The organism is Pedobacter sp., assembly GCF_965279535.1.
Taxonomy (GTDB): domain Bacteria; phylum Bacteroidota; class Bacteroidia; order Sphingobacteriales; family Sphingobacteriaceae; genus Pedobacter.
Map to the genome: position 1 here is coordinate 115,343 of NZ_OZ257244.1, position 230,686 is coordinate 346,028.

The window sequence follows — 230,686 nt, forward strand, 5'->3', positions numbered from 1 at the left end:
TATTCCCGATGCAGGATTTCTAACTGAAGAGAAAACCATCAATAGGGAAGGAAAAACGTACAAATGGATTATCGATCCATTGGATGGAACAACCAATTTTATTCATGGAATTCCTACCTATGCCATTAGTGTAGCCCTTTATGAAGATGGAGTACCGGTTATAGGTGTGGTTTATGAGTTAAACAGGGCAGAAATGTTTTATGCCTATAAGGGAGGAAAGGCTTATCTTAACAAAAAGGAGATACGGGTTTCTGGTAATCCAGATTTACAATCAAGCTTATTGGCCACTGGCTTCCCCTATTATCAATTTGATAAACAGGCGCAGTATGTTCAGCTTTTAACAGAAATGATGCAAAAGAGTCATGGTGTAAGGAGGATTGGTGCTGCGGCGGTTGATTTAGTTTATGTGGCATGTGGAAGATTTGATGCCTTTTTCGAATACAATCTGCAACAGTGGGATTTTGCGGCTGGATGTTTTATTATTCAGCAGGCAGGTGGTGAAATTTTCGACTTTTCAGGTGGGAACGAGTATTTTAATAAGCGGGAGATTGTGGCTACCAATGCCAGGCTTTCAAACGAAATGCTCTCGGCCATCAAAAAATACTTTTAATAACGTTATAATAATTAATATACATAGTTAAAAAAGAAAGGGTTCGAACAATGTTCGAACCCTTTCAAATTATAGAAACTATGAAAAATGCTTAATTATAGTGCTTCAGAAACTACTTCTTTAACTTCAGGTACCATTCTTTGTAAAAGATTTTGAATACCTGATTTAAGGGTAATGGTTGAAGACGGGCAACCACTGCATGATCCTCTCAATTCAACAGTAACTACGCCTTCATCAAATGATTTATAGGTAATTGCACCACCATCTTGCTCAACAGCAGGGCGCACGTAATCATGTAAAATTTGCTGGATTTTAATTTCAGTTTCAGAACCCTCAAAAACAGGTGCTTCTTCGGCAGAAGCCTCTTTAATTTTCAGTTCAGATTCTACTGCCCCTTTAACGAACTCTTTTAAAATAGGCTCAATATCAGGCCATTCTGCATCTTCTGTTTTCGTGATGGTTACAAAATTACTTGCAAAAAATACACCTGAAACGAAGCTAAACTTAAATAACTCTTTGGCGAACGGTGAATGTTCTGCACTTTCTTTGGTTGCAAAATCTTCACTACCGTTAATCAACAGCTTGTTAACCATGAATTTCATGGTTGCTGGATTTGGCGTTTGTTCTGTATATACGTTAATAGTCATGTCTTAATCAATTAGAATAAACAAAATTAACAATTACCTATCAATTAAAATTTTTTGAGCTGTCTGTTTAGCGTCAATTTAATTTACCTTAGTAAAGGCCTGTATAGTTGAAAGGTGTAATGGTTCTCAATTGTGTTTTTATTTCTTCTGTTACAGTTAAACCCTCAATGAAGTTCGCGATACTTTCAGCATTGATTTTTGAATTAGTTCTGGTTAATTCTTTCAATGCTTCATATGGGTTTGGATAATTCTCTCTGCGCAAAACGGTTTGAATTGCCTCGGCAACTACCGCCCAATTGTCGTCTAAATCTGCATGCAGAGCAGCTTCATTCAATAATATTTTGTTTAAACCGCGAAGGGTTGAATGGATTGCAATTAAAGTATGCGCCAAAGGAACACCAATGTTTCTTAAAACAGTAGAGTCTGTAAGGTCTCTCTGTAGTCTCGAAATTGGAAGCTTAGCGGCAAAAAACTCAAACAATGCATTGGCAATGCCAGCATTACCTTCGGCATTTTCAAAGTCGATTGGATTAACTTTGTGAGGCATAGCCGATGAACCGATTTCTCCAGCCTTGATCTTTTGCTTAAAATAATTCTTAGAGATATAAGTCCAAATGTCCCGATCTAAATCAATAATAATATTGTTTATTCGTTTTAAAGCATCACATTGCGCAGCAAACTGATCATAGTGCTCAATTTGTGTAGTATGTTGTGCTCTTGATAATCCCAGGGTTTCATTTACGAATGCATTTGAAAAGTCTATCCATTTAACTTGTGGGTATGCGATATGATGGGCATTGAAGTTACCAGTTGCACCACCAAATTTTGCACTGTTTGGAATGGATTTTAAATTTTCTAACTGGATTAATAATCGGTCTGCAAAAACGAGGAATTCTTTTCCCAGTTTAGTTGGAGAAGCCGGTTGCCCGTGGGTATGCGCCAACATTGGAATTTCTTTCCATTCAACTGCTAATTCATTAATCTTTTTAATTAAATCATTCAGTGCAGGGAAATAACTTTCTTGTAATGCTAATTTAACAGAATAGGGGATAGCTGTGTTATTGATGTCTTGAGAAGTTAGTCCGAAGTGAATGAATTCTTTGTACTCCTCTAAGGATAATGCATCGAATTTACTTTTGATAAAGTACTCAACTGCTTTTACATCATGATTGGTTACTTTTTCTGTTTCCTTAACCTCTAAGGCATCAGTTTCAGAAAAATTTTCATGTATTTTTCTCAATTCGGCATAAAGACCTTTGTTAAAGTTTTCAAGTCCGGGTAGATTGATTTCGCATAGCGCAATAAAGTATTCAATTTCTACAAAAACACGATATTTAATCAATGCCTCTTCAGAAAAGTATTTAGCTAAACTTTCAGTTGTCTTTCTGTATCTACCATCAACAGGTGAAATAGCTTGTAAAGGGGTTAAATTCATTATGCGGATTATATTTTGCCGCAAATTTACTACAATTGAGGGACTTTAAGTGGTAAATTGTGAAAGAAATGCTTAGGAGGAGAAAAAGGCATGTTATTCCTCTAATCGCATTAAATAAAAAATGGTTAAGCAGTTAAGCTTAACCATTTTAAAGATTTTATTAAAGTTAGACTAAGGTTTAACCTCAGTTTTTTCAGTTGTTGCTTTAACAGTAGTATCTTTTACTGTAGAATCTTTTACAGTAGTATCTACAGATGTAGTATCAGTAATAATTGTTGATGAATCTGTAACTGTAGTATCAGCACCACCATCTTTTTTGCCTGATCCACCACAAGCTGCAACAGTTAAAGATAAAGCCAGGGCTAAGAAGCCTAATTTGAATGCATTTTTCATATTGATAATTGTTTTAGGGTTAATATTTATTATTAATACCCTGAAAATGAAAAAGTAACCCAGGTTATAAGCAAAAAAAATGCCTTAGAATTTCTAAGGCATTTTTTTTATGAGTTAAATTAGACTAGTGTTTAACTTCTTCAGTAGTAGTAGTAGTTTTAACAGTAGTATCTTTTACAGTTGAATCAGTAACTGTAGTATCAACTTTGTTAGTATCAGTAACGATAGTTGAAGAATCAGTTAAAGTAGTATCAGCACCGTCAGCTTTTTTTTCTGAGTTACAAGCAACAACTGATAAAGATAAAGCTAAAGCTAAGAAGCCTAATTTGAATGCATTTTTCATTTTTCTAGAATTTTTGTTTTAAGTAATTAATTAATTTACTCTTGTTAATACCGGTAACCGTAAAAGGTAACCCAAGAAATTAAAAAAAAATAAAATAAAATGAAAAAGCCTTCCTGATTGCTCAGAAAGGCTTTTTTTATGAGTTAAATTAGACTAGTGTTTAACTTCTTCAGTAGTAGTAGTAGTTTTAACAGCAGTATCTTTTACAGTTGAATCAGTAACTGTAGTATCAACTTTGTTAGTATCAGTAACGATAGTTGAAGAATCAGTTACAGTAGTATCAGTACCTTCAGCTTTTTTTTCTGAGTTACAAGCAACAACTGATAAAGATAAAGCTAAAGCTAAAAAGCCTAATTTGAATGCATTTTTCATTTTTTCGAATTTTTTAAGTAATTAATTTAACGTTAATGCCGCAAAGGTAAAAAGGTAACCCGAATATTTTAAAAAAAGATGAAATTATTTTTTTCTGGGTGCAGAGGTTACCCTTTATAAGTTAGTTGTATTAAGCAAAGCAGTAGCTATAAATATTTTTACTAATATTGGGTTACTATTTATAGAAAAACGTATTAACTAGTGAATAACAGTTTAAAGAGTTCAGTTCCAACGGATAGAGAGGTTATATTAGGTATTCTAAATAACTCAGAAGATACACTTAATAAGTTATACAAGGGATACTTTGCGATGGTTTTGCAGTTTATCTTAAATAATAACGGTGATGAAGACGATGCAAAAGATGTTTATCAGGAAGCCATTATTATTTTATATAACAAAGTTAAGGCAGGTAATTTTGAGCTCAGCAGTAAACTTAAAACTTATATCTATTCTGTATGCAGAAGAATCTGGCTTAAGAAATTAACCCAGAACAGTAAGAAGACAGGAAATATCAATGATTATGAAGATGTCTTCGCTGTTGAAGAGGATGTAGAGAATCATGAAGAGAAGGATTTGCAATTTGTAAAAATGCAATCTGCTCTTAATCATTTAGGTGAGCCTTGTAAAACCATTATTCAGGATTTTTATATCCATAATTTATCAATGCAGGATATTTGCGAAAAATTCGGTTATACCAATACCGATAATGCGAAGACACAAAAGTATAAATGCCTGCAACGATTAAAGAAAATATTTTTTCAACCATAATTGAAATGAGAAACGATTTAGAATTAGATGCAATTATTGAGGATTATCTTTTAGGTAAACTGAATGCAGAAGAAATGGAGGCTTTTGAACAATTAAGGCGCAGTGATGCCAGCGTTGATCATAAAGTAGTTTCCCATAAATTCTTTCTTCAGTCTATGGAAGGCTTTGCTGCTCAGTTGCGTTTGAAAGAACAATTAAATAGCATACACGAAGAAATTGATGTAGAAGCATTGGCCACAGATTTAAGGCCACATCCTTCAAAAGTTGTACAATTATGGCGTAAGCATAAATCGGCTATTGCTGTAGCTGCTTCATTTTTGGTTCTTTCTTTAGTTTCTATTTATTCTATTCAGCATAATAGTAAGCAGGAAGACCGTTATGAACAAGTGAGCAGAGAGCTTTCAAAGGTGAAAAAATCTCAAAACAGCTTAATCAGAACAATTCAGTCTAATAATTCTAATGCTGCATCCAAGAATGTAAATCCAGGAAATTTTGGCGGAACGGGTTTCGCCGTTTCTACCAATGGATATATCTTAACCAATCTACACGTTGTAAATGGCGCTGATTCTTTATATGTTCAGAATAATAAAGGTGAATCATTCAAAGTGAAACCGGTTTATACTGATTCTCAAAATGATATTGCGATCTTAAAGATCAGCGATAAAAATTTCAATCATTTATCTACTATTCCTTATACTATAAAAAAGAGTATCTCTGGCTTGGGTGAGAGTGTATATACTTTAGGATATCCTAAAGATGATATCGTACTGGGCGAAGGGTCTGTAAGTTCTAAAACTGGGTTTATCGGAGATACAACACAATATCAGGTATCTATTTTAGTGAATCCAGGTAATAGTGGAGGCCCGCTTTTAGATAATAATGGTAATCTTGTGGGTATTATCAGCGGCAAGCAAGATCAAACAGAAGGTGCTGCATTTGCCATCAAATCGAAATACATTTTAGAAGCCATGCGTGCTATCCCTCAGGATTCATTAGGCGATAATCGCTTATCTGCAAATAAAAGAAGTTTATTATCGGGAATGAAACGTACCAAACAGATTGAAAAATTGCAGGATTACGTATTTATGATTAAGGTTTATAATTAATTTACCCAAACAAATTAATATTCTTAAAACCCTTCAGGCTAATCCCTTTAGGGTTTTTTGCTTTATAACCTTCGCCGGTTAGACGGTCTATCATTTAAATGTCTTAAATAAATATAAAATCTATGTATTTAGTATACTATTGTTTAGCTTTGTTTAAATCACTTAAAATAAATAACTACTATGAGTATAAGATTAGGAGATGTTGCCCCGAATTTTCAGGCGGAAACATCAATAGGTAAAATTGATTTTTACGAATATTTGGGAGATGGATGGGGTGTTTTATTTTCTCATCCTGCAGATTACACACCGGTATGTACTACAGAGTTAGGAAGAACGGCTGCGCTTAAAGGTGAATTCGAAAAGCGCAATGTAAAGGTATTGGCATTGAGTGTAGATTCTGCTGAATCTCATAAAGGCTGGATCAATGATATTAATGAGACGCAAAACACGAGCGTTGAATTTCCAATCATTGCGGACCCGGAACGCAAAGTAGCAGATCTTTATGACATGATCCATCCGAATGCTTCTGAAACTTTAACCGTAAGATCACTTTTTGTGATCGGTCCGGATAAAAAGGTAAAATTGATCATCACTTATCCGGCTTCAACAGGAAGAAATTTTAATGAGGTTTTAAGGGTTATTGATTCGCTACAACTTACAGCAAACTATAGTGTGGCTACTCCTGCAGATTGGAAGGATGGAGAAGATGTTATTGTTGTAAACAGTATCAAAACTGAAGACATACCTGCTAAATTTCCTAAGGGACACCAGGTGATTAAACCGTATTTGCGGACAACGCCTCAACCCAATAAATAAAATTGTATAAGCGTTACCCGATTGCAACTTTATTATGTATTGCGGAAAATTCACTTGCATTATATTGGTAAATTATTATATTTGATAGTTTTGTTTCAATATTAACGCTTAATCTGATTGTTGAATTGATTTTATTTTCCAATTGGTTTAAAGAAATGCTGATCAAAGCATAAATAGTTTATTTATTTTATACATTTTTTTATTTTTTTATGGCAACCGGAAAAGTTAAATGGTTTAACACTCAAAAAGGCTTCGGATTTATTGTGCAAGAAGACAATAAAGACTTATTTGTACATTTTAAAGACGTAGTTGGCGGCATTGACAGCTTGAAGGAAAACGACACAGTGGAATACGAAGTAGCCGACGGCAGAAAAGGTTTACAAGCAGTAAACGTAAAGAAAGTTTAGGCACAAAATTATATCTAATTTTCATCCCTAACATGAAGCCTTCCCAGATGGGGAGGCTTTATTTTTTAGTAATACTGAAGAATGGTTGTTCTTAAAATAATATTGACAGCATTTGTAGTTTTAGTGAAAATTAAGAACTGCACTTTATCCGGCTTAATTTTATATTTTTTTATCAGGTCTTCAGGTTTTGCAGGATAGTTTCTAACAATTACATTTCCACGGAGTGTTTTAAGTAGTTTTAAATCCTTTGCGGAATAAATCTCTTCAATCTTAAAAATACGACCCGGGAAATTCGGATTTATACTTGCTGAAGTATATAGCTGAGTTTGTGGATGCAGCTTTTCCAGTTGGTATTGTTGACCAATGAGGTTAAATGCACCTGACTTTAACAGGGCGGCATCCGGCTCGTAGAGGTAATCGTTAACAGTAAGGTCCTGGATATAGGGGGAAGGTGAATCACTTTGTGATTTGAAAAAGGAGAATACTTTTTCTTTTTCATTGAGTGTGATGGCACAGATTTTAGGGTTAGCGCTGGCATTGGCTTCAACCACCCATAAAATTTCCTTGCATTCATTCCTGATGCTTACAATGTGAATCTCAGTTACATTTTTTAATTCTGATAAACCTGCAGTAATATCCAGCAGCGGTGCTGTTTTAATGAGGATCCGATCAGATTTCGATAAGAGCAGGTCGAGATTGGTGACTACATCTGGTGTGCAGTCTTTAAGCATAAAAACCTTTCCCTGTTCTGCTCGCCGGGCGGGATCTATGTAAATAGTATCATATTTAGCAGAAGTTTCTTTCAGGAGATCTATACCATTTCCAGAATAGAAGATGATATTGTGTGCTCCCAGCTGACTGGCATTGTGTTTTGCAATATCCGATAAATCGGGATTAATCTCACAATGGGTAACAGTTTCGATGTTTTTAGAGAAATAGTAGCTGTCTACCCCAAAGCCTCCGGTAAGATCTATCAGGGTTTTTCCTCGAGCCAGTTTGGATTTATAGGCAGCGGCTATTTCTGATGAAGTTTGTTCAATAGATAAAGTAGTTGGATAGTAAATACTTTTGGTATTGTACCAGGTTGGAAGTTTTTTTTCTGATTTTTTCTTTGCTGCTATTTGTGCCGCTATTTCGGTTGCCGAAATATGTTCAAAAGGACTTTTAGACAATGCAACCTTGCTTACATCTGCATTTAAATTTTCGGAGATGTAAGTTTGGACTTCCGGGGCTAAAAGATGGTTGTTCATTTTTTAGTATCAAGCATTTAGTATCAAGAATCAAGTAAAGGGTATAGGTAGCAAGATTTCGTCTAGTTTCAGCTTTGAGACTACTTATTTTTCATTACCATTTGACAGGTATGTCTGCTCTTGACTTCTAGTAAGATATCTTTTTCTAACGTAACTCTCTCTATTGTTTGTTGATTATAGTAACGGATAGTAACTAATTCTAAACCCTTATTATATTTGATTGTAAATTCTGATGACAGGTCTTTAATCAGTTTTTCTATCTTATCTGACTGATCATCAACACTTACTGAAAAACTGATGGCTGAATTAAGCATCGTGTTGATTTTAATCTTATGTGTATGAAACAGTTCAAATATATTGCTCAGGTTCTCCTCGATAATGAATGAATAATCTTTAGGGAATATGGAGATTAAGGCCTGGTTTACTTTAAAAATGAAAGAGGGTACTGGTAAGGGGTTATTTTCTTTAGTAATCGCCGTTCCTGTACCCTCTGGCTGAAGAAAAGAGCGTACAAATAATGGAATTCCTTTATTTTGGAGTGGTTTGATTGTTTTCGGGTGGATTACTGTTGCGCCATAATAGGTGAGTTCAATGGCATCGTGATAGGAGAGATGAGGGATTTTTTCGGTCTCATCAAACCATTTCGGGTCTGCATTTAGCACACCGGGAACATCTTTCCAGATGGTTACCGCTGCAGCATCTAAGCAAGATGCAAAAATAGCTGCCGAATAATCAGAGCCTTCTCTTCCTAGTGTTGTGGTGTAATTTTCGCTGGTGCCTCCAATAAACCCCTGGGTAATGATAATGTTTTCTGCCAATAACGGAACAAGTTCTTTTTTGATAATCTGGTGGGTTTTAGGCCAGTTTACTTTTCCTTCACGATAACTATTATCAGTTTGAATATAGTTTCTTGCATCTGTCCACAGCGCTTTATTTCCACATTCATTTAACCACGCAGCTACAATTTTAGTGGAAACGACTTCACCGACAGATACAATCTGGTCATAAATATAATCCGGATCGTTATCAGGTTCATCTTCAATTAACCAATCAATTTCTACAAAAGTATTGGCTACATCATCGTAAACCGGATTGGCTTTTCCCTGAAACAGTTCGTCGATAAGCTGAAAATGGAAATGTTTTATTTCCTCAAAAATGGCATGAGTATTTTCACTTTGAGATAAATAGGCATAGGTTAGCTCTTCCAGTTTATTGGTGATTTTGCCCATAGCAGAAATAACGACCAGCAAATCTCCTTTTTTGTAATCACGAATGATATTGGCTACATTTTTTACGCCTTCAGCATCTTTAACCGAAGCTCCACCAAATTTAAAAATATCCATATTAAAATGCTTTAACCTGCTCAGTTGATAAAGCAGCGTTTAGCCAACCACTTTCTAATGTCGCGTTATATTTGTTGTAAAAATTAATTGCAGGCTCATTCCAGTCTAGTACCTGCCATACCATGCCATGGTAATTTCCATTCCTGGATTCTTCGATTACTTTCTCGAAAAGAATTTTTCCTACTCCTTTTCCACGGTATTCTTCAGTTACGATAAAATCTTCTAAGTAGAGTCTGCAACCTTTCCAGGTAGAATAACGGGTATAAAAGAGTGCAAAGCCAATTACTTTATTATCTGCTTCGGCCACGTAAGCTTTCCACACCGGATTTTTACCAAAACCCGAGTCGGTAAAGTGTTCTAAATCTACTGTTACTTCTTCGGGGGCACGTTCATATACAGCAAGCTCATTAATTAAAGCTAATATTTGAGGGCAGTCTTTTGCTTCTGCTAATCTTAATTTTATTTCCATATTTAGTTTGCCGAAATGTCTGTTTTAAAATGTTTAATTATGCGCTTACCGAAGATGCTGCTTCCTATACGCACCATTGTGCTGCCTTCTTCGATGGCCAGCTTATAATCGGCACTCATGCCCATAGAAAGCTCTTTAAAAGCTTCATCCTTTCTAAAGAAACTTACTTTTATGCCGTCAAAAAATACTTTTAATTCATTAAATTCCACAGCAATCTGTTTTTCATTTTTAGTATTCGTTGCAATTCCCATCAAACCCACAATGCGAACGTTTTCTAACTGGCTATATTCTTCAGAACGTAATAATTCTACCACCTCATCAAAACCTAATCCGAATTTGGTATCCTCATCTGCGATGTAAACCTGTAATAAACAATCAATTATGCGTTTATTCTTTGCCGCTTGTTTGTTGATTTCCTGCAGGAGCTTTAAGCTATCTACACCATGAATGAGTTTTACAAAGGGCGCAATGTATTTCACTTTATTGGTTTGTAAATGACCAATTAAATGCCATTCGATGTCTTGAGGTAATTCCTGGGCTTTATCGACCATTTCCTGTACCAGATTTTCACCAAAAATGCGTTGTCCGGCTTCGTATGCCTCTAAGATCGATGCTACTGGTTGTGTTTTTGAAACGGCTACCAAAGTAACTCCATCCGTCTCCACTTCACTTTTATATTGTTTAAGATTATCAGCTATGCTCATTTATAACTATTTTTGGTAAAATTAATAACCTTGCCGCAATTTGGGCAAAAAATAATGTTTTAATTCAAGCATGAAGAGATTAATGTGGGTTTTTGTGGCTTCATTATTGGCTTTAGGTTGCAAACCGGGTATACCGGAAAATATCATAAAGCCGGATAAAATGGAGAAAATTGTTTACGATATGCATATAGTAGACGGTTATCTATCTACTATATATATACCCGATTCCGCCAGACGGGTAGCGGCTGCATATTATATAGGTATTTATAAAAAGTTTAAAATCGATTCGGCTTCCTATTTCAGGAGTTTAACCTATTACAATAATAATCCTGAAGAGTTAGAAAAGATTTATAAAAATGTATCTAAGAAATTAGATGCTCAAAAAGCAAAAATGCAGCGGGCAGATTCTGCATCGTTAGCGAAGCCTAAACTGCAGGAAGCTGCACCTGTGAAATAAATATGTTGTATCCTGAAAATTGTTTAGAGCGTTTAGGTTTTGTAGAAATCAGGCAGCTCATAAGTAAGCATTGTTTAAGCCCTATGGGGCAGAATATGGTTCAGAAAATGCAGGTCATGAACCGTTTTGATCAGATAGATAAATTCCTGCGACAAACGAATGAGTTTAAAAGCATCCTGGCAAATCAGGAACCGCTTCAGATCAATACTTTTTTTGATATTAAATCACTGGTTGATAAAATCAGGGTTGAGGGTACTTATCTTTTAGAGGATGAGTGGTTTCAGGTATATACCTCGTTACAAACAGTGTTTTCTGTGCTTCGTTTTTTTGAGGAAAGGGCGGAGGTTTATCCTACACTAGAGGCCTTGTTTGAGCATCTTCCCATCGAAAAAACCATTTTAAGGAAGATCGAAATGGTAATTGATCCAAAAGGGAAGATCAAACCTAATGCTTCTAAGGAACTTCAGGAAATTACGTCTTCGATTAGCAAAACGGAACAAGATGTACGGAAGCGTATGGATGCCATTTACAAACAGGCCATCGCAAGTAACTGGGTCGCGGATGGAAGTTTAACGATCCGTGATGGCAGAATGTGTATTCCGATTTTAGCGGAGAACAAAAGAAAATTAAAAGGTTTTGTTCATGATGAATCTGCTACCGGACAAACAGTATATATTGAGCCGGAAGAAGTTTTTACGCTCAATAATAAGTTAAGGGATTTAGAATTTGATAAACGGAGAGAGATTATTAGAATTTTAATCGCTTTAACTGACGATTTGAGACCTTATTCTCCTTTGTTGTTATCATACCATGGCTTTTTAACCAAATTGGATTTTGTGAGGGCTAAAGCATTATTTGCTTTGGATATTGAGGCTGAAATGCCAGGTTTAATCAAAGAGCCCGTTACCAGGCTTATTAATGCACGTCATCCTTTACTTACCCTTTCATTAGCCGCAGAGAAAAAGACTGTTACTCCCCTGAATATTCAAATCAATGCAGAAACGCGGGTAGTATTGGTTTCAGGGCCCAATGCCGGAGGTAAGTCTGTTTGTATGAAAACGGTAGGCTTATTGCAAATTATGCTGCAAACAGGTTTGTTAATTCCTGTAGATGCCAATAGTGAAGTTGGGATATTTGAAAACATTTTTGCTGATATTGGTGACGATCAATCAATTGAAAGCGATTTAAGTACTTATAGTGCACACTTAACAAAGATGAAATACTTTGTTGAACACGCCTCTCCAAAAACATTGGTTTTGATAGATGAGTTTGGAACCGGGACAGATCCACAGTTTGGTGGGCCAATGGCTGAGGCAGTTCTTGAAGTATTAAACACAAAAAAAGTTAGGGGGGTGATTACTACTCACTACTCTAATCTGAAATTGTTTGCGGGGAACACGGACGGTTTGGAAAATGCCTCGATGTTATTTGATAATGCCAAGATGAAGCCACTCTATATTTTAGAGATGGGTAAGCCGGGAAGTTCTTATGCTTTTGAGATTGCTCAAAATATCGGTTTACCTAAACAGGTTATCGAGTTAGCGAAGCAGAAAACAGGTTCTAATCAAAATAGAATTGATACGCTTTTAGTTGATTTAGAAAGAGAAAAAAAGACAATCTACGATACTAAGGTAAGTTTGGCTAACCAGCAAAATAAGGCTAAAAATCTACTTGCTGAAAACGAAAAGTTAAATGCTTTTTTAGAAGAGAATAAAAAGGTATTGATTAAGGAAGCCAAGTTAGAGGCTCAGAATATTATTAAAAATGCCAATAAACTGGTAGAGAATACCATTGCTAAAATTAAGCAAAAGCAGGCTGATAAATTGGTAACCAAAGAATTGCGTCAGAACCTGCAGCAGGAATTGGTTAAAAACACGATCCCTAAAGAAAAATCAAAACCTGTGCCAGTAGTGGTTGGAGGGGAAATTGAGGTCGGAGATTGGGTGAAGTTTACCGATAGCGAAACGACTGGTCAAGTTTTGGAAATCAATCGTAATGAATTGGTTTTAGCCATTGGTGATCTTCGTTCTAATGTGAAAAAGAACCGTGTTGAAAAAATCAGCAATAAGCAGGCAAAAAAAGTGGTTCAAAGTAATTCTTTCGCTGGTAAAATGAATGATGCTGTGTCATCTTTCAGACCTGAACTAGACTTAAGGGGTAAACGCACTGAAGATGCCTTATTTGAAGTAGAAAAGTACCTGGATAAAGCCATCATGTTGGGCTTTCCCTCCATCAAACTGATTCATGGTAAAGGGGATGGTATTCTACGCAAAATGATCAGGGAATACCTGAAAAAATATAGCCAGGTAAACCGGATGGAAGATGAGCATGCTGATAGGGGTGGTGACGGGATTACTTACGTTTATTTGAATTAATTTTAGTGTTCCGTGTGTCACGGACCACGGGGTGACGGGATTACTTACGTTTATTTGAATTGATTTTAGTGTTCCGTGTGTCACGGACCACGGGGTGAGGGGATTACTTACGTTTATTTGAATTGATTTTGGTGTTCCATATGTCATGGACCACGGGGTGACTGGATTACTTATGTTCATTTGAATTGATTTTAGTGTTCCTTGTGTCACGGAACACGGGGTGATTTATTTAAAACCAATTTCCCGTAACGGTGTTATTTCTAAAACGTTATGGGTTATGAAATCAATATTACTGTGCATGTTTATACTTGTAATAGGTATGAATTGCAAAAAAAATGGAAGTGATGAGGGTTCTACAGATTTACCTGATGCAGAATTAAAAGTTAGGGTAGTTACAGCCGGTTTAGCTCTTCCCTGGGAGTTGGTTTATGGACCTGATAATCACATTTGGTTTACAGAAAAGGCTGGTAAAATAAGCAGGCTAAATCCTGCAACTGGCCAGGTTATCCCAGTAATTACGATAGCAGATGTTCGCGCTAACGGAGAAGGAGGATTACTGGGCATGACACTCCATCCTGATTTTGCTAGTAATCCATATGTATATGTTGTATACGGATACGGCAGTAATTATCGATCAAAAGTTGTTCGTTATACTTACGGTAATGGCGCATTGTCCAATCCGCAAATTCTGTTAGATCAAATTCCCGCATCTTCTATACACAACGGTTCCCGATTATTAATTAGTAACGGAAAGCTATTTATTACCACCGGCGATGCTTCTGATACCTCTACACCTCAAAATAACAATTCGGTTGCTGGTAAGGTTTTACGGATTAATTTAGATGGCAGCATTCCTGCAGATAATCCAATTCCCAATAATCCATTATGGACATTGGGACATAGAAATGCGCAAGGCCTGGTTCAGGTAGGAAATAAAATATTTTCTTCAGAACATGGGCCAGATTCTGATGATGAAATCAATATAATTGAAAAAGGAAGAAATTATGGCTGGCCAACCGTGAGGGGATTTTGTAATGAAAGTAATGAGCAAACATTTTGCTCAACCAATAATGTGGCACAACCTTTAATTAACTGGACGCCAACCATTGCCCCGAGTGGTTTAAGTTATTATAATTCAGATTATCTTCCTCAGTTTAAAAACTCGTTGCTGCTGGCTGTTTTAAAAGGAAGCAAATTGATGCAGTTGAAACTGGATGATGCGCAAAGCAAGATAATGGAAACCAAGGATTTTTATTCAGGAACTTATGGCAGGTTAAGAGCCGTTACAAGTTCTCCTGAAGGGAAAATATACTTTTGTACCAGTAATGGGGGTGATGACAAGATTATTGAAATAGCCAAATAGAAAATTATTTTTTTCTACCCGGGCATTTTTTACAACGTTTACCTTCTTTATATTTTTTGCAGCACTTTTTATGTTCTGCAGTGCAACTGAAAATATAACCCATTCCTTTTTGGAATTCGGGATCAGTTGGCAGTATGAAATTCCTATCTTCTCTCTCGTAAGTCATTGCGATACAAAGGTAATAGTAATTTAGATTAATTCCAATTAATTAAATAATCTTAAATCATTTAAACCAGATTGCTCTTCTTTTGTGAGGGCAATTTGTATTTTAGCCGAACTAACCAATAATTCGTAAAATGATAATTAAAGTAGTATCAGGGGCTGAAGAAGCTATTCATGATATTGGAGATGGCGCCATGCTTATGTTAGGTGGCTTTGGCCTTTGTGGTATCCCCGAAAATTGTATAAATGCATTAGTCGCTAAAAACGTAAAGCATTTGACCTGTATTTCAAATAATGCTGGTGTTGATGATTTTGGCATTGGCTTAATGCTGAAGCAGCATCAGGTAAAAAAAATGATTTCTTCTTATGTAGGTGAGAATGCTGAATTTGAGCGGCAATTGCTGAGTGGTGAGCTTGAGGTGGAGCTGATTCCACAAGGTACCTTAGCCACGCGTTGTTTGGCTGCAGGTTATGGTATGCCTGCTATTTTTACACCTGCAGGCGTTGGTACTGAAGTTGCAGAAGGCAAGGAAATCCGGAATTTTAACGGTAAAGACTATTTAATGGAGTACGCTTTCGAAGCTGATTTTGCTATTGTTAAGGCCTGGAAGGGAGATACCACTGGCAATCTGATTTTTAGGTCTACGAGCCGTAACTTTAATCCGGTGATGGCTATGGCGGGTAAAGTTACCATTGCGGAAGTAGAGGAACTTGTAGCGCCCGGAACGTTAGACCCTGATCATATCCATACCCCAGGTATTTACGTTCATCGTATTTTTCAGGGAAAGGATTATGAAAAAAGGATTGAACAGCGAACTGTATTGAGTCGGAAATCTTAAACCGATAGTCTTGAGTTTTAACAAAAAATATTATGGCATTTTCAAAAGAAGAAATAGCAAGGCGTATCGCTAAAGAAATAAAAGATGGGTATTATGTGAACCTGGGGATTGGTATCCCAACACTGGTAGCCAATTACATCCCTGAAGGGATCAATGTTGTACTGCAATCTGAAAACGGTTTGTTAGGTATGGGGCCTTTTCCCTTTGAAGGAGAGGAAGATGCAGACTTAATAAATGCTGGTAAACAAACCATTACCACTTTACCTGGCTCTGCTATTTTCGATTCTGCGATGAGTTTTGGTATGATTAGAGCGCAAAAAGTAGATTTAACAATTTTGGGGGCAATGGAGGTATCAGAACACGGGGATATTGCCAATTGGAAGATTCCTGGGAAAATGGTAAAGGGCATGGGAGGGGCTATGGATTTAGTAGCCTCGGCTAAAAATATTATTGTAGCCATGCAGCATGTAAATAAGGCAGGAGAGAGCAAACTACTCCCTAAATGTACGTTGCCTTTAACCGGGGTGAAATGTATTAAGAAAATTGTTACAGAATTAGCCGTTTTGGATGTCCTGCCAGAAGGTGGCTTTAAGTTATTGGAGCGGGCCCCCGGGGTAAGTACAGATTTTATTAAGCAATCAACAGCCGGAAGGTTAATAATTGAAGGGGATATCCCTGAAATGCAATTGAATTAAATGATAAAGGGATGGCTTGCCATCCCTTTATCATTATGCTAAATTTGTTAAAATTCGATTTTTAAGGTTGTTAGAGATTTCTTCGGTGATGGCGATTATCTCTTCTGGCTCATTGGTATTGTTGATTACCACTTTGTGGCAGTCGCCTTTGTATGGAAGCAGGTATTCTTTATAAGCCGGAACGACATGATTATGCCATTTGTATAACACGTCTTCCTCCGGATAACCTCTTTCCAATCCGTCGCGCTTAATGCGCCGATCTAAAGCGATTTCTTCATCAGCATCTACAAAAATGCGGTGGTCTAACAAGGCTGCAATTTCTTTAAAGTGAAGAATAAATAGTCCTTCAACAATAATGATAGGAGCCGATTTGATCTCCAGGATTTTAACCACAGCCAGCGGATTGTTAAAATTGTATTCCTTTTTATAAACTACTTCGCCATTGATCAGTTGTTTAATGTCTTTTAAAAATTGTTCACTATCAATGGTTTTGGGTAAATCGAAATTGTATAATTTGTTTTCTTCCTGGGTCATTTCTCCGGCAGGAATATAGTAATCATCCTGTGATACCAATGTTACTTCATCTTGCTTAAAATGATGTAGAAAGCAGTTTAAAAAGAATGTTTTACCTGAGCCACTTCCTCCGGCTATGCCAATAATAAATGGCTTTTTATTTAAACTCATTGAGCGCTATAAGTTATGTTGCAGAAAAATCTTTTATCTAAAGCACCTAATGAATCGGCAACAGCTTTAGTCATTACAATAATAACATCTTTAGTAGATTCGTTCTCGGTAAATTTACCCACAACTTTGGCGAATGTACTGCGGTTAGTCATTGGGTTTGTAATTTTAACTACTCTGCCAATTGGTGCGGTGCGGTGTAACACTAACATTTTAGAGGCATCTAAATCCTGATCGGCAATCCAAACGGCTGTTCCTTTTTCTTCAATCTGGCTTAAACCATAAACACTTGGATCTCTGCGTAGCCGCGGATCCTTTACCATGGTACTATCCGGTTCACTCTCTTGCTCTTCTTTAGAGGCATCGTTAACTGAACGTGGTTGAGGTGGTTTTGGAATGACCAATTTCTGGCCAATGGTTAGGGTGTTGTCTTCCAGTTTGTTGGCTGTGCGAATCTGATAAGCAGTGAGATTGTATTTTTTGGCAATAGAAAAAATATTTTCGCCGTTAGCAACTGTATGTACAAAGCTTTCTTCTTTTTGAGCTGAATTTTCCTTAGCCTTTTCGCGTTTCTCCTCCTTTTTCTCCTCTTTTTTTTCCTCCTGCTTAGGAACATCTACTACAATATCAGAAGGAACTTTTATTACTTGCCCAATTTTTAATACATTATCTTCCAGGTTGTTTAACTTTCTAATTTGATAGGCAGTAACACCATATTGTTTAGCTATCGTGAAGATGGTTTCGTTTCTAAGAACCGTATGTGTACCTGGATTATCTTTTGAATTACTTTGTTGTTCTTCTTTTGGTTCCGCAGTACTCAGCACTTTGTCTTCTGCAATATTCTGTGTTGCCGGAATTTTTAGCTTTTGTCCGATGCGAAGATTATTTCCAGATAATCCGTTAGCTTTTTTAATTTCTTCGACTGTTGTTCCGTATTTTTCGGCAATTTTACCTAAAAATTCTTTGGGTTGTACAGTGTGCTCAACCGTTGTAGGTTCTGCTGCAGTGTTGCTGTTAACTGGCTCTTCCTTGCGTTTTGGATTCTCTTTTACCTGCTCAACAGGTGTAGGTTCCTGATCTTTAGACTGTATTTTAAGCACCTGACCAATGCTGAGGTTATTCCCGGTTAGGTTATTTAAGGCTTTGATGTCGTTAACCGTGGTGCCATATTTTTCTGCAATTTTATTCAGGTTGTCTTTAGCTTTTACAACATGCTCAGTAACATTGGTATTACTAGATGGTGCTGAACCAGCAGCAGTGGAGCCTGAGAAAGGAATATTGGTTGGAACTTTTATAATTACACCTACCTGAAGATATTTATTGTCGTTAAAAGCCATGATATCTTTAGGCGATACGTTGTACCTTCTACCGATAGAATAATAAGTGTCTTTGGCTACGGTTTGGTGAATAATTAGTTTTTTGCCTTTATTGTTTTCTACACCGATGGAGTCTCTTACTGTAGTCGCTTTTGCATTTACCGCGTTGATAGCGAGCAGCAGTACAGCAGATAAATATATTTTATGCATTTATTTTTATATAAATTTATAAGTCAAAGGAAGCAATTATACGAATAATATTGTAAATCGACCTCAGTCAAATTAAGGGTTTTTGAGTAAAAATAAAATGACTCAGGCTTCATCTGATTGGTATTTTATTCATTAACAATTACTTGCTGAAGGAGGTTAGTTTACAATTCTGATTAATAAACGGATATCTAAATAAGGTATTGTTCAAAATGCTAAATCGTGGCAAACTTTTATAACTAATGATTGTTAATGAGGCAGAAAACTTAAAACATAATATAATGGACGCTAAGGAAATAAGCCTAAATGAAAAAGAAGTTAAACCGGTTGTAGATCTGTTAAACGACTATCTTGCGAATTATCACATTCATTATCAAAAATTAAGGGGCTGTCACTGGAATATAAAGGGACAGAACTTTTTTACTCTTCACATTAAGTTTGAAGAATTGTATACCAATGCTCAATTAACTATTGATGAAATTGCTGAACGTGTTTTAACCTTGGGTAAACCACCTCATAGTCGTTTTGCCGACTATATTAAAGAATCTAGAATCAAGGAAATCAATACCATTGGATTAAAGGATTTAGATATGGTAGATGCTGTTTTGGAAGACATGGCAACTTTAATCGAACTGGAGCGAGAGCTTTTGGATGCAACGGAAAATGCAGGCGATGATGGAACAAACGATATGGTAAATCGCTTCATGCAATTCAAAGAAAAAAATACCTGGATGCTGAGGTCATTTGCAGGGAAGAAATAGGGATGAGGAGTGTTGAGTTTTAGGATAAAGAATTGAACATTGTGTTGATCAAAGCATAACCGAATGCAGCCGCCAATTGAAAGTACATTGTAAAATCTTTCAATTGGCGGCCTTTTTATTTAATAGAAACTCTAAATATCTATCTTTGGGCTATGGCGTACAAAAGTTTAGCAGAATGCGTTTCTGACTTAGAAAAACATGGTCATTTAATCCGGATAAAAGAAGAGGTTGATCCGCATTTGGAAATGGCGGCTATTCATTTAAGGGTTTTTGAAAATAAAGGGCCTGCACTTTTATTTGAAAAGGTTAAAGGAAGTCCTTTTCCGGCAGTTTCCAATCTTTTTGGTACTTTAGAACGGTCGAAATTTATATTCAGGGATACTTTGCCTAAGGTACAGGCGTTGGTAGGTTTGCGAAACGATCCGATGAAAGCACTTAAAAATCCATTTAAGTATGCTGGTTCGGCCTTATCTGCTTTGTCAGCATTACCGTTAAGAACACCATCTGCAAAAAATAAATTTTTAAAAACAAGTATTAGTCAGTTACCACAGATTGTGAACTGGCCAATGGATGGTGGTCCGTTTGTGACCATGCCTCAGGTATATACAGAAGACATAGATAAACCTGGTGTTTTGAATGCGAATTTGGGTATGTACCGTATCCAATTGGCAGGGAATGATTATGTGCAGGATAAGGAGATTGGCTTACACTATCAAATTCATCGCGGAATTGGTGTGCATCAATCTAAAGCTAATGCAGCAGGGCAACCCTTGAAGGTAAGTATTTTTGTTGGCGGCCCTCCTTCACATCCTTTGGCAGCTGTAATGCCGTTGCCTGAAGGTTTATCAGAAATGACGTTTGCAGGTGCACTTGGAGACAGGAGGTTCAGGTATTTTTATGATGATGAAGGATTTTGTATATCAGCTGATGCCGATTTTATCATTACCGGAACAGTTTATCCAAATGAAAACAAGCCGGAAGGCCCTTTCGGAGATCATTTAGGCTATTATAGCCTTACACACCCATTTCCACTAATGAAAGTGCACAACGTTTACCATAAGCCCGATGCGATCTGGTCGTTTACAGTTGTAGGCAGACCTCCGCAGGAAGATACCAGTTTTGGTGCTTTAATTCATGAGATTACCGGCTCTGCGATTCCTCAGGAGATTCATGGGTTAAAAGAGGTTCATGCGGTTGATGCTGCAGGGGTACATCCATTATTATTTGCAATAGGAAGTGAGCGTTATACGCCTTATCTGAAAGAAAGACGACCTCAGGAAATACTCACTATTGCGAATCATATACTGGGTAAAAATCAACTGAGCCTGGCAAAGTATGTTTTTATTGCAGCCAAGGAAGATAATCCTGAGTTAGATACACACGATATTGCCGGCTTTTTAAGCCATATGTTAGCGCGTGTAGACTTTACAAGAGATGTTCATTTTTATACCAATACGACCATAGATACCCTTGATTATAGTGGTGATGGACTCAATAGCGGTTCAAAAGTAGTGATAGCGGCTGCAGGGGAGCAAAAACGGGTGCTTAGAACTGAACTGCCTCCACTAAATCTCCCAGATGGGTTTTACAATCCTCAGCTTGCTGATAAAGGCATATTGGTTTTAGAAAGTAGTCCTTTTGTAAGTGAGGAGAAAACTGCAGCGGAGATTGCTATACTTAATTTAGCTTTAAAAGACCAGGATTTAGGGGGATTTCCTTTAATTGTGATTGCCGATGATGCGGAATTTACAGCACTGAATACAGATAATCTGGTATGGATAACTTTTACCAGAAGCAACCCTGCGAATGATATTTATGGAATTAATGATTTTATCGTTAACAAGCACTGGGGATGTAAAGGATCGCTTATTATAGATGCGAGAAAGAAACCTCACCATGCACCAGAACTGATTAAAGATCTGGAGATAGAGCAACGGGTTGATAGTCTCGGATATGAAGGCAGCTCTTTATTTGGAATAATATAAAAAAAATCCCCTGATCACTCAGGGGATTTTTTTGTTAGAATCTAACACCGAAGGTTAGAAATACATTGTTTCGATTACTTTTAATATCAGCAACAGGTTCAGTGTAATCATTAAGTTCATATGGACTAGAACTGAAATTAGTTTGTAAGTTTTGATAAGCAATATCGAAGTAGTAATTGTCTACACGGTAACCAATACCACCGGTATAAAATTTACTTTGATAAAATGAATTATCTCCACCTTTAACACCGTTTCCGTTTACACCATAACCACCTCTTAAACTGATTTCATTGCTCACTTTAACTTCAGCACCAACACGATAGTTTACTGCTTCTTTGTATGAGTTTTGTATAAAAGTATTTGAGCTGTTGATGGTTTGAATGTCTGAACCATTATCGGCAGAAAAACGCATTGAAGAATAATCTACATAATCAACATCAGCAGAAATTAAGGCACGTCCACCGAAAACATAGCTTAAACCAGCAGATGCTTTAAGTGGGGTACGTAAATTATAAGTAAATGTATAATAGCGCGTTGGGTTGCTTGATGAAGTAGGAGCGTTTGTTGCGTTTCCGGCCAAATTGGCTTGTAGCGACTCGCTGGTATCATCTTGTAAATTCATCCAGGTTGGTGTTTGAAAATTAATACCGATTCTGAATTCGTTTACGGGTCTGAAAATCATTCCTAACTTTAAATTGAAACCTCCGCCCTTGGTTTGTTGATTTCTAAAATGGGTAAGGGTATAGTTTTCATTGCCGGTATAAATAGGAACTGTTAATTGATCATCATAAGTATTTACTACACCTGATTCAACAAAATAAGCATCACTATTGTATTTTACATTTACAAAACTGGCTGTTGCACCGATGTAAACTTTATTAGAAAAGTTTAGGGCCCCAGCAACGTTAAATTCAGAAGTAGAACCCAGTCTGGTTTCATTCCAGTTTTGATCGAAATTTACACCATTGTAAGGTTCTGCTGAATATCCGTTTGGATAGTTAGGCGCATTTTTATTGATTAAGTAGCTGTTGTAAGCATCACCTGCAACACTGTTGTCGATACCGAAGCTATTCGCCTGTTCAGCATATGCATCTCTAATAGAACTGTTACCATTTACACCACGGTAAGTAATGTTATTAAAGAAATCGTTGTTACGAGCATAGCTAAGGCCATAAACAGCACTTACCAATCCTTTTTCAGTATCTGCCCCTTTAGCTTTATAAGTTGGGTTGTAAAATACTACCCCGATATTATTCAGGTTGATTTGGTTTTTACTAGACTTGGTAGTCGTACCCAGAAAAGCGTTTTGATTGGATACCGAATTAAATTCAGGTGTGATGCTGAATTCTGATTTGGTAAACAGGCCTAATCCTGCCGGATTGGCGCTAATTGACCCGATATCACCTCCAACACCGATCTGTGCACCTGCCATACCTTTAAATCTGGATGTGCTGCCATAGTTTGTCTGCGAAAATCTAAATGCATCTGGAGCATAGCTTTGGGCGTAAGTGGTTCCTATAGTAGCTACTGTAGCCACTAGCGAAGCGAGAATATATTTTTTCATGATGTGTGTTGCTGTTTAATTAACCTCTTCCTGCTCTTGATGGTCTGCTACCGCCACCGCCTCCGGTAGATCCGCCGCCACTATTACCACCACCATTTGATGGAGGAGGAGAGTAGCTTGGTCTGCTGCTTTCTCTGGCTGGAGCAGATGGGGTATAATTTTCATTTCTGGTAGGTCTGGTGCTTTGTCCGCCCTGAGGTTGGTTACCATAAGTCTGGTTTCTGGTCGGTCTTCCACTTACATTACCATTACTGTTTGGTCTGTATGTGCCGTTACCTTGAGCCACTCCTGTGCGGCTTGGTCTGCCAAAATTGGTAGCTCCAGGGTTCATTCCTGTTCTAGGCATTCCGGTGTCATTGCTTCCAGGTCTTGGTCTGTAATTTCTGTTGGCTACAGTACCACCTCCGTAGTAACCGCCGCCTACACCCCAGCCGCCACCGTACCAGCCACCGCCCCAACCGAAGCGATCGTAGTAAGAGTATGGTCCCCAGGCATTCCAGCCAAATGGTGAATTCCAGCCATAGCCGAAGTTGCCGTAATAGAATGGGTTATTCCAGATACTTCCGTAACCGAAACCGCCTCCCCAGCCCCAGTTTAAACCATAACCGTTATTCCAACCTAAACCATAACCTAAATAGTTGGATGCGCCATAGCTATTGCCGTAGTAATAATTATCGTAGTATGGATCATAGTAGCCTCTAAATGAGTAACCATTATAAAAGCGGTTGATCCTGGAAGCATAGTCCATATCATAATATGGATTACTTGTTCCGTAATATTCATCGTCGTAAGCCGGTTCCTGCTGAGTTTGAGGCTGTGGCCTTGGCGCCACGTATTCCACCTCTTTAGCTTTTGCAACCGAGTTGTAGACATCATCTGTTGACTTGTTTTGAGCCAATTTTGATGTAGAGCATGATGCCACCAACCCTGCGGCAGCTATCATTACAATGGGTAAAAATTTAATTGGTTTCATTGTGTTTATATTTAGTTGTGTGTGTTAAGCAGATAGCGCACCTATCATCCATCTCTTCATCTATAAATTTAGTTAAAAAACGATATAAAAATTAATGCTATTGATTGATAATCGTTTTGTAGGCATAAATTTATAAATTTGTGCTCTAATTTCACATTATTTAACATACAATTTACGTTCCAAATACATAATATGAGCAAAGAAATTACAAGCAGAGAAACCGATTATTCTCAATGGTATAACGATATCGTGATTAAGGCAGATTTAGCTGAGCATTCGGCAGTGCGTGGATGCATGGTTATTAAGCCAAACGGCTATGCTATCTGGGAAAAAATGCAGGCAGTATTGGATAAAATGTTTAAAGATACTGGACACAGCAATGCTTATTTTCCTTTGTTCATTCCAAAGTCATTTTTTTCTAAGGAAGCCTCTCACGTAGAGGGTTTTGCAACAGAGTGTGCTGTTGTAACACACTATCGTTTAAAAAATGACGGAAATGGAAACATTGTTGTGGATGAGACAGCGAAACTTGAAGAAGAGCTTATTGTACGCCCAACATCCGAAACGATTATCTGGAATACCTACAAAGGCTGGATTCAATCTTACCGTGATTTACCTATTTTGATTAACCAGTGGGCAAATGTTGTACGGTGGGAAATGAGAACACGTTTATTTTTGCGTACTGCTGAATTTTTATGGCAAGAAGGTCACACGGCGCATGCTACAGCTGAGGAAGCCATTGAGGAAACGGAGCGTATGTTACACATTTATGCTGATTTTGTAGAGAACTGGTTAGCTGTTCCGGTTGTTAGGGGAAGAAAATCCCCAAATGAGCGTTTTGCAGGGGCCCTGGATACCTACTGTATTGAAGCTTTAATGCAAGACGGGAAGGCATTACAAGCTGGAACTTCTCATTTTCTGGGACAAAATTTTGCCAAAGCCTTCGATGTTAAATTTACGGGTAAGGATGGTAAGTTAGACCATGTTTGGGCAACCTCATGGGGCGTGTCAACCCGTTTAATGGGCGCCTTGATCATGGCACACAGTGATGATTCTGGCTTAGTTATTCCTCCAAAATTGGCGCCTGTTCAGGTTGTAATTGTTCCTATTTATAAAGGAGAGGAAGATTTGGCTAACATTACCTCTTATGTAAATGAGCTGAGTATGCGTTTAAAAGGCATGGGAGTGTCAGTTAAATTCGACGATCGCGATACGCAACGTCCCGGATTTAAGTTTGCAGATTATGAAATGAAAGGTGTTCCTGTTCGTGTTGCTATTGGCGGTAGAGACATGGAAAACAAAACCGTAGAAATTGCCCGTCGCGATACCAAATTGAAACAAACTGTGCCTCAGGAAGGGCTGGATATTTACATCGTTAAATTATTGGAGGAAATTCAACAAAGCATGTTCGAAAAGGCTTTGGCTTATCGAGATGAGCATATTACTGAAGCCAATACTTACGAAGAGTTCAAGGCTTTATTAGATGGTAAAGCAGGTTTTATTTCAGCTCATTGGGATGGAACACCAGAAACCGAGCAAAAAATAAAAGAAGAAACTAAAGCGACAATCCGTTGTATTCCTTTGGATAATAAACTGGAGGATGGTATTTGTATCTACTCAGGAAAACCATCTACGCAAAGGGTATTGTTCGCAAGAGCGTATTAATTAAGTCGGGAGTCGGGAGTTGTGGGTTGGGAGTTGGGAGTGCGACGTCTGGCTACCGATATTACAAAAGTAAAAAGTTCTAATTATAAACCATTTGGGATTTGTTTTCAAATCTCGAATCTATCATCCCATATCTCATAAAAGAAATGAAATTCGGAACGAAAGCAATACATGCAGGTCAAGAACCTGATCCAACAACGGGTGCCGTTATGACACCGATATATCAAACATCCACTTATTGGCAAAAATCTCCTGGAGACAACAAAGGGTACGAATATTCAAGGGGAACAAATCCTACCCGTAAGGCATTGGAAGATTGTTTGGCTGCTTTAGAAAATGCAAAATACGGCCTGGCTTTTTCAAGCGGAATGGGTGCTACAGATGCTGTTTTAAAATTGTTACAGCCTGGAGACGAGGTGATTACAGGGAATGATTTATATGGGGGATCTTATCGGATTTTCACCAAGATATTTACGAAATACGGGATTAAATTTCATTTCCTCGATTTATCTAAACCGGAAAATATTTTACCTTATGTCAATGATAAAACCAGGTTGGTATGGATAGAAACGCCGACTAACCCAACTATGCAGGTTATTGATATTGAGGGGATTGCCAAAATAACAAAAGAGAAAAATTTAATATTAACAGTAGATAATACTTTTGCTTCTCCCTATCTGCAAAATCCTATCGATTTAGGTGCAGACATTGTAATGCACTCTGTTACCAAGTATATAGGTGGGCATTCAGATGTAGTGATGGGTGCATTGGTTACCAGTAATGAGCAATTGTATAAAGACCTTTGGTTTATTTATAACGCTTGTGGTGCTACACCCGGACCTCAGGATTCATTTTTAGTTTTGAGGGGGATTAAAACCTTGCATTTGCGAATGAAAGCGCATTGTGAAAATGGGGAGCGCATTGCGCATTATCTTAAAAATCATCCTAAGGTAGATAAAATTTATTGGCCAGGATTTACGGATCATCCCAATCACGATGTGGCTAAAAAGCAGATGAGGGGATTTGGAGGAATGATTTCCATTACTTTAAAAGGAGCAGATTTGCAGGAAACTTTCAGGATTTCTTCTCAATTTAAAGTATTTACACTTGCTGAATCTTTGGGTGGTGTAGAATCTTTAATCAATCACCCGGCTACCATGACACATGGCTCTATTCCGAAGGAAGAAAGAGAGAAGGTTGGTGTAACGGATAATCTGCTTCGCTTAAGTGTGGGGGTAGAGGATATTGAAGATCTTTTAGAGGATCTCGAAAACGCTTTAAAATAGGGATATAGAAATTGACAGGTCATCTGTTCGTCATCGGTTTCGATTGCGGACAGGTGACTTTTTTGCTTTAATTGGATGGATAGATTAGAACTACAGAATTTTTTAGATGCTAAAGTTGATCAATACAACAGGCCTGATTTTATTCCGAATGATCCGATCTGCATCCCGCATTTATTTAGCAAAAAGCAAGATATTGAAATTGCAGGTTTTTTTGCTGCGATTTTGGCCTGGGGTCAACGCAAAACAATTATCAATAAGTGTAAAGAACTCTTGCAAAGGATGGACAATGCCCCTTTTGAATTTGTAAGTCAACATAACGACCAGGATTTAAAAGCTTTATTAAATTTTAAGCATCGCACATTTAATGATACCGATCTGCTATATTTTATAGCTTTCTTTAAGTTTCATTACAGCCAGTCAGATACATTAGAAACAGCATTTTTACCTCAAAAGAGTAGTGGTTTTCGTGCTGAATATCTGGAGATTAGTTCAGATAGAGAAACTTTGGAAATGGCTTCTGCAGTGTGTATGTCGGGAGATTTAAACTTTACGATAACGGAAGCACTAAACGCTTTCAGGGATTATTTCTTTTCTTTAAGCGATTATCCTCAACGAACGAAAAAGCACATTTCTTCCCCCAGGCAGAAATCAACCTGCAAGAGATTGAATATGTTTTTACGCTGGATGGTAAGAAATGATGATAAAGGTGTTGATTTTGGGATTTGGGAAGTTGTAAAGCCTGCTCATTTAATTTGCCCATGTGATGTTCATGTAGATCGGGTTGGGCGGTTACTGGGGTTAATTTCCAGAAAACAAACCGACTGGCTTACGGCAGTAGAATTAACTCAACAGTTAAAAACCTTTGATTCTGGTGATCCGGTAAAATATGATTTTGCACTGTTCGGATTAGGAGTAGAAGGGATCTTGTAGCGCTTAGTGTTAAAGAAATATTAAAAAAAACTTCTTTTTTAGCATTAAACTTCATATACTTAAACTTAAGTTCTATGTTAATATGTAGGATTAAATCTATCCCCATTTCTAAATCTAATGATCGCAGTTAACTTATCTGATGAAGATAGGTGGAAAAAGTATAACAACTTTTCTCCACTGATATCTATTTTTAAGAAATTTCATCCACTCAATGCGGAAATTGAAAGACGTATCAACCAGCATACCTTTCCGGTAAGTTATAAGAAAAACAAGTATTTGGTTTCTCCGGTTGATCGCAATAAATATCTCTTTTTGATTGTAAAAGGCGTTGTACGTGGATTTATTAAAGATGGCGATAGCGAAATTACAACCTGGATAGCAAAAGAAAACGAGGTAGTTGGAACAATACGCAACTTATGGGTAGAAGGCGATTCTGAGGAATATCTTCAGGCGCTGGAGGATGTTGATTTAATAGCAATCCCACATGTTTTATCTGAGTATTTATATGAGAACTTTGCTGAGGCAAATATTGTAGGCAGAAAAATGATGGAAACCTATTATCGTTCTGCAGAAGAGCGAGCCTATTTGTGCAGAATTTCATCAGCCGAAAAGCGTTATAAACGGTTTTTAGTTTCCTTTCCCGATTTAATCAATCGAGTATCATTAAAATACATTGCTTCATTTTTAGCCATCAGATTAGAAACATTGAGCCGCATACGGGCTAAAATATAATCAATTATTAAATGGTTTAGTTGATTTTTAGCGTTCTTTCCTTTGGTTTTCTCTGTTTACAGCCTTGTCGTTTTCAATTACTTTTTTGTTAGCCTGTTCTGCAATAGAATAAGTTATAGTTTTTAAGGAGAATGTAAGATAAGCACTACTTTTCAGATCATTTTTTGAAATACCTATTTTTAATATTTAGATACATAGGTAAGCGCACAATAAATGCATTTAAAATAATCCCATATTGAAGAATATTTTGGTTTGCAAGTGCTTGATGTGTAGTGTTTTATTGTTGCTCTCGTGTTGTTTTTCGCTTGTGTATTGGTATTATGAAAAGTAGTCATTTTATGTTTTTTGTTTCAAAACTGAGAAAATGTGTATAATAAATTTTACAAAATTAGACGATAAATTCAATTACATTGACGTAGAATAAATAACTTTTAGTACATTGCGGCACAATACATAATATAATGAAAGCAAAAAATGCTGTAAGCACATTTACCGTCCTTATCGCGGATGACCATGAAATTATCAGAAGGGGGTTAAAAAGTTTGATCTCTGATTTTTGGAGTGGTGTTGAGATTATTGAGGCTTCAACTTTAGAGGAAGCGTTAGTAGAGACTGAAAAATCGCCAAGTCTGATTATCATTGATGTTAACTTGCCAGGTGGAAATAACCTTAAAGTTATCGAGCAGTTGAAACAAATTCAGCCGAACGCTAAAATTTTAGTGTTTTCGTCGTTGAATGAAAACATTTATGCTGTTCCGTATCTAAAATCAGGAGCTTCTGGTTATTTGACTAAAAATGCTGAAGAATCAGAGATTGTTACTGCTATTACAACAATTTTGCCAGGAAGCAGGTACTCCAGTAGAAATGTTAAAGAGAATATGTTCAACAGTATTTTAGGTAACGATGTAGATAATCCATTTACCAAACTTTCGGGAAGAGAGCTTGAAGTAGCTGAGCTTCTGACCAAGGGTGTTGGTGTGTTGGAAATCTCTAATCAGTTAAACCTGCAAATGGGTACAGTAAGTACTTATAAATTAAGACTTTTTCAAAAGCTTAAAATTAAAAGCATCATAGAGCTTGCTGAAAAGATGAGTATCTACGAAAGATAAAAAGAGTATTTTACTCTTTTTATCTTTTTTAATTTCATTCTAATTAAGCTTCATAGCCAATGCAAATGAAGAATTTAGCCCTTGCGGTTATTTTTTTGCATTTACAGTTCCAGGACCATTGTCACTTCCCGATTCATTAGGGGTACTGCCGGCTTTTCCATATTTATCAGATGCGCCTTTGCCATTTTGATCGAATGATGCTTTTTCTTTAGCTGTGCCTGCGTTTTTTTCGTTTTTAGCTGGTGTAGTTTTTTTCTTGCTGTTTTCCATGATTGAATTTCTTTTAAGCAGAACAAATAGATTACGTATTTGGTTCGTATTGGCTTACCACATTTATCAGATGGTAATTCGTCCACCTGTAATGGGGAGTGTTGCACCTGAAATGTAACTGGCATCATCTGATGCCAGAAAGACATAGGCAGGTGCTACTTCAACTGGCTGTCCTGGTCTGCCCATGGGTGTATCTTTACCAAAATTTTCGGGATCAGGCATTGTAGAAGGAATTAGTGGGGTCCAGATGGGGCCAGGTGCAACTGCGTTTACCCTTATACCTTTACCCTGTGATAAGAGTATCTGGCTCAGGTTGGCTGTGAAATTTTGAATGGCTCCTTTTGTTGCAGCATAGGGGAGCAGTACAGGTGTGGGCGAATAAGCATTTACCGACGTGGTATTGATGATGCTACTGCCAGGCTTCATATGTGGTTCAGCTGCTTTACACAAGTAGAACATGGCGTGTATATTGGTTTCGAAAGTTTTAACCCATTCATCTGCAGGTATTTCGTTTAATTTTTCCCTGCCCATTTGAAATGCTGCATTGTTGATTAGTATATCAATTTGTCCCCATTCTTTTACAGCTGTATCGATGATTTTACGACAGTGTTTTTCAGAACGGATATCACCTTTAACTAAAATAGCTTTCCGTCCGGCTTCTATTACATATTTTGCAGTGTCTTTAGCATCAGGAGTTTCAGTATCACTTAGATAGCTAATTAATACATCTGCACCTTCGCGTGCATAAGCAATAGCAATTGCTTTTCCGATACCAGAATCTCCTCCTGTAATAATCGCTTTTTTATTTTGAAGTTTTCCTGATCCCTGGTAAGATTTTTCACCATGATCGGCCACGGGTTTCAAGTCTTTTTCTTTTCCCGGCACAGATTGTTTCTGCTCTGGAAAGGGCGGCACAGGATATTTTTTAGCGGGATTTTTCGTTTTGGCACTTGTTTTCATTCTGATAGCTTTTTAAGAACAACAGTGTATTGGGAAAAATGGTTTGGAGAATTCAGCAATGGAAGTTGCTTTAACGTCTGATACTAATACAATCTTATTAAATAAAGTAGATATACTGTATTCTTAATATACGATTTACCCTTATCCAGAAAGTTAGTAGTTTAAGTTCTTTTTTACTGACTTAACAAACCAAATTTTAGTTGGAAAAGATTGGGAGATATATCCGTTTATGAAGCGGATTTTAAAGGACTTTACGAGGTCGAATATCTTTTATATATAAATATATTTTTTACATGTCAATATTGTCAACTTTCATTATTATCAGTTGCTTAAGGCTTAAAATGGCGATTTTTATTCATTAGTCAGGTTTTTATCATTTTTTAATCATCTATTAAAGATTTTCTATCACTGTAAGTTGTTTGAGAAGTTGACTAATATCAACTTGTTTTGATTGAATCGTCATCGCAATGTAATCGACTATAATATGATGATGATAATTGTCAAAAAAAAATCTATTTGTATTATTAATACTACAGTTTTTGGCTTGTTATGAAAATAATTTGACTGATGTGTATTACCTTTGCAATATCATGTTTGTCTTCCTTTTGTGTGCTCTTAGTTACTGTATCACCTACAGTGTAGTTTTTACATTCAAATCGAACAAATAAAAACTGTTGTCTGCATCATCCCTAATGTTGCGTGATCTTCATTAACCTTCGCGTATGAATAAAATTTTACTTTATTCGTGTGGCTTCGCACGAGCATTTTTTTCAAAAAACACTTCGCTAACCAAAATTAGCAACAGCAAGGCTTTTGGTCTGATGGCGCTCTTGTTGTTGTTGACGTTTTTTAACAATAATTCAGTATTTGCCCAATTTACTATTGTAGAGAATTTTAAGGGAAGTAATGCCAATGGTATTGTTTTCGGTGGAGGAGGAGGCAGCCAGGGTACAGCCTATCTAACCTCAGGAGTGGATGATCCAAGTGGAAATGGGTGGTTAAGGTTAACTAAAGGGAGTACAAATCAAAAAGGATATGCTTATGTAAATAAATCTTTCCCTACAACACTGGGTGTTTTGGTTGATTTTGAGTATAAAACCTGGCGTAATGCTGATGATGCTGCTTATAGTGGTGCAGATGGTATCGGTATTTTCTTATTTGATGCGAACGCTACATTTGCTTTAGGTGGCCTGGGTGGATCATTAGGTTATGCACCAAATACAGGAGGTACAAACTCGGTGACCACAGGTTTAGCAGGTGGTTATGTGGGTATAGGATTGGATGAATATGGGAATTTTTCTAATCCAAATGAGGGGAGAAACGGTGGAACCGGATTAAAACCCAACTCCATCGTAATGAGGGGACCTACAACAAGTAACCCTGGACCATTAACGGTTAATGGAGTTGAGCCAACGAATAAATATTTAACTGGTATTCAATTGAATACGAGTGCTGCTGCTGATGAGCTGGATTATAATTCAACAGTTTCAAGCAGACCATTAGATGGCGTTTTTTACAGGAGGGTTCAGATTGAAATTACCCCTGTGAACGGTTTATATGAAATCACTGTTCGCTGGACTAAAACGCCAAATGGTGTATTTGAAGATTTGTTAAGTTATACCACCACTACTGCTCCGCCTCAGTACCTGAAGCTGGGCTTTGCCGCTTCAACGGGAGGGGGCTTTAACTTTCATGAAATCAGAAATCTATTGGTAACTACTCCGGGAAATATCCGCGCAGTAAAAACCACTACACAAAACTCATTAACACTGGGTTCTGATCAAAACTATACCTATAAGATAGATGTGGTAAATGATACCCAGGCCGATATTTTCAATGTTAATTTAACCGATACGCTTAAAAATGCGGCAGGTGCCACCTATCCGGTATCTGACTATAGCATTAATAGTATCAGTTATTCGAACTTTAATGGCGGAACATCCATGCCTGCAAGCTCTGCTACAAATAGTTTTGGAGCTACATTAAACTTATTGAGAAACTCTACAGGGACAATAACTGTAAACGGAACATTTAAAGCAGGCGCCATTATGCCTGTTGGGAATAAAATCCTGAATAAGGTTGTGGTTATGCCAACCGATATTACCGATCAGGATTTAGACAATAATACCTCTATTGTTGAAACTCCGATTTATTCATCTGCTGTAGATTTAACACTGAACGCAAATATTAACAATTCGTGTTTGGATTTAACTAACGGAAATACTTATACCTATACCGTAACCAATTTATCAGCCTCAACGGCCACAACCACCACAAACAGGAGATATAGCGTAAACGTGACTGTCCCTGCGAATTACACAGTGGTGAGCGAGACGCATACGGGATGGACCGGGCCAGTAATTACGGGAACAGCACCTGCGGCGAGAACATATACTTATTATAAATCTAATATTGCTTTAGGCGCGGGGGCTACAGATGCAAATCCGATTACCATGACGCTGAAAGCTCCTGGCGGAACTACTTCTTATACCAATACTGCTACAGTATCTTATACGGATGATTCTGCTACTCCAGCGAACGTTGAAGGAAATACAAATAACAATAGCGCTTCGGTAGCAGCGATTGTGGCACCGGCAGTTGCTCCAAATGTATCGCCGGCAGTTTATAATTATTGCCAGCACCCCACTCAAACTGCAACAGCTATATCAGCTACAACAACAAACCCGGCATACTCACTTCTTTACTACACCAATTCGGGTGGAATTGGCAGTGTAAATGCACCAGTTCCGAGCAGAACACAGGGCGGGACTTTTTTATATTATGTAAGTCAGACTAATGGCAGCTGTGAAGGTCCGAGAGCTACTGTTACCGTTAATGTGATTGCAACCAGCGCAAATGCCGGCGCAGATAAAAACAATTGTAATAGCGGAACATTCACTATGACTGGTAATGCAACTGCTATGGGAACAGGAGCATGGACGATTGTAGGCGCAGCAAACGGCGCAGTGATTACAACTCCTTCCAGTAATACCACTACCGTTACCGGTTTAAACGCCGGATCAAGTGTTACGCTCCGGTGGACGATTACAAATGCTACTTGCGGAACTACTTCTGATGATGTTATTTTAACTAACTCGAATAGTGTACCCTCACGCCCTACATCGGTTGCTACAGCGACGATATGTTCTGGAAGTACAGCAACGTTAACCAGTTCGTCCATTACTACATATGATGCTGGTTTAACTTATCAGGTATATTCTTCTGGGGGAACATTCTTAGGAACCTTACCTTATACAACGCCAGCATTAACGGGTAATACTACCTATTACATTCATACATCGAATATAGGTGGTTGTGTATCCGCAGACCGAACAAGCTGGCAGGTAAATGTATCGGGTACGCCGCCATCCAAAAGAGTAATTACGCCTGCAAATCCGGCTGCTGTATGTGCAGGCTCAACGGTTACACTAACTTCTACTGCCACAGGAGTAACGACTTATCAATGGTACAGAAACGGTGTATTAATTGCAGGAGCTACTGGTTCTAGTTATGGTGCTACAAGCTCAGGAAGCTATACAGTTGTTGGTTCTACTGCTACCTGCTCAAGCCCATTATCTGATGCGGTTAATGTAACGGTAAATAATTTACCTACAGTTTATAATGTTACGGCATCTGGTTCATTATGTTCTACAGGAACGAGTACCGTAATTGGATTGGATGGAAGTCAAAGTGGTGTTAATTACCAACTTAAAAGAGATGGAGTGAATGTAGGTTCTGTTGTTGCGGGAACAGGAAGTATAATCAGTTTTCCAACCACAACTACTGCAGGAACTTATACCGTTGTTGCAACCCATGGTACAACCAGCTGTACTGTAACCATGAATGGGGAAAAAATAATTACCACCACCCCTGTAATTAGCAGTACCACACCAACTCATCCCAGCACATGTTTAGGCACAGATGGAAAGATTGTATTGGGTGGATTAACAGATGGTGTAAGTTATACTATTAATTACAGTAAGGCTGGTGTTGCACAGGCTGCTATTGTTCAGACAGCAGTTTCTAATACATTAACCATCAGTGGACTTTCGGCAGGAAATTACAGCAATATTACTGTAACCAATAGGGGTTGTCCTTCTGCAGCTACTGCGGCAACTCTAGTTGGGCCGGCACCAGCCAGCCCGGCATCCATTACAGGAAATGCTGCTGTTTGTGCTCCGGCTTCTGCACAAAGCTATTCTGTTGCTGCTGTTGCTGATGCAACAGGTTATACCTGGAGCTACAGTGGGACAGGGGTAACGATAAACAGTACAGGCAATACTGCCACTTTAAATTTTGCTGCGAATGCAACAAGTGGTACATTATCGGTAAGTGCGACTAATACTTGCGGAACAAGTATAGCCAGAACACTTACAATCGCTGTTACTTCAACACCTGTGATTGGCAGCACTACACCAACCCATCCAAGTACTTGTTTAGGTACAAACGGAAAGATTGTATTAGGGGGATTGGTTAATGGTGTGAGTTATACCATAAATTATAGTAAAGGTGGTGTTGCGCAAACTGCAATTGTTCAAACTGCGAGTTTAAATACTGTGACCATAAACGGTCTATCTGCCGGTGTTTACAGCAATATTACCGTTACCAATGGAACCTGCCCTTCAGCGGCTACCAGTGCAACATTGATTGGCCCTGCACCAGCTACGCCAGGAGCAATTTCGGGAAATGCAGCAATTTGCGCGCCTTCTTCTGCTCAAAATTATACTATTACTGCAATTGCAGATGCAATAAGTTACAATTGGAGTTATACCGGAACAGGTGTAACCATCAATAGTACAAACAATACTGCAGCGTTGACTTTTGCAGCTAACGCCACAGGGGGGATACTTTCGGTAACCGCAACAAATAGTTGTGGAACAAGTACTGCGAGAACATTTTCTATTGTTGTAAATCCTACAGCCAATGCTAGTATCAGCGGAACAACCACGGTAAATATCGGGGCGGCAAATCCAAATGTTAGCTTCACGATAACCAGTGGAACTGCTCCTTTTACTTTAAATTACAATATTAACGGAGGGGCCAATACCATACTTAACACCAGTTCATCATCAGTGACGGTCAGTCAATCAACTGCTGCTGCCGGTACCTTCACTTATAATCTGGTTAGCATTAATGATGCAAATGGTTGTGTAAGGACAATTTCAGGACAAAGCGCAACCATTACGGTTAAACCTACAGGTGTTAATGATAATATAAGTACACCAATTAATACCGCTAAAAACTATGAGGTAAGGGTTAATGACGGAGCAGCTGTTGCAAATTCGACTGTAGTTATTTCAACCAATGCTGCTCATGGAAGTGCTATAGTGCAGGCAGATGGTACTGTAACGTATACTCCTGCAAACGGTTATATTGGTACAGATACTTATCAATATACATTAACATCAGGTGGAGTTACTTCAAATCCAATTACGGTAACGGTAACCGTTGCCAATGGTGCTGTTGCTGCAGTTGCTGACGCAGGAACTGCAAATGCCACAAGCGGTGGTTCTGCAATCACTTCGGTATTAACAAACGATACTTATAACGGGATTGCTAATTCGGCTACAGCTGGTAATGTAAGCATTACCCAAAATTCGAATAACAGTGGCGGAAAAGTAACTTTAAATACCACAACAGGAGAAGTTACGGTTGCTGCTGGAACACCGGTTGGAACTTATACCATCAATTATACCATTACTGATAAATTGGATAATACGAAAACTTCATCAGCCAATGCTGTGGTAACTGTTACCAATGGCGCACTTTCTGCTTTTGCAGATGCAGGCTCGGCTAACGCTACTTCAGGAGGTTCGGCAATAGCCAGTGTATTAAATAACGATACTTATAACGGGGTTGCTAATTCGGCTACAGCTGGTAATGTAAGCATTACCCAGAACTCGAATAACAGTTCAGGAAAGGTTATTTTAAATACCACTACAGGAGAGGTTACGGTTGCTGCTGGAACACCGGTTGGAACTTATACCATCAATTATACCATTACTGATAAATTAGATAATACGAAGACTTCATCAGCCAATGCTGTGGTAACCGTTACCAATGGTACGATTACAGCTGTTGTTGATGCGGGTTCGGCTAACGCTACTTCAGGAGGTTCGGCAATAGCCAGTGTATTAAATAACGATACTTATAATGGAGTAGCTAACGCTGCTACATCTGCTAACGTTACCATTAGCCAGAACTCGAATAACAGTTCAGGAAAGGTTATTTTAAATACCACTACAGGAGAGGTTACGGTTGCTGCTGGAACACCGGTTGGAACTTATACCATCAATTATACCATTACTGATAAATTAGATAATACGAAGACTTCATCAGCCAATGCTGTGGTAACTGTTACCAATGGCGCCCTTTCTGCTTTTGCAGATGGAGGTTCGGCGAATGCAACTTCAGGAGGTTTGGCGATTACCAGTGTATTAAATAACGATACTTACAATGGTGTTGCTAATGCGGCAGGTACTACAAATGTGACCATTACACAAAATACAAATAACAGCGCCGGGAACGTAACACTGGATTTAGCAACCGGAGCGGTAACCGTTGCTGCTGGAACTCCGGTAGGCACTTATACCATTAATTATATCATTACGGATAAGTTAGATATTAATAAGCAATCATCAGCTGATGCGGTAATAACCGTTACCAATGGCGCAGTGATCGCTAAAAATGATGCGGGCGCTGTTAATACTAACGGAGGAGAAGCCATACTGAATATCTTGAGCAATGATACCTACAATGGTGTAGATAATACAGCTTCTCTGAGCAATGTGATTTTATCTGAACTTACCAATACAAGCAATGGGAAAATTACAATTTCTCCTTTAACAGCTGCGGTTAACGTATCTCCAAATACTCCGGCAGGTGTTTATACCATCGATTATAAAATAGTTGACAAGCTGGATAATACAAATGTATCAACCGGACGGATCACTGTAACCGTAAGTGGTGGGGTTATATTGGCAAGAAATGATTCGGGTACAACAGGGGGATTAAACGGCGGAACTGCAATCAGTAACGTGTTGGCCAATGACGAGGTAAATAATGGTGAACAAGCATTGCTAAGCAATGTTAAACTTACCCAGTTATCAACCGAACACAATCAGGTTAATTTAGATGTTGCAACAGGTAAAGTTAATGTTGCAGCCAATACACCTGCGGGTACTTATAAAGTTATTTATTCGATCACAGATTTACTCGATGCATCCAAAGTTTCGCAAGCAGAGGCAATAATTACTGTTACTGCACCAGCTATGGCTGCTAATGCGGATAATGGAACCATTAATGGTTTTGTTGGTGGTACCGCGGTAACCAACGTTTTGTTAAATGATACCTATGATGCAGGTACAGCAACATTAAGCAATGTAAACCTGACTTTTGTTTCTGCTTCAGATTCAAAAGTAAGCCTTGATTTAACTACTGGTGATGTAAATGTTGCAGCCAATACACCAGCTGGAAACTATACTTTAACTTATCAAATTGCAGATAAGTTAAATCCTCTTCTAACCAAGACAGCAGTGGTAACTGTAACTGTTAGTGCTCCAGCCATGATTGCGCTGAATGATGCAGGCTCTGTAAATGGATTAACTGGTGGGGAAGCGGTATCGAACGTAATGTGGAATGATACCTACAATAGTGTTGCAGCTACCTTATCTCAGGTAAGTTTAAGTCAGTTAGCTACTTCAAACCCGAAAGTAAGTTTAGATACAAATACAGGGAAAGTAAATGTAGCTGCAAATACACCTGCAGGAATTTATACTTTAGATTATCAGATTACAGATAGGTTAAATACAACAGAAAAGAAAACTGCACGTGTTACAATAACGGTTGATGCACCAGAAATGCTTGCCAATGTAGATAATGGTTCGGCAAATGGCTTTACCGGAGGTGTAGCCGTTAATAATGTTTTAGGGAACGATAAATATGATACGCATACGGCTACTTTATCAGATGTAACTTTATCACAAATTTCGACATCAGATGCAAGAGTTACCCTGGATCCTGCTACTGGAAAGGTAAATGTGGCTATGGGAACCCCTTCTGCTACCTATACACTTATTTATCAGATTACAGACAAATTAAACCCAACCATCAGCAAGCAAGCTACGGTTACAGTTTGGGTTGATGCTGCGCCGCTTATTGCAAATGATGATAACGGCAGTATTAATGGATTGACTGGTGGTACAGCTATAGAAAATATTTTAGGAAACGACGTATACAATGGAAATATCCCAACTTTAAATGAGGTTAATTTAACACTGGTTTCAGCTTCAGATGCTAAAATAACATTAGACTTATCTACTGGAAAAGTGAATATTGCAGCAAACACTCCTGCAGGAAGTTATAATGTAGTATATAAAATAGAGGATAAAGTAAATCCGGGCGTATTTAAAACGGCCACTGCTACAGTTATTGTTAATGCACCGGCTATGGTTGTCAATGCAGATAATGGTACGGCAAATGGCTTTACTGGTGGAGTTGCTGTTTCTAATGTGTTATCAAACGATGTTTACAATGGAAATACGGCGAGTTTATCGACTATTAATTTAACTCAGGTATCTACAACCCATGCGAATGTAACACTCGATCCGGCAACCGGAAATGTAAATGTAGCAACAGGAACACCGGCAGGAACTTATACTGTAGTTTACCAGATTGAGGATAAATTAAATCCAGGACAAACCAAACAAGCCAGCGTAACGGTTACTGTTGTGGCTCCGGCAATTGCGGCTAACAATGATAATGGAACAGTGAATGGCTTCATTGGTGGTACAGCAGTAAGTAATGTACTTGTAAATGATACCTATAATGGTGGTACTGCGCTGTTGGCACAAGTAAACTTATCACAAATATCTACTTCAAATTCAAAAGTAACGTTGGATCCTGCTACTGGCCAGGTGAATGTTGCTGCGGGTACTCCGGCAGGAGATTACACATTGGTTTATCAGATTCAGGATAAGGTAAATCCGGTTGCCGCGCAAACTAAAACTGCCAATGTAACGGTTACTGTTGCAAATCCGGCAATGGTTGCCAATGCTGATGGCGGTACGATTAACGGTTTTGTAGGTGGGACTGCAGTTGAAAATGTGCTGAGTAATGATACCTACAATGGAGTACAGGCGAGTTTAGCAACGGTTAATTTAACTCAGATTTCGACTACTAACCCAAAAGTAGTTTTAGATCCGGCAACAGGTAAGGTAAATGTTGCTGCAGGAACACCTGCCGGTACTTACACCATTGTTTATCAAATTGAAGACAAGTTAAACCCGGGACAAATAAAAACTACCAGTGTAACCATCAATGTTGTTGCCCCAGGTATGGACGCAAATAACGATTCGGGAACCATTAATGGAGTAACTGGCGGAACAGTTGTAAATAATGTTTTGGTAAATGATACCTATAATGGAGGACCAGCAAGTTTGAGTACAGTAGCTTTAACTCAGGTTTCTACTACAAACCCTAAGGTAACACTTGATCCTGCAACAGGAAAAGTAAATGTTGCAACAGGAACGGCAGCTGGCTCTTATACCTTAATTTATCAGATTGCTGACAAATTAAATCCAACTTTAACGCAAACTGCAGTGGTAACAGTAGTTGTTGATGCGCCTGTTATGGTTGCAGTTGATGATGCGGGTGCAGCCAATGGTTATTCGGGTGGGGTAGCTGTTGCAGATGTATTGGCTAACGATAGTTACAATGGCAATGCGGCCTCGTTAACTGTGGTTACTTTAACCCAGGTTTCTACCAGCAATCCGAAGGTAACTTTGGATTCAGGTACCGGAAAAGTAAATGTTGCAGCAAATACTCCGGCAGGAAGCTATACTGTTGTTTATCAGATAGAAGATAAATTAAATCCGGGGCAAACCGAAACCGCCAGTGTAGTCGTTACGGTAAATCCTCCGGCTATGGTAGCAAGTTCAGATTTAGGTTCAGTGAACGGATTTGAAGGTGGACAGGTTTTGCCAAATGTTTTGGCTAACGATAGCTACGATGGTAATCCGGCAACGCTGGCACAGGTAACATTAAGCCAGGTTTCTACAACTCATCCTAACATTACCCTTGATCCGGCTTCCGGCGCAGTAAATGTCGCACCAAATACACCTGCTGGAACATATACTTTGGTTTACCAGATTGAAGATAAATTAAACCCAGGGCAGAAAACCACTGCCACAGTAACCATTATGGTAACAACCCCGGTAATGGTAGCTAATGCAGATAATGGTGCGGTGAATGGTTTTGAAGGTGGAGTTGCTGTAGCTAATGTATTAAGTAATGATACTTATAATGGTGCAACAGCAACATTAACAACAGTTAATTTAACGCAGGTATCAACTACAAATCCGAAAGTTACTTTGGATGCCGCTTCTGGAAAAGTAAATGTTGCAGTTGGAACACCGGCGGGAACATATGAAGTGGTTTATCAGATTGAAGATAAACTGAATTCAAACCAAATCAAACAGGCGGTAGTAAGTGTTACTGTTACTGCTCCAGGTATCCTGGCTGCCAACGATGCAGGTTCAATAAATGGTTTTGAGGGAGGAACTGCAGTTGCCAATATTTTAGGTAACGATATCTATAATAATGCTGTGGCATCTTTGGCAGAAGTAAATCTCTCATTTGTTTCTTCTTCATCGCCCAAAGTAAGCTTAGATTTAACAACAGGTAAAGTAAATGTAGCTGCAGGTACTCCGGAAGGAACTTATACCCTGGCTTATCAAATTCAGGATAAAATTAATCCAGGTCAAACCGCCGACGCTACTGTAACGATTACTGTTACCTCCCCGGCAATCGTAGCCAACACTGATAATGGATCAGCTAATGGCTTTGTTGGCGGAACAGCAATAGCGAATGTTTTAATTAATGATACTTACAATGGGGTAGCAGCAACTTTAGTAAATGTTGCTTTAACACAAGTTTCAACTACCAACAGTGGTATTTCATTAGATCCGGCTACGGGTGCAGTAAATGTATCGCCAAATACGCCTGCTGGTTCTTATACTTTGATTTACCAGATTGAAGATAAATTAAATCCAGGAAAGAAAACTACAGCCAGTGTTAACGTTATAGTAAATGCTCCAGCAATGAGTACAAGTTCAGATGCAGGAACAGCGAACGGCTTTACCGGTGGTGTTGCAGTTCATAATGTGTTATCAAATGATGCTTATAATGGTGCAACTGCTACTTTAAGCAATGTAACTTTATCTCAGGTTTCTACCACAAATAATGGTGTTACCCTGAACCCGGGCACAGGTGCTGTAAACGTTGCAGCCAATACCCCGGCAGGAACGTACACGCTGGTTTACCAAATAGAAGATAAACTAAATCCTGGGCAAACCAGGCAAGAAACAGTAACCGTTAGTATAGCAGCTCCGGTAATGACTGCGGCTGATGATTCAGGTTCAGTAAATGGGCTGGTAGGTGGATCAGCAGTGGCTAATGTTTTAGCAAATGACAGCTACAACGGAGCACAAGCTACTTTATCCAATGTTACGTTAGGCCAGATTTCTACAACCCATCCAAATGTTACGCTTGATGTAACCACTGGAAAAGTAAATGTAGCTGCTAATACCCCTGCGGGTACCTATAATGTAGTTTATCAGATAACAGATAAGTTAAACCCTGGTCAAACCAAAACTGCTACAGTTGTTGTTACTGTGGCTGCTCCGGCACTACAAGCCAATTCGGATAATGGTTCGGCTAATGGTTTTACCGGTGGAATCGCAGTTATAGATGTTTTAGCAAATGACCTTTACAATGGAGTGCAGGCTACTTTAAGTCAGATTAATTTAAGCCAAATTTCAACTACATCCCCTCAGGTAACTTTAGATGTAGCTACAGGAAAGGTAAATGTTGCGCCAAATACACCTTCAGGGACTTATACTGTTGTGTATCAAATAGAAGATAAATTAAATCCTGGCCAAATTAAACAAGCGAGTGTAACTGTAAATGTTGCAGCGCCTTTAATGACCGCCAATGGCGATACTGGAACAGCTAATGGTTTTACCGGCGGAGTTGCAGTAGCCAATGTTTTAACGAATGATACCTACAACGGCACGAGCCCGGCTTCGCTTAGTAACGTTAACCTGACTTTGGTTTCTACTAACCACCCGGGATTAACGCTTGATGTGACAACAGGAGCAGTAAATGTTGCTCCAAACACGCCTGCCGGAACGTATACACTGGTATATCAAATAGAAGATAAACTAAATCCAGGTCAAACCAAAACTGCAAACATTACCATTACAGTTACGGCACCAGCTTTAAATGCCATTAACGATGCTGCAGCTATAAATGGAATTTCAGGTGGTGTCGCCGTTAGTAACGTGCTTTGGAATGATACTTATGATGCCTCAGGAGCTACTTTAACCAATGTTTCCCTAACGCAGATATCTTCCAGCAGTGCTAATATTAGTTTGGATGTAACTTCAGGAAGAGTGAACGTTGCAGCAGGTACACCTGAAAATACTTACACATTGGTTTACCAGATTGAGGATAGGTTAAATCCAGGGCAAACTAAACAGGCTACAGTAACCATTACAGTAACGGCTGCACCTATGGTTGCGGTAAATGATAATGGTACAGTAAATGGCTTTATTGGTGGTACAGCAGTGGCTGATGTTTTAGGGAACGATTTATTTAATAACAATCAGGCAACATTGGCAGGTGTATTTTTAACACAAATATCAACTGATAATGCTAAAGTTAAATTAGACGAATCAACAGGGCGGGTGAGCGTTGAGCCTAATACTCCGGCCGGGACTTATACTTTGGTGTATTCGATGACAGATAGGGTGAATGCCGCTGAAGTTAAACAAGCCAGTGTAACCGTTACCGTAACAGCGCCAGTTATTGCGGCTCATGCTGATAATGGAACCGTTAACGGTGTAAACGGTGGAAGTGCAATCAACAATGTTTTGGTAAACGATACTTATAATGGAGTAACTGCAACACTGAGTACCGTTAATTTAGTACAGGTTTCAATTACCCATCCAAATGTAACGCTGGATGCTACAACCGGAAAGGTGAATGTGTTACCAAACACTAAAGCCGGTACTTATGTGGTTAAATATAATATAGAAGATAAGTTAAACTCTGGTTTAACCAAAGAAGCAGATGCTACAGTTACGGTAGTTGCACCTGTTATGAATGCAAATGCAGATAATGGTTCTGCAAATGGTTTCGATGGCGGCGTAGCAGTTCCGAATGTTCTGGCAAATGATACCTATAATGGTGTTAGCCCTGCTTTACTTACCAATGTGATTTTAAGTCAGGTTTCAACTGATCATCCAAATGTTACCCTAAATACAGTAACAGGTGCGGTTATTGTAGCGCCAAATACACCTGCAGGTACTTATACATTGGTTTATCAGATCGAAGATCAGTTAAATCCTGGTCAAACCAAAACGGCAAGTGTAACCATTGTGGTTGCTTCGCCAACATTAATAGCGGCAAATGATACAGGTTTAGCAAATGGATATACGGGCGGTACAGCCGTAAGTAATGTTTTGGCAAATGATTCTTATAATGGAATCCAGGCGTCATTAAATAATGTTAAATTAAATCAGGTATCAACCGATCAACCAAAAGTAACATTGGATGAAAGTACAGGTGGCGTTAATGTAGCTCCCAATACTCCAGCCGGAACATATCATGTAGTTTATCAGATCGAGGATATTTTAAACCCGGGATCAGTTAAAACAGCAACTGTTACCATTACGGTTTCTGCTCCGCAACTGGTTGCTAACACCGACAACGGTAGTGCCAACGGATTAACCGGAGGGACAGCAGTACCAAATGTCCTCGCAAACGATACCTATAATGGAATTAGTCCGGCATTACTGACTAATGTTAATTTAAGTCAGGTATCAACTGATCATCCGAATATTACCTTAGATGTAACTACCGGAAAGGTTAATGTCGCACCAAATACACCTGCTGGTACTTATACTGTAGTTTATCAGATTGAAGATCAGTTAAATCCGGGACAGGCTAAAACGGCCAGTATCCAGATTACAGTAACACCTCCGGCAATGGTGGCAACAACAGATAACGGAACCGTAAATGGCGTTAATGGAGGAACAGCAGTAAATAATGTTTTAGCGAATGATACTTACAATGGTAATACAGCATCATTATCAGACGTAACCTTAAGTCAGGTTTCCACTACAAATCCGAACGTTACTTTAGATGTGACTACCGGGAAAGTAAACGTAATGCCAAATACCCCGGCAGGTTCTTATACCTTGGTTTATCAGATAGAAGATAAGCTTAACCCTGGCCAAACAAAAACAGCTAATGTAACAGTGTCCGTAGAAGCACCATCACTTGTAGCCAATGGCGATTCGGGGATCGCAAATGCTTATACCGGTGGTACTGCTGTAAGTAATGTATTGGTTAATGATACATATAACGGAAACCCTGCTTCATTAGCTAATGTTAATTTAAGTCAGGTTTCAACCACTCATGCTAATGTAATTTTAGACCCGGCAACGGGAAAAGTAGTTGTTGCTGCCAATACACCTGTAGGCACTTATACCATCGTTTATCAAATTGAAGACAAATTAAATCCAGGACAGCAAAAGACCGCGAGTGTTACTGTAAATGTAACTTCAGGCGCAATACTGGCTAATGACGACAATGGAACAGTAAACGGATTTACAGGAGGTATAGCAGTAGCGAATGTATTGTTAAATGACACTTATAATGGTTCGTCTACTGCAACTGTAGCTGCGGTTACCATTGCACAGATTTCTTCAACTCATGCCGGCCTAAGCATTAATCCTGCCAATGGATCGGTAAATGTTGCTGCAGGAACAGTTCCGGGAACGTATACTTTACAGTATAAAATCACGGATAAATTAGATGCAACAAAATCAGAAACCGCAACGGTTACTGTGGTTGTACCAGATTGGATTACCGATTTGTCTGTAACTAAAGTAGCGAATAAAACAGGTGTTGAAAACAATGAAACAATTAGCTATAAGATAACCATTAAAAACAACGGTCCTGCAACAATATTAGCAGGCAAGGTGATTGGATTAACAGAAAACATGCCGGCTGGCCTGGAAAATATTACTTATCAGGCTGCGGGTGGTATTTTTGATGCAGCAGCAAATACTTATACCATCGGAAGCAATCTTGTCGCAGGGCAATCCGTTACCTTAACCGCAAATGCAAAAGTAAATGCAGCATTTACCGGATTATTAACCAACAGGGTTTCTGTCACAGCTGCAAACGGTACAACAGATCCGGATATGGGAGATAACACCACCAGTGTAAATACACAAGTATTGAAAGGAGCAATGGCTTTGGTAAAAACAGGAGTGTTGAGTGCTGATGGCAATACCATTGCTTATACCTTCACCATCACCAATACCGGAAATACAGATTTAACAGATGTAGCCATTACAGATAACAAGCTAGGACTGAACAGAACCCTCAATGGTACATTGGCAATTGGTCAGTTTGTGTCAGCAACAGCGGTCTACACTTTATCTCAGTCAGATAAAGATGCCGGAGCAGTAACAAACTCAGCATCAGTTAGTGCTAAAACACCAGTTGGAAATGTAATTAAAGATGTTTCGGGTACAGATAAAACAAATGATATTCCAACGGTAACATTCTTCACCCCGGCACCATCGTATACTTTTGAGAAAGTGATTAATGGAGCAGTACCTACAACTGCCGGAGCTGTGTTAAATTACAACCTGAAAGTAACCAATACCGGTAATGTAACTTTAAATAATATTATCGTAACGGATGCCAATGCAGTAGTAAGCGGATCGCCAGTTACCAGCCTGGCGCCAGGTGCTTCTGCAACAATAACTGCTATCCATGTTTTGACTCAGGCAGATGTTAATGCAGGTAAAGTGACTAATCAGGCCAATGCAACAGCAAAAGATCCTCAGGGAAGAGATATTGTTAAACTATCTGATGATCCATCAACCCCTGCGGTTAACGATGCAACCATAACCAATGTAACTGCTACACCATCATATACCTTTGAAAAAGTGATTAATGGTACAGTACCTGCAATTGCAGGCGAGGTATTAAACTATAACCTGAAATTAACCAATACGGGCAATGTAACTTTAAACAATGTTGTAGTTTCGGATATAAATGCTATCGTGAGTGGATCACCGATTGCAAGCCTGGCACCTGGAGCTTCGGTTACCCTTACAGCAAGCCATGTATTAACTCAGGCAGATGTAAATTCGGGAAGGGTGATCAATCAGGCCAATGCAACGGCGAAAGATCCTCAGGGAATAGATATTGTTAAGCTATCTGATGATCCATCAACCCCGGCGGCAAACGATGCAACCATAACTCCGTTAAGTGCTTCACCTGCTATGCGCTTAACTAAAGAAGCCACCAATGCGGTAAGTAAAGCAGGAGATGTGATTAACTACAATATCGTAGTAACCAATACAGGTAATGTAAGCTTAACCAATGTTACAGTTACCGATGTTGGTGCAGATGCAGGTTCTATAACGCCGGCAAGTATCGCTATACTAATGCCTGGACAAAGTGTAACCGTAACCGCCAAACACACAATCACCTTAACGGAGGTGAATCAAGGTTCATTTAGTAACCAGGCAGCGGCTACAGCTCAAACGCCAAATGGTAATACACTCAATAAACCTAAATCAGACGACCCTGCAACAGCAGCACCTGATGATGCTACGGTAACTTCGATAGTTCCTGCTTCAACACTTACCCTGGTAAAAACAGGTAACTTAAGCGCAGATGGAAATAGCATTACCTATAACTTCATAGTTAAAAATACAGGTAACGTTACCTTGCACATCATTACGTTAAGGGATCCAAAATTAGGTTTAACAAGGGTTATTCCAGGTACGTTGGCACCAGGAGCAAGTGTTACTGATAGTTACATTTACAGCGTTACTCAGGCAGACAGAGATGCAGGAAATGTTACCAATACGGCTACCATAACCGGACAAACGCCTGCTAATGTCACTATTACAGATGTATCCGGAACAGCAGAAAATAACAATACACCAACAGTAACACTGCTGAATTCAAATTCATCAATTGCATTGATTAAAACCGCGGCATTTAGTGGGAACCAGATTACTTATACATTTAGTATTAAGAACACAGGAAGCATTACTTTAAATACAGTTACCCTTACCGATACCAAATTGGGTATTGCGAATAAAGCAATTGCTGTTAATGGTGGACTGGTACCAGGTGCATCCATCAACCATGTAGAAGTTTATACTTTAATACAAGCAGATAAAGATCAGGGTACAACGAGCAATACCGCAACAGTTAATGCTAAAACCACTACAGGCGCTAATGTAAGTGATGTATCCGGAACGGCAGAAGGTAACAATACACCTACGGTAATTAGCTTCCCTAAATCACCTAAAGCAGTAGATGATGTGGCAGGTACAGTAGCGAATGCACCAATAGTGATTAACGTATTAGCCAACGATGATCCTGGAAATTCGACCTTGGATAAGCTAACGGTAGAAGTAGTTGTAAAACCTAAAAATGGTACGGTAAAAGTAAATGCTGATGGCACTATCACTTACACGCCAAATCCAGGTTATACCGGAGAAGACACATTCACCTATAAAGTAAAAGATGCTTACGGATATGAAACTAACGTAGCTTCGGTAACGCTAACAGCCAACTTTATTGGAATTAATGTGCCAAACTTGTTTACACCAAACGGAGATGGAATTAACGATACTTTCGAGATCAGAGGATTAAACCAGTTCCAGGAAAATGAAATCAGAATTATCAATCGCTGGGGAAATGAAGTATTCCATACCAATGGATACCAGAATAACTGGACCGGAGAGGGACTGAACGAAGGTACTTACTATTATTTGCTAAGGGTTAGAAAAGCAGGTAATGCACAGTTCGAAGTGTTAAAAGGATACATCACATTAATCAGAGCATTTAAAAACTAAATAAGGTTTTGGCGAAGCCAGCGTAAAAAACTGGTTTCCCTCTAAGATATTGAAGAAGATGAAGAAAATATTACTGTTCACCATGGCATTGTTATCGCTTGCAGCTACTCGCTCGCTTGCACAGCAGGATGCACAATTCAGTCAGTACATGTTTAACGGGATTTACATTAATCCTGCTTATGCAGGTTACAAAGAAGTGCTCAATGTACATGGCTTCTACCGTACACAATGGACCGGTGTTACCGGAGCGCCCAAAACCATGTCATTGGCTGTTGATGCCATTGCAAATAGCGGTAACGTTGGGCTTGCTCTGCAGGTAGCCAGTGATAAGCTGGGCGCACAAGTGAATCAGAGTGTTTATGGAAACTACGCCTACCGCATTCCGATGAATGATGATGGTACTTCCAGATTGGCACTTGGTTTAGGCGTTGGTGTGGTTCAGTTAGGTGTAGATGGCGCTTTGCTAAATCCAAATGATCCCGAACCGAACCAACCCATAGGCATGCAAAGCACCATCGTTCCTGATGCCAGGGCAGGAATCTATTTTGCAAATGATCGCATGTTTGCAGGGTTTTCTGCCGATAATCTTATCGCGCAGTATGTTGATATTGATCGGTACGCATTTATCGCCCAGCCAAAACCTCATTATTATCTTACTGCAGGTTCCCTTTTTCCGATTAATGAAGATTTTCAGATTAAGCCATCGTTTTTACTTAAAGACGATCGAGGAGGCCCGACAAGTCTGGATATCAATGCTTTTCTGATGATTAAGGATGCAGTCTGGATTGGTGGATCATACCGCACAGGTGTTAAATTATATGATAAAAGCTATCTTCAAAAAGATTTAACAAGCAGGAATTCTGCTGTTGCTGCTATCCAGCTTTTCCCTTCCGAGAAAATCAGAATCGGTTATGCTTACGATTTTTCGGTTGGCCCTTTGCAAGGATACAGCGGCGGAACACACGAAATTTCCATTGCCTATTCTTTCATCCCGATTAATGTCAGATTGGCTACGCCAAGGGTATTTTAATAAACGCTCATTTCCTATCTAAACCCGATTATGAAGAAAATTTTACTTAGCATCTGCACCTTCTTCTTGCTCCATATCACTTTTCAAGGCCGTGCACAGTATGTGTTGAAGGAAGCCGATAAACAATATGAACTTTACAATTACAGTAAGGCGGTAGATTTGTACGAACAGGCGTATCAAAAACAAAAAACACTCCACGCAGCAGAGCGCCTGGCCAGTGCCTACGGTTTAATGAATAATTATGTGCAGGCAGAAAGCTGGTATGCCATTGCTTCTAAAATGCCAAACCCTAAACCCGAGTATATTTTAGGCTATGCAAAAGCATTACAAAACAATGCAAAATATAGGGAAGCCAAAGGGCAGTATCTAAATTACATAGCGCTTAAAAAAGATATCCCTGTACAGCTCCAGGAGGTTTGGCTTACTTCCTGCGATTCGGCATTAAAATGGATGAAATATCCAAAATCGGTTGAATTAATTAATCAAAAGGCATTGAATAGCATCCAGTCAGATTGGGGCGCTGTAAAATTTAAGGAGGGGGTTGTGTTTACCTCTGATCGCACCAATACAGACCTTGAATCCAAAGAAAGTACACCCTTTCTAAAATTCGATGGTGCTAAAAAGCCAAATAAGAAAATTTATGGCTGGACAGGTAATGGCTATCTTAAGTTGTATTTTAAATCTGCTGCAACAGCAGATATTCAATTATTTCCCATTAGAACAGGAACAAATTATCATGTCGGATCAGCAAGTTTTACTGCCGATTATAAAACCATGTATTTTACTTTAACACGTATTCCTGATGAGTTGGAAAAGCTAAAAAATAAACCCAGCACTGTAAATGTAGAAATTTATAGCAGCGCACAGGATGCAGACGGCAATTGGACTGAACCTGTATCGTTTCCTTATAATAACGTAAATGCATATTCTGTTGGCGATCCTTTTATTACAACTGATGGAGAAAGCCTGTATTTTGCATCAAACATGCCCGGCGGAAAAGGAGGGACAGACGTATACGTTTGTGAGAAAACGGATAAAGGAGACTGGGGGAAACCCATTAATCTGAAAGAAATCAATACTGCAGGAAATGAACGAAGTCCTGTTTTTGACAGTAAAAATAATTTTTATTTTTCGAGCGATGGTTATGTAGGCATGGGAGGACTGGATGTTTTCAGGGCCTGGAGAGCAGGCGGAAGCATTGGTAAAATAGAGAATATGGGATATCCTTTTAACTCTCCGCAAGACGATTTCGGTTTTAGTCTGAATGATAGCGGAGGGATTGTTTACCTATCCTCTAACCGCAGTAATGGATTAGGCAATGACGATATTTATACTATTGATCAAAAACAGATTTTAGCATTTAAGTTAACCGGTAGGGTATTGGATAAGAAAACCAATGAGCCTGTTGCTGCGGCCTTGGTTACCCTTGCTAAAGTTAATGGCTCAACAATTAAAGCAGAAACAGATGATAATGGTGCTTATCAGTTTTCTTTGTCGAAAGAATCAGAATACAACCTTTCAGCAGATAAAACAGGTTACCGTTCGGATGTGGAGAATTTAGCCACTATCGGACTAGCGAGTTCAGAGGTGTTGGTTCAGGATCTTTACCTGGAGCAGATTGAAATCAACAAAGCCATCAGACTGGAAAACATTTATTATGATTTTGACCAATGGAATATCAGGCCAGATGCTGCGGTAGAATTGGATAAGCTGGTCAGGATCATGAACGAAAACCCTACGATATGGATTGAATTAGGATCGCATACTGATAGTAGAGGTAAAGATACTTACAACCTGAAACTTTCTCAGCAGAGAGCAGAGTCGGCCGTTCAATATATCATTTCAAAAGGGATTAATAAAAACCGCATCACTGCGAAAGGCTATGGTGAAACACAATTGTTAAACCAATGTGCTAATGGCATCGAATGTACCGATGTAGCACATCAGCTAAACAGAAGAACTGAATTTAAGATCGTTAAGCAATAGCGCTTTCTAACACCTGATTATTTTTTAGTAGTGCCCGGACAATATGTCCGGGCATTTTTTATTTGTAATTTACTAAAAATGTTAGTAAATTGTGGATAATAAAGGAATGTTATTTGTTTCTTGTGGCTAAAAATATTAGTAAATTTGATCTTAAGAAAATGATGTAGTATTGAATCAGATTGTTTCAGCTACGTAGCCCTGGTTCTCAATGACGGATTTTTTTCATGTTCATGTTCCATGGCTAGCCAGCAATACAGGTACGGTTAAGCTTAGATGCCCTCAGCTGCCTTAGGTGGTTGAATAATGTAAATGGAAGATGGTCGCGCGCGCAACTACCTTTGCGTTCTTGGTGGTGAAAACGGCTTGTCGCCAATAAAACACTCGCTATTGCGAAAAATGATAACAACCCTATTGAAATAGAAAGCAGATGGAAAAGGACAGGCAGATTATTCACATGGATCAGGATGCATTTTTTGTTTCTGTAGAAATGAAGAAAAATCCGGGTTTGATTGGTAAACCGGTAATTATCGGTGGTGGAGGTGATAGGGGGGTAGTCGCATCTTGCAGTTACGAAGCACGTAAATATGGCATTCATTCGGCTATGCCCGGAAGAACTGCAAAGTTACTCTGCCCGCAGGCGATTTTTCTTCGTGGCAACATGGAAGAATACTCCAAAGCTTCGCATGAAATTACCGAAATTATTGCTGAGCGTGTTCCGCTTTTTGAGAAGGCCAGTATTGATGAACACTATATTGACATGACGGGGATGGATCGTTTCTTCGGCTGCATGACTTTTGCAACTGAACTGAGGGAAAAGATCATGAAAGAAACCGGATTACCCATTTCGTTCGGATTATCGGTTAATAAGACTGTAGCTAAAATAGCGACAAATGAATCTAAGCCAGATGGGCATAAGCATGTTCCTTTTCTTGAGGTACAGCCCTTTCTCAATCCTTTAGCCGTTCATAAAATTCCAGGTATAGGGCATGCTACCTATAAAAAGTTGAGTGAAATGGGGGTTCGGCATATCGAAACGCTTACCCAGATTCCGCAACAACTGATGTTTAAAATCCTGGGCCAGCATGGCCTAAGTTTATGGCAAAAGGCCAACGGGATTGATCTGGCCCCGGTGCTGCCTTATCGCGAACGTAAATCAATTGGTACACAGGCAACTTTTGAAAATGATACAATGGATATTGCCAAATTGAAATCGATTATTACAGGTATGGTTACCGGACTTACCTTTCAATTGCGCAATCAGAAGAAGCTTACCGCCTGTATCACAGTAACCATCCGATATACCAATTTTGAAACGGTTACACAGCAGGAACGTATTCCTTATACCTCACTCGATTCTATATTGATCCAAAAGGCACACCATCTATTTGAAAAGGTTTACAGCAAGCGGATGCTGTTACGGTTAATTGGTGTAAAGCTGTCTCATTTGGTAAATGGCTACGAACAAATTGGATTGTACGATGTGTCCGAAGAAGAATATAGCTTATACCAGGCGATGGATAAGGTTCGGAATAACTTCGGAGATGAAGCTGTGGTGAAAGCCTGTATTGTTACACAACCGCCCAGGGATCAAAACAATAAGGTTATTAAATATAATCCACGGAAGAAAAAAATAGCGCTGGATCAAATTACCGAAGAAGGTGAGACAGAAAATGATCATAGAAAACGGTCGAAGATCAGAAGTTTTATGAGCGAAAAAGGGATAATCGGGGCAAAGTCTTACGATTAATATTTAGCCTCGATTGATAAAGATGAACCATTGATAAGCTGAATCATTATGTTTCTAAATGTGCATTCTTCCTATAGCCTGAAATATGGCACACAAAGTATTGAGCAGCTCATTAGTACTGCCAGAGCTTTGGGAATCCACCAAATGGTTTTAACAGATATAAACAACTCTACCGGAGCTGTAGAGTTTGTGCGTGAATGTTACCGGCAAAGTATAGCCCGCGAGGCTGATGAAACACATAAAGGTAATATACCCTATAAACTAAAGCCTGTTGTAGGGATAGAATTCAGGTTTCAGCATCAGCTGCTTTATGTAGGGATTGCCCGAAATAAAGAGGGTATGCGTGAACTTAATGAATTTTTGAGTTACCATAACATTTATAATATTCCTCTGCCCGAATTTCCTCCATACTTCGAAAATGCTTATGTGGTTTATCCTTTTCAGAAGTTTTTTAGAAGACAGCTCAAGGAGAATGAATTTGTGGGCATTGGAAGTAAGCAACTGGGTATTTTATATAACCATCCTCTGTTGTTGCAAAAAAACAAGTTAGTGGTTTGGCATCCGGTTACCGTAAACAATAAATTGGGGTATCGCCTGCACGAATATCTCAGGGCGATAGATTTAAATACGCTTTTGAGCAAAGTTCCAGAAAATCAAAAATGTGAAAAAAGCGAATTTTTAATTCCCGAAAATGAACTGACTAAACAGTTTGAATATTATCCTTTTATTGTAGAAAACACGCAAAAACTTCTCGATAGCTGTGATCTTAGTGTTTATTTTGAGCGGGAAACCCAATCAAAGAATAAGATTCACTATACTAAAACAGGTATTGACGGAGATAAAAAAATGTTGCGAAACCTGGCCTTTGCAGGTTTGAAATACAGGTATGGTAATTACAATGATGAGGTGCTGCAGCGTTTAGAAAAGGAACTGCGGATTATTGAGTTCAAAAATTACTGTGCATATTTTTTAATCACCTTTGATATCATCCGGTATGCCATTAATAAACGTGGCTTTTACCATGTAGGGCGTGGTTCCGGAGCCAACAGTTTGGTGGCTTACTGCTTGCGCATTACCGATGTGGATCCGATAGATCTTGATCTGTATTTCGAACGCTTTCTGCACGAAAAAAGAACCAGTCCACCCGATTTTGATATTGATTTTTCCTGGGATGAGCGTGAAACCATTCAGAAATACATCTTTGAAAGATACCCTAAATGGCACGTAGCTTTCCTGGGTACCATGAGCACCTTTAAGAATCGGGCAATTATTCGCGAAATAGGAAAAGTTTTGGGACTACCCAAGGGAGAGATTGATAGTTTTACTGATCCAACCCGTGAGCGCGAAAACCTCGAAAATACTACTTTTCAAAAACTGCTTGCCGTATATCAGCATATGCAAAATATGCCTAACCAACGCTCTATCCACGCCGGCGGGATTTTGATCTCTGAAGAACCGATCACTTATTATACCGCCCTCGATATGCCGCCCAAAGGCTTTGCAACTGTGCAGTGGGATATGTATGAAGCAGAACAAATTGGTTATGAAAAATTCGATATTTTAAGTCAACGGGGGCTTGGCCATATTCGAGAAGCTGTAGAACTCATTAAAAAAAATAAAAACCTGGAGATCGATATTCACGATTTTAAAACTTTTAAATCAGATGCTAAGCTGAATGGAATTCTAAAGGAAGGACAGCCCATTGGCTGTTTTTATATCGAATCCCCGGCCATGCGCCAGTTATTAAAAAAGCTCAGATGCGATAACTATTTAACCCTTGTGGCTGCAAGTTCCATCATCAGGCCCGGGGTAGCAAGTTCAGGAATGATGAAGGCCTATATCGAACGCTACCATGAACCCGATAAAGTACAGTATCTCTGTGAAGTGATGAAAGAGCAATTGGAGGAAACTTACGGAGTAATGGTTTATCAGGAAGATGTGATTAAAGTTTGTCACTATTTTGCTGGTCTGGATTTGGCAGATGCTGATGTTCTGCGCAAAGCAATGAGTGGTAAATACCGCTCTAAGCTGGCTTTTGACGAACTCGTGAATAAATTTTTCATTTCTGCAAGACAGCAAGGGCATTCAGAAGAATTGATTACAGAAGTATGGAGACAGATTTCATCCTTTGCCGGCTACAGCTTTTCAAAGGCACATTCTGCATCTTTTGCTGTAGAAAGCTATCAGAGCTTGTACCTCAAAACTTACTTCCCGATGGAGTTTATGGTAGCTGTACTTAATAATTATGGCGGGTTTTACAGTAGATGGGTTTATGTGCACGAACTGCAAAAAACAGGTGCCAGGGTACATCTTCCATGCGTTAACCACAGCGATGAAGTAGTGAATATCCATGGAACTCAAGCCTGGCTGGGGTTTATCGGTGTACAGGGACTTGAAGAAAAGAATATCAAAATAATCCCCGAAGAGCGGAGGCAAAATGGTTCCTATCTGGATTTAGAAGATTTCGTAAAACGCACCTGTATTTCTTTAGAACAAGCCATTATCCTCATTCGTTTAGGTGCCCTTAGGTTTACAGGTAAGGATAGGAAAACACTGTTGTGGGATGTGCACAATTACCTTGGATTTAAACAAAAACAAGTCAATCATGCAGAGCTGTTTAAGTTAAGTTATAAAAATTACACCCTTCCGCCTTTAGCAGATTCTGCTCTGGAGAACGCTTACACTGAGCTTGAGCTTTTGGGTTATCCCTTAAATTACAAAATGTTCGATCTGCTTAAAACCGGTTATCGGGGAGAAGTAATGGCGGCAGACCTGCACCTTCATGTGGGTAAAACAGTGAAAATGCTGGGGAATTACGTCTGTGAGAAGACAGTGCATACCATTAAAAATACTAAAATGTGGTTTGGAACTTTTTTAGACGTTCAGGGCGATTTTTTCGACACCACACACTTTCCCAATACCACGCCTGTTTATCCGTTTAAAGGTAAGGGCTGTTACCTGATTTTAGGTAAAGTTGTAGAAGATTTTGGTTTCCCCAGTGTTGAAGTTTTAAAGTTTGCCAAACTGGATGTACAGTTAAGTCCATTGGCAATAGATTAATCATTTAATTAATTATATATGGTCTTAGTCAAAAACAAATTCTCGCTGATTATTGAGCCCAGCAGAGAAGTAATCATGCAGGTGGATTATCAAAAACAAAAACTTGGAAATTTATTAAACGCATGGTATCACAGTAAAAACGCCAAAGCGCACATAACTATTGCAGAATTTTTGGGCCAGCGACCGGGAGCTCGAATCGGTAAGCCATTATTTGGAACATATCCGTAAAACGGAGCAACCTTTTGAGGTTTCTTTCAAAGGACTTAAACATTACGATAATGGAGCTGTATATGTTGCACCACAGCCAGATTCCAGAAAACACCTGGCCGCTTTAATGAAAAGGGTTTTAACAGGTTTTCCAATTCAAACCGATGTCAAAAGTACCGAACCTCACATTAGTATTGGAAGAAAATTAACAGAAGAACAAGTGCTGCTTGCCCTAAAAAAATTATATACCCATTTTTCTTTCAGGTGTGATACTTTACTTTTGAGAAAATTTGATAAAAATAAAAAACAATATCAGCCTTTGGTACGCTTTGAAATGGGTTTTTCGGCAGGTTTAGGCAATTCTCAAATAGGGCTTTTTTCATAATCTGCACACTTATGAGCCGTATTTTAATTAAATACGGCTCATAAATCGCATCTTTTTGAGCCGTATTTTTAGTATATTCGGCTCATGGGATATAATTGGGAAAAAAAAGACTGGCCTAATTTTAGTTTTTCAATTGAAGGAATTGAACAAAAATTATATCAGTTTACTGAGATGATTGGAGAAGTTACAGGTGTGCTTAAAAGCTTGCCTGATAGTGTACGTGAGGAAACCAAGTATGAATTATTAATATCAGAAGCCATGAAAACCTCCGAAATTGAAGGGGCGTTTTTTAGCAGACAGGATGTGATGTCCTCTGTGAAGAACAATTTAGGATTGGGAGAGAAAATGTTGTTCGTTCGGGATAAGCGGGCCTCGGCAATTACAGATTTATTAATTCATGTCAAATATAATTTCCAGGATGAGCTGTCCGTTGCTGAGCTTTGGAAATGGCATGAAATTTTATTTAGAGATGCTAATGGGCTCAATATTGGATGCTGGAGAGAAGGAAGCGCTCCCATGCAAGTTGTGTCTGGCGGGATTGGTATGGAAGAGGTGCATTTTGAGGCACCAAGTTCTAAGAAAGTTCCTTCCGAAATGAAGCGTTTTATCATCTGGTTCAACGATACAGCTCCCGGTAAGAGCAGAGAAATTGTTGATCCCGTTATCAGAGCCGCCATCGCCCATTTATATTTCGAAAGTATCCATCCATTTGAGGATGGAAACGGACGAATAGGCAGAGCGCTTGCAGAAAAAGCATTGTCTCAAACCCTTGGAAGACCGGTATTACTTAGCCTTTCTAAATCTATAGAAGCAAATAAGTCGGCTTATTACAATGCATTAAAAGAAGCGCAGCAAAAAAATGAAATATCAAGCTGGCTTAGCTATTTTGTAACACTTACTTTAAATGCCCAAAAAGAAGCACAGGAACTCATAGATTTTACACTTAGAAAAACTATTTTCTTTGATCATTTTAGGTACAATCTTAATGAACGGCAACTTAAAGTGGTTAATCGGATGTTCGAAGCTGGCCCAGGAGGTTTTGAAGGGGGGATGACGGCAAAAAAATACATGGTAATCGCTAAAACTTCAAAAGCAACAGCAACACGAGATCTTCAGGAACTGATAGATTTGGACGTTTTTAATCATATAGGAGAAAGCAGAGCAATGAAATACGATATTCGGGCAGTTTATGCCATTGCATTTTACCCCTCAACCGAAATTATCAAGGAAGTTGCCGGACTAAAAAATACTTTAAAAAATAAAATCGGTAATTATGCAAGCAGCGATGCAGAGGCACATATTACAATTTCACAGTTGTTTGCCAGCGACAGGGAACTGGATATAGTGAAGAATTGTTTAAGCAGTTGGAGTAAGGGGCAAAAGCCTTTCGAGGTCAAGTTTAATGATATCAAAAAATATGATAATGGCACCTTATTTATTGCGCCAGATGAACATTCAACAAGTGTTTTATCTGCTTATATGAAATCAGTACATAAAAATATTAAAATTAAAGAATTTCATCATACCAAGGCACCTCATATGTCTATAGGCAGAAAACTCTCTGCAGAACATATTGAAACAGCATTTGATATACTTCCAAAAGTGGATTTAAATTTTTGGTGTGATCGCATTTCATTAAGAAAATTAAAGGGAAAACATTTTGAAAGGATTGAGGATTTCGTTTTTTTAAATCAACCGATTAATGAACAGCAAACTCAGCTATTTAACTTATGATTCAGCTTAACGCAGAAATAGAAAAATTCGAAAACATGGGCGAAAAAACAGGCTGGAGCTATGTTTTCATTCCGGAAGCAATAGCCAATCAGATCAAACCCAATAATAAAAAGAGTTTTCGGGTAAAAGGTAAAATTGATCAGGTTCAAATTGCAGGTATGGCTACCATGCCCATGGGGGAGGGTGATTTTATACTTGCCCTCAAAGCTGATCTTAGAAAACAATTGAAAAAAGAAGCAGGTGCCAGGCTGGAGCTTTTTCTGGAAGAAGATAAAGACTTCAAGGTTGAAATGCCCGAAGATCTCGAAATCTGCCTGTCCGATCCGGAACATCTAATGCAAAACTTCCTGAAACAGCCCAAATCACACCAAAACTATTTCATCAACTGGATTAATCAGGCTAAGACAGAAACCACCAGAACCAAAAGAATTGTATTAACCGTAAATGCCATGGATAAACAAATGGATTACGGGCAAATGATTCGCGAGAGTAGAAAGGAGTTTTGAGTTTAGTCCTTAGTCTTAAGTCATGAGTCCCAAGTCTAAATATCGATAAGACAGTTAAACAATTAGACAGTTAAACAGCTCAACCAACAGTTTACCAATTAAACATTACCGCTTGTAGTTCCTGAACCAGCTATTCACCTTCATTTGAATGACGCCTAAAAATGCTTCTCTGAAAATGCGGGTACTCATTTTAGAAGTTCCCTCGGTTCTATCGGTAAAAATGATGGGTACTTCTACAACTTTAAAACCAAACTTAATGGCTGTAAATTTCATTTCAATCTGGAAAGCATAGCCAACAAACTTAATCTTATTAAGCGGAATGGTTTCGAGCACGATTCTTCTGTAGCACTTAAAACCAGCAGTAGCGTCCTGAATATTAATCCGCGTAATAAAGCGAACATACATAGACGCAAAGTACGACATTAAAACCCTGCCCATTGGCCAGTTTACCACATTAACACCTTTAACATACCTCGAGCCAATGGCTACATCTGCGCCATTTACACAAGCTTCACGCAGGCGCGATAAATCATCAGGATTATGCGAAAAATCGGCATCCATTTCGAAAATATAATCATACTTTCTTTCCAGGGCCCACTTAAAACCATAGATATACGCTGTACCCAAACCCTGTTTGCCTGAACGTTCTTCTATAAACAAATGTCCGGCATATTCTTCCTGCAGCGATTTTACAATTTCGGCAGTACCATCTGGAGAGCCATCATCAATGATTAGTACATGAAAAGGTTGTGTAAGTGAAAATACTTTACGTATAATTCTTTCAATATTTTCCTTTTCGTTATAGGTGGGAATGATAACTAGACTGTCTGACACGTTTTGCTTTTTTAAATTTTAAACCCCTGGCCTTGAGCTTTCAGCTTTTAAAGGGGCGAAAGTACGTATTTAATATGAAAAAACCCGTTTCAACATGGCTGAAACGGGTCGAAATCTTTTAAAATGGATGTTTATCGCACTTGTTGCATTAATTTCTTGATCAATGGTGAAATAATGATCAATGCCAGGCCGGCAACCAGCGCATAGATAGCCAGCTGTTTATAACCTTCGGTATAATCCTGTAGCTTTGTCATTAATGATCCGCTTTCTGAAGCAGACATTTCAGCGCCAATTTTTCCTGCTGCAAATTGCCCAAAGGCACTGGCCAGGAACCAAAGGCCCATCATCATTCCAAATAGTCGCTTTGGAGCAAGCTTGGTAATGATAGACATGCCAATAGGACCCAAACACAACTCGGCAAGTGTTACCACCAAATAGGCTAACGTGAAAATGTTTAGTGAGGTAATGCCATTGGCATCAGCAAAAAAACGGGTTGCATAAAATATATAAAATCCACCAGCTAATAGTAAAAATCCAATACCAAATTTAATAACAGTGTTAGGTTCAATTTTTCGCTTGGCCATTAACAGCCAGAGGATGCCTACAATAGGGCTGAAAATAATAACAAATAGAGAGTTTACACTGTTGTTTACCACATTCGGATCAACTGAAAAGAATAAGAGCTGATGGGAGAAATTATCTTTTGCAAATAACGAGAGCGACCCACCGCTTTGTTCGTAAATGGCATTGAAAAGGAAATAACAGAAGATAAAAAGAAATGCTGCCAAAAACTTTAATTTTAACTGTTTTTCAGCTAATCTAAAGGTTTCATAGAGGAAATAAATGATGGCGACCGTTCCTATGGTGTACATGAAATAATCCGTGTATGCGGTATTTCTAACCATGATAAAGATTAGTGGAATACACAGCAATGAACCAATGTAAACCGCTATTTCATAGGTTTTTTGTTTTGTTTTTTCTAAATGCAGGAGCGGTGAGTTACCAATCGGACCTAAATATTTTTTAGTAAAAATAAAGGTGCTTAAACCGAAAGCCATTACCAGAGCTGCTGAGAGAAAGCACAGGTTCCAGGAATAATATTTTCCTAAATAGATGCACAAAGCGCCACCCAAAAAACCTCCAACATTGATGCCCGCATAAAATAAGCCATAACCGGCATCTCTACGGTTATCTTTTTCATGGTAAAGTTCGCCAACCATCGAAGAAATATTCGGTTTAAAAAAACCTGTTCCAATAATAGAAAGCGTAATCCCGATGTAGAAAAGATCGTGAGGGGAGAAGGCCAGAATCAGGTTTCCGATAATCATCAATGAACCTCCCCAAAACAATGATTTTCTAAAACCTAAAATCTTATCGGCAAATATGCCGCCAATAAAAGTAAATGCATATACAAAGGCCTGGATTGCACCATATTGAAGACTTGATTTTTGATCAGATAGGTGTAACTGGTCAACCATGAAAAAAGCGAGAACGCCACGCATGCCGTAAAAGCAGAAACGTTCCCACATCTCAACCAATGATAAATACCACAATTGCTTAGGGTATTTACCATCGAAATTTTGAATCTCCTCAAGAGATAATGTTTTTTCCATTCTAATGTGCGATTATTTTACGCCGTGCATCAATTTCTTCATAATTGGCGTTAAGAGCATAATGAACAGGCCCAAACCAACAGGAATTAATGTAAAGATTAGGAAGAATGTTTTCATAGAATACTGCGCCGTAATCTCATCGATCATGCCACCCATGGTTCCTGCAATTTTATTTCCAATCGCGATAGCCAGGTACCAGATACCGAACATAATACCGATCATTCTTCCCGGTACCAATTTCGATACGTAAGACAGGCCAACAGGCGAGATGAATAATTCGCCAAGGGTATGAAACAAATAAGCCAATACCAGCCAAATCATACTGATTTGAGCAACTTTTGCACCCGCAGGGATGCTGCTTGCACCGTATGCCAATGCACCAAATCCGATTCCCAAAAGAATCATTCCGAAGCCATTTTTGAATGTGGCAAACGGATTGTATTTACTTTCCCATAGTTTAGATACAATCGGGGCACAGGAAATGATAAATAATGAATTTAAACTACCAAACCATGATGCCGGAACTTCTGTTTTAACATCATAATATTGGTTCTTTAACATGTATATAATTAAGATCCAGATCAATAAAAATCCAACAGACAGGATAATATTTCCTAAGGCATATTTTCCAAAAGTTTGTCTGAATAACCTGAGCAATACATAAGTGATAATAGATAAGGGAATAATGGTAATCAGGGTGTTAATTACATTAAATACAATTTTCGAATTACCATCTAATACACGATCAGTATAGTCTCTCGCAAAAAGTGTCATTGATCCACCGGCTTGTTCAAAAGAAGCCCAGAAGAAAATGGTAATAAAAGCCATTACCACAATAGCAATCATTTTATCCCTTACTATCGGACCATATTGAAATATCCTTTTAATTAATAAAACTACAAAGAGTACCAGTGCAAGAAGGATAACAAATTTATCGCCATTTAAGCTGCCCACAGTGAAGTTAAACAGATTAGATCCCGTTATTTTAGAGATTGGATCGTTAATTACCCATACCAGGCCTACAATAGAAATAATGGCCACCATAACAAGATCAACCGCTGAAAATGGATTTCGTTTTGATTCTGCAGGATCTTCATTTTCATCAACAACAACAGCATCTTTTTTAGGTTTCAGGCCAATGCTGCCAAATATGTTTCTGGTGAAGTAGAATTGAAGCATTCCTACGAACATGAATATACCTGCTAAACCAAAGCCATAACTCCAGCCTAAATTTTCGCCAATGTAACCGCAAAGGATCATGCCTAAGAAAGCACCCGAGTTTACACCCATATAAAAGATCGTATAAGCACCATCTTTCTTTTCAGGATGTTTTTTGTACATTTCTGAGAGTACTGATGTCATGTTTGGCTTGAAGAAACCATTTCCCAATACCAATAAACATAAGCCCAGGTACATAAAGAAAGGATGGAATTCCATCGCCATACTCAAGTGACCCAAAGTCATGATTAAAGCACCAAGAATAACTGCCCATCTGTAGCCCAAAATTTTATCAGCCATGTAACCACCTAAAATTGGTGTTAAATAGGCCAATGAAGTGTAAGATCCGTACACCGAAAGTGCATTAACACTATCCCAACCCCAACCTGGGTTGTCAACTCCAAACATTTTAGTCGTTAAAAAAAGGACTAATAAAGCCCGCATTCCATAATATGAAAATCTCTCCCACATTTCGGTAAAGAAAAGTACAAATAAGCCTGACGGATGGCCTAGTACTTTACTGCTAAAGAAATCGTCCTTAGTTTCAATTGTTGTTTGCATAAAACATTTGTTGGTTTTAGTTTATGAATTCAGAATTTGTGTGTTGTATAAGTTAGTTTTGCAGGGCGCAATATAGGCAGTGAATGGCAAACTCACAAATTTTTAAGCCGGCCAGATGGTAATGAAGCTGTTAAAGTGGGATAATGTTAGAATTTTCTGACTGGTTTCTCATTCTTTTTAGGATCCGCATACAACTCATCACTGCTATTCGGATCGTTGTTAAGCGTTATGTTTTCCAGTAATTTTAGCTTTCCACCAATGATTTTAAAACCATCAAAGGATCCATCGGAACCATAATATTCGAATTTGCCTACCATTTCGGGATCGAAAGGAGCGAGGTGATCTAAAACAATCATACCGGCTTTAAGATCAGTTTTGAGCGTCATTGCATTTGATTTGTTATACTCAAAAATTACCCTGTTTTTATCTTTAAGGGCTTTGCCATCAAACACTGCAGCACCGAAAGTAACCTGATCTTTGTTAATCAAGAGGGGCTCAATTACTTTTTTAGTGGTCATACTGGTGTTCCCTTTCCAACCCAATAAAATGTAATAAGGTAATCTGTTACCAGAAGTAACCGGGATGATTTCATAATAACGGGCGCCAAACCATTTCTGGTTATCAAGCACCGCATTGGCATCCGAAATGTTTTCTGTCTGATCAATCAGGGGCAGTAACTTCAAATTGCCATTACTGGTATTCATTTGTATGGAACCATAATAGCGGTAATTTCCGTTTTCCAGTTGAACATACCAGCTTAGTATCCTGAAACTTTTATCAGGAGATTTGATTACCGAAACATTTTTAAGCGAGTCGAAAGGGTAGGCGAATGAATTAGGGGTTTTTAACGCTTCAACCAATGTTTTTACAAAAGACCCGTTTAGTTCCAGCTTTTTTTGATCGGTTTCTGCTTTAACTGTTGCGTTGGAAAGCTTAATCAATGAATCTTGAAAACTATCCAGTTTGCCCGATGCTTGTTGTGCAGAAGCACGCGAAACGATAAAACAGATTAATAAAAAGAGATAAAAAGAATTCTTCCTCATGCTTCGCTCTGAACGATTTTGATAATGAGATTAAAATTAAAGTTTTTCAATAACCAAAGCGCTGGCACCTCCACCGCCATTGCAAATACCTGCTACACCGATTTTACCATCGTTCTGTGCTAAAACGGATAACAAAGTAACTACAATTCTGGCTCCCGAAGCGCCAAGCGGGTGACCCAATGATACTGCACCACCATTTACATTAACTTGCGCTTCATTGAGGTTAAGTTTTTGATTATTCGCTATAGATACCACAGAAAATGCTTCATTGATTTCGAAGTAATCTACGTCTTTAATGTCGATATTGGCTTTTTTCAAGGCCAACGGAATTGCTTTTGAAGGAGCGGTAGTAAACCATTCTGGTGCCTGTTGTGCATCTGCAAAACTTATAATTTTAGCCAGGGGTTTTATACCCAGTGCTTTTGCTTTCTCTGCGCTCATGATCACCAAAGCAGCAGCACCATCATTTAATGTAGATGCGTTAGCAGCGGTTACTGTACCATCTTTTTTGAAAACAGGTTTCAAACCCGGTATTTTGTCAAATTTTACCGATGTTGGTTCATCATCTGTATCAATTACATTGATTTCTCCTTTACGGTCTTTTACTTCTATAGAAATAATTTCTTTTGCAAACTTTCCTGCAACCTGGGCTGCCTGAGCTCTTTTGTATGATTCAATTGCAAATTTATCCTGATCTTCTCTGCTTATGTGGCACTCAGCAGCACATAGCTCTGCGGCTGAACCCATATGGTAGTCGTTATAAACATCCCATAGGCCATCTTTAACCAATCCATCGGTAACCTGCCCATGTCCCAAACGATATCCGTTTCTGGCTTTATCAAGATAATAAGGAACATTGCTCATGCTTTCCATACCGCCGGCTACAATGATATCCTGATCGCCATTGGCAATGCTCTGCGCGGCCAGCATAATGGCTTTAGTACCCGATGCACAAACTTTATTTATGGTTGTAGCAGGCAAATCTGGTAATCCGGCAAATTTAGCAGCTTGAGTAGCGGGTGCCTGACCTAAATTGGCCGACAGCACATTGCCCATGTAAACTTCCTGAATATCTTCGGGTTTTATGCCAGCTTGCTCAATGGCTGCTTTAATTGCAAAACCACCTAATTGGGTAGCCGAAAACTGCGCCAATGAACCGCCAAAACTGCCTATCGGCGTACGTACAGCTGAAACAATTACAACTTCTCTCATGAGTATCTTTTTTATGAATTTGGTTAGGCTGCTAAGTTATACATTTTGGTTCATTAGTCAATAGTTCATTGGTCATTAGGCATTGGTCACACATATTCATTCATTCTCTCATTCATTCATTCACTAATTCAATCCCTCACTCATTCGCCCCTTTGCCAATTCCCTTATTCTTCTTTACTTTTTCCCTTTTTTCTCGACTTTAGCGCCTGGGTAAGCAGGAACTCAATCTGGCCATTCGTGCTGCGAAACTCGTCGGCTGCCCAGGTTTCTATTTCTTTGAGCAACGCGGGGCTTATTCTTAATACAAAAGCTTTTTTATCTTTCTCTGCCATGCTTATTCAATCGCTTGTATATTATACCTGGTTTTCAAATTGATGAGGAACATTTTCAGTTCTTCAATTTTATTGCTGCTTAACAACAGCCTTTTTCCATCCTTAAATTCGTGCTGTAAGCCTTTGTTTTTACCATTGAGTATATAGGCTTTATCTCTAAACTTAAACCAAAGACGCGTTTTAATACCATAACCTCCGTATTCGCAAATGGCATTATATTTACGGATATAGACTTTATCCAGGCTTAGCCATTTAAATTCAATGATTTTACCATGAAAGGGGGCGTATTTACAGGTTATACCCTCTTGATTAATAAGGGTAGTAAGTTTGTTTTGTTGAACTAAAATTATAATCACAAAACTGATTAATACAGCAAGCACTGGAGCGAAATAACTTTCTCTTAACTGCTGAAAACTCATTCCACCTTTATCAAAAATTAAGATGCACAAAACAAAGATGGCTTCAGGAGCTAAAAGCAGATAAAGCCACCATAATATTAAATGTTGTTTTTCTTTAAATTCCATGGCTTTAGTTATAAAGCGTTCCGGTATTTACTACAGGTTGAACGTGTTTATCTCCGCAGAGCACTACCAGTAAATTACTGACCATAGCCGCTTTGCGTTCTTCATCTAAATCTACAATTCCTTTTTCGGATAGTTTTTCCAGGGCCATTTCAACCATTCCAACAGCACCTTCAACAATAAGTTTACGTGCGGCTATAACAGCTGTAGCTTGTTGACGCTGTAACATTGCGCTCGCAATTTCAGGGGCATAAGCCAAATGCGATATTCTGGCTTCCAGCACTTCAATACCAGCCCTTGACAAGCGTTCGTTTAATTCTACTTCCAGTAAATCGCTTACTTTTTCAGCACCATCCTTTAAGGTTATGGTGTTTTCTTCACCTTCGGCATGGTCATACGGGAAAATATTGGCTAAATGACGTACCGCGGCTTCGCTCTGGATGTTCACATATTGCATGTAATTTTCTACTGAAAAAACAGCTTTTGCAGTTTCATTCACTTTCCAAACCACAACTGCAGCAATTTCAATAGGGTTTCCGAGCTTATCGTTAACCTTTAGTTGTTGTCCGTTCAGGTTGTTTGCCCTTAAAGAAACTTTGCGTTTGCTCGTTAAGGGATTTACCCAGAAAAAGCCATCGGTTTTTACCGTTCCTACATATTTACCGAAAAGGGTTAATACTTTAGATTCATTAGGGTTATTAATGATTAATCCAGGTAAAACCAGGAAGAAATTGAAAGCAAGCAGGCAACCTCCCCAGATAAAACTCTCCGTTACGAAACAAAAAACTGCTAAGCCAATTAAGGCCAGGAATAAGGCGAATGTTAAATATCCGGATGGCGGATTAATAATTTTTTCTTGATACATGATTGATATTAATTTGATATCATAAAGTAAAATATAAAATTTGGTAATTGCAAACAAAACCAGTAAAATGTATATTAGATAAAAATGTTATTTTTGACTCCACTATAAATGTATTGTTTTGGCAAAAATCAAGAGAAATTCCCATAAAATCCTGTACCGTAAATACTCATCAAATCTGAAATATGTGATGATGGTAATTACGGTTTTCATCATTACCCTTTTTTTACCTAAGCAGCCGCGCTTTCGTTATGAATTTGAGCGAAACAAAGTGTGGATGAACAAAGACCTGATTTCGCCATTTAGTTTTGCTATTTTAAAAACCAATCCGCAGGTTGTTACAGATAAGAAAAATGCATTAAAGGAGGTTCTGCCTGTTTACCAGTTCGATCAGGAGGTAACCGCCAACGCTTTAGAAGAGTTTTCGAATGAGTTCGACATCAAATGGAAAGCTACCCAGTTAGATGAAAAGGATAAAGCTGTTTACAAGAATGAGGGTTATAAGCTTTTAAAAACCATTTATGATAAGGGGATTGTGGGCCTAAATGTGAAGCACCTCGGTGGAGCGAAGAATTATGATTTCTCTTTAATGTCTCATAATGTAGCTAAAGATCGCAATACCCAGGATGTTTTTACTGCAGAAACTGCGCTAATTTACTTTCGAACCAACTTCAAGGCTACTAATCAGGTAATGGCCGATCTGGTATCTAATCTGGCTGAAGATCACATTACACCGAATATTATATACGATGAGCGCTTAACGCAGGTTATTCAGGATAATACCGTTAATAATGTATCTACCACTAAAGGCATGGTGCAAAAAGGTGAACTGATTGTAGCCAAAAATGATGTCATTACCGATGAAATTTATCAAAAATTAGAATCTTACAAAGCCACTTACGATGCACAAACCAAATCAATTGGAAGCAGAACCCTTGTTTATCTTGGGCAGGTGGTGCTGGTTGCCTTCATATTAACGATTTTAATGTCCTTTCTTTTTCTTTTCAGAAAGGATATTTTTGCAGATAACCGGCAGCTTTCTTTAATTCTGATCGTAACTACCGGTATGTTGCTGGCACTTACCTGGGCATTAAAAATGAATATAGCCAGCCTATATTACATTCCTTTTTGCGTAGTGCCAATCATCATCAGGATTCTATTTGATACGCGTTTGGCCTTATACCTGCACATGCTGGTAATTCTGATTGCCGGTTTCTTTGTGGCCAATAGTTTTGAATTTGTTTTTTATCAGGTAACGGCGGGCATGGTGGCCATCTTCAGTATTAAGAATTTTGTGAAGCGCGAACGTTTTCTGGTCTCTGCACTATTTATACTTCTCGCATATTTTGTTGCCTTTGTAGGCATTGCACTTTTGCGTGAAGGTTCGCTCCGGGATATTGAGTGGATTAACTTCCTGCCTTTTGTTTTCAGTGTATTGCTCTCACTTTTAGCCTACCCGTTAATTTATTTATTTGAGCGTATTTTCGGTATCACTTCGGATGTGGCATTGATAGAATTAACCAATACCAACAATAAACTGCTTCGCGAGCTGGCTTTTAAGGCTCCGGGAACATTTCAGCATTCACTACAGGTGGCCAACCTTGCAGAGGCGGCTATTTTTAAAATAGGCGGTAACTCTGTGTTGGTTAGGGCAGGGGCGCTTTATCATGATATTGGTAAGGTAGATAATCCCCAATATTTTATTGAGAACCAAAATACCGCTGTTAGTCCGCATGATAAACTGCCTTATGAGCAAAGTGCACAGATTATTATTCAGCACGTACATAAAGGAATCGAAATTTTAAGGAAAAATCAGATCCCCGAAGCCATTATCGATTTTATCCGGACACATCATGGCAATACCCGGGTAGATTATTTTTACCAGTCTTTTTTGAAAAACTCGCCAGAGAAATTCGTAGACGAAAACATTTTCAGGTATCCTGGCCCGATTCCTTTTAGTAAGGAAACTGGTGTTTTAATGCTCGCCGATTCGGTGGAAGCAGCCTCAAGAAGTCTAAAAAATCCGGATGCACAGAATATAAATGACCTGGTTGAACGGATAATTAACTACAAATTGGAGCAAAATCAGCTAGATGACTGTGATTTGACATTAAAAGATATTGAAACTATCAAATTGATATTCAAGACGATGCTGATGAGCATCTATCATGTTCGCATAGATTATCAACAATTATCATAATTTTTTTTTGCAGAATAGGTTGTTTTACTATATTTGCACACCGAAAAACAACGACGCTCCGGCGAAATTGAAAAAGGAAGGTGAGGTGCCTGAGAGGCCGAAAGGAACAGTTTGCTAAACTGTCGTACTGGTAACGGTACCGCGGGTTCGAATCCCGCCCTCACCGCCAAAACAAAAATGATAAACTCGTTTATCATTCCTCTGCAAGAGGTAAAAGGTGATACCTAATCGGGGTGTAGCGTAGCCCGGTATCGCGCCACATTTGGGATGTGGAGGTCGTAGGTTCGAATCCTGCCACCCCGACAAAAATCAAAAGCCTGTAAGTTTAACTTACAGGCTTTTTTTGTTTTAAAAATCTATCAGCAAGTTTTTAAAGATCCCGGAAATAAAAGGATTGTAGGATTAGGCGAAAAAATTAGCGGAAGTAGTTTAGCTATATATCTTCTGAATCAGAATAAGCCAGGATCTCTGCCATCTTCAATTTAATAAGTCCAACATCATGTTCAAAAAAAAATAATCCTTATTTTGCAATGAGCTAAAAGTCAGTCATCACTGAAGAAATCATTGTAAATACATGACCCTATTAATTGTTTTCAGCTGTATCGCACTGTTAATCTTGATGATTGCAGTATTTAAAATTAATGCCTTTCTAGCCTTTTTGGTGGTTTCTTTATTTGCCGGGATTGGTTTGGGTTTACCCTTGATCCAAATTGCTGCTGCAGTAGAAAAAGGGATCGGCGATGTTTTAGGCTCACTGGTGATCATCATTACAACTGGAGCCATGCTTGGCAAACTGGTTGCAGAAAGTGGAGCCGCCCAGAAAATTGCCCAGGTTATGGTGGGGGTGTTTGGTACCCGGTATATTCAATGGGCAATGGTAATTACCGGGTTTGTTATTGGTATCCCTTTATACTACGGAATAGGTTTTGTACTCATGGTGCCCCTGATTTTTTCGATAGTTTACCGCTATAAACTACCCGCAATTTACATCGGACTGCCCATGCTTGCAGCACTATCTGTTACGCATGGTTTTTTGCCACCGCATCCCTCACCGGCAGCTTTAGTCGTTCAGTTTAAGGCCAACATGGGGCTTACGCTGGGTTATGGCATGTTGGTAGCCATACCGGCCATATTAATTGGCGGACCTCTCTTTGCAAAAACACTCAAAAAGATTCCTTCCAACCCGATGGCTTCATTCATAGCGAAAGAACTACCCGATCAGGAATTGCCCGGAACTTTCATCAGTTTATTTACCGCTTTGCTTCCTGTAATTTTATTAGGCCTGGCCGCCCTGCTGCCTTTGGTACTCGCTCCATCCTCATCGGTTATACCGGTCATAACATTTTTAGGACAACCCTCTATTGTGATGCTGCTGGTATTGATTCTGGCCAGTTACTTTTTAGGGATAGCCAGAGGGAAATCCATGGATTATCTGTCGCAGATTTTTGGCGATGCTTTAAAGGATATTGCCATGGTGCTATTAATCATTGCAGGCTCGGGTGCGTTGAAGCAGATTTTGACAGCAAGCGGTGTAAGTACAGAAATTGCGGGTTATTTGCAGGTATTATCAATCGATCCGCTGTTATTAGGCTGGTTAATAGCCGCATTAATCCGTTTTTGTGTAGGATCGGCCACAGTTGCCGGGCTTACCACCGCAGGGATCATCTTACCGCTCATGACGGCAACACATACCGATCCCAATTTAATGGTGCTGGCCGTTGGTGCTGGCAGTTTAATGTTCTCGCACGTAAACGACTCCGGCTTTTGGCTGTTTAAAGAGTACTTTAACCTCAGCTTAACAGATACCTTTCGTTCATGGGCACTCATGGAGACCATCGTGGGAACAGTAGGACTTATAGGCATACTTATATTGAAAACAATGATATCATAATATGGAAAATTTAAATGCAGATGCGCGCTTCGAACAACTTGGATTAACACTGCCACCGGCACCCGCACCTTTGGGAGTTTATAAGCCTTGCATGGTAGATGGGAAATACTTATACCTCAGTGGGCACGGCCCGGTGAGGGATGATAAATCTTTAATTATCGGACGAATTGGCGCCGATATGGATCAGGAAGAGGGGAAGCTTGCGGCCAGACAGGTGGGCCTCACCATGCTGTCAACCATCAAGAGCAATCTGGGAAGTTTGAATAAAGTGAAAAGGGTTATCAAAGTGCTGGGAATGGTTAATTGTACCCCTGATTTTGAGAAACATCCTTTCGTAATTAACGGATGTAGCGAGCTTTTTGCCGATGTATGGGGTACTGAGAATGGAATTGGTGTCAGAAGTGCCGTTGGTTTCGGTTCGCTTCCCGATAATATTCCCGTAGAAGTAGAAGCCTTATTTGAATTGTACTAAAATTCTGGTTATGGGAAAAGAAGAGTGGTATCAGATTAAGAATGCTGAAAGTGTCGAATCACCCGGACTTGTTTTTTATGTTGAACGCATTAAAGCCAATATTACGCAAGCACTTTCTATGATTAATGATCCCCAACGGCTTCGTCCGCATGTGAAGACACATAAATCTTTGGAGTTGAGTAAGATGATGATTGCAGCCGGGATTTCGAAATTCAAGTGCGCAACCATCGCCGAAGCAGAAATGCTTGCCCTGGCCGGTGCAGCAGATGTGCTGTTGGCTTATCAGCCTGTTGGCCCGAATATAGATAGATTTATTGCCCTGCAGCAGAAATACCCTGCCACTGAATTTAGTTGCCTTATAGATGATGAGGCAACGGCGGAGGCTTTGAATACCCTTTCTGAAGCCTATGGAGTAAAGAGTTTAGTGTGGATAGACATAAATGTGGGTATGGACAGAACAGGTGTTCGCCCAGATAAGGTGGTTAAACTCTTTACAGCATTGCAGCAGCTGGATGGATTAAGGTTTAAAGGGTTACATGCCTATGATGGCCATATTCACGAATCTTCATTCGATATCCGTAAACAGCAGGTATCTATAATTATAAGACTTTTACAGAAATTACAATATGAAATTGCAGCCATATCAGGACAAGCAATAATTGTGGTTGCAGGTGGAAGCCCAAGCTATACGATTTACAATAAAGACACTGATTTTGAATGTAGTCCGGGTACATTTGCGCTTTGGGATAAGGGGTATGGAGAGGCATATGAAGAACAGCATTTTCAATGCGCCGCCCTTGTTCTTTCCAGAATTGTATCATTTCCCGGTACTAACCTGATTTGTTGTGATTTAGGGCATAAGGCAGTGGCTGCAGAAAAAAGTTTAGACAGAAGGGTCATTTTTCTTAATGCACCAGCACTTAAGGTTGTTAGCCAGAGTGAAGAACATTTAGTACTGGATGCCGGTGATGGGCATACTTTTCGGGTAGGCGATTTACTTTATTGCTTACCCTATCATGTTTGTCCAACAGTAGCCCTTTATGAGCACGCTACTTGCATAAGTGCTGGCCTGGCAGGAGAAAATTGGGGAATCAGTTCAAGAAAAAGAAAAATAACGATATAAGCTTATGTTTACGATAGATGCCCATTTGGATTTGAGTATGAATGCCCTGGAATGGAACCGCGACCTCCGCCAGCCACTGGCTGAGATCAATAAGCGGGAAGCAGGGGAAAAAGATAAGCCTGATCGTGGAAATGCAACTGTATCCTTGTCCGAATTGCGAAAAGGGAATATTGGTTTAGTGGTAGCCACACAAATAGCAAGGTTTGTAGCGCCCGAAAATCCTTTACCAGGATGGCATTCTCCGGAACAAGCCTGGGCACAAACTCAGGGACAGTTAGCCTGGTATAAGGCCATGGAAGATTGCGGCGAAATGGTACAGATCAATACTTTAGCAGGTTTAGAAGCTCATCTGAAACAATGGGAACAAATATCACCCAAAGCCGAACGTCCTGTAGGATACATTTTGAGCCTGGAAGGAGCTGATTCAATTGTTTCAGTATCCTATTTACAAAAGGCTTATGACAATGGTTTAAGAGCACTCGGGCCTGCCCATTACGGACCAGGAAGATATGCTCAGGGCACAGATGCAACAGGAAAGCTGAAACCAGATGGATATGCCTTGCTGGCCGAAATGGAAAGGCTAAATATAATATTAGATGCCACACACCTGTGTGATGACAGTTTTTGGGATGCACTTGATCATTTCAATGGCCATGTATGGGCCTCGCACAACAACTGCCGGGCGTTGGTGAACCACAACAGGCAATTCAGTGATGAGCAGATTAAAGAACTGGTATCACGCGGAGCCGTAATTGGTGCAGCGCTTGATGCCTGGATGATGGTTCCGGGATGGCAAAGGGGGATTTCCACCCCTAAATCAATGAATTGTAGTCTCGAGGTAATGGTTGACCATATCGACCATATTTGTCAAATTGCGGGTAGTTCAGCGCATGTGGGCATTGGCTCAGACCTTGATGGTGCATTCGGAAGAGAACAATGCCCCTTTGACCTGGAGAGCATTGCAGACTTGAATAAACTTCCTGAATTACTAGCCAATCGAGGTTATAAGCAACAGGATATTGAAAACATGATGCATGGCAACTGGCTTAGGTTTCTTCGTAAAGCCTGGGCAAAATGACAGGGGATATCCGGTAAATTTTTCCTTTGATTAATGCAGGCTGCTGTTTAAATTACAAATCAGCCCTTGCAGACTGTGCTTATATTTATAGCTTTGCAATCGATACAAAACGCAGAATCACTATTTTTTGATTAACCATACCCAATTAGCCGTTGATAAGTGTCTTGAAACAGCTACTATATACCAGCGGACGAATAACTTAAACATCATGAATAAATCCCTTTCCTTTTTATTGCTTTTCTCGGGTTTTACCCTGAATCTGAATGCCCAGCAAAAACCTGCTTATAAAAATGCCAGGCTACCTGTAGAGCAAAGGATTCAGGATTTAATTTCCCGTATGACGCTGGAAGAGAAAGTTGGACAAATTTCGGTATTGTTAGGCTGGGAGATGTATGACAAGAAAGGAAATGAGGTGCTGGTGAGCGAAAAATTTAAGCAAGCACAAAAGGAACAATATACAGGCATGCTTTGGGCAACCCTAAGAGCCGATCCCTGGACACAGAAAACACTGCAAACGGGTTTAAATCCCGAACTTTCCGCTAAGGCAACCAATGCCTTGCAGAAATATGTCATCGAGCATACGAGATTGGGCATTCCCATGCTTTTCGCCGAAGAGTGTCCGCATGGACATATGGCCATCGGAACAACTGTTTTTCCAACCTCCATAGGGCAAAGCAGTACCTGGAATCCTCAGCTGATTGAAAAAATGGCTGCAGTGATCGCTACAGAGGCAAGGGCACAAGGTGCGCATATTGGTTACGGTCCAGTACTTGATTTGGCCAGAGAGCCTAGATGGTCTCGTGTAGAAGAAACCTACGGTGAAGATCCGGTTCTAAATAGTGCTATGGGGGTAGGTATGGTAAAGGGCTTTCAGGGAACCGACCTGAAATCAAACCGCAATATCATCTCTACGCTTAAACATTTTACTGCATATGGCGTACCTGAGGGTGGCCACAACGGGGGGAGTGTAGCTATAGGAACAAGAGAATTGCAGCAGTCATACCTTCCCCCTTTTAAAGCAGCTGTAAGGGCCGGAGCACTATCTGTAATGACGGCTTATAACTCTATAGATGGTATCCCTTGTTCTTCAAATCCAATATTACTCAAAGATATTCTGCGTTCAGATTGGGGTTTTAATGGTTTTGTGGTTTCTGATCTGGGGAGCATCTCTGGGATAAGAAGTAATCACCATGTGGCAGGCACTGCAGACGAGGCCGCCAGCATGGCCATAAACGCAGGTCTGGATGCCGATTTAAGTGGTTATGGCTATGGGAAGGCTCTTAAAAAAGCCGTAGAAGAAGAAAAAGTAACCAAAGCCGTATTGGATAGCGCCGTAGCGAATGTACTGAGGCAGAAATTTAACCTGGGCCTTTTTGAAAATCCTTATGTCAGTGTCCCAAACGCCAAAAAGGTGGCCAGAAGTACAGCACATGTGGATGTGGCACGAAAAGTTGCGCAGGAATCCATTATCCTGTTAAAAAACGATAAAAACACTCTTCCTTTAAGCAAAGCAATAAGGAATATTGCAGTTATTGGTCCCAATGCAGATAATATCTATAATCAGTTGGGAGATTATACCGCTCCTCAGGATGACAAAGCAATTGTTACGGTATTGGAAGGGATAAAGGCTAGAGTTTCCACATCAACAGTGGTTTCTTATGTGAAAGGATGTTCAATCAGGGATACAGCGAACCTGCAGTTTGAGCGAGCTATTAATGCTGCCAATCAGGCCGATGCGGTGGTAGTGGTGTTGGGAGGATCGAGCGCGAGGGATTTCAAAACAGAATACCTTTCTACCGGAGCTGCAAGTGTTAAAGCATCAGAAGTAAGTATTAGCGACATGGAAAGCGGTGAAGGGTACGATCGCTCCACATTAGATTTGATGGGAAAACAGTTAGAATTGCTGCAGGCCATTGCCAAAACCGGAAAACCCCTGGTGTTGGTGATGATTGAGGGAAGACCACTTAACCTGAACTGGCCTTCAGAACATATACCAGCTATATTAAATGCCTGGTATCCCGGGCAGGAAGGTGGAAACGCCATTGCTGATGTGATTTTTGGCGATTATAACCCTGCGGGCAGGTTGCCTGTTTCAGTTCCCAAATCGGTAGGACAGCTCCCGGTTTACTACAATGCTAAGCGGCCCCTATCACATGATTATGTAGAAACAACTGCTAAACCATTGTATACTTTCGGTTATGGCTTAAGCTATTCAAAATTTGAATACAGCGATCTGTCAATCAGTAAAAATACACAGGATATTAAGTTTACGATAAGCTTTAAGCTTAAGAATACAAGCAAGGTTGCCGGTGATGAGGTAGTTCAACTATACCTGAGAGATGAAACGAGCTCGGTGGTTAGCCCTGATAAACAGCTAAAGCAGTTTTCGAGGTTGCATTTGCTGCCAGGTGAGGAAAAACGGGTTACATTTACGTTAACTTCAGAAGATTTAAAGCTTATTAATACCAGCATGCAATGGGTAGTTGAGCCGGGCGATTTTACAGTTATGGTAGGCGCTTCATCTGATGATATTCGGTTGAAGGCCGGATTCAATGTTCCTGCTGTAAATTAATTGTTATGGAAGGCTGATTTTGGGCGGGGAACGTGCTGAATGTTAATTTATTGTTTTCAATGTTGTTAATTTTTGTAAATTCGTTTTAATGTCAATATACTGTCAGCTAAGCGATTTTGAATTAACGAAATTATTAAGGGATGGGGATGAGGTAGCGTTTCGTGAAGTTTACAACCGCTACAGCAGCCTTTTGCTTATTTATGCCTACAGAAAATTGCAGGACAAGGAAGAAGCTAAAGATGTTGTACAGGATGTGCTCGCTAAATTATGGAGTAACCGCGATGTACTTGATATTAAAACAACACTTTCTGGCTACCTTTATCGTGCCGTACTCAATAAAATCCTCAATATTTTCAGGCATAAAGACTTCGACCGGCAATACATTGATGCAATTCAGTATTTGATAGAAACTGAAACTTCTGCTACCGATTATCTCATCAGAGAAAAAGAGATGGCAGCCATGATCGAAAAGGAAATTGCCGGTCTGCCGGAGCGAATGCGTGAAGTATTTGAGCTCAGGAGAAAAGACTACCTCAGTAATAAAGAAATTGCAACACGCCTGAGCTTATCCGAGCATACTGTGGCCACACAGATTAAAAAAGCACTCAAAGTAATTCGCCTGCGCTTTGGCGGACTTTAAAAAAAAAATATTTTCATTTCACATACCCGATCATAATTATTTGTGTGTCTTTATTGTTGTAGCGCCTTTGTCAGCACAACAAATTAAATGGATAACAAACAAGCAGAAGAATTACTGGCCCGTTTTAAAGCAGGAGATATTACTGAGCAGGAAGCAGAAATGCTTCGCTTTTGGTTGCATCACCACAATGAAAAAGGAACATCAGGCCTTTCAGAGGAAGATTTTCTTCAGGCAGATGAGGCCATGTGGAATGCCATTAAACCAACACCTAAAATCAGCCTGAAACGACGATTAATGCCTGCTTTGGCTGCCGCTTCGCTTGTTGTTATTTGTTCTGCAGGAATCTATTTTTTTGCTAAAAATGCTGAAAATAAAGCCCAGCCTCAAATTGCATCAGTTAAAGAAATTGAGCCAGGGGGAAATAATGCAGTACTCACCCTGTCTAATGGAAAGCGGATTGTGTTAAATGATGCTGCAAACGGAGAGTTGGCTAAAGAATCGGGTATTGTAATTACCAAAATGGCCGATGGGCAATTGGTTTATACCCTGAAAGAGAACTTCGCTTCAAATACCTCAACCTTAATTAATACCATTGAAACACCCAAAGGGGGACAGTATCAGATTAATTTGCCAGACGGCACTAAAGTGTGGCTGAATGCGGTTTCTTCCCTGCGTTTTCCAGCTAAGTTTTCGGGTAACGAAAGGAAGGTAGAGCTCGCTGGTGAAGGATATTTTGAGGTTGCGCACAACAAAAAAATGCCTTTTAAGGTAAAAACAGCAGGACAGGAGGTTGAAGTTTTAGGAACACACTTCAATATTAACAGTTATGCTGATGATCCGGCGACGATGACAACACTCCTTCAGGGATCTGTCAGGGTAAACACAGCCCGGGGAGCAAACACCCTCTTGAAACCTGGTCAGCAATCAGTATTAATACAAAATAAACTTAAGGTAGAAGAAGCAGATGTAGATGCGGCCGTAGCCTGGAAAAATGGTGAATTCCGTTTTAACGATGAGCAATTGGAAAGCATTATGCATAAAGTATCCAGATGGTACAATGTAGAGGTAGTTTATCAGAATGAGCAATTAAAAACAGATTCTTTTGGTGGCGTAATTACCCGTTTTGCCAAGGTTTCTGACTTGTTGAAGATGCTGGAACTAACAAAAGAAGTGAAATTTAAAATAGAGGGCAATACCATCGTGGTGATGGATGGTAAATAATCATCACCAAAACAACAAACAAACTTAACCAGTAACCAAATATGAAAATTCCAGAAAACTCATCCTAGGGTGTGATCACCCCATGGTTTTTCTATACAAAAAATCAGGAACACTCGCGATGTCCCTGATTTATAATCGGAAAAACTTAAAGCAGTGTAGTACAACTTTTTATCAATTTAAACCGAATAACAAATGTATAAAGTTTTTACAAAAGAAATTTGTAATCCCCCTGACTATATCCGAAAATTCGTAGTTATTATGAAAATTACAACCATCTTAATTTTCACAACATTAATGCAGGTAAGTGCGATTGGTTTCGCACAACGCGTTACGCTCAATCAAAAAGCCACAACGCTCAAACAGTTTTTTAATGTCATTAATAAGCAAACCGGGTATAATATATTATGGTCTGCCAAACAAATTAAAAATAACCGTCTTCAGGATGTACAATTAAATAACGTTCCCTTAGAAGAGGCCTTAACACAAGTGCTGAATGATTTTTCTTTAACCTATACCATTGATAACAAGACAATTGTAATCAGAGAGAAGGAGAAAACAACAGCGCCCCAGGTGAATGTTCTGCCTGTACAGCGTAAAAACATTCCGGGTAAAGTTGTAGATGAAAAAGGAAGACCCATCCCGGGTGCTTCTGTTAAGATTAAAGGCAGCAATAAAGCAGCCATGTCTCAGGATGACGGTACCTTTCTTATCGATGCCAACCCGGGCGATATAGTGGTAATATCATTTTTAGGTTTCACTACTGCCGAAATTACAATTGGCAATCAAACTAACTTAAATGTGGTGCTTAAAGAATCTTCTAATGAACTTACTGGAGTAGTAGTTACAGCATTGGGCATTAAGAAAGAGTTAAAATCACTTTCTTACAATGTTCAGGAAGTAAATGGAGAAGAAGTGAATAAAGTTAAAGATGCCAACTTCGTAAACAGTCTTGCAGGTAAGGTAGCCGGCGTAACCATCAACAGCAGTTCTTCTGGTATTGGGGGTGGTGCAAGGGTAGTTCTTCGTGGTACTAAATCTATATCAGGAAATAATAATGCCTTATACGTAATCGATGGTATTCCAATGCCACAATTGTCGGTTGCACAACCTGGAGATTTATTTTCCGGAGCGGGGCAGTCTGGCGATGGAGCATCCAATATTAACCCTGATGACATTGAAAGCATTTCGGTATTAAGTGGGCCATCGGCAGCAGCTTTATACGGTAGTGATGCAGCAAATGGCGTAATTATGATTACCACGAAAAAAGGTGCCAGGGATAGTTTTGCGATTACTGCATCTAACAATTCTACTTTTCAATCGCCTTTTATTATGCCCGATTTTCAAAATACCTATGGATCAGAAATTGGAAGCTATTACAGTTGGGGTGAAAAACTGAAAACACCCGGTACCTATGATCCTAAAGATTTCTTTCAAACGGGGATGAACAGTACAACTACCTTAAGCTTATCTACAGGTAATGAAAAAAATCAGACCTATTTTTCTGTGGCGGCTGTAAATGGCAACGGCATTATTCATAACAACAATTTAGATCGTTATAATTTTTCATTTAGAAATACGAGTAAGTTTCTGAATGATAAATTAAATATGGATTTGAGTGTAAATTACATTAAGCTCGAAGAGCAGAATATGCTTTCTCAGGGTCAGTATTTTAATCCCTTAATTCCGATATACCTTTTTCCAAGAGGGGATGATATTCGTAAATATCAGGTTTTTGAGCGTTATGATGCCACAAGAAATTTTAAAACACAATATTGGCCTTATGGTGATATGGGTTTTCAGATGCAGAATCCTTACTGGATAACAGAAAGAAACCTCTTCACCAATAGTAAAAACAGGTATCAAATGTCGGCTTCATTAAAGTATGATATCAATTCCTGGATGAACATTACCGGCCGTGCCAAACTCGACAACAACACTGCCTTAAACGAGCGGAAATACTTTGCATCTACTTCAGGGTTATTTGCAGGAGACGCAGGTGCATATTATAAATATGATATCGGTACACGCCAGGTTTACACAGATCTCCTGTTAAACATGAATAAGCAGGTAAATGATTTTGCGCTTACGGCCAATTTAGGCGCGAGTTTGCAAGATGTTAAATACGATTATTCGAGTCTTGGTGGCGACCTTCAGAGCGTTCCTAATCTTTTCACCTACAGCAACATTAACCTGGCACAGAGTAAACTGGAGCAAAATGGTTACCACGATCAAACCCAGGCTTTGTTTGGAAGTTTTCAAGCCGGTTACAAAGGCATGGTTTATTTAGATTTAACAGCCAGAAATGATTGGGTATCAGCCTTGGCTAACACCAGAGCGAAGTCTATTTTTTATCCATCGGTGGGCCTGTCTGGTGTAATGACAGAGATTTTTGATATTAAATCAGATGTCCTTTCATTTTTAAAGGCCCGTGTGTCTTATAGTGAAGTAGGGAATGCACCACAGCGTTTTGTTTCCATTGCTACTTATCCGGTAATTAATGGTTATCCGCAAACAAGCACGTTTTTACCTGCTACAGATTTAGAGCCCGAGCGTACCAAATCTTACGAAGCAGGGATTAATTTAATCCTTTTTAAAAACAAACTAAAAATTGATGCAACCGCTTATAAATCATCAACTTATAATCAGTTGTTCAATCCGTCACTTTCACCAAGTTCGGGCTATACCAGCTTCTTTGTAAACGCTGGACGAATTGATAATAAAGGTATAGAGGTTTCAGCCGCACTTACCCAGAAAATTGGGGCAGTAACCTGGAATTCGAACCTGGTTTATTCACTCAACAGAAATAGCATTAAAAGCTTACTACCTGCTTACACCAATCAGCAAACAGGTGAAACGGTTTCGTTGGATAGCTTAGATATGGGTGGAACTTCAAGTTATAAAATGATCTTAACTACCGGAGGGGCAATGGGCGATATTTATGTGAACACACTTAAAACAGATGAACATGGATACATTTGGGTTAATGCGACCTCACAAACTGTAGCTACCGATCAAAACAGATATGTTAAAGCGGGCAATGCCAATCCCGATTTTAATATTGGTTTTAGAAATGGTTTCAGCTATAAAGGCTTTGATGTAAGCTTTTTGGTAACCGGAAGATTTGGTGGAGTTGGCGTATCGGTAACACAAGCCATTATGGATGCATACGGTGTATCTAAAGTTACGGCTGATGCCAGGGATGCTGGCGGAGCCATGGTAAACGGATTTCCTATCCCTGCCCAGCCTTACTACCAAACGGTTGGAGGTGGCACTTCAGGTATTGGTTCTATGTACGTTTACAGTGCAACCAATATTCGTTTAGGAGAAGTATCTGTAGGTTACGACGTACCTGTAAATAAGTACTTAAAATGGGTTAAAGGCGTAAACGTTTCATTGATTGGTCGTAACCTGTTTATGTTCTATAACAAGGCTCCATTTGATCCGGAACTTACTGCCAATACCGGAACTTATTATCAGGGAGTGGATTATTTCATGCAACCAAGTCTAAGAAGCCTGGGTTTCGCAGTTAAGTTTAAGTTTTGATCATAAAAGTATAAGAAGATGAATGATATAAATAGATCTTTCTCAATAAAGAATTTACCCTTCTGCCTTGCTTTTATAGCCATGCTGGGCGTAGGTTGTACCAAGAATTTTGAGGATTGGAATACCAACCCGCATCAGGCAACTGCAGAAATGTTACAGCGTGATAACCTTGCGGCAGGATCATTTTTTGTGCAAATGCAGAAGAACGTTTTTCCTGTGGCACAACAGCCGGATTTTGGCGATGAGGTGTATCAAACCATGCAAAACCTGGCGGGCGATGTGTACTCTGGTTACATGGGCGCCAGTAACAACTGGTATTCGGGTTCCAATAACACCACTTACGACCTTATTCCTCAATGGTATGGCCAGGCTTTTAACCGTTCGTTTGTAGGTATTATGCCTGCCTGGAATGCAATTAAGAAAACAGCCCAAACAGAAACCCCTCAGGTGTATGCCATGGCTACTATTGTAAAAATAGAAGCTTTACACCGTACCACAGATATGTACGGGCCATTACCTTATGCTAATTTCGGTAACGGGTCACTGCAAAACAAGTATGATAGCCAGCGCGATATTTATTATAAGTTTTTTGATGAGTTGAATGAGGCCATCACTATTCTTACTGATTTTAATGCTAAGAATCCGGGTGCAACAGCCCTGGCTAAGTACGACTTTATCTATAACGGAAACATCCGTAACTGGATAAAATTTGCTAACTCGTTAAAGCTGCGTTTAGCATTGCGTATTGTATATGCTGATCCCGCGAAAGCGAAAACAGAAGCAGAATCTGCTGTGAGCCATACAGTAGGGGTATTTACTGCTGCAAATGATATCGCTGCACTACAGCATACCGCTGATTTAAGCTATAACCATCCCTTATACATCATCAATACCAATTTTGATGACATCAGGATGGGGGCCAACATGCAGTCGTTCCTAACAGGATATAGTGATCCAAGGTTGCCAAAATATTTTAATCTGGCTGCTGATGGTACCTACCGTGGAATTAGGAATGGAATAAATATCACCAATAAAGCTACTTATGCCGAGGGACCTTATTCTGAACTTAATGTAGCGGCTACTGCACCAATTATTTGGATGAACCCTGCTGAGGTTTATTTTCTTCGTGCAGAAGGGGCGTTAAGAGGCTGGAATATGGGGAGTGATGCCAAAACCTTATATGAAACAGGGATAAGCACTTCTTTCTCAGTAAGTGGAGCTGCCGGAAGTCCGGATACCTATATCAATAATGCAACAAGTGTCCCGGCAGCTTATGCTGACCCGGCCAATAGCGGAAATAATACAGCAGCCTTAACCAATATTACCATTAAATGGGATGCGACAGCAGCTTTTGAAACCAGTTTAGAACGCATCATTACCCAAAAATGGATTGCCATGTTTCCGGATGGGCAAGAGGCCTGGTCAGAATTCAGGCGTACAGGTTATCCAAAGATTTTTCCGGTGGTGGTTAACAACAGCAAAGGGTTGATCAGCAGCAGCAAGCAGATCCGCAGGATACCTTTCCCTGCTACCGAATATCAGACCAATCCGGCAGGTATTGCAGCGGCAGTATCACTTTTAGGGGGTGCAGATAATGGAAATACTAACCTTTGGTGGGATAAGAAATAGAATTTGTTCAATTGATAATTGCCAAATGATGAAAATGAAATTAATTAACTTAATGCTGATTGGCCTGGCCATTTTTATGCTGAGTTGTGAAAAGCAAAATACACCTGAAGCTTTACAGATTCAGAAACCCTATACCTATAGCGATCAATACTATGCCAACCTGAGGGCTTATAAGAAAACACCGCACCAGGTGTTTTACGGTTGGTTTGCGGCTTACGCACATAAAGAAGGCGTTACCGCTGAGTATAAAAAATCGGCCTCATGGGGTGAGCACTTTGCAGGATTGCCGGATAGTTTAGATTTCTGTAGTTTATGGATGGGGATTCCTTCCCTTAAAAAAGATGATAAATTAACCACTTACAACCCGATTGCTTACCAGGAAATGCGCGAGGCAATGGAGAAAAGAGGAATCAAAATGTTGGTGCCAACAATTGTTAGTGTCGAAAACCATGGCTTTGATAAAAGTGACGATGGGTTAAAGAAATATGCTAAGTATTTAACAGACATGGTGTTTGATAATGATCTGGATGGATTGGATCTCGATTGGGAGCCTACATCAGGCTCTTATCTGAACACCGCCGCCAACTTTGCCAAACTGGTTGAGTATTGCAGCGAAAGAGTAGGCCCAAAATCGGGTACCGGGAAAATTTTTGTAGTAGATTATTATACCCATACATTGCCTACAACAATAGGTCCCTACATCGATTATTTGGTTAACCAAGCCTATACACAGGGAACAACTTCCTCATCAGCTGCCTTTTTACAATCCAGGTATAACCTGGTGAGCAGCTGGTGCCCGCCGGGTAAGTTTATTGTAACCGAGAACTTTGGCGATTGGTATGAAAACGGCGGTTCGCCCTTTACAGAAGCAGACGGCAACACACTAAATAAATTTGGATTACAAATGTATTCGCTTGAAGGAATGGCCAGATGGAATCCTACACAAGGTAAGAAGGCTGGTTTTGGTGCCTTTTATTTTGATAGAGATTACAATAATGGTATTCCTTATGGCTTTGTAAGACGCAGTATTCAGGTGGCTAATCCGGCTATCCGATAGTTCGATCATTTTATAAAATAGAAGAAAATGAAAAAATTAAAATACAACTCCAATTACTCATTCATCTTAATGTTTGTGGTGGTGATGACTGTAGTTTCAGCCTGTAAGAAAACGACCTCTTTTGAAGATGTAATTCTGATCACTGGAACTCAAGAAAATAAGCTTGTTAAATTTACTGTTGAAGGTGTGCCTTCCAGCTTTGGTGTCACAGCAACAGCAACGGATAAGGTAGAAAGCGATGTGAATGTTTCTTTTGAAGTAGATACCACTCTGGTAGAACTATACAACACCGAGATGTCTGCCAAATATTATGTCCTTCCTAAGGGCAGTTATGAACTGGTAGGGAATACAGCTGTAATTAAGGCAGGAACAAATGTTTCTAACGCCGTTACCGTTTACATCAGATCTTTAGATAAGTTTGTAGATGGCAGAACATACATACTTCCGGTTACCATTAAAAATGTAACAGGTTCAATGTCTGTTTTAGAGGCATCGCGCACCATCTATCTGAAAGTAGCCAGGGTAATCGATTTCAAATCTATTGATATTTCCAACCCTAATTTTTACCACCCCTATGCATTTGCACAACCTTACAATAACATAACGAAATTTACTTATGAAATTAAGTGTTATATAAACGACTGGCATCCGGGTAGTAATCAAATTAGCCGTTTAAGCAATTGGGGCCCTGTAGATGAGTCATTACCAAATTTACTTCGTTTTGGTGAGGCGGGAAGTAAAATTAACCAGCTGCAATGGGTTTCTGCCGAAGGAAGCACATTCTCTAAAACTGAATTTGCCACCAAAACCTGGTATACTATTTCCTGTGTGTATGATGGCAGTACTTATAAAATGTATATCAATGGTAAATTCGACTCCGGATTTGATGGCGCCGGCAAAGTATATCAGCTGGGCGCATTAGAAATTGGTATGTCGTACTCCGGATATCAAACTGCACAACGTTTTCTGGGTAGGGTAGCAGAAATTCGCTTCTGGGACCGTCCGCTTTCTCCAACCGAGATACAGGAAGGGATTTGCGGTGTAGACGCATCTTCAGCGGGTTTGGTAGGCTACTGGAAAATGAACGAAGGAGATGGTAATACCTTCTTTGATCGTACAGGTAACGGACGCAACATGACCTGGCCAAAAGCCACAGTATGGAATTCAGATAGCTTTAATAAATGTGCTCAATAAATAAGAAGAATATGAAGAGCTCAATAACTTTTATAAAGAGATATGCCCTGGGCTTAATAGCTGCGGCATGTGTGTTTAATGCCTGTAAAAAGGACGAAACATTTGATTTTAATGGCGATGCCACCAGTAGGGTATACTTTAATATTGGCAGCTATACTGTTAAAAATTACGATAGCTTCAATTTTTTAATCAGGCATACACCAGCCGGAAGTGTAGGCGAAGAGATTAAAGCAGTTGTAAAGGCGCGCGCTACTTTAGAAACAGAAGAAAACACAAAAGTGTCATACACTATAGATAACACATTAATTGAGGGTTATAATGCAGCCAAGGGAACAAATTATGTTGCAGTACCTGCTGGTATTCTGGAACTGAGTGTGGCGCAGCTGAACATTCCACAAGGTGCTTTGATCTCCTCAGATTCGCTAACCATTACAGTTCCACAAGCAAAAATGACTGGTTTAACTGCTCCAGGTTATGTTGTGCCCGTTAAAATTACTTCTGTAAATGAAGCTAAAAACGTAGCCGTGAGTTCCAATGCCAATACCATTTATCTGGTCATCAAAACAGTACAAACGAATGTTTATGACGCGCCTACAGTAACAGATGTAGCGGGTACCTTAAATACCGTAAGAACAGGCTGGACAGCAACCCTGGATGCAACTTTAACCAGTGGTTCATTGCCAAATATGTTTGATGCCGGAACGAATACAAGTTGGTATATTAATCCGCCGAAAAATGTCAATCTGGTTGTCAATATGAATGCGGCCATTAACGGAATAAAGGGCATTCGTTTTCATACCTCCACCACAACTTATTATCTTACCACAGCAAATGTATTTACCAGTATGGATGGGATCACCTGGACACCACAGGGCTTAGCTAATTTTTCAATTGTTAACGCTTACCAGTATGTTAAGTTTTATTCACCTGTAAATGCACGTTATATCAAGCTTGAAGTAACAGGATGGAGAACCGGATCCACAAGAATTATGTTTACCGACTTTAACATCTATATATAATTAAATCAACATCGGTAAATTATAAGGCCTGAACTCGTATTTCGAGTTCAGGCCTTATGTTTTTGCGACCAACTACGCTTCAACTACGCTTCAACTACGCTTCAACTACGCTTTAACTACGCTTCAACTACGCTTCAACTACGCTTCAACTACGCTTCGCGTATATGGAAAGCGGATATCTGGCCAGACTTAAGATAAAAATGTTTCAGCATCAGATGTTAAAGGAAATTAAGAACATGCCTCAACTTACCTTAAATTCTAAGTGTTGTATCAGAACAATTGGTAAAAGGAAGCGCCTGATATAGGATCGTTATCCAAAAAGTTCGCTGCTTAAATAACGATCTCCACGATCGCAGGCAATAAATACAATTACGCCACTTTCTAATTCTTTTGCAACGCGTAAAGCCGCAGAGCAAGCTCCTCCTGTACTCATCCCTGCAAAAATTCCTTCATCCTTAGCCAGTTTTCTCGTAATTTCCGTTGCCTCAACAGCAGATATGTCAAGGGTACGGTCTACCCGTTCAGGTTCAAAAATTTTGGGTAAATATTCGATAGGCCACCTGCGAATGCCGGGAATACTGGCTTCTTCAGTAGGTTGGCAACCAATAATCTGTACTTGAGGCAAGTGTTCTTTTAGGAACCTCGAACAGCCCATTATTGTTCCGGTAGTACCCATGGCGCTTACAAAATGGGTGATTTGCCCCTCAGTGTCTCTTAAAATCTCAGGGCCTGTTGTTCTGTAATGCGCCAGGTAATTATCTGGATTGGCAAATTGATTCAATAAAAAATGTCCTGCGGTTTTTCCTTTATCTTCCGCGTAATCCCTGCAAACTTCAATGCTTTCTAATAAAGTAACCTGCGCACCAAAAGCTTCCATAGTTAATTTACGCTCTTTGGTAGAATTTTGAGGCATTACCAATTCAATTTCCAATCCGTAGTAACGGGCAATTAATGCCAAAGCAATTCCTGTATTTCCGCTTGTTGCCTCTACTAATCTGGTGCCTGGCCCAATCTCTCCACGCTCTATGGCACTTCTGATCATGTTTAGCGATGCCCTGTCTTTAACACTGCCTCCGGGGTTATTACCTTCTAATTTGGCGAATATTTTAACCTTTGGGTTGGGATTAAGTTTTTTCAGTTCTACTAGCGGCGTATTTCCGATCAGTTCTATTATGCTCGACATATTATGAATTTGTATGGGTTTGTTTTGATTTACCTAGCCGAATTACCGGCGAGTGATATGCAGTAGAGTAGGGTGGCACGCTTTCCGTTAACCAAACATTTCCACCTATCACACTGTCATGTCCGATAACCGTTTCTCCACCCAAAATGGTAGCACCGGAATAGATCACAACATTATCTTCTACAGTTGGATGGCGTTTATTGCCGGCCAGTGATTTGCTTACACTCATGGCTCCCAGGGTTACACCCTGATAGATTTTGACATTTTTGCCCAACAGGCTGGTTTCTCCGATTACAATTCCGGTACCATGGTCAATGTGGAAGTATGCTCCAATTTGTGCCAAAGGATGGATGTCTATCCCGGTTTTGGAATGCGCGTGTTCCGTTAGAATCCTGGGGATTAATGATACACCTAAAATAGCCAGTTGATGAGCGACACGATAAAAATAAATGGCATAAAAACCGGGGTAGGTACGCAACACCTCGGTTTCGCTGCGCGCAGCCGGATCACCCTCAAATATGGCCTTTAAGTCTGTTTGGAGTATATAGTAAACCTCCGGTAACGCAGAAAAAAAGGCCTCTGTAATACTTTCGGCATTGCCTTCCGGTAGCAGGCTGGGCTGAAGCATACTTTTGAGTGTATCTTTCAGTTTTTGTGTCTTTGCCTGAAGTTCAGTTAAGTTTTTCGCCTTACTTTCTTCGTTTTCAGGAAACAGGAGATGTAGTAATTCCAGTGCCCAGGCAGCTATATAATCGTTACCCGGTAAAGTAATTCCTGCTGAAGGTTTTTTCAATAAATCCCCTAAGAAATCATCGTTCATGGTGTTGTTGGTTGCAGCTGCTCAGGCTGCGTTTTGTTGTTAATTCAAAGTTAGCACTTTTGGTAGATTAGTACAGGAAAAATATCAACTAAATCTATAGATATTGTCATTAAATGAATTTTTAAAAGCTTAACCATTTAAAAGTTAGTGCTGTCGCCGATCCAAGTGAAACGGAGAAACAGTGCTGAGGCCTGGCTGGGTGGCAAAGCATGGCGGTTAAGACATTGCATTAAGAATTGAATAAATTGAACTTATATGTTCTTACATCCCTTATATGGTTAAAATGCTCATGGGATTCTACGATGTTTTTACCACCCCTGCAACCCACTGGCTACACACCCCCTCCTTGAAAAAAGGAGGGGAGTTAGTTTGCAATAGCTACGCAGAACCCTGTTCGATGTTGATTTATTCCTGCGAAGGAATGACAGAGTTGCGAGGTTATACGTTTCGCTAGCTACAAGTGGAATTATCTTGTCCTGGCCGAACGGGCGTCTTATACGCTTTAACGGTTAGGTCCTGAAAAAAAATAATTTGTTGATTATTAGTTTAGTACAATAAATCCTTAAAAATAATTTAGTCATCTCTTGTAAGATGTATTCTAATTCCTATCTTTGCAATCCCAATCGGAACATAAGACGATTAGGGAGAGCCAGAAAAAGCTCTAATACCACAAAGGTGATACCTTTTCGGGGTGTAGCGTAGCCCGGTATCGCGCCACATTTGGGATGTGGAGGTCGTAGGTTCGAATCCTGCCACCCCGACTAAAGAAAACCCTTTCTGTATTTGCAGAAAGGGTTTTTTGTTTTCTCTGGCATCCATAAAAAGCTCGGTTAAAATCTCTTAATCGCAATTTTTGCTTAATTTAGCAGAAAAACGAATATATGCCATTCAGCTCGCTGGGTTTACCTCCAGATTTATTAAAAGTATTATCAAATCAGAATTTTACCGAACCTACGCCCATTCAGCAAGCTGCAATACCGGCTATATTAGATGGAAAAGATGTTTTAGGAATTGCTAAAACGGGTTCAGGAAAAACAGCAAGCTATGTTTTACCACTATTAATGAATTTGCAAACAGCAGTTCAGTTAAAAAACAGGCACGTGAATGTATTGGTTTTAGTGCCAACACGAGAGCTGGCAGTACAGGTGAAAGATGTTTTCCAAAGTTTTAGCCGCAGACTTCCTGTACCTGTTAAAACTCTGGCCGTATATGGTGGCGTCTCTATCAACCCACAAATGACTGCTCTTCAAGGTGTGAATGTGTTGGTGGCTACTCCAGGCAGATTATTAGAACTGATAGATTCAAATGCAGTACATCTAAACAGCATCGAAACCCTTATACTGGATGAAGCCGATAAGATGCTTAATTTGGGGTTCAAGGAAGAAATGAACCGGATCATTTCACACTTGCCGCAGAAACGCCAGAATATATTATTGTCTGCTACCTTAAGTGCAGATCTTCAGCAGATCCATCAGGTCTTGTTGCATGCCCCACTGGTCATTAAGATTGAAGTTCAGGAAGATTCACTTGAGCAAATTAACCAACTGGCTTATATCGTTTCAGCTGAAAAGAAAGGTCCGTTTTTACGTTATCTGATTAACCAAAACGAAATGAAACAGGTGTTAATCTTTGCTTCTTCTGTTAAAGCGGCCGATGCCGTTGTAAACAAGCTCCGTAAAAATAACCTGGAGGCAAGGGCCATCCACAGTAAGAAAAGTCAGGGCGGAAGAAATGAAGCGCTAACACTATTTAAAGCTGGTAAGCTCAGGATATTGGTTGCTACCGATTTAATGGGCAGAGGGATTGATATTGACCAACTGCCATTTGTTATCAACTATGAGCTACCCCGGTCACCAAAAGATTATATTCACCGTATTGGCAGAACTGGCCGTGCTGGCAATGTAGGGGATGCAATATCCCTGGTTAGTACCGAAGAATTGCATCACTTTGAGATTATCCAAAAGAAAATGGGTAAACAGGTTAAGTTAATAGATAGCGAAAGTATAAGATAGCTATATGTTTTACATTATATCAATATATCCGCATAGATAGAAATCAACCCTATTCATTTCTATTTAAATATTGACTATTCAGAATTTATCTGATTTAATAAAATACATTAAATGGTGTGTTTTATAATACTACAGTCGATTATCGGTGATGGAACTAATTTACTTTTGATACAAGATGTTATAAGTATTAATTCCAGTAGCTAACATTGTTAGGCTGGTAACCCACAGCCAATATCCCGGATCTAAGCTTAGGATTTTACCCATTGAACCACTTTCAGCGGCAAGCACTTCTTTCCATAAACTAAATGACCAGGCGATGATAACAGCAATAAGAGAAAGCCATTGACTGAAATTAGGTTTGTACATGGGCTTAGGTAATATATGATCGACCTTAACTATTGAGTTTGTTTCTTTAATAAAGAAGATAATTGCCGAAAGAGCAATAGGATTGGCTAACCACACTATCCACTCAAATAAACCACCACCAAATATTGCCAATCCACCCATTAATAAAAGCATATACCCTTGTACTACTTCCTTTTTGATGTATTGGTAGCTAAAGGCATCTTGAGTAAGAGAAAGGAGAAAAATCAATATTGATATCGATAAGATTCCAATTCTTATATAGTTTTTTTTAGGCATGGTATATTAGGTTTTATGTGCAAAATAACATTATAAATTTTCCTACACCAGTTATTAAAACTCTTTTGTCAATTATTGAAAGTGGGCTATCTATCTTCTTTTTATTATTGTTAACCAGATGTGTAACCAGTTAACGCTGTAATTACTGCTATGCTCTTCACTGTTTGTTGTTTTCGAGGTAGCGTCGCTGTAGGCATTAACACGGTTGTACACACGGGTATTTAGCTAACCAAAGAACCAAACATATGAGTATTTTTACCTTTAAACGCTGTCAATTAGCATTGATAGTGCTCTTAACTGCGTGGCAAGCCAAAGCCCAAACACCCGCCTTTCCAGGAGCCATGGGCTTTGGAAGATATGCACCTGGCGCAAGGGGCGCAACATCCCGGGAAGTTTACATTGTAAAAAATCTAAATGACAGCGGCAGCGGATCATTCAGGGATGCAGTGAGTAAACCCGGAAGGATTGTAGTCTTTGCTGTGGGAGGGATTATACGGCTTTCATCAGACGTAGTAGTTGCTGCAAACACTACTATAGCTGGCCAAACGGCTCCTGGTGATGGTATTGTGCTGTTTAATAAAGGTATAAGTTTCAGTGGTGCCAATAATGCCATTTGCCGGTTTTTGAGGGTAAGGCTTGGCGCTACAGGTAACTCCGGAAATGATGCAGCAGGTTTGTCAAATGGTACGAACATGATTTTCGATCACCTTTCTATTTCATGGGGAATGGATGAGAATTTTTCTATTAACTGGGACAATAAAGGGAATTCACCTGATAATATTACCGTTCAAAATTCCATTATAGGGCAGGGGCTCTTTCGCGAAAACCATTCTGCAGGTGGCTTAATACAAACGCCTGATGGAGGTAGGGTAAGTTTGCTGCAAAATCTGTACATCAGTAACAAAACCCGTAATCCCAAAGTAAAAGGCGTAAACGAGTTTGTAAACAATGTAGTGTATGATTGGGGAAACGGTAACCGGCTAGACCAGAATTTTAATTATGGCTGGGCTGCCGATGCCTACATTATGGGCGGTTCATCAGGTGTTTCAGAAGTAAATGTAATCAATAACTATTTTTGTGGAGGCCCGCTTACGCCACCTACTAAAACTACCCCTTTTTCAAGGGGAACAGGAACCTTTAATATTCATGGTTCAGGAAATTATTTCGATAATAACCGGAACGGTATTTTAGATGGTACAGTAGTTCCGTTTGATTCGGTGGGTTATCCCGGAATAACCGGAAATGCATTTAAATTACAACCTTATCCTTATCCGGCTGCCTACCCTGCAATGACTGCAGAACAAGCATATCAGCATGTTATTGATAGCGTAGGTGCATGGTACCCGCATCGCGATCAGGTGGATGGTTTGATGATTGACGAAGTGGCTTCTAAAGGAACCAAAGGGTTATATGTGTATCGGGAAACCGATTTACCGCTTGTTAACGGTGGTGTGGGAAATGTTTTTGGTGCTCCTGCTGCATTAGATACAGACGGGGATGGTATGCCAGATACCTGGGAAGAGGCCAATCAACTTAATAAAAATGATAAAACGGATGCCCTGGCTTTCAGTGTCGCTGATCCAGGATACCTAAACATAGAGATTTACATTAATGCATTGGTATATACACCTCCACCTGCATTTATTAAGCCACCAACAAATCTGATACTTGCTGCTACCTCACAGGAAGAACCCCCTGGAAGCACTGTGAAATTGACTTGGGTTGATAATGCTGATAATGAGACTGGTTTTGTGCTCGAACGCTCCAGTAACGGGGTTAACTTTAATGAGGTTGGACGCGTTGATACCAATGTATTAACTTTTACCGATAATGCCGGACTTAGTCCTAATACTGTTTATTATTATAGGCTTAAAGCCGTTAATGAAACGGAAATTTCTGCATATAGTGCAACTGTAACTGTAACCACACCTCCAATACCTACTGCGCCTGCAGTAACCGCAAACCCTTCGCCAGTAAACGGATCCCAGTATGTGGCCTTAACCTCGGGAAAAGTTAGCTTAAAATGGACGGGGAGCAGCAGCACCCAAACGTATGCCGTATATTTAGGTACAGATACCGGAAGTTTAGCTAAACAGGCAGATGTAGCCTATAGTGTGTCGCCAACATTTACCACAACGGTATTAAACGATAACACAGTGTATTACTGGCGCATAGATGCTGTTAATGCAAAAGGCCTGGCTAAAGGCCAGGTGTGGAGCTTCAGGACCTCGCCAATCATCCCACAAGGCCTGGTAGGTAACTGGGCTTTTGACGAACCTCTGGATGCAGTTTCGACACAAATAGTGGATTCTACCAGTTACGCCAATACTGGTGTTTTAGGCCTGGATGCCGACAATCGGGATGTAAGGGTAAAGGGTAAAATAAAGAATGCTTTAGATTTTGCCAGTGCTGATCCCAGTATTTATGTGGTGAGGCTACCCAATCAGGATCAATTGCATTTAGATAAAAGCCCATTTTCCATCTCATTCTGGATGAAAGCCCCTGCATCTATGCTTCCGCAGGATAACAACACCAGTGCATATTTGCTTTGTAAAGGCTCAATTACTAAAAACTCAACTACAGGGGCTTCAGGAAAGCGTTTTGACATTGAATTTAAAAACAAGCAAATCCGTTTTGCTATTGATGATGATAATGACGCGGCCGGCGGTGGAAAAGATGAACTCCAGGTTAATGGTGTTCCGTTTTTTACCAATAACTGGGTACATGTAGTGGTTATACGTGATGTTACGAATAAAAAGCTTTTAATGTATATGAATGGTGCTCAAGTAGGAAGTATAGCCATTAGCAAAGCCAATTCAGGCATAGGAGAGGCCAGCGCCCTGGTATTGGGAAACATAGGTGAACTTGAGTTTTTAGCCCCTACAAATAAACCCGCTCCCTACAAGGGGATGCTTGATGAAGTCAGGGTTTACAACTATGTTCTTTCGCAAACGGAAATTACCGCTTTGGCAACGGTTAAAAACACACAAACCATTGCTTTTGAACCTATACCCGAGCAAAGGGTAGATGCCGCAGATTTTATTCCTGTTGCCCTGGCCAGTTCTGGCCTGATGGTATCATTAAGCAGTGCTGATTCCACGGTAGCAATTATCCAGAATGGAAAGATTCATCTTGTAGGTGCCGGCACTACCTCAATTATTGCAACCCAAGAAGGAGACAACAATTATTATGCTGCAGCTGCTGTTAGTCAGCCCCTGGTGGTCGTAAAAAATGATCAGCTCATTACCTTTAATCCTTTGCCTGTAAAAACCTACGGAGCGGATAATTTTAAGGCAGGCGCTACATCAAGTTCAGGTTTAACTGTTACTTACAAGAGTACTGATACTTCCATTGTGGTAATTGATAGCCTGAGTGGTGATATGACAATCCGGAAGGCGGGAACAGCAACGATCATTGCAGCCCAATCAGGTAATAATAAATTTAATGCAGCAGTAAGTGTAAGTCAGGTGTTAAAGGTTTTGGGAAAACCGCAAACCATTATTTTTAATCCGCTACCCCTTAAAACTCTTGGTGATGATGATTTTATAATTTCAGCAACGGCTAGCTCAGGCTTGCCAGTGGTGTTTGAAAGTAGTAACACCAGTGTAGCAACAGTTATGGGTAATACAATTAGTATTATTGGTGCAGGTACTGCATTCATTAAAGCTGTGCAAACTGGAAATGAGCAATACAGGGACACTGCTGTTACCCAAAACCTGATTATACGAAACTTAAATCTAAGTGTACAAACACGTGACGGAGACAACGGGCAGGGGAGTAACAATACGATCAGACCATTTCTTCAGTTGGTTAACAACGATTCTGCCGCTGTAAGCTACAATCAATTATCCGTACGCTATTGGTTTACTGCAGAAAATTTAGCTGGCATTAATACATGGATAGATTATGCACAAATGGGTGGAAATAATATTAATATGAAGTATGTTTCCTTAAATCTGCCGCGTAATGGCGCCTTAGGTTATATGGAATATGCTTTCACCGGAAATGCTTTGCTCGCAGCACACAGCAGTTCTGGTCCGATACAATCGCGTTTTGCAAACAAAGATTGGGCAAATCTTCAGGAATCTGATGATTATTCTTATCAGGGAAATCCTGGCATATATACTCAGAATCCGCACGTCACACTTTATCGCAATGGCAAACTGATTTACGGGCAGGAGCCGGAAATCATTCCGGTTGTTACCAGGGTTAATGTCGTTTCACAACATCAGAATTCTGCCAACAGCAGTATTGGTACCTATCTGGCTATAAATAATCTGGGTAATACGCCGCTAAATTATGCCGATCTCAAAGTACGTTACTGGTTTACAAAAGAAGGAACAGCAGGTTTAAACCATTATATTGATTATGCCAGGATGGGTGCTAATTTGATTAACGGAAAGTTTACTGCAATTCCCCAGGCACTTGAAAATGCCGATACTTACTTTGAATTGTGGTTTGGCACTGCTGCAGGGATTTTGAATCCCTTGAGCAATTCTGGAAATATTCAATACAGGATGGCAAAAGCCGATTGGTCTGCATTTATCGCAACAAACGATCATTCCTACCTGCCGCGCATATCGTCATTGCAGGAAAATAATCACATAACGGTTTACTATCAAAATCAGTTAATTTATGGCATCGAACCTGCGGAGAAAACATTAAGCAACTTCACAGCTAACAAAACCAGCAATACAGGAATCAATAACCAGCTGAAAAATGACGATACCTTATCAGGCGAAACTCCGGAAAAAATAACGTTGTACCCAAACCCTTTAACCAATAGCGGACAGTTTTCGGTTGCCCTTACTTCTGATTTGCTCAATAAAGAGATTAATCTGAAAATATTAAATGCTTTTGGTGTAGTGATACAGCGTCAGCTTTTTAAGCATCATAGTGGCTCGGTAAACATATCGCTAAATGGCAACTATCTGCCGGGAGTTTATTTTGTTAAAGTTAATGAAAAACCTATGGTGAGATTGATGGTGAATTAATAGATTACGCTACAGAAATAAGCCTCTTTTGCGCTTGCAGAAGAGGTTTGCATTGTCGCGTCTGCAGATTTGTTTTAAGAATCGATTACTTGAAAACAACCCGTGATAACATGATATATGAATAGGATAAAATGTTAGAGATTGCCACTTAAATTTGTATTTAATTTGTGTATAATATTACTAACCGGATATATTTAATTGCCAGGCCTAGTGCTGATCAAACCATTAAAACAGAAATATGCATCAGTTTCTTAAGAACAGCCCTGTTATTTGGATGTTAATCTTGCTGTGCATGCTTACATCATTGCCGTTTAAAGGTGTAGCGCAAGGTAAAGCTAAACCACGTATACTCATCAGCAGCGATATTGGAGGGACAGATCCAGATGATTTTCAGTCAGCAATACACCTGTTAATGTATGCTAATCTCTTTCAGATCGAAGGGTTGGTGTCTTCCCCCTTTGGAGAAGGACGTAAGAAGGATTTTTTAGACATGATTAATCTCTATGAAAAGGATCTTTCTAAGTTGAAAAGGCATGCAAAGGGTTTTCCCAGCCCAGCTTCATTACGGGATGTTTGTAAACAGGGAGCATTGTCAAGCGCGCCTTACAAAGGTTTTAACCTGCCAACAGAGGGATCAGATTGGATCATCAGGTGTGCTAAGAAAGCAACAACACAACCACTCTGGATACTGGTATGGGGCGGAATAGAAGATTTAGCCCAGGCACTTCACGATGACCCCGAAATTCAAAAGAATATCCGGGTTTACTGGATTGGTGGACCAAATAAAAAGTGGAGTGCCAATGCTTACGCCTACATTGCGAAGAATTTCCCTAACCTCTGGATGATTGAAGCAAATGCTACATACAGGGGCTGGATAATCGATTCGGAATCTACAGCGCAGTTCAAAGCAAGAACCTTTTTTGAGCAGGTTATTCAGGGACGGGGAGAAATGGGGACTGCATTTGAAAACTATTATAAAGGCAGACCAAAAATGGGCGATACTCCATCTCTCGCTTATCTTTTGAAGGGCAACCCGGATCATCCTACAGGCGAAAGCTGGGGTGGTAGTTTCAAACCAATAGATCGAAGTACAAGAACAATATTCAATCGTAATACTACCATAACAGATACTGTAGCAGCTTATTCAATTATTGAATGGCGGTTTAAAGGCCCCGAGATTTCCATTGCTGACACTGCAGTTTGTTTTACAATGAAAATTGGCGGTCAGATTTGGCCGGGATATTATCTTGGAAATGGAAATTATGGGATACATTATTCCTCCAAAGGTTCGGAAACCGGGTCGTATTCAACCACAAGTACAATTGCCGAATTGAATAATATGCAAGGCAAATATGTAAGTACGATACCATGGCCCGGAAAGCCTGGAACAGATGATTTTCAGCTCGGTAAAACCTGGTTTAGTGATCGTTTGGAACCCGAGTTGTTTTTAGAAAAACAGCAAGGAGCAAGAACAATTTCCAAGCACCGGGCAGCATTCTTGTCCGACTGGGGAAAACGATGGAACTGGCTCAAATAAACTAACCTGTAACACATTGAACGAATGAATTTTAAAAACAGTTTTTTAGTCCTTTTGGTATTGATGCTTACTGCTGTAAAATACGCATACAGTCAGGAACCCTTGGTATGGAAATCAAATAAAGAACCGTTAAGTGCTATGGCAAAGCTCCGGACGGAAATTAAAGCACCATCTTTTAAAAAGAAAGATTTTGTTATTACTCAGTTTGGAGCTGTTGGAGATGGTAAAACCAAGAATTCAAAAGCTTTCAAGCTGGCCATTGAAACCTGCAGCAAAAGTGGTGGCGGACGGGTAATTGTTCCGGCGGGTGTTTTTTTAACCGGAGCAATTTATCTGAAAAGTAATGTGAATTTACATCTTGCAGATGATGCGAAAATTATATTCAGTACAGCACCTGGTGACTATCCAATAGTGCTTACACGATGGGAAGGGATGGATTGTATGAATTACTCGGCCCTTATTTATGCCTATGGAGAAAGTAATATCGCAGTTACAGGAAACGGTATATTAGATGGTCAGGCCGATAATACGCACTGGTGGAATTGGAACGGCAACCCGCGCTATGGCTGGAAAAAAGGTGAGGGAAAGCAAACCGCTGCGCGAACCAAACTCCATGAACTTATGCGGCAAAAAACGGATCCAAAAACAAGGATATTTGGAGAGGGGCATTACCTGAGGCCAAATATGTTCAGTCCTTATAACTGTAAGAATGTTTTGATATCAGGTGTGAAAATGATCAATTCCCCAATGTGGTTTATTCACCCGCTGCTTTGTGAAAATGTTATTGTGGAAAAGGTTAAAGTCGTGTCTCACGGACCTAATAATGATGGCTGTGATCCTGAATCATGCAAAAATGTATTAATAAAAGATTGTCTTTTTGATACGGGTGATGATTGCATAGCTATTAAATCGGGCAGGGATGAAGATGGGAGAAGGGTGGGCCGCCCAGCCGAAAACCACATTATTGAAGGCTGCCAGATGAAAGATGGACATGGTGGGGTAACCATTGGAAGTGAAATCGCTGGTGGTGCCAGTAATATTTTCGCCATTAATTGCAGCATGGATTCTGAGAACCTTGATCGTGTTTTGCGTTTAAAAACGAGCTCTTCACGGGGTGGAGTAATTCAGAATATATTTATGAAAGATATCCGCGTAGGTTCTTATAAGGATGCGGTAATCTCTGCTGATATGTTCTACGAAAATCCTGGAAATTTTATTCCAGTCATTCGCAATATTTGGGTGGAAAATGTTCAGGTAACAAAAGGTGGAAAATATGGTGTTTACATTAAAGCATACCAGTCATCTCCTGTACAAAATCTTCGAGTTGTTAACAGCAATTTTGTAGGGGTTAGCACGCCAACAAGAATTGATCATGCTTCTAACCTCGTTTTTGAGAATCTGATCATTAACGGACAAAAAATAACTGTTCCAGATTCTTTGCTTTTGAAATAGGAAAATTATAGGCTAAATCAGTAAAGAAATTTATTATCCTATCTTCTTTACACATTCGCTTGTAATTTTTCTTTTCTTATTTCTATATTCGCTGCCGCTAACTAAATCTCCTTGCATTTATCCGAATGCGAATGATCTCGCTATTTATCAGTATTTGACTATTAATTAATAACTATGAAGAAGAGATTTGGGCTTTTTATGTCCCAAAATGCGGTTTTATTTGGCTTAGCCTTGTCCATAACTACCTTACCACTGGCTGCCAGGTCATATCCAACTGCTAAACTGGCATTTCAGCAAAATACCATAACGGTAATCAGCGCGAAAAAAATTAATGATACCACGGTAGAGTTATTGCTTTCAGACAATCAGCGTTTGACATTTGATTTTTACGGTGAAAATATATTCAGGCTATTTCAAGACAATAGCGGTGGTTTTATCCGAGATCCGGAGGCTACACCTGCAGCAAAAATTCTGGTAGAAAATCCTCGAAGGCCCCTTTCTAAATTAAGTGTTGAAGATCAAAACAATCAAATTACAATCAGTACGGATAAAATAGCGGTTCAGGTTGATAAACAAAGTGCACTATTAAAGATCATAAATCAAACAACCAAAGCAGTAGTACTCGAAGAAATTTCAGCAATCCAATTTGAAAAGGAAAAGGTTAGCCTAACACTAAAAGAAAACGAAAAGGAATACTTTTATGGTGGAGGGGTACAAAATGGCCGTTTTTCACATAAAGGCAAGGTGATTGCTATAGAGAACCAGAACAGCTGGACAGATGGTGGTGTGGCTTCCCCAACGCCTTATTTCTGGTCCACCAATGGTTACGCCGTACTATGGAACACTTTTAAGAAAGGAAGTTATGATTTCGGCGCTAAACAGAAAGGCGCTGTGAAATTATCGCACGATACGGGGTATCTGGATGCCTTTATTATGGTTAATGATGGTGCTGTAGCATTGCTTAACGATTTTTACCAGCTTACAGGTAATCCGGTGCTGTTACCTAAATTTGGTTTTTATCAGGGACATTTGAATGCCTATAACCGTGATTTCTGGAAAGAAGATGAAAAAGGTATTTTATTTGAGGATGGTAAAAAATATAAAGAAGCACAAAAAGAAAACGGGGGGATAAAAGAATCGCTCAATGGTGAAAAGAACAATTATCAGTTTTCTGCACGTGCTGTTATCGATAGGTACAAGAAACACGATATGCCTTTTGGCTGGATACTTCCGAACGATGGCTATGGAGCTGGCTACGGTCAAACAGAAAGCTTAGACGGAAATATTCAAAACCTGAAAAGTCTGGGCGATTACGCCAGAAAAAATGGTGTTGAAATTGGTTTATGGACACAATCCGACCTTCATCCTAAAGCAGAAGTAAGTCCATTATTGCAAAGAGATATTATAAAAGAAGTTAGAGATGCAGGCGTACGCGTACTTAAAACCGATGTAGCCTGGGTTGGTGCGGGCTATTCTTTCGGGCTCAACGGTGTAGCTGATGTAGGACAAATTATGCCTTACTATGGCAATAACGCAAGACCATTCATTATTTCCTTAGATGGCTGGGCAGGAACACAACGTTATGCCGGAATTTGGTCTGGAGATCAAACAGGTGGTGTTTGGGAATATATCCGCTTCCACATTCCCACTTATTTAGGCTCAGGGTTATCAGGTCAGCCCAATATTACTTCAGACATGGATGGAATTTTTGGAGGCAAGAATACAACCATTAATACCAGGGATTTTCAATGGAAAACATTTAGCCCCATGGAGCTGAATATGGATGGTTGGGGTGCAAATGAGAAATATCCACAGGCATTAGGGGAGCCTTTTACCTCCATCAACCGGAACTATTTAAAACTTAAATCAGAATTATTACCCTATACCTACAGCATTGCCAGAGAAGCAGTAACGGGCCTACCTATCATCAGGGCAATGTTTTTGGAATATCCCAATGCCTATACGCTCGGAACGGCAACGCAGTATCAGTTTATGTATGGCCCATACTTCCTGGTAGCCCCAATATATCAGGCCACTAAATTAGATGAGAAAGGTAACGATATCCGCAACGGGATTTATCTACCGGATGGAAACTGGATAGATTACTTTACGGGTGACAAATATACTGGAAACTGCATATTGAATACCTTCGATGCGCCAATTTGGAAATTGCCGGTTTTCGTAAAGAACGGCGCAATCATTCCGATGACGAATGCCAATAATAATGTTTCAGAAATTGATAAGGGCAACCGCATCTACGAACTTTATCCTTTCGGGAAAACAACATTTACCGAATACGATGATGATGGAACAACAGAAGCCTACAAACTTGGGAAAAGCGTATCCAATCTCATTGAATCGACAGTCGAGGGAAGCAAGGCAACAATTATTGTTCAGCCGGCCAAAGGTAATTTCGAAGGTTTTGTAAAGCAAAAAGGCACAGAATTCAGACTGAACGTAACCGAGAAACCAAAGAAAATAACTGTTAAAGTTGGAAACGGTAAAATTAAACTCACAGAAGTTGCCAGTAAGGCCGAGTTTTTAAAAGCGACCAATGTTTATTTTTATGAACTGAGTCCAAACTTAAATCGCTTTTCTACTAAAGGGGCAGAATTTGAAAAAGTAATAATGGCACGGAACCCTCAGGTTTTGGTTAAAGTGGCCGCCACTGATATTACCGAAAATGCAGTAATACTAACTGTTGATGGATTTAAGTTTGAGCCTGCTGATAAACATCGGATATCTGCTGGAACTTTAGCTGCACCAGGCAACACCAGGGTTGCTGATAAAGATAGGGAAGCCTACACACTAAAGCCAAGCTGGACAAAAGTAGCCCATGCCGATTTCTATGAAATTGATTTCAATGGCATGCATTATACTACCATTAAAGACACTACGCTATTATTTGAAGGATTACAGGCTGAAACCGCTTATTCATTTAAGCTCCGTGCTGCCAATAAAGATGGGTATTCTGATTGGACAGAAATTAAAGCGACTACTAAAACCAATCCTTTGGAATTTGCAATTCAGGGGATTACAGGAGAAACCACCGCAGAAAATCAGGGCGGTTCAGGGCTGAACAAACTGTTTGATTATGATGAGGGAAATATGTGGCATACCAAATGGGGAGTGAAATCGGTTCCTTTTGATATGATTATAGATTTGAAATCAATTAACCAGTTAGATAAGTTTCATTATTTACCACGCACCGGAAGAGGAAACGGAATCTTGTTAAAAGGAAAGGTGTTCTTTAGCAATAATAAAGAAAGCTGGACCGAAGCAGGGGCATTTGAATGGGCTAATAATGACGAAGTTAAATTATTCAGCTTTAGTAAGCATCCAACTGCACGCTACATTAAAATTGCGGTTGCAGAAGGGGTAGGAGGTTTCGGATCTGGCCGTGAATTGTATGTGTTTAAAGTTCCGGGCACAGAAAGTTACCTGCCGGGAGACATCAATAATGATCGTTTGATCGATAAAAATGATTTAACTTCTTACATCAACTACACCGGATTAAGGAAAGGTGATGCCGATTTTGAAGGCTACATCAGCAATGGAGATATCAATAAAAATAATTTGATTGATGCCTACGACATTTCGGTGGTAGCTACCCAGCTGGATGGTGGAGTAACCAGTGCGAAGATTGATCAGCTGGCTGGAAAAATATCCATCAGCACGGCTAAACCTGTTTACAATAAGGATGAAATTGTAGCGGTTAAAGTAAAAGGATTTGATTTGAAATCGGTAAATGCCTTTAGTTTTGCCTTACCTTATAATCCACAGGATTATGAATTTGTAGGCATAGAAAGCGTAAACGTGAAGCAAATGGATAACCTAACTTATGATCGTTTACATACCAATGGCGACAAGGTAATTTATCCAACTTTCGTTAATGTGGGTGTTAAAGATGCAGCAACGGGTAATGCAGATTTGTTTATATTGAAGTTGAAGGCTAAACGCAAAGTTAAATGCGAACTTAAAGTAAAAGATGGCATCCTGGTGGATAAAAAACTGAATACCTTGAAGTTTTAACCTTCGGATAATATAGATAATAAAGGTGTCAGTTAGCGGAAATATACTTCCGGCTGACACCTTTTTTTAATGGGTTATTAGTGTTGCACCAAAAAGGCTTCAATTGCCGATAGTACAGGGTAATTCGTTATGCCGGGCTTAATTGTGGTAATTTCACCAATGTAATCTCCGTGCCCACCAGGCCAGATTAACAACTGTGCATTTGGTATTTGGCGCGACATTTCCACCGCATGTTCAGGTGTAACCACATCTTTGTCTCCAGCAATAATTAGCGTAGGTGCTTTAATGCCTTTAATGTCTTCCACATTCATATCTGTAAAAGACTGCATTCTGGCAACATCACGTTTGTAGCTGGTGAAAAGTGCCTTTTGGTCTGGGTTAACGCTTAAAAAAGCTTCTTTAAGCTGCGGAGGCATGTTATCAAAAGATGGCGATTTCATCATCTCCCAAAGCCATGGATAGGCACCAGCCTTTTTATACATTGTAGAAGCGACAACGATTTTATTGACCAGTTCAGGATACTTGATGGCCAGGGTAAGCGTGGTACTTGCACCATTACTAAAACCAAAGATATCCGCTTTAACAATGCCCAGGTGTTTCAATAAAGCGGCAACATCGCTGGCATCATTGTCAAAGCTCAACGGGCGGTCAATGTCAGCAGTACGGCCATGCGCCTGAAGTTCTACTGCAATTACCTGATGATGTTTGGCTAAATCAGGTAAAATCCTTCCAAACGTGGTTTCTATGGTAGAACCACCCCCGTGGATAAGGACCAATGGAAAGCCTTTTCCATGAATTTCATAATACATTTTTAAGCCATTTATAGTGGCATATTTACCAGTAGTTTGCGCCATAGCGTTTGAAATCAATATTATCGTGAGCAGAAATGTGTTCAGTACTTTCATTTTTTAATTACCATTTACCATGTGAATCCCCTTCACCGTGTTTATACTGGTAAATATACGTGCAAAATTAAAGTGACAAAAGAGTCATTTATGACTTATTTAGGGTTATTTATGCCAATCAATCCGGGTGATTTTTTATGTTTGTAACATGACTAAACTTATTATCCGATTTTTCTTTTCGGCTATATTTATATTTTCTTTTTTGATCATTAAAGCCGCAGAACCCGAAGTAGTTAAGGGGGTTTCTAAAGAACTGGCCAGCTATCGGAAAAAGGTACTGAGTGAAATAAAATATAGCTTAAATCTGGATATTCCGCTGGAGCGGAAGAAGGCGATACAAGCAGAAGAATCTATTCATTTTAAATTACTTGCAAATTCATATACCTTACAGCTTGATTTTAGAGAAAACGGCGATAAAATTAAGTCTATAAAAGTAAATGGTAAAGATGCGGCGGTGATTTTTAAAGCCGAACATCTTTTAATAGATAAATCATTGCTTACAGTTGGTGATAATAATATTCAACTGATTTTTGAAGCGGGAGAAGGAGCGTTAAACAGAAACAGTGATTACCTTTATACTTTGTTTGTACCAGATCGTGCCCGAACCGTATTTCCTTGCTTCGATCAGCCAGACCTTAAGGCCACCTATAAACTTAAACTTACCATTCCTGAGTCCTGGAAAGCCATTGCCAATGCAAAGCAAGAGCGTACTAGTAGCATTAACGATAGAAAAACGATTTCATTTCAGGTTTCTGATTTGCTAAGTACCTATCTTTTTTCTTTCGCTGCCGGAAAATTTGATCTCCATACCGGAGAAATTGCAGGGATGCAAAGTGATTTTTTATATCGGGAGACCGATACGGCAAAGATTAAAAACAGCATGGATGAAATCTTTAAAATTCATGAACATTCGCTTCGTTTTTTTGAAGATTGGACCGGAATCCGGTATCCATTTCAAAAATTTGGCTTCGTTGCCATTCCCGATTTTCAATTTGGAGGAATGGAGCATGTAGGTGCCATCCAATATAAGGCTTCTTCACTTTTTTTAGATGCCAGTGCAACAAAGGATCAGTTAAATGCCCGTTCTAATCTTATTGCGCATGAGACTGCACACATGTGGTTTGGCGATTTGGTAACCATGAGCTGGTTTAATGATGTTTGGATGAAAGAGGTATTTGCCAATTTTATGGCAGATAAAAGTACAGAAGGCTTGGGGAATGCTGGTAATTTCGATCTTAAGTTTCTTATTGATCATTTTCCTGCTGCTTATGCGACTGATCGAACTACAGGAGCCAATCCGATAAGACAGCAATTGGATAATTTACAGGATGCAGGATCAATGTATGGAAATATCATTTACCACAAAGCCCCGATAATGATGCGCCAGCTGGAGCTATTAATGGGGAAGGAAAAATTTCAGCAGGGAATCAGTGCGTATCTGAAAAAGTTTGCCAATAACAATGCTTCCTGGCCAGAACTTATAGAGGTATTGGATAGCTATACAGTTGCTGATTTAAAAAAATGGAATAAGGTTTGGGTGGAAGAAACAGGCAGGCCGGTACTGGATTATGAGGTTAAGTATAGTGGCAACAAGATTAAAAAATTCTCCATCAGCCAAAAGGCAGAGTACGATACCAAAGGAATCTGGCCTCAGTTTTTTGATGTTTCACTTTACTATCCGGATACAGTAAAAAGTTTAACAGTTAATTTTAATGCGGCAGGAGTGGTGGTAAAGGCATTAAAGGGCGTAGATAAACCATTGTTCGTGCTTTTTAATTCTGCGGGTGATGGCTATGGTTTATGGCCTGTTGATCCGGAGATGCCTAAACAGGTTTATACCATAAAAAATCCGGTTAGCCGGGCATCGGCATACATAACACTCTATGAAAATATGCTGAATGGGAGAGGGTTGAAGCCGACTTTCTTACTTAAGTTGTTAATTAATGGTTTAGAGAAAGAGCAGGAAGAATTAAATCTGCGATTGATTAATGGCTACATCAGTACAATTTACTGGGAATTTATAACGCCTGATGAACGTAAAGAATGGAGCAGCCGCCTTGAACAAGCTGTATGGGGGGCAATGAAAAAACAAACCTTGGCGAACAACAAAAAGATTCTGTTTAAAACCTATCAGGATATTTTTATTTCCCATGGTGCTATGGATACACTTTATACAGTTTGGTGTAAACAGCAGGCGCCAGCAGGCATTAAACTCACAGAAGATGATTATACCAGTTTAGCCTTTTCACTTTGTTTGAGGGAAAATAAATATCCCGATATCCTGAATAAGCAGCTGGAAAGAATTACTAACCCGGACCGGAGAAGCAGGTTTAAATTTATCATGCCTGCAGTTTCCAGTCAAAGTGCTGTAAGAGATGAATTTTTTAATAGTTTAGCCCTAAAGTCTAACCGTGAGAAAGAGGCCAACGTTGGGACTGCCTTAACTTATCTCCACCATCCCTTAAGACAAATCACCTCGGTTAAATACCTTGCTAAAAGTTTAGAACTGCTTACAGAGATTCAACGTACCGGAGATATCTTTTTTCCGCAAAATTGGTTACAGGCTACTTTTGGTAATTACCAAAGTGCCGAAGCTGCCGAATTGGTCAATACATTTTTAAAAGCCAATGCAGACTATAATCCCAAACTTAAACTCAAAATCCTTCAGGCAACAGACAACTTGTTTCGGGCTCAGCGGCTACTTCAGGCGGAGGAAATGCATAAATAACGGAAATAACACCGTTTTTTCACCCTAGCCAGAATATCGATTTACTTACTTCCTTGTATACCTGAAAATTACCAAGCACTCGGTATTGCCTTATCGGTTAAAGTAGTGGATATTTGCTTTAGAATTAAATCAACGGGACGATTTAGATTCAAAACAAAAAAAGAGGTCTAGTTAACCTCTTTTTTTATTTTATGAAATTTAGAATCTTTAAACGAGAAATCCGCCACCTAATAAATCGTTCCCTTCATAAAAAACGGCCGACTGTCCGGGAGCAATAGCAGAAACGGCATGGTCAAAAACCACCCGCATTTTATCTTTCTCCTGAACGATGGTACTCAACATACCTGCATCTTTGTACCGGATTTTTGTAATTACATCATTCATGGGTTCTTCAATACTGGCGTATTTAACCAGGTTAACATTTCTCACCAGGGCTTCACGGCGTTCGAGCTCATCTGCTCTGCCTAAAACTACTGTATTGCTTTCTGGTAAAATCTGGGTAACAAACATGGGCTCACCGAAAGCTATGCCTAAACCTTTACGTTGCCCAATAGTATAAAAGGGATAACCTTTGTGCTGGCCAACGACCATTCCGTTGCTTAATACAAAGTTTCCACCCGCTACCCTTTCTTCGAGGTCTTCTACTTTATGTTTTAAAAACGAACGATAATCATTGTCCGGAACGAAGCAGATTTCATAGCTTTCAGATTTTTTAGCCAACTCTTCCTGTCCCATATCTAAAGCCATTTGCCTGATTTCAGCTTTAGCAAAGCTTCCTAAAGGAAATTTGGTTCTGGAAAGATTTTCCTGTGAAACGCCCCACAATACATAAGACTGGTCTTTGTTTTCGTCTTTACCTTTAGAAATTACGTAACGACCGTTATCTTGCTGGCGGATATTGGCGTAGTGTCCGGTAGCGATAAATTCACAATCTAATTTATTGGCCCGCTTTAATAAAGCTTCCCACTTGATGTGGGTATTACATAAAACGCATGGATTGGGCGTTCGTCCTGCCAGATACTCATCCACAAAGTTATCGATTACATAATCGCCAAACTCATCACGAATATCCAAGATATAGTGAGGAAAGCCATAATTTACCGCTAAGGTACGCGCATCATTGATACTGTCTAGTGAGCAACAGCCGGTTTCCTTGCTGCTTCCACCAGAACTCGCATAATCCCAGGTTTTCATGGTTAAGCCAATTACCTCATAACCTTGCTCGTGCAACATTACCGCTGCTACAGAGCTGTCAACCCCGCCACTCATGGCTACCAGAATTCTACCGTGTTTACTCATTTTAAAATTATAGAATGCAAAAATAAGGTTTATTTATTTCAGTTTAGCCGGCAAGGGTCAGTTACTTGTAAAAAGCTGATTGTATTTTTTCTGTTGATTAAACGTTTTAGTCGTGCTTAATTAGCAGATTTGTGTTAAAATTTCTACCTTTAGAAACTTCAAATAATACGCTAAATTTTAAATTGATATGATTAAAAAAATGATCCTGCCTTGTCTTTTGCTGCCCGCCTTTGTGGCATCAGCGCAACAGCAATTGGTGCAGTATGTTAAGCCGATTATCGGTACGGAGAAGATGGGCCATACGTACCCAGGTGCTACGGTTCCTTTTGGAGCAGTGCAGCTTAGTCCGGAAACTGATACTTTATCTTACGAAGTAAATGGCAAATATAACGGCGATGTTTATAAATACTGTGCCGGTTATAAATACGAAGATAAGACCATAACAGGATTTAGTCATACCCATTTTAGTGGAACCGGCCACTCGGATTTAGGTGATTTTCTCATCATGCCTACCCAGGGAAAACTTCAGCTAAACCCGGGAACTGCGAGTGATACCAAAAGTGGTTACCGCTCTGCCTTTTCTCATGCCAATGAAGTAGCAGAAGCAGGATATTATAAAGTAAAACTGGATGACGATAATATCTTAGCCGAACTTACTGCAACCACAAGGGTAGGGATGCATCAATATACTTTTCCTAAGTCAGACCAATCGCACATCATTTTAGATTTAATGGCAGGAATTTATAATTATGATGAAAAAACAGTTTGGACATATGTTCGGGTGGTAAATGATACCCTGGTAACTGGTTACCGTCAAACCCATGGATGGGCAAGAACCAGAACCGTTTATTTTGCCATGAGTTTTTCTAAGCCATTTAAAAGTTATGGTAGAAAGAGTTATGATGCAAAACAAGCTTACAGGGGTTTCTGGGGTAAATTCAATCAGGATCAAAACTTTCCAGAAATTGCAGGTAAAAAATTAAAGATGTTCTTTGATTTTGATACACAGGAAGGAGAGAAGGTTAAGATTAAATTTGCATTATCTCCTGTGAGCCAGGAAAATGCTTTACAAAATATGCGAGCCGAGATTTCGGGTTGGGATTTTGAAAAAGTAAAAGCGCAGGCACAGGCAAGCTGGAACAAAGAACTGAATAAAATTCAGGTTACAACTTCTAACGATAACAAAATCAATTTTTACACCGCACTTTATCATGCTTTTATTAATCCGACGGTTTATACTGATGTAAATGGAGAATACAAAGGTTTAGATCAGGGTGTGCATAAGGCTGATGGCTTTACCAATTATACTACGTTCTCGCTATGGGATACCTACCGGGCGTTACATCCGTTTTTTAATATCATGCAGCCAGGCAGAAGTAATGATATGGTGGCTTCTATGCTGGCACATTACGATCAAAGCAGTTTGAAAATGCTTCCCATCTGGTCGCACTATGCCAACGATAATTGGTGTATGAGTGGCTATCATAGTGTTTCGGTCATTGCTGATGCAATTATAAAAGGTACTTATACCGGCGATCCGAATAAAGCGTTGGATGCTTGTGTTACTACTGCTAAGCACCGCGACTATGAGGGAATAGGTTATTACATGGATTTAGGTTATATCCCTGCAGAGCGAAGCGGTATTTCGGTTTCTAATAACCTGGAGTATTCTTACGACGATTGGGCTATAGCACAGCTGGCCAAGAAGTTAAATCGTATGGACGTTTACAATGAGTTTATCAAACGCTCTAACAACTGGAAAAACAATTATGATCAATCGATAGGTTTTATGCGTCCGAAATTGGCTAATGGCAAGTTTAAAGAGAAATTTGATTCTAAAGATACAGAAGGCCAGGGATTTATTGAAGGTAATAGCTGGAATTATAGTTTCTTCGTTCCTCAGGATCCTGCTGCACTGATTGAGATCATGGGTGGTAAGAAAAAGTTTGCCTCGCGTTTAGATACTTTGTTTAGCATGCACCTGCCGGATGAATTTTTCGCACATACAGAAGATATTACCCGTGAAGGTATTATTGGTGGATATGTTCATGGCAATGAGCCCGCACACCATATTGCTTACCTGTATAACTGGGCAGATCAACCATGGAAAACACAGGCACAAGTACGCCACATTTTAAACATGCAATACAAGCCAACAGCCGATGGTTTAGGCGGAAATGATGATTGCGGACAGATGAGTGCCTGGTATATGTTTTCGGCCATGGGTTTTTATCCCGTAGCCCCCGGATCTGATGTTTATTCGTTAGGAAGTCCTTTGGTTAACAATGCCGTAATTCATTTAGAAAATGGGAAAACATTTACTGTAGAGGCCCTAAAACAAAGCGCTAAAAATGTTTACGTAGAAAAAGTAATGCTAAATGGTAAGGAGGTTACTAATCACATGATCAGGCACACTGACATCACCAATGGGGGAAAAATTACTTTTTACATGACATCTAAACCTAAAAAATAAACAGCAATTATCCCAATTGTTTATTTAGAAGTTTTAAGTTGTAGGTTATAAGTTTTAAGTCTGGGCGACTGGGGGTTTGTGTTATGGGACTATGTGTCAAAACTCCAAACTGAGTTGTAAGTTGTAGGTTGTAAGTTTTAAGTCTGGGCGACTGGGGGTTTGTGTGTTATAGGGCTATGCGTCAAAACTCCAAACTGAGTTGTAAGTTGTAGGTTGTAAGTTTTAAGTCTGGGCGGCTGGGGTGGTGGTTTGTTATATGATTATGCATCAAAACTCCAAACTCCAGCCTCCAAACTCCAAACTGCCGCCTCCAAACTTCCCCTTATCTCTCTATTTGAAAAGTGTTATGTATTCTTAAAAAATACAGAGCACTTTTACTAATTTTAGCGGATCAAAATATCAATGTTATAAGTTATCTATGGAAAAGCAACACGTAAAAATTGGGTGGATTGGTTTAGGTAATATGGGGAATCCCATGTCTAAGCGATTGATAAATGGCGGATATGCACTTAGTGTATACAATCGCAATGCAGAGAAGAGCAAGCCCCTGGCAGAGCTGGGTGCTGAAGTAGCGGGCGCTATTGGCGACTTGGTTCAGCATTCAGACGTTATTTTTACCATGCTTTCGGATGATCAGGCTGTAAAATCCGTTTATCAGGATGCAGATTTGTTATCTAATGCAACAGATAAATTATTTATTGATATGAGCACTATCAAACCGGATACCGCTGTCGAACTTGCAAAAATGCTGAAGGACGCAGGCGGTCGTTTTCTCAGTGCTCCGGTTTCTGGAAGCACCAAGCCTGCAGCCGATGGACAATTGATTATTCTTTGTAGTGGAGCGGCATCAGATTTTAAGCAAGCAGAACCTTTGTTTGCACTTTTGGGTAAGAAATCACTTTTACTGGGCGATATAGGTGTAGGCAGCAAAGCTAAACTGGCTATTAATTACCTGGTAGCATTAATGTATCTGGGACTGGCCGAAACGGTATTATTTGCCGAGCAAAATGGTATATCAAGAACAGATATGCTGGAGATTATAAATGAAGGAGCCCTCGGTGGTGGACTAACCCGATCAAAAACACCTTTAATTATTAATGATGATTACCAGCCAGCCTTTGCATTAAAATTAATGGAGAAGGATGTTCGCCTCGCGATTGAAGAAGGAGCAAGTTTTCCGTTAACACAGGCCATGCATCAGGCCTATGCAGATGGCATTAAGAATGGTTATGCTGAGGATGATGTGATGGCGATTTTAAAATCTATTCAGGTTACTGATAATAAGGCTTAATGCGGTTTTGGAGTGAAGTGTAGCGCTGAGGGTATAAGTTTTCCTGTTTTTCAGGTTGGAACCTAAAAAGCTCATCATGCATAAAAAAGAATGAACCTGGTTTCTGCGCATAGTAAGGGATTTTCATTCCTGGTGATTTACTGAGTCTTGATACTGGTATCTTTCTATTTTAGTTTTAAGTACATCGGTTAAACATAGCTCAGCCACCACTGTTGGTGCGTTTCTTTGTACTTTTTAAACCACTTGCAGGGAAAATACAGTGAAGCGACTACAAGCAGCCAAATGAGGTAAACAGTAGACAGGTTAAAACCAAAACTTACCGGACGGAACCAGAACGGCACCTGAACAATATCTCTTACATGATAACCAGTAGCAAAAAATAGTACGGCTAAAAGCGTGTGAAGGAAATAAAAATGTAATACGTAGTAGAAAAAAGGTACAGCACCATATGCAGAAACGATTCGGGTAAATGCACCGCTGAGTTTTTCTGTGTAAGCAAGGAACAGGAAGGCAGGTCCCAGCGTCATACAAGTATACTGCAAAGAAGGTGGATATTTACTTACATTAAAAAAGGACAATACATTTTTAAATAAATCATGATATTCTCCCCTTGGTGCTGGGTCGCCATATAAATTGATTAAGCGCAGGGCAATAAAAAGCACAATGCATAAATAACCAATTAATATTAAGTTTCGCGTTCTTCTTTCCCGTTCATAGCCCTTTCTGTACCAGGCTGCTGCAGCATATCCGATAAACATAATTCCTGTCCAGGGTAAAATAGCGTAAAATATGCCCACCAAATGTGTATTTGAAAGGGGAACCACAGTTCCGAAGGCTGTAAACAGTATTTTGGTTATTATACCTAGCGATTGTGATTCGGGGGTTGGAATATAGCTGAAAAGGTCATGACCCAAAACCAGTATTAAACCGGTAACCAGAATGGTTTTATACGAGAACCGGATAGCGATCCCCAATAACACCATGCTCCAGCCAATGGCCCAGATTACCTGTAAAATAAGAAAATTATAAAAAGGGTTAAAGGTTAAGCCCAAAGTAATAACCACCACTTCAATCAGGACTAACCATAGACCTCTTTTAATGAGAAAGGCACTGGCCTCTATTGGCGTTCTGCGCTGGGCAGCTAAATGCGCCGATAACCCGGAAAGAAAGACAAATATGGGTGCGCAGAAATGAGTAATCCATCTGGTAAAGAATAAAGCGCCGGTAGTGGTAAGCGGATTTAATGGATCGGTGGTCATCGCATTGATATGGAAAAAATCACGGGTATGATCAAGTGCCATGATGATCATGACCAATCCACGAAGAATATCGATGGAAAGCATACGCTTTGAAGCAGATAAGGATTGATTAATGGCCATATCGCAATCGGTTTAATTTGGTTATTCGAGCTGTTGTTAAAACAAATATAATGTTTTAAAGCTGGAGATTTGAGCCTTGTGCTTTAGTACCTTTGTTATTTCATAACGGTACTTCTGAGATAGAGGAGGAACTTTTTTTAGAAAAGGAAAATCGATTTAGGAATGTAGATATTGCGTTTTTGAATTTTGATGTTCAATATATTTTAGTAATATTTGCTTAGTGCTAACCAGATATTGTCAATAGAAATGCTAATATTACTGAGGTTAGCGAATGATTAAAAGGAGAGCTAAAGAACTACATTTTAATAATGAAGCTGCAATTTAGTTAAAAACTAGTCATACAAGAAGGAAAACCTAAATACATACATAATGAAAAGAAGAACATTTATCCAGAACACTGGTTTGCTTGGCGCCGGGCTTGTTGCATCAAAATTATCCTTTGCGGCAAACTTAGCTCCAGATTTTCCGGTGGTAAGGGTGGAAGCCAGTAAAAGACATTTCAAAAGTAAGGCTGTAGATTCGGCAATCAAAACCTTTCAATCGAAAGTGAAAAATCCTGAGTTAAGCTGGCTGTTCGAAAACTGTTTCCCCAATACTTTGGATACTACCGTTTATTATTCAGAAAAAAGTGGCCGTCCGGATACCTATGTGATTACCGGCGATATTGATGCAATGTGGTTACGCGATAGTTCTGCACAGGTTTGGCCCTATTTACAGTTTGTTAATGAAGATGAACCCCTTAAAAAGTTAATTGCCGGGGTAATTAATCACCAAACCAAATGCATTTTAAAAGATCCTTATGCCAATGCTTTTTATGGCGACCCGGCAAAAGTAGGGGAGTGGAAAACAGATAAAACCGAAATGCAACCAGGCGTTCATGAACGTAAATGGGAAATCGACTCATTATGCTATCCAATTCGTTTAGCTTATCACTATTGGAAAAAAACCGGTGATAAATCACCATTCGATGCAGCATGGAAAAAAGCTATTGAAGCTACTTTAACTACTTTTAAACAGCAGCAGCGCAAAGCTGATAAAGGGCCTTACCACTTTCAGCGCGAAACCCAGTTTCCTACAGACAGCTTACCTATGGCCGGTTATGGTTTTCCAGTAAATCCGGTAGGTTTAATCTGTTCGGCTTTCCGTCCGAGTGATGATGCTACTATTTTTCCTTTCTTAGTGCCATCTAACTTCTTTGCGGTTTCGAGTTTAAAACAGGCTGCAGAAATGATTAAAGCATTACAAAGTGATAGTGCCCTCGAAAGTAGTTTGCTAAGCCTGGCAGACGAGGTTCAAAAAGCCCTTCAGCAATATGCAGTTATTAACCATCCAAAATACGGGAAGATATATGCTTTTGAAGTAGATGGATTTGGTAGTTCTTACTTAATGGACGATTCAAATGTGCCCAGCCTGTTGAGTTTACCTTATTTAGGAGCCATGAATATTGAAGATCCAATATACCAGAATACACGCAAATTTGCCCTCTCCCAGGATAATCCATATTTCTTTAAAGGAACAGCTGCAGAAGGTATTGGCGGACCACATGCCGGGCAGGATATGATCTGGCCGATGAGTATTACCATGCGGGCTTTAACTTCTAAAGATGATACCGAAATCAGAACCTGTATTGAAATGTTGAGAAAAACACACGCAGGAAAAGGTTTCATGCATGAATCATTCAATAAAGATAACCCGGCTAAGTTTACAAGAGCATGGTTTGCCTGGTCGAATACATTGTTTGGCGAACTGCTTTGGAAAGTATATAATGAAAAACCAGCTTTGCTAAAAGCTTAGCAGTAGTTAACAGAGAGCCGTGGTGAAAACCACGGCTTTTTTGTGTAATGAGCATAGTATTGATGGAAATTTGCTACAGACATTTCATTTTTTGCAAGGAAGGAAGAGAAAAGACAAATCGGAAATCAAAAGCATTCCTAAGTGATGTGCTTTCTGACAAGTGAGTCATCGAGATAACGCTTTGTTCATGCGGTGTCATTCTTCCGGATTAAATAACTAAAGGGGTAACAATCTCTTTCCAACTCACACATTTCTAATCTTATTTTAATAAAAGTGTAAAACAATTGATAGCCGAATGTCGTTTGCTTTATTTCGGCTGAAAATTTTAGTAAATTGCTTATAAATTATTCCAAACAGAGATTGTTGAATCCACACATAGATATTCGTTCCGATATTGAAGCGATAAGCAGAATCCCTGCTGTAGCTCACATTTTGGAAATTATTTGCCAGACTACAGGTATGGGCTTTGCCGCTGTGGCGCGGGTAACTACCGAACAATGGGTAGCCTGTGCTGTGCACGATCATATTAATTTTGGTTTGGTGCCTGGTGCTGAGCTTAAACTGGAAACAACCATTTGCAACGAAATTAGGGAGCATAGGGAATCGGTTATTATTGATCACGTTGCTGAAGATGAATATTTTGCCAATCATCACACACCATTAACTTATGGTTTTCAAAGCTATATTTCGATACCAATAATCTTAAAAAATGGTGATTTCTTTGGAACACTTTGCGCTATCGACCCCAAGCCTGCCAAACTGAACAATCCTACTACCGTTGGGATGTTTAAAATGTTTGCAGACCTGATTGCATTTCATTTAGATGCACTGGAGGAAATAGCAGTGACGGAGGAACGTTTACAATTGGAGAAAGAAACTTCCGAGCTAAGGGAGCAATTTATAGCAATTTTAGGGCATGACTTAAGAAATCCTGTGAATGCGATATCCAATAGTTCACAATTACTGAACAGAATGGGCTTGGATCACAGGGGACAACGGTTGGTAAATATTATACATGATAGTGCTTTTAAAATGTCGGGATTGATTGAAAATATGCTCGACTTTGCCAGCGGACGATTGGGCGGTGGTATTTCTCTTACGCGAACCAATTATCCCGATCTGGAAGCTATATTAGATCAGGTAATATCCGAAATACAGGTGATCTCTCCAGAACGCAGGTTGGTAGCCAATTATGATTTCAAGCATCCTGTATATGCCGATGGTAAGCGTATTGCACAGTTATTCGGTAATTTGTTAACCAATGCAGTAAAATATAGTCCGGCAGAATCTTTAATAGAAATATCAGCAAACAGTGATCCGGAAGGCTTTGTGTTAAAAGTTTCCAATCCCGGCAGGCCCATTCCTCAGGAAATTATCGAGCGGTTGTTTCAACCCTTCTCCAGAGGTGAAGTTGAGCCTGACCAAAAAGGATTGGGATTAGGTTTGTATATTTCTTCGGAAATAGCCAAAGCTCATAATGGCACTTTAAGTATTTCCTCCTGCGAAGCACAAACCTGTTTTACCTTAATCATACCTCAATTATCAGCATAATCATGATCAATCAAGATACGCCAACTTCTACATTGTTATCCTTTAAAATTGGCGATGCCGCCGATTTTGAAAAAGGGATATCCGGAATCATTGAAGATATACTGATTCAGGAAACAGATCAATATTTAGCATTCATTTTTACCCTCACTACGGGGGAGGAAATTCAGATTAAGAAAATGCGCCAGGTTTGCTAGGTTAAAAGTGGTCTGGGGTCGAAGATAACCTGAAAAGATTTTATTTTTTCCTCCTCAAGCTTATACCACCCACTGGAAAGTATATCTTGATCCTGCATTTGAATGTTATACCAAAGACAAACTTCATTGTTATCTGCAAAAACCTTGTGGATATCGTATTTCAACTTCATCTTCTTCATATCTGCAATATAAACATCTGCACCATCCCGTTCTCCCATTACTCCTTTGAAGTGCATGTCCTCAGCTAACAGCGTTCTGGCCAGTTCAAAATCTTCTTCATTTAACGCCTGGATAAATTTCAATACCACTGCTTTGGCATTGTGTATGCTTACTAAATGATTTTCGTTTTTCATGTCTGCTATTTATAATTTAACCTTATAAAAGTAGGATTGTTTTTGGATAAGGGCGGTTAGAAGTTTTAAGTTGTAGGTTGTAAGTTTTAAGTCTGGGCGCGGGGGTGGGTAGAAAACTATGCGTCAGAACTCCAAACTCCGAAGGCCGGTTAGAAGTTTTAAGTTGTAGGTTGTAAGTTTTAAGTCTGGGCGCGCGGGGGGGTAGAAAACTATGCGTCAGAACTCCAAACCCGGAACTCCAAAGGGCGGTTAGAAGTTTTAAGTTGTAGGTTATAAGTTTTAAGTCTGGGCGCGTGGGGAATAGAAAACTATGCGTCAGAACTCCAAACTCCGAAGGCCGGTTAGAAGTTTTAAGTTGTAGGTTGTAAGTTTTAAGTCTGGGCGCGGGGGTGGGTAGAAAACTATGCGTCTAAACTCCAAACTTTGAACTCCAAAGGGCGGTTAGAAGTTTTAAGTTGTAGGTTGTAAGTTTTAAGTCTGGGCGCGAGGGGAATAGAAAACTATGCGTCAAAACTCCAAACTCCGAAGGCCGGTTAGAAGTTTTAAGTTGTAGGTTTTAAGTTCTAAGTCTGGGCGCGGGGGTGGGTAGAAAACTATGCGTCAGAACTCCAAACTCGGAACTCCAAACTTCCGGTTATCTCAGTACTTGAAGAGTGTTGTGGGTTGTGTGTTGTGGGTTATGGGGCTATGCGTCAAAACTCCGAAGGGCGGTTAGAAGTTTTAAGTTGTAGGTTTTAAGTTTTAAGTCTGGGCGCGTGGGGGGTAGAAAACTATGCGTCAGAACTCCAAACTTCCAGTTATCTCAGTACTTGAAGAGTGTTGTGGGTTGTGTGTTGTGGGGCTATGCGTCAAAACTCCGAAGGGCGGTTAGAAGTTTTAAGTTGTAGGTTGTAAGTTTTAAGTCTGGGCGCGTGGGTGGGTAGAAAACTATGCGTCTAAACTCCAAACTCGGAACTCCAAACTTCCAGTTATCTCAGTACTAAAAGAGTGTTGTGGGTTATGGGGCTATGCGTCAAAACTCCAAACTTTGAACTCCAAACTCAAGAAAGAGGGAACTTATTTTTGTGAAGTAATTTGAGTTTATTGAAAGCAGGCTCTATAACCATACAGCCTGCTTTCAGCATCATTATAATTTAAGCTTTTTTAGGAGGCAGATCAAAAGCTACTGCCTCATGCTCAAAGTGACCATTATGTGAACCATCACAGAAAGGCTTGTTTTTAGATAGTCCGCATCTGCAGATTGAAACAATTGTTCTTCCCTGCAAACCATATTCATTGCCACTTTTATCTACGATTTCAAAATCGCCTTCAATTTTCACAGAACCATTGTTGTTAATGGTAAGTTTTGTTGCCATATAATAAGTTAATTTGATCGCAAAGCTACAAGAATAAGCTGCCAGCAAAGAATCTGTTTCCAGTTTAGAAAGATTCCTTTTAAGTGCCAGCCCCGGTTAGAAAAAATATCCTCATTACTGATCAAATCTAAAATTTCGGCTACAATTCGAAAACTATAGGTGTAAGTTCTCAATTTTTATATCTTTGAATTACACACTAAATCGATTTATTAATGACTAACCAAATTAAACCTGTAGTTTTTACATTATTCTGCTTAATCTTTGGATTAAACACTGGCTGGAGCCAAAGCAAAGGTGTATACACCAAATATGTTAATCCATTTGTGGGGACAGCACCATTAACTGATCCTAAAATTTTGGGTTATGAGCTGCCGCAAGACTGGAGGTCCTGGGCGGGACTAACTTTTCCAGGAAGTTCATTACCTAATGCCATGGTGCAGTTAAGTCCCATTACCGAGTACGGCTCCGGAGCTGGATATGAATATGAAGATGATCGGATTTATGGTTTTACCCATACCAATAAAGGCCATTGGAATCTGTGTAATATTCCGGTTCTCCCGCTTTCTAATCCAAAAAAGAAATTTGGTTCCAGGTTTTCCCATAAAAACGAAAGTGCATCACCCGGTTTTTATCAGGTATACTTAGAAGATTACCAGGTAAATGTAAAACTGACCTCTACATTAAGATGTGGTTATCATCAGTATCATTATAAGGATAATACCAACCGGCAAATCTTATTTGACCTGGCAAAAGCCAATAACAGGGTAAATTCCTGGAGCATTGAAAAGGTAGGGGATCATGCTGTTAAAGGCGTTCAGAATGTAGGAGAGAAGATTTATTTTTATGCAGAACTGAATGCGGATATTGAAGAACTGGAGCAAAAAGATGCAGGTAAAAGGGATGGGTATGCCATTTTACATTTGAAGGATGGGAGCAAAGGCCCTGTAGAGTTGAAAATAGGATTATCTTTTGTGAGCATGGAAAATGCAAAAGAGAACCTGAAAAAGGAAATGGGTGACAAAAGTTTTGTTCAGGTTCACAATGAAGCTGTAAAACAATGGGACGCTTTACTTTCTACTATACAGGTAAAAGGCGGTACTGCCAGGCAGAAAGGTATGCTTTATTCATGTTTATACCGGTCATTTTTATGGCCGGCATTGCGTAGTGATGTAAATGGAGAATTTACTGATGCGAAGCGGAATGTAGTTAAATCCAATTTTAACTACTATACCGAACCTTCTTTATGGGATACATATCGCAACAAGGATGTACTTTTGGGCTTAATCACTCCTGAAGTTACTTTAGATGTAATCAAATCGATGAAAGATGTGGGAGACAAGACAGGTTTTATCCCGACTTTCTTTCATGGCGATCATGGTGCTTCTTCAATAGCAGGTGCATATTTAAGGGGGATAGACAATTTCGATATCCGGGGAACGTATAAAACCTTATTGAGAAATGCCAATGTAGAGGGGGGAGCCCGCCCTTTTATCAAGGAGTATATAGAGAAAGGCTATATTTCAGATCCTGATGTGAAAAATCCTCATGTAGAAACTAAAGCCAAGGCAGGTGTTTCTAAAACTTTAGAGTACGCTTATGATGATTATTCGCTCGCCCAAATCGCCAAAAAGTTAGGTGATAGCGCTAATTATCGCATTTTAATGTCAAGATCAAAAAACTATAAAAATATGTTTGACCCTGCTACGCGGTTTATGAGGGGCAGGCTGGAGAACGGGGAGTGGATTAAGCCCTTCAATTCTGAATACCCTTATTATGAATATATGTACAGGGAAGCTAATGCCTGGCAGGTTTCGTTTTATGCACCACATGATATGAAGGGCCTGATAGCATTATATGGTGGTGCTGAAGGATTTGAGTCTAAGTTGGATTCGCTTTTTACTTTACCCTGGAATCCAAAATATATTGCCCGGAATGTAGAAACTATGATCGGACAGTATTGTCATGGTAACCAACCTGATCATGAAGCACCATTTGCTTATACCTTTATTGGAAAACCTGAAAAATCGCAAAAGATAATCGATAATATTTTGAATAATCTATATGGTATCGGTAAAGAGGGAATTGCACTTTCTGGTATGGATGATGCGGGGGAAATGTCGGCCTGGTATGTATTTACCGCCCTGGGTCTATATCCTTTTTCAGCTACCGATCCGGAGTACATTGTTACTGCACCACTCTTTGATGAGGTAAAATGGCGAACCAGTAGCGGTAAATGGATCACCATTAATAAGCCTGAGAAGGGCAGGGCCATCAGCCAGATCAAAGTCGACGGAAAAACACAAGAAGGCTACTTTGTTCCGCATTCACTCTTTAAGAATGGTGGCAAACTAGAAATCTTAACGCAATAGTTAAAAACATGAGCGCCCTCAAGATTGGGGCGCTTTTTATTTGGTGTCCGGTATAAGCCCGAACCTTAAACCGTTTGAAATGTAAATCATAATGGTTTTTGGTTTGCTTTCTCTTTTCAGGCAGTCAGAATATTCAGCTATTTTAGCTATTTATTCATTCAAATAATATAACAAACGTTTGTCTGCATTTTTCAAAATCAAACTGGGGTTATTGTATCGTAACTTAGGTTATCAAATACCTAACCTAGTCATGCACCAAAAGTCTAAAAAAATATTTTGCTGCTTTGTAGATTTTGTAGCGAGATCATGGTAAATAAGTTTAAAAGGAATAAAATTTGCGATTTTTCCCCCTTTTCTTTTTTATTATCACCCTTGTTTAGTATTCGATCTCATTACTTTTGAACAGATACGGAATTATATTTCTTAGATTAACTTACCACATAGCCAATACATGTTTTTAAAAAGACCTCTTTTACTTTTATCGATCTTCTTCCTGGCGACAGGAATTAACCTCAAAGCTCAGGTTGCCAGTCCGGATATGACCTGGTTTAAGGATGCCAAATTTGGTTTGTTTTTACACTGGGGTTTGTATGCTCAAACAGCTGGGGACTGGAACGGACATCCCTATAAAGGAAACGAACACTTTATGCTTTACGAACGCATTCCGGTGAAAACATATGCCACCATTGCAGATAAATTTAACCCAACCCAGTTTAATGCTGAAACCTGGGTTAAGCAAGCAAAAAGGGCAGGTATGAAGTACATTGTTTATACATCAAAGCATCATGATGGCTTTGCGATGTACAATTCATTGGTAAGCGATTATAATATTTATAAACGTACGCCTTTTAAAAGAGATCCCTTAGCTGAGCTGGCGGCTGCTTGTAAAAAATACGACATTAAACTTTGTTTGTATTATTCGTTAGGTAGAGACTGGGAAGATCCGGATGTGCCCACCAATTGGCCGGTTAAAGCCGGAAGAAGCAATACCTGGGATTTTCCTGATGAAGATGCCAAGGTATTTAACAGATATTTCGAACGTAAAGTGAAGCCGCAGGTTACCGAGCTTTTAAAAAATTATGGACCTATTGCTGTGATGTGGTTTGATACTCCTGAGCTGATTAGCAAAAAGGAGAGTGCTGAATTAAGAGCATTGATTACTCAACTGCAACCCAATTGCCTTGTAAACAGCAGGATTGGAAATGGTTATGGTGATTTTGGGATTTCAGAACAAAGCCTTGGCGCAGCTTCCAGGAATACCTGGGAAGCTTGCATCACGATTGGTAAAAATTGGGGATATAACCGACACGATAGCACCTGGAAGTCACCCGAACTATTGGTGAGAAATCTTATTAATGTAGTGTCTAATAATGGAAACCTGTTGCTCAACGTTGGTCCGATGGGCAATGGTACGTTTCCTGCCTGGGCTACCGCAAGACTGGATTCTATCGGGCAGTGGATGAAAGTTAACGGAGAAGCAATTACAGGAACGCATCCATATGCTATTGCTGCTGAGGGAAATGAGCTGGAATCTGCTTCGATCAGTAAGAAAGACGAAAACAGCAAAATGAAGGATGCCATTTACGATGGAACTCCTAAATCACTTGATGCCGATATATTTTTTACAGCTAAAGATAAAAGTGTTTTTGCCTTATTGAGAAGCTGGAAGAAAAAGGATTTCGAAATTAAAAGCTTAAAAGGCCTTTCTATAAAATCAGTGGATTTGTTGGGGACGGAGAAAAAGGTTAACTGGAAAGCAACGGCTACAGGTCTTTCCATATCCTTACCTGAAGATTATGTATTGAGCAATAAAATACCCATTTATACTTTAAAAGTGACCTTGAATTAATGAAAAAACTGTTATTCATCAGCCTGTTGTTGTGTGGCAAAATTTTAGCTGCACAAGAACTACCTGCCATTGTCCCTTATCCTCAGGAATTAAAAATAAATGAAGGGACATTTGAACTTCATGGAAACACGACCATATTTGCCGATGCAGATTTAACTAAGGAGGGCAACTATTTACGTCTGGCCCTATTTGCGGTTTCAGGTATTAATTATTTGTCTGGTGATGACCATCAATCAGCCATTCATTTAATCTTAAAAAAGGGAAAAAAGGCAAAGAATCCGGAAGCTTATCAGTTAACCATCAGTACAAAACAGGTTATAGTAGCGGGAAGTACGGCTAATGGTGTGTTTAACGGAATTCAAACACTGCTTCAATTGGTTAAGGCCGCCAGGGTGACTAAAGCTAAGATTGCATTACAGGCTATGCATGTAAATGATGAACCATTATATTCCTGGAGAGGTTTTATGTTAGACGAGTCGAGGCATTTTTTTGGTAAAGAGAAAGTAAAGTCTTTATTGGATTGGATGGCTTTATACAAATTGAACCAGTTTCACTGGCATTTAACAGATGAACCAGCCTGGCGGATGGAGGTTAAAAAATATCCAAGGTTAACGCTGGTTGGTGGAATAGGAAATTATACTGATGCCAATGTACCTGCAGCATATTATACTCAGGAAGATATCAAAGAAATTGTAAGTTATGCTGCTGACCGTTTTATTACTGTTATTCCCGAAGTTGATATGCCTGGTCATGCCACGGCAGCAAATATGGCTTACCCGGAGTATTCTGGCGGGGGTTCAGAGGATCATCCCGAATTTACCTTTAATCCGGGCTATGAAAAAACCTATCGGTATTTAACTCATATTCTTAAAGAGACGCAATTATTGTTCCCTGCTAACATGATTCACCTGGGGGGCGATGAGGTAAGTTTTGGAAACCAGGAATGGAAAACAGATACTGCAATTACTGCATTGAAACAAAGGAAAGGCTTATCTTCAGATTTAGCGGTGGAGAAGTATTTCATGAAAAGGATGGCGGATTCTGTTTTTGCTATGAAAAGTAAAGTATTGGTTTGGGATGAAATGGTAGATTCAGATTTACCAATTGATAAAACCATTATTTTTTGGTGGAGACACGATAAACCGGAGCAATTGAGTCAGGCCTTAACCAAAGGATATCAAACAGTACTATGCCCAAGGCTGCCACTTTATTTTGATTTTGTACAGGATACCAAACATCAGTATGGCAGAAAGTGGGGTGGAAAATTCAATGATCTGCTTTCGGTATATAATTTTGATATTGGTAAATCCCTCACAAATAGCCGGGATCAGCAGCATGTTATAGGCATTCAGGCTAATCTTTGGACAGAAACCGCGCAGAATGAGCAACGATTAGATTACCTGCTGTTTCCGAGGATTGCCTCACTGGCGGAAGCAGCATGGTCAATTCCTGCTAAAAGAAATGATCAGCAATTTTTAACACGCCTGAAAACACATCTGAATTGGTACAAGGCTGCCGGTTTGAATTTTTATAATCCGGATGAACCGATAAAAACACCTGAGCCTGCCAGTAAAAAGAAAGTATCCCAAAATATTAAGGATTGATGGTTGGAAGTGGATAGTATCAAGTACATAGTATAAAGTACATAGTATAAAGTATAAAGTATAAAGTATCAAGTATAAAGAGGTTAATATCTTGTGTTAAGTATCATGATCTGAGTTTTGGGAAGCAAGACTTGATGCTCAGATCTTGTTACTGTATGGATAATGATTATATTTGCTTTTAATGAAACATTTTATTCTCCTTTTTTCAGTTTATCTGATCCTGCTGGGTGTTTTACCTTGCCAGGATAAGGCGGATATGGTGTCAGTTCAACAAAATACCACAAACATCAAGGATAACGCTTCGCCATCCAATCATATTGATGAAGATGCTTGTCCGCCATTTTGCAGTTGTGCCTGCTGTTCTGTTGGGCAGTATTTTCCTATAGAGTGTACAACTGTTTTAATGACTTCTTTTTTTGAAAAACCTTTTACTGGCTTTCATTTATCAGATTTGAAAAGCCAGCCTACCAATATCTGGCAACCGCCAAAACTAGTTTAATTATTTTTTAACCCTGGTTTTCTGTCCAGGAATTTGGAGCATACCAGACGGTGTGCGGCTGCTTTGGCGTATACGCCAAAGCAGTTGTTTGTTAAAATTGATTTTACTAAAACATGTTAAACAGCATAATTGAGTTTTCCATCAGGCAGAAACTGCTTGTAGGTATATTGATATTGGCCTTAATTGCATGGGGGATATATTCGCTCAGGCAATTGCCAATAGACGCCCTCCCGGATATTACGAATAATCAGGTACAAATTATTACCACTTCACCAAGCAATGGTGCAGAAGATATTGAACGGTTTGTAACTTATCCCGTTGAACAAACCATGTCTACTATCCCCGGAATCGAAGAAGTGAGGTCATTTAGCAGATTTGGTCTTTCGGTAGTTACGGTAGTTTTTAAAGAAAATGTAGAAATATATTGGGCCAGACAACAGGTAACTGAACGTTTGGGAGAAGTAAACCGGAATATTCCCAAAGGAATCGGAACGCCGGAAGTAGCGCCATTAACCACTGGTTTAGGTGAGATTTATCAGTATGTAATCCATCCCAAAAAGGGTTATGAAAAAAAATATGACGCTTCTGCATTACGGAGTATCCAGGACTGGATTGTTAGGCGGCAACTTTTGGGTGTTGAAGGAATTGCAGATGTAAGCAGTTTTGGAGGCTATCTCAAACAGTATGAAATTGCCATTAATCCGGATAAACTGCGGAGCATGAACATATCCATCAAGGATATTTTTACCGCTTTAGAAAAAAACAATCAAAATACAGGAGGGGCATATATTGATAAAAAACCTCATGCTTATTTCATTAGAACTGAGGGCTTGATTAAAAGTATTGAAGACATAGAAAATATTGTTGTCAAAACAAATGAAAGCAGTATCCCTGTTTTAATTCGCAATGTAGCAGATGTTCAGATCGGGGCGGCAACAAGATACGGTGCAATGACCCGAAATGACCAGGGAGAGGTTGTAGGTGCGGTAGTGATGATGTTGAAAGGTGCAAATTCTTCGAAAGTTATTGCCAATGTTAAGGAAAGAATGGAGCAGATTTCGAAGAGTTTGCCGGAAGGAGTGGTTATTGAACCTTTTCTTGATCGGACCAAATTAGTGAATAGTGCGATTGGTACGGTGACTAAGAACCTGGCAGAAGGGGCGTTAATTGTCATTTTTGTTTTGGTGCTTTTGTTAGGGAATTTCAGGGCCGGACTTATTGTAGCTTCTGTGATTCCACTTGCGATGTTGTTTGCAGTATGTTTGATGAACCTGTTTGGCGTAAGTGGAAACCTGATGAGTTTAGGTGCAATAGATTTTGGATTGATTGTAGATGGTGCGGTCATTATCGTAGAGGCTTCTTTGCATCACCTGGGATTAAGAAAGAGCCAGGCAGCCCTAAGTCAGCAGGAAATGGATGCAGAGATTTATGCATCGGCCTCTAAAATCCGTAACAGTGCAGCCTTTGGTGAACTGATTATTCTTATTGTTTACCTCCCAATTTTAGCATTGGTAGGAATTGAAGGCAAAATGTTCAGGCCAATGGCTCAAACTGTAGCTTTTGCCATTTTAGGCGCATTTATCCTTTCATTAACTTATATACCCATGATGAGTGCCTTGTTTTTGAGTAAAAAAATCAGCCAAAAGCAGAATATCTCCGATAAAATTATGGCATTTTTTCAACGCATTTATCAGCCTATGCTGAATTTCGCATTAAAAGCCAGGGTTTTAGTAGTTGGGATTGCCCTGGTACTGTTTGTGTTTTGTTTGGTCATCTTTAAATATTTAGGTGCTGAGTTTATTCCCACACTAGAAGAAGGGGATTTTGCTGTAGAAACCAGGGTACTTACCGGGAGCAGTTTATCTCAAACGATTGAAGCTTCAACCCGGGCTGCAAAAGTGCTTAAAGATCATTTTCCCGAAGTAAAGGAAGTAATTGGTAAAATAGGTTCGTCGGAAATTCCAACCGACCCTATGCCTGTTGAGGCTTGTGATTTGATGATTATCTTAAAAGATAAAGCGGAGTGGACCAGTGCATCAGATAGAGAAGCACTTGCAGAAAAAATGCAGGAGAAGCTTGAACAATATATTCCGGGAGTAACCTTTGGGTTTCAGCAACCTATACAAATGCGGTTTAATGAGTTGATGACTGGTGCCAGACAAGACGTGGTAATTAAAGTTTACGGAGAAGATTTTACTAAGTTAAGCAGTTATGCCAATAAGATTGGAAGTATTGCCCGGAGCATAGAAGGTGCGGAAGATGTATATGTGGAGCAGGTTTCTGGGCTTCCACAGGTGATCGTTTCTTTTCATCGGGATAAAATTGCACAGTTTGGGCTTAACATTGAAGATGTAAATACCGCTGTCCGATCAGGATTTGCCGGCGAGGCAGCTGGATTTGTATTTGAAGGAGAGAAACGTTTTGATTTGGTTGTACGTTTGGCAAAGGAAAACAGGCAGTCTATAGCAGATGTTAAAAGCCTTTTTGTGACAGCCCCGAACGGAAATCAGGTTCCTCTTGAACAATTGGCAGATATCAGTTATAAGGAAGGACCGAATCAAATTCAGCGAGATGATGCGAAACGAAGAATAATGGTTGGCTTTAATGTTAGGGGAAGGGATGTAGAAAGCATTGTTGAAGAAATTCAAAAAAAGGTAGATGCCGGTATTCAGTATGAGCCAGGCTATTACACAACTTATGGGGGAACTTTCGAAAACCTAAAAGCTGCAAATAAAAGGCTTGGTTTGGCAGTACCCGTAGCCTTACTGCTGATTTTGCTATTACTCTATCTCACATTTTCTTCACTTAAACATGCCTTGTTGATTTTTACTGCGATTCCATTATCTGCTATTGGAGGCGTGCTTGCGCTTTGGGCCCGGGGAATGCCTTTTAGTATATCAGCGGGCATTGGATTTATTGCACTTTTTGGTGTAGCCGTATTGAATGGGATAGTATTGATTAGTGAATTTAACAGACTAAAAAAGGAAGGGATGAAAGATATAAATGACATTATCAAAATGGGGACAGCCATCAGGTTGCGTCCGGTAATTATGACCGCGCTTGTGGCTTCGCTGGGCTTTTTGCCAATGGCTATTTCTGCCGGAAGCGGTGCCGAAGTTCAGCGTCCGCTGGCCACAGTAGTAATCGGAGGCCTGCTATCTGCAACGCTGCTTACCCTTTTGGTGTTACCTGTTTTATACATTTGGGTAGAGAAGGGGGCATGGAAAAAAATAAAAATAAAGTCCGTAGCCGGGATATTGATCCTCATACTTCCCTTTTTTGGAGTTTCTATTGCGAAGGGTCAATCTAAAACACTGAGTTTGGATGAAGCCATCAGTTTGGCATTACAAAATAACAAAGCGGTTATTGGCGCGCAATTAGGGGTTAACCTTCAGCAAGAGCTGAAAAAGGGAGCGCTGGAATTACCTAAAACGGATGTAGGTTTGCTGTTTGGACAATATAATAGCCTGAATAAGCATGATAACAATTTTACCGTTAGCCAAACCCTTCCTTTTCCAACCTTATTCTCGGCCAGTTCTTCTTTGGGAACCGAGCGCATTAAAGCCAGTCAGATTCAACTGGCCTCAGCAAAAAACGAGCTGGTTTATCAGGTTAAAACCGTTTATACACAGCTGCAATACTTTAATTCTAAGGAAAAACTGTTGAATGAACAGGATAGCATTTATAAGGGTTTTGTAAAGTCTGCTTCAATGAAATATAAAACAGGAGAAGGGAATTTACTGGAGAAAGTATCTGCAGAAACGCAATTAAAGGAGGTTCAGAACCTGTTGAATCAAAATATGCTTGATATTGAGGTGTATAAAACTCAACTGCGGCATTTACTCTACATTCAGGATGACCTGAAACTGTCAGATCCCTATTTGAAAGAGCATGAGGCTTCTTTTTTGAAAGATACCACCTTGCTTAAGCATAATCCCGATTTAGCTTACCTAAAACAACAGGTTATAGTTGCAGAAAAAGAAAGGAAAGTAGAATTGGCGAAGGCACTGCCGGACATTACGGTGGGATACTTTAATCAATCGCTAACAGGCTTTCAAACAGTAAATGGTGCAGAGGTTTATTTCGGTAACGACAAGCGTTTTCAGGGTTTTCAGCTTGGTTTATCCATTCCACTGTTTTACAGATCCTATGGTACAAAAGTAAAAACCGCAGCCATTAATAGGGATTTGGCTACCAATGTGTTAGTGCTTCAGCAAAATAAGTTTAGTAGTCAGTACCAGCAAAGCTTCAGCGAGTACCTTAAAAACAGCGGACGTTATGCATACTTTAAAGCTTCGGCGAGTACAAGTGCCGGATTAATATTAAAAAATAGCCGTTTAGCCTATCAAAATGGGGAGATTGGCTATTCGGAATACCTGTTAAATTTAAAGCAGGCCAATGCCATTTTTGAAGGCCGGTTGCAGGCGCTTTTGCAGGTAAATCAAAGTATCAATCAAATCGAATATTTAACTGGTAATAATCAATCGTTTTAAACAATGAAATCAATATATAAAAATTTTTATGTAATGCTGTTTACCATTTTGGTATCTGCATGTGGCGAATCTAAAAAAGAGCTTAAAACGGAGCAGGAAGAAGTGCACAACGAAAGCAATATTGTTACACTTACACCAGAACAACAGCAATTAATTGGTGTCAGCTTAGGGGGGATTGAACAAAAGCAGCTTAGCGGAACCACTAAGGTAAACGGCATGTTGGATCTTCCGCCTCAAAGCTTAGTTTCTGTATCTACACCCTTAGAGGGAATTGTAAAAAGTACAGATATGTTACAAGGTATGCGCGTGAAAAAGGGTGCTTTGGTAGCAGTTATGCAGAATCCGGAGTATATTCAGATGCAGCAGGACTACCTGGATTATAAAAGCCAGTTACAGTATTTAAAATTAGAACTTGATCGTCAGGAAGAGCTTGCCAGGGAAAATGTGAACTCCAGAAAAGCACTGCAAAAGGCGAGAAGTGAATATCAAAGTGTAAGCGCGAGGCTATTGGGGCAGCGCAGTAAACTGGCGCTGCTTAACATCAATTTTAAGGCTTTAGAGTCTGGTCAGATTTTAAAAACTTTTAATCTCTATGCGCCTATAAGTGGTTATGTAACACAGGTTAATACCAATGTTGGGGCTTTTGCGAGTACCACAGATTTGTTATTTAAGATTGCTGATACAGAACATCTGCATGCTGAGCTTACGGTTTTTGAAAAGGATGTTCCTAAACTTAAAATTGGTCAGAAGGTTCGGTTTACACTTGCCAATGAAGAAAAGGAGCGGATGGCCACGGTTTATCTCATCGGCCGTGAAATCAGCAAGGAAAGAACCGTTCAGATTCATTGCCATTTAGATCAGGAGGATACCCAGCTATTGCCGGGAATGTACCTTAAGGCTTATGTAGAAAGTGGTATGAATAAAGTTAGTGCTTTGCCGGATGAGGCAATTGTAGGTTTTGAGGGCAAAGAATATGTATTTATAGCGAAATCAAATGATCAGAAAAACGTTGGATTTCAATACGAGATGCTGGAAGTGAAAAAAGGAGTATCTGAACAGGGATATACTCAGGTTTCGTTTTTAACAGATTTGGAAAGTAGGCAATTCGTAATTAAAGGTGCGTATGATTTGATGAGTAAAGTTAAAAATGAAGGGGAAGAACATGGTCATTAAGCCAGAAAAATACTTGGAAATAGTATAATGGTGACTTTATGATTTTTAAATTATTGTAATTGTAATTTTATATGTTGTATTATTAAACTTACTTAGATTTGAAATTTTGCTTAAACGTTAAAAATTGAAAAATAGTATTGATTTATAGTAGTTTGGGGAGTAGAGCTAAGCGGTCAAAAACGCTTAAATAACCGTATAAACACACTTTTTAAATGTACTAATACGTGTTTAGAGCTTATTGGAATGCTTTTTTTGAATGGGGGGGCTTGGTGGTTTATGGATTCAATGCCGTAATTTGTCTAGGATTCTGTATTTGTATCAATACACAGTTTTTATACAGAATTCAGCTTTGTATTCTTATCGCCCCTTTTATGAAAAAACGTTTACGCTTTCTATTCCCCATTTCAGGGATTTTTTCTGCCGCTCCCTACATAACGAAAAATTTCAAATCTTATTGCTTTAAAAGCTTAATGCTTGTCGCTTTGCTTATGATAGGCAATGTCGAATTATTGCATGCAGACGGTAGTAAGGATTTATATCCATCAGGAGTAGCAGGAAAAAGGGCGTATTTATACAGTAATGATTATACCGCTGGAGGAACAACAATTAATTCATGGCCATTTAAAACTTTAGGCACGCACTATGTTTACGCTGCATCAGGAGAAAGGTTAGCATTAGCATTTAGTTCTGCAGGTTTGGGTAATGCAGCCATCAGGTTAACTTCACCCACTGGAACAGTTTCTACAGTTACTACCTCAACTTTGGTTGGAAGGATAGGAAGCAGGGCAGCGGAGTTGGCAGGTCCTAAGCTTTCAGCGACGGATATTACGCTCAACAGGTATCTGCCTGCTTATGTAAACATTACAGTTACCGGGATTTATAAAGTTGAGTTTTTACCTGCAGGTGATGCTTCGAGCACTGCCTTAACTGGTGATGATACGGCAGACGCAGATGATGATGCGAATGTGGATTGGGCTACCCCCACAACAGCAAATAGTAATAATTTAATTTCGGCCTGGGATGTAACGGTAATTAACACGGCCGGTAATGGATTTATACCAGGAAGGGTTTACGTTAACGTGCTCAACCTCTTTGTGGATAATACACAATTTAACAATGGCTTTTTTGGTACAGCCTACGTACTTACTAAAAATGGAAGAGCTTACCGGGTAAAAGCAAACGGGATTCATGGTGCAGGTTTTACCTTCTTTGCCAATAACAAGGGGGTTGTAAACGCAGCTGGGGTACCCACCTTTAAGAGTTTAAACTCTTCTGATCGGGCAACAGTTAGTGCGGCCATTAAAGATCCAACTACTCAGGATATAAGCAGCCCTTCGATTCAGATCACACACAAAATATTTTATGCCAGGCCGGCGGCTGATCTTCCCATAACAGATCAGAATGTTACCATTGGCTCAACACCCACTACAACCTGGTTGAAAAAAACCGCCACCAGTCCGATTATTTCCAGTGTAAGTTTAACCGGAGCTGAAGGTACCTCAAGTAAGGCAGGTCAGAAGGGTGGAACCATTTCATTTAACTCAACCGAGAATGGTACTTACGAGGTAACTATCCCGGCCCCTGTACCAAGAGTACTCCGGGGAGATGCTAATGCAGGAGCAAATAACGTAGTTTGGGATGGTAAGGACGGAGCTGGTAATGTATTGCCGGCCGGTACGGTTATCAGCAGCATCAGTGTTAAGCTATATGCAGCAGAGGTGCATTTTCCATTCATCGATATGGAGATCAATCCCAATGGTATTAATGTTGAACTTACTGAGAATACAACCAGTTACAATGTGCAGGCAGGTAGTTCAGATCCAGGAACTTATAACAATGTGGTTTATTGGGATGATTCTACGATTTCCGGGGCGGGTACATTGGCAAGAAGTTCAAATCCTTCGGTACAAACAACCGGTGTATCATCACTTAGTAACGGTCATAAATGGGGAGGTTATGTAAGCGGCCAGGGCTCACAAGGTTCTTCGTCCAATAGCGGATCAGGGGTTTATGATTTCGGTAACGAAAAAACCCTGGATACCTATGCCTATATTACAGCAACTCCGGTTACGCAGCCGGTGAGCATCAATATCGCAGTAGCGGATTTAAAAACTACCAGTATAACGCCTTCATTTACTGCTCCGGTAACGATTGGAAGTACCGTAACTTATACGGTGGTAGTAGAAAATGTAAATAATACTTCAATCGGAAGTACGAGTGCTGTTACAGGTGCAGGTTTTACTTTTACGGCACCTGCCGGATTTACAATTACTTCTGCAAATATAACTTCTACCACAGGTACTGTAACACAACAAAGCGGGGCAACCAATTCGGGTACGGTTTTTAGCTCCAGACTGGATATGAGTAGCGGATCAAAAGCCACTTATACCATTGTAGGTACTGTAGGAACAGCCCTGGCAGGTAAAAATATAGCGGTTGAAGCAAGTATGCTTCGTCCGGCTGATACCACGGATCCAGATGCGACAGACCCAACTACAGCGGGTACACCAACCGATCCGCATCAGGAATGTAAAAACGGAACAGCAAACGAGGTTTGTAATAACATCGTTAACAACAGTGGGGTCGCGGTAAGTAACTATGCCAGTATTGTGGCGAGCAGTCCAAATGCGGCTGAACCAGCCACAAATGGTGCATTTACCATCAGTATTCAAAATGCAAGTACAAATGCAACTGTTGTAAGTTATGCGGTTTCGGGTTCGGCAACTTCCGGAACCGATTATACGGCTTTAACAGGTACTGCTACCATTCCTGCAGGAAGTACTTCGGTAGTTGTTCCGGTAACGGTAATTAACGATCAGGTTGTTGAAGGTAATGAAACGCTTGTATTAACCTTAACATCAGCTACAAATGGCGTTACCATTACACCAACACCCGCAAATTCAACTGCAACAGTTAATATTGCTGATGATGATCAGGCTACAGTAAGTGTGGCCGTAACCACCAATGCCGCGGAGCCTTCAACCAATGGGGTGTTTACTTTCACAATGAGTAAAGCCAGTGCTACCGCTACAACCATAAATTATACCATTGGGGGAATAGCAACAAGTGGAACGGATTATACTGCTTTGCCTACTTCAGTTATTATCCCTGCAGGGGCAACTACTGCAACGGTTAGTGTTCCGGTAATTGATGACAATTTGATAGAGGGTACGGAAACAGTGACGCTAACCATGACAGCTGCTACAAGTAATGCAGGAATTACAGCAAGTACTACTCCTGTGAGCATGAATATTGCCGATGATGATGTGGCTTCGGTAACAGTTGTAGCTACCAGTAATGCAGGAGAGCCAGCTACAAACGGGCTGTTTACTTTCACCTTAAGTAAAGCCAGTGCTACAGCTACAACTGTTAATTATACCGTAAGTGGAAGTGCCATTAGTGGAACAGATTATACCTCTATCGGAACTGCTGTTGTTATTCCGGCAGGAGCAACTACGGCTACCGTAGCTGTTCCGGTAATCAACGATCAGATTGTTGAAGGCACTGAAACAGTTATTTTAACGATGGCTGCTGCCACTAATAATGCCGCAATTACTGCAAATACTACACCAGTAACCCTGAATATTACGGATGATGACACGGCGACGATTACGGTTGCGGTTACCGATGGGACAGAACCCTCAGGGAATGGCGCCTTTACCTTTACCTTGAGCAAAGCGAGTGCTACACCAACAACCGTAAACTTTACCGTTAGCGGAACGGCCACGAATGGAACAGATTATGCCAGTATAGGTACTTCGGTGGTAATCCCCGCAGGAAGCACTACTGCAACGATACCGGTTACAATAACTGATGATCAACTCATAGAAGGAGCAGAGAATGTGGTTTTAACTTTTAGTGCTGCCACAAATAACCCTGGTATTAGCGTAACGCCAGCTACAGCTACGGTGAATATTGCTGATAATGATACAGCCACAATTACCGTTGTGGCTACTACCAATGCTGCTGAGCCAGGTACAAATGGTTTATTCACTTTTACCATGAGTAAAGCCAGTACTACCGCAACTACAGTTAATTTTACGGTAAGCGGTTCTGCCATCAGTGGTACAGATTATTCTGCTATTGGTACTTCGGTAACCATCCCGGCAGGAGCAACTTCTGCAACACTTGCTGTTCCAGTGATTAATGATCAAATCGTGGAAGGGACGGAAACCGTGATTCTTGCGATGGCTGCAGCTACCAATAATACGGCAATTACGGCAAGTACCAGCGCTGTAACATTAAATATTGCCGATGATGATGTATCGGTCATAACCGTTGCCGCAACTACCAATGGAGCTGAACCCTCAACCAATGGCCAGTTCACATTTACTTTAAGTAAAGCCAGTGCAACAGCCACAACGGTTAATTTTGTAGTAAGCGGAAGCGCTACCAGTGGAGCTGATTACACCGCTTTGGGCACCAGTATTGTTATTCCTGCAGGAGCAACTACTGCTACCTTGAATGTCCCGGTATTGGATGATAACATTGCTGAATCTACTGAGACAGTAATATTAACCATGGCCGCCTCAACAAGCAATACTTTGATTACGGCAAGTACCAGTCCTGCAACTGTAAATATAAGCGATAATGATACTTCGATTGCCAGCATTGCCCTTGGTATTAATGGGAGTGAAGCTGGTCCGGTTAATGGAACTTTTACCGTTACCTTAAGTAATCCTGCTGCAACAGATACACAAATTACCTATACGTTAGCTGGCAGTGCAACAGAAGGAAGTGATTACACCAATATTGCTGTTAAAACGGTTACAATATTGGCCGGACAAACAACAGCAGTAATCACCATACCAGTTAATGCTGATAACCTGGTTGAGGGAGCAGAAACCGTAATTGCTACATTAGGCGCTTCAAACAACCCATTGGTTTCGGTAAACAATACTGCCGCAAGCCTGAATATTGCCGATAATACAACAGCCACTGTAACGGTAGCAGCCACTACAAGTGCTGCTGAACCTGCTACCAATGGCTTATTTACATTTACTTTAAGCAACGCTTCTACCTCGCCAACAACGATCAACTTCATTGTAGGTGGGACTGCGGCGAGTGGAACAGATTATACTTCAATCGGAACCAGTATTGTAATACCAGCTGAAGCTACCAGTGCTACTTTATCTGTACCTGTAAAAGATGATAATTTAGTAGAAGGTAACGAAACGGTCATTTTAACAATGGCTGCAGCTACAAGCAATACATCCATCACGGCAAGCACTACAGCAGCAACTTTAAATATTGCTGATAATGATACTGCAACAGCAAGTATTGCATTGGGTCAAAACGGAAATGAGAATGGCCCGGTAAATGGAACGTTTATAGTTTCTTTAAGTAATCCAGTGTCGGTAGATACCCAAATTACATTTACATTGGCAGGCACAGCAACTGAAGCTAGCGACTATACAACGGTAAGTCCAAAAACAGTAACCATCCCGGCCGGGCAAACCTCAGCTACCATTACGATTCCGGTGTTAACAGATGCCATTAGTGAGAATACAGAAACGGTTATTGCTACGTTGGGTACTGCTAATAATCCATTGGTTTCAGTTAATACTGTAGCAGCCAGCATCAATATTTTAGATGCCAACACCGCGAGTGTAAGCATTTCTGCTGCAACAAGTGTAAATGAGGGCGATGGCACCGTTACCTTTACGGTTACCCTAAACAACGCCGTTCAAAATGCGTTTACTGTAGATTATGCAACCAATAATGGAACAGCTACCGCAGGCTCGGATTATACCTTAACTAACGGAACATTAACTTTTAACGCGGGATCTGCTGCCGGAACAACAAGAACATTTACTGTTCCGGTTATCAATGATAATGTAGCGGAGACGGTAGAAAACTTCAGTGCAACTTTGAGTAACATCACGGGTGGAGTGGTGCTCATATCAAACGCTACGGCATCAGTTAATATTATAGACAACGATGCCGCTACAGCCTCCATTATCGCCGGAACAACAGGTAATGAAGCCGGCCCGGTATCGGGTACATTTACCATTACTTTAAGTAATCCTTCGGCAACAGATACACAGCTTACCTACACTTTGGCAGGAACAGCAACAGAAGGAACGGATTATACTGCCATTGGTACCAAAACGGTAACTATCCCGGCAGGCCAAACTACTGCAACGATTACCATTCCGGTTTTAAATGATGTGATTGTTGAAGGAACCGAAACGGTTACAGCTACTTTAAGTGCTTCCAATAATGCAACTGTTGCCATTAGCAATACACCTGCAACCATCAATATTTTAGATGGCACAAGTTCAGTAGTCACGGTAGCAGCAACTACAAATGGTGCAGAGCCGGCTACATCAGGATTATATACCTTTAACCTCAGCAATGCCTCTGCAACTGCTACTACCATTAATTTTACAGTTGGCGGAACAGCATCCAGCGGAACAGATTATACTTCAATTGGTACTTCAATCATTATCCCGGCGGGTCAGAAAAGCATTACCCTTAGCGTGCCAGTGCTCAATGACGATGTAGCTGAAGGTGTTGAAAATGTAATTCTAAGCCTTACCTCAACCAATAACAGCGCCATTACAGTAAACAACACACCAGCGTCTATTGATATTATTGATGATGATGCAGCCACTGTAGCCCTAAACAATGTAACGGTAAATGAAAGTGCCGGTACAGCTACTTTTACGGTTACACTAACAGGCAATGTACAAAATACATTCTCGGTAAACTATGCTTCGGCCAACGGTACCGCTTTGGCAGGATCAGACTATACCGCAACTACGGGGGTTGTCACTTTTCCGGCTGGGTCCGTAAATGGCGCGACGCAAACTTTCACTGTTCCCATCTTAAACGATAATATTGCTGAACCTACAGAAACTTTCACGGTTAACTTAACTGGGGTTAGTGCAGGGGCAGCAGTTACCATTCCGGCAGTTGGTGCAACAGGAACTGCTACTATCAATGATAATGATGTAGCAAGTGTGGCCATCAATAGTATAACAGCTGCAGAAAATGTTGGCAATATGGTATTTACGGTAACCCTTAGCGGGAATAGCCAGGAACCTATTGTCCTTAACTACACTACTTCAGATGATACTGCAATTGCAGGAAGTGATTATACCGCAAAAACGGGAACCATTACTTTCCCTGCGGGATCAGTGAATGGGGCAACACAAACCATTTCGGTAGTGATTCTTGATGATAATGTTAGAGAAGCGACAGAGAACTTAAAAGTTACCCTAAGTGGGGCGCTAAGCCCGATTACCCTTTCGCAGGCAGAAGGTATCGGAACCATCACAGATAATGATGCCGCAACAGTAAGCATTACTGCTACGCCTGCTTCAGTAAACGAAGGAGCCGGAAACGCTACTTTTACAGTAACCTTAACCGGTGCAGTTCAAAGTGCATTTACTGTTGATTATAGCACATTTAGTGGAACAGCCTTATCTGGTACTGATTTTACTTCTGCGACTGGAACCATTACGTTTCCGGCAGGATCAACATCAGGAACTGCGCTAACCTTTAATGTTCCTATCACAGACGATAACTTATTGGAATCTGCTGAAACCTTTTCTGGTACAATCAGTAATGTTTCGGGCGGATTGGTAACCATTGCTAATGCCACCTCGGTAGCTACCGTTAATGATAACGATACGGCCGTTGCCGCTATTACACCTGGAGTTGCAGGCAACGAAAATGGACCAGTGAATGGAACATTCACCATAACAATAAGCAACCCATCTGCTACAGATACACACGTTACGTATACTTTAGCGGGAACTGCCACTGAAGGCAGCGACTACAGTAGCATCACTACCAAAACCGTAACTATACCAGCGGGTCAAACTTCTGCAACCATTACCATTCCCGTTCTGGCAGATGCCATTTTGGAGGGAGCAGAAACCGTAATAGCCACTTTAAGTACTTCTGATAATCCAGCCGTTACTTTAAATACTACTGCAGCAACAATAAATATCTCAGATAATACTACTGCAACAGTAAGTGTCGTAGCTACAACGGATGGTGCAGAGCCAGCCAACAGCGGATTATTTACTTTTGTTTTAAGCAATGTATCCACAACCAATACGGTTATTAATTTCAGTATAACAGGAACAGCTGCAAGTGGTTCAGATTATACTGCTGTAGGAACTTCGATTACAATACCAGCAGGGCAAACCAGCATTACTTTACCTGTAGCTGTTTTAGACGACAATCTTGCTGAGGGAACTGAAAATGTTATTGTATCCATTAATGGTGTAAGCGGAAATGCCGCAATAACTGCGAATGCAAATCCGGCTTCGATCAATATTGCAGATAATGATACATCTGTGGCCAGTATTGCTCCTGATGTAGCCGGAAATGAAAACGGCCCTGTAAATGGAACTTTTGTGGTAACATTGAGTAACCCTTCTTCCAATCCAACTACCATAACGTATACGTTAGCGGGTACCGCAAGTGAGGGAAGTGATTATGGAAGCATCATCACCAAAACCATTACCATTCCGGCTGGTCAAACTACCGGAACCATTATTATTCCGGTAAGTAGCGATGCAGCAGTAGAAGGTACAGAAAACGTTATTGCGACATTAGGCACTTCAAATAATCCGCTGGTAACTGTAAATAATACAGCGGCAACCATCAATATATTAGATAATAATAGTGCTACTGTAAGTATTTCTGCCGGGGCATCCATTAATGAAAATGTGGGTACAGCAGTTTTTACAGTAACCTTAAGTACGGCTGTACAGAATGGCTTTACGGTTAATTATGCAACAGCTAATGGAACGGCACTGGCCGGAACAGATTTTACGGCTACAAGCGGTATTTTAACCTTTCCGGCTGGATCTCCTGCGGGCACAACATTAACTTTTGAAGTGCCGGTAAATGACGATAATCTGGTGGAGGCAACAGAAACATTTAGTGCATCACTATCGAACGTTACGGGTGGGCTGGTAACCATTGCAACAGCAACGGCTCCGGTGTCTATCGTTGATAATGATACTTCGGTTGCATCCATAGCGCCTGGTATTAATGGTAATGAAACTGGACCAGTTAATGGTACTTTTATAATTAGCCTAAGTAATCCATCTTCAACCGATACGCAAATTACCTTCAGCAGAAGTACGGCTTCAACAGCAACTGAAGGAGTAGATCATCAAACGCTGGCCAGTCAGACTGTAATTATTCCGGCAGGGCAAACAAATGCTACCATAACCATTCCGGTAATCCAGGATGCGATTGCAGAAACAACGGAAACTGTAATCTTAGCGCTGTCTTCAACCAATAATCCTCAAATCACCGTAAATAATACAGAAGCGACCATAAATATTTTAGATGCCAACTCGGCAAGTGTAAGCGTTTCTGCCATAACCGTAAATGAAGGTGATGGAACTGCCACATTTACGGTTACGCTTAATAATGCTGCGCAAGATGCTTTTACAGTTGATTATACTTTTGCAAATGGCACGGCAATTTCCGGACAGGATTTTACAGGGGCTTCGGGATCTGTAAGTTTTCCTGCAAATGCGGCAGCCGGAACCACACGTACTTTCACCGTAACAATTAATGATGATAATATTGCAGAAACTACTGAAACCTTTACTGCAACTTTAAGCAATATCAGTTCAAGTGTGGTAGTGATCAGCAATGCAACTGCTACTGCGTCTATAACCGATAACGATACTTCTGTAGCTTCAATCGCTGTTACTACCCAGGGAACAGAAAATGGCCCTGTAAATGGAGTGTTTACGGTAACTTTGAGCAATCCTTCTTCATCGGATACCCAAATTACCTATACCTTAAATGGTACAGCAATTGAAGGATCAGATTACACTGCAATTGTTACGAAAACCATCACCATTCCTGCCGGATTAACCTCAGGAACGATTGAAATTCCGGTATTAACAGATAATTTAGTAGAAGGTATTGAAAATGTTGTGGCCACACTTACCGCTTCGGGTAATCCCCTGGTAACCATAAGCAATACCCCAGCTACATTAAATATCGCAGATAATACAACCGCCACTGTAACGGTCGCTGCAACCACAAATGGTGCAGAGCCAACTACACCTGGGCAGTTTACTTTTACTTTAAGCAATGCTTCGGCAACCGATACCCAGATTAGCTTTACCCTTGCAGGAACAGCAACAAGCGGAGTAGATTATACTGCTATTGGTACAACTATCACCATCCCGGCGGGTCAAACTACCTCTACGCTGTTTGTCCCTGTAATTGATGATGCCATTGCTGAGGGAACTGAAACAGTTATTTTAACCATGAACGCGGCAACAAATAACGCAGCTATAACCGCTTCAACCACGGCTGCAACTGTTGAAATTATAGATAATGATGCAGCTACAGTAAGCATTGCTGCGGGTAACCAGGGTGATGAGAATGGCCCGATTAACGGAAGCTTTACTGTAACGTTAAGTACGCCTTCATCTGTAGATACTCAGATAAGCTATACCTTAACCGGTACTGCAACTGAGGGTAGTGACTACAATACCATTGTAACCAAGACCATAACCATACCAGCAGGACAAACGGTAGGTGCCATTATTATTCCGGTAAAAACCGACGCTGTTGTGGAGCAACCAGAATCTGTAATTGCAACTTTAACGGTGTCAAATAATCCATTGGTAACCGTTGATACTGCACCGGCAACCATTTCTATAGCCGATAATACTACTGCAACCGTAACAGCAACAGCAACCTTGGCTGCGGCAGAACCCGGTACAGCAGGACAATTTACTTTTACATTAAGCAATTCTTCAACAACTGATACGCAAATTACCTATTCAATTAACGGTACTGCAACAAGTGGAAGTGATTATGCAACGATAGGAGCCACGGTAACCATCCCTGCTGGTCAAACTACTGTAAACGTGCCGGTTCCTGTGCTGAACGATAATTTGGTTGAAGGCACAGAGACCATCGTATTGACTATGGTATCGGCTACAAATAATCCAGCCATTACAGCTGGTACCACTCCGGTAACCCTTAACCTCAGTGATGATGATACAGCAATTGCCACCATCACCTCGGGTGTAAACGGAACTGAAAATGGTCCGGCTAACGGAACCTTTGTGGTAACACTTAACAACCCTTCTGCCACAGATACTGAACTTACTTTTACATTGGCCGGAACTGGAACAGAAGGTACGGATTATACGAATGTGGTAATCAAAACTGTAATTATCCCGGCAGGGCAGACAACAGCTACCATTAATATTCCGGTATTAAGCGATGCCGTTATCGAAGGCGATGAAACGGTTATTGCCACTTTAACAGCTTCCAATAATCCATTAATTACGGTTAATAACACAGCTTCAACAATTACCATTACCGATAATACCCAGGCAACAGTAACAGTGGTATCGGCAGCAAATGGTGCCGAACCAGGTACTGCAGGCCGCTTCATTTTTACTTTAAGCAATCCGGCAACTACAAATACCCAAATTACTTATAATGTGACGGGTACAGCCAGTGCCGGGGCTGATTATACTTCAATTGGTACAACTGTAACGATTCCTGCTGGTCAAACTTCTGTGAGTGTCGATGTACCTGTTTTGGATGATGATACAGTAGAAGGTCCTGAAACGGTAATTTTAACTATGGCTGCAGCAACCAGCAACACTGCAATAACTGCTTCAACAACACCTGAAACTGTAAATATTTCTGATAACGACCTGGCGGTAGCTACGGTTACAGCGGGCACAAATGGAGATGAAAACGGACCGGTTAACGGAACGTTTACAGTAAATCTTACACATCCGTCGTCTACCGATACACAAGTTACTTATAGCCTGGCAGGATCAGCCACTGAGGGCGTAGACTATAGTAGTATTACAGCTAAAACGATAACCATACCAGCTGGCTCAACAAGTGCAACCATTACTATTCCAGTACTGGCAGATGCCGTGGTTGAAGGTGTTGAAACAGTTAGGGTAACGCTGCTGAGCACCAACAATACTGCCATTACGGTTGACAATACACCTGCAAGTATTAATATATCTGATAACAATTCTGCTACTGTAAGTATAAGTACTTTACCAACCATTAATGAGGGTGCAGGTACTGCAACATTTACCGTAACGTTAAACAATGCTGTTCAGGCACCATTTAGCGTAGATTATACCACCACTAATGGTACAGCAACCGCTGGATTAGATTTTACTGCATCAACCGGAACACTTACTTTTCCAGCCAATTCTACTGCCGGATCAGTATTAACCTTCAGCGTACCGGTGATTGACGATAACCTGGTAGAACCAACTGAGAATTTCTCTGCGGGTTTAAGTAACATTCAGGGAGGTTTGGTAACCATTGCAACCGCTACAGCAACGGTAGCCATTAACGATAATGATACTTCTACAGCTTCAATTAAAGCGGGCTCAAACGGAAATGAAACAGGACCTGCTGATGGTACTTTCATTGTAGAATTAACCAACCCGTCATCAACAGATACGCAGATCAATTATACTTTAGGTGGTTCTGCAACTGAAGGAACGGATTACACGATCATTAATACAAAAACAGTTACCATCCCGGCCGGACAAACCTCTGCTACCATTAATATCCCTGTACTGGTGGATGCCGTGGCAGAAAGTACTGAAACGGTTATTGCAACCTTAAGTACTTCAAGCAATCCGTTAATTAATATAAATAATGCAGCGGCAAGTATCAATGTTATCGACGCCAATACTGCAAACGTAAGTATTTCGATCAGTGCCCCGAGTGTGGGTGAGGGTGTAGGCACGGTTAGTTTGTCGGTAGTGTTAAATATTGCCGTACAGAATAGCTTTACAGTAGATTATACGACGGTAAATGGTACCGCTCTTGCCGGATTAGACTACACCGCAACAAGCGGAACATTAACTTTCCCGGCAAACTCTCCTGCAGGAACAACACTTATAGTAAACATTCCGATTATCGACGATCAGCTTGTAGAGAAGTCAGAATCATTTTCTGCCGGATTAAGCAATGTTCAGGGAGCAGATGTGGCCATTGGTACCAGCCCCGCTATTGTAACCATCGCTGATAATGATAATTCATTAGCAAGTATTACACCAGCTGGCGATGGCAGTGAAAACGGGCTGGTAAATGGCAGGTTCAATATTACATTGACCAATCCTTCTGCTACACCAACTACATTAACCTTCACATTAGCCGGTACAGCAACAGAAAGTACGGACTACAGTGCCATTAATAAAACAATTGTTATCCCGGCAGGGGAAACAACTGCTACCATCAGTATTCCGGTGCTTGAAGATGCATTGGCAGAAGGAACAGAAACGGTAATTGCTACATTAACCGCATCTGATAATCCTGCTATTTTAGTATCAGGTTCTCCTGCAACGATTAATATTATTGATGAGGATATCGCTACATTGAGCATTGCCACCAATCCGGTGATTAATGAAGATGCCGGAACAGTAACCTTTACCGTAACGCTTAATCACGGCGTTCAAAATGGCTTTACCGTAGACTATGCTACAATAGATGGAACTGCTACCGCAGGAGCTGATTATACAGCAACCAGTGGTACCTTAAGTTTTCCGGCAAATTCAGCAGCCGGAACCAGTCTGTCGTTCACAGTAAGCATTAACGACGATAACTTAGTTGAAGTGGCAGAACAGTTCACTGCAGCACTGAGTGATGTTACCGGAGGGATCGTAACTATTGGAACTTCTCCTGCAACGGTAAATATTACCGATAACGATAACGCAGTGGTAAGTATCCTGGCTGCCACAGACGGCAATGAAGATGTACCTGTAAATGGAACATTCACTGTTAAAATGACAAATCCGTCAGCTACCGATACACATGTAACTTTCAGCCTGGCTGGAACGGCTAGCGAGGGAAGCGATTTTACCACAATTTCAAAAACCATTACCATCCCTGCCGGACAAACTTCTGTTACGTTAAATATTCCGGTATTGGCAGATGAGGTAGTGGAGGGAACTGAAACTGTTGTTGCTACATTGTTGGGCACGGATAACGCCAGGGTGAGTGTTAACAATAGCCCTGCAAGCATCAATATTTTAGATGATAACTCGGTATCAGTTACCATTTCGGTAACCACAGTAAGTGTAGATGAGGCTGCAGGAACAGCAACCTTTAAAGTAACCTTGAGTGGTGCAGTACAAAATGCATTCAGTGTAGATTACACCACCGCCGATATTACCGCAATTGCTGGTTCAGATTATACCAAAACCAGTGGTACGTTGAACTTCCCTGCAGGTTCTGCAGCAGGCGCAAGCTTAACCTTTACCGTACCGATTATTGATGATAATGTGGCCGAGACTACAGAGACCTTTAATGCCATTATTGCAAATGTAACTGGTGGCCTGGTTAAAATTGGAAATGGAACAGCTACTTTAACCATCACCGATAATGATCCTGCGGTGGCAAGTATAACAGCCGGTACAACAGGAAATGAAAACGGTCCGGTAGCCGGAACTTTCGTAATCACTTTAAGTAATCCGGCAGCTACTGATACCCAGTTAACTTATAGTTTAACAGGAACTGCAGCAGAAGGAAGCGATTATACGCCTATCACGACCAAAACAGTAGTGATACCGGCCGGGCAGACTACCACTACTATTACTATTCCAGTTATTGCAGATAATACCATTGAACCAACTGAAACCGTAATCGCTAGTCTGACGACTTCTAATAACGGAACAGTTTCAGTAAATAATACCCCTGCAACCATTAATATACTGGATAATACAAGTGGAATAGTAACGGTTACCGCTACTACCGATGGGTCGGAACCTGGCACAGCCGGATTGTTTACCTTTAGCATTAATAATGCCTCAACTGCTGATACGCGCCTTACCTTTAGCGTAACAGGTACTGCGACCAGTGGCGTAGATTATACCGTTTTACCATCTACAATAGTTATTCCAGCTGGACAAACCTCAGTTACTTTAGCTGTTCCGGTATTGAATGATAACATTGTAGAGGGAAGTGAAACGGTCATCATTACTTTAGATCCAGCTACCGATAATGCAGCGATTTCTGCAAGTACAACGCCTGCTAAAGTTAATATTATTGATAATGGCTCTTCAATCGCCACCATTGCAGCAGTAAATGACGGGGCAGAAGCAGGGCCGGTTGCGGGTGTATTTAGGGTTACCTTAACTGCGCCATCGGCTACTGATACTCAAATTACGTACGCCTTAACAGGAAGTGCAACTGAGGGAACCGATTACAGTACAATTGTAACCAAAGTGGTAACCATCCCGGCTGGTCAAACCTCGGTTACATTTAACATCCCGGTATTGGCAGATGCAGTTGTAGAAGGAGTTGAAAATGTTGTAGCAACTTTAGTATCGGTAAATAATCCATTAATTGCGGTGAGTAATGTCCCTGTAACGATTAATATTACCGATAATAATACAGCTTCAGTGAGTATATCTGCCGCTCCAACAGTTAATGAAGGTGCCGGAAACATCACCTATTCCGTAACATTGAATGCAGCGGTTCAAAATGTTTTCACTGTAGATTATGCCACAGTGAATGGTACAGCTTTATCAGGCAGTGATTATACCGCAAAATCGGGTACATTGCAATTCCCAGCTGGTGCCATAGCCGGTACAGTTTTAACCTTTACGGTTGATGTTATAGATGATGGTCTGGTAGAAGGAGATGAGAATTATACCGCAGGCATTAATAATGTAACCGGTGGTTTGGTAACTATTGCTACATCAGGTGTAACAACAACAATAGTAGATAACGATCAGACAACGGCTACCGTTATTGCTGCATTAGATGGAAAAGAAAACGGTCCGGTTAACGGAACTTTTACCATTAATCTAAGTAATCCGGCTGCAACAGATACGCAACTTACCTTCACTTTAACGGGTACAGCAACTGAAGGAGCAGATTACACAGCAGTAACACCTAAAACAATTGTAATCCCGGCAGGTCAAACTGCTGCAACGATAAGTATACCTGTACTGGCTGATGGAGCAATTGAAGGAAATGAAACGGTAATAGCTACCTTAACAGCCTCAACCAATCCATTGGTTACAGTAAGTAACACACCTGCTGCGATTAATATTGTAGATAACAGTACAGCCACAGTTACGGTAACGGCAACTGCTAATGGGGCTGAACCTAATACACCAGGTCAATTTACCTTTACCTTAAGTACTGTATCCAATGTAGACACCAAAGTAACCTTCAGCATTTCTGGTACCGCTACTACCGGGGCAGATTATAGCGGATTACCTGCCACCATTACAATCCCGGCTGGTCAAACAACATATACTTTAGCTGTGCCGGTACTGGATGATAATTTAGCCGAGCCTACTGAAACAGTGGTGTTAACAATGGATGCACCAACTGACAATCCTTTAATTACTGCAAGTTCTATTCCTGCAACAGTGAACATTACAGATAACCGTTCACCTGTCGCTACAACTGCTCCACTTACTGTAAATGAGGATAATGCAGGTAATGGAACAGTTACTGCAAGTGATCCGGATGGTGACCCGCTAACTTATACGGTAACTACACCGCCAGGGCATGGAACAGTAATTGTAAATCCTGATGGTACTTATACGTATACCCCGGTTGCCAATTTTAACGGAACCGATATATTTACAGTTACAGTGAGCGATGGCAAAGGCGGAGCAACTACGGTAACTATAAACGTCACCGTTAATGCACTAAATGATTTGCCGGTTGCTACTTCACCAGCTATAATAACCACACAGGATACGCCGGTAAATGGTGCGGTTACGGCAAGCGATGTAGACGGTGACTCATTAACCTTTACTGTAACTACGGCACCGGCACATGGATCTGTTGTAGTTAATCCTGATGGAACATATACTTACACTCCAGTTGCGGGTTATGTTGGAACAGATACTTTCAGCATAACCGTAAATGATGGTAATGGCGGAACAGTGCAGGTACCGATTTCGGTAACCGTTACCAACGTAAACGATGAGCCTATAGCAAGTGCTCCTTCCGTTACTACAGCTGAGGATACGTTTGTAAATGGAACAATTACAGCAACTGATGCTGATGGAGATCCGTTAACTTTTACACTAACTGTTATACCTGCACATGGTACGGTGGTTGTAAATGCCGATGGAACCTATACCTACACACCAGACCCCAACTACAACGGAACAGATGTATTTACAGTAAGTGTGAATGACGGAAATGGTGGTATAGTTGCGGTAACCATTAATGTAACCGTTACGCCGGTAAATGATATTCCTGTCGCTACTGCTGCTGCTATTACTACCGCTCAGGATACGCCTGTAAACGGAACAGTTACAGCAAGTGATGTAGATGGCGATGCGTTAAGCTTTACCTTAACCACACCGCCTGCACATGGTACAGTGGTGGTAAATGCCAATGGAACCTATACCTACACACCAACCCCAGGCTATGTGGGTAATGATACTTTTACCATTACCGTAAGTGATGGCAAGGGAGGTACGGTTACGGTAACTATTCCGGTAACGATAACAGACGTTAATGATGCACCTGTGGCTACTGCTCCGGCATTGACCACCGCAGAAGATACTCCGGCAAACGGAACAATAACCGCAACAGATGCTGATGGCGATCCGTTAACCTTTACGGTAACTACCGCTCCGGCCAACGGAACAGTAACCGTTAATGCAGATGGAACCTATACTTATACACCAAATGCCAACTACAACGGAACGGATGTATTTACAGTAACAGTAAGTGATGGTAAAGGTGGAACAACTACAGTAACCATCAACGTTACCGTTACACCAGTGAATGATGCCCCGGTAGCAACTGCACCTGCAATTGCAACACCTCAAAATGCTCCGGTAAACGGAACAGTTACAGCAAATGATGTAGATGGCGATGCGTTAAGCTTTACACTAACCACACCGCCTGCACATGGTACAGTGGTGGTAAATGCCGATGGAACTTATACCTACACCCCAACACCAGGCTTTGTGGGTAATGATACTTTTACCATTACCGTAAGTGATGGCAAGGGAGGTACGGTTACGGTAACCATTCCGGTAACGATAACAAACGTTAATGATGCACCTGTGGCTACTGCTCCGGCATTGACCACCACAGAAGATACTCCGGCGAACGGAACAATAACCGCAACAGATGCTGATGGTGATCTGTTAACCTTTACGGTAACCACTGCTCCGGCCAACGGAACAGTAACCGTTAATACAGATGGAACCTATACCTACACACCAAATGCCAACTACAACGGAACGGATGTATTTACAGTAAGTGTGAATGACGGAAATGGTGGTATAGTTGCGGTAACCATTAATGTAACCGTTACGCCGGTAAATGATATTCCTGTCGCTACTGCTGCTGCTATTACTACCGCTCAGGATACGCCTGTAAACGGAACAGTTACAGCAAGTGATGTAGATGGCGATGCGTTAAGCTTTACCTTAACCACACCGCCTGCACATGGTACAGTGGTGGTAAATGCCAATGGAACCTATACCTACACACCAACCCCAGGCTATGTGGGTAATGATACTTTTACCATTACCGTAAGTGATGGCAAGGGAGGTACGGTTACGGTAACTATTCCGGTAACGATAACAGACGTTAATGATGCACCTGTGGCTACTGCTCCGGCATTGACCACCGCAGAAGATACTCCGGCAAACGGAACAATAACCGCAACAGATGCTGATGGCGATCCGTTAACCTTTACGGTAACTACCGCTCCGGCCAACGGAACAGTAACCGTTAATGCAGATGGAACCTATACTTATACACCAAATGCCAACTACAACGGAACGGATGTATTTACAGTAACAGTAAGTGATGGTAAAGGTGGAACAACTACAGTAACCATCAACGTTACCGTTACACCAGTGAATGATGCCCCGGTAGCAACTGCACCTGCAATTGCAACACCTCAAAATGCTCCGGTAAATGGATCAGTTACGGCAAGCGATGTAGATGGTGATGCGTTAAGCTTTACCTTAACCACACCACCTGCACATGGTACAGTGGTGGTAAATGCCAATGGAAGCTATACTTATACGCCAACAGCCGGCTATGTAGGTGCAGATACTTTCACTGTAACGGTATCTGATGGTAAAGGAGGAGTGGTAACGGTAACCATTCCGGTTAACGTTACTTTAATACCAGCGGCATCAATGAGTTTAACGAAAGTTAGTACCAATACGGTGAGCAAAGAAGGTGATGTAATCAACTATAACATAGTGGTAACCAATACCGGAAATGTAACTTTAACCAATGTTACTGTGGCCGATCCGGGAGCCGACGCAGGATCAATCATTCCGGCAGGTATTGCCACTTTAGCGCCTGGTGCCAGTGTTACGGTAACAGCAAAACATACCGTTACTTTAACTGAAGTAAACGCCGGATCGTTCAGCAATCAGGCCAGTGTAACAGCCTTTGATCCTCAAAATGCTGTGGTAAGTAAGCTGAAATCAGATAATCCGAATACACCGGCTGTTGATGATGCTACTGTTACAACAATTGCTCCGGCATCTACCATTACCTTAGTAAAAACAGGTACATTAAGTGCTGACGGTAACAGAATTACTTACAACTTCACGGTAAGAAATACTGGAAATGTAACACTGCATATCATCAAATTAAACGATCCGAAATTAGGATTGAATACCGTAATTCCGGGAACGCTTGCTCCTGGAGCAACAGTAAGTGACACATATGTGTACAACTTAACCCAGGCAGATAAAGATGCAGGAAGCGTAACCAACTCCGCTACCGTAACGGCACAAACACCTGCTAACGTAAGTGTGACTGACATTTCCGGAACAGCTGAAAACAATAACACCGCAACAGTAACCAACCTGGTAGCAAACGGTGCAATTAGTTTAGTTAAAACGGCGGTATTTGCTGGTAATCAGCTTACTTATACCTTTACTATTAAAAACATTGGTGCAGTAACACTGAACAATATTACCCTAACTGATACCAGATTAGGCATTACCAATAAGGCGATTGCTGTAACAGGCGGATTGCTACCGGGTGTGAGTGTTACAGATGTGGAAGTATATACTTTAACCCAGGCCGATAAAGATGCCGGAACGATAACCAATACCGCAACAGTGAATGCTAAAACGGTGGGTGGCGCAAATGTTAGCGATGTTTCAGGTACAGCAGATGCCAACGATACGCCTACCACAACTACCTTCCCTAAATCACCAAGGGCTGTAGATGATGTAACTGAAACACCAGCAAATGCACCAATAACCATTAAGGTACTGGCTAATGATGACCCAGGTAACTCTAACTTTAATACTTTGACTGTAGAAATCATCAGCCAACCTAAAAACGGAACTGTAAGGGTAAATGCCGATGGTACAGTAACCTTCACACCAGCGCCAGGTTTTGTTGGTCAGGATGTGTTTACTTACCGTGTAAGAGACGCTTTTGGTTACTTCACGAATGTGGCTTCGGTAACGCTTAATGCCAACTTAACCGGATTAACCATACCGAACCTGTTTACACCAAATGGTGATGGAACCAACGATGCCTTCGAGATTATCGGATTGAACCAATACCCACAAAATACCCTGCAGATTATTAACCGTTGGGGTAATGAGGTGTTCCATGCAGATGGTTATCAGAATAATTGGACAGGAGAGGGCTTAAATGAAGGCACTTATTATTACCTTCTGCGGATTACTAATCCGAAAACCAAAGAAGTTCAGGTTCTCAAAGGATATATTACATTAATTAGAGCGTTTAAAAACTAGATAAGAGGCTTAAGGAGCTGGCGAAATACCAGCTTCCTTTAAAGAGATTACGACGATGAAAAAAACGATATTGTTATTAGCAGGTTTTCTATTACTGACGTTCTTAAACGCATCGGCACAGCAAGATGCGCAATACAGCCAGTATATGTTTAACGGTATATATGTTAACCCTGCGTATGCAGGATACAAAGAGGTGCTTAATCTGCACAGTTTTTATCGCACACAATGGACCGGCATAAACGGAGCACCTAAAAGTATGGCTCTAGCTGTAGATGCCATCGCCAATGACGGTAATGTGGGACTGGCACTCCAGGTGGCAAGTGATAAGCTGGGTGCGCAAACCAACTTAAGTGTATATGGTAACTATGCCTACCGCATCAGGATGAATGATGACGGAAGTTCGCGTTTAGCACTCGGACTAGGGGTAGGGATGGTAAACCTCGCGATAGATGGATCACTTCTAAATCCGAATAACCCTGAAATTAATCAACCCATAGGATCTCAAAGTACCATTGTACCCGATGCCAGAGCAGGTGTTTATTTCTCTAACGATCAGTTTTACGCCGGTTTCAGTGCAGATAATCTTATTGCACAATTTGTAAATATTGATCGCTACGCGTTCATCCCTCAACCTAAACCACATTATTACTTAACAGCAGGCGCTTTAATCCCTTTAAACGAAGACTTTCAGGTCAAGCCATCCTTTCTACTCAAAGATGACCGCGGCGGGCCAACCAGTTTAGATTTGAATGCTTTTTTGATGATAAAAGATATCCTGTGGGTAGGTGGATCTTATCGCACAGGTGTGAAATTGTACGATAAGAGTTATTTGCAAAGAGATTTAACACCCCGTAACTCGGCAGTGGCAGCCATTCAGATTTTCCCGTCAGAAAAGTTTAGGATAGGTTATGCTTATGATTTTTCTGTTGGGCCATTGCAAGGTTATAGCGGTGGAACACACGAAATTTCAATCGCTTTCTCTTTTATCAAACCTAATGTAAGGTTAGTAACACCAAGAGTTTTTTAATTACGGTATCCATATTTATTACATCCCCAGAAAGAAATGATGAAATTAACAATAGGTATTTGCTTCTCAGCTTATTGTATGCTGGCTACCGCGCTTACAGTAAAGGCACAATATGTGATTAAAGATGCTGATAAACAGTTCGAATTATACAACTATACTAAGGCTATTCCACTTTATGAAGAAGCCTATAAAAAGAAAGCTACACTTCACGCAGCAGAAAGGTTGGCGCAGGCCTACAGCCAGATTAATAACTATCCGCAAAGTGAAAGCTGGTTTGCCATCGCTTCGAAAATGCCCAATACTAAGCCAGATAATGTACTGGGATATGCCAGGGCACTTCAGCACAATGCCAAATTTTCGGAGGCGAAAGCACAATACCTCAACTATGGAACGCTCAATAAAGGAATAGCACCTAAACTGCTTGCCGGCTGGACCGCCTCTTGCGATTCTGCCATAAAATGGATGCGGAATCCTAAACAGGTAGTGATCAATAATCAAAAGAAACTCAATTCAAAACAAGCTGACTGGGGCGCAGTAAGATTTGGCCAGGGGATTGTTTTTACCTCTGACAGGATAGATTCGATTAATCTGCCTAAAAATAATAACGGGTTTTTATGGTTCGATGGCACCAAAAAGCCTGATAAAAAAACCTACGGCGGAACTGGAAATGCTTACCTGAAATTGTATGTGGATGAACTGAAAACCGATAGCATACACCTCTTTCCGGTTGATGCAGGGACAGATTATCATTTCGGCCCTGCAAGCTTTACCAGAGATGGAAAAACCATGTTTTTTGCTTTAACCCGCATTCCAGATGTATTGCTGAAAAACAAAAATAAAACAGCCACTGTAAATGTTGAAGTTTACAGCAGTACAATGGATGCCGATGGCAAGTGGACAGAACCAGTATCTTTTAAATATAATAAAGTGAACGAATATTCGGTAGCCGATCCATTTATAACGCCTGATGGTCAAAGTCTTTATTTTTCTTCTAATATGCCTGGAGGAAAAGGAGGCGCAGATATTTATGTCTCGCTAAAAACCGATGCAGGCGATTGGGGAAAGCCAACCAATCTTTCCGATATCAATACAGAAGGAAATGAAAGAACCCCGCTTTTTGATACCAAAAATAACCTCTATTTTTCTTCAGACGGATGGATTGGTATGGGCGGACTGGATATTTTCCGTGCTTTCCGTACAGGTACCGGAATAGGCCGGATTGAAAATCTGGGTTATCCGATTAATTCTCCGAAAGATGATTTCAGTTTCAGCGTAGACGCTAATGATGGACTGGCGTATTTTTCTTCAGACCGGGATGGGGGATTGGGCAGCGACGATATTTATGCCATAGACAATAAGGCAATTATGGAGTTCAAATTAGAAGGAACTGTATATAATGCCAAAACAGGTCAGCCTGTAAATGGTGCCAGGGTAACTTTAGAGAAAGTAAATGGTAGTTCACTCGTTATTGAAACAGATGATAAAGGGAATTACAGCTTTAATTTGAGTAAAGATTCAGAGTACAATGTCAAAGCAGAGAAAACGGCATTTAGGGTAGATATAGAGAACCTGGCAACCATTGGCTTAACCGCTTCAGAAGTGCTTACACAGGATTTACATCTTACACCGATAGAGCTTTATAAAGGTGTTAGACTGGAAAACATCTACTATGATTTTGATAAATGGGATATTCGCCCGGATGCAGCAGTAGAACTGGATAAGTTGGTGAAAATTCTTCAGGATAATCCAACCATATGGATAGAATTGGGCTCACATACCGATAGCCGTGGAAAAGATAGTTATAACCTCACACTGTCTCAAAAAAGAGCAGAATCAGCTGTAGCTTATCTGATAGCTAAAGGAATTGATCGCAATAGGCTCGAAGCCCGTGGTTACGGGGAAACCGTTCCGTTAAACAAATGCAAAAATGATGTAGAATGTACGGATGCAGAACACCAATTGAATCGAAGAACAGAATTTAAGATCACCAAGATGTAATTTGCTCACTTCCCTGGTCTGTGGCGCACAGGCCTGTATATAATGTATCCTAAGAATGGTTGATAGTACAAAGGTTTAACCGTTCCGTGTGTCACGGATCGGGGGATTAGATTACCACGATGTAATTCGCTCACTTCCCTGGTCTGTGGCGCACAGACCAGTTAATAATGTATTGCTAAGCTAGGTTGATAGTACATTCGTTCAACCGTTCGTGTGTCACGGAACGGGGATTATGATGTTAAATTTCTTGATACCTGATACTAACATCCTGATACTAACACCCTGATCCTGTTAGCATTTCGGCACTCCAAACTACACCCTCAACATCCCTCTGAATCCCCTTGCGGCATAATATGATTCTGCGCCATTGTGATAGGTAAAAACGGTATCATATCGCCGATCACAGAATAGTGCTCCGCCAAGTTTTCTGATGGAGGGAGGTGTTGCAACCCAACTGGAAGTCTTTAAATCAAACTTGTCCAATTGCTGTAAATCACGGTATTGTTTTTCCGTTAGCAGTTCAATGCCCATATCTGCAGCCAGTTGCAAAGCACTGTTTTGAGGTTTATGTTCCTTCCGTGATTCCAATGCTTCATGATCATAACAAATGCTTCTACGGCCTTTCGGACTTTCAGCTGCACAATCTACAAAAAGATATTCACCACTTTTATCATCCTGTCCAACCACATCAGGTTCTCCTCCGGTGATTTCCATTTCATCCAGGATCCACAGTTTTTCAGGACTGGCTTCAAGCTTTGCTTGCACTTCGGTCCAGGAGATATTTGTGTGTCTGTGTTTGTGTTTTTCGAACCGTGCTTTTAATATCTGGAGTAATTCTTCGCTTTGTGCTGGCGCTAAAATTTTCTTATTGTCTTTCATATTCGGATTAAGTTTTCACAACTGCAATTGCAGGTATTTTTCTAATTTGCTTACATTCTGACTCAAGCCTTCATCAGCTTTAAAAACCTTAACCACAGTTTCAAATAATTCAGTGCTTTCGAAAAGCATGGTCCAGTTTAATAATGTTTTTGTTTTCTGTGCTTCAAAAATTATGGTGGATAGGTAATGCGGATTGAAATGCTGAAACACAATCTTTTGTAGCGGTTCAATCTCCATAAACTCACTTCTGTTGGCATAATTTTTACCATCCGGACCTTGCATGGTAAGGCGCCACTCACCACCCGGTTCGAGGTTCATGCTGTGTATGGTGCTCCTAAAACCATCCGGACCCCACCATTGCGCAATCGCCTCCGGCTGTGTCCAGGCCATCCAAACCACCTCAACAGGGGCATTTAATAATCTGCTGACCCCAATCGATCGATCTGCTGTATCATTTAATAATTCCATCATCCAAAACTCAATAATTCAATAATTCAGTCATTCACTCAATCACTCATTCAAAATCATCACCTTAATCCTCTAATCCTTTGCCGCTCAATATCTGTGGAATATACTTTTCCACTCTTGCTTCCCGGGTTTTAACCTGTTTGGCTGAGGAGAAATATAAAAGATAGGCCCGCTGTCTGCCCGGAGTTAATGCCTCAAAAGCTTTTTTTAACTCCGGAATATGATCCAGTTTTTGTTGAAATTCATCAGCCACCGCAAAAGCAGCAACCTTTTTAAGTTCTACCTTAAGTCCGGCCTCCTCGGCTGCAATAGCTTCCGATACATAAGCTTTTATAGTTTCTCTACGATCAATTATCTCTCTGATATTCGTAAAACGAATTTGTCTGGCGGCTTGTACGTTTTCAGTTTGCTGAATGAGTATACCTTTGGGATCTTTTAATAAGGCACCTTTAAAAAAAAGTAGTGCACAATAATCTTTAAAAGTATGAATCAATACGATATTATGCTTTTGATGCAGGTAACAGGGACAACCCCATTTTAATTCTTCAGTCAAACCGCAATCCAGTACAATGGATCGCAACAGTATGATTTCTTCCTGCCATTTCTCGGCTTTTTCGAAATACCAGTTTACTTTTGGGTTCATGTTGTTTTTCAATTGAGGTGATTATAGATGAGCTTAGCCTTGTCTGCGTACCATTTCATTGATCCAGATGGGCGCAAAAGGAGAGGTACAACCCTTGGAAACAGGATAATCTCTATAAATCCCTAACCTTTCTCCAATGGCTAAGGCGCGTTCACGGTATTCAGGATGATTGATGCCGATTTGAGCCAGAGCACTATTCATTGTCCACTGTACTGCAGGTGCTGCATCAGCCATTTCTGTTTCAATCCTATCCAATAGGGCAGGGATATCTACCAGTTGAGGTTGTCTAACGATACAGCCGCTCGTTAAACTCCAGCCAGCCCTGGCAGCCATTGGATCTTTAGCTTCCATCCATTCTTTTCTTAAAGTTTCGGTATCCGGATAAAGTTTGATTACATAAGCATATAACCAATCGGCAACCTGCGGGAATTGTTCGGATTTAACAATCTTATTGATTTCCTCATGAGATAACTTTTTAGGTTCCATGATTAAAGTGGCCAATAAACGAGCCTCTATATTTCCGGTATCCCAGAGTTTGAGTCCCAGTTGGTGGTTGGTTTTGATTTTCTTGGCCAGGTTCCTGATATCACCCATTTTTACACCAAACTGGTTAGGCCCGGCTCCAAATTTGATGTTATGGGTTCGTACTTTTTCATCTTTAAGCGCTTCAAATTGGCTCATTATCTCTTCAACTGTCATGTGACTTAATTTGGTTATAAAAACTGTAAAATCAAATTTAATAAATTTTATTACACAGTCAGCTTCCTGCTTTCAGGCCTGAAATACCAGGATATAGCCGTAAGCAGAATTAACAATGTTGGTCCGAAAAGGTCTTTGGCAGCATCGCCAGTCATAAGGTGGGCATAAACAGCTCCAGACATGGCAAAGAAGAAGCCAGCATAAGCCCATTCTTTAAGTAGCGGGAATTTAGGAGCAAGTATGGCTGCAACACCTAAAATTTTCCAAACGCCCAGTAACGGAAGTAGATAAGCTGGAAAGCCTAAATGTGCCATCATCGCTTGTTCTTCCTTCATTTTAATTAGCTGAACTACCCCGGTAGAGAGCATACCTAACGATAACCAGATCGTTGCTATCCAGTAGACTATTTTATTACGCTTTGTCATGATGTTTATTTTAAAGGGTTTAAAATTTCCTGTAAACGGTTGTGTGCCATATTGACGCCATAATCAAAAGGTAGCTTTAGGTTTTCATCTCTATGGGCAGCCGAACGATAGATAACATGCATCGTAAGTTTACTGGTATCAGCAGTTAAACTTTCAAACTCCAGAAACTCCAGTGTAACACCAAAAGCTGAGTTTTCCATTTCAAATGTGCGTGTAATCTTTTCGTTGGTTACAAATTCGTGAATGGTGCCGTTCGCTTTAAAAGCAATGTTTCCTTTGGGGTCATACGTTTCAAACTGATAACCACCGTGTTTTCTGTTTTCCAGTTTCAATACTTTTGTTCCCATCCATTGGGCAACAATTTCAGGATCTTCATAAGCTTTAAAAAGCAATTCTAGCGGGAGATCAAATGTTCGGGTTATGGTTAAATCCTGACGACCTTCTGCCGCAGTTACCTGGGTTTTACGTTCCATAACAGATTAATTTTTAGGTTTGTAGTTTTTCATGATGGCCTCCAGCTTATTAAAACGGTCGTCCCACAGCTGACGGAAGGGCTCGATAAAATCGGCTATTTCTTTCATGTTTTTAGCATTAAGGTGATAGAAAATTTCCCGCCCATTTTGCTCTTGCTGAAGCAATTCACATTCGGTAAGGATAGATAAATGTTTGGAAACAGTGGGCCTGGCCGTATCAAAGTTGGCTGCTATTGCACCTGCTGTCATTGATTGGGATGTCGCCAGTAAAAGCAATATGGCTCTTCTCGTTGGGTCGGCAATGGCCTGAAATACATCTCTTCGTAAATTCATTGTGTAGCTATTTGACTACAAATATAAATGTAGTTATTTAGCTACGCAAATTTTTTTTAAAAAAAATATTTTGCATTAAGGGGAGCAGGGAGTAAACTAGCCTGTAGTGCTTGGTAAGAAGTGCTTAGTAGTCAAACGATTAGTAGATGTTATGCACCCAGTCTTGATACTGATATCCGTTACTCCAATCTTATTACTTGATTCTCACTACCTCATACTAGTTTACCTTATCTCCTTAGTGTTTTAAAAAGCATCAGATTCAGTACGTAATTTTCCTATGTACCAGATCTTGATACTTGATACTCCAATCTTGATACTGATATCCGCCAGTCCCAACCCTGAACGCCCAACTTCCCCCAAAAAAACTCATCAGCAATCATCACAACACACAGCAGTCACCGGAACCAAGGCAGATGTTCTGTAAATCCTATAGTTCCCCAAACCGTTTGTTAGTGGATTGAATGCCGATTCATGGGCTTTCGTTTCCCTATCCCGGCCAAACCGCATGTCTAGTTGCCAGCTGTTCTCCAAAGGAAACATTTCTACACAAAGCACACTCAAATCCATATCCTTTGGCAGTCCCATTTCTGTAAGTCTTGTTTCAATATCAGCAATTGCGAGCACTGCCGTGCCGAGTCTTGTACCCTCATCGCTGGCGGCCAGCAGTCCTTTTTGTTGTGGCTTTCGTTTTTCGGGTACATATAACAACTGACCGGAATGTATAAGCAGGTTACGGTAAGATTGACCATCGGCCTGTCTCACCTGGGTATAGAGCATGTACCACAAGGTGGTTTGTGGAGGCAATGCCGATACATTTTTCCCGTTAAGAACAGCAGTAGCGAAGGGAGCCCTAACCACAATTTCATGCTTAAAAATTATCCTGCCAGCAGTCGGAATTTCAAAAGTGGGCCTGCCCAGCGGCGTTTTATCGGTTTTTCTTTGATTAAGCGTCTTAACCGATCGAGAGAGCAATGAAGTTTTCCGGCGTATCACACTACAGCTTAGGGCAGGTGCAGGATGTTGTACGCCATTGGCTTTTAGCGGCCTGCCATAACGGGCTTGTGCCGTACTCCAGGTTTCTGCCTTGTGACCAACCCTAATCTCATAACTGAAAAATCCGAAGAGTTCGTCGCTATCGGCATGAAGTCCTGGAGGAAGCGGAAGCATGTAAAAGTTCGAGGCACCATTATCATCGCCCTGAACCATTTCCTGCATGGCGCCTAAACCAGCAAAATCTTCGACTGTGGCCGGTATAATAGATCGTATTTTTTCGCTGTCTATTGGAAGTGGCGGATCTACGGGATCAAAAGCCAGTAATTCTTCACTTACCCTGGCCAGTAAGGGATCGGGTGCGTTACTGAGTACTCTTGCAAAATAGGTGTCGTTCGGATCTTCAGGCGAGCTTTCCATTTCCAGCCATAAAAAACGCTGACGGATTTCCGTGGATGCATATTTCTCAGCATCAGCTATATATGGAGATAATGCAATGCCCGCCGAGATAAGTTTCGGTACTTGTTTAGGGGCAATGGTTACAGGTAAGGCGATGATTTTTGTTATCGCTCCAAAGGATTCGTCCAGTAGGTCGCTTTTAAAGTTGACCGTAATCTCATACTTCAAACTGATTTCGGTGGGAAAATCAATTAAGGTTTCTTTTGGATCAAACGAATCCAGAAAGAGCAACCTGGAATAAGAACGGTTTGGTGATGATAAAGCTGTCATAGAAGCGGTATTAACAACACTAATGGTACCCACAAGTGTAGGATTTTCGGGGAAAGCTTCGTTTTTCCGTGCCCATGACCTTTTTATAATCACACTTTGTGGTTCCATGCCATTCCAGGTCCAATCGCGGTTCAGAGTAAAACTTACACCGATAATCCAATGGTTAAAGAGCTCTGCAAGCGATGAAAAGGTTATAGACGAAGAATCAGGTGCAAGCGAATGCCGCATCAGGCTGGAACAGCCAAATTGCACCCTGATGCCTTTATCTCCCTCGAGTGTGAGGTTATGTGCCCTGAGGTTGAAGGCATCGGCCAGCCTGCTCAGTTCTGAAGGGGTACTGCTATTAATTAAATTGAGGTTTAGAAAATTGTTAATGGCAATCACTTTATGTTTATCTACCGGATTTTCAGGCTGTAAATAAACCGCTTTAAGGCCACCATCAATTTCAGAAAGTAAGTCATTTTCAATTCTGGCATCTTTATAAGCACTCAATACCAGTTTTTTCCCTTCAGCTATTGCTGGATGAGCATAGTCATTGTCGGCTTCGGCAATTAATGGGATGAAGGTTAAGCGAAGCTGCCTGGAGGTTGGTAACACCAGTTCAGTATCCGATCCAGTGTCATTAAAACCGCTATCAATATCGATAACATTCATGTCCTCATAGATAACCGTTAAGGGAAAGGTTTGATCGTAGTTGTCCTGAGATCCTGTTAAGTTATAAGATTTTTCATAGAGCAAAATGTAAGAATCTTTTCCATCCAGCGATCTGCCGTTGTCCATTTCCAATGATTTAGCTTCTACCCGTACCCTGAAAGCAGCAACATCGGGATCAGGTAAGCCAATATCCACGCCCTTCGCATCACCAGCCATACCAGAGAGAATGGCTTTTAGTTGTCCGGTTGCATCTGTATATTTTCCGGTGTAAACAACTGCCGGATAAGCCAGAAGTGGTCTTTTAATACGAAGGACCGGGTCAGCACTGGTAATCAGGTTTTCAAGAATGCTGGTATCTTTTAAAGCTACGTCAGCGGTTCCTGCTGGGAGTGCATCATAAACGGTAGCTACATTGACAATGTTCAAAGCACCTGCCGCCACGTGCCTTTTAAAATGCAGGGAGGCAACAGGTTTTTCCCCACCGTTCAGGGCCTCACTTTCTGCCAGGGGACCACCACCCGAAATATCCATCAGCCTTACCCGGAACTCATAATCTGTTCCGTAGGTTAGGGGCAACACATATCGGGGATCTGCTTCGTAAGGATGGATAACCTGTTTCGGTATGGTATTAATGGTGTTGGACGGGACATCTGGACGGGGAGCGAGCACCTTGTCTGCTTTTAACATATTGATGTCTTCAGCGTCTTTATCTGCCAGGGTAATGGGCTTTCCTGCCCAGCTGCTAAAATACATAGGAAGCCAGAAACCTTCACCCTGTGAGTCGCCATGTGCTGAAGGATGAATTTCAATGCCCGGCTCCAGCAAATCACCCACCGAGTTAATAGGAATACTGCCCATAATCGAAGTTGGGATCTGAACACGCAAACTGTTCTGTGAAAGCCAGTTTACACCTCCCTTTAATCTGGCATCTACTCTGTAGCCGAATACGCCCAGAGGGGCATCAACAGCGGCATCGCTCTGCTCTTCTTTTTGAAGCATTTGCCGGTTATACCAAATGGCAATCTGTTCATCATCCCAGCCCAATCGGATTCCGATGTCTTTTAATGGTGGATTTGAACTGTCCTTTTCCTGCAGTAAATCCTGATTTACCGGTTGGTTGGCATGTACAATTTTGGCAAATCCATCATCATAAATCACCGCATCACGCAATATTTCATCCATGGCGGGGTTATTTTGTATTACATCGTAAACAGGAAATTGAACCGCGGCAAACAATCCACGTTTGTCAAGGCCTTTTAATGCGGGGATGCGGGCTGCATATCTTACTTTACCCAAAGCAGCAAAATCGCTTGCCGGGGTAAGTTCGGTGTAAATCCATCCACCTTTTTCAAATAGCGCTGGTGCGGAAATATCGATTGATGCACGGTAAAGTAAACCTGCCTTTTCTGCCAGTTTAGGGTTACGCAAGCAAAATGCCACTACTTTTCCCCATGAAAGGGTATTGCGTTGTGAGCTTTGATCAGTAACCGGGTTATCCTTATTCTTAACCGCACAGCTATATTCATCCCCGGTAAGGGCAAAACGGGTACGCGCCTTTACAAAGTTGAACGCCCCGCGGTAACTTTCCGGCAGATACTTACGGATAGAGCGGTTTTTATACTTGTCCAGATCTGACTGTGCCCGCTGACTGGGCTTTGCTGTTTCGGCATCATCTATCTTCAGGCCATCGCTGGCCTCCAGTTGAAGTTTAAGTGCTTCCCATACCCCGCGGGTGGCCACTACTGGGTTTTCAAGGGTAACTGCAGGCAAAGCATTTACGGCAGTTGAAAGCGGTAAGCCCTCCAGCTTGTCAATTACCTTCGTGCTAAATTCCAGTTGGGCATCGGCAAAGGCGGGCTGTCCGGCTTTGATCGGTAACAAAGGGTTGAGGTTACGCGGAATAATTAAAATATTAAAATGAATCCTTCCGGCCTCTAAACGTTGCGGGAAGGTAAGTATGCTGAGTGTTGTAGGTTCCATGATAAGGATTTTAGGTTAAGCAATCTGACGGGTTTCTTCCCAGGTTTCGGTAAAGCTGATGTCGATAACCCAGAATATGCTGATGTCTAAGGCAAAGGTGCACATGGCAATACAGCTTGTTGGACCTCCGTTAAATTGTTTCTGAATTTTTCCGGCTGCTTCAATTGCAATGGTAATGGTTACAATACCACCAAAAATCTCGGCCCTCCCTCTAAAGTAAATGAAAGCACCAACAGTAAGTTGTTGGGTATTCAACGACATATCTACCCCAACCATGTACAGCACGGCAACACTTCCAATAACCGGCAGGCCAACACAGAGTTCTATGCCAAAACCAAATTTAAAGTACAGGGTGGGTGGGTTTTTTAAATCGGCCGCTAAGCCAACTTCAGCCCTTCCTGTGGCATAAACCGTTGCGGCTGCCAGCGATACACACATGACACGCAGATCTGCACCCAGCTCTAAAAATGCCCCTGCCGATGGCATCAGCTGATCGATGGTATTCGGGATTTTGATGGGTTGGTTAAAGTAGCAACCAATTTTAAAGAAGGCATCGAGTTTGAGCGGCGTGGTTGGCGAATTATAGTTAATCGGATCAAACGGAAATTTAACCAATGGAATTTCTTTACTCGCCTTAAATTTATAATCCCAGCTATCGGCATTGTTGCTCATGGCAATCTGTAAACCCTTTTTAATGGCTTCTACCGGTTGCGATGGATCCAGGTTATCTAAAAATTCAAGAATCTGGTAAATCTTTTCTAAAGGTTCAGCCAGTTTCAGTTGTGGTGCTTTACCCGAATTGAAACCTGGTTCGGCTGATACGTTGGCTTTCAGATCACCACTTATAGTCATGAGTGATTTGAATGAAGCAAGATCTACTACTATACTCAATTCTTTCAGGTGGCTGTCCCAGCTTCCGTTTCCGGCAGAGTTAGTAAGATAGCTAACGAGGGTATTTTCCTTTCCGCCATTTTTATTCTGACTTTCATACTTGATGTACATATGGAAAGGATCACCATCTTTGCCAATGATATCAAAGCTGAAATTATCTGGAAGTTTAAAATCCGTGATGACCTTCTCCAGTCCGTTCTCCAGGATTTTGGTTGCTGATTGCGCTACATCTTCTATGCGAATGGAATTACCCAGATTTGGAAATGGGCCTTTACTGTTGAGTAACCTAAAGCTATCGGCCAGGAGGGGAGCTTCTGTTAATAATTTTCCTATTTGATTGGTATCATAACTTGGATCGCCTAGCAAAAGCTTTTGTGTTCCCGTATTCTGTAAAAAACCGAATCTTTTGGCAAAAATGGCTTCAGAATTTTTTAAAGCCTCTGGAAAGGCCACTTTAGTTACTTTACTGGCACCACTAAGGGTAAATGCGGCACCATTCCGGTTTCTTTCGCCTGCCCTGATGATTGGTACGCTTTGTTTATCGGCCATAGGCTGTACATCTCCACTGGATTTGTCGAGCTGTACAATGCTCCAGCTCCCGTCCGCAGGCAATTGAACTGAGCCTCTGGCAGCTGCTACGAAAATCGCGTCGTCCTGATCACCATTTTGGAAGGAGGCCGTAACATCCAGTCGGCTAACCTGAATTTGCTGGTCGCTGCCACCTAAATGAAGTACGGTATCAATGTTTCCGCCCAAAGTTTTTTGGTTACGTTCCATTAACTCGTTGAATATCCTTTCCGGAATCGGAACACCTTGTGGTAACAGTTGAAGGTAGCCTTTAAACTGTTTTCCCGGAACCCTTTTTATGGTGCCTTTTCCATCCGAATCCAGATCTACATCAGCATCAAAGGTAACCCCCACAAACCTCGCGACCTGAGCCGGGCCTGTACCGCTTTCGTGAACGTAATCTGCCGGATTATTCTTGTAGTATTCGCCGTTGCCAGGTGTGTAGGGCAGGCTGATATAGTCATTCTCCACTTCTTTAATGTTTACAGCATTAAAGAGCCCGGTGGTTAAGCCCGGATGGAAAATATAGGGATTCTGGAAGTTTTTGGGTCCGGTTTGTCCTTTAGCCCGGAAAGAAAAATCGAAAGTGCCGGAGCTTTTAGCTACCCAGCCGCTGTCTTCTCGAAAAATAATCGCGTTGTTGCGGCGATAGAAAGTAATGGTTCGAACCACACAGATGCCATATGGGTAAATCATACTCACCGCCTGAACGATTTCGTGAGAGACCCTTCCCCGCATAATGTCGAACTTAACCTGCGCAATGTCAGCATATTTGGCTAAGGGAGCTAACCAGTTGCTGTAGGTGCTTGCGCCATATCCGGAAAAGTCAATATGGGTAAGCGGGACGCCCGTGGCAGTGATGCCCGTTGCAAACGTACCGTTAAATATCGTGTGTACACTTTCTCCTAAAATACTTTGTGGTAAGGGGTTACCGCCATTATCAGTCAGGTTTTTAAGTTGGATGGTAAAACCATTAAGCTCAGGCGGGAGTTCATTGGATGTGGCTTGATTGGCCGAAATCCTGAACTGCAAGCCGCCCGTTACTTCGATATTTCCGAGGTCAAAGGCAGGCTGGATAAAATCCAGGTGCCTGTTGTTCATGGTGGCCTGGCTGGGATTAAACGGTCTTAATGTGGCCATCGAAATCTTGCCGTTAGGCAGACTAAAGAGGATGCTGCTCGGATAGTTTTTTTGCTTAACAAAAGGAGAATCCTCAGCAGGTTTAAGGTTGTATTTAAACCTCTGGATATATTTTAAAGGATCGATGTCTATTTTTTGCGGATCAAACTGGTTAAAGATGGTAGCCGGACCCTGGTCTGAATAAGAAAGCAGTCCCTCGTCAGGATCAGCACTCACATCGGGTTTACTGATATTGATTAAGGGTTCCCAGGAAACCTGTGGTAAGGTAAAGCCATTAAGCAGGGCCATAGGGGTACGCAAATTCATCTTTTCTATGGTCACCAATTGTTCAGATGTTTGGGTAACCTTGGCTATGCTTTCACTCAGCATGCTAACCTGGTTGAATGACATCGAAACACCTAAAAGGTCGTAATTGGTACTTAAATCAAGCAGCGAAAAAATATTCTGATTGCGGAAAATGTCTGAGTTATTTAATCGGTTGGCGTTGCGTTTCAGGTTTTCAGCTAACTTTCCTGAAGTAAAAATGGCCATTCCGGTCACATCTGAGTCAGTTGCTACACCGGCAGCACCAGCCATTGGCAACAAAGCAGCCTGATTGTACAGGAGTTTAAAATCGACATCAACGAGGGCTAAATTTTCAGTGTTTTTTTGCCATAAATTGGTAGAAGTTAACAGGCCGATCATGCTCTGGTTATAGGTAGCAGCATCTCTGAAGCTGGAGGCGGCCCGTCGTCCCCTAAACATAGAACGTGAGGTGTAAGGGTGAGGAAGGGTTGGAATCAGCTCCAGTAATCCGTAAAGAATGGTTAAGTTTCCTTTGGTAAGGGTGTTATCCTCATCGAAATAACCCGTGAGCATAACCGCTGCAGGTGGCGTAGTAAGCAGGTAAGCATTTTCCAATGCGAACTGGTAGGGCAGGCTGGCGGCTTTTTTTTGCTCGACAAAAACGGCTTCAGAAACCAGTTGGGTAGAGGGCTGTGCTGCATTCTCGCTAATCATATCCTGATCATAGACCATCATCTGCGAAAGCGTAGGGGTGATGTATTTAATGTAGATACTATCTTTAGTTCTGGGCGCAACAGGAACCCCATCGGCCTTAATCGGCTTGTCGGCATCAACAATGGCATCCGCAAATGCCGAAACTGCTTCTGCACCCTCGGCCAGGCAACTGTAATCGAAACGCTTCTTCTTCATAAAGGAAAGCGTTAAACTGGCCTTGATTTCAGAAACCGGATCTAAATCCCAAAGTTTGTATTGCTCTCGAATCCCATTAAAATCAGCTGAATTCTCGTGGATGAGAAATAATCCCGGTTCAGCCAAAAGATAGGGGGCTTTTAAACTGAGGATTTCATTTGATTTTAAGCCTTGCCAGCTGCAACTCAAACCGGGCCTGCACAGTACCCCAAGGGCGCCGTTATTGCGAATGGTAAAGGGTTTAGTAATGTCTAAAGCGGAAAGCGAGAGACACCAAAGGGAGTCTCTAACTGCTGCAGCGCCATCGATGTCAAAAAATTCGGAAGTTTTTTCGCGTACAGTAAATTCAGTCAGATCACTGTGGAGTGGGATAAATATTTTATCTAATTCTGCATTGTAAATCGATGGTTTAGCAGCAAAAGAAAATTGCCTGCTATCTCCGTAAAGCCTCCAGGACGAATTCCCCATCTGACTGATGGCTAATTTTTTATTGGCATATTGAAGGTTTAGCTGCTCAGGAAGCTTAATCTCTGCATTTCTCGAATCAGATCCGATGGCTCCGTCGCCCTTAAGTTCAAAGCCATTATCTAAAATAAGCTCAAGCGTTAAGGTGGTATCTGCGCTGATTTTTAAAGTGTTACTGGTAATTCCGGTCGTTTTGCTGAGGTTCAACTTTCCGGAACTGATTTTAAACCCTGTGTATTTGGTGTTTCCGGCAGAGCTGGCAAAAAGATCTGCCCGTATCCAGATACTGCCCTTCGCCAGCGTGTAAGACGCCCCTGGACGGGAAACTATCGCAAGTTTTAAAGGAATGAGCATTAATGGTGCAGCCTCACCGGTAAGGTATACCGGAATGAGTTTTTCGTAAGTGAGAAAATCATACCAGTAGATCCTGCCATCTTCAGCAGTAAAGGGCCCTAATGTTTCTGTTGCTCCAGCAATACTTAAACTCCCGGCGCGCCGCAAATCGGTTAAGGCTGAAAAAGGACTCTCTCTTCGTACTACCAGTGCATCGGCTGAAGTTTTTGTCGGACGGATTTGTTTAAACTTAGTTAAAGACTCACTCCTCGAAACATTTTGTGTAATGAGTTCGGGAGCATCGGTTTTCAAAAACCGTAAACTCTCTGTACTCACCTCTGCAGTTTTGAGGCGATTGAGTAAGTTATCAAGCTGTACAGTATTTTCTCTGGTGGCGACAATATTGTGCACCAAATTCAGCGGGCTGATTGATAGGGTAGATTTAGCCATTAGTCATAAGTTTAGATGGTGAAGGGCTGAGGGCATGAAACGGAGGATTCCGGTTTTTTAACGAAGAGTATTGCTTAGGCAACCATTAACGCTGCTTTTAGCACGATAGCATGTTATGAAGTTATGGAGAAAAACAACTAAAATGCAAATAAAATATTTGTAATCAGGCAGTTATGAGTGTTTATTGTCCTGGATTTTTTTGTAGGTATACCAATATCAGAAATGGTCTAAAAGCTTTCCTATTATTAAGCAATAAGGAAGTTTTTAGGAATTTGGATTTTTTGCTCTAAACAGACGCTAATGGTTTCTGTAGGATAAATAAGGAAGTTGACCAAATTTATGTGCTGAAAAAAAAGTTAAAAATGTTTTATTGGATTAAAGTATATCGTACCGAATTGTATTTAATCCGGAGAATAGCTTTTTGCGTATTCAGCTTCTAAGTTGTTATCGGCACCTAAATAGTCTCTTATTCAAAATGACAGCAATGGTATAAAGATTTATCAGAGTTTTCGTGATTTTAATACCCAAAATGGGTAAATAATTTCTCATTGCTTACATCCAGCACGAACAAAACTAAATGCGATATGATTTCTTTTCATTGCTCTGGAGCGTTTTTATTGAATGACCACTGACAAACGGTAGGCTTTTTGAATAAATTCTCATAAAAAATGCCAACCACAAAAGTTAAAAAAAGACGCTCCCTTCCCAACGACAGACACTAATACTCTAGGTTTCGGCTATATGTTAAAATGATAAATCCTATGCTACAGAAGACATGCCTGGAGATGATGATTGATAACGTTGCACATTTATAAGAGGTTGGTTGCTAAAATAAAAAATCGAGTGCCTGAAATTAATTAAACTAAAATAAATGCAAAATTTTCTAAATAAGCTCCTTGAACCGAAAACTATTGGCCCAGAGGGCGCTCAGGTATTGATTCCTGATAACACATTAGGGTATTGTTGCTAAATCACAGATCAAAATGGAAAAAAATTCCCTAAGTTTTCTAATGACAGTGTACCATGTACTGGCCTTTAGCCAATACCCGTTTACGCTCAACACTAAAACCCAAACTTTATTTGCCACAAATATCAGTTCAGAAATTTACATCAACCGAAATTTTTCTCCAGTTAAAACGCATTCTTTTATTGTTAAAGATGGTCAACAGGTACGAAATACCCTCTTAGGAAAACAGTTATGCGCGGAAGCGACAGATCTTATAAACAATAAAATTAGTAGTCGTGCAGGTAATCATGTTAAGATATTCAGCATAAAAGACTTAAATAACGCTCAAATTAACCAGTATATTTTGAAAGGTAAGTTGGTAGAAGATGGAAAACCATTACAATTTGCTGCTGTGAACCTGAAAAATGAGAGCGGTGTCATTTTAAGTACTGCGTTTTCAGATCATAATGGAGATTTCAAGATTATGCAAAGAAACGGAACTTACATTTTAGAAATTAAAATTATAGGAAGGTTGTTATTGAGCAAATCGATCATCTTAAATTCTAATACTGATTTAGGTACACTCAATTTAAATTCTTCCTTTAATTTAAGTGAGGTTCAAATTGTTGGAGCAAAGAAAATACTGGAAAGGAAAATAGATAGATTAGTATTTAACGTAGATGGAAATATTCCACTCGTGGACGGCAATGCTGTAGATGTTTTAAAAATTACTCCAAATCTAATTGTGAGTGATCAAAGCGTTTCAATGGTGGGCAAAAACGAAGTCACTTTAATGGTAAATGATAAACAAATCAAGCTTAGGGGAAGTGATTTGGCCAACTATTTGAAATCCATTCCTGCAAGCAATATCTCCAAGATAGAAATTATTTCTATTCCCCCTGCCAAGTATGATGCTGAAGGAAACAGTGGATTGGTAAATATTGTACTCAAGAAAAACAAGCAGAATTTCTATAATGGTAGTGTAAATGCATCCTATGCACAATCTAGAAATACTACGGGCAGTGTTGGTGGAAATTTAAATTTTCAGAAAGATAAATGGTCTGCAGTCTCATCAGTAAATTATACCAATGGCAGCTCGTCTCCATTTCAAAACTATAAGATTCATTACAGAGACTATATTTGGGATGAAGATAAAGAGAGTAGGATTTATAAAAATGAACTATCTGCAAATGTATCGCTGGACTATTCAACTAGTAAAAAGACCAATTTTGGAATAGAGTATGCAGGACTAAACTCTAAACCAATTATAAGTAGTATCAATCAATCATCGGTTTATGCCAGGTCAACAAATAGCCTAGATTCTACAATAGTTACGCCAGCGACCATTAACGCATCAAGAAACTCAAACACTATCAATTTTTACACTACCACGAAGCTAGATACTTTAGGGAAGAGTATGTATTTTGAGGCTAACTATTTTAGTTATATTACGGAGACCGATAACAAATTTACTACTTCTGTATATTTAAGTGATGGTATAAGTTTTAACGATAGAAGAGTATCAGCAAATAATATTAGCGCTCAAACGATCTCGATCTATACTTCGAAGCTCGATTTTGAAATGCCATTGAAATTGGTATCTCTCTCATTCGGGGCTAAAGTTTCATCAATAAAGAATAATAGCAATATTCAGTATTTCAATACTTTGAGTAGCATTCCGATACTCGAAGAAAATAAAAGTAATAGCTTTGAATATCTTGAAAATACTCAGTCGGCATACTTTACAGCAAATCGAAGATTTAAAAATGATCTGGAAATAAAAATTGGTTTAAGAAATGAATACACCCAAATTTCAGCAAGTCCTTTTGCCACAAACCAAAAATATAACCAAGTTTTTCCCTCGCTATTTTTGGCGTATCCAATTGGGAGTTATTATCTGACATTAGGGTACAACAAAAGAATAAATAGACCATCATATCGCAATTTGAATCCTTTTAGGTACTATTCGACAGCTAACAATTATACTGAAGGAAATCCATTACTGATTCCCTATTTCTCAAATAACATAGAACTTTCTTTAAGCTCCAACAAACTGGTTCATACAATATACTACACCTCCACAAAAAATAGTATCGATGAGGTTACCATAACAAACAGTAATAGTACGACCCAGAAGACCAGACCCATCAATTTTCTAACGTCCAAAACTTTTGGCATTTCGGAATACTTTATTTTCGACAAGTTTAAGAACTGGAGAAGTAATTTATCAATCAATGTTTTTCATACCGAAGCTATTTCTTTCGTTCCGGAAATCAGGCCTCGAATTACTGCATGGACTGGTTATCTGTTCAACAGCAATAGCTTCGTAATGAATAAAGGAAAAAATTTAACTGCCGAGCTGAACATCGTCTACCAAACCCCAAACATTGCAAACAGCTATAAGTCTTCTGCTTTTTTTAATATGGATACTGGAATCAAGTATGCGGTTCTAAAGAAGAAACTGATATTATCTTTAATGATGAACGACATCTTCAGGTCTAGTGGAGTAACTTTTAATAACGTTGTAAATGGCATTACTCAAAATAAGTATTCTTATAATGATGCACAGCGAATAAGATTTCAAATTACATACAACTTTGGTAAAGAGCTTAAAATAAATAAGAAAAAAGCTTCTGAAGAAGAAAACAGAAAAAGAATAAGATAATAAACTACTTGCAAGTGAAGTCCCAAAATGAGCTTATGCAATGATGGCTCTTGCTGAGGCAGACACTAGCGCTGCTTTTAGATGCAAGGAGGCTAAAATGACTAGGCTTGGAATGGGAGCTTTAGATCTAGTTTGCAGATGTAAAACTTCAATGATGCATAAGAATTTAGATAACTGTACACTATAATGAAAAATACTTAGTATCATAAATCATATTTTCAGAAAGAGAAAGGGCGGATTACAGTGATTTGAGGTTTGTAAAGTGGTCAACTACCATTCTCTCCATTGTTCAGTGATGTCCTCTTCCTTTGAGTTGTATCCTTTCTTATATCCTGCCAGGATAATAATCTCTGCAATTTGTTCCCGTTCGCTGGTTTCTATCAAAGAACCCTGACAGTCGTCATTAAGTCTGTTAAGTTTATCGACCGTTTCTTGTACAATCTTCATTCCTGCCGCTTTCGATTGGGTGTGTTCTAAATCCCTGAGGTAGTTGTTTAGAATGGTTTCTAGACGATTAATTTCTACTGTTGTATATGGCGGATTAGCTTCTTTCATATATAATGTCAAAGCGTTACTTAATTTCCTTATCATTATATGTATTTCTGTTTCCTGCTTAGCGTTAATAGCATCTGTTTCCTTTAAACCAGTATCGTTATTTTCCTGCCTACCACAGGCAATCAGAAATACACAATAAATCAGTGCGAAGATAAATTTGCTTTGCAGTTTCATTTTAGCAGGAAAAGAGTTAAGCAAGATACTTTCATTCGGGAAAAATACTGACAATTTTCAATAAAATAATGTGAATATAATAAGCATTTCAGGAATTTAATTATTTCAGTATCATGTACCTTCACAAGTGTTTTAAAACAGCCTGTGAAGTTAAAGTTTTCAGCAATGGCGTTGGGTGTATTGCCCGTGTACTAAACTAAAGCAATGATGGCTCTTGCTGAAGCAGACACTTAAAGCCTTAAAATCGCTCCTTCTTCTATATTAGTGCTTTATATGCATCCAATCCAGTTTCAATAAATTCTACTTTTTAGAAGAATGTTCGCAAAGTGGACGTATTATTTTAATTGATATTTGTCAAATATTTGGCAGAGAATGGGCCTTTTATCTCTTCGGTAACCGTATTACTAGGAAAGCACAACATGACGGCCTAATTTGGAGTATTATTGGCATAAATGCAGTTTACCCCTACAACAACTGCAGTTCAAAATTCAAATCATTTTGAACATTATAAAAGGAAAGTGCCGGTAAGATAATCTTTTACATATAAGTATTAAACCTTTTATGATGATGAAAAGAGCATTTATTATGCTGTTGTGGTTTGTAGGGACCACAATGACCTCCCGCGCAGATCAAGGTTGCACGGTTTCTGATCCGGCATTACTGAGTACGGTTTACACTACAGAAGTAGGTTCTGTGAGTCCGAAACGCTACTATCTCTGGGGTAGTTATGTTGTTCATTCTGCTATTGATGTTCCAGGTTACTGTCAAAACTATTATCATACCTTGATACCGGCAGGGGCATTAGGAAGTTGTAAAATAAACTATCTGGCAGAGCCCAATAGCACTACCACCATTTATACTTATGATGGTTATCTGGTTGATTTTGCTGTTTATTGTCCTTTAGATGATCATTTTTGGGTATTAGGTATTGGTTTGTGTGGTTTAGGATTTTATGTCATAAGAAGGAGAGTGGCATGGAATTGATTTTATGTTTGAACTGTTTAAAGTTAAAGCGATAAAGATTAGAAATTTCTGATCGAATTCAATGAACCCCTTTCAGATGTTAATTCTTGAAAGCTGCTACATCACATTTTTATTATTCAGTGTTATGATCGTAAAAGCGTCCATTTGGAAATGGTAGTAAAGTGTTGTCATTTTAACGCAAACACAAATCTGCTCAAGAAACAGTTCGAACCCGGCCAACCCTTCTGTTCAACCCAGTTTAAAACAAAAAAGCCCTAAACTTTCGTTTAAGGCTTTCTGTGATCCCGCTGGGATTTGCACCTAGTGCTAAAATCAGCGTTTAAATAGTATTTTATGCGGTTTTAGATTTTTACTCACCTAATCTCTCACCATTTTTTTCGATACGTTTTAGCTGCAATTGCTTGCCTTGAATATAGGAATTTGCTAGTGATAAATCAAAATATTCAGGATATATTTTCAATATTGTACGAATCTTGTTATCTGTCAAAATTTATATTAAACTATGTTTGTGTTTTTCAAATACTTGCGAGCTAAGAATTTCACCAAAGATTTTATCAAAGGAACGCAAAGTGCTTGTAACGAATGGTCATCTATGCAGACCCTTGCTTACAACCAAACCAATTGCTATTGAATACCTGTTTATACCGTAAAGTGTTATCCATAATGGAATGGTTATATAAGCTGATTAAATTTTGTTCAAAATAAATAGCAACGAGAAAATGAACTTTTCAATATTGTAATCGTATTCTCTGTTATTTCGTGTTTAAAATAAAAATCGTCTCAAATTATTTTGAGACGATTTTTATTACTTTCTAAATTCGGCAATAGATTCGTAAACAGCGGGCTCACGGACAATTCCCATATCTACCAATAACTTTTCCCATTCCAAAGCATAAGGTTGCTTTAGGGTAACGTTCATGAAATGTTCGATATTTTCATTCCATACCTCGTAGACAAAAAATTCTTCTGCTTTCTGGATATTCTGATGAATAGTTGCCTCAACAAAATTTGGTTGTAGTCTCACTGTTTCAAAAAGATCTGTAAGCGCCTTTTTAAATTGTTTATAGTTGTCAGGTTTTGCTGTAAATTTAATCGCCAATGTGAATTGTTCCATTTTATTTGTATTTAATGTTTTATAAAATCTTGTCATTTGACTTTGCAAATGTATAAGTCGTTTGTTTATTTTGGTAATAAAGTATCAAAAAGTAACTGTAACGTTTGGGTAACTAAGTAACCCAAGACAGACATAAATATCATTAACAATGAATGTAATGTGCACGTAGAGGATTAATTGATGCAATGTATGTAATGAGTGGCAAGTAGAAAATTCCAATTCTGAGGCGACTTGGCTTCAATTGGACGGCAAGATTTCAAGACTTACATAATGATGTGAGCTGTATATCGGACAAAATGGAGTAAAGAGCTAAAATCAAAGAGTAGTAAGCCAGCTAAGAGCGGAATCCTTGAAACACACACTCTTGGTGTCTTCTATGAGCTTACATCCCACGGTATTTGTTTGGTTGCGGGGAGACTGACGCTCATTAATACTAGGCTATGCCTGGCATATGCAGACTAAATTTTTATCCTGTACCGTTCAGCTGTTTCCAGCGCAACGCGGAAAAATCCATGAACTTGGTCATGGTGATGGTTATACCTGTTAACAGGCGATCAGATGGAGTGGTCATTTTTCTGGCCGCTTTGTTGCTTTCTACGAGCAAATCATAAAAGGGGCCAGGGCCGATAGCGATGGAGGACGTAAATTATATATTGTAGGAGGTTATAGACCTTTAGCTTTTCAATGTGTACTATATAAATTATAATTTGCCAGTGACCTTTCTGCGGTGCGTTTGGCCCCATTCATACATCTCTGATATAAGCGTATTCAGAGAGGTACTGTAGGGCGTCAGTTGATATTCTACCGTAATTGGCCTGGTATCAAGAACAGTTCTGGTTATTAAACCATTTATCTCCAATTCTTTTAATTCTTTAGATAAAATCCGGGGCGATATTTCTGCCTCTTTCGCGAGTTCACGAAATTTGAATTTGCCACCTCTTAGAATCGAGATTAGCACTAACTTCCATTTTCCTCCGACTATATCCATCGTATCCTTAAGTGTTAACCACGCCTTCCTGCATTCTTCATCGGTAGCAGGCTTCAAGCAACGTTCTTTGTTTGTCATGATATCATTATTAGATGGTATCCTTTATGTAACCCATAGCAAAGGTATAGGATTACAGTTATATTTTTGTCTCATCAATTACATTATAAAATTAGTTACAAATACAAATTATGGATACTACAACCAATACGATGCTTGCAGAACGTTTATTTCGATTGCATCTTGAAAAGTTTACTAACCCGGATATGACCGTTGAAGCCTATGCTGATTTATTTACTGAAGATGCAGTTCAGCAATATCCTTACGCGCCTGCGCCTTATGCTAAAGAAGTCGTGGGTCGTCATACAATTGCAGAATATATCGCTAACGTTGTAAATGGGGCAACGAACTGGAACTTCAGGAACTTTGAGTTCTCTGTTACCAATGACCCTAATACAATCTTCGTAGAATTTGAAGGCAGTGCTGATGTAATCGCTACCGGAAAACCTTACCATCAGCTCTATATTGGGCGCATTACATTGAAAGACGGAAAAATCTCATCTTATCGTGAATTTTGGAATCCAATTTGGATAATGGATGCATTTATGTAAATAAACGCTTTCGATATGATTTTTCAGGCGTCATGCTTTGATGTCTAGCCTTTTGGATCTTTGCTCCAAAAGGTTTTTGAGTAGGAATATTTTTTGGAAAAATTCATAACGTACAATTTTCCTTGAATGGAGAGTGACACGCTGCTTCTCAAGGCCCAATCCTCCCTGATCAGTCTATATTCACTTTGAAAGCGAAGTTTTTTCTCAGCGCTGTTATGCGTATAAGCCAAGTAATGCTGTTCATAACAAGATTCACCCAGGGAATGCCGCCTGCAGGTTATTTAAATGGTTTAATTTCAGATTCGCTTCAATATTAAAAGGAAAAAGCGACATCTGCCGCTTTTTCTGTGAATCCATAATATTCCAAAATCTATTTTAAAAGATAATTTAGGTAACCTCCATCCGCTATAATTTCTGTACCAGTGATAAAGCTTGCTGCATCAGATGCCAGAAATAATACCGTTTGGGCAATTTCTTCCGGGCGGCCCAGTCTTTGCAATGCTGTAACGCTTGCAAAATAAGCTTTGATTTCTGAAGAAACTACGCTATCCAGTCCAGGGGTATCGGTTGAACCCGGGCTCACAATATTTACCCGTATTTTTCTGCTAGACAATTCATTTGCTGCGATTTGCGCAATTTTGTTTAGCGCCGCTTTTGTTGCAGAATATACACTTGCTCCGGCATTAGCTGCTGTCGCAACTGTTGAGGAGGTGAATATTACCGATGCCCCATCTGCCAAATAAGGGGCTAGTTTTTGTAAAGTAAAGAAATGCCCTTTAACATTGGTATTAAATTGCGCATCAAAATTTTCTTCAGTTACCTGCGAGATAGGTTCAAATGTTCCAATTCCAGCATTCAAAAACAGGACATCCAGTTTGTTCCCACTTTCTGCAACTGCTTTTTCTAAAATCGAAATCTCGCTAATTTTAGACGTATCCGATATGATCGTTTGTAGCCTGGGATCATTTATTTCTGCGGAGGCTTTTTCCAGGTTAACTGCGTTCCTGCCAGTGATCCAGACGTTTGCTCCGGCACTTACAAAAGCCTTGGCTGTTGCTAAGCCAATTCCGGTAGTCCCTCCGGTTATTACTACATTTTTATTATTAAAATCCATGATAAAAAGATTATTGTTTATTGGGCAAACTTACAATGATTCGGTTTATTTAAGTAACTTTGTAACAAAAAGTAATAGTAACTTTGGAGTAACTAGATATCATTTATGAAGGAGAATGAAACTGTGTTTCAACACAAAAAAGAAATTATGGCAGTACATGACGCAATGGATGTATTAAATGGGAAATGGAAAATATCCATTTTAACTTCTATTTGCTATTATAACAAAAGAAGGTTTTCTGATATCTTAAACGACGTTGAGGGAATATCGAATAAAATGCTAAGTAAAGAATTGAAAGAGTTGGAAATCAATAAACTAATTACCCGTACTGTTTTGGATAGCCAACCTATAACGGTTCAGTACGAACTAACAAAATATGGCTTGTCACTGAAGACGATCATCAACAATCTTACAGAATGGGGCTTGGAGCATCGAAAGGTGATCACCGGCAGGCAAGGCGTATAGTCTTTTATACCTATTTCAAATCAGTTTATCTTCAGTGGCTATCAAAAATCTTTGCCTTTGGTTATTTTTGCGGTGAGTCGTGTTTTATTTTGTCATTTATGTTGAAAACAGCTATTAAATGTATTCCTGTGATTGATGAACTAACTTTTTTATATGGTTGATATGTTTGACGTTTTACGGGCGCATCTGGAGAAGCATGTAGAATTAACAGATGCAGAATTTGACGTGGTTAAAAGACATTTTTCGTTTCGCCACTATAAAAAACATCAGTTTCTTATTCAAGAAGGTGAGCCGGTAAAGTACTCTTATTTTATTCTGTCGGGGTTGCTTAAATTGGTTCACTACGATGAAAAGGGTAAAAATAATATTGTTTCTTTCGCGATGGAAGACTGGTGGGAAAGTGATTTCCAGGCCTATCTCACCGGGGCTAAAGCGACCTTGTCTTTGGAATGTATCGAAGACACGAAGGTCCTGCGCATTTCATTGGCTGATTACAGGAATCTATGTGCGAGTTTACAAAAGATACAGTCTTTCTTCCTTGAAAAAGCACACTTTGGTAATATTGCCGCTCAAAAACGGATTTTATCACTGCTGACTTCTAATGCAAAAGAGCGGCACGACCAATTGCTCAAGCAGTACCCTTCTTTATTTCAACGTGTTCCAAAATCACTGCTAGCGTCGTATTTGGGCGTTTCCCGGGAAACCCTTAGCCGTTTTTCAGATTGATGTGATTAAGATCACATGAAATCTGTGTTATAGCTCACCGTGTTTAATTTTATTTCACTTCATCTTTGCACTATTAAGCAATTCCGCTTATCTAATAGTGCAATAATGGAAACAAAAACAATAAATCCATGGAAATGGCAGGAGGGGAGAAACTATTCACAGGCAGTGGAGGTTAGCAACGTTTCAGGTACACTATATTGTTCAGGTCAAACTGCAATAAATGAAGATGGGGTATCAAGCAATGCAGATATGAAAACGCAGTTGAAAGCGGCAATTAATAACCTTGAGCGTTTGATTGTTCAGGCAGGTTATGAGTGTAGCAACATCGTTAGGCTCAATGTATATCATACCAACACACATGATTTTTTTGAGGCATTCCCTGTTTTGCAAGACTGGATCCTAATGAATAATATCAGGCAGGCTACAACGGTTATGGAAGTAAAAACCTTATTTGAAACATTGACAGTGGAGCTTGAAGCGACAGTTGTCCGGTAACTGCTCGGGGTGCAAGTCGTTCAATGATTGAACTTTCTGTAAGTCAGTAACCTACATCGTTTTTAGTGAGTATGCCACTCTGTAAAACTACTCACCGAATCATTCACTTTTTTTATGCGATTTATTGCATATTTTGGTGTTTGCGATAAAACAAAAAAGCTTGCAATCATTTGATTTGCAAGCTTTTACGTAGTTTTAATACTATCTTCTGTGATCCCGCTGGGATTCGAACCCAGGACCACTACATTAAAAGTGTAATGCTCTACCAGCTGAGCTACGGAATCATTCCCGTTTAAGGAGGTGCAAATATAGAAATAAAATGTACTTTTTCAAATAGCAATTACTTTTTTTTGAAATTTATTTTAACACCCCTTGTATAGTATAATCTTTAGCTATTAATAATTAAGGGTTTAACTAAATTTTATTTCCGTTTTATGTAAATCAAGTTGTTTTTTCTTGTTCGCATATTAGCCAAAAGGACGAATACGGTCATAAAAACTCATAGGGTATTTCAAATGTAATTATTGCCTGGATTACTCAACCCTTCTGTTCGAATCCGATTTATAACAAAAAAGCCCTAAACTTTCGTTTAAGGCTTTTCGTGATCCCGCTGGGATTTTTCGCTCGCTTTAATCCAACCACATACCCGCTCAAGAAACAGTTCGAACCCGGCCAACCCTTCTGTTCGAATCCGATTTATAACAAAAAAGCCCTAAACTTTCGTTTAAGGCTTTCGTGATCCCGCTGGGATTCGAACCCAGGACCACTACATTAAAAGTGTAATGCTCTACCAGCTGAGCTACGGAATCATTCCCGTTTAAGGAGGTGCAAATATAGAAATAAAACCTACTTACTCCAATTAATTTTAGAAAGATATTGCCTTTTAGACGGCGTTATGCAGGTAAAACATTGATTTTAAAAGAAATAATTTTTTATATTTTTTCTCGCTTGGAGACTATTTATTGTTTTTCGGAATAAAATTGAGGAAAGACTGGAACTGGGCGCGGTGCTTTAACTTATCCAGCTTAAAATAAAAGGCACCTCTCCTTGAACTCGACTTATCTTTTTCCGTTTGTTTGATCAGTAATCCGCTGGCGGTAATCTTGCGGATAAAGTTACGGTTGTCTATTGGTGCATCGTAAACCTGCTCGTAAAGTGCCTGCAGCTGTGGAATGGTAAATTTCTTAGGTAGTAACTCAAATAGGATGGGGTGTAATGCAGCCTGATACCTGATTTTGTTCATTGCAGCCTGAACCATTTCATTATGATCAAAGATTAACTCCGGTACTTCTTTAATTTTAAACCACTCGGCATGGAACTGGTCATTAATTTGTTTGCTGTATTTGTTAATGTCTATAAGTGCAAAATACACCACAGATACGGTACGTTCTATAGGGTCCCGATCTGGACGGCCATAGGTATGCAGCTGTTCCAGATATACATCATGCAAACCTGTAAGTTCTAACAAAATCCTTTTGGCAGCGCCATCCAGATCTTCGTCGTCACCAATGAATCCCCCCATCAAACTCCATTGGTCTTTTACGGGTTCAATAGCCCTTTTAATTACTAAAAGTTTCAATTGTTCACCATCGTATCCAAATATGATACAATCTACAGCAACAAGAACAGGTTTTTGGTTAAGATATTTTCCCATTTTAAAAAAGCGTTTTTAGAGAAGCGTCATTATAATCATTAATAAATCCAATAATGTTAGGATAAGTGTCAAATTCTGCCTTCAAATGTGTTGTGGTTAATACAATACAGTTCATGCCGGCATTAAGTGCAGCTTCAACACCTTTGGGAGCATCCTCAAAAACAATACAGTTTTGGGGTAAAACGCCTAAAAGTGATGCCGCCCGAAGAAAAGTTTCAGGGTCTGGCTTGCTGGTTTTAACATCGTCTGCACTCACAATGGCTGCAAAATAGTCACGAATATTTAATCCATCAATAATAAAATCAATATTTATGGGTATAGCCGCCGAACCAATGGCCATTAAGATGTTCGCTGAACGGGCTTTTTTCAGGAAATCCGCTAAACCATTGAGGAGTGCTAAATGCGGGCGATAGCCATCCTGGTAACGTTTTTCCTTCTCAACAGAGAGTTTTTCCATTTCAGCTAAACTGAATTTGTTTTTGCCAAATACCCGCTCTAAAACTTCATGATTTTTGCCATACATTTCTTTTTTTACCGCCTCGTAGGGTAGTTTAGAGGCTAATTCTTCATTCATAATCGAATACCAGGCTTGGGTGTGGTATTCCATGTCATCGATCATGGTGCCATTCAGATCGAATAGAAAAGCTTTGGGTTTTTGCATAAGTTACTAAGTTAGAGCTTTGTTTCAACAGCTAAAATAATTCCAATAATATTGAAATAAATTATAATCGTTACTATAACGTTATTTATTTTTTAGCTACTTTAGCCTTAACCAAAAATAAATCTGTATGAAAAAAAGATTCTTGAGTACAATTTCCTTCGCAGCACTTTGCTTAGCAGTATCATTTACTTCCTGTAATTCGGGTTCGGGCACTAAAAGTGAAACAACAGCGCAAAGCGATTCATCTCAATACAATACTACCATTGATGGCAAAGCAGTAAAACTTTTTACTTTAAAAAATAAGTCTGGCGCATCAGTGTCCATCACTAATTATGGAGGAAGAGTAATTTCACTGCTTGTTCCAGATAAAAACAATAAACTTACCGACGTAGTTTTAGGCTACGATAGTATTGGTGCTTACCGTAAAAAAGGAGAACCATTTTTTGGTGCCTTAATCGGGAGATATGGTAACCGGATAGGGAAGGGAACGTTTACGCTGGATGGAAAAACCTATAACCTGCAGTTAAATGACGGGCCAAATACCCTTCATGGTGGTACAGATGGATTTTTCTCAAAAGTATGGGACGCAACACAGGTAGATGCTCAGAAATTAGAGTTGAGCTATATTTCTAAAGATGGCGAAGCCGGATATCCTGGGACATTAAATGTTAAGGTAGTATATACTTTAAAAGATGATAATGCCCTGCAAATTGATTACACTGCCACTACCGATAAAGCTACTGTAGTAAATTTAACCAATCATGCGTACTTCAATCTGAATGGTGAGGGCGATTCAACAATACTTAACCACGAATTAATGATTGATGCCAATGCTTATACACCAGTAGATTCTACTTTAATCCCAACAGGAAAGTTAACACCGGTAGCCGGAACAGCTTTTGATTTTAACAAAGCTAAAGCCATTGGAAAATCGATAGATGAAAATGATCAGCAACTGAAATATGGTAAAGGGTATGATCATAATTTTGCTTTAACCCACCATGATGGCAAAACTCCGGTTGCGAAGGTTACAAGTCCGGTAACGGGAATTACTTTAGAGGTTTATACGGTAGAGCCGGGATTACAGTTTTATAGTGGCAACTTCTTAACTGGCGCCGATCATGACGGTAAAGGTGGTAAAGCTTATCCGCACCGTTCGGCATTTTGTTTAGAAACACAGCATTTTCCGGATGCACCTAACCATGCAAATTTTGCATCAACCGTATTAAAACCTGGCGAAACTTATCAAACATCCACGACTTACAAATTCGTAAAATAATTTAGAAACAATATGGATTAGTGCATTTTTCAGTCTTTTAAGCACTAATCCGTATTAAACTTAATAAAAGGCCAAATTTGCTCAATAAAACATGATAGTGCAGAACAGTTAAAATATTTAAAAATGATTAATTTGCCTTGCTTTTACTAACCAAACGGGCATGTTTTAGAATGAAGGACAAATCAGTTATGAAAGGGATTAAAAGATGAGGGTTGGCCTATTTGTACCCTGTTACGTAGATCAGTTTTATCCAAATGCCGCAATTGCCACACTTAAATTACTCAGAAAGTTAGGCGTTGATGTTTACTACCCGGAAAAACAAACCTGTTGCGGCCAGCCAATGGCCAATTCGGGATATGAACATCTTACTAAAGATTGCAATCGATTATTTATAGATAACTTTTCGGAGTTTGATTATATTGTTTCTCCTTCAGGGAGCTGTGTTTTGCATGTAAAAGATCATTTACACGATGATCAGAAGGAACAACAAGCCACACACATTAGAAAAAGGGTATATGAACTGGTTGAGTTTTTAACCGATATACTTAAGGTAGATAAGATTACAGCATCATTTCCACATAAAGTTGGATTACACCAAAGTTGCCATGGACAAAGAGGTTTGCACCTCTCTTCAATGACCGAGCTGGTTGATACACCTTTCTCTAAACCCATGCAATTACTTAATCAGGTTGAAGGTTTGGAAATTATCGAATTAACCAGACCTGATGAATGCTGTGGTTTTGGTGGAACTTTCTGTGTAGCAGAAGAAGCCGTATCGGCCAAAATGGGTAAAGACAGGGTAGAAGACCACCTGATGAATGGTGCAGAATACATTACTGCTGCCGACATGTCTTGCCTGATGCACATGGAGGGAATTTTGAAAAGAAAGAATAGTAAAGTTAAGGTATTGCATATTGCAGAGATTTTAAATGCAGAAAAGGAGGTTGTAAGTGAGTAATTTACAACACCCTGCCTTATCAAAAATTTTTAACCGAGACGAGGCGCGAGTAAATTGGCATGATGATACACTTTGGTGGATTCGTGCCAAACGCGACAAAGCCGCTCACGGTATATCAGAATGGGAGCTTTTGAGAGAAACAGCCTCCCAGATTAAAAACAATGTACTGTCCAATCTCCATCAGTATTTACTGGAGTTTGAGAAAAATGCATTGGCTAATGGTATTAAAGTGCATTGGGCAGCAGATGCGGCTGAACATAATAAAATTGTTCATGGCTTACTGGCTGCAAAAGGCATTACACAAATGGTTAAAAGTAAGTCGATGCTTACCGAAGAATGCCATTTGAACGAATACCTGGAACGTAATGGTATTGATGTGATTGATTCCGATTTGGGTGAACGGATTGTTCAGCTGGCTAAAGAACCACCAAGTCACATCGTTTTACCATGTATTCATAAAAAGAAAGAAGAAATCGGTCAGATTTTTCATGAGAATCTGGGAACTGAAGCAGGTGTTTCTGATCCTCAGGTTTTAACTGAAACCGCGCGGATTCATTTAAGGGAAACCTTTTTAACACGTAAATCTGCTTTAACAGGTGTAAACTTTGCTGTTGCCGAAACGGGAGAGTTTGTAGTTTGTACCAATGAAGGTAATGCAGACATGGGGGCGCACCTTGCCGATATTCACATTGCCTGCATGGGAATTGAAAAGCTTATTCCTAAGAAAAAACATTTGGGCGTTTTCCTAAGGTTATTAACCCGGAGTGCAACCGGACAGCCAATCACCACTTATTCCAGCCATTTCAAGAAACCACGTAAAGGGCAGGAGATGCATATTGTTTTAGTGGATAATGGCCGAAGTGTACAATTAGGAAGGGAAAGTTTCAGGAATTCATTAAAATGCATCCGCTGTGGCGCTTGTATGAACACTTGTCCGGTATACAGAAGAAGTGGCGGACACAGTTACCATAATGCCATTGCAGGACCAATCGGAGCCATTTTAGCGCCAAATCTGGATATGAAAGCATACTCAGATTTACCTTTCGCATCCACGCTCTGCGGTTCATGCACCAATGTTTGCCCGGTAAAAATTGATATTCACGATCAGCTTTATAAGTGGAGACAGGTTATTGTTCAGGAAGGAAATTCACCTGCAGCTAAAACCATGGCCATGAAGGTAATGAGTTTTACCCTGGCATCTCCAACACGCTTTAAACTTGCGGGTAAAATTGGAAGATGGACCTTGAAAAACGCAGGATTTACGGTAAATAATGGACTCAACCCATGGTACAAACACAGAGAAATGCCCGAACCACCAAAAGAATCATTCTCTGAATGGTATAAAAAGAATAACCCCTAATCAACCAAATAGCTATAATAATTAATCAATGAGCAGAGAACAAATATTATCAGCCATTCTAAATAACCAACCTCAAAGCACGTCATTACCAGAAGATTTACAATTCGATTCGCCCACAAAAGACGTGGTAACCGAAAAGTTTAGCCAAATGATAAATCTTATCGGCGGCAAAGTAGTTGCTATTCAGAAAGTTGAAGATATTAATCTTTACATTTCCGATCATTTTACCAATACGGATAGAATTGTTACCCCTATTGAGGAACTGGATTATTTTACCCCTTTCACAGGAGAGGAATTGCCACATCAATTTGTAAATACTGAGTTTGCTGTTTTTAAAACCCATTTTGCAGTAGCAGAAAATGGCGCCGTATGGATTACAGAAGACCGTATGGGGCACCGCGTATTGCCTTTTATTACACAACATTTAGGTATGTTGGTTGAGGAAGATCAGATTGTGGCCACCATGCACGATGCATACAAAAAGATGAGCAATAACGAATATGGATTTGGTACATTCATTGCCGGGCCTTCCAAGACGGCTGATATTGAGCAATCGTTGGTGTTGGGCGCGCATGGCGCCAGGAGCATGACAATCTTTTTGTTAAAATCAAGCGCAGCTTTATAAACAGGCAAAGACACCTGAAGTCATCATGGGCACCGCACCCGGAGACTTCAGGAATTTAGATAAAAACGCCTTGCGTTCTCCTCGAAAATCAATTGGTTTTCTGCGGCGCTAAATTTTGAAGTATATTTCTGAACTAAATTAAACCAGTCTGCATAAGGACGGCTGATGAGCATCACTGGCCAATCACTGCCATACATTACACGTTCAGTGCCGAAATGTTCGAATATTACATCAAAACAGTTAAAAAGTTCTTCTTCTTTCCAGTTTTTCCAGTCAGCTGCGGCAAATAAGCCAGAAATTTTGCAGTGCACTAAAGGGTTTTCGGCCAGCGTTTGGATATTTTTACTCCAGGCTTTTAAATCCTGTTTTTTAACATCTGGTTTTCCGCAGTGGTCTAATACAAATGGTTGATCAGGAATTTGATCAACCATTTGAATCAATTCGGGTAATTGGTTATGATAAACCAAAAGGTCGTAAGTATAATTGAAATCTTTTAGCTTTTTGATACCGTTTATCAGGGCTTTCGAAAGGATAAAATCACTGTTTTCTGCCTGGAGCACATGTCTCCAGCCTTTAATTTTACTAAAGGATTTCCAGTAAGTTAATCGTTCTTCGAGGTTTGGCGAACGTAAATCTACCCAACCTACAATGCCCTTAATGATATCGTTTTGTTCGGCCAATGAGAGGAGAAAGTTGTTTTCTTCTTCTGTTTGACTTGCCTGAACAGCTATACAGCCAGTAATTTGTAAATCATTGTAAATCCTTAATAAATTCTTGGGACTGAAGTCATTGCGTATAACTTGCATTTCATCCGTAATCCAGTTGTCTCTAACCGGGTCAAAGTTCCAAAAATGTACATGGGTATCAATCATAATATTACTGTGTGTCTTAAAATTATCCTTCGTATGCTTTTACCACTTGTTTGCTGGTTCCTAATCCGTCAATCCCTAACTCTACTACATCTCCGGCTTTTAAGTACCAAGGCTCAGGTTTCTGACCTAATCCAACACCAGCAGGCGTTCCTGTCGTAATTACATCACCAGGTAAAAGCGTCATAAATTGGCTAATGTAAGAAATCATGAAAGGAACATTGAAAATAAGATTAGAAGTGTTTCCATCTTGTAAGGTAGTTCCGTTAACAGTTAACCAAAGGCGAAGGTTGTGCACATCAGCAATTTCGTCTTGTGTGGCAATAAAAGGACCGATAGGTGCAAAGGTATCGCAACTTTTTCCTTTTACCCACTGACCATTTCTTTCCAATTGAAATTCACGCTCACTGTAATCGTTATGCAGTACATAACCAGCAATATGGTCAAAGGCATTTTCTTCGGCAACATAACTTGCTTTTTTACCAATTACGATTGCTAATTCTACTTCCCAATCGGTTTTTTTACTGTTTTTAGGGATTACTAGGTCATCATTTGGGCCAACAATAGCAGATGTTGCCTTAAAGAATAAAATCGGCTCGGTAGGAATTTGAGCATTGGTTTCTGCAGCGTGGTCTTTATAGTTTAACCCTACACAGATAATTTTTGAAGGGCGGGCTAAGGCAGCGCCTAAACGTACGTTTTTATCTACTTCAGGAAGATTAGCAGTTTTGAGATCATTTTTCAATTTCTCGATTCCGTCTCCACCGAAAAAGGCTTCATCATAATCTTTAACCAAAGATGAAACATCGTAGTACTTATCCTCAATAATTACTCCTGGCTTTTCGAAGCCTGCTTCTCCAAATCTTATTAATTTCATTTATTATCGTATTTTATTGAATGTTTAATTGTTTAAAGTTGTAAATCCACCGTCAATCGGATAATCGCATCCGGTAATAAAAGAGGCTTCATCACTGCATAAATATAAGGCTAATGCACCAACTTCTTCTGGTTTTGCCATTCTGCCAATGGGTTGTGTTTTAGAAAGTTTTTCAAACATCTCATCAATGTTGTCTGGATAATTTTTTTGTAAAAAACCGTCAACAAATGGCGTATGCACACGGGCTGGAGAGATGGAGTTGCACCTGATATTTTCAGCAATATAATCTTTGGCAACACTCATGGTCATGGCTTTAACAGCACCTTTTGCAGTACTGTAAGCAAAACGATCAGGTAAACCAATTAATGCTGCAATAGAAGCCATATTAATAATTACCCCTCCCTGAGCCTTGCGGATTTGAGGAATAGCGGCATAAAGGCAGTTGTAAACACCTTTAACATTTACTTTCATTACACGATCGAAGTCGGTTTCAGGCGTAGTATCCGCTTTGCCAATATGCGCGATACCAGCATTGTTAATCAAGATATTAATAGGACCAATGTGCTCAAAAACTGCTGATACTGCTGCATGGTCAGAAACATCGCAAGCGTGGCTATAAGCAATTCCTCCAGCTTCTTTAATTTCAGTTAAGGTATCCGCAGCTTGTTCTATTCCGAGTTCAATAACGTGCACTTCAGCGCCCTGTTTAGCTAAAACGGTTGCAATAGCTTTCCCAATGCCACTTCCACCACCAGTAACTACTGCCTTTTTATTCTTTAATGAAAACATATGTTGATTTTTTTTATTGCTTAAATATAGGATTATAGATTCTTATCGGGTAAAGTGCAGTATAAAATACAGATTCATTGTGGCTTATCTCGCCAAAGCGAAAGGCGCATACTTTATATTTGGTACTATTCAACCCTTTACAAATAAAATAGAAATAGCCTGTCTAAAATTGTATTTTCTTGCCTAAATATTATGCGATATTGGCATAGGCTTTCTGAATTTTAATTTAGATTAAACCTTTGTAACGAAATAATTGCTTAAGGGCTCAAATGATAATATTGTATAGTAATTTGAGGAAATGTTACAGGAATAAAAAATGAGCTGTCCTTATATTTGAAGTTCAGATCTAACTAAATATTTTTATCAAAGCCAGATTTGGCTTGGTGTCTAACCTATCCAATGAGAAAGTTTCTAATTTTAATTTTACTTGCCGTTTTAACCCAATCTGCTAATGCTTTAAATAAAAGCACTGCAATTGCAACCAACATTCTAATTTCTAAAGAAAACCACAACAGGGTAAGGTTTGGAGCAGATAAAATCCAGGAGACCCTCAGGAAGTTGAAAATTCAAAGTCAGATCAGCATTGCCGAAAAAATGAAATCTGGTAATCAACAAGTGGTTATAGGTCTTTATTCAGATGTCATTTTCAAAAATGTGATTACTGATGCTATCCGTAAAAAAGTTTTAGCAACAGGGAAGGAAGGCTTTTATATTTATAATGATCAGAAAAGTGTTTTCGTAATTGGTGCTGATGCCTCCGGTGCTTTATATGGTTGCATGGAATTGGTAGAAAGAATCGAAAAAGAAGGCAAAATACCATCATTATTAACCATTACAGATCATCCTGAGATGATTTTGAGGGGTACTTGCATCGGTTTGCAAAAGCCAGATTACCTGCCTGGCCGCGATGTTTATGAATACCCTTATACGCCTGAAACTTTTTCCTGGTTTTATGATAAAGCGTTGTGGATTAAGTATCTGGATATGATGGTGGAGAACCGTTATAACTCTTTGTATTTATGGAATGGCCATCCTTTCTCCTCACTGGTTAAATTAAAAGATTATCCGTATGCACTTGAAGTAGATGAGGCCACCTTCAAAAAAAATGAAGAAATATTTAAGTTTTTAACCACAGAAGCTGATAAAAGAGGGATTTGGGTTATTCAGATGTTTTATAACATCATCATTCCGAAACCTTTTGCAGAAAAGCATGGCTTAAAAACTCAGGACAGAAACCGGCCCATCATTCCGATTATTGCAGATTACACCCGTAAATCCATTGCAGCATTTGTAGAGAAATACCCTAATGTAGGTTTAATGGTAGCCTTGGGTGAGGCCATGGAAGGGGTAGGACAGGATGATATCGATTGGTTTACCAAAACGATTATTCCGGGAGTTAAAGACGGTTTGAAAGCCGCTAACATACAGGGTGAACCACCTATTGTGTTGAGGGCACATGATACAGATGCGCCTGCAGTAATGAAAGCCGCGCTACCTTTATACAAGAACCTGTATACTGAAAATAAATTTAACGGGGAAGCCTTAACTACTTATGAACCCCGTGGAGCCTGGGCAGAGCTTAACCGTAAGCTGGCCAGTATTGGAACCATCAATATATCTAATGTACATATTTTAGCTAACCTGGAACCTTTCAGATATGGCTCTGCAGATTTTATTCAGAAATCGGTTCAGGCGATGAATGAAAACTACGGTGCAAAAGGTTTACATTTATATCCTCAAGCCAGTTATTGGGATTGGCCTTACACGGCAGATAAGGCTAACGAACGCATTTTAGAAGTGGATAGAGATTGGATCTGGTATAAAGAGTGGGCAAGATATGCCTGGAAGGCTAAAAGAGACCGGACAGCTGAAATCAATTATTGGGGTACTGAACTGGCAGCGAAATACGGCACAGATTTGAATAGTGGGAAGGCCATCCTGGAAGCTTATGAGGCATCCGGAGAGATTTCGCCAAAGTTATTGCGCAGGTATGGGATAACCGATGGAAACAGGCAGACTTTAACGCTGGGAATGCTGATGACCCAACTGATCAATCCTTTCCGTTACGGATTATTTACTTTGCTTTACGAGTCGGAAGCGCCTGAAGGTGAGATGATTATTGAGTATGCAGAAAAAGAATGGAAAAAGCAGGGACATATTGGGGAAACACCAATGAAAGTTGCCCAGGAAGTTGTACTTCATGGTAAAGATGCCATTGCTGCGATTAACCAGGTAAAGGAAGTTAAACAAAATCAGGAAGAATTTCGAAGACTTAAGAATGATATATATTGCTATGATGCCATGGCAAATTTTTATGCGGATAAAGTTAAATCTGCCTTATGGATTTTAAGATATAAGTATTCAAATCAGGTAGCTGACTTAGAAAAAGCTTTACCATTTTTAAAGAGCAGTGTACAGCATTATGCGAATTTGGTAAAGCTTACCGAGGAAGAATATTTGTATGCCAATAGCATGCAAACCAAGCAACGGAAAATCCCGATGAGGGGAGTTGATAAAACATTCATCCATTGGAAAGAAATGCTCCCTGTTTATACCAAAGAGCTTAAGCATTTTGAACACAGTATAGATTCGCTTAAAAAGATTAAGCCGGGAGCGGTTGCAAAAGTGCTTGCCTATAAAAATGCCGAAGTAAAGATTTTGTCGCCAGGATTAGAAAGCGTTTCCCTGGCCCAAAATGTATCTTTGTATGCAGATACCACTGTTTTAATTAAAGAAGTTACCCCGGAGCTGGTAGGATTGAATGCGTTAAAATTGTCCATGCAACAACAGATTAAATCAGGAACAACGGTTAAGTTTAGCAATAAAACTGCAGTGAAAGTTTTGGTAGCTTATTTTAACCAGAAAGATCCTAAATATTTGCTGCCACCAGTATTAGAAATTGATGCCAGCGCCAACAACTACGGACAGGCGGAGATTAAAATCAGTAATGCACTGGTTTTAAATGGTTTCCCGCCAGCTAATGTTCATGCTTACAGCTTCCCGGCCGGAACGAATACTTTAACCCTGGCTAAAGGCGCGGGATTGGTTTTAGGCTTTATCCCTGATCAACAGGAATTAAGGATTTTTAATGCAGGATTAGACGGAAGAGGAAAAGATATAGATTGGTTATTTGAATAATGATTAACAGCAAAACAAACAAATTGCTGATGTTACTGGTACTGATAACATCAACAGGCTTTGCACAACAGTTGGCGAAACCAAATACAGAATTATTAAAGAAGTATGTTAATTACTTCAATACGATAGATTCTGAAGCCGTAAAAAATTATGTGCCCAATGCACAGGCATTTGATTGGCTATCTTCCAATATTCCATTATTCGAATGCCCGGATAGTATATTGGAACAGAACTATTATTACAGGTGGTGGTCGTACCGCAAGCACCTGGTTAAAACACCTGAGGGCTTTATTTTTACCGAGTTCATTGAGCTGGTTAAACATGCTGGCAAGTATAATTCTATCAGCTGTGCTTTAGGTCATCACCTGTACGAAGGACGCTGGTTAAAGGATAATAGTTACTTACAGGATTACATTAAGTTTTGGCTTTACCATGCAGACGTAGGGCAGAGCAAGCAGCGTTTTCATCAATTTAGCAGTTGGGTAGACGATGCAGTTTACGAAAATAATTTAGTTAAGCCTGATCTGGCTTTCATTAAAAGTATTGTGCCGGCACTGGATGCCGACTATGCCAAATGGGAAAAAGAAAGGCAATTGAACAGTGGCCTTTTTTGGCAGTTTGATGTAAAAGATGGCATGGAGGAGTCGATTAGTGGTTCGAGAAAAGATCAGAACCGCAGACCGAGTATCAACAGTTATATGTACGGCAATGCCAAAGCACTGGTTCAAATGGGTAAATTAATTGGTGATGAACAGTTGCAACGTAAATACGAAAGTAAAGCAGCTATTCTTAAAAAACTCGTGCAAGATAGCCTTTGGAACAACCAGTCGGCTTTTTTTGAAACAAAGATGGCCAAAGGCGGATCACTGGTTCAGGTGCGGGAGGCCATTGGCTTTATTCCCTGGGATTTTAACCTGCCAGATGATAAAGCACAATATGCCAAAGCATGGGATGCGTTGTTAGATACTGCTGGTTTTAATGCACCCTGGGGACTTACGACAGCCGAACGCAGGAACCCAACTTTCAGGACCAGGGGAACCGGGCACAGCTGTGAATGGGATGGTGCACTGTGGCCTTTTGCTTCTGCACAAACATTGAAAGGGCTTTCTAACCTGTTGAATAATTATAAAAACAAAGGCAAAATGACTGCAAACGTATTTTATGATGAATTGCAAAAGTATGCCAGGTCTCATATAAAGAACGGAAAACCGTATATTGGCGAGTACCAGGATGAGAAAACAGGAGAGTGGCTGAAAGGAGATAATCCGAGAAGTAGTTTCTATAATCACTCTACTTTTTGTGATTTGATTATCAATGATTTAGTGGGTATTAAGCCAAGAGCTGATGATGTTTTAGAAGTTCGGCCTTTGGTTCCTAAAAATAAATGGCATTGGTTCGCGCTCCAGAATTTAAGTTATCATGGTAAAAATATTTCAGTGATCTGGGATAAAACCGGTGAGAAATATCAAATGGGTAAAGGATTCCATATTTATGTAGATGGAAAGAAAATATCAACTACCAGGGATTTAAAACCTGTTAAAGTGCAAATGAATTAACCTGAAATGAAATTTTTACAACAATCAAAACGAATATTTTTAGCTGGTCTACTGTTAACGATCTGCTTTTACTCTTCTAATTTATCTGCCCAGGCTTATTACAATGTAATTAAGTACGGTGCTAAGAACGACAGCAGTAAAATCGCAACACTGGCCATCAAAAGGGCGATAACAGCAGCCTCAAGAGCTGGTGGTGGAACAGTTTATTTTCCTGCCGGAAAGTACCTCACCGGGCCCATCCACTTGAAAAGTAACATTACTATCCTGATTGATGCAGGTGCCGAGCTCCATTTTAGCGATAATTTTGATGATTATTTACCGATGGTTCAAAGCCGGTATGAAGGCGTCGATGTAACCAGTTTTTCGCCACTTTTTTATGCATATAAGGCAGAAAACATTACCATTACAGGTCGAGGGTTGATTAATGGGCACGGTAAAAAGTGGTGGGATTTTGTTGAGGGTTATAAGCAGGATCAGGCACGGTCCAGGTGGCAGTACGAATTTGATAAAGTTAATAAGGATATTATTCTTCCTGATGACCCCAAGCAAATGAAACGTGGGTTTTTACGCCCACCTTTTATCCAGCCGATGTATTGTAAAAATGTATTGATTGAAGGCATTACCATTATCAACTCTCCCTTCTGGACGGTAAATCCGGAGTTTTGTGAAAATGTAAAAGTACATGCAGTTACGATAAATAACCCACATTCCCCAAATACAGATGGTATCAATCCCGAATCCTGTAAAAATGTACACATTTCAGATTGCCACATCAGTGTAGGCGACGATTGTATTACCATTAAATCAGGAAAAGATGAACCGGGCAGGAGAATGGCCGCACCAGCTGAAAACTATACCATTACCAACTGTACCATGCTATCAGGTCATGGTGGTGTGGTAATTGGAAGTGAAATGTCAGGCGATGTAAGAAAAATTACCATTTCAAATTGCGTATTTGACGGTACAGACCGCGGCATCAGGATTAAAACTGCACGTGGCCGGGGCGGGGTTGTAGAGGAGATCAGGGTGAGCAATATCATCATGAAAAATATCCGGGAGCAGGCTATTGTGTTGGATATGCAATATGCCAAAACATTTTTGGAGCCCGTTTCTGAAAGGACGCCCAGATTCAGAAATATTCATTTCAGTAATATTACCGGACAAGTTAATCAGGCCGGATATTTAAATGGATTGGAAGAGATGCCAATTGAAAATATCACTTTTAACGACATTAATCTGGATGCCAAAACTGGATTTTTGTTGCAAAATACCAATAAAATAGAATTTCATAATGTTCAGGTGAATACTGAAACCGGACCATCACTTACAGCAAGTTTAGTGGGAAATATAACTATAAATGGCTTTAAAAGTTATACTCCACACAATAATGTGCCCATTATCGATTTGAAAAACGTAAAGGATTTATTTCTTTATAATGCATTTCCAATTAAAGGAACTTCTACTTACCTCAAGCTGAGTGGAGCTGGTACAGAAAATATCGCTATTGGAAACAACAACTTTAAAAATCTGAAGTTCGCCATAGAGAAAACCAAAGATGTTTTTGAAAAAATTGATGTGATTTCTGGAGATAAAGGACAATAAAAAAATAATCATGCAAACTGCCTTTCGTTTTAATTACCTACTTGCTACATTTTTTCTTTTTACTACAGCCGGAGCTTCTGCTCAACAGAATAATTACCAGCTTTGGTATACTAAGCCCGCACAAAAATGGACAGATGCCCTACCATTGGGGAATGGCCGGATTGGTGCTATGGTTTATGGTGGCGTAACAGATGATCACATTCAGTTTAATGAGGAGACACTTTGGACGGGTAAACCTAGAGATTATAATCGTAAGGGAGCTTTTCAATATTTGGCTCAAATCAGACAGTTGCTTGCCGATGGTAAACAGAAGGAAGCCGAAATACTTGCCCAAAAAGAATTTATGGGCTTGCAGAGTGATGCAGGAGATCGCGAAACCTGGGTAAAGGAAGTTAAATCGGGTAAAGGTATTCAGGGAAATCCAGCCTTATCGAACTTTGACGATTCGAAATGGGAAACCATAAAAGTTCCCGCATATGATGGCTGGGAAACGGTAGGTTTGGCAAATGTGGATGGAGCGGTTTGGTTTAGAACACAAATAGAAATTCCGGATAACTGGCAGGGTAAAGACCTGGTTTTGGATTTAAACCGAATTTACAATCAGGATTTAACTTATGTAAATGGGCATTTGGTTGGAAATACAGATAATAATGAACCTAGAAAATATACAATTCCTGCCAATCTGATTACCAAAGGAAAAAATACAATTGCTATCCAGGTGCTTAATTATAATGATAAAGGTGGTATTCTAGGCTATAAGGATGCAGGGAAATCTATCAGCTTGTTTCCTGCCGGACAGGATCCTGCCACCGGCATTGCACTAAATAAAAACTGGAAATATAAAATTCAAAATGAAACACCTCCCGGTGTGGCACAATATCAGGGTAGTTATCAGCCCTTTGGCGATCTAAACCTGCATTTTGATCAGGATCAGACGCACATTCGCGAATATAAAAGATCCCTTGATCTTGCTACTGCCATATCTAAAACAAGCTATAAATATGATGGTGTAACTTACCAAAGAGAATATTTTGTAAGCCAACCAAATGATGCTTTGGTTATACATTTGACTGCCGATCAGTTAAAATCAATCAGTTTTACTGCTGATTTATCAAGTGCACATCGTCAATCAGGTATTAAAGCGATTGGAAATACGACGCTGATTTTAAATGTACAGGTGAAGGATGGTGCACTTAGAGGTGAAAGCAGACTGACGGCTTCAATTAAAAATGGGGCAATTAAAATCGTTAATAATAAATTGATTGTGAGTAAAGCAGATGAAGCAACGCTTTATTTAACCGCAGGAACTAACTTCATCAATGCACAAAATGTTTCTGGCAACCCCGGTATCCGCAATGATAAAGCGCTATTGGGTTTAAAGGGAAAGTCTTTTGAAACACTTAGAGCAGCTCATATTCAGGAATATCAACAGTATTATAATCGTTTTCAGGTTAGTTTTGGTACATCGGCTAATGAAATCCTGCCAACAGATCAGCGTTTAGAACAGTTTGCCAGCAGTAACGACGCCGCATTTGCAGCACTTTATATGCAATATGGACGATATCTTTTAATTTCCAGCTCAAGACCTGGTACGCAACCGGCTAATCTTCAGGGTATCTGGAACGATCTGTTAACACCTCCATGGGGAAGTAAGTATACAACCAATATCAATTTAGAAATGAATTATTGGCCTACAGAAATCCTTAACCTACAGGCCTTAAATGAACCCTTATTTTCTAAAATCAAGGGGTTATCCCTTACCGGAAGAGAAACGGCTAAGGAATATTACAATGCAAGAGGCTGGGTACTTCATCACAATACCGATTTGTGGAATGGAACAGCGCCAATAAATGCTTCCAATCATGGTATTTGGGTTACAGGCGGGGGCTGGCTAAGTCAGCACCTTTGGGAACATTATCTGTACAGTCAGGACAAAACGTTCTTAAGTCAGGAGGCTTATCCGCTGATGAAGGAAGCCGCTTTATTCTTTGAGGATTTTTTAGTCAGAGATCCAAAAACCGGATGGCTGATTAGTACTCCATCTAATTCTCCCGAAAATGGAGGTTTGGTGGTTGGGCCTACCATGGACCATCAAATTATCCGCACGCTGTTTAGAAATTGTATTGCAGCAGCGAAGGTCTTAAATATTAACGATGCGTTTACGAAGTCGCTAACAGAGAAAGCAGAAGAAATCGCGCCCAATCAGATTGGCAGATATGGACAATTGCAGGAATGGTTGGCGGATAAAGACGATACCACTAACAAACACCGTCACGTTTCGCATTTATGGGGTGTTTACCCGGGTGACGATATTACCTGGGATAAGAATAAAGATGAAATGAAAGCTGCAAAGCAATCTTTATTATATCGGGGTGACGAAGCAACAGGCTGGAGTTTGGCCTGGAAAATTAATTTTTGGGCGAGGTTTAAAGAAGGTGACCATGCCATGAAATTAGTAAAAATGCTTATGAAACCTGCAAATAATGGTGCCGGATCATATGTTAATCTTTTTGATGCCCATCCACCATTTCAGATAGATGGTAATTTTGGTGGTGCAGCTGGTATAGCTGAAATGATTGTGCAGAGTCATCAGGGCTATATAGATATACTTCCGGCTTTGCCAGCAGCGATTCCTACAGGAGAAATTAAAGGCTTACTGGCCAGGGGTGGCTACGAATTAGATCTTAAGTGGAACGAAGGTAAACTGACAGCTTTGCTGATTAAAGCAAAGGTGGCAGGTACATGCGAAATCCGTTACGCAGGAAAAAGCAAAACCATCAGCACGAAAGCTGGCGAAATTTATAAATTAAATGGAGAATTACAGTGATGATGAGATGTTCAGGATGGATAGCGTTTCTCTTTTTATATGTTTCTGCCCAAAGCTTTGCTCAACAGCCAGTTAGATCCGATATTTTACTCAATCATGGATGGAAGAGCATTGCGGATGAAAAAAATATTCATGCCTTTGATGGATTTGAACAAGCAAATTTTAACCATAAAGGCTGGATTAACGTTAATGTTCCCCATAACTGGGATCAATACGAAGGCTACCAACGCAAAATTCATGGTAATAAGCATGGATATGCCTGGTACAAAAAGATTTTTAAAATCAATCGGGCCAGGCAAGGCAAGCAATTCTTTTTGTATTTTGAAGGTGTAGGTTCTTATGCTACAATTTGGTTAAACGGAAAGAAAGTTGGCTATCATGCCGGAGGAAGGACAACCTTTACCCTGAACGTAACCCATGCCATTAAACTGAATAATTCGGATAATGTGCTGGCTGTTAGGGCAGATCATCCTGCAAATATTCAGGATTTACCCTGGGTTGATGGAGGATGTTCTACAGAAAGAGGTTTTTCTGAAGGGTCGCAACCCATGGGGATATTCAGGCCAGTGCATTTGATTGTAACCAATGATACCCGTGTTCAACCTTTTGGCGTTCACATTTGGAATGACAATAAGATTTCGGAAAAATCGGCCTTTCTGAATATAGAAACTACACTTAAAAATTACAGTACCCAGTCTAAATCAGTAACTGTGGTAAATAAACTGACAGATGAAACCGGAAAGACTGTTCAGGAACTGAAGCAAACGGTTAAGATACCGGCCAATCGTGAAGCCATAATTGCACAAAAAACCAAAGAAATACTTAATCCAAAACTTTGGTCTTTAGCACATCCTTACCTATATCAGTTAAAGACCACCATAGTAGAGAACGGCAAAGTTGTAGATGAGCAACAAAATCCCTATGGTATCAGGTGGATCAGTTGGCCTATTGGAGCGACTGCAGCCCAAAAACAATTTTTTCTGAATGGAAAACCTGTTTTTATCAATGGAATTGCGGAGTATGAGCACATGATCGGACAGAGTCATGCCTTTAGCGAAGAGCAGATCAGCACGCGTGTACGCCTCATTAAAGCAGCCGGATTCAATGCCTTCAGAGATGCACATCAACCTCATAACCTTTTATATTCTGACTATTGGGATAAAGAAGGGATACTTTGCTGGACTCAAATGGCAGCACACATCTGGTATGATACCCCTGAATTTAGAAAGAACTTCAAAACTTTATTAACGGATTGGGTGAAAGAGCGTAGAAACAGCCCGGCGGTTGTACTTTGGGGGTTAGAAAATGAGAGTACATTACCCGAAGATTTTGCCAGAGAATGTACTGAACTGATCAGAAAATTAGATCCTACAGCCTCTTCGCAAAGAAAGGTGACCACTTGCAATGGCGGTAAGGGTACCGATTGGGATGTGCCACAAAACTGGACAGGTACTTATGGCGGTAATCCCCTGATGTACGGTGAAGACCTGAAAAGACAGGTTTTGGTGGGTGAGTACGGTGCATGGCGTACAATTGATCTGCATGAGGTAGATTCGGCCAGTAAAACGGACTATTCTGAGAATTATATGACCACGCTGATGGAGACCAAAGTACATTTAGCCGAATCGGTTAAAGATCAGGTTGCCGGACATTTTTTCTGGCTGTACAGCTCGCATGATAACCCGGGTAGAGTACAGGGTGGAGAAGGTTTGCGTGATTTAGATCGGGTAGGGCCAGTAAATTATAAAGGGATGTTTACCCCTTGGGAAGAACCAACAGATGCTTATTATATGTTTAGAGCGAACTATGCGCCTAAACAAACTGATCCAATGGTATACATCGTTTCACATACCTGGCCAAACAGATGGAGTAAACCAGGAGTAAAGGATAGCATTGTACTTTATTCTAACTGTGACGAGGTAGAGCTTTTTAATGATGTAAACAGCATTTCATTGGGCAAGCTGAAACACAAAGGTGTTGGTAGTCATTTTCAGTGGAACAGGGTTGATATTCATTATAATGTGCTTTATGCCATCGGTTATGTTAACGGGAAGGCGGTAGCTAAAGATGTAGTCGTACTTAATAGCTTACCACAATCGCCTAAATTTGATCAGCTCTACACAGGTGATAAGTCCCTGCTCAGGGCGCAACCTGCTTATAATTACCTATATCGTTTAAATTGTGGTGGGGCTGATTACAAGGACGAATATGGTCAGCTTTGGTTAGCAGATCAACCTTTAAAGGCAGATGCTAAACATTATGGTTCTTCGTCCTGGACAGCTGCTTTTGATGGTGTTCCGGCATTCTTTGCCAGTCAGCGACGTACTTTTAGCCCAATTAACGGAACTAAAGACTGGAAGCTTTTCCAATCTTTCAGGTATGGCAGGGACCAGTTAAAGTTTAGTTTCCCAATTGCATCATCAGGTGAATACCTGGTAGAATTATACTTTGCAGAGCCATGGCTGGGTATTGGTGGCGGATTAAATGCTGAAAAAATGCGTTTGTTCGATGTGGCTGTAAATGATGAAATTGTACTTAAAGATTTAGATATCTGGAAATCAGCCGGAGCAAATACGGCGTTGAAGAAAACGATTAAAGTTAAAGCAAAGGCTGGCAATCTGGTGATTTCATTTCCAAATATAAAATCGGGACAGGCAGTTATTTCGGCTATTGCTGTTGCGAGTTTAGATAGCAATCTTCGGGTAGGAGATCAGCGTAATGCTATAGTAGCCTTAGCGCCTGATACTAAGCTAAAAGCGAATACATGGTTAGATTTAGGGGATAAACAGTACCAGGACAGTGATGAGAAGTTTAGCTCCATTCCATCCAACTTATTTGGTGCAGAATGGCTTCAACCCATTAAGAACGATAAACAAAACCTATCTTTTAAAATTAAGGAGGAAGCTGATGTATTTGTAGGTGTATTGAATGCTAATGAAGGATTAACAGGTTTTGAGGATACCAAAACAAAAATTACCAATGATAAGGGCGGGCAGTTTTTGGTTTACAGAAAGAGGATTAAGGCTTCTGAAATATTTAATTTGAAATTTATGCCAGCTGTAGTGGTTATCGTTCCACCAAGTGATTTGGCGCCAGCTTACGACTTAAAAACGGTTACCAGTTATAAGGCAACAGATGCGAAGCTAATAGGTCAAAACATAGGTAAAAAGGTTTTGATGGGTAAAGAAAGGGTGGTGTTTAACCAGGCTTCAGGAGATGCGCTTCAGTTTGAAATGTCTGTGGGAGTAGCTGATACCTATTCCTTAACGCTCAAATATCATAATCCAACAACAGCCCTTCAAAAAATCAAAATGGAGTTCTATTCAATAGATGGAACGCTCATGAGAACGGAAGAACTGGAATTGTCGCCTACTAAAGAGGGAAAATGGAACTACTTAAATACCAATACAGGAAGCATGGTTAACGCCGGAAAGTATCTGGTGAAGTTTATGGCAATAAGTGCGAATGGTTTGGCTATAGATGCCTTGGATGTTCAATAAGATAAGATGGTACAATATGTGGCCAAAATCTTATATTAATAAAGCTTGATAGAGATGCATATTTGTTTTAACCAAATTAATAAACGAGCCAACAACAAATGAAAGGTTTACCTATAATAGATCTTGCCGTAATCTTCATTTACCTTGTTGGGATGATATTAGTTGGGGTTTATTTCTCCAGAAATAACAAAAATTCCGAGCAGTTTACAAAGGCTTCGGGCCTGATCCCCGGATGGGCGATAGGTTTATCTATTTATGCCACATTTTTAAGTAGTAATACTTTTTTAGGTGTTCCAGGTAAAGCATTTGGAGGAAATTGGAATGCATTTGTATTTAGTATTTCTATGCCCTTGGCGGCATGGATTGCATCTAAGTATTTTGTTCCGTTTTACAGGGGTACAGGAGAAATCTCAGCCTATACACATTTAGAACATCGGTTTGGGGCATGGGCAAGGGTTTATGCAGTGGTTTGCTTTTTGCTGACACAACTTGCACGAATGGGTTCCATCTTTTTTGGAATTGCCTTGAGTTTACAAGCTTTAACGGGTTACTCTATGCAGATGATCATGATTGTGATGGGGATTTGCATCATCTTTTATACGGTTTTAGGAGGAATTGAAGCTGTAATATGGACGGAGGTAGTGCAGGCAATAGTAAAAACATTTGGCGCCTTGCTTATTCTATATCTGATTATTTCTAATATGCCTGGCGGAGCCTCAAAAATAGTAGAGATTGGAAAGTCTGCCAATAAGTTTAGCCTGGGTAGTTTTAAACCTGATTTTGTAGGTTCGTCTTTTTGGGTGGTTTTGCTTTATGGTTTTTTTATAAACCTGAATAATTTTGGCATGGATCAAAATTATGTACAACGTTATCATACGGCATCCTCAAGTAAAGCAGCTTCAAAGTCTATCTGGCTATGCGTTTGGTTATATATTCCGGCCTCGTTACTGTTCTTTATTATAGGTTCTTGTCTTTTTGCCTATTATGAAGTAAACCCGGAGATGGTACAGGCAATTAAACATCAGGTAGCGATAGAACGTTTGCCGCTTCATGCTTCCGCTGCCGAAATTTTAAAGCTGGAAAGTAGTTTGCAACCTGCCGATTACGGAGATAAAATCATGCCTCATTTTATGGTAACCAAGATTCCTGTCGGTTTAGTAGGCTTAATTGTATCAGCAATACTTTCAGCGGCCATGAGTACCATAAGTTCGGGAATGAATGCCTCAGCAACGGTATTTTCGGTCGATATTTACAAGCGATACATTAAACCAGACATTACAGAAAAACAGAATCTTTCCCTGCTTCACATCGCTACTGTTGGTTTTGGATTGCTGGGCATGATTGCAGGAATAGCCATGATTGGTGTGAAGAGTATTTTGGATGTTTGGTGGGAGCTTTCAGGAATCTTTGCCGCTGGGATGTTGGGACTTTTCTTACTGGGAATCATCAGTAAGCAAACTAAAAACCATGAAGCCATTACGGCTACAATTATAGGTATTGCTGTAATTATATGGATGACATTCTCTTCATTGCTTCCTCCGGCTTATGAAGCTTTTAGAAATCCTTTGCATAAAAATATGATTATTGTAGTGGGCACTTTAACCATTTTTCTTGCCGGTTTAGCGCTCAGTAAATTAAAAAATAAACAACTAAAGTCATCAGAATAAGAATCTTATTAAGATTCTGTCTATCAGTTAAAAAGAATAAATTTTACCATATTATCAATCAATGGAAAGCTCACAAAAAGGGTTCATCCCGGTTATGCTCACGCCTTTTTTAAGCAATGGCAATATCGATTATCCGGCGCTAACACAGTTAACCGAGATTTACTTACAAGCAGGTTCTACAGGTTTGTTTGCCAATTGTTTATCAAGCGAAATGTTTGAATTGTCTGATGCAGAACGCATTGAAGCAATTAAACACGTTATTAAGGTTGTAGACGGCGCCGTTCCGGTAGTAGCTACAGGCACATTCGGTGGGCCAATTACCCAACAAGCGGATTTTGTAAAAAAAGTTTATGATACCGGAACAGAAGCTGTAATTGCCATTACCAGTTTACTGGCTGAAGAGCAGGAGGCAGATGAGGTATTTAACGAGCGGGTATTTGATTTGCTGAAACAAACGGATGATATTCCTTTAGGTTTCTATGAATGCCCTGTACCATACAAAAGAGTACTTACACCTAATCAGTTGAGGAATTTTGTTGCTACAGAAAGAGTAATCTACCATAAAGATACCTGCCTGGATATTAATCAGATTAAAGAAAAGCTGGCACTTACGGCTGATCATGCATTTGGTTTATACGATGCCTACATTGTACATGCTGTAGAATCGTTAAAAGCAGGTTCATCAGGATTATCCTGTATCCAGGGTAATTACTTTCCCGAACTAATTGTTTGGCTCTGCGATCATTTTAATGATGAAAATATGAAGGAGGAAGTGCAGATTGTTCAGCAGTTTCTGATCGATAACATGGATGTGATGCACAATGTGTACCCAATTGTTTCTAAATATTTTCTTCAAAAAAGAGGATTGAACATTTCTACCTTCACCAGAAGGAAAGTAGGGGACTTCTCGCCCAAAGTGGTTAAGGAAGTCGAAAATCTGTATAACGATTATACTTCGTTACGAAGTAATCTCAATATAAACGTCTTTATCTAGTAGGATAATGTTTGGTTTGAACGCCGGTAAGCTACAGTATAGGGGTTTACCGGTTTTTTTCTCTAAAGTCGGAATGACGGTATTTTTAGCATCACGACTTAAAACTTACGACTTAGAACTTGAAAATTAGCAGATTCCTCCAAATGAATGAGTGAATGAGAGCGTGATTGAATGACTGAATTTATTGAATTTTCGATGGTGAAATTATTACATGAGACAATAGATCGATCCATTGCAGATTGTTCCAAAGTCGGAATGACAGGATTTTTAGCATCACGACTTAAAACTTACAACTTAGAACTTACAACTTTAATTCAAGTATTTCCTTTTATAATCCAAGGGTGTCATTCCTGTAACTTTTTTAAAGTGCCTGTAGAAATTTGATACGTTGTTAAAACCGCAATCAAAGCAAATCACCTCTGTTGGCAGCTTGTTCTCAATTAGAAACCGGCAAGCATGGCTCACCCTGATTTCAATGAGGAAATCATAATAAGTTTTCTTCGTCATTAATTTGAAATACCTGCAGAAAGAGGTCACACTCAGGTTACTCAGAGACGCAACTTCTTCTAAAGTGATGTCCTTTTTATAATTGGTTAAAGTATAATTGCAGATTTTATTGATCCTTAAGGTTTCAGACTCATTAGATTGATAGAAAGTATTTTTACTGGTAACAATCTGGCTGTATTCATCAGTTTCTGCAAGGGTTTTTAAGATGGAGAGTAAAATGATAATACGGTCCAGGTTAGTTGCATCAACGGCCAGGCGCATCAATTCAACCAGTTTGTCTTTCGCTTTTCCGTGAATGACCATCCCACTTTTTGCTTTTTCAAACAGCTTTGGAATCAGGTAAGCCTCAGGCAGGGTTAACATATACTTCCCTAAACAGTCGGGGAGGAAGTGGATAACCATGGCTTCGGTATTCAGATCAGGATTGTTTTGAAAATATTCATCTTTACAACGCCAGGTATGTGGCAGATTTTCACCCAATAGTACCATTTCATCAGGAACAAAGTTACTGATATTATCGCCAATAAAACGTACCCCTTCACCTTTGATAACATAGTGTAGTTCTAACTCCGGATGGTAGTGCCAGATATTTCCGAAATCGGGTTTAATATCATGACGGATACTGAAAGAACTTTGAAGGGTAATGGGTACTTTGTGAAAATGTGGTTTCATGGTTGTTGCAAAAATATTTGGTTAGCAAGAGCAATACTATGTTTGGCAAATCATACTTATTACAAAGCTAAAGTTAGGAGATTATATGATAACATCCTATATTAATTTGATAAAAATTACCAGTAAATAATGTTTTTGTTTGTGGAGTTTTGTATATGGCCCCTTTGGCTATAACCAAATTATAAACCGACAATTTATTTTTATATAAATATTTTGTTCAGTAATGAATTATGAGACAGACAAAACAAGGACAAATTCTGTTAGTTTCTAGTGGCGATTTGAGGCTATCGGCAAATCAAAATTGCTGGGATGCACAAGTTGAAATGGAGCACAAATTAACTACAGCAGTAGAGCAATTAGGCTGGACTGTGAAACGTGCTCATCCCTATAATTCAAATAAAAAACACGGTTTTATTGATTCACAAAGAATGGGTATGGATATCTTCCGTTCCATCGATCCCGATCAACCACTAATTGTGGCAGAAAGCGTGTGGCAGTACTCTCATCATGTACTCGCAGGACTAAGCACCCATCGTGGACCCATTTTAACAGTAGCCAACTGGAGTGGTCAATGGCCGGGTCTGGTAGGAATGTTAAATCTCAATGGTTGTTTAACTAAAGCAGGTATAGATTACAGTACTTTATGGAGTGAAGATTTTACAGATGAATTCTTTACTGATGGTTTGCAAGAGTGGTTATCTACAGGAAGAATCAGCTATGATCAAACACACGTTAAAAGTTTTGCTTTAAGTAAAATTCCTTTGGGGGATGATAAAAAAGGCAGAACATTTGCGAAATCCTTGAAAGAACGCAAAGTGATTATGGGCGTTTTTGACGAAGGATGTATGGGTATGTACAATGCTATCATCCCAGATGAGCTTCTTCATAAAACGGGTTTTTTCAAAGAGCGCCTAAGTCAGTCGGCTTTGTATGCAGCTATGCTCGAAGTTACCGATCAGGAAGCAGAGGCAATACTGAACTGGTTACTCAAAAAAGGAATGACTTTTAATTGGGGCGAACAGGAAGAAACACAGTTAACCCGCAAGCAAACTTTAGAACAATGTAAAATGTATATTGCAGCTTTAAGGATTGCAGACGATTTTAGCTGTGATACGATCGGTATTCAATATCAGCAAGGATTGAAAGATCTTACGGTGGCGAGCGATTTAGTAGAAGGACTATTAAATAATGAAGACAGGCCTCCTGTTTTCGCTAAATCGGGCAAAGAACTCTATCCAAAAGCTGCCTTGCCGCATTTTAATGAAGTAGATGAGTGTGCGGGCTTAGATGCTCTTGTTACCTATAAACTCTGGAAGGAATTAGGCATGACAGGTGAAAATACCTTGCATGATATCCGCTGGGGAGCACATTTTAAAGGAGGAGATGTAGATCATTTCGTTTGGCTGTTTTTAATATCAGGTGCTGCACCTGCGGCACATTTTATTAATGGATATGCCGGAGCGAGTAGCGACAGGCAGCCCGCCATGTATTTCCGCCTGGGTGGAGGCTCATTAAAAGGAGTAAGCAAACCCGGATTCATTGTTTGGAGCCGTGTTTATGTAATGAATAACGAATTACATTGCGATTTGGGCGTTGGTGAAGTAGTGTTACTCCCAGAAGAAGAAACCAACCGGCGCTGGAACGAAACTACACCAGAGTGGCCAATTATGCATGCTGTTTTAAAAGGTGTTAGCCGCGATCAAATGATGGCCAGACATAAAGCCAATCACATTCAGGTAGTATATACCAATTATGAAGCCAGTGCACATGAAGCCTGCCGGATCAAAGCTGCCGCTATGGATGAATTAGGCTTGAAAGTTCATTTCTGTGGTGATGTGAACTTAATCAAAAAGAAAACTAACAATAACTAAAATATATCAAAATGAGATTTCCAGTTGTAATTGCGCTCTTCATGCTTATAGGGATATCTAAAACTTATTCGCAAAGTAATGCAGTAGCCGATCGTGAAGCCTATGTAAAAGTAATTACAGCACGTGCCGACAAAATTGTTGCCGTTCTGGGTATTACAGATGCTGGTAAATCTGAGAAAGTGCGCAACATCATCCGTGATCAATACAGTAACCTGAATGACATTTATACTGAAAGAGATGCCAATGTAAAATCGATCAAAGAGAAATACAAGGATGATAAAGCTTTGAGAGATACTGCTTTGGCCGTTGAAGCCAGAAAAGTGGAGAAGTCACTGGCTAAGCTTCATCCAAAGTACATCAGCAATTTAAACCGCAATTTAACTGCCGAGCAGGTTGAACAGGTTAAAAATGCAATGACTTATAATGTGTTGCCTATTACTTATAAGGCTTATCAGGAGCAGATTTTAACATTGAACGAAGCGCAGAAGAAACAAATTTTAATCTGGCTTACAGAAGCTCGGGAGCATGCAATAGATGCAGAATCGTCAGATAAAAAGCATGCCTGGTTTGGAAAATATAAAGGAAGAATTAATAATTATCTATCGGCCGCAGGCTATGATTTAAAAAAGGAGGGTGAAGAATGGCAAAAGAGAATAAAAGCAAAAGCACAAAACAACTAACGAGATTTAAAAGCTAACCAAATAAATAAGATGAACTTAATTTTTTTACGTAAAATTTCATTGTCTTTGCTACTTACGATGATAGCATGTACAATGTTGTTTGCTCAAGACCGAAAGGTTACAGGTAAGGTGGTTGATCAGACCGATGGACAAGGCATACCTGGAGTAAACGTAAGCTTGAAAGGTGTTCCAAGCAATGTGAGCACAAACTCTGATGGAGTTTTTACCATTCAAGTGAAATCGAATACCGACGTATTGGTATTCTCTTATATCGGATATGTAAGACAACAAATCACAGTAGGAACGCAAAGTAATATAACAGTAAAACTGGTACCTGATAACAAAGACCTTGATGAGGTTGTTGTAGTGGGATACGGAACACAAAAGAAAGTAACTTTAACCGGGGCAGTTTCTACAGTTGACTTGAAAAAAGTAGAAGATGTTCCAGCCCTTTCTTTGAGTGCTGCCTTACGAGGAACAGTCCCTGGCTTTACGGTATCAGGTGGTACACAACGCGCTGGTCAGGGTACAACCATTACTGTAAGAAATCCCGTAGTATATTCCAAAGACAGTCAGCAAGGTACAAATCCAATTTTTGTAATTGATGATGTAATCAGAACGCAAGCAGATTTCGATTTATTAGATCAAAATGTTGTTGAGAGTGTTTCTGTATTAAAAGATGCTGAGGCGGCTATTTATGGTGTATCTGGTGCTAATGGAGTTGTAATTGTTAGAACTAAAAGAGGACGTACTGGTGCACCTAAAATTAATTTTAGCAGTTCTGTAGGTTTTTCAGACGCTACAATGCTTCCTAAGATGATGTCTGGTTTGGAATTGGGTAATTTTGTTAACGATTATTTGAACGCACAGGTTTATCAGCAAACAGTGGCAGGTACCGTTCCCAATAAATACATCAATGCCGATGGTTATATTGTTACCAACGGAGTAGCTGAGCCAACCAGAACAACTACACAGTGGTACACGCCAGATGAATTGAATTATTTTTCACAGAACAACCATAACTGGTTAGCAGAGGCATTTCAGACTTCAAATCTTTATCGCCAGGCGTTAAATATTAGTGGGGGTACAGATAAAGTAACTTATTTTGTTGGAGGAGATTACATTTCTCAAAATTCCAACTTTAAAGGTGTTAGTTCAAGCAAATATGGTGTTCGTGCAAGTGTTGATGCTAAATTATCGAAAAGATTAACTGTTTCTGCGTCAGTAAGTACGGATGTATCGGCAACAAGAAGTTATTTCTATAAGTTAAATAGTACTACAGAAAGTTTAGACAATGATGTAGCTACCCTACAAAACGTTAACCCCTGGTCTGAATATTTTATTAATGGTAATCCAGTAATATTGGGGTCCAGCAATACTGGTGGTTTAGATAACGTAAACTTTTTCTTAATTCAAAATTCAGACAATTTTACCGGGTCTAAATCTTATGTAATCAATATGTTGGGTAAGGTTACTTATGAGATTCCGGGTGTTAAGGGTTTAACTGCCACAGCAACCTTAAATAAAAATATTAATAGTTCTAATAGTAAACAGTACGGTACTACATTTAACTATTACAAATACTCCGGTACGGGTGCAAATAACCATATCCCAGGTGGAACACTTCAGGGTATTTTTCCGATAAAAAATGGTGACAGGATTAGGTTAAATCCGGTATTTGCTGATAATTATCAGTTAAATGCAGGTTTCAACTATAACCGGTCTTTTGGTAAACATAATATTTCGGCACTGGCGTTGTTTGAGCAAAGAGAACTTTCTACAGAAGGGGTTGCCGCACAAGCTGAAGGGATAGTTACAGGAGGTTTGCCTTATCAGACTTTTACCGTAGGTACTCAAACTTCAAATCAGTCAGGGCAGGTAAGTGAAACAGGATTTCAGTCGCTTATTTCCCGTATTAATTACGATTATGATAACAAATACCTGTTACAATTAGTATATCGCAGAGATGGAAGCTCTAGATTTGCACCTGGAAGAAATTGGGGAGGTTTCCCTGCAGCTTCTGTTGGATGGGTAGTATCTCAGGAAAAATTTTTCAAAGAAAAGTTTAAATTTATTGATCTGTTTAAATTACGTGCATCTGTTGGTTTAACCGGTACTGATGCAACTAAGGCTTATCAGTATTTGGCTTCATACAACCTGGGCACAGGAAGCAGTGGTGGTGCGGTATTTAATGAGATCGATAGAAGTATTGCTATTAAATCTAATATTGCTATTCCTAATGAAAATGTAGTTTGGGACAAATATTTGAAAACCAACTATGGCTTTGATTTAGGTATTCTTAAAAATAAACTAACCATTTCAGGAGAGTATTTCTGGACACATGGTTATGATTTATTATCTACCTTAACTGCTTCAGTTCCTGCAACTATTGGCGCTGCTGTTCCAACAGAAAACTTTGCTAAAGCAAATATGTTTGGTTACGAGTTCAGTGCTGCTTATCGCGATAAGATTGGAAAACTAGATTTTAGTTTTACGCCTTTCTATAGCTGGAGTGATAACAGGAATATTAAATATGATGTATCTTCAGGTATTGTTGGTACTTTGGAAGATCTGACAGGCAAATCAAGTGATTTGGGGATTTTTGGATATAAGTCTTTGGGAATCATTAGAACACAGGCAGAAGCTGATGCAATTATTGCAGAAAGAATAAATAAATCTGCTGTCGGCGGATCGGCTAGTAAAGTGAAAATTTTAGATAATCCACTACAGCCTGGTATGATCAATTACGAAGACACTAATGGTGATGGTGTAATTGATGTAAAGGATAAGCAATATGTAGCTGACAGACAAAACAACCACAATACTTTAGGACTAAACTTTAGCGTTGGATATAGTGGTTTAAGTTTAAATGTGGTTATGGGCATGTCATGGGGTGGAAAAACAAGTATTGGTGGCTTAAAGCCAAGTGGTGTTAATCCAGGTACATACAGTAACAGAGCAGCTTATTGGGCAGATCATTGGACACCAGCAAATACTGCTGCTGCCTATCCGAACCCATATTTCTCCAGTATTTATGAAACCAGTGATTTCTGGTTAGTATCAGCAACACAGTTTAATGTAACTAATGCAAACTTAAGTTATGCTATACCATCAAAATGGACTGAAAAAATTGGCATTGCAAGCATTAGGTTGTATGCACAAGCAACTAATCCAATCCAATTCATTAATCCTTTTCCGGGTAAATACAGAGATTTTCAAACGCAAGTTGGAACTTACCCAACGCTTAGAACATACTCTCTTGGTTTAAATGTTGGACTTTAAAAAATGGCAATCATGAAAAAATTAAGTATATTATCATTAACAGCTTGCCTGATGTCATTGATGTTCAGCAACTGTAAAAAAGTTTTAGAAAAACAGGATTTGGGTAGTTTTACAGCAGATCAGGTTTATAACGATTCTACAACTACAAAATTAAGTGTAGATTATATTTATAGTCAAAATCAACCTTCTTGGTTTGGTAACGTTGGTGGCTTAAGTGGTTCAGTAAGCAGTTTGTCAGATGAACAATACGGTGATAACGTTTTTGTTAAGGGTACCGCAACGAGTGAATCTGTAACTGACTTAGGTGCTTCCAATACTGCTGGTAACTATTTTAAAATACGTACCATTAATATGTTTATTCGTGATGTGAATGCCGGCACTATGGATATAGCAGTAAAGAGAAGGTTTATCGCTCAGGCTTATTTCTGGAGAGCATTCAGATATTTTGAACTGGTTAAATTATATGGTGGTGTGCCTTTGGTATTAGCTCCGCTTGATGCTGTAGGAGAAGAAGCTAAAAAAGCTGCTTTATTACCGAGAAACAGTACATCAGAAACTTTTGCCCAAATTGCCAGAGATTTAGATTCTTGCATTAAATATATCCCTGTAAAATGGCCGAAAAATGATGACTATGGCCGTATTACCAAGGGAGCTGCCCAGGCGTATAAAGGTCGTGTTTTAATGACTTTTGCCTCGCCAGAATTTAATCCTACTAACATTGCTTCAAGATGGCAAGATGCTTACAAAGCAAATACAGAAGCTATTGCGACACTATCTGCTAACGGTTTTGGCTTATATTCTAAATTTGATGCCAGTATGTGGACTACAGAGGGTAGTAACGGAGGAAGTACGCCAAGAAATCCTGAAGCTGTGTTTGCTACCCTATACAATACAGGAACAACTGATATAGGGCAAAATAACAATTCATATCCAAATGCAACTGTTCCGAAATATATTGGAAGTACCGGAGGTTCTAACTTGCCTACATGGGATATTGCTTTAGCGTTCCCTATGAAAGATGGTAAAGACATAGGAGCTTCAACAAAATATACCTACAACATCGGAACATTTTACAAAGATCGTGATCCACGTTTTGAACAAACAATTGCCTACAATGGGGCTAATTGGCCATTGGCAGGTAATCCGACATATCGTTTATGGACATACTACTACACAAAAAGTAATGCTTTGACATCTACTGAAAGTGCGGTAACTGCAAGTGGATTATACTTGCGTAAAGGGATTGATCCCGCATTAACTTTGGCAACTTTTCAAAACGCTGGTACAGATTGGATAGAAATCCGCTATGCAGAAGTACTGTTAAACCAAGCCGAATGCGCTGCCGAAATTGGTAACATTGGTCAAAGCCAGGAAGCTTATGCCAATTTGATCGCAGTGAGAAAACGTGCCGGTATTGAAGCAGGAACGGATGGGTTGTATGGATTAACAGCAGGTATGACTTCAGCTCAATTGGTGAATGCAGTAATGAAGGAGAGACAAATTGAATTGGCTTTTGAAGGCAAGCGTTTTTGGGATCTTCGACGTAGAAAATTACTGGAATCTACATTAAATGGAAAAAGAAGAATGGGCGTAACCATTGCTTTGAAAAATACCGGAACAAATACAGATTACATCTTAGGTACACGTGATGCTTCTGCAAATACGAGTTTAGATGCCTTGTATACTGCAAGCTTTACTGTAACAACTAAACAACTGGATACTTATAACATAGCATATCAGAGTGGGGTATACTTCTTCGGGATACCAACTACATCATTGCAAAACAATGTTAATCTTGTTCAGAATAATACTTGGGGAGGTTCATTCGACCCAACAAAATAACACGCGCTCAGGTGCCTTCTCAGCACCTCTTAAATTTAGTATATTTGGTTTAAAAGAGGGGACCCTAATCGGTCTCCTTTTTTTATTTAAAAAAATGTTATTTATATATGAATTTTTTATTACTCTTGTAACAGCGCTGTGATAATGAATTTAGATTGTTACTGTTATTTTTATCGATTGATAAGATAGTACAATAGCTGGCTAAAATTATAGATTAAATAGCCGCGATTTGATTGCAAATTTGAAGGATAATATACTTTCTAACCAAAATTTATGAACCCAGAATTCAAAAGAAATGAGCCAAAATCTTTTATCTTTATCTAAGAAGATTTTATTCTAAGTTTAAAAGAGCCAAAAACATTTCTTTGTTTTCTAACCAACAAAACACAAATGAAAAAGAACTTTTTAAAACTGCTATGTTCAGCAGCATTAATACTCTCCACTACTTATTCGTTTGCACAATATCCTAAAATCCCTGAAGATGCCAAACGTGCGTCTGATGAGATGATGAAAGAAGCTTATCGTCAATCTGATATTGCCTGGCAAAAAGCATTACCGCTGATTAAAAAAGAGGCTGATCAGGGAAAACCTTATATTCCATGGGCAGGTCGGCCTACAGATTTACCTCAAGCAGATATTATTGCTTTCCCGGGTGCTGAAGGCGGTGGTGCATATAGTTTTGGTGGTCGTGGTGGCAGAGTAATTGTAGTTAAGAATTTAAACGACAGTGGCCCGGGTTCTTTGCGTGAAGCTTGTGAGCAAGGTGGTGCCAGGATTGTTGTTTTTAATGTATCCGGAATTATCCGCTTAAAAACCCCATTAATTATTCGTGCTCCTTATATCACTATAGCCGGGCAAACAGCTCCTGGTGATGGTATATGTGTAGCCGGTGAATCTGTTTGGTTAAATACACATGATGTGGTTGTTCGCTTTATGCGTTTCCGCCGCGGAGAAACTTTTGTTGGCAGAAGAGATGATGCAATCGGCGGTAATCCAATCGGAAATATCATGATTGATCACGTTTCAGCAAGCTGGGGATTAGATGAAAATATGTCGATGTATCGCCACATGTATAATGACAGTACTGGCAAAGTAGAAGAGAAATTGGGAACGGTGAACATTACTATTCAGAATTCCATCTTTTCTGAGGCCCTGGATTACTGGAACCATGCTTTCGGTAGCACTTTAGGTGGCGAAAATTGTGCATTTGTACGTAACCTCTGGGCTGATAATGCAGCTAGAAATCCATCAATTGGATGGAACGGTATTTTCAATTTTGCCAATAATGTTGTTTTTAACTGGCATAACCGCTCAACAGATGGTGGTGATTATACCGCCTTGTTCAATATCATTAACAATTATTATAAACCAGGACCGGTAACCGATTTAAAAGATCCGATCAGCTACAGAATCCTGAAACCAGAATCGGGGAGGAGCAAATTGCCTTATGTAGTTTTTGGCAGAGCATATGTTAACGGAAACATTGTAGAAGGTAACGATAAAGTAACTAAAGATAACTGGGACGGCGGCATCCAAATGGAGAATAAAAAAGGTAACTTAATGAGCATGGAAGAAGCAAAAGCATACTTCCCGGCAATGAAAGCAAGTAAACCTTTCCCAATGCCTAAAATTACGATCATTCCAACACTCGACGCGCATAAATATGTATTAACGAATGTTGGAGCTACTTTACCAAAACGCGACCCTGTTGATACCCGCGTGGTGGAGCAGGTTAGAACCGGAAAAATTAAATACATTGAAAATGTAAAACTGCCGGATTTTAATTTTGAGCACAGGCGTTTACCTCGCGATTCTTATAAGCAGGGAATTATTACTGAGATTGCACAGGTTGGCGGTTACCCCGAATACAAGGGCACACCTTATAAAGATTCTGATGATGATGGAATGCCCGATGCCTACGAGTTAAAAAATGGCCTAAATCCTAAAGATGCTTCTGACGCAGCTAAGATTGGAAAAAGTGGTTACGCAAACATCGAAGTTTACTTAAATAGTGTAGTACCAGTTTCTATCGTTAAGCCTAACTAACATGAAAAATATTAAATCCCTTTTAACAATAGCCTCAGTTTTAGGTTTTAGCAACATCGCTTTTGCACAGTATCCTGTGATTCCGGAGGCCATGGAAAAAAAAGCTGATTCATTAATGGAGCATATCACCCGTTTATCAGAACAGCAGTTTCTAAAGGTGAAATCAATTGTGGATGAAGATGCCAAACATGGTAAACCTTATATCCCCTGGGCAGCAAAGCCAGGTGATTTACCTCAGGCTAAACTGGCAGCATTCCCAGGTGCAGAAGGTGGGGGTGCCTATTCATTCGGAGGTCGTGGGGGGAAAGTATATGTGGTAACCAGTTTAGCAGATTCGGGCAAAGGAACGCTGCGCGAAGCTTGCGAGCAAGGTGGTGCCAGAATTATCGTCTTCAATGTTTCGGGGATCATCCGCTTAAAATCACCCTTAATTATCCGTGCCCCATACATTACCATTGCAGGCCAGAGTGCTCCGGGTGATGGCGTATGCGTGGCAGGCGAATCCGTATGGATCAACACCCACGATGTAGTGATCAGGTATATGCGTTTCCGCAGAGGAGAAACCGATGTAACCCGTCGTGACGATGCCATTGGCGGTAATCCGGTAGGGAACATCATTATCGATCACGTTTCTGCAAGTTGGGGGCTAGACGAAAATATGTCGATCTATCGTCACGTTTATGATCCCAAAGATGGCTCAAAACCAGAAAAGCTGCCTACTGTTAATGTAACAATACAAAACTCCATCTTCTCAGAAGCTTTAGATACTTATAATCATGCATTTGGAAGTACCATAGGTGGATTAAACAGTACGTTTATGCGTAATCTTTGGGCATCCAATATCAGCAGAAACCCTTCAGTGGGCATGTATGGCGATTTTGGTTTTGCCAATAACGTCATTTTCAACTGGTGGAACCGCAGTGCAGATGGCGGAGATAACAATTCATTTTATAGCTTCATCAATAATTATTACAAGCCCGGACCAATAACACCTGCAGGTGAACCAATTTCCTATCGGATTTTGAAACCTGAGTCGGGCAGAGATAAGCGGTTTACCAATGAATTTGGAAAGGCTTATGTTACAGGTAACATTACAGAAGGTAACGACAAGGTAACGCAGAACAACTGGGATGGTGGAGTTCAGCCAGAAAGTAAGCGGGATAAACAAAAACTTTTGGATTCGATGCGCGTGGATAAGCCTTTGCCAATGGCTAAGATTTCGATCATCGATACAAAAAAAGCTTATGAATATGTGCTGGCAAATGCCGGAGCAAGCCTTCCCATTCGCGATGCGGTAGATACCAGAATTGTAAAACAGGTGAGAACAGGTAAAATTGAACACGTTGCTGATGGCGTATTGCCCGCCAAGCAAAGCTATGTGAAACGCCGCCTGCCAGGAGATTCTTATAAAAAAGGAATTATATCTGATATTGCCCAGGTGGGTGGATATCCGGAATATAAAGGTACGCCTTACTTAGATACTGATAACGATGGAATTCCTGATGCCTGGGAAAGTAAAAATGGATTAAATCCGAAAGATGCTGCTGATGCAGCTAAAATTTCAAAAAATGGATATGCTAACATTGAAGTTTATTTGAATAGCTTAGTGGATTTGGGTAGGGTAAGGCCATAAAAAAAATCGCATCCCTTGCTTTAGCTACCATAAAAAATAAAAGTACAATACATTATAAATGTTCAATACTAACCTCAAATATGAACCACAACTGTCAAAGCTAAAACTCTTTTTAGTTTTTGCCCTAATTATGGGTTCGCTGGCTGTATTTGCTCAAAAGCCTAAGGTTGTAGAGCCGCCTAAACCTATTTTCAAGGACAAAGACGGTAAAATGGCTTACACTCCAGATGCACAAGGCAATCGGGTTCCTGATTTTTCTTATGCGGGCTATATGGCTGGTGAACAGGCTATCCCAATGGCAGCAATTAAAGTGCTGGTTCCGGTAAAATCCGGAGATGCTACCTTGCGGATTCAATCTGCCATCAACTATGTGAGTAAATTACCTGTCGGAAAAGATGGTTTAAGAGGTGCAGTTTTATTGGAAAAAGGAACTTATCAGGTTTCAGGTACCTTAAAAATCACGGTTTCGGGAGTAATCTTACGTGGAGCAGGAAATACCGAAAACGGAACGTTAATACATGCAACGGGTTTAGATCGCATCGGCGTAATCCGGATTTTAGGGAAGAATAACAAGATAGAGGCTCAATCGGTAGCCATTACAGATAGCTATGTTCCGGTTAATGCAACTAAGATTACACTGGCAAACGCAACAGGATTCAAAGTTGGAGATAATATCAGTATCCATCGCCCATCAACCAAAAACTGGATTGACGATATCAATACCGAGCATTTCGGCGGTGGCATTACCTCCTTAGGATGGAAGGCCGGGCAAAGAGATATCTTTTGGGATCGTAAGATTGTTAATATCAGTGGAAACACATTGACTTTTGATGCCCCGATCACTACCGCACTTGATGCCAAATATGGTGGAGCTACTGTTTCTAAATACAACTGGGAAGGCCGGATTTCGCAATCAGGTGTGGAGCATTTAAGGTTAGTGTCTGATTATCACAAAGAAAATCTAAAAGACGAATATCACCGTTGGAATGCCATTAGCCTGGAAAATGTTCAGGATTCATGGGTGCGCCAGGTGGTATTCGAGCACTTCGCTGGCTCTGCTGTTAATGTGTTGGAAACAGCTAAAAGAATTACTGTTGAAGATTGTAAATCGTTGGCGCCGGTTTCTGAAATTGGTGGGCAAAGACGTTATACCTTCTTTACTACAGGACAACAAACTTTATTTCAAAGATTATATTCAGAATATGCCTACCACGATTTTGCGGTAGGTTTTTGTGCGGCAGGACCGAATGTATTTGTGCAATGCCAATCTTATCTGCCTTACAGCTTTAGCGGGGCAATTGATAGCTGGGCTTCCGGTGTGTTGTTTGATATTGTAAATGTTGACGGGCAGGCACTCAGTTTTATGAATCGTGGACAAGACGGACAAGGAGCCGGATGGGCAGCTGCAAACAGCATGTTCTGGCAATGCTCGGCTGCAAGAATTGATTGTTACCAGCCCCCAACCGCTCAAAACTGGGCTTTGGGTAACTGGGCACAGTTTGCTGGCGATGGGTATTGGGACCAATCTAATGAACAAATTCAACCCAGAAGCTTATATTATGCACAACTCAAAGATCGCTTAGGCAAAGAGGTTGATGAGAGAACATTTTTACTGCCGGTAGAAACAGAAGCATCAAGCAGTCCACCGGTAGATGTTGCACAGAACCTGACTAAAATAGCCCTTAAACCTGCACAAACTTTAGTAGAATACATTGACCTGGCCTCGTTCAGAACTAAAATTACATCTGCATATGGTCAGGTGAAAAGCATTGATCAAATCGGTTTAGATAAAGTGGAACAACCTAAACCGGCCAAAGTGATGTCTATCCAAAATGGATGGTTGTTGCGTGGGACTGAATTGGTGACGGGCAACCGTCAGGATGTACCCTGGTGGAATGGAAGTGCCCGTCCGTATGGACTAAAAAACACTAAATTTCATGCTACCCGTTTCGTTCCTGGGCGTGCCGGAAATGGTCTTACCGACGATCTTGATCAAATTACCGATTCTATGCAAAACAGCAGCCTGAAGATTTTAGATCATAACTACGGACTATGGTACGATAGAAGGAGAGATGATCATGAACGGATCCGCAGGATGGATGGAGAAGTTTGGCCACCATTTTATGAACTTCCGTTCGCCCGTAGCGGACAAGATAAAGCCTGGGATGGGTTAAGCAAATACGATGTAACCAAATACAACTTATGGTATTGGGACCGGTTGAAGCAATTTGCAAACCTTGCCGATCAAAAAGGCCTGGTATTGATACATGAAAATTATTTTCAACACAACATTATTGAAGCGGGTGCACATTATGCTGATTTCCCTTGGCGCACGGCAAATAATATCAATAACACAGGTTTTCCTGAGCCGGTGCCTTATGCAGGCGACAAAAGGATATTCATGGCTGAGCAATTTTACGATATCAGTAATGAACACCGCAGGGCAATCCACAAAGCATATATCAGAAAATGTCTCGAAAATTTCGACCAAAATACTGGGGTAATCCAATTAATTGGTGCCGAATTTACGGGTCCACTTCATTTCGTACAATTTTGGATTGATACCATTAAAGACTGGGAAAAGGAAACTGGAAAACATCCGATTATCGGTTTAAGTGTAACTAAGGATGTACAGGATGCTATTCTGGCTGACCCGGCGCGTGCGGCAGTGGTAGACCTTATCGATATCCGCTACTGGCATTACCAGGCCGATGGAAAAGCTTATGCTCCTCAGGGTGGGCAAAATTTAGCACCCAGACAGCATGCGCGATTGCTTAAACCAAAGAAAACTTCTTTTGAGGAAGTGTACCGAGCAGTTTCCGAATATAAAACTAAGTTCCCTCAAAAAGCGGTAATCTATTCAGGCGATAGCTTTGATAGCTTCGGTTGGGCTATTTTTATGGCTGGAGGTTCACTTTCTAATATTCAGGGTTTAAACCCTTCTTTTTTAAGTGCTGCAAGCAATATGACGCCATTTTTACCTGCCGGAAAATCCGCTGGACAGTATGGCCTGTCTGATACAGGGAAAGCTTATATACTGTATAATGCATCTACAGAAGCTATTGATCTGGACTTAAGCAAAGTACCGGGCAAATTCAGTGTTACCGTAATCAATGCTAAAAACGGCCAATCAATTAAAGAGGAAAAAATTAACGGAGGAACACTGTCCAAAATCAGTAAGACAGGTGCGGGGGATGAAGTAGTTCTAATCAAAAAACTTTAAAATATGCGCTTAAAGAAATTCTATATCTATTTATTAATTATTGCTGTAGCAACTGTTTTCGGTTGTAAAAATAAAAAGCCGGTAGATCAAAAGGCTTTATTGGTATCCGAAAATGGCAGATTTTTAACCACTGGCGATGGTAAGCCTTTCTTTTGGTTGGGCGATACCGCCTGGCTGCTTTTCAGCAGATTGACACGCGAAGAAGCCGATACTTACCTGGAAGATCGTAAACAAAAAGGGTTTAACGTTATCCAGGTGATGTTGCTTCACGATGTACCTTCGAGAAATGTGTATTTAGACTCGTCTGTGGTTCGGGCAAATGTAGCGAAACCAGCTGTTACTGAAGGTAGTAATTACAAGAAAGCAGATGAATACGATTATTGGGATCATGTAGATTACATCATTGATAAAGCCGCAGAGAAAGGACTCTACATGGCCCTAGTACCGGTATGGGGAACCAATGTAAAAGAGAAAAAAGTGAAAGAACCCGAAGCAAAAATTTATGCAGAATTTTTAGCAAAGAGATACCGCGATCGTTGGAATATCATTTGGCTAGATGGTGGCGATATTAAAGGCAGTGACGGACTTAACGTTTGGACAACCATTGGGAAAACATTAAGAGCCAATGATCCAAATCACTTAATTACCTTTCACCCAAGGGGAAGAACTGCTTCCTCTCAATGGTTTCACAAGGCAGAATGGAGTGATTTCAATATGGTACAATCCGGACACCGTCGCTATGACCAGGATACCTCTAAAAACGAAAAACTACATTATGGCGAAGATAACTGGAAATATATTGAAGCCGATTATAAATTAACCCCGGTTAAGCCAACCATAGACGGCGAGCCTTCTTACGAAGATATTCCGCAAGGATTACATGATACCACGCAACCGCGATGGACTGATGCCGATGTGAGAAGATACGGTTACTGGTCTGTTTTTGCTGGTGCATTTGGCTACACTTACGGGCATAACTCTGTTATGCAGATGTATAAGGTAACCGATAAAAAGCCGGCTTATGGTCCAAGAGATCAGTGGATTACAGCATTAAACGCTGCCGGAGCTACGCAAATGAAATATCTGAAAGATTTAATGCTTTCACGTTCTTACTTCGACCGCGTTCCCGATCAATCGGTTATTGCCGGACAGAATGGAGAAAAATACGACAGATTATTGGCTACAAGAGGAGCAGATTACCTAATGGTTTATACTTACACCGGAAGAAATATCACGTTGAACATGGGTAAAATTCCGGGCGATAATGTAAAAGCTTCCTGGTTTAACCCGAGAGATGGAAAAACAACACTTGTTGGTGCAGTAACCAATAAAGGTACGCATGTATTTGACCCCCCTGCAGAACCTGCTAATGGTAATGATTGGGTTTTAATATTGGATAAAATATAATGAATAAGGGTTTAAGCAAAATATCGAGCATTGGAATAGCCTTAATTGGGCTATTTTGCTGTGTTTTAAGTTCTTGCAGCAAAAAGGCTTATATTTTCACCTCATTTCATGAACCAGCAACGGAAGGATTGAGATTGCTGTACAGTGATGATGCCTACCATTGGACAGATCTGAACCGGACGCTTCTTAAGCCCGAAGTAGGAACGCAGAAGGTTATGCGCGATCCATCTATCGTTCAGGGACCTGACGGAACTTTTCACCTGGTTTGGACCTGTAGCTGGAAAGGCGATAAAGGATTCGGATATGCCAGTTCCAAAGACTTAATTCATTGGTCTGCTCAAAAGTTTATTCCGGTAATGGAAACAGAGCCATCCACCGTAAACGTATGGGCACCAGAAATTTTCTATGAAGATGAGACTAAAGAATACATCATTATCTGGGCTTCAACCATACCATTTCGCTTTGAAAAAGGTATTGAGGATGAAGACAATAACCATAGAATGTATTATGTAACAACCAGCGATTTTACTTCCTTTTCCAAACCTAAATTATTCATCGATCCGGGATTCAGTGTAATTGATGCGGTAATTGTTAAACGCAAAGCGAAAGATTATGTCCTGGTTTTGAAAGACAATACCCGCCCAAATAGAAATTTAAAAATTGCTTTTAGCAATAGCGCAACCGGATCTTATGGAGCCGCTTCAGAAACGTTTAGCCCGAAGTTAACTGAAGGGCCAACGGTTGTTAAAGTTAAACAAGATTGGCTGATTTATTTTGATGCTTATGGGCAAAAGATCTATTCGGCGGTGAAAACTGCAGATTTTAAATCCTTTAAAGATGTAACAAGCGAAGTCTCCATCCCCGAAGGACATAAACACGGAACGATTATTAAAGTGAAAAAAAGTGTAATAAAGAAATTGATTAATGAAATGAAGTAAGATGATTACCGAAAAAATGTCATCTACGTACGTTGTCATCCTGAGCCTGGTACGTTGTCATCCTGAGCCTGTCGAAGGACATATTGTTTTCGACTGTTGATAGGTCTTCGACAAGCTCAGACTGACATGATGAGAAAGGAAAAATTAAAAATATCATCCTACGCACGATGTCATCCTGAGCGTGTTGCGATGTCATCCTGAGCCTGTCGAAGGATATAGTCTTCGACTATTGATAGGTCTTCGACAAGCTCAGACTGACATGATGAGAAAGGAAAAATTAAAAATATCATCCTACGCACGATGTCATCCTGAGCGTGTTGCGATGTCATCCTGAGCCTGTCGAAGGATATAGTCTTCGACTATTGATAGGTCTTCGACAAGCTCAGACTGACATGTTGAGGAAGGAGAAATAGAAAATGTCATCCTACGCACGATGTCATCCTGAGCCTGTCGAAGGACATATTGTTTTCGACTATTGATAGGTCTTCGACAAGCTCAGACTGACATGATGAGGAAGGAAAAATTAAAAATGTCATCTTACGTGCGGGTGTCATCCTGAGCCTGTCGAAGGACAAGCTCAGACCATAGTAACTGACTAAAAAACTTAATATGAAATTAACTAAATATATATTGTTCCTGTCTGTTTTGGCTATATCATCAGTCAAGGCACAAGACACCGTGCGCTACACAGGTAAAACGTTGGTAAATGCCGATTATCATCATGGGCAGTTGTCGCCGGTTATGGGTGTTCACAGTATTCAAACTTTCAGGGCAAACAGAGAGCATCCTGAATTGGCTGAAAACTTTGGCTGGACTTACAACCATGCACCTATGTTGGCCTATTGGAACAATAAGTTTTATGTGGAATATTTAAGCGATAAAGTGGGAGAGAGCATTCCTCCCGGGCAAACATTATTGCAATCATCTAAGGACGGTTACACCTGGACCAAACCCGAGGTAATTTTTCCAGTTTACAGAATCGCTGATGGAACAACGAAAGCAGGCAGGACTGATGTAGCAAAAGATCTGGATGCCGTAATGCATCAGCGTATGGGTTTTTATGTATCGACCAGGAATGTTTTTTTGGTGCTGGGTTTTTATGCCATCAGTTTCGATGCAAAAGACGATCCCAACGATGGAAACGGTATCGGCAGAGCAGTAAGAGAGATTAAAGCTGATGGTACGTATGGACCAATCTATTTTATTCATTATAACCCTGGCTATTCAGAAAAAAATACCCGCTATCCGTTATATACACGAAGTAAAAGCAAAGCTTTTGTTGAGGCCTGTAAGGAGTTGTTAGGTAATAAGTTAATGACTCAGCAATGGAACGAAGAAGCGGATAGAAAAGATCCGTTAATCACCTTACAGAAGCAATACAAGGCTTTCTGTTATTATCACTTACCTGACGGAAGAGTGGTGGGTTTATGGAAAAATGCCCTTACAGCAATTAGCAACGACAATGGTAAAAGCTGGCCTGAAAATGCTAGTCGCGCACCTGGTTTTGTAAACAGCAATGCTAAAATCTGGGGACAAAAAACTGCTGATGGAAACTACGCCACGGTATATAATCCTTCAGAATACAGGTGGCCACTAGCAATTTCTACCAGTAAAAATGGCTTGGAATATACCAATCTCTTATTGGTTAACGGAGAAATTACACCCATGCGCTACGGTGGAAATTATAAATCTTATGGCCCACAATACGTGCGTGGAATAGAAGAAGGAAATGGAAAACCGGCTGACGGAAAGTTATGGGTAACCTACAGCATGAACAAAGAAGATATTTGGGTTTCTTCAATCCCATTACCAGTAAACGAAAAGGCAAGTCAGCATGTAAATGATGATTTTGGCAAACTCGCTAAAGGGAAAGAACTGGAACTTTGGAATACTTACAGTCCGCTTTGGGCACCGGTTAAAGTGGAGAACGGAACCTTAGTTTTAAAAGATAAAGATCCATTTGATTACGCCAAGGCTGAAAGATTGTTCCCGGCCGTACGAAAAGTCATTACTACATTTTCCGTAACTCCAAAACAAAACGATCATGGGCTGCTTGAAATTGAATTACAAGACGCAAAAGGAATGGCCTCGGTAAGGTTAACATTCGATACTGCAGGTACGATTAGCGCGAAAGCCGGCGCCCGTTACAAGAACTTCATGAAGTACACTGCTGGTGAAACTTACGACATCAAACTGAAATTAGATGCCTTTACCAGATTTTATACCATCACCGTTAATGGTAAAGAAGTATTAACCAGTTTAGCTTTTCAGCCGGTAGCAGAAGTTTCAAGAGTTGTTTTCCGCACGGGCGATGTGCGACGCTTTCCAGACGTGGATACACCGGCCGATCAAACTTACGATTTGCCAAATGCAGGTGAATCAGCAAAAGAAGCCATTTACAGCATTAAATATTTAAAAACCGAAGGATTTTAGATGATGAACCTGATCAAATATTTGAGTTTTACTTTATTGCTCTGCCTAACTTTAACGGCTGATGCTAAAATCCTGTTGCCGCAAATAATATCGAGTAACATGGTGTTGCAACGCGATAAAACTATTAATATTTGGGGTTTCGCTGCTGCAGGTGAGCCGGTTACCGTCAGTTTTGCAGGCCAGTTGCAGAAAGCAGTTACAGATCAATCAGGCCATTGGAGCGTTCAGCTAAGTCCATTGAAAACATCCTGGAAAGCGCAAAAGATGACGATTTCCGGATCAAACCAGATTATCCTCTCCAACATTCTCGTAGGAGAAGTTTGGGTATGTTCTGGTCAATCTAACATGGAGTATGCCATGCGCAAACTGGCTAAAATTCCAAAACCTAAAAATGAAAAACTGGGTTTTCCTTCAGACGAGGTTGCAAAGGCCAAAAATGATCAGATCAGAATCTTCCTTGTGAATAGAAAAACGCTGATCAAGCCAGATTCCATTCACAAAAGTTGGAGTGTAGCACGGGATTCGGCCTTGCGGGCATTTTCTGCTGTAGGTTATTTCTTTGCTAAAGAAATCCAGCAAAAGTTGGGTGTTCCGGTAGGGGTTATTTCTGCTGCAATTCCCGGAAGTGCTATTGAGCCCTGGATTTCAAATGAAGCATTCCGGACAGCTGATGAGTTTAAAAACGAAAAAGTAGGCAATGATCCGGGTAAGTTTTACACCCCCATGATTGAGCCATTAACGCCATTTAAAATACGCGGTTTTCTCTGGTACCAGGGTGAAACCAATTGCTTTTTGAATGAAACCTTAAGCTATTCAAATAAGATGAAGGTTTTGATTAACAGCTGGCGTAAAGCCTGGAATGAAGGAGACCTGCCATTCTACTACGTTCAGATCGCACCCTTTAATTATTCGAAAACCAAAGGTAAAGTCGTTTTAACAGAAGATACCGAACCCCAATTTTGGGAAGCACAAACGCAGCTGTTACGGTTACCAAATACTGGAATGATTTCAACTAACGATCTAACCGATTCAAATGAAGATCTCCACCCCACTTATAAATGGGAAGTAGGCAGACGATTGGCACTTTGGGCTTTAGCAAAAACCTACAATCAAAAGATAAGCTATTCAGGGCCCATTTATAAATCGGTATCGTTTAACGGAAATGATGCAGTTTTAGAATTTGAGCAGCTGAAGGCCAGTTCCACTGTGCTTGATGGATTTACCGTAGCAGGCGAAGATGGTCACTTCGTAAAAGCCCTGGCAAAAATCCGGAATGGCAAAGTAGTAGTCTCTGCCGAAGGAATCAAAAAGCCTGTAGCGGTTCGCTACAACTGGACAGAAAACCCTGCAGGTACTTTCTTAAGTGATGGTTTACCAGCACTACCCTTTAGAACAGATAATCCCTTAACCAATCAATTTAAACCTCATTAATGAAACGCAGATTTATACTCTTCTTGTGTTTACTTCCGGTGTTTGGCCTTGTTAAAGCCCAGCAAACTGAAAAAATGTATCTGTCTGGAACAGGTAATGATCAAACGGTTAACTGGGATTTTTTCTGCACAGCAGGCGCAAACTCTGGTAAATGGACAACCATTCCTGTACCCTCAAACTGGGAATTACAAGGTTTTGGTCAGTATAATTACGGATTTAACAAAGAAGCCAACAAAGGTAAAGAACAAGGCTTATACAAATACAATTTTAAAGTTCCTGCAGATTGGAAAAGCCGAAAGGTTAATATCGTTTTTGAAGGATCAATGACAGATACCGAAGTAAAAATCAATGGAAAGCTGGCAGGAGAAATCCATCAGGGATCATTTTATGTATTTAGATATGATATTTCCAAACTGATCAGAATAGGGTCTGATAATTTACTTGAAGTGAAGGTTTCTAAACATTCTGCTAATCAATCCGTTAATGAAGCCGAAAGAAAGGCCGATTTTTGGATATTTGGCGGTATTTTCAGACCAGTTTATTTAGAATCTCTACCACAAACGCATATTGAACGGGTTCAGATCGATGCCAAAGCAGATGGAAATTTTATGGCCAACCTTGCTTTCGTTGGTGATGCCGATAAAGTTGAGGTAAGCCTTACCGGAAAAGACGGAAAGCGCTTTGGGAATAAATTCAGTGCTAATATCGTAAAAGGAACAAAGAAGCTTGCCTTGAATAATCAATTTAATCAGCCAGCGGTTTGGTCTTCAGAGTTTCCCAATTTGTATAAGGCAACTTTTACCCTGTTTAAGAATGGAAAGGAAGTTCATCAGATTGCGAAAAACATAGGGTTCAGAACCATTGAGCTACGAGAACGTGATGGACTTTATGTAAATGGCGTTAAAATGAAATTTAAGGGAGTTAACCGACATTCATTTTATCCCAAATCTGGAAGAACAACGAGTAAAAAAATCAGCATTGCCGATGTTCTACTCATGAAAGAAATGAATATGAATGCCGTTCGGATGTCTCATTATCCGCCAGATGGACATTTTCTGGATGTTTGCGATTCATTAGGCTTATTTGTAATGGATGAGCTTGCGGGATGGCACGGCACATATAATACGCCAACAGGGACTAAACTGCTTAAAGAGATGATGTTGAATGATGAAAATCATCCCTCCATTATTTTCTGGGCTAATGGAAACGAAGGCGGTCACAATCGGGAATTAGACCATTTATTTCCTGAAGAAGATATTCAAAAGCGTCCGGTGATTCACCCTTGGGAGGTTTTTGGTGGATTTGAAACCACACATTACCGCGAATTCAACTATGGAATTGGTAATTATGATCATGGCCACAACATTTTAATGCCTACAGAGTTTTTGCATGGCATGTTTGATGGCGGACATGGTGCGGGTATTGAAGATTATTGGAACGCGATGTGGAACAACCCGCTTTCTGCAGGTGGTTTCCTTTGGGATTTTGCCGATCAGGGGGTAGTACGTACCGATAAAAACGGCGAATTGGATACCGACGGGAATCATGGCCCAGATGGAATTGTGGGGCCATATCATGAAAAAGAAGGTAGTTTTTATACCATAAAGGAAGTCTGGAGCCCGGTATTTGTAGAACGACGGGAAATGACTGCTGGTTTTGACGGATCTTTTCAGGTGGAGAACAGATATGCCTTTACAAATCTGAACCAATGTAGTTTCAGCTGGAAACTCAGCACTTTCAAATCGGCTAAAGATGATGTTGTTTATAAAAGCGGCAAGATCGAATCGCCTCATGTCAAACCATTCGAAAAAGGCAAACTGCAGGTTAACCTGCCTAAAGATTGGAGAAGTTTTGATGCCTTATACCTAACGGCTAAATCGCCAGATGGCCAGGAATTATTTACCTGGAGTTTCCCAATTGCATTACCTCAGGATGACGCTGCAAAGATTGTCCTTAAAGAGGCATCGGCAAAGGTAACTATTAATGAAAATGGTTCGAACTACGAAGTAACAGCGAATGGTATTAACCTGACTTTTGATAAGAATAGCGGATTACTCAAAACAGCGAAGAATGCTAAAGGAATTATACCTTTCAGCAATGGACCAATTCTACAGGAAGGCGAAAACAATTTTAAAGGTTTCAGTTATAAAATGGATGGACAAAATCTGGTTATTTCTTCCAAATTTGATAAAAAAGCCAGTTATAATACCCTTGAATGGACTGTTTATCCCTCAGGATGGTTAAAAATGCAGGTTAAATACTTTCCTTCAGCTTACTTTACCACCTTCGTGGGATTGAATTTTTCATATCCGGAATCAGAAATAAAAAGTGTAAATTATAAAGGAAATGGGCCATATCGTGTTTGGAAGAACAGGATGAAAGGTAACCAGTTTGGAATCTGGCAAAAGGATTACAACAATTCGGCAACAGGTGAAGCTCCCTGGGAATATCCTGAATTTAAGGGCTATTATGCTAATATGTACTGGTGCGAATTTATGGGCAAAACCCAGAATTTTAAAGTGGTAACAGATAGGGAGGATGTTTTTCTAAGACTATTTACGCCGAAGAAATCTAAAGATACAGAGTATGACAATATGAGCCCTACATTTCCGAATGGCGATATTTCATTTATGAATGGAATATCAGCTATAGGAACGAAGACACAAAAGCCAGAAACAACCGGACCAATGGGGATGAAGCATGTTTTCTACGATTTTGATAAGGAACCATCAAGAGCTTTGGATATGACTTTGTATTTTGATTTTAGCGGTTCAGAAAGAAATGGAAAATAGTGGTATAACCACCTGAGAAACCTGATTGGGTATTGAAAAATAAATAAATGAAAATAAAAATCTACATAGCGATTATCAGCATTTACCTGCTACCTTTTCAAAAATTGGTGGCTCAGGTTACTTTGCAGCATACCACCTGCGAAATGCTGGTTAATCCAATGGGGATTGATGTGACTCAGCCAAGATTAAGCTGGGAAATACTGAGCAATCAGCATAATGTTAAGCAAAAGGCTTATCAAATATTAGTAGCATCAAGCCTGGAGAAACTGAATGCAAATGATGGCGATTTGTGGAACTCAGAGAAAGTGAATGGACAACAATCCATTCATGTCAGGTATAACGGCACTAAATTGCAAAGTCGCATGCGGGCTTATTGGAAAGTTAAAATATGGACAAACGCTGGTGAAAGCAATTGGTCTGAACCCAATACATTTACCATGGGCTTGTTGTATTATAAAGACTGGCCAAAAGGTTGGATTGGTTTCGATCGAGCTTTTCCATGGGATAACATTAAGACAGATTCGAGATTATCCGCCCGGTATTTTAGAAAGGAATTTCAGAGCAATAAAAAGATTAAATATGCTACTGCATCTATCATAGGATTAGGCTTATATGAATTGTATATCAATGGTAAAAAGGTAGGGGAAGATGTGTTAACGCCAACCGCTACAGACTATACGCAGAACGTGAAATACAATACCTTAGATGTAACCAACTATATTCAGGAAGGTAAAAATGTAGTTGGGGCAATTTTAGGAAACGGTCGTTTCTTTGCTATGCGACAACATAACAAACCTTACAAAATTAAAACATTCGGCTTTCCTAAAATGCTGCTGAACATTCATGTTGTGTATACAGACGGATCAACGGCAAACATAGATAGCGATAACAGCTGGAACGGCACTGCCGATGGCCCTATCCGAACTAACAATGAATACGATGGTGAGGAGTATGATGCGACCAAAGAAATGACTGGCTGGAACAAAGTGGGTTTTGATGATGCCAAATGGCTAAAGGCCGAGTTTGTGCAGGAACCTACCGGAACCTATCAAGCCCAGATGAACGAAAATATAAGGGTAATGAATACCCTAAAACCAGTTTCGGTAAAAAAGATGCCCGGTGGAAGCTATATCCTGGATATGGGGCAGAACATAGTGGGATGGTTGCAAATTAAAGTAAAAGGACAAAAAGGCCAGCAAATTAAATTGCGGTTTGCAGAATCACTGCAAGATAACGGAACGCTTTTTACAGCAAACCTGCGGGATGCCAAATGCACTGATTTATACACCTTAAAAGGCACTGCAACTGAAACCTGGGAACCCACATTTGTTTATCGGGGCTTTAGGTATGTAGAATTAAGTGGCTATAACTATACACCTACAGTAAATGATTTTCTTGGCAAAATGATTTACGATAACATGAAAACAGTCGGCACTTTCGAAAGTGCTAACCCTTTGCTTAATCAGATTTTCAAAAATGCATGGTGGGGAATAGCCGGAAATTATAAAGGTATTCCACTGGATTGCCCGCAACGCAATGAACGTCAGCCCTGGTTAGGAGATAGAGGTGCAGTGGCCCATGGAGAGAATTTTTTATTCGATAACGGTCGCTTTTATGCAAAATGGCTGCAGGATATCAGGTACGCGCAAAAAGAGGATGGTGCCATTCCAGATGTGGCTCCTGCCTTTTGGCGTTACTATAGCGATAACATGAGTTGGCCTGGTACCATGTTACTGGTTGCAGAAATGCTGTACAATCAAACCGGTGATGAATCTGCCATTCGTGATAACTACCCTGCAATGAAGAAATGGTTGTCTTACATGCAAGACCGATACATGAAAGACTACATTTTAACCAAAGACAGTTATGGCGACTGGTGTATGCCACCCATCACGATTGAGGCTGGTAGAGGTAAAAGTGCAGATAAAAAATATCCTTCTGAATTGATCTCAACAGCTTACTACTATCATTTTATGGAACTGATGATGCAGTTTAGCAAAGTAACAGGTAATGAGATAGATTATAAAGAGTTTGAAACACTGGCTGGTCAAATTAAATCAGCTTTTCATAAAAAGTTCTATAATGAAAAAGGTTACTATGGTGTTAATGCACTAACAGATAATATTATTCCGCTTTACTTCGGAATGGTACCACGGGAGAATGTTGAGCAAGTTTTTAAAAATATTGCTTACACCATTGAAGTCACGAATAAGGGCCACTTAAGTAATGGTTTAGTAGGTGTACAGTG

General features: G+C 40.0%; 139 protein-coding genes and 5 tRNA genes (2 of these 144 cut by a window edge). 91 read left to right on the forward strand and 53 right to left on the reverse strand.

Annotated features, from left to right (window positions below; translation table 11 throughout):
* Positions 1–610, forward strand: partial view of an inositol monophosphatase family protein gene (locus tag ACQY77_RS00405; protein ID WP_421942401.1) — the 3' portion only. Its footprint begins 179 nt before the window's first position; 610 of the gene's 789 nt are visible here — the last part of the coding sequence; the start codon falls outside the window, past its left edge; it ends in the stop codon at positions 608–610.
* 95 nt (positions 611–705) lie between these two features.
* On the opposite strand, the gene ACQY77_RS00410 is transcribed toward ACQY77_RS00405, so the two are convergent.
* The 5 genes from ACQY77_RS00410 to ACQY77_RS00430 form a co-directional block, all read right to left on the reverse strand.
* Positions 706–1,257, reverse strand: coding sequence for a NifU family protein (locus ACQY77_RS00410; RefSeq protein WP_421939967.1), 552 nt, complete (start codon positions 1,255–1,257; stop codon positions 706–708).
* A gap of 88 nt (positions 1,258–1,345) precedes the next feature.
* Positions 1,346–2,692, reverse strand: coding sequence for an adenylosuccinate lyase (purB, locus tag ACQY77_RS00415; RefSeq protein WP_421939966.1), 1,347 nt, complete (start codon positions 2,690–2,692; stop codon positions 1,346–1,348).
* Positions 2,693–2,863: 171 nt separating this feature from the next.
* The gene (locus tag ACQY77_RS00420; protein WP_421939965.1) at positions 2,864–3,085 is read right to left on the reverse strand and encodes a hypothetical protein; all 222 of its coding nucleotides are present in this window, start codon (positions 3,083–3,085) and stop codon (positions 2,864–2,866) included.
* A 124-nt stretch (positions 3,086–3,209) separates the two neighbouring features.
* Complete coding sequence (locus tag ACQY77_RS00425) at positions 3,210–3,428, reverse strand: hypothetical protein (RefSeq protein WP_421939964.1); 219 nt, start codon at positions 3,426–3,428, stop codon at positions 3,210–3,212.
* 153 nt (positions 3,429–3,581) lie between these two features.
* Positions 3,582–3,800: a hypothetical protein gene (locus ACQY77_RS00430; RefSeq protein ID WP_421939963.1), complete on the reverse strand. Its 219-nt coding sequence runs from the start codon at positions 3,798–3,800 to the stop codon at positions 3,582–3,584.
* Between the two features lie 201 nt (positions 3,801–4,001).
* Here ACQY77_RS00430 and ACQY77_RS00435 point away from each other — a divergent pair, with 201 nt between their 5' ends.
* The 4 genes from ACQY77_RS00435 (at position 4,002) to ACQY77_RS00450 (ending at position 6,897) form a co-directional block, all read left to right on the forward strand.
* A complete protein-coding gene (locus ACQY77_RS00435; protein ID WP_421939962.1) occupies positions 4,002–4,568 on the forward strand; it encodes an RNA polymerase sigma factor in 567 nt (188 codons plus the stop codon).
* Positions 4,569–4,573: 5 nt separating this feature from the next.
* On the forward strand, positions 4,574–5,674 hold the full coding sequence (locus tag ACQY77_RS00440; RefSeq protein ID WP_421939961.1) for a trypsin-like peptidase domain-containing protein: 1,101 nt from the start codon (positions 4,574–4,576) through the stop codon (positions 5,672–5,674).
* A 180-nt stretch (positions 5,675–5,854) separates the two neighbouring features.
* A complete protein-coding gene (locus tag ACQY77_RS00445; RefSeq protein WP_421939960.1) occupies positions 5,855–6,490 on the forward strand; it encodes a peroxiredoxin in 636 nt (211 codons plus the stop codon).
* 209 nt (positions 6,491–6,699) lie between these two features.
* Positions 6,700–6,897: a cold-shock protein gene (locus ACQY77_RS00450; protein ID WP_090881608.1), complete on the forward strand. Its 198-nt coding sequence runs from the start codon at positions 6,700–6,702 to the stop codon at positions 6,895–6,897.
* Between the two features lie 65 nt (positions 6,898–6,962).
* Here the strand turns inward: ACQY77_RS00450 and ACQY77_RS00455 are convergent, their stop codons facing one another.
* The 4 genes from ACQY77_RS00455 to ACQY77_RS00470 form a co-directional block, all read right to left on the reverse strand.
* Entirely contained in the window at positions 6,963–8,147 is a 1,185-nt protein-coding gene (locus tag ACQY77_RS00455; protein WP_421939959.1) for a class I SAM-dependent methyltransferase, read from the reverse strand.
* 80 nt (positions 8,148–8,227) lie between these two features.
* The gene (locus ACQY77_RS00460; protein ID WP_421939958.1) at positions 8,228–9,490 is read right to left on the reverse strand and encodes an aspartate kinase; all 1,263 of its coding nucleotides are present in this window, start codon (positions 9,488–9,490) and stop codon (positions 8,228–8,230) included.
* 1 nt (position 9,491) lies between these two features.
* Positions 9,492–9,959, reverse strand: a complete 468-nt coding sequence (locus tag ACQY77_RS00465) for a GNAT family N-acetyltransferase (protein ID WP_421939957.1) — start codon at positions 9,957–9,959, stop codon at positions 9,492–9,494.
* Between the two features lie 2 nt (positions 9,960–9,961).
* Positions 9,962–10,663, reverse strand: a complete 702-nt coding sequence (locus ACQY77_RS00470) for a YggS family pyridoxal phosphate-dependent enzyme (RefSeq protein WP_421939956.1) — start codon at positions 10,661–10,663, stop codon at positions 9,962–9,964.
* A 70-nt stretch (positions 10,664–10,733) separates the two neighbouring features.
* Here ACQY77_RS00470 and ACQY77_RS00475 point away from each other — a divergent pair, with 70 nt between their 5' ends.
* The 5 genes from ACQY77_RS00475 to ACQY77_RS00495 all read left to right on the forward strand — a co-directional run bounded on the left by ACQY77_RS00475 (position 10,734) and on the right by ACQY77_RS00495 (position 16,554).
* Positions 10,734–11,120, forward strand: a complete 387-nt coding sequence (locus ACQY77_RS00475) for a DUF4296 domain-containing protein (protein ID WP_421939955.1) — start codon at positions 10,734–10,736, stop codon at positions 11,118–11,120.
* A gap of 2 nt (positions 11,121–11,122) precedes the next feature.
* Positions 11,123–13,495, forward strand: a complete 2,373-nt coding sequence (locus ACQY77_RS00480) for an endonuclease MutS2 (protein WP_421939954.1) — start codon at positions 11,123–11,125, stop codon at positions 13,493–13,495.
* 319 nt (positions 13,496–13,814) lie between these two features.
* A complete protein-coding gene (locus ACQY77_RS00485; RefSeq protein ID WP_421939953.1) occupies positions 13,815–14,858 on the forward strand; it encodes a PQQ-dependent sugar dehydrogenase in 1,044 nt (347 codons plus the stop codon).
* 296 nt (positions 14,859–15,154) lie between these two features.
* On the forward strand, positions 15,155–15,859 hold the full coding sequence (locus ACQY77_RS00490; protein ID WP_421939952.1) for a CoA transferase subunit A: 705 nt from the start codon (positions 15,155–15,157) through the stop codon (positions 15,857–15,859).
* A gap of 32 nt (positions 15,860–15,891) precedes the next feature.
* Positions 15,892–16,554 (forward strand): CoA transferase subunit B, encoded by a 663-nt coding sequence (locus tag ACQY77_RS00495; protein ID WP_421939951.1) that lies wholly within the window; start codon positions 15,892–15,894, stop codon positions 16,552–16,554.
* Between the two features lie 33 nt (positions 16,555–16,587).
* On the opposite strand, the gene ACQY77_RS00500 is transcribed toward ACQY77_RS00495, so the two are convergent.
* Positions 16,588–17,238 carry a uridine kinase family protein gene (locus ACQY77_RS00500; protein ID WP_421939950.1) on the reverse strand — a complete coding sequence of 217 codons (651 nt, stop codon included), beginning with the start codon at positions 17,236–17,238 and terminating at the stop codon, positions 16,588–16,590.
* Positions 17,235–18,761: a LysM peptidoglycan-binding domain-containing protein gene (locus ACQY77_RS00505; protein WP_421939949.1), complete on the reverse strand. Its 1,527-nt coding sequence runs from the start codon at positions 18,759–18,761 to the stop codon at positions 17,235–17,237. The genes ACQY77_RS00500 and ACQY77_RS00505 overlap by 4 nt, the downstream gene beginning before the upstream one ends.
* A 278-nt stretch (positions 18,762–19,039) precedes the next feature.
* Here ACQY77_RS00505 and ACQY77_RS00510 point away from each other — a divergent pair, with 278 nt between their 5' ends.
* Positions 19,040–19,519: a Dps family protein gene (locus tag ACQY77_RS00510; protein ID WP_421939948.1), complete on the forward strand. Its 480-nt coding sequence runs from the start codon at positions 19,040–19,042 to the stop codon at positions 19,517–19,519.
* Between the two features lie 152 nt (positions 19,520–19,671).
* The gene (locus ACQY77_RS00515) at positions 19,672–21,504 is read left to right on the forward strand and encodes a UbiD family decarboxylase (protein ID WP_421939947.1); all 1,833 of its coding nucleotides are present in this window, start codon (positions 19,672–19,674) and stop codon (positions 21,502–21,504) included.
* Positions 21,505–21,538: 34 nt separating this feature from the next.
* Here ACQY77_RS00515 and ACQY77_RS00520 read toward each other — a convergent pair whose 3' ends face one another.
* Both ACQY77_RS00520 and ACQY77_RS00525 read right to left on the reverse strand, forming a co-directional pair.
* Positions 21,539–23,068, reverse strand: a complete 1,530-nt coding sequence (locus tag ACQY77_RS00520; protein WP_421939946.1) for an OmpP1/FadL family transporter — start codon at positions 23,066–23,068, stop codon at positions 21,539–21,541.
* A gap of 19 nt (positions 23,069–23,087) precedes the next feature.
* On the reverse strand, positions 23,088–24,041 hold the full coding sequence (locus ACQY77_RS00525; RefSeq protein ID WP_421939945.1) for a hypothetical protein: 954 nt from the start codon (positions 24,039–24,041) through the stop codon (positions 23,088–23,090).
* Positions 24,042–24,233: 192 nt separating this feature from the next.
* On the opposite strand from ACQY77_RS00525, the gene proS reads away from it, so the two are divergent.
* The 5 genes from proS to ACQY77_RS00550 all read left to right on the forward strand — a co-directional run bounded on the left by proS (position 24,234) and on the right by ACQY77_RS00550 (position 29,763).
* Positions 24,234–25,706 carry a proline--tRNA ligase gene (gene proS, locus ACQY77_RS00530; RefSeq protein ID WP_421939944.1) on the forward strand — a complete coding sequence of 491 codons (1,473 nt, stop codon included), beginning with the start codon at positions 24,234–24,236 and terminating at the stop codon, positions 25,704–25,706.
* A gap of 146 nt (positions 25,707–25,852) precedes the next feature.
* Positions 25,853–26,992, forward strand: coding sequence for a cystathionine gamma-synthase (locus ACQY77_RS00535; RefSeq protein ID WP_421939943.1), 1,140 nt, complete (start codon positions 25,853–25,855; stop codon positions 26,990–26,992).
* 75 nt (positions 26,993–27,067) lie between these two features.
* Positions 27,068–27,922, forward strand: coding sequence for a TIGR02757 family protein (locus ACQY77_RS00540; protein WP_421939942.1), 855 nt, complete (start codon positions 27,068–27,070; stop codon positions 27,920–27,922).
* A 117-nt stretch (positions 27,923–28,039) separates the two neighbouring features.
* Positions 28,040–28,654 carry a Crp/Fnr family transcriptional regulator gene (locus tag ACQY77_RS00545; RefSeq protein WP_421939941.1) on the forward strand — a complete coding sequence of 205 codons (615 nt, stop codon included), beginning with the start codon at positions 28,040–28,042 and terminating at the stop codon, positions 28,652–28,654.
* A 461-nt stretch (positions 28,655–29,115) separates the two neighbouring features.
* Positions 29,116–29,763 (forward strand): response regulator, encoded by a 648-nt coding sequence (locus ACQY77_RS00550; RefSeq protein ID WP_421939940.1) that lies wholly within the window; start codon positions 29,116–29,118, stop codon positions 29,761–29,763.
* Between the two features lie 87 nt (positions 29,764–29,850).
* Here the strand turns inward: ACQY77_RS00550 and ACQY77_RS00555 are convergent, their stop codons facing one another.
* Entirely contained in the window at positions 29,851–30,033 is a 183-nt protein-coding gene (locus ACQY77_RS00555; protein ID WP_421939939.1) for a hypothetical protein, read from the reverse strand.
* 66 nt (positions 30,034–30,099) lie between these two features.
* Positions 30,100–30,993 (reverse strand): SDR family oxidoreductase, encoded by an 894-nt coding sequence (locus ACQY77_RS00560; protein ID WP_421939938.1) that lies wholly within the window; start codon positions 30,991–30,993, stop codon positions 30,100–30,102.
* Between the two features lie 722 nt (positions 30,994–31,715).
* Between ACQY77_RS00560 and ACQY77_RS00565 the strand changes: the two genes are divergently transcribed.
* The 8 genes from ACQY77_RS00565 (at position 31,716) to ACQY77_RS00600 (ending at position 59,608) form a co-directional block, all read left to right on the forward strand.
* Positions 31,716–48,953, forward strand: a complete 17,238-nt coding sequence (locus tag ACQY77_RS00565) for a DUF7507 domain-containing protein (RefSeq protein WP_421939937.1) — start codon at positions 31,716–31,718, stop codon at positions 48,951–48,953.
* Between the two features lie 58 nt (positions 48,954–49,011).
* Positions 49,012–49,983: a type IX secretion system membrane protein PorP/SprF gene (locus ACQY77_RS00570; protein ID WP_421939936.1), complete on the forward strand. Its 972-nt coding sequence runs from the start codon at positions 49,012–49,014 to the stop codon at positions 49,981–49,983.
* Positions 49,984–50,013: 30 nt separating this feature from the next.
* Complete coding sequence (locus ACQY77_RS00575) at positions 50,014–51,969, forward strand: OmpA family protein (RefSeq protein WP_421939935.1); 1,956 nt, start codon at positions 50,014–50,016, stop codon at positions 51,967–51,969.
* 427 nt (positions 51,970–52,396) lie between these two features.
* On the forward strand, positions 52,397–53,716 hold the full coding sequence (gene dinB / locus ACQY77_RS00580; protein ID WP_421939934.1) for a DNA polymerase IV: 1,320 nt from the start codon (positions 52,397–52,399) through the stop codon (positions 53,714–53,716).
* 48 nt (positions 53,717–53,764) lie between these two features.
* The gene (gene dnaE / locus ACQY77_RS00585) at positions 53,765–56,776 is read left to right on the forward strand and encodes a DNA polymerase III subunit alpha (RefSeq protein ID WP_421939933.1); all 3,012 of its coding nucleotides are present in this window, start codon (positions 53,765–53,767) and stop codon (positions 56,774–56,776) included.
* A 160-nt stretch (positions 56,777–56,936) separates the two neighbouring features.
* On the forward strand, positions 56,937–57,368 hold the full coding sequence (locus ACQY77_RS00590) for a 2'-5' RNA ligase family protein (protein WP_421939932.1): 432 nt from the start codon (positions 56,937–56,939) through the stop codon (positions 57,366–57,368).
* Between the two features lie 84 nt (positions 57,369–57,452).
* Positions 57,453–59,102, forward strand: a complete 1,650-nt coding sequence (locus ACQY77_RS00595) for a DUF4172 domain-containing protein (RefSeq protein WP_421939931.1) — start codon at positions 57,453–57,455, stop codon at positions 59,100–59,102.
* Positions 59,099–59,608 carry a YdeI/OmpD-associated family protein gene (locus tag ACQY77_RS00600; protein ID WP_421939930.1) on the forward strand — a complete coding sequence of 170 codons (510 nt, stop codon included), beginning with the start codon at positions 59,099–59,101 and terminating at the stop codon, positions 59,606–59,608. The genes ACQY77_RS00595 and ACQY77_RS00600 overlap by 4 nt, the downstream gene beginning before the upstream one ends.
* 105 nt (positions 59,609–59,713) lie before the next feature.
* Here ACQY77_RS00600 and ACQY77_RS00605 read toward each other — a convergent pair whose 3' ends face one another.
* The 8 genes from ACQY77_RS00605 to ACQY77_RS00640 all read right to left on the reverse strand — a co-directional run bounded on the left by ACQY77_RS00605 (position 59,714) and on the right by ACQY77_RS00640 (position 67,807).
* Positions 59,714–60,442: a polyprenol monophosphomannose synthase gene (locus ACQY77_RS00605; RefSeq protein WP_421939929.1), complete on the reverse strand. Its 729-nt coding sequence runs from the start codon at positions 60,440–60,442 to the stop codon at positions 59,714–59,716.
* A 131-nt stretch (positions 60,443–60,573) separates the two neighbouring features.
* Positions 60,574–62,055, reverse strand: a complete 1,482-nt coding sequence (locus ACQY77_RS00610; protein ID WP_421939928.1) for a peptide MFS transporter — start codon at positions 62,053–62,055, stop codon at positions 60,574–60,576.
* Between the two features lie 12 nt (positions 62,056–62,067).
* Positions 62,068–63,834, reverse strand: coding sequence for a peptide MFS transporter (locus ACQY77_RS00615; protein WP_421939927.1), 1,767 nt, complete (start codon positions 63,832–63,834; stop codon positions 62,068–62,070).
* Between the two features lie 146 nt (positions 63,835–63,980).
* Positions 63,981–64,877, reverse strand: a complete 897-nt coding sequence (locus ACQY77_RS00620; RefSeq protein ID WP_421939926.1) for a hypothetical protein — start codon at positions 64,875–64,877, stop codon at positions 63,981–63,983.
* 36 nt (positions 64,878–64,913) lie between these two features.
* On the reverse strand, positions 64,914–66,089 hold the full coding sequence (locus ACQY77_RS00625) for an acetyl-CoA C-acyltransferase (RefSeq protein ID WP_421939925.1): 1,176 nt from the start codon (positions 66,087–66,089) through the stop codon (positions 64,914–64,916).
* A gap of 164 nt (positions 66,090–66,253) precedes the next feature.
* Complete coding sequence (locus ACQY77_RS00630; protein WP_421939924.1) at positions 66,254–66,421, reverse strand: Arc family DNA binding domain-containing protein; 168 nt, start codon at positions 66,419–66,421, stop codon at positions 66,254–66,256.
* A gap of 2 nt (positions 66,422–66,423) precedes the next feature.
* Positions 66,424–66,945 (reverse strand): hypothetical protein, encoded by a 522-nt coding sequence (locus ACQY77_RS00635; RefSeq protein WP_421939923.1) that lies wholly within the window; start codon positions 66,943–66,945, stop codon positions 66,424–66,426.
* Between the two features lie 4 nt (positions 66,946–66,949).
* Positions 66,950–67,807: an SPFH domain-containing protein gene (locus ACQY77_RS00640; protein ID WP_421939922.1), complete on the reverse strand. Its 858-nt coding sequence runs from the start codon at positions 67,805–67,807 to the stop codon at positions 66,950–66,952.
* Between the two features lie 118 nt (positions 67,808–67,925).
* Here ACQY77_RS00640 and ACQY77_RS00645 point away from each other — a divergent pair, with 118 nt between their 5' ends.
* The 15 genes from ACQY77_RS00645 to ACQY77_RS00715 all read left to right on the forward strand — a co-directional run bounded on the left by ACQY77_RS00645 (position 67,926) and on the right by ACQY77_RS00715 (position 87,443).
* A complete protein-coding gene (locus ACQY77_RS00645; RefSeq protein ID WP_421939921.1) occupies positions 67,926–70,004 on the forward strand; it encodes an HD family phosphohydrolase in 2,079 nt (692 codons plus the stop codon).
* A gap of 79 nt (positions 70,005–70,083) precedes the next feature.
* A tRNA-Ser gene (locus ACQY77_RS00650) sits at positions 70,084–70,173 on the forward strand.
* A 60-nt stretch (positions 70,174–70,233) separates the two neighbouring features.
* Positions 70,234–70,307, forward strand: a tRNA-Pro gene (locus tag ACQY77_RS00655).
* Between the two features lie 271 nt (positions 70,308–70,578).
* The gene (locus ACQY77_RS00660; protein ID WP_421939920.1) at positions 70,579–71,895 is read left to right on the forward strand and encodes a gluconate:H+ symporter; all 1,317 of its coding nucleotides are present in this window, start codon (positions 70,579–70,581) and stop codon (positions 71,893–71,895) included.
* A 1-nt stretch (position 71,896) separates the two neighbouring features.
* Positions 71,897–72,367 carry a RidA family protein gene (locus tag ACQY77_RS00665; RefSeq protein WP_421939919.1) on the forward strand — a complete coding sequence of 157 codons (471 nt, stop codon included), beginning with the start codon at positions 71,897–71,899 and terminating at the stop codon, positions 72,365–72,367.
* Between the two features lie 10 nt (positions 72,368–72,377).
* Positions 72,378–73,490 (forward strand): D-TA family PLP-dependent enzyme, encoded by a 1,113-nt coding sequence (locus tag ACQY77_RS00670; RefSeq protein ID WP_421939918.1) that lies wholly within the window; start codon positions 72,378–72,380, stop codon positions 73,488–73,490.
* Between the two features lie 4 nt (positions 73,491–73,494).
* Positions 73,495–74,568, forward strand: a complete 1,074-nt coding sequence (locus ACQY77_RS00675; RefSeq protein ID WP_421939917.1) for a dipeptidase — start codon at positions 73,495–73,497, stop codon at positions 74,566–74,568.
* Between the two features lie 208 nt (positions 74,569–74,776).
* The gene (locus ACQY77_RS00680) at positions 74,777–77,140 is read left to right on the forward strand and encodes a glycoside hydrolase family 3 N-terminal domain-containing protein (protein ID WP_421939916.1); all 2,364 of its coding nucleotides are present in this window, start codon (positions 74,777–74,779) and stop codon (positions 77,138–77,140) included.
* Between the two features lie 88 nt (positions 77,141–77,228).
* A complete protein-coding gene (locus ACQY77_RS00685; RefSeq protein WP_421939915.1) occupies positions 77,229–77,780 on the forward strand; it encodes an RNA polymerase sigma-70 factor in 552 nt (183 codons plus the stop codon).
* An 87-nt stretch (positions 77,781–77,867) separates the two neighbouring features.
* Entirely contained in the window at positions 77,868–79,001 is a 1,134-nt protein-coding gene (locus ACQY77_RS00690) for a FecR family protein (protein ID WP_421939914.1), read from the forward strand.
* A gap of 258 nt (positions 79,002–79,259) precedes the next feature.
* Entirely contained in the window at positions 79,260–82,544 is a 3,285-nt protein-coding gene (locus ACQY77_RS00695; RefSeq protein WP_421939913.1) for a SusC/RagA family TonB-linked outer membrane protein, read from the forward strand.
* An 18-nt stretch (positions 82,545–82,562) separates the two neighbouring features.
* Entirely contained in the window at positions 82,563–84,173 is a 1,611-nt protein-coding gene (locus ACQY77_RS00700) for a RagB/SusD family nutrient uptake outer membrane protein (RefSeq protein WP_421939912.1), read from the forward strand.
* A gap of 34 nt (positions 84,174–84,207) precedes the next feature.
* The gene (locus ACQY77_RS00705) at positions 84,208–85,230 is read left to right on the forward strand and encodes a glycoside hydrolase family 18 (protein ID WP_421939911.1); all 1,023 of its coding nucleotides are present in this window, start codon (positions 84,208–84,210) and stop codon (positions 85,228–85,230) included.
* Positions 85,231–85,257: 27 nt separating this feature from the next.
* A complete protein-coding gene (locus tag ACQY77_RS00710; RefSeq protein ID WP_421939910.1) occupies positions 85,258–86,424 on the forward strand; it encodes a BT_3987 domain-containing protein in 1,167 nt (388 codons plus the stop codon).
* 11 nt (positions 86,425–86,435) lie between these two features.
* Positions 86,436–87,443 (forward strand): BT_3987 domain-containing protein, encoded by a 1,008-nt coding sequence (locus ACQY77_RS00715; RefSeq protein WP_421939909.1) that lies wholly within the window; start codon positions 86,436–86,438, stop codon positions 87,441–87,443.
* 310 nt (positions 87,444–87,753) lie between these two features.
* Here ACQY77_RS00715 and cysM read toward each other — a convergent pair whose 3' ends face one another.
* Together cysM and ACQY77_RS00725 are read right to left on the reverse strand one after the other, a co-directional pair.
* Positions 87,754–88,626, reverse strand: coding sequence for a cysteine synthase CysM (gene cysM / locus ACQY77_RS00720; protein WP_421939908.1), 873 nt, complete (start codon positions 88,624–88,626; stop codon positions 87,754–87,756).
* Position 88,627: 1 nt separating this feature from the next.
* Entirely contained in the window at positions 88,628–89,446 is an 819-nt protein-coding gene (locus ACQY77_RS00725; protein WP_421939907.1) for a serine O-acetyltransferase, read from the reverse strand.
* Positions 89,447–90,133: 687 nt separating this feature from the next.
* On the opposite strand from ACQY77_RS00725, the gene ACQY77_RS00730 reads away from it, so the two are divergent.
* Both ACQY77_RS00730 and ACQY77_RS00735 read left to right on the forward strand, forming a co-directional pair.
* A tRNA-Pro gene (locus ACQY77_RS00730) sits at positions 90,134–90,207 on the forward strand.
* Positions 90,208–90,327: 120 nt separating this feature from the next.
* A complete protein-coding gene (locus ACQY77_RS00735; RefSeq protein WP_421939906.1) occupies positions 90,328–91,458 on the forward strand; it encodes a DEAD/DEAH box helicase in 1,131 nt (376 codons plus the stop codon).
* A 159-nt stretch (positions 91,459–91,617) separates the two neighbouring features.
* Here the strand turns inward: ACQY77_RS00735 and ACQY77_RS00740 are convergent, their stop codons facing one another.
* Positions 91,618–92,100, reverse strand: a complete 483-nt coding sequence (locus ACQY77_RS00740; protein WP_421939905.1) for a hypothetical protein — start codon at positions 92,098–92,100, stop codon at positions 91,618–91,620.
* Between the two features lie 245 nt (positions 92,101–92,345).
* Here ACQY77_RS00740 and ACQY77_RS00745 point away from each other — a divergent pair, with 245 nt between their 5' ends.
* From ACQY77_RS00745 to ACQY77_RS00760, 4 genes are all read left to right on the forward strand, one after another.
* Positions 92,346–97,094 (forward strand): cellulose binding domain-containing protein, encoded by a 4,749-nt coding sequence (locus ACQY77_RS00745; protein WP_421939904.1) that lies wholly within the window; start codon positions 92,346–92,348, stop codon positions 97,092–97,094.
* A 292-nt stretch (positions 97,095–97,386) separates the two neighbouring features.
* Positions 97,387–98,631, forward strand: a complete 1,245-nt coding sequence (locus tag ACQY77_RS00750; protein WP_421939903.1) for a nucleoside hydrolase-like domain-containing protein — start codon at positions 97,387–97,389, stop codon at positions 98,629–98,631.
* A gap of 24 nt (positions 98,632–98,655) precedes the next feature.
* Entirely contained in the window at positions 98,656–100,083 is a 1,428-nt protein-coding gene (locus tag ACQY77_RS00755; protein ID WP_421939902.1) for a glycoside hydrolase family 28 protein, read from the forward strand.
* A gap of 174 nt (positions 100,084–100,257) precedes the next feature.
* Positions 100,258–104,115: a TIM-barrel domain-containing protein gene (locus ACQY77_RS00760; RefSeq protein WP_421939901.1), complete on the forward strand. Its 3,858-nt coding sequence runs from the start codon at positions 100,258–100,260 to the stop codon at positions 104,113–104,115.
* A gap of 77 nt (positions 104,116–104,192) precedes the next feature.
* Here the strand turns inward: ACQY77_RS00760 and ACQY77_RS00765 are convergent, their stop codons facing one another.
* Complete coding sequence (locus tag ACQY77_RS00765; RefSeq protein WP_421939900.1) at positions 104,193–105,020, reverse strand: alpha/beta fold hydrolase; 828 nt, start codon at positions 105,018–105,020, stop codon at positions 104,193–104,195.
* 148 nt (positions 105,021–105,168) lie between these two features.
* Here ACQY77_RS00765 and ACQY77_RS00770 point away from each other — a divergent pair, with 148 nt between their 5' ends.
* Positions 105,169–107,748 (forward strand): M1 family metallopeptidase, encoded by a 2,580-nt coding sequence (locus tag ACQY77_RS00770; protein ID WP_421939899.1) that lies wholly within the window; start codon positions 105,169–105,171, stop codon positions 107,746–107,748.
* A gap of 207 nt (positions 107,749–107,955) precedes the next feature.
* Here the strand turns inward: ACQY77_RS00770 and mnmA are convergent, their stop codons facing one another.
* Positions 107,956–109,047, reverse strand: a complete 1,092-nt coding sequence (mnmA, locus tag ACQY77_RS00775; RefSeq protein ID WP_421939898.1) for a tRNA 2-thiouridine(34) synthase MnmA — start codon at positions 109,045–109,047, stop codon at positions 107,956–107,958.
* Positions 109,048–109,234: 187 nt separating this feature from the next.
* Here mnmA and ACQY77_RS00780 point away from each other — a divergent pair, with 187 nt between their 5' ends.
* The gene (locus tag ACQY77_RS00780) at positions 109,235–111,520 is read left to right on the forward strand and encodes a GH92 family glycosyl hydrolase (RefSeq protein ID WP_421939897.1); all 2,286 of its coding nucleotides are present in this window, start codon (positions 109,235–109,237) and stop codon (positions 111,518–111,520) included.
* A 418-nt stretch (positions 111,521–111,938) separates the two neighbouring features.
* Complete coding sequence (locus tag ACQY77_RS00785) at positions 111,939–112,811, forward strand: NAD(P)-dependent oxidoreductase (RefSeq protein WP_421939896.1); 873 nt, start codon at positions 111,939–111,941, stop codon at positions 112,809–112,811.
* On the opposite strand, the gene ACQY77_RS00790 is transcribed toward ACQY77_RS00785, so the two are convergent.
* Complete coding sequence (locus tag ACQY77_RS00790; RefSeq protein WP_421939895.1) at positions 112,792–112,938, reverse strand: hypothetical protein; 147 nt, start codon at positions 112,936–112,938, stop codon at positions 112,792–112,794. The genes ACQY77_RS00785 and ACQY77_RS00790 overlap by 20 nt on opposite strands.
* A 61-nt stretch (positions 112,939–112,999) precedes the next feature.
* Positions 113,000–114,190, reverse strand: a complete 1,191-nt coding sequence (locus ACQY77_RS00795; protein WP_421939894.1) for a DUF1624 domain-containing protein — start codon at positions 114,188–114,190, stop codon at positions 113,000–113,002.
* Positions 114,191–114,559: 369 nt separating this feature from the next.
* Between ACQY77_RS00795 and ACQY77_RS00800 the strand changes: the two genes are divergently transcribed.
* From ACQY77_RS00800 to ACQY77_RS00810, 3 genes are all read left to right on the forward strand, one after another.
* Positions 114,560–115,984, forward strand: coding sequence for a glycoside hydrolase family 125 protein (locus ACQY77_RS00800; RefSeq protein WP_421939893.1), 1,425 nt, complete (start codon positions 114,560–114,562; stop codon positions 115,982–115,984).
* Positions 115,985–116,347: 363 nt separating this feature from the next.
* Positions 116,348–117,535, forward strand: a complete 1,188-nt coding sequence (locus ACQY77_RS00805) for a GAF domain-containing sensor histidine kinase (RefSeq protein ID WP_421939892.1) — start codon at positions 116,348–116,350, stop codon at positions 117,533–117,535.
* 2 nt (positions 117,536–117,537) lie between these two features.
* Positions 117,538–117,729 (forward strand): hypothetical protein, encoded by a 192-nt coding sequence (locus ACQY77_RS00810; RefSeq protein ID WP_421939891.1) that lies wholly within the window; start codon positions 117,538–117,540, stop codon positions 117,727–117,729.
* On the opposite strand, the gene ACQY77_RS00815 is transcribed toward ACQY77_RS00810, so the two are convergent.
* Together ACQY77_RS00815 and ACQY77_RS00820 are read right to left on the reverse strand one after the other, a co-directional pair.
* Positions 117,726–118,082, reverse strand: a complete 357-nt coding sequence (locus ACQY77_RS00815; RefSeq protein ID WP_421939890.1) for a nuclear transport factor 2 family protein — start codon at positions 118,080–118,082, stop codon at positions 117,726–117,728. The genes ACQY77_RS00810 and ACQY77_RS00815 overlap by 4 nt on opposite strands.
* A 1,133-nt stretch (positions 118,083–119,215) precedes the next feature.
* A complete protein-coding gene (locus ACQY77_RS00820) occupies positions 119,216–119,437 on the reverse strand; it encodes a CDGSH iron-sulfur domain-containing protein (protein WP_421939889.1) in 222 nt (73 codons plus the stop codon).
* Positions 119,438–119,649: 212 nt separating this feature from the next.
* Here ACQY77_RS00820 and ACQY77_RS00825 point away from each other — a divergent pair, with 212 nt between their 5' ends.
* The 9 genes from ACQY77_RS00825 (at position 119,650) to ACQY77_RS00865 (ending at position 155,178) form a co-directional block, all read left to right on the forward strand.
* Complete coding sequence (locus tag ACQY77_RS00825; RefSeq protein WP_421939888.1) at positions 119,650–121,806, forward strand: GH92 family glycosyl hydrolase; 2,157 nt, start codon at positions 119,650–119,652, stop codon at positions 121,804–121,806.
* 451 nt (positions 121,807–122,257) lie between these two features.
* Positions 122,258–123,655 (forward strand): alpha-L-fucosidase, encoded by a 1,398-nt coding sequence (locus ACQY77_RS00830; protein ID WP_421939887.1) that lies wholly within the window; start codon positions 122,258–122,260, stop codon positions 123,653–123,655.
* Complete coding sequence (locus ACQY77_RS00835) at positions 123,655–125,259, forward strand: beta-N-acetylhexosaminidase (RefSeq protein ID WP_421939886.1); 1,605 nt, start codon at positions 123,655–123,657, stop codon at positions 125,257–125,259. The genes ACQY77_RS00830 and ACQY77_RS00835 overlap by 1 nt, the downstream gene beginning before the upstream one ends.
* 181 nt (positions 125,260–125,440) lie before the next feature.
* Positions 125,441–125,758 (forward strand): DUF6660 family protein, encoded by a 318-nt coding sequence (locus ACQY77_RS00840; protein WP_421939885.1) that lies wholly within the window; start codon positions 125,441–125,443, stop codon positions 125,756–125,758.
* A 113-nt stretch (positions 125,759–125,871) separates the two neighbouring features.
* Entirely contained in the window at positions 125,872–130,251 is a 4,380-nt protein-coding gene (locus ACQY77_RS00845; protein ID WP_421939884.1) for a CusA/CzcA family heavy metal efflux RND transporter, read from the forward strand.
* Between the two features lie 3 nt (positions 130,252–130,254).
* The gene (locus tag ACQY77_RS00850; protein ID WP_421939883.1) at positions 130,255–131,424 is read left to right on the forward strand and encodes an efflux RND transporter periplasmic adaptor subunit; all 1,170 of its coding nucleotides are present in this window, start codon (positions 130,255–130,257) and stop codon (positions 131,422–131,424) included.
* Positions 131,425–131,795: 371 nt separating this feature from the next.
* On the forward strand, positions 131,796–152,153 hold the full coding sequence (locus ACQY77_RS00855; protein ID WP_421939882.1) for a Calx-beta domain-containing protein: 20,358 nt from the start codon (positions 131,796–131,798) through the stop codon (positions 152,151–152,153).
* Between the two features lie 55 nt (positions 152,154–152,208).
* Positions 152,209–153,180: a type IX secretion system membrane protein PorP/SprF gene (locus tag ACQY77_RS00860; protein WP_421939881.1), complete on the forward strand. Its 972-nt coding sequence runs from the start codon at positions 152,209–152,211 to the stop codon at positions 153,178–153,180.
* Positions 153,181–153,216: 36 nt separating this feature from the next.
* Complete coding sequence (locus ACQY77_RS00865) at positions 153,217–155,178, forward strand: OmpA family protein (protein ID WP_421939880.1); 1,962 nt, start codon at positions 153,217–153,219, stop codon at positions 155,176–155,178.
* 312 nt (positions 155,179–155,490) lie between these two features.
* Here ACQY77_RS00865 and ACQY77_RS00870 read toward each other — a convergent pair whose 3' ends face one another.
* The 9 genes from ACQY77_RS00870 to ACQY77_RS00910 form a co-directional block, all read right to left on the reverse strand.
* The gene (locus ACQY77_RS00870) at positions 155,491–156,057 is read right to left on the reverse strand and encodes a DUF4256 domain-containing protein (protein WP_421939879.1); all 567 of its coding nucleotides are present in this window, start codon (positions 156,055–156,057) and stop codon (positions 155,491–155,493) included.
* Between the two features lie 15 nt (positions 156,058–156,072).
* On the reverse strand, positions 156,073–156,528 hold the full coding sequence (locus tag ACQY77_RS00875; protein ID WP_421939878.1) for an SRPBCC domain-containing protein: 456 nt from the start codon (positions 156,526–156,528) through the stop codon (positions 156,073–156,075).
* A 61-nt stretch (positions 156,529–156,589) separates the two neighbouring features.
* On the reverse strand, positions 156,590–157,168 hold the full coding sequence (locus ACQY77_RS00880) for a YdeI/OmpD-associated family protein (protein WP_421939877.1): 579 nt from the start codon (positions 157,166–157,168) through the stop codon (positions 156,590–156,592).
* Between the two features lie 33 nt (positions 157,169–157,201).
* Positions 157,202–157,867, reverse strand: coding sequence for a DNA alkylation repair protein (locus tag ACQY77_RS00885; protein ID WP_421939876.1), 666 nt, complete (start codon positions 157,865–157,867; stop codon positions 157,202–157,204).
* A gap of 50 nt (positions 157,868–157,917) precedes the next feature.
* On the reverse strand, positions 157,918–158,292 hold the full coding sequence (locus ACQY77_RS00890) for a DoxX family protein (RefSeq protein ID WP_421939875.1): 375 nt from the start codon (positions 158,290–158,292) through the stop codon (positions 157,918–157,920).
* A gap of 5 nt (positions 158,293–158,297) precedes the next feature.
* Positions 158,298–158,765 carry an SRPBCC domain-containing protein gene (locus tag ACQY77_RS00895; RefSeq protein WP_421939874.1) on the reverse strand — a complete coding sequence of 156 codons (468 nt, stop codon included), beginning with the start codon at positions 158,763–158,765 and terminating at the stop codon, positions 158,298–158,300.
* A 6-nt stretch (positions 158,766–158,771) separates the two neighbouring features.
* Positions 158,772–159,098, reverse strand: coding sequence for an ArsR/SmtB family transcription factor (locus ACQY77_RS00900; RefSeq protein WP_421939873.1), 327 nt, complete (start codon positions 159,096–159,098; stop codon positions 158,772–158,774).
* A gap of 369 nt (positions 159,099–159,467) precedes the next feature.
* Positions 159,468–163,451: a hypothetical protein gene (locus ACQY77_RS00905; protein ID WP_421939872.1), complete on the reverse strand. Its 3,984-nt coding sequence runs from the start codon at positions 163,449–163,451 to the stop codon at positions 159,468–159,470.
* 15 nt (positions 163,452–163,466) lie between these two features.
* Positions 163,467–168,491, reverse strand: coding sequence for a hypothetical protein (locus ACQY77_RS00910; RefSeq protein WP_421939871.1), 5,025 nt, complete (start codon positions 168,489–168,491; stop codon positions 163,467–163,469).
* A gap of 983 nt (positions 168,492–169,474) precedes the next feature.
* On the opposite strand from ACQY77_RS00910, the gene ACQY77_RS00915 reads away from it, so the two are divergent.
* Positions 169,475–172,102: an outer membrane beta-barrel protein gene (locus tag ACQY77_RS00915; protein ID WP_421939870.1), complete on the forward strand. Its 2,628-nt coding sequence runs from the start codon at positions 169,475–169,477 to the stop codon at positions 172,100–172,102.
* Positions 172,103–172,372: 270 nt separating this feature from the next.
* On the opposite strand, the gene ACQY77_RS00920 is transcribed toward ACQY77_RS00915, so the two are convergent.
* Positions 172,373–172,657, reverse strand: coding sequence for a hypothetical protein (locus ACQY77_RS00920; protein ID WP_421939869.1), 285 nt, complete (start codon positions 172,655–172,657; stop codon positions 172,373–172,375).
* Between the two features lie 735 nt (positions 172,658–173,392).
* Here ACQY77_RS00920 and ACQY77_RS00925 point away from each other — a divergent pair.
* Complete coding sequence (locus tag ACQY77_RS00925; RefSeq protein ID WP_421939868.1) at positions 173,393–173,815, forward strand: hypothetical protein; 423 nt, start codon at positions 173,393–173,395, stop codon at positions 173,813–173,815.
* 805 nt (positions 173,816–174,620) lie between these two features.
* Here ACQY77_RS00925 and ACQY77_RS00930 read toward each other — a convergent pair.
* Positions 174,621–174,929: a putative quinol monooxygenase gene (locus ACQY77_RS00930; protein ID WP_421939867.1), complete on the reverse strand. Its 309-nt coding sequence runs from the start codon at positions 174,927–174,929 to the stop codon at positions 174,621–174,623.
* A gap of 700 nt (positions 174,930–175,629) precedes the next feature.
* Entirely contained in the window at positions 175,630–175,995 is a 366-nt protein-coding gene (locus tag ACQY77_RS00935; RefSeq protein ID WP_421939866.1) for a winged helix-turn-helix transcriptional regulator, read from the reverse strand.
* 110 nt (positions 175,996–176,105) lie between these two features.
* Between ACQY77_RS00935 and ACQY77_RS00940 the strand changes: the two genes are divergently transcribed.
* Positions 176,106–176,525, forward strand: a complete 420-nt coding sequence (locus ACQY77_RS00940) for a nuclear transport factor 2 family protein (protein ID WP_421939865.1) — start codon at positions 176,106–176,108, stop codon at positions 176,523–176,525.
* 370 nt (positions 176,526–176,895) lie between these two features.
* Here the strand turns inward: ACQY77_RS00940 and ACQY77_RS00945 are convergent, their stop codons facing one another.
* On the reverse strand, positions 176,896–177,639 hold the full coding sequence (locus tag ACQY77_RS00945; protein WP_421939864.1) for an SDR family oxidoreductase: 744 nt from the start codon (positions 177,637–177,639) through the stop codon (positions 176,896–176,898).
* Between the two features lie 147 nt (positions 177,640–177,786).
* On the opposite strand from ACQY77_RS00945, the gene ACQY77_RS00950 reads away from it, so the two are divergent.
* The 3 genes from ACQY77_RS00950 (at position 177,787) to ACQY77_RS00960 (ending at position 179,325) form a co-directional block, all read left to right on the forward strand.
* Positions 177,787–178,104 carry a winged helix-turn-helix transcriptional regulator gene (locus ACQY77_RS00950; protein WP_421939863.1) on the forward strand — a complete coding sequence of 106 codons (318 nt, stop codon included), beginning with the start codon at positions 177,787–177,789 and terminating at the stop codon, positions 178,102–178,104.
* 153 nt (positions 178,105–178,257) lie between these two features.
* Positions 178,258–178,830 carry a Crp/Fnr family transcriptional regulator gene (locus ACQY77_RS00955; protein WP_421939862.1) on the forward strand — a complete coding sequence of 191 codons (573 nt, stop codon included), beginning with the start codon at positions 178,258–178,260 and terminating at the stop codon, positions 178,828–178,830.
* Between the two features lie 105 nt (positions 178,831–178,935).
* Positions 178,936–179,325, forward strand: coding sequence for a RidA family protein (locus ACQY77_RS00960; RefSeq protein WP_421939861.1), 390 nt, complete (start codon positions 178,936–178,938; stop codon positions 179,323–179,325).
* 211 nt (positions 179,326–179,536) lie between these two features.
* Here the strand turns inward: ACQY77_RS00960 and ACQY77_RS00965 are convergent.
* From ACQY77_RS00965 to ACQY77_RS00980, 4 genes are all read right to left on the reverse strand, one after another.
* A tRNA-Lys gene (locus ACQY77_RS00965) sits at positions 179,537–179,609 on the reverse strand.
* A 452-nt stretch (positions 179,610–180,061) separates the two neighbouring features.
* Positions 180,062–180,134, reverse strand: a tRNA-Lys gene (locus ACQY77_RS00970).
* A 146-nt stretch (positions 180,135–180,280) separates the two neighbouring features.
* Positions 180,281–180,979 carry an NUDIX hydrolase gene (locus tag ACQY77_RS00975; RefSeq protein WP_421939860.1) on the reverse strand — a complete coding sequence of 233 codons (699 nt, stop codon included), beginning with the start codon at positions 180,977–180,979 and terminating at the stop codon, positions 180,281–180,283.
* Between the two features lies 1 nt (position 180,980).
* On the reverse strand, positions 180,981–181,640 hold the full coding sequence (locus tag ACQY77_RS00980) for an HAD family hydrolase (protein WP_421939859.1): 660 nt from the start codon (positions 181,638–181,640) through the stop codon (positions 180,981–180,983).
* 127 nt (positions 181,641–181,767) lie between these two features.
* On the opposite strand from ACQY77_RS00980, the gene ACQY77_RS00985 reads away from it, so the two are divergent.
* From ACQY77_RS00985 to ACQY77_RS01000, 4 genes are all read left to right on the forward strand, one after another.
* Positions 181,768–182,919 (forward strand): aldose epimerase family protein, encoded by a 1,152-nt coding sequence (locus ACQY77_RS00985; RefSeq protein WP_421939858.1) that lies wholly within the window; start codon positions 181,768–181,770, stop codon positions 182,917–182,919.
* Between the two features lie 205 nt (positions 182,920–183,124).
* Positions 183,125–183,877, forward strand: coding sequence for a (Fe-S)-binding protein (locus ACQY77_RS00990; protein ID WP_421939857.1), 753 nt, complete (start codon positions 183,125–183,127; stop codon positions 183,875–183,877).
* Positions 183,870–185,237 carry a lactate utilization protein B gene (locus ACQY77_RS00995; protein ID WP_421939856.1) on the forward strand — a complete coding sequence of 456 codons (1,368 nt, stop codon included), beginning with the start codon at positions 183,870–183,872 and terminating at the stop codon, positions 185,235–185,237. Before ACQY77_RS00990 ends, ACQY77_RS00995 begins: the two co-directional genes overlap by 8 nt.
* A 28-nt stretch (positions 185,238–185,265) precedes the next feature.
* Positions 185,266–185,862, forward strand: a complete 597-nt coding sequence (locus tag ACQY77_RS01000) for a LutC/YkgG family protein (RefSeq protein WP_421939855.1) — start codon at positions 185,266–185,268, stop codon at positions 185,860–185,862.
* A 47-nt stretch (positions 185,863–185,909) separates the two neighbouring features.
* Here ACQY77_RS01000 and ACQY77_RS01005 read toward each other — a convergent pair whose 3' ends face one another.
* The 3 genes from ACQY77_RS01005 to ACQY77_RS01015 are packed head-to-tail and all read right to left on the reverse strand — an operon-like array spanning position 185,910 to position 188,397.
* Entirely contained in the window at positions 185,910–186,734 is an 825-nt protein-coding gene (locus tag ACQY77_RS01005) for an amidohydrolase family protein (protein WP_421939854.1), read from the reverse strand.
* Between the two features lie 22 nt (positions 186,735–186,756).
* Positions 186,757–187,608, reverse strand: a complete 852-nt coding sequence (locus tag ACQY77_RS01010) for a fumarylacetoacetate hydrolase family protein (RefSeq protein ID WP_421939853.1) — start codon at positions 187,606–187,608, stop codon at positions 186,757–186,759.
* Positions 187,609–187,632: 24 nt separating this feature from the next.
* On the reverse strand, positions 187,633–188,397 hold the full coding sequence (locus ACQY77_RS01015; RefSeq protein WP_421939852.1) for an SDR family NAD(P)-dependent oxidoreductase: 765 nt from the start codon (positions 188,395–188,397) through the stop codon (positions 187,633–187,635).
* A gap of 399 nt (positions 188,398–188,796) precedes the next feature.
* Here ACQY77_RS01015 and ACQY77_RS01020 point away from each other — a divergent pair, with 399 nt between their 5' ends.
* The 7 genes from ACQY77_RS01020 to ACQY77_RS01050 all read left to right on the forward strand — a co-directional run bounded on the left by ACQY77_RS01020 (position 188,797) and on the right by ACQY77_RS01050 (position 203,681).
* The gene (locus ACQY77_RS01020) at positions 188,797–191,535 is read left to right on the forward strand and encodes an alpha-d-galacturonidase (protein ID WP_421939851.1); all 2,739 of its coding nucleotides are present in this window, start codon (positions 188,797–188,799) and stop codon (positions 191,533–191,535) included.
* Positions 191,536–191,564: 29 nt separating this feature from the next.
* A complete protein-coding gene (locus ACQY77_RS01025; protein WP_421939850.1) occupies positions 191,565–193,091 on the forward strand; it encodes an MGH1-like glycoside hydrolase domain-containing protein in 1,527 nt (508 codons plus the stop codon).
* 6 nt (positions 193,092–193,097) lie between these two features.
* A complete protein-coding gene (locus ACQY77_RS01030; RefSeq protein ID WP_421939849.1) occupies positions 193,098–194,693 on the forward strand; it encodes a glycoside hydrolase family 28 protein in 1,596 nt (531 codons plus the stop codon).
* Positions 194,694–194,703: 10 nt separating this feature from the next.
* Entirely contained in the window at positions 194,704–197,520 is a 2,817-nt protein-coding gene (locus tag ACQY77_RS01035; RefSeq protein WP_421939848.1) for a glycosyl hydrolase family 95 catalytic domain-containing protein, read from the forward strand.
* Entirely contained in the window at positions 197,520–201,020 is a 3,501-nt protein-coding gene (locus ACQY77_RS01040) for a malectin domain-containing carbohydrate-binding protein (RefSeq protein WP_421939847.1), read from the forward strand. The genes ACQY77_RS01035 and ACQY77_RS01040 overlap by 1 nt, the downstream gene beginning before the upstream one ends.
* Before the next feature lie 98 nt (positions 201,021–201,118).
* Positions 201,119–202,687 (forward strand): sodium:solute symporter, encoded by a 1,569-nt coding sequence (locus tag ACQY77_RS01045; RefSeq protein WP_421939846.1) that lies wholly within the window; start codon positions 201,119–201,121, stop codon positions 202,685–202,687.
* Between the two features lie 61 nt (positions 202,688–202,748).
* The gene (locus tag ACQY77_RS01050; protein ID WP_421939845.1) at positions 202,749–203,681 is read left to right on the forward strand and encodes a dihydrodipicolinate synthase family protein; all 933 of its coding nucleotides are present in this window, start codon (positions 202,749–202,751) and stop codon (positions 203,679–203,681) included.
* 309 nt (positions 203,682–203,990) lie between these two features.
* Here the strand turns inward: ACQY77_RS01050 and ACQY77_RS01055 are convergent, their stop codons facing one another.
* Positions 203,991–204,860, reverse strand: coding sequence for an AraC family transcriptional regulator (locus ACQY77_RS01055; RefSeq protein WP_421939844.1), 870 nt, complete (start codon positions 204,858–204,860; stop codon positions 203,991–203,993).
* Between the two features lie 230 nt (positions 204,861–205,090).
* Between ACQY77_RS01055 and ACQY77_RS01060 the strand changes: the two genes are divergently transcribed.
* The 13 genes from ACQY77_RS01060 to ACQY77_RS01120 all read left to right on the forward strand — a co-directional run.
* Positions 205,091–206,731 carry a fucose isomerase gene (locus tag ACQY77_RS01060; protein WP_421939843.1) on the forward strand — a complete coding sequence of 547 codons (1,641 nt, stop codon included), beginning with the start codon at positions 205,091–205,093 and terminating at the stop codon, positions 206,729–206,731.
* An 11-nt stretch (positions 206,732–206,742) separates the two neighbouring features.
* On the forward strand, positions 206,743–207,411 hold the full coding sequence (locus ACQY77_RS01065; protein ID WP_421939842.1) for a DUF3826 domain-containing protein: 669 nt from the start codon (positions 206,743–206,745) through the stop codon (positions 207,409–207,411).
* 30 nt (positions 207,412–207,441) lie between these two features.
* Positions 207,442–210,693 (forward strand): SusC/RagA family TonB-linked outer membrane protein, encoded by a 3,252-nt coding sequence (locus tag ACQY77_RS01070; RefSeq protein ID WP_421939841.1) that lies wholly within the window; start codon positions 207,442–207,444, stop codon positions 210,691–210,693.
* A gap of 12 nt (positions 210,694–210,705) precedes the next feature.
* A complete protein-coding gene (locus ACQY77_RS01075) occupies positions 210,706–212,535 on the forward strand; it encodes a RagB/SusD family nutrient uptake outer membrane protein (protein ID WP_421939840.1) in 1,830 nt (609 codons plus the stop codon).
* A 390-nt stretch (positions 212,536–212,925) separates the two neighbouring features.
* Complete coding sequence (locus ACQY77_RS01080) at positions 212,926–214,581, forward strand: pectate lyase family protein (protein ID WP_421939839.1); 1,656 nt, start codon at positions 212,926–212,928, stop codon at positions 214,579–214,581.
* A gap of 1 nt (position 214,582) precedes the next feature.
* Complete coding sequence (locus ACQY77_RS01085) at positions 214,583–216,214, forward strand: polysaccharide lyase (RefSeq protein ID WP_421939838.1); 1,632 nt, start codon at positions 214,583–214,585, stop codon at positions 216,212–216,214.
* 58 nt (positions 216,215–216,272) lie between these two features.
* On the forward strand, positions 216,273–219,437 hold the full coding sequence (locus ACQY77_RS01090; RefSeq protein WP_421939837.1) for a DUF6298 domain-containing protein: 3,165 nt from the start codon (positions 216,273–216,275) through the stop codon (positions 219,435–219,437).
* Between the two features lie 3 nt (positions 219,438–219,440).
* Positions 219,441–220,844, forward strand: a complete 1,404-nt coding sequence (locus tag ACQY77_RS01095) for a glycoside hydrolase family 140 protein (RefSeq protein ID WP_421939836.1) — start codon at positions 219,441–219,443, stop codon at positions 220,842–220,844.
* Positions 220,844–221,782 carry a glycoside hydrolase family 43 protein gene (locus ACQY77_RS01100; RefSeq protein WP_421939835.1) on the forward strand — a complete coding sequence of 313 codons (939 nt, stop codon included), beginning with the start codon at positions 220,844–220,846 and terminating at the stop codon, positions 221,780–221,782. Before ACQY77_RS01095 ends, ACQY77_RS01100 begins: the two co-directional genes overlap by 1 nt.
* A 609-nt stretch (positions 221,783–222,391) precedes the next feature.
* On the forward strand, positions 222,392–224,215 hold the full coding sequence (locus ACQY77_RS01105; protein WP_421939834.1) for a six-hairpin glycosidase: 1,824 nt from the start codon (positions 222,392–222,394) through the stop codon (positions 224,213–224,215).
* Complete coding sequence (locus ACQY77_RS01110) at positions 224,216–225,646, forward strand: sialate O-acetylesterase (RefSeq protein ID WP_421939833.1); 1,431 nt, start codon at positions 224,216–224,218, stop codon at positions 225,644–225,646. It abuts the gene before it with no gap.
* Positions 225,646–228,438, forward strand: a complete 2,793-nt coding sequence (locus ACQY77_RS01115; protein ID WP_421939832.1) for a glycoside hydrolase family 2 TIM barrel-domain containing protein — start codon at positions 225,646–225,648, stop codon at positions 228,436–228,438. Before ACQY77_RS01110 ends, ACQY77_RS01115 begins: the two co-directional genes overlap by 1 nt.
* Before the next feature lie 47 nt (positions 228,439–228,485).
* On the forward strand, positions 228,486–230,686 hold the 5' portion of the coding sequence (locus ACQY77_RS01120) for a family 78 glycoside hydrolase catalytic domain (RefSeq protein WP_421939831.1). Its footprint extends 541 nt past the window's final position; the window shows 2,201 of its 2,742 coding nt (coding positions 1–2,201); its start codon is at positions 228,486–228,488; its stop codon lies off the right edge, out of view.

Coding starts and splice junctions, on each gene's coding strand:
- ACQY77_RS00695 (WP_421939913.1), top strand. CDS start 79,260: ATGAAAATTACAACCATCTTAATTTTCACAACATTAATGCAGGTAAGT.
- ACQY77_RS00510 (WP_421939948.1), top strand. CDS start 19,040: ATGGACGCTAAGGAAATAAGCCTAAATGAAAAAGAAGTTAAACCGGTT.
- ACQY77_RS01105 (WP_421939834.1), top strand. CDS start 222,392: ATGAAATTAACTAAATATATATTGTTCCTGTCTGTTTTGGCTATATCA.
- ACQY77_RS00445 (WP_421939960.1), top strand. CDS start 5,855: ATGAGTATAAGATTAGGAGATGTTGCCCCGAATTTTCAGGCGGAAACA.
- ACQY77_RS00705 (WP_421939911.1), top strand. CDS start 84,208: ATGAAATTAATTAACTTAATGCTGATTGGCCTGGCCATTTTTATGCTG.
- ACQY77_RS00770 (WP_421939899.1), top strand. CDS start 105,169: ATGACTAAACTTATTATCCGATTTTTCTTTTCGGCTATATTTATATTT.
- ACQY77_RS00460 (WP_421939958.1), bottom strand. CDS start 9,490: ATGGATATTTTTAAATTTGGTGGAGCTTCGGTTAAAGATGCTGAAGGC.
- ACQY77_RS00915 (WP_421939870.1), top strand. CDS start 169,475: ATGGAAAAAAATTCCCTAAGTTTTCTAATGACAGTGTACCATGTACTG.
- ACQY77_RS01080 (WP_421939839.1), top strand. CDS start 212,926: ATGAAAAAGAACTTTTTAAAACTGCTATGTTCAGCAGCATTAATACTC.
- purB (WP_421939966.1), bottom strand. CDS start 2,692: ATGAATTTAACCCCTTTACAAGCTATTTCACCTGTTGATGGTAGATAC.
- ACQY77_RS00790 (WP_421939895.1), bottom strand. CDS start 112,938: ATGAAAATCCCTTACTATGCGCAGAAACCAGGTTCATTCTTTTTTATG.
- ACQY77_RS00570 (WP_421939936.1), top strand. CDS start 49,012: ATGAAGAAAATATTACTGTTCACCATGGCATTGTTATCGCTTGCAGCT.
- ACQY77_RS01025 (WP_421939850.1), top strand. CDS start 191,565: ATGTTACTGGTACTGATAACATCAACAGGCTTTGCACAACAGTTGGCG.
- ACQY77_RS00520 (WP_421939946.1), bottom strand. CDS start 23,068: ATGAAAAAATATATTCTCGCTTCGCTAGTGGCTACAGTAGCTACTATA.
- ACQY77_RS00535 (WP_421939943.1), top strand. CDS start 25,853: ATGAAATTCGGAACGAAAGCAATACATGCAGGTCAAGAACCTGATCCA.
- ACQY77_RS00470 (WP_421939956.1), bottom strand. CDS start 10,663: ATGAGCATAGCTGATAATCTTAAACAATATAAAAGTGAAGTGGAGACG.
- ACQY77_RS00810 (WP_421939891.1), top strand. CDS start 117,538: ATGATCAATCAAGATACGCCAACTTCTACATTGTTATCCTTTAAAATT.
- ACQY77_RS00625 (WP_421939925.1), bottom strand. CDS start 66,089: ATGAGAGAAGTTGTAATTGTTTCAGCTGTACGTACGCCGATAGGCAGT.
- dinB (WP_421939934.1), top strand. CDS start 52,397: ATGGAAAAGGACAGGCAGATTATTCACATGGATCAGGATGCATTTTTT.
- ACQY77_RS00820 (WP_421939889.1), bottom strand. CDS start 119,437: ATGGCAACAAAACTTACCATTAACAACAATGGTTCTGTGAAAATTGAA.
- ACQY77_RS00940 (WP_421939865.1), top strand. CDS start 176,106: ATGGATACTACAACCAATACGATGCTTGCAGAACGTTTATTTCGATTG.
- ACQY77_RS00830 (WP_421939887.1), top strand. CDS start 122,258: ATGTTTTTAAAAAGACCTCTTTTACTTTTATCGATCTTCTTCCTGGCG.
- ACQY77_RS00860 (WP_421939881.1), top strand. CDS start 152,209: ATGAAAAAAACGATATTGTTATTAGCAGGTTTTCTATTACTGACGTTC.
- mnmA (WP_421939898.1), bottom strand. CDS start 109,047: ATGAGTAAACACGGTAGAATTCTGGTAGCCATGAGTGGCGGGGTTGAC.
- ACQY77_RS00815 (WP_421939890.1), bottom strand. CDS start 118,082: ATGAAAAACGAAAATCATTTAGTAAGCATACACAATGCCAAAGCAGTG.
- ACQY77_RS01110 (WP_421939833.1), top strand. CDS start 224,216: ATGATGAACCTGATCAAATATTTGAGTTTTACTTTATTGCTCTGCCTA.
- proS (WP_421939944.1), top strand. CDS start 24,234: ATGAGCAAAGAAATTACAAGCAGAGAAACCGATTATTCTCAATGGTAT.
- ACQY77_RS00505 (WP_421939949.1), bottom strand. CDS start 18,761: ATGCATAAAATATATTTATCTGCTGTACTGCTGCTCGCTATCAACGCG.
- ACQY77_RS00450 (WP_090881608.1), top strand. CDS start 6,700: ATGGCAACCGGAAAAGTTAAATGGTTTAACACTCAAAAAGGCTTCGGA.
- ACQY77_RS00425 (WP_421939964.1), bottom strand. CDS start 3,428: ATGAAAAATGCATTCAAATTAGGCTTCTTAGCTTTAGCTTTATCTTTA.
- ACQY77_RS01010 (WP_421939853.1), bottom strand. CDS start 187,608: ATGAAATTAATAAGATTTGGAGAAGCAGGCTTCGAAAAGCCAGGAGTA.
- ACQY77_RS00745 (WP_421939904.1), top strand. CDS start 92,346: ATGAGTATTTTTACCTTTAAACGCTGTCAATTAGCATTGATAGTGCTC.
- ACQY77_RS00465 (WP_421939957.1), bottom strand. CDS start 9,959: ATGGAAATAAAATTAAGATTAGCAGAAGCAAAAGACTGCCCTCAAATA.
- ACQY77_RS00975 (WP_421939860.1), bottom strand. CDS start 180,979: ATGGGAAAATATCTTAACCAAAAACCTGTTCTTGTTGCTGTAGATTGT.
- ACQY77_RS01055 (WP_421939844.1), bottom strand. CDS start 204,860: ATGAAACCACATTTTCACAAAGTACCCATTACCCTTCAAAGTTCTTTC.
- ACQY77_RS00600 (WP_421939930.1), top strand. CDS start 59,099: ATGATTCAGCTTAACGCAGAAATAGAAAAATTCGAAAACATGGGCGAA.
- ACQY77_RS00755 (WP_421939902.1), top strand. CDS start 98,656: ATGAATTTTAAAAACAGTTTTTTAGTCCTTTTGGTATTGATGCTTACT.
- ACQY77_RS01060 (WP_421939843.1), top strand. CDS start 205,091: ATGAGACAGACAAAACAAGGACAAATTCTGTTAGTTTCTAGTGGCGAT.
- ACQY77_RS00540 (WP_421939942.1), top strand. CDS start 27,068: ATGGATAGATTAGAACTACAGAATTTTTTAGATGCTAAAGTTGATCAA.
- ACQY77_RS00690 (WP_421939914.1), top strand. CDS start 77,868: ATGGATAACAAACAAGCAGAAGAATTACTGGCCCGTTTTAAAGCAGGA.
- ACQY77_RS00955 (WP_421939862.1), top strand. CDS start 178,258: ATGGTTGATATGTTTGACGTTTTACGGGCGCATCTGGAGAAGCATGTA.
- ACQY77_RS00990 (WP_421939857.1), top strand. CDS start 183,125: ATGAGGGTTGGCCTATTTGTACCCTGTTACGTAGATCAGTTTTATCCA.
- ACQY77_RS00855 (WP_421939882.1), top strand. CDS start 131,796: ATGAAAAAACGTTTACGCTTTCTATTCCCCATTTCAGGGATTTTTTCT.
- ACQY77_RS00875 (WP_421939878.1), bottom strand. CDS start 156,528: ATGATGGAATTATTAAATGATACAGCAGATCGATCGATTGGGGTCAGC.
- ACQY77_RS00675 (WP_421939917.1), top strand. CDS start 73,495: ATGTTTACGATAGATGCCCATTTGGATTTGAGTATGAATGCCCTGGAA.
- ACQY77_RS00905 (WP_421939872.1), bottom strand. CDS start 163,451: ATGGAACCTACAACACTCAGCATACTTACCTTCCCGCAACGTTTAGAG.
- ACQY77_RS00495 (WP_421939951.1), top strand. CDS start 15,892: ATGGCATTTTCAAAAGAAGAAATAGCAAGGCGTATCGCTAAAGAAATA.
- ACQY77_RS00680 (WP_421939916.1), top strand. CDS start 74,777: ATGAATAAATCCCTTTCCTTTTTATTGCTTTTCTCGGGTTTTACCCTG.
- ACQY77_RS01070 (WP_421939841.1), top strand. CDS start 207,442: ATGAACTTAATTTTTTTACGTAAAATTTCATTGTCTTTGCTACTTACG.
- ACQY77_RS00575 (WP_421939935.1), top strand. CDS start 50,014: ATGAAGAAAATTTTACTTAGCATCTGCACCTTCTTCTTGCTCCATATC.
- ACQY77_RS01085 (WP_421939838.1), top strand. CDS start 214,583: ATGAAAAATATTAAATCCCTTTTAACAATAGCCTCAGTTTTAGGTTTT.
- ACQY77_RS00410 (WP_421939967.1), bottom strand. CDS start 1,257: ATGACTATTAACGTATATACAGAACAAACGCCAAATCCAGCAACCATG.
- ACQY77_RS00430 (WP_421939963.1), bottom strand. CDS start 3,800: ATGAAAAATGCATTCAAATTAGGCTTTTTAGCTTTAGCTTTATCTTTA.
- ACQY77_RS00725 (WP_421939907.1), bottom strand. CDS start 89,446: ATGAACGATGATTTCTTAGGGGATTTATTGAAAAAACCTTCAGCAGGA.
- ACQY77_RS00475 (WP_421939955.1), top strand. CDS start 10,734: ATGAAGAGATTAATGTGGGTTTTTGTGGCTTCATTATTGGCTTTAGGT.
- ACQY77_RS00935 (WP_421939866.1), bottom strand. CDS start 175,995: ATGACAAACAAAGAACGTTGCTTGAAGCCTGCTACCGATGAAGAATGC.
- ACQY77_RS01030 (WP_421939849.1), top strand. CDS start 193,098: ATGAAATTTTTACAACAATCAAAACGAATATTTTTAGCTGGTCTACTG.
- ACQY77_RS00925 (WP_421939868.1), top strand. CDS start 173,393: ATGATGATGAAAAGAGCATTTATTATGCTGTTGTGGTTTGTAGGGACC.
- ACQY77_RS00480 (WP_421939954.1), top strand. CDS start 11,123: ATGTTGTATCCTGAAAATTGTTTAGAGCGTTTAGGTTTTGTAGAAATC.
- ACQY77_RS00455 (WP_421939959.1), bottom strand. CDS start 8,147: ATGAACAACCATCTTTTAGCCCCGGAAGTCCAAACTTACATCTCCGAA.
- ACQY77_RS01035 (WP_421939848.1), top strand. CDS start 194,704: ATGCAAACTGCCTTTCGTTTTAATTACCTACTTGCTACATTTTTTCTT.
- ACQY77_RS00565 (WP_421939937.1), top strand. CDS start 31,716: ATGAATAAAATTTTACTTTATTCGTGTGGCTTCGCACGAGCATTTTTT.
- ACQY77_RS01045 (WP_421939846.1), top strand. CDS start 201,119: ATGAAAGGTTTACCTATAATAGATCTTGCCGTAATCTTCATTTACCTT.
- ACQY77_RS00800 (WP_421939893.1), top strand. CDS start 114,560: ATGAAAAGAAGAACATTTATCCAGAACACTGGTTTGCTTGGCGCCGGG.
- ACQY77_RS00985 (WP_421939858.1), top strand. CDS start 181,768: ATGAAAAAAAGATTCTTGAGTACAATTTCCTTCGCAGCACTTTGCTTA.
- ACQY77_RS00670 (WP_421939918.1), top strand. CDS start 72,378: ATGGGAAAAGAAGAGTGGTATCAGATTAAGAATGCTGAAAGTGTCGAA.
- ACQY77_RS00870 (WP_421939879.1), bottom strand. CDS start 156,057: ATGAAAGACAATAAGAAAATTTTAGCGCCAGCACAAAGCGAAGAATTA.
- ACQY77_RS00930 (WP_421939867.1), bottom strand. CDS start 174,929: ATGGAACAATTCACATTGGCGATTAAATTTACAGCAAAACCTGACAAC.
- ACQY77_RS00735 (WP_421939906.1), top strand. CDS start 90,328: ATGCCATTCAGCTCGCTGGGTTTACCTCCAGATTTATTAAAAGTATTA.
- ACQY77_RS01065 (WP_421939842.1), top strand. CDS start 206,743: ATGAGATTTCCAGTTGTAATTGCGCTCTTCATGCTTATAGGGATATCT.
- ACQY77_RS01020 (WP_421939851.1), top strand. CDS start 188,797: ATGAGAAAGTTTCTAATTTTAATTTTACTTGCCGTTTTAACCCAATCT.
- ACQY77_RS00545 (WP_421939941.1), top strand. CDS start 28,040: ATGATCGCAGTTAACTTATCTGATGAAGATAGGTGGAAAAAGTATAAC.
- ACQY77_RS00685 (WP_421939915.1), top strand. CDS start 77,229: ATGTCAATATACTGTCAGCTAAGCGATTTTGAATTAACGAAATTATTA.
- ACQY77_RS00945 (WP_421939864.1), bottom strand. CDS start 177,639: ATGGATTTTAATAATAAAAATGTAGTAATAACCGGAGGGACTACCGGA.
- ACQY77_RS00660 (WP_421939920.1), top strand. CDS start 70,579: ATGACCCTATTAATTGTTTTCAGCTGTATCGCACTGTTAATCTTGATG.
- ACQY77_RS00835 (WP_421939886.1), top strand. CDS start 123,655: ATGAAAAAACTGTTATTCATCAGCCTGTTGTTGTGTGGCAAAATTTTA.
- ACQY77_RS01040 (WP_421939847.1), top strand. CDS start 197,520: ATGATGAGATGTTCAGGATGGATAGCGTTTCTCTTTTTATATGTTTCT.
- ACQY77_RS00715 (WP_421939909.1), top strand. CDS start 86,436: ATGAAGAGCTCAATAACTTTTATAAAGAGATATGCCCTGGGCTTAATA.
- ACQY77_RS00665 (WP_421939919.1), top strand. CDS start 71,897: ATGGAAAATTTAAATGCAGATGCGCGCTTCGAACAACTTGGATTAACA.
- ACQY77_RS00980 (WP_421939859.1), bottom strand. CDS start 181,640: ATGCAAAAACCCAAAGCTTTTCTATTCGATCTGAATGGCACCATGATC.
- ACQY77_RS00780 (WP_421939897.1), top strand. CDS start 109,235: ATGATTAAAAAAATGATCCTGCCTTGTCTTTTGCTGCCCGCCTTTGTG.
- ACQY77_RS00525 (WP_421939945.1), bottom strand. CDS start 24,041: ATGAAACCAATTAAATTTTTACCCATTGTAATGATAGCTGCCGCAGGG.
- ACQY77_RS01015 (WP_421939852.1), bottom strand. CDS start 188,397: ATGTTTTCATTAAAGAATAAAAAGGCAGTAGTTACTGGTGGTGGAAGT.
- ACQY77_RS00490 (WP_421939952.1), top strand. CDS start 15,155: ATGATAATTAAAGTAGTATCAGGGGCTGAAGAAGCTATTCATGATATT.
- ACQY77_RS00640 (WP_421939922.1), bottom strand. CDS start 67,807: ATGTATCAAGAAAAAATTATTAATCCGCCATCCGGATATTTAACATTC.
- ACQY77_RS00610 (WP_421939928.1), bottom strand. CDS start 62,055: ATGGAAAAAACATTATCTCTTGAGGAGATTCAAAATTTCGATGGTAAA.
- ACQY77_RS01100 (WP_421939835.1), top strand. CDS start 220,844: ATGAATAAGGGTTTAAGCAAAATATCGAGCATTGGAATAGCCTTAATT.
- ACQY77_RS00825 (WP_421939888.1), top strand. CDS start 119,650: ATGACTAACCAAATTAAACCTGTAGTTTTTACATTATTCTGCTTAATC.
- ACQY77_RS00885 (WP_421939876.1), bottom strand. CDS start 157,867: ATGACAGTTGAAGAGATAATGAGCCAATTTGAAGCGCTTAAAGATGAA.
- ACQY77_RS00845 (WP_421939884.1), top strand. CDS start 125,872: ATGTTAAACAGCATAATTGAGTTTTCCATCAGGCAGAAACTGCTTGTA.
- ACQY77_RS00485 (WP_421939953.1), top strand. CDS start 13,815: ATGAATTGCAAAAAAAATGGAAGTGATGAGGGTTCTACAGATTTACCT.
- ACQY77_RS00850 (WP_421939883.1), top strand. CDS start 130,255: ATGAAATCAATATATAAAAATTTTTATGTAATGCTGTTTACCATTTTG.
- ACQY77_RS01005 (WP_421939854.1), bottom strand. CDS start 186,734: ATGATTGATACCCATGTACATTTTTGGAACTTTGACCCGGTTAGAGAC.
- ACQY77_RS00420 (WP_421939965.1), bottom strand. CDS start 3,085: ATGAAAAATGCATTCAAATTAGGCTTCTTAGCCCTGGCTTTATCTTTA.
- ACQY77_RS00635 (WP_421939923.1), bottom strand. CDS start 66,945: ATGGAATTTAAAGAAAAACAACATTTAATATTATGGTGGCTTTATCTG.
- ACQY77_RS00785 (WP_421939896.1), top strand. CDS start 111,939: ATGGAAAAGCAACACGTAAAAATTGGGTGGATTGGTTTAGGTAATATG.
- ACQY77_RS00950 (WP_421939863.1), top strand. CDS start 177,787: ATGGCAGTACATGACGCAATGGATGTATTAAATGGGAAATGGAAAATA.
- ACQY77_RS01095 (WP_421939836.1), top strand. CDS start 219,441: ATGCGCTTAAAGAAATTCTATATCTATTTATTAATTATTGCTGTAGCA.
- ACQY77_RS00750 (WP_421939903.1), top strand. CDS start 97,387: ATGCTTACATCATTGCCGTTTAAAGGTGTAGCGCAAGGTAAAGCTAAA.
- ACQY77_RS00880 (WP_421939877.1), bottom strand. CDS start 157,168: ATGAACCCAAAAGTAAACTGGTATTTCGAAAAAGCCGAGAAATGGCAG.
- ACQY77_RS01090 (WP_421939837.1), top strand. CDS start 216,273: ATGTTCAATACTAACCTCAAATATGAACCACAACTGTCAAAGCTAAAA.
- ACQY77_RS00865 (WP_421939880.1), top strand. CDS start 153,217: ATGATGAAATTAACAATAGGTATTTGCTTCTCAGCTTATTGTATGCTG.
- ACQY77_RS00560 (WP_421939938.1), bottom strand. CDS start 30,993: ATGAAAACAAGTGCCAAAACGAAAAATCCCGCTAAAAAATATCCTGTG.
- ACQY77_RS00500 (WP_421939950.1), bottom strand. CDS start 17,238: ATGAGTTTAAATAAAAAGCCATTTATTATTGGCATAGCCGGAGGAAGT.
- ACQY77_RS00700 (WP_421939912.1), top strand. CDS start 82,563: ATGAATGATATAAATAGATCTTTCTCAATAAAGAATTTACCCTTCTGC.
- ACQY77_RS00760 (WP_421939901.1), top strand. CDS start 100,258: ATGAAGAAGAGATTTGGGCTTTTTATGTCCCAAAATGCGGTTTTATTT.
- ACQY77_RS00550 (WP_421939940.1), top strand. CDS start 29,116: ATGAAAGCAAAAAATGCTGTAAGCACATTTACCGTCCTTATCGCGGAT.
- ACQY77_RS00900 (WP_421939873.1), bottom strand. CDS start 159,098: ATGAATTTACGAAGAGATGTATTTCAGGCCATTGCCGACCCAACGAGA.
- cysM (WP_421939908.1), bottom strand. CDS start 88,626: ATGTCGAGCATAATAGAACTGATCGGAAATACGCCGCTAGTAGAACTG.
- ACQY77_RS00910 (WP_421939871.1), bottom strand. CDS start 168,491: ATGGCTAAATCTACCCTATCAATCAGCCCGCTGAATTTGGTGCACAAT.
- ACQY77_RS01000 (WP_421939855.1), top strand. CDS start 185,266: ATGAGCAGAGAACAAATATTATCAGCCATTCTAAATAACCAACCTCAA.
- ACQY77_RS00630 (WP_421939924.1), bottom strand. CDS start 66,421: ATGGCAGAGAAAGATAAAAAAGCTTTTGTATTAAGAATAAGCCCCGCG.
- ACQY77_RS00840 (WP_421939885.1), top strand. CDS start 125,441: ATGAAACATTTTATTCTCCTTTTTTCAGTTTATCTGATCCTGCTGGGT.
- ACQY77_RS00960 (WP_421939861.1), top strand. CDS start 178,936: ATGGAAACAAAAACAATAAATCCATGGAAATGGCAGGAGGGGAGAAAC.
- ACQY77_RS01075 (WP_421939840.1), top strand. CDS start 210,706: ATGAAAAAATTAAGTATATTATCATTAACAGCTTGCCTGATGTCATTG.
- ACQY77_RS00555 (WP_421939939.1), bottom strand. CDS start 30,033: ATGGAAAACAGCAAGAAAAAAACTACACCAGCTAAAAACGAAAAAAAC.
- ACQY77_RS00740 (WP_421939905.1), bottom strand. CDS start 92,100: ATGCCTAAAAAAAACTATATAAGAATTGGAATCTTATCGATATCAATA.
- ACQY77_RS00890 (WP_421939875.1), bottom strand. CDS start 158,292: ATGACAAAGCGTAATAAAATAGTCTACTGGATAGCAACGATCTGGTTA.
- ACQY77_RS00615 (WP_421939927.1), bottom strand. CDS start 63,834: ATGCAAACAACAATTGAAACTAAGGACGATTTCTTTAGCAGTAAAGTA.
- ACQY77_RS00595 (WP_421939931.1), top strand. CDS start 57,453: ATGGGATATAATTGGGAAAAAAAAGACTGGCCTAATTTTAGTTTTTCA.
- ACQY77_RS00895 (WP_421939874.1), bottom strand. CDS start 158,765: ATGGAACGTAAAACCCAGGTAACTGCGGCAGAAGGTCGTCAGGATTTA.
- dnaE (WP_421939933.1), top strand. CDS start 53,765: ATGTTTCTAAATGTGCATTCTTCCTATAGCCTGAAATATGGCACACAA.
- ACQY77_RS00920 (WP_421939869.1), bottom strand. CDS start 172,657: ATGAAAGAAGCTAATCCGCCATATACAACAGTAGAAATTAATCGTCTA.
- ACQY77_RS00710 (WP_421939910.1), top strand. CDS start 85,258: ATGAAAAAATTAAAATACAACTCCAATTACTCATTCATCTTAATGTTT.
- ACQY77_RS00620 (WP_421939926.1), bottom strand. CDS start 64,877: ATGAGGAAGAATTCTTTTTATCTCTTTTTATTAATCTGTTTTATCGTT.
- ACQY77_RS00515 (WP_421939947.1), top strand. CDS start 19,672: ATGGCGTACAAAAGTTTAGCAGAATGCGTTTCTGACTTAGAAAAACAT.
- ACQY77_RS01115 (WP_421939832.1), top strand. CDS start 225,646: ATGAAACGCAGATTTATACTCTTCTTGTGTTTACTTCCGGTGTTTGGC.
- ACQY77_RS00440 (WP_421939961.1), top strand. CDS start 4,574: ATGAGAAACGATTTAGAATTAGATGCAATTATTGAGGATTATCTTTTA.
- ACQY77_RS01050 (WP_421939845.1), top strand. CDS start 202,749: ATGGAAAGCTCACAAAAAGGGTTCATCCCGGTTATGCTCACGCCTTTT.
- ACQY77_RS00765 (WP_421939900.1), bottom strand. CDS start 105,020: ATGAAAGTACTGAACACATTTCTGCTCACGATAATATTGATTTCAAAC.
- ACQY77_RS00795 (WP_421939894.1), bottom strand. CDS start 114,190: ATGGCCATTAATCAATCCTTATCTGCTTCAAAGCGTATGCTTTCCATC.